This window comes from Marinomonas maritima, assembly GCF_024435075.2.
In the GTDB taxonomy this organism is placed as follows: Bacteria; Pseudomonadota; Gammaproteobacteria; order Pseudomonadales; family Marinomonadaceae; genus Marinomonas; species Marinomonas maritima.
On record NZ_JAMZEG020000002.1, the window covers coordinates 230,385 to 461,070 of the forward strand.

Consider the following 230,686-nt stretch of genomic DNA (forward strand, 5'->3'; position numbering starts at 1 on the left):
ACTACAAATATACGGGCTGTTTGATCTGTGGTTTACGATTTACTTTCTTCAAGCGGGTTTCCGTTTTACTATTGGGTGATTGGACGATAAACGAAATTTAGAGTCCAGATAATACCAGTATTGAGAATTGGTGTTACTTGTGATCATTTAACTATATAGGAAATAATAATGGCGGCTTTTGGTAGCGTGTTTATGCCTAAGATGGCATTGGCAACATTCGAAAATAATAAATGGAGTGACGCAAGTGTTGTCGCATCGGACAGTATTCAATTGCATCCGGGTGCTCATGTCTTACATTATTCAAGCACTTGCTTTGAAGGTTTGAAAGCGTTTCGTCATGCGGATGGCAGTGTGCATGTGTTTCGTATGGACCAAAATATTAAGCGCTTAGCTCAAAGTAGCCGATTATTGTCTCTACCGACAATTGATGAAGCAAAAGTATCAAAAATGATTGTCGATGTTGTTGCTGAATTTGCCAGTGAGGTGCCTGAACCACCAGGATCTTTGTATATTCGTCCGACTCATATCGGTACAGAGGCGGCTGTTGGTAAAGCTGCCGCACCAACTGCTACGTCAATGTTGTATGTGTTGTTGTCTCCAGTAGGAGATTATTTTACTGGCGGTGCAAAAGCTTTGCGTCTTCTATTGGATGAAACCGGTATGCGGTGCGCGCCTCATATGGGCATGGTTAAAAGTGGTGGCAATTACGCCAGTGCGTTGGGGCCAATTACCAAGGCAAGAGCAGAGGTTCAAGCGGATCAAATTTTGTTCTGTCCAAATGGTGATGTCCAAGAAACGGGTGCTGCAAACTTCTTGTTAATTGATGGCAACGAAATTATCACCAAAGGTTTGGATACTTCTTTCCTACACGGTGTGACTCGTTCTTCCATTTTGACTCTTGCAACTGATTTGGGAATGACAGTCACTGAGCGTGACTTAACGGTAGCTGAGTTACTAGAGCGTGCAGCTAAGCCAGCAGTGGAGGCGGTATTATCAGGTACTGCAGCTGTATTAACGTCTGTAGGTACTTTTATCCATAACGATAAAGAATACCAAGTTGGCTCAGGCGAGCCTGGCCCAATTGCTCAAAAACTACGTCAAGCATTGAACGATATTCAGTGGGGAAAAACAGAAGACAAGCACAATTGGCTAACAAAAGTGTGCTAAACATTTCAGGATAGAACATAACGTAAAAAAGAGCTGACGTTGAAAACGTCAGCTCTTTTTTTGTCAACCAACAGTACCCATGTTATCTGCTATTGATTGTTTAAAGTGCCAATCTTAGCGAAGCAAACATAGCGTTTTGATCATTACCGTTAAATTCTGCAATGTCATAGTTTGCGCCGATGGAGAAATTTTTTGTCACGTAGTAGCGTAGTGCTACAGCAAAACTGCTGTCCGTTTCTGTATAAACATCGTCGTATTTAATTTTTCCTTCAAACTCTAAACGATCCGCTAGTGAACTACGTAGGCCAGCCGTAAATCGATAGCCTGTTTCATCGTCATTGTTGTTGCCCCAATCTGCTTGAATGAATTGCAATGCGCCGAACAAGCTGGACGCTCTTCCCACTGGCGTATAAACGCCTGCGCCAACAGCCGTCACATCAAGGTTACCGTATTCCGTCGCTTCAGCCGCAACAAACACGCCGTTTGGTAATTCAAAGGCTCCAGAAAGCGATGAGAAATCGTCAGACGAGGTTGAGTTATCTGGGTCTATTGTCCCAAATCCATAGTCGATATAGGTAAATGTTGCAGCTTGAGCGCTGAACGAGAAAGCGCATGCCGTTGCCGCTAAGCTAGCCAGTAAAATGTTTTTCATCTTCTTCTCCGTTAATTCGATAAATGGAAATGGTCAGCAAATTTCTTGTTGAGTATTTGCTTCTTTCTCTCAAGATAGCGGCTTGGATTGTCTAAAGTTTAATGAAACTTGGTAATTATTTTTATTGGAATCCTTATTTATTTTTAACTTGATGATATAAAAGGTGTTCCAGTGTTTGTATAGATTTCGACATCAGATACGGGGGGATTTAGCTAACAAATGAAGAAGGTATTTATGAAAGAGGTAATGAGAAAACTCTGTTCGCCACTATTGGGAATGTTTGAGTCTGGTGAGGGTGAATACGACTATAGGCCATCTCATAGAACGATATTGATCGTATTAGGGTTGCTATGTTTCGTCATTGCGTCTGTTTCGTTAACGGTGACAATGATGACAGGTGAATTTGCCGGCATCATACCCATTATGTTGTTTTTATTGACTGGTTTAGTGTGCGAAATAGTCGGTTTATTGGGTAATGACAGAGCCGTTGCCAGAATTTGGAAACGGAGCTGATGATTGCAAAACTTGATGACAAAGAAAAAAGGTGGCCAATGGTCACCTTTTGTTAAGCATATTGTTGCCATATACGAACGGCGATTATTTTCGATCTTTTCCTTTATGGCGTGGCATGTCGTCGCTACACTCTTCTAAACGTTCTTTTTGCAATTCGACGAACTGCTTTTTTTGTTCAGGGGTTAGAATACTGAGCATTTTGTGTTGTTTGCTAAGCATTTGTACTTGACGCTCAACTTGCTTATTGGATTTTTCTTGAGCAATTTCAGTGGCTTTAGCTGGATCAAACTTATCAGCAAGCAATAGATTGTTTAGTTTTTCAACGTGTACTTCTCTCATTTCATTATGTCGTTCAGGCTTGCCTTCGAATCGATCTTTCATTTCTTTTTTATTGGCTTGACGAAGCGTTTTAAATTGTTCTTTTTGACTGTCTGTTAGGTTCAGCTCTTTCATCATGCCGCGGTCTAGGCCTGGACGACACTCTTCGTGGCGGTCTTGGTGGTGTTTCCCACCAAAAGCAAAGGCACCTGTTGCGCTCAATGCTAACGGTAAAGCTATGGAGGCTATAATCAGTTTTTTTGACATTTTCATAATACTTTCCTTCTATACTATTTAAGGGGGGATGTTGATAAACACTGCGCTCTCAGCGCATATGAGTAGAATAGAGATAGTTAGGTAAAGCGGCGTATTGCCAAGGTAAAGTATCGTAAAGGGCACATTGTTGTTCTCATTTATACGTAAAATAAGAGCTATTGTTCTGTTTGTCTAAACTGCTTTTTAGGAATTGTTGATGCCACATATTTTAATAATCGATGATGATGTCGAATTGAGCGATCTACTCAAGGAAGTTTTATCGTTTGAAAATTGCGTTGTTTCTTCGGCGTATGATGGCTTGGCGGGTCTAGAAGCAATGGATGACAGTGTGGATCTGGTGTTGCTTGATGTGATGATGCCTAAACTGAATGGCTTTGAGACGTTAAAGCAGTTGCGTGAAAAATGGGACGTGCCTGTTTTAATGCTGACAGCCAAAGGGGAGGAGATAGATCGTGTAGTGGGTCTTGAGCTGGGTGCTGATGACTACTTGCCAAAACCTTTTAGCGAACGTGAGCTGTTGGCCAGAATTCGTGCTATTTTGCGTAGAACACAAGCCCCTAAAACCAACCCTCAAAACGATTTTGTTACTTATCGGGATATCAAACTTTATCCTGGGCGATTAGAAGCCTATTGCAATGGTGATTTATTGGATTTGACCAGTACAGAGTTTGCGCTACTGCATCATTTTTTACTACATCCTGGTTGTGTATTAACAAAGGAGGTATTAAGTCTTGATGTGTTAGGTAAGCGGTTAGCGGCTTTTGATCGAGCTGTTGATATGCACGTGTCTAATCTGCGTAAAAAATTGCCAGATTGGCCCAACGACAAGCCTCGAATTAAAACTTTACGTGGGCGTGGTTATTTGCTGGTGGAAGGCGACTGATGCGCTTACCTAATATCACCAGTTTGTATGGGCGTATCTTTGCTATTTTTTGGTTTACCATGTTTTTAGTGATCATGGCGGTATTGACGTTACCACACCTTGACCCTCGTAAAACCAAAGATATTTCACCCGCTCATTATGAGCGAATGCTTCAAATCAGAGACAACGTAGAACAGGCTTTTTCATCCGTTGATAATATTGGTCCTGTTTTAGAGCGTTTAGATGAAAGGTCGCGTCGAGGCTCAGGTGATAATAAACTGCGAGTCTACATTACCGATCTGGATGGTAATATTCAGACCTCAAATCACCGGCATGATTTCATTTTGAAGTCATTGCGCAATTTTGTAACGAGCATTGATGATTCTTTGTACCCTCAGCAGAGGTTATACGGCAAAGCTATGTTATCTGGTCCAGTGCCCATTCGTCTGGCTAAACAAGATTATTTTCTTTACATCATGACAAAATGGGATCGACCGCCGCCCTTTTTATTGCAATTGTTTGATCATCCATTTCGATTGTTGTTGGCTGTGATGTTCGTGAGTACCCCTTTATTGCTTTGGTTAGCTTGGGCGTTAAGTCAGCCTGCTCGTCGTTTAGAGTTGGCTGCTCAGCGCGTCGCGCAAGGTGTGTTTGAAATAGACCCAGAGCTTGAGAAAGGCACGTCAGAGTTTCGCCAAGCCGGAAAAAGCTTTAATCAAATGGTGGAAGCCGTTAATTTGATGATTTCTCGACAGCAGCGCCTTTTATCGGATATTTCCCATGAACTGCGTTCGCCATTAACTCGCTTAAGAATGGCTCAAGCTTTGGCGAAAAGAAAGCAGGGAGAAAGTGCTGATCTAACGCGAATTGATATTGAGGCCCAGCGGCTTGAGCAGATGATTGGTAAGTTACTTGAACTGTCCAGTATGCAAGTGGACAGTCATTTGAATAGGGAGGTTCAATCTCTTTCAAGCATTTGCGAGGCACTGTTGGCGGACAGTCAATTTGAAGCTGAACAGGTAGGCAAAACATTGCTTGTGTCAGAGGTGCCTGATCGGTTGCTTAACTGTCATCCTCAGCTATTGATGAGTGCTTTAGAAAATATTATTCGTAATGCCATTCATTATGGAAAAGATCAGATACAGGTCGTATTAGAGGCTTATTCAAATACGTTATGTATTCGTGTCGAAGACAACGGCGATGGTGTGCCAGAGGAGGAATTGGACTCTATATTTCGGCCTTTCTACCGCGTTTCTACAGCCCGTGATCGACACAGCGGCGGTACAGGGTTGGGTTTAGCGATAGCTGAGCATGCTGTGCGCCAGCATAATGGAACGCTTCGAGCGGCTCGTAGTGCCTTGGGTGGATTGTTGGTGGAAGTGACAATACCCTTGCTGAGCGAGGAATAACCTGAACAATTCTTAATTTTTAGAAAAACTTTAGTAGACAAAGTGATTAATTCAGCACATATTAGAACTTCACTGTTTTTATTATAAATTCAGTTCATCGCATTATCCCAAAAGTACTGAGTTATGTTGAGGTTTTTTACCTCAGCTCACCGTGTCTTTTCCATACTTTACTTGAATAATATGTTTGCTAATGCGTACTAGGTCTATCTATTTAGACTCGTCTTAGAAACAAGAAAGGGGAGAACTTTGTCGTTTTTCTCAAATAATCATAGGAGATATATGATTAATACTGCTAAAGAGTTCGTACTGCAACGGATTTGCGCTTTTGCAAGTCAGGCGTTTGATCCTAATTCAGACTCACAAGTTGTTGGTGTATTAAAAAGTAAGTTTAATATACGTTTACCACAAAGACGTTCTATCAATGAGTCTCTTTCCTCTACGGTTAGCGACCACGAAATCATTGCTTTGATTTTGAAATATCGCGCTATGGCGTAGTTATGACTCTGACGTATTAAGCCTTTTCTATCGTTTTACACACAGAAAAATTGCGTTACCAGATGCCTTGTCCCAAGCAGTAATTTTGTCGTGCTCATGTTCAAAAATATGGACGTCAAAATACGGTATTAATAGTGCTTTTAGCTCATCAAAGCTTAATGCCACCATGGGGTGCTCGTCTGTCCAGCGCTGAGTTTCTTCTGTCGTTTTTTTCTCAATACTCAGCTTTAGCGTTTGTTTTTCTCCTTCGCCACGGTAATACCAAGATGACCCAAAGGAAAACTCGCTGTTTTCGTGGATGACGCTGTGCTTTGCAAACAAACTATTGTTTATGTGATTTTTATCAACGCAATTGAAGCAAAAAACACCGCCGTTATTGAGTGCGTTATGTACGCTTTGAATGCAATTTTTTAGGTTTTGTATACTGCCACTGTAATGGATTGAGTATAAAAAACAGGTAATCAAATCATAAGGTTTGATTACCTCAAAATCACACATATTGCCTAGTTCGAATTGCGCATCAGGGCAACGCTGTTGGGCAAGGTCTAGCATCGGTTGGTTAATGTCTAGCCCGCTGCATTGATAGCCGTCTTTGATAAGATGGTAAATGTGTGGTCCCGTTCCGCAGGCCAAATCTAAGTGCCGTTTCCCGCTGTTTCCGAAGATCTGTTGAAGTCGATGCGTGCTATTGCTCTGGGCTTGGTAATTGATATCGGCACACATTAAATCGTAATAGCCAGATAAATCCGTATAGAGCGCATTGTTAGACATATTTTGATCACTTGGAGGGTAAAATTCGATGGCGAATCATATAGTAATACGTGGTTTTGGCGAAGCTGAAAAATGCCTGTAATGTTAAATACAGTGTGTTAAAAGCGTGCGTTAGAGAGCGAGTGATGAGATACGCGAAGTGGAAATAAAAAAACAGGCGCAGAGACTATTTTCTGCGCCTGTTTTTTTATGAGTCTGTCATTATTACTTTAGTGATGAAAAATAAAGTAATTATACAAAAATAAAGAATTTAGCGATGAACAACGCCGCTAAAAGGTACACAGCGAGGCTGACTTTTTTACCCTGACCAGACAGCAGTTTGATCACTGCGTAGCTGATAAAAGACAGCGCAATACCGTCGGCGATAGAGTAAGTCAGTGGCATGGTGAAAGCGGCAATTAGAACAGGTGCTGCTTCTGATATATCATCCCAATCGACATGAGCAAGACTGCTCGTCATCAATACAGCCACGTACATTAATGCACCAGCGGTTGCATACGCAGGGATAGAACCTGCTAGTGGTGCAAAGAAGAGACTTAGTAAAAATAATAAGGCAACGACAACAGCGGTTAAACCTGTACGTCCGCCAGCAGAGACGCCAGAAGCACTTTCGATGTAACTGGTTGTAGAAGACGTACCTAAAGCCGCACCCACTACCGTCGCACTAGAATCGGCCAGAAGCGCTTTTTTAAGGCGTGGTAGTTTACCGTCTTTGTCTAATAATCCACCCCGTTGGCCGACGCCAATGAGAGTGCCAGACGTGTCAAATAAATCGACAAAGAAAAACGCAAAGATCACGCTTAACATGCTTATTTGGAAGGCGCCCTCTATGTCCATGGCAAGAAACGTTGGCATAATGGAAGGTGGCATAGAAACCAGTCCACCAAATTCATTTTGACCAAATGCTATCGACAAAATCGTAATGAAAAGTATGCCGATCATGACCGCGCCAGTGATGTTTAAGTACGCCAAGGCGCAGATAACAAAAAAGCCGAGCAAACCATAAATAGCGGATGGAGAAGAAAGATCACCCAATGACACCATCGTCGCTGGGTTTTTCACTATGATGCCTGAGTTTTGCAATGCAATCATTGCTAGGAAAAGACCAATACCCGCGGCAATGCCGAGCTTTAACGAAGAAGGGATAGCGTTAATGACCCATTCTCGAAGTCGGAAGATACTGATAAAAATGAAAAGAATACCTGATAAAAACACAGCGCCTAGCGCTTGTTCCCAAGAGTATCCCATGCCGAGAACAACGCCGTAAGTAAAGAAGGCGTTTAATCCCATCCCCGGCGCTAATGCAATTGGGTAGTTGGCATATAAGCCCATAATCAAACAGCCAATCGCGGCAGCAAGACAGGTTGCTACAAAAACCGCACCTTGATCCATTCCTGCTTGGGCAAGAATAGAGGGGTTAACGAAGATAATGTAGGCCATCGTCAAGAAGGTAGTGACTCCTCCGACGACTTCGTTACGTACCGTAGTATTGTGTGCTTTAAGTTGGAAATAACGCTCGAGCATGAGGCAGCCTTTTGCTAGTAGGACGACGAAATTTATTTAATGGTAAGTTCATGTGCTTGAGGGCTGAACTTGCCATTAAATACGCCGAGATAAGTTTAGTAACTGATCATCTGGTCAGTAAACCTTTTCGGCGGCAAGTATAAAAAATTCGAGGTGGTTTGGGGAGAAGAAAATGCAATAAATAGTCAAATAGGTTTTATATGATGAAAAAACTCACCTTATTGTAAGCTTTTTTATCTATAAAACCGTATTGGTCGTGGCTTATGGCAGTGAGCTGTTTAAAGATTGGTAATTTGATAGCCGTTGGCTTTGAGTTTTTCTAGAATACTGTCCTCTCCCGCAAGGTGCATAGCCCCAACCATAATGAACTCAATGCTAGTATCGTTCAGCATACGTTCAATTTGAGGCATCCATAGATTGTTTCGTTCTACTAAAAGTGACTGATAAATCTCAGGATAATCTTTTTTGAAGTCTTTTAATTCCAAATTCGCCATGCTTTCAATATCTCCTTTGCGCCAACTTTTTCGAAGATCGTTCATGGTTTGAGGCATGTTCTTTATTTCTGATAATGTGTAGTTAATAACGTCATTGCCGTCTTGCTTGTTAAGACTACTGAGCATTTGCACTTGGGTTTCGGGCTCTTCAAGCCATTCTCTTGGTTTGTTGTCTTGTTGTGCTTTTTGTGCATAAAACTGATCAACACCTTGACTGGTAAATCCTAAATGCTTTAGTTCAATCATGCTCAGGGAGATTGCCAAGGCGCTTGGTTTTAAATTCTGTATGGCTGTGATTGGAATTTGTCGTGCGTTCAAATAGATTTTGAGTGACTGGTAGGTTTCAGGGGTAATGACTTGGTCGATGGTTGTGTCATCAGAATAAGACAATTCAGCCTGCATGTGCTTTTGAAATGCAGGATTACTAAGAGTCTCCATGTTGGTTTCAAAGATAACTTTGTCTGCTGTTTGGTAGGCTTTTTCATACGCGGTGGGCAAGGGGTAGTCTTGCGGTGTTAATAAGTGAATAGTACCGCCAATGTAAAGCGTATTCGAGCCTGAAGTGACTTTCCAAACAGACGCGGCTTGAGTTTGAAATGTGGCGGCCGCCAATAAGGTAAGGCCAAGCTTTTTAAAAAGATTCATGAGTGTCCTGAATGATTTTGTTAATCAAATAAAGTGTCATTGATCAAATTTTTTATAATACTGCTTAATTTTTTAAGTCTGCAGTCTATTTTCTGCCATCAGTGTACTCATCTGAAGGCAGAGCGAAAGTATTCGATGGCAGTTGTGTTTCTTTTTTCTTATTTTTAGCGAGTAAGGGACGCTTATATGCGACATTCTGGTGTATCAAGAGTAGCGATACATGCTGGCGAATAATGATATTATTCGAGCTGTTTAAAATGTGTACGTGGTGAGTTTTCGATGAAAAAAATTTTTGTATCTATAGGTTTAATCAACCCTAAAAATACCGTCAATGTCGGCTCGGTTATGAGAGCCGCAGGATGTTACCAAGCGGATCAGGTGTTGTATTCAGGTCAACGTTACGATCGTGCTGTTAAAATGTCTACGGACACAAAAAACGTGAGTACATCAATCCCTCTGATAAATATAGAAACGCTCGGGGTAGACGGTTTGGCGGACGCTGTGGATCTTGAGACTAAGATTGTCTGTGTGGATTTGATTCAAGGAGCAACGCCGCTTCCTGCTTTTAATCACCCCGAAAAAGCATTGTATATTTTTGGTCCTGAGGACGGCACGATAGATCAAAAAATTGTAGACCGAGCGGATTTCGTGGTGTTTGTGCCTACAATAGGTTGTATGAATCTTGCTGCTTCTGTGAATGTATTGCTTTATGACAGGTTGGCTAAGTCCGCTAGAGGGCACGCTGGCGATGAGCTGATTCGTCAGAGTAAGGATGTGAATAACAACGTTAAAGTACGCATCTAATGTAAGAGTTTCCTATTTTCTTATCTACTATTTTTCATATAGTTAACAGTATTTTGACTGTGATATTTCCGCATCAATGAAAGAATGTATCCCAGCCTGAAGGCCATTTAGGAAGGGAGGCAAGTGTTTGGCTTATTCCGATTTTTAAACATCTCCTTGTTCTTCGCTTCTTCCTTTTGGTCACATGGCATTTATTTTACGAAATAAAAGGAATGCATTCCGATGAGACCGTTAAAACGAGCAGTGCTTGCTAGTTTAGTTTTTGCGATACCTTCGCTCTATGCAGCAGAAATTTTACCGCAGAGACAATCTTTAGAGCCTTTAAGTATGGAAGTGCAGTTAGGCGTTATTGCGACGACAGGCAATACTGACAGTTCAGCGTTGAAAGGTAGAGCGACAATAAAGCAAGACTTTAGGACTTGGAAAAATAAGTATGAGCTGGATGCTTTATACAAAAGAGACAAACATGACGGAGAGAATAAAACGACGGCACAAAAAATATTTTTATCAGCGCAAAGTGATTATAAATTGAGTGCTGAAAATACGTCTGTCTTTGTTTTTGGATCGTATACAGATGATCGTTTTAGTGGCTATGATTACCAAAATACGATCGCTGTTGGCTATTCTAGACGATTGTTTTCTGATCAAAACTCTTTTCTAGATTACAACATAGGGCCTGGTTATTCTTTTAATAGTACGGACGCTGGAGGTAAGGAAGACGCCATCATTATGCATATAGAAGCGGAATACGAATATAATTTTAGTACGGAAGTAAAGTTCACTCAGGTGTTGGGCAGTGATGTGGCTGTGGAAGGAAATAAAAATACGTTGTCTAAATCTGAATCTGCGATTACGGCGAGACTAAGGGATAATTTGAGCATGAAAGCGGCTTATAGTATCACTCACAATAGTGAGGTGCTTGATGATAGAGAAAATACAGATTCAACGACTAGCATTACATTGGCGTATTCATTTTAAATCAGGAAAATTTTTTTTCACGCGGCTCGCACGGTAGTATCTCTTTGTTATATTTTCATTTTTGAGGTTTTTTATGCGCTACCAAGGAATAAAAGTCACTTTAGTGACGGGCTTTTTAGGCGCGGGTAAAACCACACTCATTCGACAGTTATTAGCGCAATCGCCGTCTAACGAACGCTGGGCCGTACTGGTTAATGAGTTTGGTGATATTGGGCTGGACAGTGCTTTTTATGCGGATTTAGACGTCGCTATTAGCGAGGTGCCGGGCGGTTGCGTTTGTTGTACAACGTCTGCTGCCTTTCAGCAAGGGTTGAATCAACTTATCCGCCAATACAATCCAGATCGAATTTTTATCGAACCGTCTGGCCTTGGCCATCCTAAGCAAATTATTCAGACGTTACGTGGTGATGCTTATCAAGATGTGTTGCTGCTAACGGGGGCTTTTTGTGTGCTAGATGCTCGTAACTTGAGTGACGAACGCTATACAAAGCATGCTATTTTTAATGATCAAATTGAATCTGCTGATGGTATTGTGTTGAGTCATGTTGATCGTTATCAACAAGGTGATATCGATTTAGTCAAGGTTCGCTTTGGGCCTTTTTCTTTACCAGCACCTAAGCAAACCTTGTTCTTCTCTGACCCTATGACGCTTGATGTCGACTCTTTGGATATCGGTTTAAAAGACAGGCCACTTCTTTCTAATATGCCAGAAGAGGGGGCGCATCAGTCATCTGAGCACCATATTCACGCACATCATCATACGCAACAGAAAGCACCACTGGACGATGAAACTCGATATTATCAGAAGCAGCAAGATGCGATGCAAGTGTTAGGCTGGCGCTGGTCTCGTGATCATTGCTTTGATGAAGAAAAGGTCCGTTCAATCGTTCATTTTATAGCGTTACTTGACGGCGTTTATCGAATTAAGGGAGTGTTTGTTGTTAGTTCAACTAAGGCTGTTTTTGTGAATGTGGCGCGAGGCGAGGTTTCTATGAATACATCGGTATGGCATGAAGCGAGTCGAATGGAGGTCATAGGAGGAATCGAAGGTAATTGGGCTAACACGCTCCGGCAGCGTTGTGATGATATTCTTTCTTAAACACTTCTAAGCAATTCTCAGAGAATGGATGGGGGCAATTGATAGATTTTTATGCCTTGGTGCCTTACTGATTCTCTTTGTGTGACAAGGAAGTGTATTACCTTGGTCTATTTTGTCATTAACTTTGGCACCTTTTGTTATTGAGAGAAAAGCGCTTATAGAGGAACCTTTCCAGTATAAGAGGTTCCTATTGGAACGGATGAAATAAAACAATAAGAGGTCATAGGCCATGCCTGAATATAAAGCGCCCTTGCGCGATATCAAATTTGTTACTGAAGAGGTTCTCGATTTTCCTGGACATTACGCTAAGTTAGCCGGTGCTGAAGAAGCAACGCCTGATATGGTAGCGGCAATTCTAGAAGAGGGCGCTAAGTTTGCGGAGCGTGTCCTTTCTCCTCTTAATCGTATTGGCGACCAGCAGGGTTGTCAGTTTAAAGACGGTGTAGTTACAACACCTGACGGTTTCAAAGAAGCGTATCAGCAATATGTTGAAGGCGGTTGGCCATCTCTTTCTCATCCAGAAAGTGTAGGCGGACAAGGTCTACCTGACTCACTTGGCATGATGGTGACGGAAATGATCGCCACCTCTAACTGGTCGTGGGGCATGTATCCAGGTTTGAGTCACGGTGCGATGAATACGATTGAATCACATGGTACGGATGAGCAAAAACAAACCTACCTAACTAAACTAGTATCTGGGGAATGGACAGGCACTATGTGTTTGACTGAATCTCATTGTGGTACCGATCTTGGTATGATGAAAACCAAAGCAGAACCGCAAGCGGATGGTAGTTATGCCATTACAGGTACTAAAATTTTCATCTCTGCTGGTGAACATGATATGGCTGGCAATATTGTCCATATCGTGTTGGCTCGACTACCAGATGCGCCTGCTGGCACGAAAGGTATTTCGCTTTTCATTGTGCCAAAATTCAGTGTTGATGGATCAGGTGAAAAAGGCGAACGTAATCAAGTATCTTGTGGCTCGATTGAACATAAAATGGGTATTCACGGCAATGCAACGTGTGTGATGAACTTTGATGGCGCGAAAGGCTTTTTGATTGGTGAAGCGAATCGCGGCTTGAACTGCATGTTTACTTTTATGAATACCGCACGTATTGGTACGGCGCTTCAAGGTTTGGCTCATGCTGAATGGGCATTACAGAACTCCGTTGCGTACGCTAAAGACCGTCTACAAATGCGTTCTTTGTCTGGACCAAAAGCACCAGAGAAAGCAGCAGATCCTATTATTGTTCATCCTGATGTTCGTCGCATGCTGCTGACACAGAAAGCGTTTTCAGAAGGCGGTCGAGCATTAATTCATTATTGTTCTATGCTAGTAGATACAATGAAAAGAGGCTCTGCTGATGAAAAAGCGGAAGCCGATGAATTAATGTCTCTGCTTACGCCGATCGCAAAAGCCTTCTTAACCGAAACCGGTTTTGAATCAGCGAACCAAGGACTGCAAGTATTCGGTGGACATGGTTATATTGCCGAATGGGGTATGGAGCAAAACGTACGTGATTGCCGTATTTCTATGCTATATGAAGGAACCACCGGTATTCAGGCGTTGGATTTATTAGGTCGTAAGGTACTGATGACACAAGGCGCTACCTTGCGTCGTTTTACCAAAATCATTCATAAGTTTTGTAAAGAACACAAAGGCGATAAGCGCCTTAAGTCTTACATCTCTGCGCTAGACAAAGTGAATAGCGAATGGGGAGATGCTACGATGAAAATTGGTATGAAAGCCATGCGTAACAAAGACGAAGTCGGTGCCGCATCTGTTGATTATTTGATGTTCTCTGGTTACGTTGTATTGGCTTATTTCTGGGCGCGTATGGCTGTGGTGGCACAAACAAAACTAGACGAAGGTACAGACGAAGTCGGTTTCTATAAGGCGAAATTACAAACTGCGACTTTCTACTATGAGCGTTTACTGCCTCGCACAAAGGCGCATGCCGAAGCTATGCTTTCTGGTGCTGATAATTTATTGGCAATGGACGAAGATAACTTTCTATTTCTTAACGCTTAGTCGCTAATAGAAAAGAGTGATAACGAGATTAAACATGTGAAATGAACATGTTATTTTAAACCGATTAAAGGGTCAGAATTATGAGCGAAGCAAAAGCAGTATTTGAATCTATGTTGGGTCGTTTTGATGCAGATGAAGCGGATGATATGGAGGCGGTGTTTCAATTTGACTTAGACGATGCTGACAACTATCACTTAATCATCGCTGATGGAAAATGTGTAATGGTGGAAGGGGAAAACGATGACCCAACCGTTACGTTAAGTATGGACCTAGATACACTCAAGGAAGTCATGAGCGGTGAATTAGATGGTATGGCGGCTTTCATGCAGGGTAAGATTCGAGCAGAGGGTGACATTATGTTGTCAACCAAGTTAACTCAAATTTTCCCTCTGTAGGTTTTAATTGTTGCAACCTTAATTGCTTAAAAGCTCAACTACTATGTGCGTAGTTGAGCTTTTGTACTTACCTATTCTCCTAAATAAAAAAAACAAAGGAGCTTTATATGACAATGGATACTTCTGCTCATAGCAATCTGTTCATGGGGAAAGCCCCAGGTAGTTATTTACCTGACTCACTTAACCCGCACGGCTATCAGTCATTAACGGATGTCTTGGCCTTAGCAACGAAAAACTTTGCAGATCGAGCGGCTTTTACCAGTGTTGGTCACACCTTAACTTACCGTGAATTAAATGAAAAATCGGATCAATTCGCAGCGTATATTCAACACCAAACCGACTTAGAGGTAGGTGATCGAATTGCGATTCAATTGCCCAATGTTATTCAATACCCTGTTGTATTGTTTGGTGCGCTAAAGGCAGGTTTAATTGTTGTTAATACTAACCCTTTGTATACAGCAACAGAGCTTGAGCATCAGTTTAAAGATGCGAATGTAAAAGCGTTAGTTGTGTTTGCTAATATGGCGCATAACGTTGAAAAAATTCTTGCGAAAACCTCAATTAAGCATCTTATTATCACTGAAATTGCTGACTTTCATCCGCCACTAAAACGTCTTTTGGTGAATTCTGTTGTTAAGTATGTGAAAAAAATGGTGCCTGCTTATCACCTCCCTAGCGCTCTAACGCTGAATGAAGTGTTGGCTAAAGGTAAGGGGAAGGCAGTTACTAAGGTCAACAGTACACAGGATCAAGTTGCGGTATTGCAATACACGGGTGGTACAACGGGTGTGGCAAAAGGCGCCATGCTTACGCACGCTAATTTAATCTCGAATATGTATCAATTGAGCTCTAGATTAATTTCTATTATTGATGAGAAAGAAGAGATTTATATTGCGCCTTTACCTCTTTATCATATCTATGCATTTTTGATACATGGTTTAACATTGCTAGAACGTGGTGCTCATAGTGTTCTTATCCCTAACCCGCGAGACTTGCCTGGCTTTGTTAAAGAGCTTAAAAAATGGCGCTTCACCGGCTTCTGTGGCCTTAATACTTTGTTTGTTGGGCTGTGTAATAATGCAGATTTTCGTACCTTAGATTTTTCACATCTTAAGCTGACATGTTCTGGTGGGATGCCACTGACGCATGCTGCTGCTAATGAATGGAAAAAAGTGACAGGTTGCCAAGTTGTAGAAGGCTATGGCTTGACCGAAACGTCGCCAGTTGTGTCATTTAACCCAATAGGGAAAGAACGCATTGGAACGATTGGCCTTCCGGTTACTGAAACAGACATTAAAATTCAAGGAAGAGATGGCTCCGCGTTGCCGCAAGGCGAGTCTGGTATGTTATGTGTTCGTGGTCCTCAGGTGATGAAAGGTTACTGGAATCGTGAAGAAGCCACTCGCGAAGCCATGACGGATGATGGTTTTTTAATCACCGGTGATATTGCAATGCAACATCCAGATGGTTACTTACAAATTGTAGATCGCGCAAAAGATATGATTATAGTGTCAGGCTTTAATGTGTATCCGACGGAAGTGGAAGATTGTCTTTCGTCGCATCCAGCGATTCTAGAATCTGCCGCCATTGGTGTGCCAGATGACAAAGCAGGTGAGGCAGTAAAAGCATTTGTTGTATTAAAAGCGAATGCTGAAAAGCCAGATGCAAAAGAGTTAAGAGCTTATTGCAAAGAGCATTTAGCGGCCTACAAAGTGCCTAAGTATTTTGAAATCAGAATGGAACTACCAAAAACAAACGTTGGCAAAGTACTACGTCGAGCTTTGCGAGAAGAAGAGCAAGCTTAAATCTCATGTTCATAGCGCCTTTTAGCCAGTAACAGGAGAGCAATAATGACGCAAGTTAAGCGTAAGTTAATGCATCGACGTTGCATCGAATCCTATGGGTTCTTACGCGATGATGGCTTGTGGGACATTGAAGCCAACATGAAAGACATTAAGTCTTATCATGTGAATCGTGAGTTTGATGGTAGTTTGGTGCCTGAAGGCAGTCCGTTTCACGATATATCCGTTAGATTAACGCTGGATGACACCTTCCTAATTAAGGAGGTGTCTGTTTCTATGGATGCTTTCCCTTTTCCTAGTTGTGGTGGCGCCGCGCCGAATTTTTCGATTCTGAAAGGGACGCGCATTGGGCCGGGTTGGGGTCGCTGGTTGAAAAAAACGTTCAGCGGTAAAGTCGGTTGTACTCACGTTTTGGAACTTTTTCCTGTGGTTGCAACGACGGCGTTTCAAACCATGTGGGAACCATTGGGTAAAAAATACCCAGAGCAGATCCCGATAGCCGTCACTAAATTGATTAACAGTTGCCATGGTTGGGCCGACGATGGTCCCATGGTGCGTAAGTTAGTTGATGAACAAATACTTCATATACCTTCTGAGGAGTGTCAGTAATGAGTGATTTTGTTACTGAAAAAATTGAGTCTGGTGTGCAGATTTTGTACCTAGATAGAGTAGAAAAGAAAAACGCCATTACTTTAGACATGTATCAAGCGTTAACCAATGCGCTTCGTCGGGCTGAACTAAATGCCGAGATAAAAGTTACGTTGATCTACGGTTTAGGTGGTGACTTTTCTTCTGGGAATGACATTAATGAGTTTGTTCAAATCGCCCAAAAGCCTGAAAAAATGGAAGCCATCATGGCTTTCTTACAGGTATTAACCAGCTACAAGAAACCGCTTGTCGCTGGTGTTGAAGGCCGAGCTGTGGGGGTTGGCGCGACCATGTTGCTGCACTGTGATTTGGTGTTGGCTTCACGTGAAGCACGGTTACAGTTCCCCTTTGTCCAGCTAGGCCTAGTACCGGAAGCGGCATCAAGCCATTTACTGCCTCAGTTAGTTGGTCACCAAAAAGCGTTTGAAATATTAGTGCTTGGCGAGTTTGTTGATGCCCAGATGGCGTATGAAATAGGATTAATTAACCATTTATGTGAAGAGGGTGAAGCGTTTAAAGTCGCTCTATTCTATGCTGAAAAAGTGGCCGCTTTACCCGTCGAAGCGGTGGCATTGAGTAAAGATCTACTTAAATATCGAGGTCAGGATGACGTGCAAATGGCATTGATGCGAGAGGGGCGTATATTTAAAGATCGCTTAGGTTCAAAAGAGGCGCATCAGGCTTTTTCTAAGTTCTTGTCTCGTAATAAGTAGTATTTTTTACGTCTCTTAAAAGCCTCACCTCAGTGTGAGGCTTTTTTATTTATGATTTCTGCAATTCAACGATATTATTCGTCTTTTTTTATGCACCTTTGCGTTACTTTTTTCAGTGAATACGTACTAGAATCAGGGAGATGTTTGCGCCTGAAGTGCGTGATTTATCACTGCTTAGAGTGTTTTTTAGCGGAAGGGTGAATATTTTTGTCAGTTAACTGGCGCTTTTTTGTTATTGATGAAAATCCTTCTCAAACTACTATAGATAGCAAGAAAATAATATATATGAGGGACTTATGAAAATCCTAGTATCCGTAAAACGAGTGATTGACTACAACGTCAAAGTTCGCGTTAAAGCCGATCATACTGCGGTTGATCTTACTAACGTCAAAATGTCTATGAACCCTTTCTGTGAAATCGCAGTAGAAGAAGCCATTCGATTAAAAGAGAAAGGCGTGGCGACTGAAGTCGTTGTGGTTTCCGTTGGTTCTAAAAGCTGCCATGAAACATTGCGAACGGCGCTGGCTTTAGGTGCTGATCGTGCTATTCAAGTAGACACGGAAGACGGTTTAGATTCTCTTTCGGTGGCTAAATTATTGGCTAAAGTGGCTCAAGAAGAAGCGGCCGATTTAGTGATCATGGGTAAGCAAGCGATTGATTCTGATAATAATCAGACAGGACAAATGGTTGCCGCATTATTGGATTATCCACAAGCAACGTTTGCTTCTGAAGTGGTAATTGAAAATGGCGAAGCACAAGTGACCCGTGAAGTGGATGGTGGTTTGCAAACATTGGCTATCACGCTTCCTGCTGTTATTACGACAGATTTACGTTTAAACGAACCGCGTTTTGCTTCTTTACCTAATATTATGAAGGCTAAGAAAAAACCATTAGATGTGAAAACACCAGCAGATCTTGGTGTAGAAGTTGGGTCCAATGTCAGCATTGTTTCTGTCACACCGCCGCCGCAACGTGCGGGTGGTATTAAAGTGGGCTCTGTTGCTGAGTTGGTAGACAAACTTAAAAATGAAGCGAAGGTGGTGTCATGAGCGTTTTAATTATTGCAGAACACGATAATAAGACTTTAAAACCTGCGACCTTGAATACGGTGACGGCAGCGACTCAAATTGACTCTGACGTGCATTTATTGATTGTCGGTTTTGAATGTCAAACCGTGGTTGAGCAAGCAAGCCAAGTGACGGGAGTGACCAAAGTTATGGTCGCTGACAATACGGTTTACGAACACCAATTGGCAGAAAATGTTTCTAAATTGATTGTTGAAGTCGCCAGTGGCTACGGTCATATATTAGCCCCAGCAACAACAACAGGTAAAAATACGTTGCCGCGCGTCGCCGCTTTATTGAATGTGGCGCAGTTGTCGGATGTCATTAAAGTTGAGTCACCAGATACGTTTGTGCGCCCAATTTACGCAGGCAACGCGATTGCGACAGTAAAAACCACGGATGCTGTTAAAGTTTTGACGATTCGTTCAACAGGTTTTGATCCAGCGGCAAGTGAAGGCGGTAATGCTGAGCGTGAAGTGCTTTCACAAGCGATTGTTTCTGACCGTAGCCGTTTCGTAAAAGAACAATTGGCTGAGTCTGATCGTCCAGAATTAACGGCGGCTAGTATCATTATTTCTGGTGGACGAGGCATGGGTAACGGTGACAACTTCAAATTATTAGAAGGGGTTGCAGACAAGTTAGGTGCAGCGATAGGGGCCTCTCGTGCCGCCGTTGATGCCGGCTTTGTTCCTAACGATTTGCAAGTGGGTCAAACCGGTAAAACGGTTGCGCCAGATCTGTATATAGCCGTTGGTATCTCAGGTGCCATTCAGCATCTTGCAGGTATGAAAGACTCTAAAGTCATTGTTGCTATCAACAAAGATGAAGAAGCGCCTATTTTCCAAGTAGCGGATTATGGTTTGGTTGCGGATCTATTTGATGCCGTACCAGAGTTAGAAAAGAGCCTTTAATCACTTTGTGAAAGAAAGCAAAATATTCAAATACCGGATTACGGTGTATCACAACCACCGTAATCAAAATAAAAATAATTGGAGACCAGCATGATATTCGAAGGACAAGCAGTCAAGGTTGCAGTCGATGATGCAGGCGTGGCAACGGTCACTCTGGATTTGGTCGGTGAGTCGGTTAATAAGTTCAACAGTCTTACGTTGAGTGAGTTAACTAAAGTCGTCGATATACTCAAACATACTGACGATTTAAAAGGCGTTATTTTTGCGAGCGCGAAAGACGTATTTGTCGTCGGTGCAGATATCACAGAATTTACGTCATGGTTCAAACTAGATGACGAAGATTTAGCGGATAAGCTACAAAACGCTCACAATATTTTTAATGATATCTCTAACTTATCTTGTCCAACCGTGGCGGCGATTAATGGTATCGCGCTTGGCGGTGGTATGGAGCTGGTTTTATCGTGTGATTATCGTGTGATGGCCGACACGGCAAAAATAGGTTTGCCTGAAACCCAGTTGGGTATTTACCCAGGTTGGGGTGGCACAGTGCGCTTACCGCGCTTGATCGGTCCAGATAATGCTTGTGAATGGATTTGTGGTGGTGCTCAGAAGCGAAGTGCAGATGCGTTGAAAGACGGCGCAGTGGATGCCGTTGTCCCAGCCGCTAAAGTGAATGACTCTGCTCGTCACTTAATTCAACAGGTTCTTGACGGTAAACTTGACTACCATGCACGCCGCGATGAATTGCGTGCGCCAATGGTATTTTCTCCTATCGAAAAAATGATGATTTTCGAATCGGTTCGTGGTGTGGTTGGTGCAAAAGCAGGCAAACATTACCCTGCACCAATGGCGGCGATTAAGACGATAGAAAAAGGCATCAGTCAGGACATGGAAAAAGCCCTTGATACTGAAATCAAAGGTTTTATTAAACTGGCGAAAGGTCCTGTAGCAAAATCTTTGGTTAACCTGTTTTTAAGCGATCAACAGATTAAGAAAACGGCCAGTAAATACGCGAAAAATGCGACACCGGTGAAGCAAGCCGCTGTATTGGGTGCGGGTATCATGGGTGGCGGTGTTGCTTATCAATCGGCTTCTAAAGGCACGCCAATTATCATGAAAGACATTCGTACTGAAGCGCTAGAGCTTGGGTTGAATGAAGCGAATAAACTCTTTAATGGCCAAGTAGAGCGTGGACGTTTAACCACAGAGAAAGCCTTTAAAGCGATGAGCGGTATTGTTCCTGCATTGACTTATGGTGAATTTGAACATGTTGATTTAGTGGTCGAAGCCGTTGTTGAAAACGTGAAGATCAAGAAATCGGTTTTGGCTGAAGTCGAAACGAAGATTGCCGACGATGCGATTCTAACGTCTAACACATCGACGATTTCTATTACTGAATTAGCAAAAGATCTTAAGCGCCCAGAAAACTTCTGTGGCATGCATTTCTTCAACCCTGTGCATCGTATGCCGTTGGTCGAAGTCATTCGTGGCGAAAAAACCAGTGATGCTGCGATTGCTAAAACCGTAGCGTATGCTCAAGCGATGGGTAAAACCCCAGTGGTAGTGAATGATTGCCCAGGTTTCCTTGTGAACCGAGTGTTATTTCCTTACTTCGCTGGTTTTTCTTTGATGATACAAGAAGGTGCTGATTTCCAAGTGGTGGATAAAACCATGGAGAAATTTGGTTGGCCAATGGGCCCAGCTTACTTGTTGGACGTAGTGGGTGTCGATACGGCGTTTCATGCCGACCAGGTGATGGCGGAAGGCTTCCCAGATCGCATGAAGCATGAAGGCAAAAATGCGGTTGATCGTTTGTTCGAGCTTGAGCGTTTTGGTCAGAAAAATGGCAAAGGTTTTTATAGTTACGAACCTGATCGCCGAGGTAAGCCGAAAAAAGTGTTCAATGAAGAAATCAATGCTTTGTTGGCCCCTGTTGTTACTTCTCAGTCTGAACTGACCGAAGAAGATATTATTGCTCGTATGATGATTCCGCTTTGTGTCGAGACTGTTCGATGCGTAGAAGAAAACATTGTTGCGTCAGCAGCGGAAGCAGACATGGGATTGATCTACGGTATTGGTTTCCCTCCATACCTTGGCGGTGCGTTGCACTACCTAGACCAAATGGGACTGCAGGCATTTTGTGACCTTGCAGACAAATACAGCCACTTAGGTAAATTGTACGAGCCAACCGCGAAAATGCGTGAAATGGCGAAAAACAATGAAACCTATTACAGCGCATAATTTCCCAGAGGTTAGAGGAGAATTTCTATGAAACTGAATCCAAATGATGTCGTGATTATCGACGCAGTTCGCTCACCGATGGGTAAAACGAAAAACGGTGTCTTTCGCAATGTTCGAGCTGAAAATTTATCGGCAGGGCTAGTGAAGGCCTTGTTCAAGCGTAATCCAAATGTCGATCCAAAAGACGTAGAAGATTTGATCTGGGGTTGTGTTAACCAGACTCTAGAGCAAGGCTTTAACATGGCTCGTGCAGTGTCCCTGTTAGCCGGTTTGCCAATCACCACCGCAGCGCAAACAGTAAACCGTTTATGTGGTTCGTCTATGTCGGCGATTCACACAGCAGCGCAAGCGATTATGACCGGTCAAGGCGATGTATTTGTTGTCGGTGGTGTTGAGCACATGGGCCACGTAGGCATGATGCATGGTGTTGACGTAAACCCTGCGTTATCAAAGCACATGGCAAAAGCATCTATGATGATGGGTGTAACGGCGGAAATGTTAGGCAAAATGCACGGTGTGAGTCGTGAAGCGCAAGATGAATTTGCGGTGCGATCTCATCGTCTTGCTTATGAAGCCACCCTTCAAGGACGTTTCAATAACGAACTTGTTTCGATTGAAGGTCATGATGCGGAAGGCAATAAAATTCTAGTGGAAGTGGATGAAGTGATTCGTCCAGAAACAACGATGGAGTCACTTGCTGGTTTGAAACCTGTTTTCATGCCTAAAGTCGGTACAGTGACAGCAGGTACGTCTTCTGCCTTGTCTGACGGTGCGTCTGCGATGCTTATGATGTCTGCGAAGAAAGCGGAAGAACTGGGTCTCACGCCGATTGCCAAAGTACGCAGCATGGCTGTGGCTGGCTGTGATCCAGCGATCATGGGTTATGGTCCGGTTCCAGCGACGAAAAAAGCACTTAAACGTGCGGGTTTAACAATAGATGACATAGACATTGTCGAGTTAAACGAAGCCTTCGCTGCGCAATCTATTCCTGTGTTGAAAGACTTGAAATTGATTGATTTGGTTGATCAGAAAGTGAATTTGAACGGTGGCGCAATTGCCCTTGGACACCCATTAGGTTGTTCTGGTACGCGAATTTCCACGACCTTGCTTAACGTGATGCGTGAAAAAGACGCCACCATTGGTCTTGCTACCATGTGTATTGGTATGGGCCAAGGTATCGCAACCGTGTTTGAACGAGTGTAAAAAGGTTGAACTAAGCGCATGAAGTTATGTGCATCCTTGCTTTAGAACAGCAAATTAAAATCTCTGTCTTTGCCCCGCCTTGTGCGGGGCTTTTTTTGCACTGGTGTTTTTTATGATCTTGTCAGATGATTGGAGTCATTCTACAAGTGATAACAAGATTGGTTAAAGAGGGTTGTTTCGTGAAAATAGCGGTATTAGACGATTATCAAAACAGCGTAAAAGACCTTGAGTGTTTTTCCATTTTAGACGGTCATGAGGTACACATATTTAATGAAACCTTTGCGAATACTGGTGACTTAGTCGCGAATCTAAAGGGTTTTGATGCCCTTGTTTTGATCCGTGAGCGCACCATAATTACTGAGGAATTGCTTGCTAACTTGCCTAATTTAAAACTGATTAGCCAAACAGGTAAAGTCAGTAATCATATTGATGCCAAGCTTTGTCACCAATATGGTGTTGCCGTGTCGGAAGGTATTGGTTCTCCTGTTGCCCCTTCTGAATTGTGCTGGGGGCTGATCATGGCCGCGAGTCGCCATATTCCACAATATGTTTCCAATTTATCACAAGGTCAATGGCAGCAGTCGGGCGCTTTAGGTCTTGGGCGAGTACTGAATGGCGCGGTATTAGGCATTTGGGGATACGGTAAAATTGGTCAGCGTATTGCTCAGTATGCGAAAGTGTTTGGCATGAAAGTTCTTGTTTGGGGAAGTGAATCATCACGGGCACTTGCTCAAGAACACGGTTTTTCAGCGGCGCAATCGAAAGCAGAATTCTTTCAAACCGCCGATATTATTTCTTTGCATTTAAGGCTGCATGAAGCCACTACAGCGTGTGTAACGAAGGGCGATTTAGCACAAATGAAGTCTGATGCGCTGTTCGTGAATATCAGTCGTGCAGAATTGATAGAAAGTGGGGCTTTGTACCATGAAATGTTATCCAGTCCATCCAAACGTGCAGCGGTTGATGTATTTGAAACAGAGCCAGCTAACCTTGATAACGAGCCTTTGTTGTCACTGCCAAATGTGCTTTGTACACCGCATATTGGTTATGTGGAAAAATCCAGTTATGAACTTTATTTTAAGATCGCCTTTGAAAATATTGTCGCGTTTTCGAATGGAAAAGCAGAAAATTTAGTGATTAAGTTATAAAATCAGCATTGAGTTAACGTTATTATTAGAGCACGTTAATTCGTGCTCTTTTTAAGTAAAAGCCTTTTAACTAATCAGTGTGATGCTTAGTCATTACGCTAATGGATATATTTTTAATCACATAGGATGTTTATTATGAAAACTCTTTTATCTGTTCTGCTTTTTACTGTCCCCGTATTATCTTCAACTCAGTTAGTCGCGCAAGAAAGTACGGAAAAAGCGGTGTGTGAGCCCAAAGACATTACTTCTGTGTCCTACATGGAAAATCTACAACCGAATAGTGATGTAGAGGTAGGTGCCATTTATCAAGCCAAAACAGAGCAGTTAATTGCCTTCGCGAAAAAATATAATCTTGAAGACTTTCAAATTATTAATCAAGATGCGTCCGTGAGTGCTAACTGTTGTGGCAATTATGGATCACAAATAAGCATGAACTACACTGTGACGTATAAACCCAGTTACAGCGCGTTCACCGCATTTTATAAAGATGGCGGCACTGGAATGGTATCAACTTATCGTGTTGGCTTAGAAAATTGCCCAACAACGACTCATTAACTTTACATGTTTGCTACTGGAGGCGTCTTCTAAGACGCCTCTGTAATCCAAGGTTGAGTGATAACGTTGGATGGTTGTCGTTGCATGATGATTTCGCCATGACGCACGGATAGCAACACTTCGCCTTGGCGACGAATAACGCTGTAGTCGTCGTTCCCTTCTAGTAAAATGAAATTTGCAGGGTTGCCGATTTCTATACCATAGCCTTTTAGACACATTGTTTTAGCGCTGTTGTCTGTAATCATATCCAGTGCTTTTTCGTAGTCTTGATAGCCCATCATTTGGCAGATATGCAGGGCAAAATCTAGAGTGCGTAATAGTTTTCCATTACCCAACGAATACCAAGGATCAAAGATAGAATCTTGCCCTAAACAGACGTTGATGTTGGCTTCGCGTAATTCTTTGACGCGAGTAACGCCGCGGCGTTTTGGGTAAGTGTCAAATCGGCCTTGTAAGTGAATACTTTCGGTTGGACAGGAAATAAAGTTAATGCCTGAATTTTTTAATAAGCGGAACAGCTTCGAACAATAAGCGTTATCGTAAGAATGCATGGCGGTTGTGTGGCTTGCTGTGACGCGTGATCCCATATCGTGAAACAGCGCTCCACAGGCGAGAAACTCTAAAAACCGAGAATTCGGATCATCAATTTCGTCACAATGTACATCAACCAGTCGGTCATATTTTATCGCCAGCTCCAAGATCAGTTTGACGGACTTCTCACCCAATTCACGTGTGTATTCAAAGTGTGGAATACCACCTACGACATCGGCGCCTATCTTTAGGGCTTCTTCCATCAGTGCTAAACCATTGGGGTAAGACAGCATACCATCTTGTGGAAACGCGACGATTTGTATGTCTATTTTGTCTTTTAATTCGTCTCGTAATGCACATAAAGTACGAACCCCAATTAAGGTTGGATCCGTTGTATCGGCATGGGTTCGAATGGCTTGAACCCCGTTTTGTATCAATAGTTCTATGGTGGATAGGGCGCGCTTGCGAATGTCTGCTTCATTCAGCATCGATTTGCGTTGGCTCCAGCGTTCGATACCTTCGAATAAGGTGCCACTTTGATTCCACTCTGGCTCACCCGCCGTTAACGCAGCATCTAAGTGAATATGAGGCTCAACGAAGGGCGCGCAGACAAGGTTTCCTTCTGCATCAAATTCATCATTAGTGACGACTAACGTATTGTCTTGTTTTTCGATTTTAGTGAAATGGCCGTTTTCAATTTTTAAGGTGAATAACTCAGCTTGTTGACGTAAACGGGCGTTAATAATATGCATAAAAAAAACCTCAATCGTTGGGACTGACAAGTGTGTCGGCTTGTTCTTCAATATCGTGATGATGAAACAGTATTTGTTCAATCAGTAGGGCATTTTGTAAGTTGAGCCGTAAAAAAGAGTCTTGTAAAGAATAGCCTAGACGTTGTTCAATTCTGTTTAGGCGATAACTTAATGTGTTTCTGTGAACACCCATTGCATCTGCAGTTTGTTGTTGGTGTCCAAAATGGTTGAAATAATGGTTTAGAGTGGACTTCATTTCCAGTGTGGAGGCGTCGCGTGCAAAACACAATTCTCCTAAATGTTGTTTGCAAAAGTCCGATAATAAACCGCGATTTGGGATGGCTGCATACAAGCGGGCAATGCCTAACTGTTCATAGAAAAATATACGTTGATGCTGATGTTTGACTGCAAATTGCAATGCTTGACGAGCTTGCTCTGTTGCATCGGCTAGCTTGTCTAAACCTGTTTTTCTCTCGCTTACACCGATACATAACACCAGTAGTGGAAACTGTTTTTGCAGTAAGTTCAGTACTTGTTCTAATTCGTCATAGAGTTCTGTGGTGTCTTCAGTGACGGGCCATATCGCCAAAAGATCTTTTTCGTAAGTCAGAACCGGCCAGTCGATGTCTCTGCGTTTTAGTATGCTACCTAAATGCTGTTCCAGTTCATGGTGCAAGTGTAGCAACTGATGATTTGAGTCGTCTGTACTTTGATCAAGGTGACTGATTCTTACCGCGAAAGTGGCGAAAGGATTCGTATCGCTAATGCCCAGATCCCCAGCACGCAAATGAATCAACTCAGGTGCTTGATCAAAGCCATTAATGAGTTTTGTTAAAAATAGCTTAACCGATTTACCTAGTAAGTTATCTTGTACTATGGCGTTACTGATGACCTCGGTTACCAAGACCATTTTCAAGCTATAGGGCTGTTCTAATACAGGAAGTTGATGTTGATTGGCAAGTTCTAATACGCTGTTGGGAATGTACTGAATAAACTCTGGGCCAGTCAAAATGACCATCCCTGCGACGTTACTGTTTACCGCTTCTTGAACGAGTAGACAGAGGTTTTGTTCGGTACGACAATGATTTATTCCTGTAATAAAAACCAACTCGCCACCGCTGACCCAAGCTTGAATCGAGTCGTTCTCTGCGACATAAGGCCAACGCACTATGCGTTGGCCTCCGGTTAATCCTGCTCGAAAGGTAATGCTTTCTAGCCCTGGTAAGCGGGGGATATCTGCGCAACAAATACTCACTGAGCGTCTAGCGCTTTGGCTGTTTTGCGAAAAACCAGAAAAGATAAAATACCGTATGACACCATAGCCATCAGAACGCCAACGATAGGCGGCATGACGGGAGAAGCATATGCTGCAGCGGAAGCAATAGCGTAAGACCCCAGTCCAATCCAGTTAAAATCTGGTAACTGAGCGTTTTCCAGTAATGGGTATTGCCCTTTATGGCGCAGCCAGAAATCCGCCATGATCACGCCACCGATGGGTGGAATAAAGGTCCCCAGTAACATTAGAAAAGGAATTAAGAAGTTATACATTCCAAAGACAGCCATTATTGTCCCGATGGCGGCTCCAATGACGGTAATGGTTCGACGTTTGTCAGTACGAAGCAGGTTACAACCCGCAACGGCAAAGTTATAAATCGTATTGTCCTGCGTTGTCCAAATATTCAGAAACAACATAAGCACCGCTAACACGACAAAACCTTGCGCCAGCATGACATCAACAATGTCAGCTTGTTGATAGATTAATGTGCCAAGAGCGCCGGTTAATACCATTAATCCATTACCGATGAAGAACGCGGCCATGGTTGCCCATATTGCGATTTTGCCACTTTTAGCAAATCGGCTCCAGTTGGTTGCTTGAGTAGCGCCGCTAACAAACGTCCCAATAACAATGGTAATGGCGGCAGTGAAACTTAAACTTTGAGTCGGTTCAATACCGAATAAAACAGACACACCGCCTACATCGACTAACCCAGTGTAAAGACTGATCAAGATAAAAATAAGCATGGCGGGAACCGCTACCCGCGACAGTATGTCCATGCCGCGAAAGCCAATCATGGCGGTAATACAGAACGCCATGCCGAATAAAATCATTAAGGGCGTTTGCCAAGCGTCTGGAGTACCTGTGACCTTGACCAAAACAATGGCAAGTGTCGCCGTTCCCCACGCATACCAGCCAATTTGAGTGAAACCAAGAATAAAGTCTGACAGTTTGCTACCCACTTCACCGAAGCAAAAACGTCCCATGAGTACGCTGTTTAGACCACTTTTATAAGCGATAAAAGCCAAACAAGAAGCATAAGTGCCGAGTAGCAAGTTGCCAACCAAAATAACTAAGAGCAATTCAAAAAAAGAAAAAGCCGTGCCTAATGTTCCGCCAGCCCACATGGTAGCGGTAAAGAAGGTAAATCCAAGCAGAATAAACGCCATTGGTAATAAACCTCGGCGTTTACTTTTGGGTACTTCAATTAATGGATAATCTGATTGCGTCATAGTCGTCTCCCATGATGAATAAGCCAAAACAGCTTACTAGGTTTATAAGCAACTAATGAACCAATAGTTAGCCAAATATTTTTATCAAGGTTATTTGAGGCGATATGACGAATAATTTCAGTAAATGTTTATGCGCTTTACACAATACTTGACTGGGTTGGCGGAGCTGAATTTATAGGCGATGACGGTTTACTTCTGCCTTGAGTGCATCATTAAGAGGCATTAGAAGTGAATGATATGTTGCCTATGGTCCTCTTAGTTTTTATTTATTGGTTACTTGTTTTTTTTAAGTCTATAACTATAGTCACTCAAGAATAAAGTGTTCTAAGTCACAAGTAGGAGAGAAGATTATGTCGAATGAAGGTAAATGTCCTTTTAACCATGGCGCCGCTGATTCTAGTCAGTCTGCAGGACGTGGTAACACTAACAAAGACTGGTGGCCAAATCAGTTGAATGTAAACGTTCTTCATCAACATTCCGCTAAATCTAATCCAATGGGCGAGGATTTTGATTACGCCGAAGCGTTTAAACGTCTTGATTTAAACGCTATCCAGCAAGATCTTCATACGCTAATGACGGATTCACAAGATTGGTGGCCAGCAGATTATGGTCATTATGGACCGTTTTTTATTCGTATGGCTTGGCATAGCGCCGGTACTTATCGTACCGCCGATGGGCGTGGTGGAGCGACATCAGGAACACAACGTTTTGCACCACTAAATAGCTGGCCAGATAACGTCAATTTGGACAAAGCGCGTCGTCTGCTTTGGCCTATTAAGCAAAAATATGGCCGTAAAATATCTTGGGCCGATTTGATGATTCTTGCTGGTAATTGTGCTCTCGAATCGATGGGATTCAAAACCTTTGGTTTTGCTGGTGGTCGAGTTGATGTGTGGCAACCAGAAGAAGATATTTATTGGGGTACAGAAACGAAATGGTTAGAAGAGAGTGGCGGTAAGAATAGCCGTTACTCTGGGGAACGTGATCTAGAAAATCCACTTGCTGCCGTACAAATGGGCTTGATCTACGTTAACCCTGAAGGCCCAGATGGTAAGCCTGATCCACTCGCTTCCGCTCGTGATATTCGTGATACGTTCGGCAGAATGGCGATGAACGACGAAGAAACAGTTGCTTTGATTGCGGGTGGACACACATTCGGAAAGGCACACGGCGCAGGCGATGCCGGTCAAGTTGGCCATGATCCAGAAGCATCGGGCTTAGCTGAACAAGGTTTTGGTTGGAGTAATACGCAAGGCACGGGCAATGGCACTGATACTATTAGTAGTGGTCTTGAGGGCGCTTGGACGAAAGATCCTATCAAATGGGATAATGGCTTCTTCGAAAACCTATTTGATTATGAATGGGAGTTAGAAAAAAGTCCGGCTGGTGCTTGGCAATGGTCTCCCAAAGGAACCGCTGGGTCTAATAGCGTCCCAGATGCTCACGATGCAACGAAACGACATGCTCCCATGATGTTTACGTCCGATATTGCATTGCGTGAAGACCCTATTTATGCGCCGATATCACGACGTTTTTACGAAAATCCAGATCAGCTTGCTGATGCCTTTGCTCGTGCTTGGTACAAATTGACTCATCGTGACATGGGGCCGGTCTCTCGTTATCTAGGGCCTTTAGTTCCTCAAGAAGAACTTATTTGGCAAGATCCGATTCCCGCAATAACACATGAATTGGTGACGGAACAAGATATTGCGGCTCTTAAAGAGAAGCTTGCGAACTCTGGTTTGTCTGTCTCTCAGTTGGTATCGACGGCTTGGGCATCCGCTTCCACTTACCGTGGTTCAGATATGCGCGGTGGAGCAAATGGCGCACGTCTTCGTCTTGCGCCACAAAAAGATTGGGACGTGAATCAGCCAGAGCTACTAGCGAGTGTTTTGAGTTCACTTGACGCGATTAAGGTTGAGTTCAACCGTGGTTCTACAACGCAAGTGTCTCTTGCCGATTTGATCGTATTAGCAGGTTCTGTAGGTATTGAAAAAGCAGCGAAAGCGGCGGGTACCGTCATCACGGTTCCTTTCACGCCGGGCCGAACCGATGCGACTCAGGAACAAACAGACATAGAGTCGTTTGATGTGCTTGAGCCTATAGCGGATGGTTTCCGTAACTATCAAAAAGGTAAGTACACGATCAGCGCAGAAGAAATATTGTTGGATCGAGCGCAGCTACTTACGTTATCAGCGCCAGAGATGACGGTACTTGTTGGTGGTTTACGTGTATTAGGAGCTAATGTCGAACAGTCTCAAAAAGGTGTTTTGACGAATCAACCAGAAACATTATCGAATGATTTCTTTGTGAATTTGCTCGATATGGATACCAAGTGGAATTCTGTTTCAAGTGATGAAGACGAGTTTGAAGGCAGAGACCGGAGTACGGGAGCCATTAAATGGACAGGTACTCGCGTCGACTTGGTCTTTGGTTCGAATTCGCAGCTTCGTGCTATTGCTGAAGTGTACGCTTGTTCCGATTCAAAAGATCGCTTTGTGAAGGACTTCGTGCAAGCATGGACTAAAGTAATGGAGCTGGACCGCTTTGATCTAGTATAATATCCCAGTGTGACTAGCAGCCAAACCCGTAATTCCAAAGGATTGCGGGTTTTTTTATGTAAATAAGACGGCTACAAAAAACAACGTGTTAAAAGTAGCGCTTTGGTCTGTGGTGTTATAAATTTGCAGAAATTAGTTCAGTTAATATTTTTTAGTGGTAGTAATAAAAAATCAGACTAACATTAATGGATGAAGTTGAGTTTATAAAATTTTTAATAAGGTATTGGAATAATGAAGGTATCTCATAAAGTAGTGTTATGCGCTTCCGTGGTAGTTGCTTTAGCGTTTACTGCATACTCATGGCTGCAGTACAGCAACCTTAGAACAGCACTGTATGAAAAAACGGATATCAGTACACAAGAAACAAGTAAGGCATTGGCTTTACAAGTGGATCATTGGCTTAAAGGTAAAATGGATTTGATTGAGACCGTTTCTCAAACGGTCGATGCTGATTACAGTATGGAAACAATTCAAAAAGCATTTGATTTACCGCTTTATAAAAATGAGTTCTTGTTGCTTTTTGGTGGACTAGACACCAATGGGACTCGCATTACCAATGATCCTGATTGGAACCCAACTGGATGGGATGCTCGTAAGCGACCTTGGTATGCATTAGCTCAACAACATAAACAGACCGTATTAACGGACCCTTACCCTGATTCAACAACCGGAGAAATCCTTATTTCTGTGGTTGCTACCTTTAGAGATAAAGGCACGTTTAAAGGGGCATTTGGTGGTGATTTAAGCCTTCAAACGGTTTCTAACGCTGTTAACACTTTGAATTTTAATGACACTGGGTATGCGTTTTTATTAAATAAATCTGGCAAGATCATTAGCCACCCGAATGCAGATTTAAACGGAAAGTCTGTTTCGAACTTGCTACAAGGCAGCGTGTCTGCTTTGAACACGAATTTAGCCGAAAACCAACTTAAAGATGGCACGCCTGTATTTGTGTCTTTTAGTCCATTGCCAAATTTGTATGGTGCTGACTGGTATGTCGGTGTTGTATTGGACGAAGGGAAGTTGTTTGCAAGTGTTCGAGAATTCGGTTGGATTGCGTTTCTGGGAACATTAATTGCGACACTGTTGGTATCGGTTGTCTTGTATTTCATGGTGACTCGTTTGCTGCAACCACTGCGTGCATTGCATGAATCGTTACAAGAAATTAATGGCGGTGAAGGTGATTTAACAAAACGACTAGACATTACCAGTAACGATGAGTTTGGTGCTGTGTCTGGTGAGTTTAATCAGTTTGTTGGTTACCTACAGCATTTAATCAGCGAAGTGAAAGGGCGCTCATTGAGTGTTCGTGCTAATACAGACAAAACAGCGGCGTCTTCTGCCCGTTCTTCTGCGGAGTTATATACTCAATTGAATGAACTGGATCAATTAGCAACGGCGATGCATCAAATGTCTGCAACGGCTCATGATGTGGCAGACAATGCTCAAACTGCGGCGAGCCGTGCGAATCAGGCGGATACAGCAGCAAAAGAAGGCGAAGCGGTTGTAGAACGTACTACTGCGTCTATTGCTCAATTAACCGATCAAATGGGCAATGTTGTCACCACTATTAATGACTTAGTGGGTTACAGTGACAATATAGAATCAATTCTGACGGTTATTACGGCCATCGCGGATCAAACGAACTTGTTAGCATTGAACGCAGCCATTGAAGCGGCTCGTGCCGGTGAACAAGGTCGAGGCTTTGCGGTTGTTGCTGATGAAGTGAGAACACTTGCTTCGAAGACACAAGAGTCGACAGAGCAAATTAAAAAAATGATTCAGCAATTGCAAACGGGCGTGCGAGGTGCTGAAAAAGTTATCCTTGAAAGTCGGGAGAATGCGAATTCAACGCAGCTTATCGCCAACCAAGCGAAAGATTCATTACATGCTATTCGTGCAAGTATCAATGAAATTAATGATATGACGGTACAAATTGCTGCCGCCGCCGAAGAGCAAAGTGCGACATCTAATGAGATCAATCGTAATACCACGAACATACGTGATATAAGCCAGTCGGTTTCAGATGCTGCTACGGAGCAATCTGCATTGTGTGAAACCATGGTGGAAATCACCACTCAACAAGCGAAATCTTTGGATAAATTTAAGGTGTAGCCTTTGTTCTAGCGTTTAGAAGGCAAGTCAGGCGTTGGTGTCTGACTTGCCTTTTTTGTGCCTGCTTTTCCATATTTCATATCAAAATAAAACTGAACAATCACCTCTTTGTCATCTTGCTTGATTACTCTGGCTGTTTTAAACAGAAGCTAGCGTGTATGAAGTTTGAAGGTCTGAATGTCATCGCTTTATTAGAGGGGATTAAAGGTGTATTGGCGTTGCTGGTGGCCGTTGGCGTTAATGCATTAGCAGGACAAGATCTTTATAAATTAGCCGAACAGATGATACGGCAATGGTCACTTTCACCCAGTGACCATTATCTTGCTTTGTTTCTGAATCTGATTGAGAAATTGAACCATCAAAGTCTAACATGGGTGACCTTGCTCGCGTTTCTATACGCCAGCTTTCGCTTTGTTATGGCCTATGGCTTATGGAATAAATTACGCTGGACGGAATGGTTTGCCTTCATCAGCGGCTCGCTCTATATTCCCTTAGAACTTTACGCCATTTCTCAAACGCCTAATCTCGTCAATGTATCAATACTAGCTTTTAACCTCATGGTCGTTACTTATTTGTATTGGGTGCTCAAACGAGGTGCACGCTCTTAACGATTTAAAGCCTAATGTTTCCATTCTATTTTTTTTGTATCGCCCATTTTACCGTCACTGTTGAGTCTATATGCCAAGGCGACGAGTAAGGTTTGTGCTAATGTCATTGAAGAGGTGAGGGAGCGAAATCCCATGACTTCGGCTTCTTTTATATCAAAACATACATCAGAAAGTGCCGCTAATGGGCTTATTTTACTGTCGGTAATGGCAATGACTTTTGCACCCGCCTTGAATGCGTACTCGCTTACGTTAACCGTTTCTTTGGCGTAAGGGCTAAATGTTGTGGCAATAATGACATCGTTTTCACGTATGTTACTGGCTTGCTCTACCAGCATGCCACCACCACCATCGATGAGGTGAGTTGTTTTGTTTAAGTGTCTTAAACTGTAAGCGAAGTAGCTGGAAATAGGGTAGGCGCGACGCAGACCGATTAGGTAAATATTTTGAGCATTTTCGAGTAAATCTACGGCTTTAGAGAGCATTTCTTGAGAGAAATGGTGGTTCATGTGATTCATTGAAAACGCATTGCTGCTGCTGAATTCTTCTAAAATATGAGACGCATCTATTATCGTGCCAGCGGTACTTTTACTGAGCTTTACTCGTTCACTGTAGCTGGACGTTTGCTCTACAAGAGCTTGTCGGAAGAGATTCTGCATTTCGCTAAAACCGTTGTACTCAAAGGCGGCCGCAAAACGTACAAGTGTTGAAGGAGGTACATCGCACTGTTCGGCAAGACTGGCAACGGTTTCTAGGGCGACAGTATTCGGGTGTTCTAGCAAAAAGCGCGCGACTTGTTGAAGTCGTTTACTTAAGTCGTCGTAGTTCCGACTAATGGCTTGTTGTAGTAGTTCAAGTGACGTTGGTGCAGCCAAGAAAGTGACTCCTAAAGTAGTGACCTAATACCAATTTTAAACAAGCATTATAGCGATAATTGACCCTAAATACTTGCTGGTTTTTTATACGGTCAAGGCGGAAGGCTTAATTAAGCCTTCCGCTGACGTGATAGATCATAGACGAGGTTGTCCTTAACCTCTGTTCTTATTTTTCAAGTTGAATTAACGGAATTCCCCAGCGTACTTTTCAACCAATGCGATGTTGTCTTTGGTGATAAAACCAGGGCCAGAGTTAACATCATTACTCGGAATCAAACCGTAGCGAGAATAAAGTGTTAGGAAGCTGATAGGTAAGTAACCTTGTAGATACGGTTGTTGGTCTATTGCGAAGTCTATGTTGCCATCTTTAATGGCGGCAGAAATCTCACCACTCAAATCAAACGTACCGAAATAAATGTCCTTCAAATTTCGATTTTTAGACAAAGCTCGTAACGTTGGGTGCGCAGAAGTTGGCCCTAACGTTAGGATCGCCTGAGTATCTGGGTGCTTACGCAAGTAAGCCGATACTTTAGTCTCTACGTTGGTCGGATCTGATCCAGAATCGATCATTTGGCTACCAAGTTCTACGCCTAGACCTTTTGCAAAGCCCATGCAGCGCTCAACAGACGCTGGGTTGGTAATATAATGGTTAACACAAAGGAAAGACTTTACGCCTTGTTTCTTCGCACGTTCCCCCGCACCGAAGCCAGCGGCAAACTCAGGCTGGCCAACATGCAATAAAGCACCCAATGCTTTGGATTGTAGCTGAGTTCCAGAGTTCATCGTAATAAAAGGAATGCCTTTAAGAGTGGCCTTATTTAAAGGGCCTTCCAATGTATCGAAGTCGGCAATAGAAAGTACGATACCATCAGGATTCGTTGCGACAGCCTGTTCAACGATACGCGCCATATCGGCTAAATCGCCAGTTGGTGGATTGCGATATTCGACAGTGACATTCATATCTGAAGCGGCATGTTTAACCGCATTCTTAATGACGTTCCACCATGAATCAGAGTCTGGCGCGTGGGATATAAACACGTAGCGTTCGCCTTCGGCATGGACGGTTGATGACATAGACATTACGCCTAAAGTCGCCGCACCTGCTACCAGTATGGCTGTGCTTTTCTTAAGAAGGTTCTTCATTCCAACTATCTCCGTTTTGTTTAATTATTTTTGTTGTTACGTATTTTTGGATTTAGTAAACACCGCTGCTGATTCATTTTTGATCAGAGTCGAAATGATATTAGAATGAATGTTTCATAATTGCAATACTTTGGAATTTTTGGTTTTTATTGTTTTTGGTTTCTATATCTATTTGTTTTAAAACGATTTTATTTTATTTTAGTGTCTTTTTCAGGTTTTTTTTAAGCCTTTTTATGTAAATTTAATAAAAATATTTATTTTACCTATTGAAAAAAATGAAATAAATATTCTATTATGGTTTCATTGTTGAAACAAAAAGACATTAAGTTCTATCACGTTCTTAGGTGCACTACTTAAGTAGCCGATACGATTACCTTTGTTAGGTTTAAGTCGTAAATGGATAGAGCATGATTAGAAGCCACAAAAAATAAATATAAAAATAGGTGAAATGCTATGACTGATCAAACTCAACCTGTTGAGGTATCTAAAATAGAAGAAGATAAATTAACCGGTAGCAACGCAGCAGTAGACGAACGGGTTCGGAATGTTCCTGCTTGGAAGCGACTCTTGCATCGACCTGAATTTGGCGCCATTTCTGGTGCGGCTCTCGTATTTGTCTTTTTCTTCATTACCGCTGGCGATTCTGGCATGTTTGCCTCTGACGGCATCATGAATTGGGCAACCGTTTCGGCGCAACTAGGTTTGATCGCGATCAGTGCGTGTTTGTTGATGATCGCGGGTGAGTTCGATTTATCCATTGGTTCCATGATTGGTTTTGCAGGCATGATGATGACCATCCCAGCAGTGTATTGGGGGTGGCCAATTTGGGGAGCCATTCTTTTTGCTTTTGCTGGCGCCATGCTGATTGGCTTCTTGAATGGCTATATTGTGGTTAAAACGGGTCTGCCTTCTTTTATTGTTAGTCTGGCGTTTCTTTTTATTCTGCGCGGTTTGACTATTGCACTGTCTATTCTATTCACTAATCGCACCATCGTAGGTGGTATTGATAAATACGCCGAAGGAGATTGGCTGGCTGTTATTTTTGGGGGAAGAATAGGTCAAGGTATTTTTATTTGGTTGGCTGATATGGGAATTGGTAGTACCTATGACGATGGTTATCCAGTCGTTGACGGTATCCCTATGGTAATTATCTGGTGTTTAGGGTTGGCGATTATTGCGAGTTGGGTTCTGCTACGCACGCCGTTTGGTAACTGGATCTTTGCCACGGGTGGAGATAACAAAGCAGCCCGTAACGTGGGTGTTCCTGTCGATAAAGTAAAAATCTCTTTGTTCATGTTTACAGCTTTTACCGCCACAGTGTATGCCGCTTGTCAGGTATTTGAGTTTGGCTCTGCGTCGGCAGATCGAGGCGTATTAAAAGAGTTTGAAGCCATTATCGCGGTGGTGATCGGTGGTGCTCTGCTCACCGGTGGTTACGGTTCTGTTATCGGTGCTTGTTTTGGTGCATTGATCTTTGGTGTCGTCCAGATGGGTATTTTCTTCACTGGTATTGACTCAGATTGGTTCCGAGTTTTCTTAGGCGGCATGCTGTTAATCGCTGTTTTGTTCAACAACTATATCCGTAAAAAGGTGACAGAAGCCCGACATTAGATCGGTGTCCGTATTTGAGTTTACTTTTTGGATGAAGCATTTAGGAGAGCAAAAATGAGTGATTTTATAATTGAATTGAAGAATGTGAGCCGCTACTTCGGTTCTGTCATCGCCTTAAAAGACATTAATATGCAAGTGAGATTGGGTGAAGTTCACTGTCTATTAGGAGACAACGGCGCTGGTAAATCAACGCTTATCAAAACATTAGCAGGGGTGCATGCACCAAGCGAAGGTGAATACCATTTAGATGGAAAAGCGGTGGTGTTTAAGTCTCCAGTAGAGGCACTGGATGCGGGGATTGCAACGGTTTATCAAGATCTTGCGCTTGTGCCCTTGATGAGCGTGACGCGTAACTTTTTCATGGGCCGAGAGTTAACCACAGGGCGCGGTATATTTAAGCGCTTTGATATTGAGAAGGCCAATAAGATTGCACAATCTGGTATGGCAGAAATGGGTATCAATGTTCGTGATCCATCGCAAGCCATTGGCACCATGTCTGGTGGCGAAAAACAATGTTTGGCGATCGCTCGTGCCATTCATTTTGGGGCCAAGGTTCTTATATTAGATGAGCCAACAGCGGCACTGGGCGTGAAGCAGTCTGCGAATGTCTTAAAAGTCGTTGCCAAAGCCAAAGCCAGAGGGTTGGCGGTGATCTTGATTACCCACAATGTACATCATGCTTACCCCATTGCCGATCGTTTTACGCTACTAAACCGTGGTCAAAGCCTAGGTTCTTTCTTGAAGTCAGAAGTAAGTCGAGAAGATGTTTTAGAAATGATGGCGGGTGGTCAAGAGTTAGACGAATTGACCGCTGAATTAGAAGAATTCAGCCGATTAGATGCCACAGCCTAAAGGAAAGCCATTATGACAACGAATAAAATGCGTGTGGGTTTAGTGGGTTCAGGTTACATGGGAAAAGCGCATGCCATTGCTTATAGAAATGCAATAGCGGCCTTTGCTATTCCACAAGGGCAATTGCAGTGTGAAATGTTAGCCGATGCAACGCCAGAACTGGCTGAAATGAAAGCGAAAGAGCTGGGTTTTAACCGCTCAACAGGGGATTGGAAACGCTTAATTAATGATCCTGATATTGATGTAGTGGACATTTGTGCCCCCAATTTTTTACACAAAGAAATTGCGTTGGCCGCCATAGCGGCAGGAAAACATGTTTACAGTGAAAAGCCCTTGGCGCTGAACGCTGACGATGCCAAACAAATGACCGAAGCGGCTGAACTGGCTGGCGTGAAAACATTGGTTGGTTTCAATTATATAAAGAATCCTACGGTGCAATTTGCCAAGCAATTGATTGAACGTGGCGACATCGGCGACGTGGTGCATTTTCGTGGTGTGTTTAACGAAGATTATTTGGCCGATGCGAATTTGCCTTTTAGTTGGCGTTTGCAAAAACAGTTTGCTGGTACAGGGGCGTTAAACGATTTGGCCTCGCATCTTGTGCAATTGGCGATTCATTTGGTGGCATCGATTCAATCCTTGTGTGCGGATCTTAAGGTGGTTCATCAACAGCGTCCGTTAGCGCAAGGTGAACAGGGCGTTGGCCATGTTGAAAACGACGATCAAGCTCATATGATGGTGCGTTTTGCTAATGGTGCGCAAGGTACATTAGAAGCGTCACGTATTGCTTGGGGGCGCAAAAATGGTCTGTCGTTTGAAATTACAGGCACTAAAGGAACCTTGATTTTTGACCAAGAAACCTTGTCGGAGTTGTCTTTGTACATCAATGAAGGTAACCCGCAAACGCAAGGTTTTAAACGTATTTTGGTTGGCCCTGAGCACCCCGATTATCAAGCTTTTTGTGTTTCAGCGGGTCACGGTCTGGGTTTCAATGACATGAAAGCGGTTGAAATCCGAGATTTATACCAAGGCATAGTACATAACGCGCCATTGTGGCCTGATTTTCGAGCGGCGACACAGGTAAATATCATTCTCGATAGCGTGGTTGAATCCGTTGATAAAAGAGCGTGGGTCGAGGTTGAGCAGTACGATGGGGAAGAAAAATGAATAATAAAAAATTGGATGTTATTTGCTTAGGGCGTGCCGCTGTTGACCTGTATTCGGAACAAATTGGCGCGCCATTAGAAGACGTTAGCAGCTTTAAGAAATACCTTGGCGGCTCGTCTTGTAATATTGCGTTTGGGACGTCTCGCATGGGATTAAAGTCGGCCATGTTAACGCGGGTCGGTGATGAACACATGGGACGATTTGTTCGTAAGGAATTGGCACGAGCCGGTGTGGATGTTTCCCATGTTGTCACCGATGAAGCGCGTTTAACCGGTTTGGTGTTATTGGGTATCAAGGACAAAGATACCTTTCCATTAATCTTTTACCGTGAAAACTGCGCTGACATGGCGATCAGTGAAGACGATTTTGACGAAGCTTACATCGCTTCAGCGAAAGCTTTATTAATCACCGGAACGCATTTCTCTACTAAAGGTACAGATCAAGCGGCTAGAACGGCGATTCAATACGCGAAAGCCAATAATACTAAAGTCGTGGTCGACATCGATTATCGTCCCGTATTGTGGGGGTTAACTGGTCGTGGTGAAGGTGAAAATCGTTTTGTGTCGAACGACTCTGTGACTCAACATCTTTTATCCATCATGCCATTGTGTGATTTGGTGGTCGGTACAGAAGAAGAGTTTCATATCGCGGGTGGCAGCGAAGACACCATTGAATGTTTAAAACGCATCCGCCATATCTCGTCTGCTGAGCTGGTGGTAAAACGCGGTGCTTTGGGTTGTTCTGTTTTTAAAGGCGCAATACCAGTGACGCTAGACGAAGGCATTACGCGTTATGGTGTAACGGTCGATGTGTTAAATGTGTTGGGTGCAGGTGACGCTTTTTTGAGTGGTTATTTACGCGGCTGGATTCAGGGGGAAAGCACTGAAAATGCGTGTGATTATGCCAATTCTTGCGGTGCCATTGTGGTGTCTCGACATGGCTGTTCGCCTGCCATGCCGAGTCGTGAAGAGCTGGATTATTATTTGATTCATCGAGATGACATTCCACGCCCTGATCTTGATCCAGTACTTAACTATTTACATCGTGTGACAACGCAACGCACTGTGCGTCATGAGCAGGGTAAAGAATGGCAAGACATGTGTATTTTGGCGTTTGATCATCGACGTCAATTCGTGGATATGTGTCGTGAAGCAGGCGTGTCATTGTCGCAAATCCCAAAAGCTAAAAAATTGATACTAGAAGCCGCTTATCAAGGCGCTTCTAGTCTAGAAGGTAAAGTTGGCGGTACGGGTATTTTAGCCGACGGTACCTTTGCGCAAGATGTATTGAATGATATTACGGGCAAAGACCATTGGATTGCTCGTCCAGTAGAGCTGCCAAGCAGTCGTCCACTTCGATTCGAATTAGGCAACAACGTTGGGCAAACTATTGCGACTTGGCCTGTGAATCACATTGTGAAATGTTTGGTTTTTTATCATCCCGATGACGCCATTGCATTGCGTAATGAGCAAGAGCAGAAAGTCATGGACCTTTACCGCGCTTGCTGCACAACGGGTCATGAGTTGCTTGTTGAAATTATTCCACCAGCCGATTCAGATGTACAAGACGATACCTTGTCTCGCTCAATTGAACGTTTTTATAATTTGGGCGTGTTTCCGGATTGGTGGAAACTGCCTTCCCCTAGTAAAGCCGCTTGGAAAAATATTAGTGACCTTATTAAAGCGCGAGCACCTTATTGCCGAGGCGTCGTATTGCTGGGTTTGGACGCGCCTGTTGAAGAATTAAAAGCTGGCTTTAATGCTGCGGCAGGGCAAGACATTTGCAAAGGCTTTGCCATCGGACGCACTATTTTCTCCGAACCAACTAAGGCTTGGCTAAGAAAAGAAATCGATGATAAGGAATTCACCTCAAGGGTTAAAAAGAACTATTTGGAAATGAGTGAGTTATGGCAGCAGCGTAATGGTAAAAACCTTGGCGAACAATCTGCTAAGCGGATGGAGGCATAAAAAATGGAAACATTACGTTTAACCATGGCACAAGCTCTGGTCAAGCATCTACAAGTTCAGTTCACCGTGATTGATGGTGTAGAGGTGCCGCTGTTCGGCGGCGCTTGGGCGATTTTCGGACACGGTAACGTGGCTGGAATAGGCGAGGCATTGGCACAGGTTAAAAATGAGTTCACCACGTTTCGAGCGCATAACGAACAGGGTATGGCATTGGCTGCTTGCGCTTACGCGAAACAGCACCGCCGTCAACGTATTATGGCCTGTACATCGTCCATTGGTCCTGGTGCAACCAACATGATTACGGCAGCGGGTTTGGCCATGGCCAATCGCTTGCCTGTGTTGTTTTTACCAGGTGATGTATTTGCGACTCGAACCCCAGATCCTGTGTTACAGCAAGTTGAGCATTTTAACGATCCGACTATGTCGGTGAATGATTGTTTTCGTCCAGTATCGCGCTATTTTGATCGTATTAATCGCCCAGAGCAGCTGATCACCAGTTTGCCAGCGGCCATTAATACCATGTTGGACCCGATTACTTGTGGCCCTGCGACCTTAGCGTTACCACAAGATGTGCAAACCATGGCGTTTGATTTTCCAACAAATTTCTTTGCCAAGAAAGTTCATAAACTGCGTCGTAATCGAACCGATGTGGATCAACTAGCATCGGCTGTTGAGGCGATAAAAAAAGCGAAAAAGCCATTGATTTTGCTTGGCGGAGGCGTGCATTACAGCTTGGCGGTAGAGGAAGCGAAAGCCTTTATTGAGCACTATCAGATTCCCGCGTGTGAAACACAAGCCGGCAAGGGCGCGTTGGCTTGGGATCATAAGTTCAACCTTGGCTCAGTCGGTGTAACCGGATCGAGTGCGGCCAATGCGGCGGCACAAGAAGCGGATTTGATTATTGCCATTGGCACACGTTTGCAAGATTTCACCTCGGCCTCTCGTACATTATTTGCGAACCCTGATCACACTTTGCTGAGTCTAAACGTGACGCCGTTCGATGCAGAAAAACATCGTTCTTTACCATTGGTCGGTGATGTAAAAGTGACACTGCAAGAGTTAATGGCAGAGCTAGGAGATCAACAAGCGCCGTTGTCCTGGGTGGATCATGTTCACGAGTTGAATCAAACATGGCTGTCGGCAGTGGATCAAGCGACGGCCTTGCCTACGCAAGCGAGCGACAAACACTATTTGCCGACGGATGCGAATGTCATTGGCGTAATCAATCGTTTTTTCTCGGTTGATAGCACGATAGTTCAAGCCGCCGGTGGTTTGCCGGGTGAATTACATAAGCTTTGGCGCACGTCTTCTGATCTTGGCTATCACGTGGAATACGGTTTTTCTTGTATGGGTTACGAACTAGCGGGCGGCCTAGGCGTGAAAATGGCAACGCCAGAACGAGAAGTGATCGTGATGGTGGGAGACGGCAGTTATTTAATGCTGAATTCGGAAATCGCCACGTCTGTCATGTTGGGTTTAAAACTCACTATTGTCGTTTTGGATAACCGAGGTTACGCCTGTATCAATCGATTACAGCAAGCGTGCGGCGGCGAACCGTTCAATAATTTATTGCAAAACTGTCACATGGTTGACGCGGGCGCTCCAAAAACAGACTTTGCTGCACACGCTAGCGCCTTGGGTGCGGCGTCTGAAAAAGTGGCTTGTCTGGCGGAACTAGAAGCCGCATTAGTGCGAGCAAGAGCCAGTGATAAAACCTATGTGATTGCGATAGACACCGACCCAATGCCGAGCACGCAAGCAGGTGGAGCGTGGTGGGATGTGGCCGTACCAGAAGTGTCGACTCGTGACGCCGTGGTGAGCGCCGAACACCAGTACAAAATAGCCAAACAGCAACAGCCTTATTAACTTTTAGATCAGAGCTTGGAGCAATCCTATGAACAGCAACAATAAAAATAACAACGCGAAAACGGAATCCAACATCCGAATCGGCATAAATCCTCTGACTTGGACTAACGACGATTTACCCTCGTTGGGCGCAGATACGCCGCTCGAAGTGTGTTTGAGTGAAGCCAGTCAGGCTGGTTACAGCGGTATAGAATTAGGTAATAAATTTCCTCGTGATGCGTCTATCTTGGGGCCAATATTAAAGCAACATAATTTGTCTCTTGTATCAGGCTGGTACAGCGCACGTTTGCTAGAGCGAAGTGTGGAAGACGAAATTGCAGCGATGCAAGATCACCTCAATTTACTGAAAGCGTTAGGGTCGACTGCCATGGTGTTTGCCGAGGTCAGTGGCTGTATTCATGGTGATCAATCTGTTCCTTTGTCTCATCGCCCCCGTATGACGGCGAACCAATGGGACGAATACGCCAAACGTATGACCGCGGTAGCGGATTATATGGCCGCCGAAGGCGTAAAAATGGCGTATCACCATCATATGGGCACGGTGATCGAAACCGCGGAAGAAGTCGATAAGCTAATGCAAATGACGGGAGATAACGTCGGTTTGTTGCTGGACACCGGTCATATTACGTTTGCGGGTGGTGATGCATTAGCGATGGTCAAAAAGCACGCTAAACGTATCACTCATGTTCATTGTAAAGACATTCGTCCAAGTGTGTTGAAAGATAACCTTAACCGTGACAGTGCGTTTTTAAATGCCGTTCTAGAAGGTGTTTATACGGTACCCGGCGATGGCAGTATTGATTATTTCCCTATTTTTGAAGTGTTGAAATCTGTGGACTATTCCGGTTGGATTGTGGTGGAAGCGGAGCAGGATCCGGCTATTGCGCACCCATTAACGTATGCAACAAAAGGCTACGAGTATTTGTCAGCGAATTTGAAAAAAGCTGGTTTTACTTTTTAATCTCACGCTAGAAATAGCCGAATTCATGTATTTAAAGAGAGAAAAAAATGTCTAATTTGAATAACGTTATGGGTAACTTCATCGACAATGAATGCGTTGAAAGTACCTCGTCTCGTAAAGCAAACGTCTTTAACCCTGCGACAGGGGAGGTGTCTCTATCTGTATCGCTGAGCACGGTCGAGGAAACACAATCCGCCATTACGTCGGCACAAACGGCGTTTGAAACTTGGTCTAATGTCACCCCTTTAAATCGTGCCCGCGTGATGTTTAAGTTTAAAGCTTTAGTGGAAACACACAGCCATGAGTTGGCTGAGTTGATTGCCAGCGAACACGGAAAAGTCTATTCCGATGCCATGGGCGAACTGACGCGCGGCTTGGAAGTTGTGGAGTTTGCTTGTGGTATTCCGCATCTTCAAAAAGGCGAGCACAGCTTAAATGTAGGTCGTGGTGTTGACAGTTACAGCTTGATGCAACCGCTTGGTGTTTGCGCGGGTATCAGCCCGTTTAACTTCCCTGCCATGGTGCCAATGTGGATGTTTCCTGTGTCCATTGCTTGTGGTAATACATTTGTAATGAAACCGTCTGAAAAAGACCCAAGCACCATCATGCGTCTTGCAGAATTACTCAAAGAAGCAGGTTTACCAGATGGTGTCTTTAACGTAGTAAACGGGGATAAAGAGTCGGTTGATGTATTGCTAACTGACGAGCGAGTGCAAGCGGTGAGCTTTGTTGGTTCTACGCCTATTGCGGAATACATTTATGCAACAGCCAGTGCACACGGCAAGCGAGTGCAAGCCCTAGGCGGTGCGAAAAATCACATGTTAGTGATGCCAGATGCTGATCCAAATCAAGTAGTGAACTCATTAATGGGTGCGGCTTACGGGTCGGCGGGTGAGCGTTGCATGGCGATTTCGGTTGCGGTTTGTGTCGGCGACGAAGTGGCTGATAACCTGATTGCTAAACTGCAAAAAGAAATTACAACGATGACCATAGGACCCGGTTTGTACAAACAATATGGCATCGAAAACGAGCCCCACATGGGACCTTTGGTCAGCCAAGAGCACGCACAAAAAGTACGTGACTATATTACGTCTGGTGTGGAACAAGGTGCGACCTTGGTGGTTGATGGTCGTGATTTCGTCTGCAAAAACCACGAGCAAGGCTACTTTGTTGGACCCACGCTTTTTGACCAAGTGAAAGCGGGCATGCGTATTTATGATGAAGAAATTTTCGGTCCAGTGTTGTGTGTGGTGCGAGTGGATTCTTATGAAGAAGGTTTGGCGTTAATTAACCGTCACGAATATGGTAACGGCACCGCGATTTTCACGAGAGATGGTGATACCGCGCGTCAGTTTACCGAAAAAGTTCAAGTGGGCATGGTGGGTGTAAATGTGCCTATTCCAGTACCTATGGCATTCCATAGTTTTGGTGGTTGGAAACGATCTTTGTTTGGCCCTTTACACATGCATGGGCCTGATGGCGTGCGCTTCTATACTCGCATGAAAACCATTACGGCTCGCTGGCCGACAGGTTTGCGGGCGGGTCCAGAGTTCTCTATGCCAACCATGAAGTAATTTGTTTCGAGGTTTTGAATTATGTCGCATTTACTAAGTAAAAATAGCCTAAGTAAAAATAGCCAACAAACAGGGCAGACGCAAACTCAGCTGGTGACGCCTAAAAGTGCCAATTGGCGTTATGTTGGCTTTGAAGCGCACCAGCTTAAAGCGGGTGAATCGATCACTATCGAAACGGCAACGGACGAAGTGTGTGCGGTGATTCTGTCAGGAAAAGCCAATGCTAACACCAAACTTGAAGCGTGGAAGGATATTGGCGATCGCATGAGCGTGTTTGATCAGAAAGCACCGTACTCTGTGTATTCTCCGGCTCAAGATGAGATTCACATTGAAGCGATTACGGATGTGGAAGTGGCTTTTTGTAAAGCGCCGGGTAAGGGCGGTTTTAAAGCGAAATTGATTTCGCCTGAGCAGTGCCAATATGAAACACGTGGTGTAACGAGTAATACTCGCCATGTGTGCAATATTTTGTTTGGCAACGAACCAGCGGACAGCTTACTAGTGTGTGAAGTCATCACGCCAAGTGGCGGCTGGTCTAGCTATCCGCCTCATAAACATGATACCGACGCAGCACCTGCAGAAACTCAATTGGAAGAAACCTACTATCACAAGATAGATCCACCGCAAGGTTTTGCTTTTCAACGAGTCTATACCGATGATCGAAGCATTGATGAGACCATGGCGGTGGAAGACGGCGACCTTGTGATGGTGCCGGAAGGCTATCACCCTGTCGGCGTGCCTCATGGCTATCAGTCTTATTATTTAAATGTCATGGCGGGACCAAGTCGGAATTGGATATTCCATAACGACCCAGATCATGAATGGATTATTGAACGAGATAAACAGCGTTAAAGGTGTAGGCATTTGGGCGACTACTGCGCTCACCAATACTTTGTTGAAAATAGGAATAAGATGTTTTCTGAAAGATCTTTATTCATCGTCGCGACGTTACGAAAACAGTAGTCGCCTTGTATAAAAACAATAAACTCAAGGATAAAACTATGCTTAATTTTGCGTTATTTGGTGCCGGTCGAATCGGGAAAATGCATGCAAAAAACATTCAGGCGTTTTCTCAATCAAATCTTAAATATGTCTTTGATGTGTATGCTCCCGCAGCAGAAGAAGTGGCCAAAGCAACGGGTGCGAAAGTTGTTTCCAGTGTGGATGAAGCCTTAGCCGATCCAGACGTTCATGCGGTATTGATTGCAACCAGCACCGACACGCACGTTGAACTGATTGTAAAAGCCGCGAAAGCGGGCAAAGCCATTTTATGTGAAAAACCGATTGATCTAGACACCGCAACAGTAAACGCTTGTTTAGAGCAAATTAAAGATTGCCCAGTGCCAATCCAAATTGGTTTTAATCGCCGTTACGATCCTAGCCACGCGGCTGTCGCCAAGGCGGCGCAAGACGGCAGTATCGGTAAGCTAGAACAGTTAATTATCACCAGTCGTGATCCGGGGATGGCACCGGTAGAATATCTGAAATCGTCAGGAGGAATTTTTCGTGACATGATCATTCATGATTTCGATATGGCGCGCTTTGTTCTTAACGAAGAAATTGTTGAGTTACAAGCATTCGGCGGTGCAATGGTGGATGAAAAAATCACTGACATTGGCGACGTTGACAGCGTGATGTTGATCATGAAAAGCCAATCTGGTCGTTTAATTCACATTAATGGCTCTCGTCGTGCAATCTATGGTTACGATCAGCGCGTCGAAGCATTTGGTTCAGAAGGTATGGTAATTTCGAATAACCAAACACCTACGTCCGTGACTCGATTCACTAAAGAAACCACGCAAGTAAAAGACCCACTTTATAACTTTTTTATTGATCGTTATGTGGATGCTTATAATCTACAACTAACGTCTTTTATTGAAAATGTCTTAGCGAAACAGCCCGTTTCGCCAAGTTTTGAAGACGGACGCCGAGCGCAAATGCTAGCCGATGCGGCACAGAAATCCCTTGAAACAGGGCAGAAAGTAACGCTGAACTGGTAAGGTTCGATTTAATATGACGTAATAAAAAAGGGCGAAAGCCCTTTTTTTCTTTTAGGTTCCAACATACAGATTATTTATCAACTGGAAGGCCTTCAAATTTATTATCAAAGGCTTCTATAAAGGCATTTTTTAGCGTTTCTATGATGGCGTCAAAGGCACTGATTTCTGGGTTGTCTAATGAACCAGTAATGTTAATCTGAGTGGCGACTTTATCTGAACTATTGTTGGTGAATAATCCCACCAAACCACCGCTTAATCCTTCCCAAGAGAGTTGGAATACCCCATCGTCATCTTTTACGACATCTTGTTCCCAATCTAATATATCGACATCTTTAAATAAGGGTTTGACATAACCATTGAGTCTTCCGCCAGAGGCTTTGAGTTCACTAATGACTTCTCCTGTTCCCGCGCGGAAGTCAAAACTCGCATAAGCCTGCGCGAAGTCGTTAAGCAGGGGTAATGAAACTGACTCTGTTTTGAGTGAAATTAAAAAGTCGTTCGAAACAAAAGGATCAAATTGTGCGTCCATTTCCATAGAAGCGGAGTTTAAGAGTTTGGCATTGAGCTTTAAATCCGCGACGCGTTTTCCGTCTTGCCCTGCAATATTGGTTAGATTCGTCACTTCGGCATGAAGTTCCGTGAGCTGAATATTAACCGGAGGCGTGGAGTCAAAGTTGCGAAACGCAATGCGGCCATCGTTTAGGGTGATGTTACTGATGGTAATGGGAATAAGGCCTTCAACTACGCCTTTCCAATCGCCGCCTTTGCCGGATTGGGTATTTTCAGCTTGATTACTGTCAACGAAGTTTACCTGAGGAGAGTCAAGCCAAAGGTCGGCCAAAATTTCACCCTTAAATAAAGCTCGCCAACTTAGAGCAATATCGATGTTGTCCATTTGCAAGAAGGGGACTTGATGATCGCCTTTTACTTTTGAGATAGACAGTTGTTGAAGCTGATATGCGCCTCGATAAATATCAATATCCACGTTCTCGATATGTCCTGTGTATTCCCCCATGTCAGACAGCTTCTGATTCACTGTGTGCAATGCCCAATAGGGTAAATACAGTCTGAGCATGATAAGAACGCTCAGGATTACTACAATAAAGGTTACCGTGTTCTTTAGTTTTTTCGTCTTCATTCTACACTCTCCTTGCTTACACTAATGTTAAGGTGGAGGGTGATTTTTCGCAATTAGAATATCTGGCTTCCATAATCTGTACACGCTGTTGTCTTGTTATATACAGTGAGCATAATAAAGCGATTAGGAAGCTTTCTTAGTTGTGAATGCTTTTGCTCTACTCTGAAACAACAATGGCTTGTTCTATTTTTTGTCTCAAATCATCAGGTAAAGCAATCGCTGCTTTTAGGGTTTTAGAAAAACAAACGTAGGTGACGTCGGCTTCTGCAACAAGGTCTTGGGTTTGTGTATTGATAATGGTTTGCTTCATCGTGATGCTTTTATTGCCAAGCTTGGTGTATCTAGTTTGTACTTCAAGAACGTCACCGAAATTGGCCTCGGCTCTGAAGTTGATGTTTATATTAACCACAACCCAAGCGATGCCATCTCCCATGAACTCTATGCCACCAAAGTCATCAAAAAAAGCCCAACGACCTTCTTCTAAGAACTCTAAATATCGGGCGTTGTTAACGTGTTGAAAAATATCTAAGTGGTATCCTCTCACTTTAATTTGGATTGTGTTGAGCATGTTATTTTCCTTTCAAAAAAACGCGAAGTAAAAAGGGTACGAGTCTAAAAGGGAGAAAAAAATAACAAAATCGCTCAACTTTCATGACAGTAATTTTGGGTGTCGGAAAATAAGTCTTATTCGGTAGAAATGTGGTTTAGATTGAGAGGTAAAGGTTCTCTTGTTACTTTAGAGTTATTAACTATGGGAGGTCAGATGGAAAATACGTTAATGAATGACGCATCATTTGATGGTTTAACCTTCACCGATTTGTCTTATGTGCAGGAAACTATTAGTCGTAAGACATTTGAGTCTTGTGTTTTTGAGTCTTGTGATTTTACAGAATCTTTTTTTGATGCCTGTTCTTTCAAGGACTGCCAGTTTAATAAATGTAAACTAACGGCGGTTAATGTGAGAAACAGTAAGTTTTCCGATGTGCAATTTCATGACTCCAAAGTATTGGGCGTCGATTGGACAAAAGCCTATTGGCGTGGTTTGGACTTAGGTGCGCCTCTGTATTTTAAGGGGTGTTTAGTCAATGGGTCTTCCTTCTATGCTTTGAAACAACCGGGAATTACCTTCGAAGGTTGCCGTGCTCACGATGTGGATTTTAGAGAAGCGATGCTTTCTAGGGCGACGTTTTCTGGTACAGATTTAACCAACAGTTTGTTTGTGAATACTACCTTGACGGGTGCTAATTTTAACGGCGCGACCCATTACGATATAGATGTGAAGCAAAACCACATTAAAGGGGCTATATTTTGTCGTTATGAAGCAGTGAGTTTATTAACATCACTGGGCATTAAGCTGGTTTAACACTAATCTAAAAAATATAAAAAGAATCGGAGATATTTATGTTAAGAAAAGAAAAAACAGGTTTGGTGGTGATCGATGTTCAGGGAAAGCTGGCGACTATTGTGCATGACAGTGAGCTTTTTATCGCTAATCTCGTCAAGTTGATTAATGCCGCAAAACTATTGGGTTTGCCCATTTTGTGGTTAGAGCAAAACCCAGAAAAATTAGGCGCAACCGTGCCTGAATTACGAGCAGTTTTGGACTTAGTTAAGCCAATGTCCAAGCATTCTTTTAGTGCTTGTGGCGAGCCGGTTTTTGTTGATGCGATCAAAAAATCTAAAGTGAACACTTGGTTACTTTGCGGTATTGAAGCACACATTTGTGTTTACCAGACGGCTCTGGATTTGTTGGATTCAGGTTATATGGTGGAGCTGGTCAGTGATTGTGTTTCGTCTCGTTCTTTGGGTAACAAAACAGTAGCGCTCGAAAAATTAACGCGCAAAGGCGCAGAGGTCACCAGTCTTGAAATGTGTCTGTTTGAATTGATTAAAGATTGTCGAGCGGATGAATTTAAAGCGGCGCTTAGTTTTATTAAGTAACTTCCCCCCTTCCAACCTCCTTCTTAGCAGTGGAGGAGCTTAATGCTTTCGTTCCTTTTTTTCTTCATTGCAGGGGAGGGGTTATTTTTTGTTTAATTTACCTTGAACGGTCTGCTTTGTGTTTTAATCCAATAATATTTTATTATTTTACATAATACGTCCGATATTATTTCCTTTAGGCAGGCAGCATGAACATAGATAAATCCAAAAAACGTATCGCAAAGAAAGTTAAAATGGGCTTTAAAGGATACCCACAAGTATCCTTTTCTTATTTTGGTGAAACAACAGAAATAGCCACAGAAGTGGTTGTCACCTTTATTCTAGAAGAGGGCGCTGAGCCACAAGAACAACGTTTTTCTGCTAAGAATGATGTGCGTGAGGACGAAATTATTCAATCTGCTTTGGTAAAAATCATGGAACGTACCGAAGCAAAAACCATACTGGAAGTAGAAGGCGTCACTCTTAAAGGCGAATAACATTAAATATTATTAATGTGTTTCTTCTGCTTGACCTTGGACTGTACTCCAAGGTCTACACTCTTGTTATGAATTTTCTATCAATGATGAATTCGTTACAAATTTAAGGCAGGAGAGACTCATGCATAACCATACTTCTCACAAGTACACACATCATAAAGACACTTCAGATCAGCATAAGGCTGATTGCCAGTCCCATTCTTCGTGTCATTGTCCCGGCATGGATAAATCTCATGCTAATCATAGTCAATCGGATGCGGGAGCTTCTTGTTGCTCAACGCAAAATGAGACTTCTACTTGTTGTTCTAATGACGACAGTACCCAACAAGAAAAACAATGTTGTTCTTCCGACGATGAGGAAGAAGGCGACTCCAGTGTCGGTTCACCTACTGAGAATTTGTTATTAAACTGGCGAGTAAAAGGCATGGATTGCGCCAGTTGTGCACGATCCATCGAACGGGCCGTTTCCTCAATTGATGGTGTGGTGAGCGCGAATGTGGTTTTTTCTACCGAAAAGCTGATGGTTGAAGCGGGTTCAGATATTTCCGATGACATTCATACCGCGGTGAAAAATATCGGTTTCAGTTTAGTGTCTTCTAATGCTAAGCCGTCATCAAAAAGCACCGCTTTTATTACTGTTCAGCAATTACGTGAATATGGTCCGATTGTCGCATTGGCGGCGTTGATGTTGTTGAGTTGGGGGATTGGGCAAGTAAGTCCCGTGTTTGGGCAAACGGCTTTTATTGTGACCACGTTGGTAGGTTTAGTACCAATCATGCGTAAGTCATGGCGGATGATGCGAGGGGGTTCGCCTTTTGCCATTGAGACATTGATGAGTGTCGCCGCGATAGGTGCATTGTTTATTGGTGCTACCGCCGAAGCGGCCATGGTGCTGTTGCTATTTATGATCGGCGAATGCTTGGAATCGTTTGCGGCCAATCGAGCACGTAAAGGCGTGAGTGCTTTAATGGCCTTATTACCAGAAGACGCGTTAATCATTAAAGGTGGCGTGCGTCATAAAGTCGCTATATATGATTTGCGTCCTGGGGATGAAATCGAAGTGTCACCGGGTGAGCGATTGCCTGCGGACGCAGAACTGTTGTCAGATGTTGCAAGCTTTGATGAAAGCGCTCTGACGGGCGAGTCGGTTCCTGTTGAACGTCTATGTAACGAGAAAGTTCCTGCAGGCAGTTTACTGGTGGATCGCGTGGTACGGCTAAAAGTCGTTTCGCAACCTGGCAAAAATGCCATTGATCGAATTCTGCATTTGATTGAAGAAGCAGAAGAGCGTCGAGCGCCACTTGAGCGCTTCTTAGATAAGTTTAGCCGTATTTATACCCCCGTGATTATGTTGATGTCTGTCTTAGTGATTGTGATTCCGCCATTAGCGTTTGATCAATCTTGGGATACATGGATTTATCGTGGTTTGACTTTGTTGTTGATTGGTTGCCCTTGTGCGCTTGTCATTTCAACGCCGGCGGCGATTACATCGGGTTTGGCGGCAGCCACTCGTCGAGGTGCACTGATAAAGGGAGGATTGGCTTTAGAGCAACTTGGCCGAGTGAAAACGATAGCCTTTGATAAAACGGGTACGCTCACAGAAGGTAAGCCAGCAGTGACGGATGTGTTGAGTTTTCACGGTACAGATAATGATTTATTGGCGGCTGCGGCTTCCATTGAAATGGGGTCACATCATCCGTTAGCCAAAGGTATTGTGTACTACGCCGAGCAGCAAGGTATTGTGTTGGTTCACGCGGATAATCGAAAAACCTTGGCTGGCGTTGGTGTAGAGGGATATTTCGCGGGTAAAAAAATTAAAATAAGTGCGCCAAGTAAATTAGACCTTGTGCTTGAGAGCTCTATTACTCAGCAAATAACGACTCTAGAGCAAGAAGGTAAAACCGTGGTTGTTGTTCTAGAAGAAGGTCAGCTACGTGGTTTGATCGCTCTGCAAGATACGCTACGAGAGGATGCTAAAGCGGCGTTGGCAGATTTACGTTCCTTAGGTATTAATGGAGTGATGTTAACGGGTGACAACACTCGAGCCGCGGCCGCTATTGCGGCTGAGTTAGACATGGACTTTCGTGCTAATTTATTGCCTGAAGATAAAGTCTCGGCAATCATTGAGTTAAATAAACAGCAAGCCACTGCAATGGTCGGTGACGGTATAAACGATGCGCCTGCGATGAAAGCCGCCAGTATTGGTATCGCCATGGGAAGTGGAACGGATGTCGCGTTAGAAACGGCCGACGCCGCCTTAACTCATAATCGACTGCAAGGCTTGGCCGATATGATTCGGCTATCTCGTGCCACCAATGCCAATATTCGTCAAAACATTAGTATTGCACTGGGGTTGAAAGCGGTGTTTTTAGTCACGACGTTATTGGGGCTAACAGGATTATGGTTGGCGGTATTAGCAGATTCTGGCGCTACTGCCTTGGTAACGGCAAACGCTTTACGTTTACTAAGACAGCGCTAAGGTAATCATTGTTGTCGTTTAAAAAGAAGAGACTGGTATGATGGTTTGTTGTAGACAAATTTTTCGGCTCTACAATGTCAATGAAATCGTTGTGTTTAATAATAGGAAGGGTTCATTGCTCAATTAAATTTCCCTTCCAATGTGCTTTTTTTAAAGCGATAAAATGTCTGAAAAAGTCGGAAGTAGCTCTTATACTTGCGGCTTTTTCTGTTTAAGCAATAAGTTAAACCACTAGACTGTAATAGGTAGATTATGATGCAAAGACCACAAATAACCATTTCATCATTAGATGCTGTGAGACTTGAAAAGATATTGGGTTCACTCAGTTACTCTCAGTTTCCCAACAAGGATGCGTTACAAGAAGAAATAGATCGAGCGGATATCGTCGAGCCAAAAGAAATGCCAGACAATATTGTTACGATGAATTCGACGGTGACATTTACCGTGCTTTCTTCAGGAAAGGAATTTTCAAAAACACTCGTGTATCCAAAAGCAGCCGACGGCAGTGAGGATAAAGTTTCAGTGTTAGCACCTGTCGGTAGCGCCTTGCTTGGTTTAAAAGAAGGGGATCGAATTGATTGGCCAAAGCCGGATGGTGACTTTTTTTCTGTGTCCATCACTAAGGTAGATTACCAGCCGGAACGGGCAGGAGAGTTTCAGCGATAATGTATCCCCGCTATTAGGTTAATCAAGAACGAAGAGTCTTAAATAGGACAGCTTTTATGTTTAAGAGATAATGAATCAATCTCTTTTAAGCGGTTCCCTATGAAACTAAAAAAAAGAGCTAATGAGGGTGGAATCTCGTTAGCTCTTTTTTAGTTCACTGTCTAAACAGGATGGCAATGTATCTTATCTAGGCAGAAGGCACTCATCAGGTACGGATATGTTTAATGGAGCTATTTAAGTCGTCTACATTTTGTTGAAGGTCAATGACGACGGGAGTCAGTTGATGAATAGCTGTACTCATGTCACTGGAGAGTGATTTTATGTTAATGAGGTTTCTGGATATTTCATCACTGACTGTCAACTGTTCTTCTGTTGCTGCCGCTATTGTCGTATTTAGCTTGTGAATTTCGGTAGCAGAATCTTGAATAGTATTGAGTGCATTATTAGCCGTCGAGACATTTGATCGAGTGGACTGTACTTTTTCTGCGCTAGATAAAATTGTTTGGGTCGATTTTTCTGCCTTTTCTTGTAGGCTAGAAATCATTTTTTCAATTTCCCCCGTTGACTCCTGAGTACGTTGGGCTAGAGACCTTACTTCATCCGCTACAACAGCGAATCCTCTTCCTTGTTCACCTGCACGAGCGGCCTCAATGGCTGCATTTAAGGCTAACAAGTTCGTTTGTTCAGCGATGGCCTTAATCACATCTAAGACATTGCTTACATTCTTAGACTCAGTGGCTAATTCCCCAATAGTGTCAGACGTTTTAGTGAATTCACTTTCTAGCTCACTAAACTCAAGAGAGGTTTTATCAAATACCTGTTTACTTGTGTTGGCATCCGCTTCCGCTTTGCCGGCATATTGTTCAGCCATTGTCGTGCTTTCAGAGACACTTGATAATGCCAATGTCATTTCTTCCATGGCTGTCGCGGCCATTTCTAGTTCTTGATTTTGTTCATTGGCGGCTTTTACATTTTGCTCTGTAATATTATGTATCGTGTCTGATATGGTGGAAAGGGTGTGATTCACTTGATTTATCTTGCTAATGGTATTGGCGTAACTGTTAATAACTTTGTTAATGGCAAAACCAATGGTGCCTAGTTCATTCTTACTATCTTCTCCTACACGTAAGGTTAAATCAGAGTTTTTATTTATTTCTTGTAGTGTTTTTGACATAAGGCCTATTGGCTTCACCACTTTACTGTTCACAATAAAATAGCCAATTATGGCAATAATACACACAGAAATTAATGACATGATGCCCAGTAAAACAGTATTTTTTACTTTTTCTTCTGCATTGATAATTTTCTGATTGGTTCGGTTTTCCAGCTCGACAAAAAATGCATTTATAGGCGCCATGATTTTGGCTTTTTCTTGGTGATATTGATCACTATGCAATAATGTGATTGCCATATCTCGGTCTGGTTCTTTTGTCACGGTATAGTCACCGTTACTGTCTTGGTAGAGACCTTTCACCGCATTCATTGCTTTGACTTCCATATTAACCAGACCATCAGAGTTCGCTTGTGCTTCTTTTAGTAATTTGAATTCTGATTGGCTAAACCCGAGATCTTCCATTATTTTTTGTAGTGATATCGTTTCTCCATCAGGCTTTGGTTTTTGACCGTACTGAAGAACAAGATCCCAATAAATGGTGTGATAATTTTCTGGACGTGGCTTATTACCATTACGAATATCGAGAATGTCGAGGTACATTTTTTCGTATTTTTCGTCGCCAGTAACAACGTAAGTTCGTCCAAGTCGGGTTAAATCGTCAGAGCTTTGACGTAATACATCAGCCGTTTGGTAGGATTGATAACGAATAGTTTCCATCTGTTTGACTTGTTTCATCAGCCCATTCAACTGCCAAACAGTGATGATGCTGATAATGACGCCTATACCGATTACGGAGAATACAAGTCTCATTGTGTTATTTATATTCATAGGTTTTTTTCCTTGCGTCACGTTATTTTTCATGATGATAGCGGATTATCAATGCTATTTCTGTTTTGTTTTTGTACGTTTTTTTATAAAGATTTTGTATTTAACTGTGATATATAAAATTTATTGAAAAAATAACGATCCTGATCATTCCACAATAGAGGGGGATTACGAATAATTTACAAAGAAACTTCTGGTCATGATTGTTGCAAGTGATTATCATTAGCGATACAAAATAATCGATAATGGTTATCATTACAATGGAGTTGTTATGGATGTTACGTTTCCTGACTATGCAGGTGCTCTGGCATTAGAGCAATCAAAAAATGACTTGTTTCTATTCAATTCAAATTTCAATTTAGTTCGAGCCAGTGGCGTGAGTCAGCGGATTTCGACGCCCATTCTTTCTTCACACTTCAATCAAGAAGTACAAGCATTGTTTGAACGAGAAAAAGCGAAAGGAATCGCTAACCCTATGCTTGTTGGTGCTATTCCATTTGATATGAATCAACCAACTCAGCTTGTTGCGCCAAAGTGGTCGGAGCGAGTAAAGCCTTTCAATACTGGCTTGTCTCCATTTGTGGACAAAGACTTTGTTCATCAGGTGGTGGAGCAGGGTTTTACGCCAAATCAAATGCCTTTTTTAGAGATGATAGAGCAGGCATTGTCAGCGTTTAAAAATGAGAGTCTGAAGAAAGTCGTGTTATCCAAAATATTGGATTTCACGTTAGATAAAACGGTCGATATTCCTCGCTTACTTTCTAACATAATGGGGCAAAATCCAAACGCTTATCATTTTAGTGTGCCTCTCGACAACAGTGTACTAATTGGCGCTAGCCCAGAACTATTGATCAGAAAGCAAGCGAATAAGATATTTTCAAACCCACTGGCGGGGTCGGCGAAACGTTTGCAAAAACCAGAAGAGGATAGACAAGCGGGAGAGGCGCTTGTTAGGTCGGTGAAAGACCAATACGAGCATCGATTGGTGGTTGAGTCTATTCGATCTTCGCTGATGCCTCTTGTGGAAAGTATGCGTTTACAGCCAGAACCAAGTCTTATTTCAACGCCCACTATGTGGCATTTATCCACCGAGATAGAAGCAACGTTGTTGACAGATAATACCACGTCGATTTTTGATCTAATCAAAAATATGCATCCAACGCCTGCTATGTGTGGCACGCCAACGAAACTTGCTCAACGTTATATCGACACCTTAGAGCCTCATCAACGTGGATTTTTTAGTGGTCTAGTTGGATGGTGTGATGCTCAAGGTAATGGGGAGTGGGCCATTGCTATACGCTGCGCCGAAGTCTCAGGAAATAAGGTGAAATTGTTTGCGGGTGCGGGCGTCGTGCCCGATTCTTCACCCGAAAGTGAGTGGTTAGAAACCAGTGCGAAAATGCGCACCATGATCAATGCCTTTGGTATTAAGGAAAGTATCATATGACGATTGCCTATACGCCATGGCCAGAAAATTTTGCGCAAGCCTATCGTAAAAAAGGTTATTGGACGGATCGACCTCTGACGGATCTGATTGATAACGCGCCACAAGACAATATTGCGGTTGTCTGTGGTGAAAGGTCATTAACCTATCGTGAGGTGTGTTCCCAGTCGAAAAAGTTAGCGATGTATTTGCAAACGCTGGGATTACAAGTCGGTGATACGGCATTGGTTCAATTACCCAATATCGCTGAATTTTATGTGGTGTTTTTTGCTCTTATCCGCTTGGGTGTTGCGCCGGTTAATGCTTTATTTAGCCATAACGAAAACGAGCTCAGTGCGTACGCTAAGCAAATTCAGCCTAGGGTTTTAATTGCCAGTAGTAGGCATGCGTTGTTTCACGATGCCCTTTTTTTCGAAAAGTTGAATCAGTCATCGAATGAATTGCAGCACGCGTTAATTGTCGGCAAATCGGACTGGGCTGAGTCGTTAGGCGAGGTACTTGAACGACCTGCTGATATGCCATTACATGCTGAACCAAGTCGAGCCGATGAGGTTGCATTTTTCCAACTCTCCGGTGGTAGTACAGGAACGCCGAAGCTGATTCCTAGAACCCATAATGACTACTTTTTTAGTGTACGTCGCAGTGCTGAAATTTGTCATTTTTCTTCCTCTACCGTCTATTTGTGTGCTTTGCCCTGTGCCCATAATTTCCCCATGAGTTCTCCGGGCGCCTTTGGTGCTTTTCATGTAGGAGGTCGCGTGGTGATGGCGCCCAGTCCTGATGCCAATACTTGTTTTGAATTGATTGGGCGTCATGGCGTCACTGTTGCCGCCTTGGTGCCACCCGCGCTTGCGCTTTGGCTACAAGCCGCGCCTTCTCACCAAAAGGCAATAACCTCATTAATGTTAATGCAAGTTGGTGGTGCGAAACTGAGTGAAAGTCTAGCGAGACAAGTGCCGGAGCGACTCGGTTGTCAGCTGCAGCAGATCTTGGGGATGGCAGAGGGGCTGGTGAATTACACCAGACTGGACGATGACATAGACACTATAGTCACGACGCAAGGTCGCCCCATGTGCTCTCTTGATGAGGTAAAAGTCATTGATGAGGAGGGTAATGAAGTCGCGGCCAATGTAGCAGGGGAGTTGATTACTCGCGGGCCATACACAATTCGAGGTTATTACAAGGCCCCAGAACATAACGCCAAGGTTTTTGACAGGGAAGGCTTTTATCATTCTGGCGATCTCGTTTGTCGAAATGAACAAGGGTATTTCACTGTGGTAGGTCGTGATAAAGACCAAATTAATCGAGGTGGTGAAAAAATTGCTGCTGAAGAAATTGAAAACCTTTTACTGAAGCATGAGTCGATCGTACACAGTGCGCTTGTCTCTATGCCGGATGCCATGATGGGGGAGAAAAGTTGTGCTTTTATTGTCCCTAAAATGGCCTCTCATGGAATGAAGAGCGTCACACTGCGTAAGTATTTACGCAGCTTTGGCGTGGCGGATTACAAGGTGCCGGATCGCTTCGAATTTATCGAATCCTTACCGCTAACGCCAGTCGGAAAACCAAACAAAGTGGCGTTGCGTGAAGTGATTCGCCAGCGCTTACAACAAGATTCAAAACGATAAAGGACGATGATGAGCATTCCCACTATTTCTTCTTATCCCATGCCAACCGCGGATACTTTTCCAAACCAAAAAGTAAACTGGGTATTAGAGCCCAAGCGTGCCGTATTTTTGATTCATGATATGCAGGCTTACTTTTTGCGTTTTTATGACGCTGAATCGGACTTGATTAAAGCGTTGAAGCAAAATCTTGCTTCCATTAAGGCTTACTGCCGAGCGAATGGCATACCGGTTGTTTATACGGCACAACCTAAAGATCAAAAACCAGAAGATAGAGCACTGTTAAATGATATGTGGGGCAGTGGTCTTAACGATTTTCCTGAACTACAAAAAGTCATTGATGAGTTGTCTCCAGATGAAGACGATACTGTTTTGGTTAAATGGCGTTACAGTGCTTTTCACCGCTCTAATTTGCAAGAACTTATGCAGTCGTGGGGTCGAGATCAGCTCATTATCGGCGGTATTTACGCTCATATCGGTTGCATGATCACGGCCACTGATGCATTTATGCGTGATATACAACCCTTTATGGTTGGCGATGCGTTGGCGGACTTTAGTGAAGCTGAGCATCGGCAGGCACTCACTTTTACGGGTGGGCGAACGGGGCGTGTGATATCAACCAGAGACGTACTTATAGCGACGGATGTTTCAGGTGTCAGTCTTCAATACGAACAACTGAAAGCGCAGGTCTTTGCTTTTCTTGATGACGAAGACATTGAAGAGTTTGATGCAAATGAAGAGCTTATCGACTATGGATTAGATTCCATTCAGATTATGTCGCTTGTGAGTCAGTGGAAAAATCAGGGCCTTGATGTGTCTTTTCAAGAGTTGGCCAATGCCAGTACTTTGAATGGATGGTGGGACTTGATCCAAACTAAGCTTACTCAGGGACAATCTTCCGATCTTATAAGAGCCGAAACAGTATGATGAACCCGCTCGATTTTTCAGGTAAAACGGTTTGGGTAACGGGTGCTGGTAGAGGCATAGGCTTAGAAGTTGCCAATCAGTTTACTGAATTGGGAGCGACCGTCATCGGCTTTGATTTAGCGTTTAGTGAATGCACTTACGCGTTTGATTGTGTTGAGTTAGATATCAGTAACGAGACGGCTGTGAGTGAAGCGGTACAGCAAGCGCTTGTCGATTTTCCTGTGTTAGATGTACTGGTAAACGGTGCGGGTATATTGCGTTTAGGCAGTGTTGAGGAAACCAGTTTAGAGGACTTCAAACATTGTTTTAATGTGAACGCGGGTGGTGCTTTTTTGATGATCAAACACACCATGTCCAGATTTAAAAAGCAGCAACATGGGACGATAGTAACCATTAGCTCGAATGCCGCTAAAGTACCGCGTCAGAATATGGCGGCTTATTGTGCGTCTAAAGCCGCTTTATCCGCATTAAGTCATACGGCAGGACTGGAATTAGCCCCATACGGAGTGCGTTGCAATGTGGTGTGTCCTGGTTCGACCGACACACCAATGCAGCGTATGTTATGGGTAGATGATGACGCAGAGAAAAATACGATTAAAGGTTTTCCTGAGCAATATAAGCTGGGTATTCCTCTTGGTAAAATTGCTCAACCCAGTGATATAGCTCAAACCGTTCTGTTTTTTGCGTCTTCTATGTCGAACCATATTACGATGCAAGATGTAGTGGCGGATGGTGGTGCTACGTTGAATGCATAGACATGCATTAGAATGAGAGTAAATAAGCCTAATACGGTCACCGTGTTGGGCTTTTTTGTGGCTCTCCCGTGTGAGGATCTTTATAGGTTATCTTACAGTGGATGGATGTATTGTGAATTATTACCAAACACAAGTTAGAGTTAGCGGGAAAACGTAAAGAGAGCAGCATAGAGCTTACTTCCAGCGCGAGCCAATTGCAGGGTCGAGCGGTCATTTGGTGACTTAGACCTATTACTAAAAAAGGCGAATCATTACTGATTCGCCTTTAGTTTTTAGTGCTTATATCACTACATACGGTAAGTTGCGCTTAAACCGATAGTGCGAGACTGGCCAACAGCGGCACGTGAACCACCGTTGATAACATAGATGATGTCTTCATCTGTTAGATTTTTGATGTAGCCGCTAATTAATAGATTGCCTATTTCATAGTCCACATTAGTATCTAGCAAGGTGTGGTTACCTGCTTTGTAATCCGCTGTATTGTCTAGGTCTGAGTAGTATCCACCTACATACGTGACATCTGCGCCTAGAGTTAGGCTATTACCAATGTATTTAGTGAAGCCAATTGAGGCATTCCACTCTGGTGCGTTAGGTAAATCATTGCCTTGATAATTAGTGTTCTCGTCTATTTCAGATTTCATAAAACCAACAGATTGACGGATTTCTAAATCTTCACTTAGCCACTGGGTTGCTTCCAACTCAATACCAACGGTGTGTGCTTTATCGACGTTACTAATGCGGCTGTCCGCTACGGCTTGGTAATCATTATAGAGATTGTAGAATAAAGCGGCATTTAACGTTGAGCCGCTATCCAGTGAGGTTTTTGAACTAAGCTCGTAAGCGTATACGGTTTCTGCATCAAAATCGTAGGTCTCAGCTGCTTGAACCTGACCTTGACCCCTTCTATATCCATCGTCATAGCCAATACCGCCTGAGTTATAGCCTTTACGAGCGGATAAGCCAATTGTCGTTTTATCAGACACAGCGTAAGTCGTGCCAAGTTTTGGTAAGAAAAACTGATCGGTTATGTCTTTATCGATATTCACACTGCCGTAATTAGAGTAGTAACGACTTTGTTTTTCATGCTGGAAGCGGCCGCCGGCGATTAGGGTTAATTTTTCTGTAAGGGCGTAATCACCTTCCGCAAACACTCCCATACGAGTTTCTTCTGTTTTGCCTTGAGTGTTTATGTTGTCTAGTGTGTTTTCTCTGTCTGCTACCATGATTCCAACAAAGCCGTTGAGTGCAGAATCGTTAGGCGTAAATAATAGGCGACTTTCTAGTGTTTTCGTTTTGTCTTCGAACGTGTAGGTTTCTTCTTTTGGATATTGATCAAATCGGTTTTTTTGGCTATTGCTAGACAGTGTTGTCACACTGGTTAGATCATTACTTAACACATAGTTTATTTCAGTGGATAGGTTGTTTACTTTAGAGTCTTGGATTCGAGTATTGTTATAATTTGCAGCACTTAACGTGAAAGTCTCATCTTCATTGCCAGAACCATTTTTCCAATTTGCCCAATTTAAGTAACTGCCGTCCGCTTTGCGGTGATTTGCTGTTACTTTAACCGTTAAGTCGTCTGTTGCTTTCCATAGCAATTTACCTCGTAAATTCAGATTACTTGACTCTTCTGGGTCTACCGGAACATCACTGGTTTCACCATCGTAACTGAGATAGCCTTTTCCATCTGTGCCATCAGCGGCAATGCGATAAGCCAAATTATCTGTAATTGGACCTGAAGTCATAACGGCCAAATTTTTCATTACGTTGCCATTTTTATAGGTTTCTAAACCAAGGCGTACCGCTGCTTCAGGATCAAAGGTTGGGTCGTTGGTTTTCACCGAAATCGCACCACCAATGGAGTTTTCACCCTGAGTGGTTGATTGTGGGCCACGTAGCACTTCTATTTGTTCGACATCCCAAACGCCTGATCCGCTAAAGTTATAACCTGTAAAGGCATCCGCTACGCCATCCACAGACGTGTTTACGCGCTGTCGGCTTCCGCTCACTGTTGCGTAATAACCAGTGGTTGCACCGCTGCCGTTAATACCGCGAATATTCACCGTTCCAAATGCTGCAGCGACTACGTTGGGTGCTTTTGTTACGACATCGTTAACCGTTTTTGCATCGCCTTTCGCTACGTCTTCACCGTTAATAATGGTGACTGCGGTGGTTGTGTCTTTTATGTCCTTATCCATTTTTTCACCAGTAACAACCAGTGTGGATAAGTTTGTTGTGCTTTCTGCGAATGAACTGGCAGAGATACAAGCAGCATTAATGCTGATGACAGCGATAGCCACAGTGGACAATCGGCTTGGTAAACGAGTGGGTGAGCTTTTAGCGAGAGACATGTTTTTCCTTATTTCTGACAACTTAGTAAAGATCTTGCTAATGTTATTGATAATGAGAACGATTAGCAATACTATATTTTAAGTTTTTCCCTTATTACGATTTTTTAAAAGGAAAGTAGTGTTGATCGATCAATCTGAATTGGATGTCTTGCTAAAAAATTTCGATCTGCCTTACTGTCAAATAGGCAGTGATATGTGGTGGGAGAAGGTTCGTTCCAAAGGTGCGCCACTCATTAAGAAAGAAAGCGATAAAACGAGTTTGGTATTGTTTATATGGCAAGACCCACAGGGAAAAGAAGCAGACTCCGTAATCGCGAGTGTGTTACTGGATGTGAACTCACTTACCGATCACCACAGCTGGACACCCGTTTGCCTAGATAGGGTAAGCGGAACTGATGTTTGGTTTGGCACCTTGTCAATCGACTCTCAGTGGCGAGGCAGTTATTCCTTCATTCCGATTGAAAAGCACCAGTTACCGGATCTCGTTCAGCGAACTGGCGATGGTTCGAGAGAGGCTCAACGTGCTTGGTGGATGGACGTTGCTGGAAATCAAATTCACGATGATTTGAATAAATTACCGATGCTAGTGTCTGGTTGGGGTATGAGTTCGCCTTTACACCTCCCTCATGCCCCATTGGAAATGGGTTGGATAGAGTGGGAGCAAGGAGAGCTAAATATAATCTCGGCGGAGCGCATTCAAACGATTGATTGGCAAGAAACACAGCTTGGTAATCAACGACACTGCTGGCTTTTTTCTACCGCTGTAGGCGATGCGCCATTAGTTATTTTATTGGATGGGCAAAAGTGGAGTGCGGCGAGTGGTACTTTATCGGTGCTTCAGCATTTGACAGATACAAAGCAATTAGCCCCGGCACATTATCTGATGATTCCTTCTATTGATGGTAAAACGCGTTGGAAGGAGTTGAGTTGCTATCGACCTTTCTGGCAAGCCGTGATCGACCGTTTGTTGCCGATGGTGCAAGCTCAACTTGTTCAATCAAACTGTTCTATTGCTAGTTATGTCGTGGCGGGCCAGAGCTTAGGTGGATTGGCTGCCCTGTATGCTGGCGTTACTTTTCCCGAGTACTTTTCAAAAGTCATTAGTCTTTCAGGTTCTTTTTGGTGGCCGGAAGAAAATCGAATGCGCACGCCTAGTACAACTGAGTCTACCAATGATTTACCGCTGAATAATATTCCCCCTAATAGTGTCGCGGATCATATTTTAAATGATCGTGTCAGTGCTGCTCATTTAAACGTATTTATGACCGTTGGTGTGGGCGAAAAAGACATGCACCCCTACAACGATGTTACCTATGACGCTATCAAGCACAAGAGTGGCCTGGTGTGTTACGAGAAAGTGTACGGCGGCCATGATTGGCTGTCATGGCGTTCAAGTTTGGTTAATGGGCTAGTGCATTTAATACCAGCTTAACGCTTAAGGATAATCAGATTAACGAAGGAATAACTAATGAGTAATGAAGTAAGTAATCCATTTGATAATGAACTATTGGAATTTGTTGTCTTAGTGAATGCGCTGCAACAGCATAGTTTGTGGCCGATCTTCAAGACGATTCCACAAGGTTGGCAATCCGTGTTTGGGCCAACTGATCGTGACAATTGTCTCGACTACATTGAAATGAATTGGACAGACATTCGCCCTCAAAGCCCATCTTCACTCTCTAACGGTTCTTAAGAAGTTTCATATGGAAAACAATACCGCAAAGCGTTTTTCGACTCCCAATGTATTGGCTGATAGTGCCACGGTTCCTTTAACCGATGTGCAAATGGGAATCTGGCTGGCCGATCATATTTCGTCGCAACGCAATACCTTTACCATTGCTCATAAAGTGCATATTAGTGGCGATATGGATGCTGCGTACTTGCTTGAGGCTATTCAGATTGGGCTAAAAGAATCGGATACGATTAATGCTGCCTATCGTGAATGCGATGGTGTTCCCCTTCAACATCTTGGGTGTTGTGATGTCGATGTCGCTCCCGTTCCCGTTTCTGAGTCGCTTGATTTATCAAATGATGCGGATGCTCAACAATACATGGACTTGCTCATTCAGCAAGACTTAGAGGCTGAACTGTCGCTGTCTTCTGCTACACCACTGGTTCGTCAAACTGTCTTTAAGGTGTCAGATCAACAGACGGTTTGGTATCAACGTTTTCATCATATTATGCTCGACGGTTTCAGCTTTAATGTGTTTACCGCGAGAGTGTCGGGTATTTACCAGTCGCTAATTCAGCAAAAAACGGTGACTCAAGCACCATACCGTTCCTTTTATGATGTTGTAGACGAAGAAAAAAGTTACAAAGCATCAGATAAGTATGACCGAGACAAGGCGTTCTGGCAGGCGTACTGTTCTGACTTGCCTAGTGTGGTGAGTTTATCTAATGGCGTCTCTCCGATCGCGACAGAAAAAGGTTTTGCCTCGCAACGGCTGATTCGATTAAACAGCTGTATTCGTGGTGACAAATTGCAGGCGTGCTTAAACAGGTCGCCTTCATCAAAGTTAACGGTTGCCGATTTGGCAATGGGGTTAGTATCCGCCTATTTGATTCGAGTCAGTGGGCAATGGCGAGTGCCGGTTGGCTTTCCGTTTATGGGGCGCGTGGGTAGCGTAGCGTTGAACACATTGGGTCCTGTGGTGAATGTGCTTCCGGTTATCGTTGAGGGGGCGTTGGACGATACCATTTTTGACCTAACGCTGCGTATCAAGCGAGACCTGAAAAAAATACGAAAACATCAAAAATACAACGGCGAACAAATTGCTCGTGATTTAAGTCGAGTGGGCGAGGCGTTATATGGGCCGACATTGAATCTGCGCTTATTTGACTATGACCTTTCATTCGGAGATGCCACCGCAACAATAGAGCACCTTGCAGCAGGCCCTGTAGAAGATCTTGATTTTGGAATGCACTTTGATAAAGGTGACTTGCACATTGAATGGGTTGGTAATGATCAAAAATACGATGCTGAATCGCTACAAATTCATATAGACCGCTTTGTTGAGTTCACTGAAAAGCTTCTTGCTGCGCCCGATGCGTTCATTGCGGATATATCGGTTTTGCACTCTGTGGAGCAATCAAGAATTACGGAGTGGCAACAAGGAACCGTGACGGTAGATAGTGGTTATTCTAGTTTGATTGAGCAGTTTCATAATTTAGAGTGCCTCAAAAATCTAGATAAAGAGTTGGCTTCTGTGCCGGCTTTGGTTGTGAAAGGGCAATCCCTTAGTTTTGCTGAAATACAGGGCAATATTGCGAAATGGTCACAGGTTCTGTGCGACCTTGGGGTGGAAAAAGGCGATTGTGTGGGTCTTGCTTTGCCGCGAGACGAACGAATGGTTTACGCTCTGATGGCGACGATGGGGCTTGGCGCTCATTATTTGCCAATTGACCCAACGTATCCGCAAGATCGGATTGATTGGATGCTGGAAGATGCGGCGCCTAAACTGTTATTGACGGACTCAGAAAAGGCTTTTGAAAAGAGTGACAATGTGACGGTGCAAAACATTGAAGCACCATCGTTTTTACAGTCTTTAAATCAAAAAAACGCTTCCAACCTTAGTTTAAACTTACCTTCACCAAATGATATTGCTTATATCATGTATACCTCAGGCTCTACGGGGAGGCCCAAAGGCGTTGTTATTGCTCATAAAGGTTTGGTCAATGTGGCTTTCTCCCATTGGCGACGTGATGGTGAGACGTTAGCGGCTAAGGTTCAAAATGTTAATGCCATGTTGACGGCTTCATTTTCGTTCGATACCAGTTGGGATTTAATGTATTGGCTGTGCTTTGGGCACACTTTACATATTGTCGAAGATGATATTTGCAAAGACCCAGAGCTTATACAGAATTACTACAATGAACATAATATTCATGCCGCCGATTTACCGCCAAGTGTCTTATCTCAGTTATTGGATCTTGGGGCGATAGAGTCTGGTCAGCATTTTCCTGAGTTAATGTATGTGGGCGGGGAGGCGGCGTCTTCTCGTCTTTGGCAACAAGTGCGCTGTTACCCATCGCTCAAAGTCAGAAACTATTATGGACCGACTGAAAACACCATTGATAGTTTAGGTGCGAGCGTTGAAGACACCGAACAGGTTGTCATTGGTCGCCCTATCGATAACACGGAATCCTACATTTTGGATTCTAGTCTTTCTCCCGTTGCCATTGGTGTGCCCGGTGAGTTGTATGTGTCAGGCTCTGGACTGGCATACGGTTACCTTAATCAAACGTCGTTAACGTCAACTCGGTTTATTGCCAATCCCTATAAATTGGGTGAGAGGATGTATCGAACAGGTGATTTGGTAAGGTGGTTAGAAAATGGGCATGTTGAGTATATTGGTCGTACCGATCATCAGGTACAAATTCGCGGACATCGTGTTGAACCGGGAGAGGTTGAAGCCTCATTAAATCGATTAGAAGGCGTAACCGCTAGTGTGGTGCTGACGAATAAACAAGGTAGCACGCATCGTCTGGATGCTTACTGTCTAGTGGATGTTAATGGTCTCAATGTAGAGAACTCTCAAGCGTTGTCCGTGGCATTAATGGACGCTTTATCTCAGCAACTTCCTGCCTATATGGTACCTGCCACCATAACCGTATTGGAGCATTTTCCACTTAACACCAATGGAAAGGTTGATCGTAACGCTTTGCCGACGCCTGTCGTGATTCGTCAACACAGTGTTTTACCTAAAAGCGAACAAGAAATTGTGCTGTGTCAGTTAGTTCAGCAGGTGCTAAATATTGATACCGTCTATGTTGATGATGATTTTTTTGCATTAGGCGGTGACAGTATTGTCGCTATGTCATTAGGAGGGTTGGCACGAAAAAAAGGCTATTCTCTGCGTGCGAAAGACGTATTTGAAAGCCGAATTATCCGTGTTATGGCGGCGCAACTGTCACCACTTGATAGGGCTAAGGTGCTACCAAGCATTTATTCAGGGCGTTTGGCTGAATTGCCTATTTATCGTTGGATGCACGAATCGGGTGGTCTGAATCTGGCGTATTTTCAGGCTATTGCTATCGCATTACCGGATTCAATGACACTGGAAAAGTTTGAGCAAGTCATCGCCAAACTGACGTCAGCGCATGGAATTCTTAACGCTCAAGTTCATGATGCTCGCCTTGAAATCTCTGATATGGCTCCAGTCTTTACCGTTCAGTGCTTTACGCAAGAGGGTGGTGATTTGTCGACATTGGCAGATAGCACTTTTGAGCAGCTTGTTCAGACACCAATCCAATCCAACACAGAACCAGCACAGCCTTTTCCCGCTATGCGAGTAGGGTATTTACACGCGAATAATCAAAACGCGGCCGTGTTTGCCTTGCATCATACAATAGTGGATGGGGTATCGTGGCGGATTCTTCTTGCGGATTTATCGAGCTTATTATCAGATTTTGATAGTCAGTTATCCGTGTCGCCAAACAGTTTATTAGACTGGCAAAAATCCTTGCAAAGCGAAATGCCACGTTGGTTGTCTGAGGAAAAATATTGGTTGGATCAATTGGGTGGAAAACCGTTATTTGAGCGTCAAGCATCGAATGAGCAAATGCATCAACGTACTGTGTTAGATAAAACAACGTCCAGATTGTTGCTGGAAATTTTGCCTAAGCAGTATCGTTGCCAACCACAAGAAGCGCTATTAAGTGTTTTATATCTTGCTCTTGCTCAACAATATAAGTCGACAGATATTGCGATGATGATGGAGTCGCATGGTCGAGCAGACATCGGCGATCTTGATTTGACTCGAACTTTAGGCTGGTTCACCGCAGAATACCCGGTACGAATGATGGGGCAAAAGGCGCTACTGTCTAAATTAGACTCACTCAAAACGGCGGACGAAGTACCTTACGAGATGGTTGTTCAATTAGTTCGTCGAGCTTTGCTTAACGTACCCAATAATGGTGTGGGTTATGGCGTACTTCGGTATATGAATGACAGTACTCGTCAAGCTTTTACTGATTTAGAGGCAACGGCATCACCGCAGATTCTTTTTAACTATCTTGGCCGTTTTCAGCAGGGCGATCTTTCGTTATTACAAGGTAAGCGTTACTTCCGCGACACGTTTGAAGTGCATCAATCTGATCAACTGAGTTCTGCTTACGGGCTAGAATTAAATGTGTTTGTGGATGACCGACATGGCACACCACAGTTGGCCATTCATGTTGGGCACGATGCCAAACAAGTGCCATCGCCGCAAATAGATAGGCTTTTAAACGCACTGTCTACTATTGCGTCTTCTATGAATAAGTTTGCAGAAACCCATCAAGCCATGGCGGCTGACACCTTGGTCGCTGAAGATCTGAAAAACCTTGATTTGAATGAGCAAAATATGGACGCGTTAAGAAGCCAATACGGTGCCTTGCAAGCCGTATTGCCCGCTTTGCCGTTACAAGAAGGTCTGCTTTTTCACGCTCAACTAGAACAAGATACCAATGTCAAAGATGCGGGTTACAGCTCTTTGGCGTGCTTAACTTTTTCTGGAAGCATGAACATAGAACGGTTAAAAGACGCGTTAGGAGCGGTCATAGAAAAGCACCCCCAGCTGGGCGCCTTGTTTGATTTTTCCCAAGGCGACACGGCGCTACAAATTTTGCCATGGAGACGTGTTAGCGAACGCAAAAGCTGGTGGCCTGTGGACGTTATCGATTTAAGACATCAAGATGACACGACGCAACAAGAGGAACTGAAAAAGATAGAGCAGCAAGAGTTAAACCGAGATTTTATGGCCTTTCAATCGGCAGGGATTCCGCTATTGAATGCGGTTTTGGTGAGCGTATCGGATCAGCGACATTGTTTGTTCTTAAACGCGCATCACTTGGTGGTAGATGGCTGGTCAACGCCGATTATGTTACGTGACTTGGTCAACGCTTATGGCAGTGATTTGGTGGCACTGGAAGCTGTTCCTGTGCCATACACTTGGGTTGTTGAGCAATTAATGGCGCGTGATAAACACGCCATGCGAGAGGCATGGAAAAAGGCATTAGATAATGCGATGCCGACTTTATTGTTTGCCGACACACCACCTACAGAGCAAGTGACGACGCATACGTTAACGCTAGATGCAGATCAATTCGCCACGCTAAAAGGCCTTTACCAAAGTAAAGGACTGACCTTAAACAGCTTGCTGCAAACCTTATGGGCCAACGTATTGTCTGCTTTGACTGGACGTTCTGATGTGGTGTTTGGTACGCCAATCTCTGGGCGTTTTGGTAGCGTGGCTGGAATAGAAGAACACATTGGATTATTCAGTAATACCGTGCCTGTGCGTGTCCAGTTACAGCCTGAATTGACGCTATGGCAACAAATGCAACAGGTTCAAAATGAACAAATTGGGTTGTTGGAGCACGACGGATTAGGGTTGGCCGAAATCCAGCGACTTGGTGGACACGGTAATTTATTCGATACCTTGCTGGTGGTAGAAAACTTCCCTGAGCAGGCAGATTTGTTCAGCCAGTGTTATCAAGGCTTAACGCTTGAAGACGTATATAACCGAGGTTTTACGCATTATCCATTGACGGTGTTGGCGTTGCCGAGTGAACAGTTAAATTTACTGTTCGAATACCGAGGTGGCGATGAAATTCAGACTTTGATAGCGCGTTTTGATGCGTTATTGAAAACGCTGCTGCTTGAAGACGTGACCGCTCAACAAGCGCTGGATCTTCGTCTTACGTCAGAAAAAACCTTGATTGGCGGCTTGAATCAAACGTCGCACTTACTGCCTCAAATGACGCTTCGGGATGCTTTGGTTGGGCAGGCGTTGCTGACACCGAATCAGGTTTGCTTGTCGGATGGTGAACATCAGTTAACGTATTTACAGGCTCGCTACGAAGTGATCGCGTTGGCGAAAAACTTGCAGTCGTTAGGGGTTCAGTCGGGCGATATCGTCGCGGTGGCTCTTCCTCGCTCGGTGAAGTTAAGTCTTGCCCTATGGGCGATTATCGAAGTGGGGGCGGCGTATCTCCCTCTTGATACAGGTTATCCAGATGATCGACTCAATTACATGTTGGAAGATGCAAAACCTGCCGCTTTAATCACCTTAACAAAAGAAGCGTCCCGTTTTGAAATGGATGGGAAACGTTATCTTTACGATGCGCCTATTACACCAGTGAGTGACGCACAACGAGAGCAAGTAATAAACGCATGGAAAGCGCCAGTACTCAGCGTTAACGGATCGGCGTATTTGCTCTATACCTCTGGCTCTACGGGTCGTCCTAAAGGCGTGTTGGTATCTCATCAAGCCATCGTAAATCGAATTCTTTGGATGCAGGGTGAATACCCACTGGCGAGCCACGATGTTGTTTTACAAAAAACGCCATGTAGCTTTGATGTCTCTGTTTGGGAGTTTTTCTGGAGTGCTATGGTCGGTGCAAAATTGCACATGGCGCCACCAGATTCTCATCGTGACCCTATTCAGCTACAACAGTTAATTGTTGATCATAACATTACGACATTGCATTTTGTACCTTCTATGTTGGCGGCGTTTGTGACGTCATTAGGCGATGAAAGAATGGGCACTTGCCACACGTTAGAACGCGTTTTTTGCAGTGGTGAAGCCTTGCCAATGGCGCTTTCTAAGCAGTTTGAAAGTGTGGTCGGCTGCGAGCTTCATAACTTGTATGGGCCAACGGAAGCGGCGGTGGACGTGACGTATTACCCTGCGTTTGGTGACGACCTGACTCAAGTGAAAGGCGCTGGTGTGCCGATTGGTTATCCTGTTTGGAATACTCAGCTGCGAATACTGGACAATTTTTTACGCCCCGTTCCGATTGGCGTCGCAGGGGAGTTGTATTTGTGTGGTGTGCAATTGGCGGATGGATATTGGCGTCGTCCCGCATTATGCGCAACACGATTTGTTGCTGATCCTGAAGGTCATGGTGAGCGAATGTATCGTACGGGTGATGTGGTTCGTTGGTTAGACAGTGGTGCGGTTGAATATCTTGGGCGTAGTGATGATCAGCTTAAAATTCGTGGTCAGCGCATTGAGTTAGGTGAAATCGAACAGGTCTTAGCAGCACAAGCAGGCGTAGAGCAATCGGTCGTGGTTGCCAAAACATGGGGGCAGGAAAGTAATGCGTTGGGCGTTGATGCACGCCAGCTTGTTGCTTACGTCACGGGTAAAAAGAGCACGAGTAAAAGCAGCACGAGTGAAAATAGCACGGGCAAAGTCAGTAAACTGGATACCGTGAGTATTCGTAACGCCATGAGCGAACAGCTGCCTGCACACATGGTGCCTGTTGCTGTGCTGCAACTGGAAACTATGCCGTTGAGTGCCAATGGCAAGTTGGACCGCAAAGCGCTGCCGTTACCGTCTGACTTGTTAGAGTCGACACAAGGAAGAGTGGTTAAGTTAGGCATTGAAACAGAGATAGCGAACGCTTTCTCTAAAGTGCTGGGTGTCACTGGGTTGAGTGCGAGCGATGACTTCTTTGCGTTAGGCGGGCATTCCATTCTTGCGGTACGCCTAGTGTCGGAGTTGCGTAAAGCATTAAAGCTGAATGTCACCGTGGGACAGATCATGGTGTCTCCTAGTATCGAAAAACTGGCTCATGTGCTTAGCAATCAAGACCTTGCTAACAGTCGAGAGCTGTCTGGTTTCGGTTCAGTATTGCCGATTAAACAGGGGGTTGGTACGCCTATTTTTTGTATTCATCCTGCTTCTGGCTTTGCGTGGCAATACACCGGGTTCGCCCGATACCTATCTCAGACTTGCCCAATGATTGGTTTGCAGTCGCCACGGCCAGATGGCCCGATTGCATTGCAAAGCAATATGCCTGATGTGGTGGAGCAGCATTTGAAGGTGTTAAAGGAGCGCCAACCGTCTGGGCCTTATCGACTTATTGGTTATTCTCTTGGTGGTGCCATTGCGCATGGTCTTGCTGTTCGATTGCAAGAAATGGGCGAGGAAGTCAGCTTCCTAGGCCTTTTAGATACTTATCCACCTGATGAGCAAGACTGGTCAGGGTCGGTTGATACAGAAGCTCAAGAAGAAGTAGAGCGTGAAAAAGCACAGTTCATGGAAACCTCTGAGGATACTTTAGATGAACAAATGACTGTCGAGCGAGATGCGATGTTTGCCGATATTGTGAAAAACTATGCGGACTCGGTTGCTTTACTGTCGAAGGCGAAATCGCAACGGTATCACGGTAAAGCAGTATTGTTTGTTGCGGATAAAACCGTTCCAGAAGGTATGGATATTCAAGCCACTTGGTCGCCTTACGTGGACGTTCTTGAAGAGCATCATTTTGATTTTGCCCATGAAGATATTTTATCTCCTGAAGCGCTAGTGGTGCTTGGGCCTGTGTTTAATCAGCTTATTTCATCCTTGTAATGTCGTCGTGCGCGGCATGACGCCGCGCCAAACTTAAAGAGTCGTTATGTCAAAATCAAAGATCATGTTGGATTTTAGTCTGCTAAAAACCAACGCCAATTTCCGCGCTATTTTCATTGCCCGTTTGATGTCTGTATTGGGTATAGGCATGTTAAATGTGGCGGTGCCAGTACAAATTTATGAGTTGACAGGGTCCAGCTTACAGGTCGGTTTCGCTGTTGCACTAGATGGCATGGGCATGTTTGTAGGACTGATGTTGGGTGGTGTTCTGGCCGACAGAATGGATCGCAAATGGTTGATTTTAGCCTCGCGCTTTATTTGTGGTGTGGGGTTTGTGCTGCTGGCGTTGAACGCTTACCTTTCTGAACCCAGTATTTGGGCCGTTTATGCCATTTCATTGTGGGATGGTTTCTTCAGTGCTATTGGACTGACCGCGTTAATGGCGTCTATTCCTCATTTGGTTGGGCGAGAAAACATCCCTACCGCAGGCGCATTGAGCATGCTGGTTGTTCGCATTGGTTCGGTCATTTCACCTGCCATAGCGGGTGTGGTAATTGTGTCATTTGGTGTGACTTGGAATTACACCTTGGCTGCCGTTGGTACTCTTTGTACTCTGATTACGTTGGTGACGCTGCCAAATATGAAGCCGCAAGCAGGTGGTCCACAAGAGCATCCCATTAAATCTTTATTGGATGGTTTTACTTTTGTCTTTACACATAAAGTGATTCGCGCGGTGGTGGCGTTAGGCACGCTGGAAGCTGTCACCAAATCCATTCGAATTTTGTTTCCTGCGTTGGCGGCAACGGCATTTGGCGGTGGGGCGTTTGAGGTCGGCCTTATGTATTCCGCTGTGCCAGTGGGGTCAACGTTAGGTGCATTAACCAGTGGTTGGATACGCGGTTTACGGCGTCCAGGTGTGGTGATGCTAATAACGGCTTTCTTGTCTTTTTTATGTGTTGCATCTTTGGGGGTAATGGGGCATTTAGTGTTGATGCTAGGAGCGTTAGCGGTGTTTGGTTACCTTGGTTCTATTGGCGGTTTACTGCAGTATTCAATTGTACAAGGCCATACGCCAGATCATATGTTGGGCCGCATTGGTAGCTTTTGGACGGCGCAAGATGTCGTCGGGGATTCTGCTGGAGCATTAGGAATTGGGGTGATTGTCAAAGTACTGTCGCCGGTGATGGGGTTGGTAAGCCTAGGGCTTGGTTGTGCCGTAGCCACCTTGTTTGTCGGTGCGGGCGTTCGATCACTTCGAGAAGCAAGTTGGATTGATACCAGCCTTTTTCCGCCAGAGTCTGATGCTATGAAAGACACAAAAAATACCGTGGCTGAAGTGGCATAACGAAGAATAAGAAACGGAATAAAGCGACGATGAGCTATTCATCGTCGCTTTATTTTTGCTGTTGTTTTTGCTGTTATTGTCGGCCTTTTGGAATGACCAGTGGTGTGCCTGAAATTGGATCTTCTAAAATAATACAAGGCAGTCCGAATACCGTTTCAATTAATGTCTCCGTGACAATGTCATTAGGTGTGCCTGTGGCGACAACTTGTCCAGACTTCATGGCGATTAGGTTATCAGCGTATCGACAGGCGTGGTTAAGGTCATGTAATACGGCCACTATGGTATGGCCTTGTAGTCGGTTCAAATCTTGAAATAAATCCATTAATTCAATTTGATGAGCGATGTCCAAATACGTGGTTGGCTCGTCCAATAATAACAGCGGTGTTTCCTGTGCTAACGCCATAGCAACCCAAACGCGTTGGCGTTGTCCACCGGACAGCTGATCCACATTAAGCTGGGCAAATTCCGTGATGCTCGTTGCTTTCATCGCTGCATCTACGGCGTCCTGATCTTGTTCACGCCAAGGCTGAAACCATTTTTGGTGAGGAAAGCGTCCACGGGCAACCAAGTCGACTACTTTAATACCGTCTGGAGCAATGGCGCTTTGTGGTAGCAGGCCTAATATTTTGGCGACATCACGAGTCGCCAACGCATGGATGTTTTTACCATTAAGTAAAACTTGGCCAGATGTTGGCTCTAGTAGGCGGCTCATAGCGCGTAGTAATGTGGATTTTCCACAGCCGTTTGGGCCGACGATAACGCTGAATTTACCCTCGGGGATATGAATAGAAAGGTCTTGTGTAATGATGTTTTGATCATAACGTAGGGTGACTGATTCTGTACCAAGTGAAATGGATGATTGCGATGTCATAATTTGCCTTCCCGAGTAATCAAATAGACTAGATAAATGCCACCCAAACTGATGGTAACCAGCCCGACTGGTAGGGTGGAGTTTTCCCAACCGTGTTGTGCAATAAAGTCAGCAAGCAGCAATAATATCGCGCCAACTAACGCTGAAGAACCAAGCGATACATTGGTGTTATTCGCCAAGCGACGGGCAATTTGTGGCGCCGCAAGCGAGATAAAGGCAATAGGGCCTGTAATTGCGGTGGCAACCGCGGTGAGCGAAACGCCGACAAACATTAATGTAAGACGGCTCTTATTGACTGACACGCCCAAGGCCGCAGCGGTGTCGTCGCCCATTTCTAATAGCTTCATGCGCGTATTCAGTAGCAAAGCACAGATCAGAAAGACCGAAATTAAGAGTGCAGCGGGAAGGATACGAGACCATGTCATGCCATTTAGCGACCCGGCACTCCACAAGGCTGCTGTCATAGCGGTTTCCAATGACACAGTGAGTGACAACCATTGGTTAAAAGCAGTGAGCGTTGCGCTAATGGCGATGCCAACAATGATCAAGCGGAAGCCAGAGTGACCGTTTCGATACGCAAACAAATAGACCAGTAGCGCAGAAAATAGCCCACCTAAAATGGCACTAAAAACACTTAGCCAGTATAGATTGCCGAACAGTGCAATGGAGATCAAAACGCCTGTAAAAGCCCCTACGTTAAAGCCCGTTATGTCTGGGCTACCAAGTGGGTTGCGCACTAGCGATTGAAACACTGCGCCACTAACGCCAAGTGCAGCGCCAATGATCAGCGCTGCAAATAAGCGAGAAGCTCGCCATTGCCATACCACGATAGACTGATAACGATCAGCATTCCCTGTCATTAATTGCCAAATATCGTGGAAATTATTGGTAATGTGTTCACCAAAAAATAACGTAGCGAAGATGAGCAGTAAGCTGAAGAGTGTCGTGATGAGTGTAGGTAGTTTGATTACCAACGGGGTAAATGCATTTTTGGACAAAAAACGGTTTTTCATAATCCTGTCGCGCCTTTTCTTCGCACCAAATAAATTAAGATTGGCGCACCGATGAAAGCGGTCACAATCGAGACTCGCAATTCGCCAGTAATTAACACTCGACCAATAATGTCGGCACTTAATAGAAGAATGGGCGTCAAAATAAAGCTGAAAGGAATAATCCAGCGTTGATCTGGACCGACCATCCAGCGGGCTATATGGGGCATCATCAAACTGACAAAGCCAATGGGCCCGGCGGCGGCGGTTGCGGCGCCACAAAGCAGAGTAATCGCTATCAAACCTATCACTTGGATTCGAACGGGTTTACTTCCCAATGCCGCGGCTAAGGAATCTCCTAAGCTAAATGCGTTTAAAGCGGGTGTAATGGCAATGGCCAGAAGGCAGCCAATGATAACCACAGGGGCAATAAATAGCGGCACAGACAGCGTTCGAATATCTAAACTGCCAACGGACCAAAAGCGAACTTGATCAAACGCGACTGGGTTAAATAGCGTGAGAGAGGAGCTTAACCCGCCAAAGACGGCGCCAATCGCCACACCTGCCAAGGTCAGCTTAAGTGGATCGACTCTTCCACCGCCCATGCTGCCAACAAAATAGACTAACAAACTGGCTAAAAAAGCACCGAGCGCCGCGTAATAGAAGAATTCGGTAAGCTGAGTCGCACCCAGAAAAACAATAGCAATCGCGATAGCCAGACTGGCGCCTAAGTTAACGCCGAGTATGCCTGGGTCGGCAAGGGGGTTGCGTGTGATGGCTTGAATCAGCGCGCCAGACGTGCCAAGTGCCATGCCAACAAAAAGTCCGTTTAAAGTTCGAGGGAGTCGACCTTCAAAAATGATGATTTCGGCAATGCCATGTTCTTTGCCGATTAAGACATTCCAAAGCTGATCTATCGATAAGGGCTTTGCGCCAATGCATAAACTGGCCACCATAATGACAAACAATAAAAGGATGGACGCCAGCAGCCAAGCGTAGCGCTTATTGCTGGTTGTCGCTGTCGTTTTATTAAGTGGCGTTTTATTGAGTGACTTTGTATTAGGTGTTTTTTCTCTCGTTAAGGCGTTACTGGACATGGGTTTGGTGTCCAAACTGAGTTTGTAATTGCTTGAGTAAGTTGGTGGCGCTGTAGTAGTCCAAGCGGAAGGTGTCATCGCCGACCGCAAATACTTGGTTGTTTTTTACAGCGCTTGTTTCACGTAAGTAATGGTTTTCTTTGAACGCTGTTTCTCTGTCCTTGGAAGCTGAAAACAACAGGACAGAGTGACCCGTAACGGCATCTGGGAACCGCTCACCGGTGGCAATGACAATGTCATTACGCATGCCCATACTGATATTGCCTTTGACGGATTCTGGAATGTCGGCAATGGTGAATCCTAGTTCTTGTAAAATGCGGCCTTGGGCGGACTCGGTTGTCCAAATGTTCGCGCCTGTACCGTCTTGGTAATACACCATGGCAGTGGTTGGTTGAGGTGGTAGGGTGATCATCGACTTAGTTTCTTTTAAGCCCTTTTCAAAGCGCTGTGTGATGGTTTTAGCTTGTTCTTCAAGGCCAAGAATGTTCCCTAAAACATCGGCCAGTTGAATCCAACTTTTGTCGTCATAACCAATGACCAGAATGGGGGCTATGTTTTTTAGCTGATCATAGAGCTTTAATGCTGAATCGCCACCCGTCGCAGAGATAATGATCAAGTCTGGATTCGCTTTAATAATGGCTTCCGCATTAGGCTCTGTTTGGTAGAGCGGGATAACGCCTCGTTCTTCCGCTACGTTTGCCCATTGACGCATGAAGCCTTGTTCTGCCGCGACGCTGGTGTTCGCCATGGTCGCACCAGAGGCAACAAGTGGCGCATTGATTGCCAGTAGTGTGCCAGACAAGGTGACGCTGGTAGAAACAATCCTACTTGGTTGTTTATCTAGGGTGAGCAAACCTTCACGAGTCATGATGCTTCTTGGCCAGCCGGATTTACTTTTTTCTACTTGGCCGATTTTTAATGAGGATGAATGAGATGACGGTTGATCGCAGCCCACAAGTAAAAAACAAAAAACAAAGAGCGCGAAGAAGCGATTAAAAAGAGAAGTATTGTTAAGCATGCCTAAACCCTATAGACCAAAAAGAACGCGCTATTATAACGATGGGCAGACATTAATCATACTATTGATAATCATTTTCATTATCTTTCTTTTTTGATTTTTTTACTCACACCGTAAAGCACCAAAAATTAATACTGTAAGGGCTGACGAGGTTTAACTTTGATAGCTTAGGGAAATCTTTTAAGGCCACTTTGCCTTTATTAAACTTAGGTTTGATGCCATTGATGCGTATTTTTTTTGAGGTAAGAGAGTCGGCGGTTATTTCGAAACGTTTTTTCTTTGACCCAAATCCTTGGCAATTCATAATTTTGGGTTTAGCCGACATGTTGATAATAAGCAGCGTGCATTTGCCTTCTTTTTTTGCACTGTGGCAGTAAGTTTGCACAAAAGGATCGTTACTTTGTACGGCAAAAACGTCTTCACCCATTAGCTTTCCCCATAGCCAGCTGACCCAATAATCAGGGTTAGGTTTTAACGTACTACGATTGATTAAGGCATAGTCTCCACCAATCAGGCTTTGCCTTATCATGACTTTTTGACCGATTTTCGCCCCTCGCCCTAATTGATCCGCCCACCAAAAACAGGAGACAAAACGGTCAGACAGTTTGGCTTGCCCGCCGCATTGTGCTGAGCCTGTTTCACCAGTCCAAAGTACTGCTTTTGGTTGATATTGGTTACGCCACTTATCGAGTTGCATCGAGTATTTTTCATAGTCCTTCAAAGAGTTTGGCGACAGGATATTATTGATTGTGGCCGCTCTTGTTTTAATCGGCGAACGACTACTTTGGAAGGGATAATAATGCCAGTCCACGATGTCGATTTTTTCCTCTAGGCTTGCCAAAAAAGTGGATGATATATTGCTTAGTGGTTTGACGGCCTCACCGATCCTAGGCCAAAAGGCACTGCCTGGGCCGGCAACTTTACTGTGTGGACAGTGTTGTCGAACGCATCGTGTAAAGGTGTCGTAGTCTTTGGCGAGATTTTTGGCACTGGGTTGCGAGGTGAGTCCGTGGAACGCCCAGTAAGCATTGAGCTCGTTGCCTAGCTCAAGTACCTCGATAGTTTGTCCGTGCTCATGGCTGTATTGCAGTAATGCTTCCACTTCATCTGATTGCCATGCGCCTTGTTGGCGTCGCTCAAATAAGCCGTACTTCATGGTGAACATGAGGCGTAAAGCATGGCGCTGGCAAAAGTCGTGTAGGTTATGCCACATTTCTTTCGTGAGAATGAGCGTATTGGGTGGTTCAGTAGAGGCGTTTTTGAGACTGGTAAAATAATGTATTTTATCGGCTTCTGACCCACCAACGCGAACATAGGCGGGTCCAAGTGCTTCGATAAGTTGATCTAGCTTTGGCTGATTTAGATCTAACGGCTCGACCCGCTGCGTCCCCAATCCTCGCTGGGTGCCTTTACTGCCTTCCCACCAAAATCCGCCAGCCAGAACAGAAATATCGATAGAAAAAGACAAAAATCTCGCGTCAACCTTGGTAATTGGCGTCATACTACTTAGACTCACAGACACGGTTTTATTTTGTTGTCTGGTGCTTCTTTCGTGTTGCCATGAATTTACTAATCTATTACTAAACAAGATGTTTGTTCCCGAATAAACGATCTTCATAGACTGCAATAAGACTGTGACACTTGTATTAAGTGGTGAAACCTAAACGAATTATAAGGATGCCTATATGAAATATGTTGTTTGGATTATGTCGATTCTATTGGCGGGTTGTACTAGTGCGCCTAAAAATATTAATCCTGTTACTCAATTTCAGTTAGAGCGTTATTTAGGAACCTGGTACGAAATTGCTCGACAAGATCATGCGTTTGAAGAGGGGTTGACGAACGTAACCGCCACGTATTCTATGCGAGATGATGGTGGTGTGGCGGTATTAAACAGAGGCTATTCAGCAGACGATAAAGAATGGCGAGAAGCCACAGGGCGAGCGTATTTTGTCAACTCTTCTGATGTTGGACATTTAAAAGTGTCTTTCTTTGGGCCTTTTTATGGTGCTTATGTGATCTTTGAGTTAGATAAAAAAGACTACCAATACGCCATGGTATCAGGCCCTAATCGTGAGTTTTTTTGGTTATTATCAAGAACACCTACGATGCCAAAAGACGTAAAGCAAAGATTGTTCGCAAAAGCAGAGAAGCTAGGCTTTCAGATGGATAAACTGGTCAATGTGGTGCAAACCGGCACTATAATTCAGTAATGACATAATACACCGGATGGCTAGAAAAGAGCGCAAGTGACGGATTGTTTTGCTTCATCGTCTGAACAAACGGCCGCATACGCGTCAGGATTTTGAAGCAGTGCGTAATGATCATCTGAATCTCTGCATTGGGCGAGAAAAGCCTCATGTCGTTGGTTAAAATTCGCTCTTGTTATTTCATAATCAACTTTTGAGTCGTCACCATCAAAGCGTTCTTCGGACGCTTCTACTTCTTTCCTATTAATACGATATGTTAGCTCGTTATAACGACGGCGAATTTGATGGCAATAGGCCGTATTGGGCGTTGTTTCACTGCATTCTGTCATCGATATTTCTAACTCATCTCTCTCTTGTTGATACTGCTTTAAAGAAAGCCATGCCTGATTTGTCTTGGTTTGTGTTTGATCGGAACGACGAGATAGAGCGTCTAATTTTATTTTTGCTTGGCTTAAACGTTCTTCTTTTACCAGACAGGCTTTCCCAAAAGTAATTAAGTCGTTGGCGTTAGCCAAATTAACAGACATAAATCCTAATAGAATAAAGCCGAATTTAATGATAGGAATAGACATAAGGGTATTTAGCCTGTTTTTCGTCTTTGTTAAATTTAAGGGGATAGTATAAATGAACAAAGCAGTTTCTCTGTTGTATTTCTTGTTTTAATGAGACTTAGATTCTCTTTGTTGTTACTTTTGTTATGACTAACATCAAGTGCACACTGTATTATTTTGAGGTGAATATGAAATCAGTATTAATGAAAAGCGGTGGAGTAGGACTTTCCGTCTCTCTTAATCGAGGTCCTTATCAGAACAATGGTGCTTCTCCTTGGTATGCTTTTGTCGGTGTTGGCACACCAGCACAAACATTAAAATTTTCTTTCGATACTGGCAGTAACTTTATCTGGGCGACATCGAGCTTATGTCATCCTGAGACCTGTCATCACTATGGTGATCAACAATTTGTTTATCAAATATCGTCCAGCTTTTCATGGGTGAATCAGCACACAACAGATGTCAACTTTGGGCCATGGGGAAATATGGACGTAAAGACAGGCAATGATGTGTTTACATTAACGCCTGAGTCTTTAGGTCGAATGGAGAATGGCTCGGTTTCCTTGTCGTCCGATTTGTATTTAGCAGAATCTTATCAAGGTACACAATTTAGAGAGCTTGATTGGGATGGTGGAATTGGAATTCCCAGCACAAATGATCGGTCTGATTTTTCTTCTTTGGGCCAGCCTTATCGAGGTATGACACCTCAACGTGGGAGTGAAGCCGCGTCCTTTCATTTCTTTCAAAGTTTGGTTGAGCAAGGCATTGTTAGTGCAAAGCGCCCTTATGTCACATTTCTAACAGATATTGACAGCGAGAGTGGACAAGTTGAATTTGGTCAGCTTAATCAAGATTACCGAGATAGTAGGGAGTATTTGTTTTTGCCTTGGCAATCCTATTCTATTCCTTCTGTTTCGTATATTTGGACAAGTCAACTGACATCTTTGTCGGTAGGCGATAAAGTACTAATCCATGAAGGTAAATCTCTAACACCTTATTTCTTTTCCCTCGATTCTGGTTCTTCTCAGTTTAAAGGTGATCCAAAAATAATGAATGAAGTGTTTAGTTTGACTTCTAAAAATGGCCAAGATGTAATTATTGAACTAGGAAAAACCGATCGAAATGAAAATGGAAGGCTGGTTGTTCCATCATCAATCTATGATGTTCTTATTGAGCATGGTGAAGATCGTGGGAAAACCATTTCTCAATTTTCTCCTTTAGATGGGTTGGACAATCTAGTGTTGGTCGGTTCAGTTTTGATGGATTATTTATATACAGTATATGAATACGAGATTATTTCCTTTGGTTCTGAAAGCCGGATTAAGCCCGTTGGAATGTGGATTTTTAATAAGCTTAATGGGCCAAAGATCATTACTTCCACGCAAGGAAAGCCAGCGAAAATTTTTCACATACTATAAGAGAGGTTTATATTGCATTATTTAAATGGTTCTTGGGTGAATAGCTATGCTTCTAAGATGGATTTATTGGTTGCTGAGGATGGAAGTATCGTAGGTCAGTATTCATCTACAACAGGCTCTACCGGTCTCTATAGCGTGATTGGTAATTGTGCACCAGAAGTATCATCTCAGGAAAGAGAGGGGTTGGCTGTAGTGCTTTCAATCTACTGGCACCCGGTAAATTCGGAAACACGTGATGAAAGCTGGCACTGGGTGTCTACATACTGTGGACAGGTTTTAAATAATGGTGAGCTAAGCGTTATCAATTCATTGGTTGCGACATCCAATTTTAATGGTGTATCTTCTGGTGATTATATTGATAAATTAATTTTTAAAAAAATATCAAACGAATTTAAACCTTTGGCTATATTGTCAAGCGAAAAAATAGAAAAAACGATGTTTAGTAACCCTATTAATGGTGAATGGATAGGGGAAAATCCTAGTGCTAAATTATGTTTAACCGTGACGAATAATCGTTACGGTTTAGTGCAAGGTACTGCTGATTACCAGAATACAAAAATCATGTTTAATGGTTTTACAGACACTAATATTGAAAACTTAAGTCTACAAAGCATCAGCATTTGTGGGTATATGTTTGATAGAGACGTTCCTATTTCTTTGAGCGGATGGTTAGATTTGAATAGCAATTCCTTACAGCTATCAAGGTGGATAGCTAATGCGACAACTCCTGATAATGTTTACTACCAATCCGATGTAGAAAGTTGGCTACTAAGAAAAAAATAATCAAGAAGAAGGGATATCTAATATGAACTCGATTGATGATTTTGACTCAACTAATCATGATCAAATGATTATTGATTGCTTTTTAAAACTTTGGAACCATTCCGCAGATCTTATGTTTATCATGGCGGTAGAACCAAATGGAGAGTTTTCTTTATTTGATAATAATCCTGCTTCAAGAGAGGTAATGGGTCTATCGAAAGACGCACAAGTTCGTCGAATGAATATCAGAGAAACTTGGGGGGATGAAATTGTCGAAGGCCTATATAGCTCTTATAGAGCAGCTATCGCTGCTAGAGAGCCAATATCTATGACTCAATATGCCACATCCGGTGGTAAGGCTGTTTATGTTGATACTTTATTAGTACCAATATTTGATTCATTAGATAATCCTATTTTTATATGTGGTGTGAGCCGTGATATTTCGAGGATTAAAGAAGCGGAACAAGTTGCATTAAAAGCCAATGAGAAACTTCTTGAATACAGCGCCGCGCTTGAAACGATAAATCAAGATCTCGATCGAAAAGTACAAGAACGAACCAAAGAATTAGAAAGTGCTAAGCGTGCCGTAGAGGAATCATTGGAAGCCAAGTCCTCCTTTGTCGCCAGAATGAGCCATGAAATACGCACACCCATTAACGCAGTGATTGGATTAAGTCACTTAAGTCTTAAAACATCTTTAAATGCTGAACAACAAGACTGTATGAATAAAATATTAGCCTCGGGTGAAGTGCTGCTTAGTCTTGTTAACGATGTGCTGGATTTTTCGAAGATCGAAGCGGGAAAAATGAACATAGAAACCGTGCCTTTTTCTCCTAGGTTGATCGTTCAGCATGCGATCAATATGAACACAATTAAGGCTCAAGAAAAAAAACTGGCGTTGACAGTCGATATTTCTGCGTCACTACCGCCCATGCTCTTGGGTGATCCATTGCGGATACAACAAATATTGGTCAATCTGGTAACGAATGCCGTTAAATTTACTGAACACGGTGGTGTTTGCGTGCGTGTATATTCTGATACCAATAATGGTCAAGGTGTTTTGTTAAGATGCGATGTAATTGACACGGGGATAGGAATATCAAAAACGGATATAAAGCAGCTCTTTCAATCGTTTCAGCAGGCAGACGACAGTATTACTCGGGTGTTTGGTGGAACCGGATTGGGTTTAACAATATCTCGTCAGCTCTGTGACATTATGGGGGGCGACATTTGGGTAAACAGTGAAATAGGTCACGGCTCAACCTTCAGTTTCACGTTACCTCTTAATATTCCGTCAAGCTCATCGCTTTCTATTGATCCAACGCTAACTGAAGAAAATAGTACTCCTAATTTATCTCAATATAATTTGTTATTGGCAGAAGATAATCTAATAAATCAAAAAGTTATTCTAGGGTATCTAGATGATACGTCTATTAATGTTGACGTGGTAGGAAACGGCGAAGACGCCATTAATAAATTAGATAGTAAGAATTATGATATCGTTTTTATGGATATTCAAATGCCCATTATGGATGGATTAACAGCGACAAGGCATATTAGATCGTCTTGCGTATACGGAAATATCCCTATTATTGCGATGACGGCCCATGTGTCTGAAGATGCAAAAAAGCAGTCTGCTCAGGCAGGTATGAATGCGCATTTAGATAAGCCAATTAAAAAATTCGACTTGTACAAAACTTTACAAAAACACTTACATGCAGAAATACAAGATAACTTCTTAAAAATGAATGATTTTTTTGTCTCAAATCAGGATTCATCGCATGTTGAGGTATTGTCTAAAATGTCATCAATCGATACATTAGACATCACAGGTGCGGTAAGCAATCTTGGTGGAAAAACAAGTTTATACCTCGATTTAATAACGGCTTTTTATAATAAATATAAAGTATTTACTTTAGACGGATGTTTAGAAAGTAATGTTGTCGATATTATCCATTCATTAAAATCGAACTCAGCTTATATTGGAGCTTTTGACTTATCACGATATTGTTCTGAATTAGAACGAAATATTCAGAACAATATAATTAGTTCAAAATTACTTGAGCGTCTCGTACAGACAGTGAATAAATTAGTTTATGAACTAGGACAAGTTTTAATGCCTTATGCTTCTTTAATTAACAGTGATGAAGAAGAGTGGGTATTTTGTGCCAATGAACTGGCCAGTAAACTAGAAGTGATTGTCCCCTTGTTAAAAAAATCAGACTTTTTTGTAGAAAACCATTTTAGCTTATTGCGTAAGATGGTGAGAGGGACAAAGTATGCTTTAGATGTTGAACACTTAATTTCTGATATAAAAGATGTCGAGTTTGAGGTTGCTGCTATTAAAGCATCTCAGCTTATTTTCGAGCTTCAAGGTAATTAAAGACGATGACAGTAAAGCAAAGTGTTTTAGTCATTGATGACGAAAAAATCAACCTGAAAATAATCGGCGACATACTTAATGATGATGTCTGTATTATGATGGCAAAAAGTGGCGAACAGGGTATTAGAAAAGCCATAGAATATCAGCCAGATTTGATTTTACTGGATGTCTTAATGCCTGAAATGGATGGCTTTGAAACCATGAGTCGTCTTCGCCGTGATGCACGTACAAGCGCTATCCCCGTTATTTTCATTACCGCCTTAAATGATTCAAGTCATGAAGAAAAAGCATTATTGATGGGCGCGAGTGATTACATTCAAAAACCACTGCATACGAACATTGTACAGGCTCGTGTACGTCTTCATTTGCAGCTTATAAAGCAGCGTAAAATGCTGGAAGAGTTAGCTAACATAGACCCACTTACATCGCTTGCAAATCGTCGTAAATATCAAGATGTGATTGAACACGAATGGCAAACCGCCATCTTAAATCAAGATTGTATTTCGTTACTCGTTATTGATATCGATAATTTTAAGCAATACAACGATTGTTACGGCCACGCCACTGGCGATAAAGTGCTCCAACAAGTGGCTGCTGTGTTAGCAGATCAAGTATCAGATAAAGGTTTAGTAGCACGATACGGAGGAGAGGAGTTTGTCATTTTACTGCCGGGGCACTCTCGGGAACGCTCTATTGATGTTGCTCGTCGTTGTATGCAAGACGTAGAAGCTTTGAATTTGGCCTATAGCCATGAGAATTTTAGCGGTAAGGTGACGGTAAGTGTGGGAGGCTCCACAAAATTACCGAGTCTTGGTTGTAAAAGTGATGATTTTTTTAATGCGGCTGATGACATGCTTGGGCTTGCTAAAAAAAGTGGTAAAAATAGAATTTTATGGAAATTAGCGAATGATCGACAGGCTGTCGTTGAGTGATTTTTATTCTTTTCTAAATGTTTTTGTTTAACACTCATTTTTAAATATTGGTTGTAAAGTCAGTGGATAAAGCTAATAACTCGTATGGATTGGAAATGCATCCATTGCGTGATGTACTTTATGCGGAGTTACATTCGCGCCCTTTTCAGGTAATCCCTAGTCCTACCAGAATAAGTTATCTCGCCGTCATGGTTGGCTCAGAGCAAAAAAATGCCGACTATGAACATTTTTGTTCACTTTATAGCTATTTTGATGGCATACCGCCCGAAGGCGATGGTTCGTGTTTTGAGGTGGATTTTGGCAATGTCAAAATACGTCGCGATAAACATCTTGAGTTTACTTCTTATATGATCACTCATACTCCGATGGATGGCTCTATCGGTTTTTTTGATCAAAATGCATTAGATTGTTTACCTATCGATTGGTTGTCGAAAATTCCTGGTGTTGTCATTGCCGCCTTTCATGTGGCGGTTGAGGATGCGCGCACCATACCTGAACTTGATTTAGCGTTGGTCAAAAGGCATTTCGAAGGCATGCGCTTGGTTGGTAGTCGACCACAAAACGGTGACGCTCAAGTCTGGACCAGTTTTCAGTTGCACAGCGATGGTTGTGGTCGTTTTTTGATTTACAATAAAAATATGAGCGACAGTCAGTTGGGCCGTATGGTGCAGCGGGTAGTAGAGATAGAAACGTATCGTCTGATGGCCTTATTGGCGCTGCCTATGGCCCGAAGATACAGTGCTGAACTGGTGAATATGGATGAAAAATTGGCTCAAATAACAGCCAATTTATCGGATTCAGCAGAACCGCTTGATGAGCAAGCTATATTAGGTGAATTGATTGATATGGCGGCTTGGGTAGAAGCCACTAGAGCGAAAACCTCTTTTCGATTTAGCGCGACAAAAGCGTACCATGAATTAGTTTTAAAGCGTTTAAATGAGTTAAAAGAAGACGAAGTGTCCGGGCATTTAACGGTTACTGAATTTATGACGCGTCGTTTAACGCCTGCTGTTCGCACTTGCAATACGGTAGGCAATCATTTGGAAAGCCTCTCTAGGCGTATTGATAGAGTCTCGGATATGATGCGGACTCAGGTAGAAATGTCGATTCAATCACAGAATCAGCAACTTCTCACGTCAATGGATCGTCGTTCAAAAATTCAACTTGCAATGCAGCATACTGTAGAGGGCTTATCTGTCGCCGCTATTAGTTATTATAGTGTTGGATTGTTAAAATTTCTTATCGAAGCTGTCTACGATAAAGGCGTGAATTTTGATAAAAGTTTAGTTATTGGGTTGTCTGTACCTCTTGTCGTCGGAGGCGTTTGGCTCGCGACGAGACGAATTCACAAGCGTTTCTTATTGCTAGCAAAGGCTAAGGAAGAAAAGGGTGAGTAAATGGCGATAAGGAGATTTTTTTAGCATTTAATGAAAATAAAGCTATCTATCTTATTAATACGACTATATCATTACCGCTCAAGCTAGAAAGAAGTCTCTAACTATAAACTCTGTAATACGCTGTCTTATTCATAATTCCTCGTCCTGAAGTTTCTAAGTAACAGTCTAATTTTTTTGCAATTTATGTCTCATTTTGAGGCGTTTAATTTTTATTCAGGTGAATATTTATGTCTAATACAGTTAAAGGAACCGTTAAGTGGTTCAACGAAATTAAAGGTTTTGGTTTTATCGAGCAAGAGTCTGGCCCTGATGTGTTCGCACATTTCAGTGCTATCGCTAGCTCAGGATTCAAAACTTTGGCTGAAGGCCAACAAGTAGAATTCGTTGTTACTGCTGGCCAAAAAGGTCCTCAAGCAGAAAATATTACAGTACTTTAATTAGCTGCTAAGAATATTTAAAAAAGGGTAAGTTCTTCGGAACTTACCCTTTTTTTGTTTTTGAAAAACAAACCATCATCCTGTTACATCACAGGGCGTATTTTTAACTCTGTCCTCTAATGTGCTCCACTGAAACTTTTCCAGCTTTTTCACGTATCTCTTGGTATGCGTTAGGTTTGCCGAAACGGCACTCAGGCGTTCTTTTATTTGGAGGTATTGTTATGAATCGTCGACACTTTCTTGTACAAACCGCTTGCGTTATAGGAGTTGCTAAATTTTCGACTATGCCCGCGACAGCGGCCGTGTTGTCTTCTAGCTCACAATTTGAGGTATTTCGTACCAAGCAGCAATGGCAAGCAAGATTAACTGACTTTGAATATCAGGTGATGCGAGAGGAAAAAACAGAGCGAGCGGGGAGTAGTGCATTGCTTAATGAAAAACGTGCAGGCACTTATCACTGCAAAGGCTGCGACCTACCTCTGTATGCTAGTAGCACCAAATATGAGAGCGGAACAGGCTGGCCAAGTTTTTATCAAAGTCTGCCAGATTCCGTTAGAACAAAAGAAGACAATGGCTTTTTTATAGAGCGCACAGAAGTGCATTGCCGTCGATGTGGAAGTCATCTTGGCCATATCTTTGACGATGGCCCTCAACCTACAGGGTTACGTCACTGTTTAAATGGCATCTCTCTAGTATTTCGCCCCGCTTAATCTGTTTGTTATTTTTTATTTTAAATAAAAGTGAAACTTTTTTTAATTCGCCCCGTATCTCTTTATAACCATGGCGAATTGTTATGGAAAAACAAATAAACAAACTGGAGAAAAACAATGAAATTATTAAGCCTTGTTTCTGCTGCTACTATCGTGACTCTTGCCGGCTGTTCCACTGGTGGCATGAAGAGCGCCGATGAAAATAACAATCCAATGGTGGGCGGCGCTCCTATGTATGCGAGCAAAAATATTATTGAAAATGCCGTAAACTCCAAAGATCATACGACGCTAGTGGCGGCGGTGAAAGCAGCGGGTTTGGTTGATACTTTACAAGGCGAAGGGCCGTTTACCGTTTTTGCACCGACCAATACCGCGTTCGACAAATTACCAGAAGGTGCTGTCGCTAACTTGTTGAAACCAGAAAATAAAGCGGCATTGACGAAAGTGCTGGCCTGTCATGTAGTGAAAGCTGATGCGCTTTCTGGTGCAATAAAAACAATGGTGGATGATGACATGGGCAAACACCCTGTTCCAACGATTGGTGGATGTACGTTAATGGCTACATATAAGGGTGATAAAATCATGCTTGAAGATGAAAACGGTCGAGTAGCGCATGTCACCATTGCAGATGTTAAACAATCTAACGGTGTGATTCATGTGATTGATGCGGTGCTTTTACCTAAACAGTAATACGCCAGCGGGATTGCTCTCCAAGAGCTTTAACGATGTTCTACGAATGCCTCGCCTCTAGTGAATGCTTTAGGGGTGGGGCATTTTTGCTTATGAAGCGAATGTACTCTTTTGTTTAGTCGCCATAAAAGTTGCTAATAAAATACAGCCACCACCAAGCATTTGAATCAGAGTAAGTGACTCGTTTAGCCAAGCGAAGGCGAAAAGTGCGCCGAAGGCAGGTTCTGATCCTGTTAGCAAAGCAACGCGCGATGGTGTTGTGTGTTTAACACCATAGTTTTGTGCGAAGAGTGCGAAGACAGTACAAAAAAGAGCAAGATACAACATCGCCAGCCAGAAAGACCATTCCGTTGGAAACAGTTCTGTTACCTGAATGTCACTCGCGAAGAAAATAACCAATGCCCCCAGCGTGACCACATTGGCTTGGAGACTGGTTGTGCTTAACGGTGACAGTCGCTTGTCATCCAATAACACCTTCGTCGTGACGACCATGCAGGCGCGTAAAAATGCGGCCAACAAAATGAAATAATCGCCAATATTAAAGACCATCCAGCCAATGCTTTTCTGTGTCAGTAACAACACACCTATCACCGACAATAATGCACACCCTAATATGTTTTTACTCGGCCATCGTTTTGCTGTGATCGCTTCTACAAAAGGTGTCATTAATACGCAAAGGCTGATCAGAAACGCCGCTTTAGATGCGGTTGTATGGAAAACGCCATAGGTTTCAGCGAGAAAAATGCAGAGTAAAATAGCGCCGGTTGGCAGTGCGTACTTCCAGTCTTTAGTCTGTCCCTTACGTGTTTCTCGCCAATAAAAAGGCATTAATAAAAGTGATGTTAAGCCGAATCGAATCACAATAAAGGCGATGACGCTGGTATAAACCAATGCTTCTTTTGTGATGCCATAACTGGTTCCCCAAAAGAAGGCGGTTAAAAGCAATGATATTTCGGCGATAGGAAGTCGGTTGAAAAGAGTTGGGTTGTTAAGTGTTTGTGCTTTCATACGTTCTCACAGGTGTCTGGGTGGAATAAAAAGCTAGGTTAACTGATGCGTTGATGTATGATAATTGCTTTATAAATCAAAATACTTATGACTCATGAACACAAATGAATTGATCGCTTTATTGCCCGACATGGCCGCCTTTGTCGCAGTAGTGGAAACAGGAAGCTTTACAAAAGCTGCCAAAAAGCTTGGTGTAACGCCATCCGGTGTCAGTCGACAGGTGTCGAGAATCGAGAGCGCGTTATCGGTGGTGTTAATCGAACGCACGACACGACGCCAAACCACAACCTTGGTCGGTGTCGCGGTTTACGAGCAATGCCGTCGGATGCTCGACAGCGCAAAAGAAGCCGTCGTAGCGTCTGAAAATGAGGCGACAGAAGCAAAAGGGCGCTTGCGAATTGCGGCACCAGACGCTTTTGCTAAACAGGTTTTAGAGCCTTTGTTACTGGAATTTATGGTCTTGTATCCTGCGATTTCGTTGCAAGTTCAAGTGACTGATTTGCGGGTCGATCCGGCTTATCAGAATGTCGATGTGGTGTTTTATGTGGCAGATAAACCGCATGAGCATTTAGTCTGTAAAACGTTGGGAAAGGTTCGCACTATACTTTGCGCCAGCTCCGGGTATTTGATGGAGCACGGCACACCGAGTTCGCCAGAAGATTTGCTGGACCATCTTTGTTTACCGCTCGGTTTTTTTGATGGCGACAACATTTGGACCTTTACTCAAGGTGAACGTAAGTCGGTGATTACGGTTGATGGTCGTTATATTAATAACGATGCGGATATGCGTTTAAAAGGGGTGAGGCAAGGGTTTGGTATCGCCCCTTTTCCTGACTTCGTGGTACGAGAATCGTTGGAAAAAGGGGATGTGGTTCAAGTGTTAAGTGATTGGCAACTTAATAGCGATTTTCAGGGCGGTATTCACATGCAGTTTTTATCGATGCGTTTTATGCCCAATAAAATGCGAGTGTTTATTGATTTTATGGAAAGCCGCTGGGCTGCGACAGTGTAAGCATTAGCTTGTCGCTTCTTCATTTCTGAGTGTTAACACTTCGTAGCCTGTTTTTGTGACCAGAATAGTGTGTTCCCATTGAGCCGAGAGTTTTTTGTCGGCGGTGATAACGGTCCAACCGTCTTTCTTGGTTTTGGTCTTGGCTTTGCCTTGGTTTATCATTGGCTCTATGGTAAACGTCATGCCTTCTTCCAACACAAGGCCCGTTCCTGCTTTGCCGTAATGCAGCACTTGAGGCTCTTCGTGCATTTCTCGGCCTATGCCGTGACCACAATATTCTTTTACTACAGAGTAGCCTTTGCTTTCGGCTAATGACTGAATGGCAGCGCCAATATCGCCTAATGTTGCGCCTGGTTTTACCTTTTTAATACCTGCCCACATGGCTTCATAAGTGGTTTTCACTAAGCGTTTGGCAATAGGGTTAGCATCGCTCATAACATACATTTTGCTGGAGTCGGCGATAAAACCATTTTTCTCAAGCGTAATGTCTAAGTTAATAATGTCTTTTGCTTTGAGGATCTGAGTTGCTGAAGGCACGCCGTGGCAGACTACTTCGTTTATAGATGAGTTTAGGGAAAATCCATAATCGTATTGCCCTAGGCTTGCAGGTCTTGCGTTCAGTTCATGGCGAATGAAGTCTTCTACTTTATTGTTTATTTCTAAGGTTGATATACCTTCTTTTACGACGCCATCCAGCATGTGAAAGACCTCAGCTAGCAGCTTTCCCGATGTGCGCATTAATTCAATTTCATCTGCGGTTTTAATCTGTACTTGCATACTACTTCACCATTTTTAATGGCGTTTCGAGATTGGCGTTTGCCAGTTCATTGGCAATAAGTTCTGAAAAAGTCAGGCTTGGATTGAGTTCGGCTAAGCGTCCCATCTTCATCCAGAATTCGGCTTGAGCGTTGATAGAGCGAGACATGACGTGACAGCTTTTACGAATGTCGTCGTGAAGGTCGTCGGAAATCTTGATGATACCCATGATATATGATCCGTATATGAATTATACACGGATCATATATTCGGTGTTGCAGAGTTTCAAGCAATATTTACTGTGGATTTTGAGAATGAGTTTAGTGAAATAAGTCTTTGATCAGTTTAATGCCTTCTTCTTGCCCGCCTTTGTTGTACGCATCCAATAGCGCAGAACCAAGAATAGCGATGTCGGCTTTGCCAATTAACTGTTCAATTTGCGCTCGTTCTCGCAAGCCGAACCCGACACCCATTGGGGCGCTGGCGTGTTGCTTGATGTGAGCCAAATAATCGTCGAGCGAGGTGTTTTTTACTTTGCCTTCATGGCTTTTGTTTTCATGGACAGAATGGCCCGTTACACCAGAGCGAGCCACACAATATAGGAAGCCGCTGGCTTGACTTGCTAACATTGCCAACCGTTCTGGTGGTGTTACTGGTGTAACGAGCCATACAGGATCGATGCCGTTGGCTTTGCAAGCTGCTTTATACGTGGCGGCTTGCTCAATCGGCAGATCAGGTAAGATTAAACCTAGAATATTTTCTTCGGCCGCACGTTTGGCAAGTTTGTCTAAACCGAAACGATACATAGGATTGAGATAACTCATCAATACGATGCGGCTTTCAGGAAAGCCTTTCGCCAGTTTGCCAAGTTGGGCTAAACAGGTTTCTACGTCTAGGGCTTGCTCTAACGCTTTATGACACGCAGCGACAATACTTGGACCATCGGCCACAGGGTCTGAAAAAGGAAATTGTACTTCGATGAAGTCCACGCCTTCTTGCATCAGGCGTTTCATCCAATCCAGACTTGCTTGAACCGTTGGATACCCATAAACCACGTGGGTCATGGACAAAATCGGCTTTTGTTGACGTTTTTCTTTAATGATCTTTTTTTCTTCAATAAAAGCGGCTAATTGGCTCATGCGTTTTGCTCCTTATGGTCAGCGTGGCTAGTTGGGTAAGCCGCAAGATAATCGGTTAAGAATTGAGGGAAAGTTTCATCTTGTACGGCTTTCGCGACGTTGAAGATGTCTTTGTCGCCACGACCAGAAAGGTTGATTACAATTTTTGACTCTTTTGGTAAATTCGGAGCGTCTTTAAACGCGCCCGCCAACGCATGAGATGATTCTAGCGCGGGAATAATCCCTTCTTTTTTCAACAATAGCGTACACGCAGCAATCACTTCATCGTCCATCGCGTAGGTCATTTTAATACGACCTGTTTCGGCCAAATGCGCAATGATGGGCGAAACGCCAACGTAGTCCAAACCGGCAGCGATAGAATGGGTTTCTTGTAATTGGCCAGCTTGGTCTTGCAAGAACATGGTCGCAAAACCTTGGGCGATACCGGGCTGACCAAGGTTATGAGATAGGCGAATAGAGTGCTCGCCCAATTCCAGTCCTTTACCGCCAGCTTCGACGCCCACCATTTCGACGTCTTTGTCGTCTAAGAAAGGCAGGAATAAACCACAAGCGTTTGATCCACCGCCAACACAGGCGTACAGGCGATCTGGAAGTTGACCAAATTGCGCCACGCTTTGCTCGCGTACTTCGTCACCAATAACGGATTGAAAAAACGCCACCATTTCAGGGAAGGGCGCGCAACCACAAGACGTGCCAATCAAATAATGGCTGTTTTCATGGCTAGAAGACCAGTCGCGCAAGGCTTCGTCTAGCGCATCGCGAAGGGTTTGTGCGCCCGTAGTAACAGGCACTACCGTTGCGCCGAGTTGCTTCATCCAAAATACATTGGGGTATTGGCGTTCTATGTCTTTCGCGCCCATGTAAATCGTACATTCAAGGCCTAAACGCGCTGCGACCAATGCGGTGGCAATACCGTGCTGTCCCGCACCCGTTTCGGCGATAACACGTTTTTTGCCCATGCGTTTGACCAACAAACCTTGGCCAATCACGTTGTTCATCTTGTGCGCGCCACTGTGGTTTAAGTCTTCACGTTTAAGATAAATCTGCGCGCCACCAAAGTGTTCAGTCAGGTTCGCGCAATAGGTTAATGGCGTTGGACGGCCAGAAAACTGCTGCCATTGTTTGTGTAGCTCAGTGAGAAAGGCTGGGTCGTTTTTAGCGTCTTCGAACGCGTGCAAGATTTGCTGCTGGCTCGAATAAAGGATCTCAGGGATGTAGCTACCGCCGTATTGCCCGTAGAAACCGTTCTCACTTTTCATCTTAAACCTCTTTAATTTATTAACTATACCGTTTAGTTAATTTAATGCGATCATAGCGCCTCGTCAAGTATTTTGATTTGTCATTTTGAAATAAAGTGTGGGTAATAAAGATAAAGGCTGAAACTCAAATTAAATTTGAGGCTCTCAACCACTGTCTAGAAGAGTATGGGAAATTCAGCCTAGTAAATTTTTGGGAAGTTTATGCATATTGACTTTTATGCATTTAAGTTGAGTTAATAATAGTTTTGAACTTCAAATATAATGGTATTAATTAGGACTCATATGGTTAAGTATTTCGTATTGAAGCGGTTATCTTTAGTCTGCATTGTCGTTGCGTCATCGGTGGCTTCTGCGCAAGATTGGGTGATGCCAACGCCCTTTGGTGATCGAAACCAGCCAACCCAAATCGCTTATGAGTTTGCAGAAGACGTGCAAGCCTTGACGAATGGCGAGGTTAATATTCTGGTGAAATCAAATGGCCACGCACTGCCTCATTTTGCGATTCCTGGGGCAGTAATGACGGGCAAAGTGGTGATTGGTGAGTTTCTATTGGGGTTGTTGGATAAACGAAATTCCGTGTTTCAGCACGATATGATTCCGTTCCTCGCTGATAACTATGATGATGCTCAGTTGTTGTGGCAGGTATCGAAAGCGGATACTCAGAAGCAGCTGCATAAGCTGGGCCTACACTATTTATACGTGGTGCCGTGGACGCCTTATAGTGTGTTCTCGACGCGTAAGATTGAAAGCATTGGCGATTTTAGCCGTTTGTCCATTCGTGCGTTTAACCAGACGGTGACAACTTTGATCCAGAGTCTTGGTGCGAATCCCGTTCAAGTGCCGCTGAAGGAAGTAAAGTCGGCGTTTGAGCAAGGCAAATTAGACGGTCGTTTTGCGTCTCTTTCTGTTGGAGAGGATTCTCAGGTATGGACATATGCGCCATATTTAAATGATCTGCGAATATGGATACCCAAAGAAATCGTGGTGATGAACAAGAATGCTTTTGACAAGCTGGATGAAAAAACCAAAGCGGCGATTGAAAAGGCGTCGCTTAAGGCTGAGCGTAATGGTTGGTTGCAAACCAAAGAACGTGTTGAAACGGATCTAGCGTCACTAAAAAATGGCGGTATTATTTATAGCAAACCCTCCAATAAACTATTGCGAGAACTTGAGGTGATTAATCAACGAATGACTCAAGAATGGATTAACCATGATCCGAAGCAAAATGGCAGCATTTATCGTGCGTTTCGAGAGGCCCAACGTCAATCCAAAAGCATAAAGTAAATAGCTTGAAATACGTGTTTTGACATCAGTATGTCGAAGCAAGTAAAACAATATCATGTATAGAGGCGTTTATGGCGAGAGGAAGGCCTAGTAAAAAGGCGCATATTGTCGAAGTGGCGTGTGAGCTTTTTACGAAACAAGGTTATCAAAGTACCAGTATTGATCAGGTGGTTTTAGCGGCGGCGGTGTCTAAGCCGACGGTGTATAGTAATTTTCCCACTAAATTGGTGTTGTGGGAGACCGCATTGTTTTCTTTAACCGAAAGGGCACAAGAGGAAATGGACATTGCCTTGTTGAAGCTGAATTCGGCGAAAGAACTCAGTTTTATTACCGGATGGATCGCGCTTTGGTCTGTTTGGGTTGGAAAGGCGGAACGGCTGGCAAGTTATCGTATATTGCTAGGTGAGCAGCATAAAATGGCGCCGTCTACGTTTGCTTTGTTCGTCGAGTTTGAAGCAGTGCTCGAATCAACCTTATTGGCTTGGATGAATAAATTTTCAGTGTCTGATGAGCACTTTTTTACCTTGAAGGCCGTGAGTAAAGAGGCGCTGTTGATGCCCGCTTTGATGAATCAGGCAATGATGGAAGAAGACGAATTAGCGCGCCAGCTTGAAGTCCTTATTCATTAGTAAATAAAAAGCCAAATAGCGCAGGCTATTTGGCTTCTCTTTCATTAGTTAAAATCACGTACGGTTTGTGGTTAAACCGCAGAGCCTTCTGCTGATACGTTCTCTTCAACACGACCTTTTTCTGCCCAATATATAATACACAAAGCCAATGTACCGGTTATGGCGAAGCCACCAGAAATCGGCATTAAGGTATTGTTGTACATTTGGCCTATGAGGGTGCCTATGGACAAAGACATAATGGATGACACTGAGCCAATGACAGCGGAAGCAATACCAGCAACGTGTCCCATCGGTTCCATTGCCAGCGCATTGACGTTACCAAATAACAAGCCAAAGCAGAAGAAAAAGATTGCCGCATAAATCATGAACATCCATAAACTGATTGCCACAAAGGCGTGCAAGAAAAAGAACGCAAGCGATGCAATCACGACGACGAAAATAGCACGGAAGGCGATGAATTTAGCGCCGTGTTTTTCAACAATACGTGAGTTAATTAAAGAGGCTACGCCTAGTACCAAGGCTAATAAGCCAAAGTAAAAAGCAAATAAATTCCCCGTGTTAAATTGCACCTGAAATATTTGTTGTGATGAGTTTAAGTAACCAATAAAACTACCGAAAAATAATCCCATGCAAATGGTGTAGCTCGCCGTAATGCGATTCGTCACGACTTCTTTGAAGCCTTCGTAAAAGCCTTTTTTGGTAAAAGGAATACGATTAGATTTTGGGAGTGTCTCTTTTAAACGAAAAGCAATCCATACAATAAGACAGGCCGCGTAGACAAGGTACAGTTCAAAGATACTGCGCCAGTCAGCAACAAGCATGATGGCTTGACCCAGTGTCGGAGCAATGGCTGGAACAAGAACAAAAATCATCATCACTAATGACATAATGCGTGCCATTTGAGCACCGTGATACAAGTCTCTTACCAGTGATATTGCTGAAATATAAGGCCCTGCAACGCCTAAGCCTTGAATGAAGCGCCCGAACATTAAAACGTCTAAGCTGTCAGCTTGATAACAAATTACGGTGCCCACTAGGTATAAAGCAAAACCGGCAAACAGAATAGGGCGACGACCTAATGCATCAGACAAGGGTCCGCATATTAGTTGACCAAGCGCCAATCCTAAGAACAACATGCTAATGAGTAATTGAGGCTGGTTTGCTGTAACGGCTCCCAGCTCTTTGCCGATAATTCCTAGCGCAGGCAGTAAAGCATCAATGGAAATCGCGGTAATGGACATTAGTAGAGCGACTAGGACCGTGAACTCTTTTGACTCCATGCCGGACGCAGAGGTGTTGTTGTGAGCATTTTCCATAATATTTTCCAAAGAAAACAAGTTGTTTTATAGGATGACGAATCATTCGGATCCCAATAATGACTGAATATTATACTGGGGCTTTATTAAAGTAAGTTTGTGTTTATGTGCACATAATAAGGAAGTGGTTGCTTGATGTTTCGTTAATTTGCATCAATACTCAGCAATACTCATCTGTTTTTTTTCATTGAGATGTTATTAAAATGCGATGAGTTTTTATTATCATAGAGTGATGGATTTATCATTTATAGAGGGATTAACTATGAATAAAGCAAGCAAGTTATTATCACTTTCTTCGATATCTGCAGCGGTACTGGTTGGTACCTTTGCCGCAATGCCACAGACAGCATTGGCGTGTGGTCAAGATGCTTATTTAGGGCAGATTTGTGTTATAGCGGGCTCATATTGCCCACAAAATACTGCAGAGCCTGTAGGGCAGACCGTCGCAATCAATGATAACGCTGCATTATTCTCATTGATTGGTTGTACTTATGGCGGCAATTGTAGAAGTACAATGCAGTACCCAGATCTTCGCGGCCGAGCACCTGTAGGTTGGGGGCAAGCGCCAGGTCTTAGCGGGCATCCAATAGGGGAGCGTTATGGAAATGAGGCGATTGTGCAGAGAGTCGAGCAAATGCCAAGTCATAACCATGCAGCGACATTTACGCCCAGTGGTGGTGCAACTGGCGGAGGCACGGCATCTGGAACAGTCAGCTTGCCGGTGACTGGGTCGGCAAAAATTGCGACATCCTCTTCTGCAGCAGGTTCAATAGCGCCATCTGATCATGCTGTATTGGGTAAGGCTGCACAAGGGCTTTCTGGCGTCACGCTTTACAGTCCAGCTGGCACAACAGCGGATCTTAATATAGGGCCAGCTGGTGCCGTCACTGGTACAGCTTCAGGTACTATTAGCCTTCCTGTTACGGGTGGTGGAAGTAGTGGTGGTACTGTGGATGTAGGTAGCACAGGCGGTGGGAAAGCGATGGCAATTGAGGGGCCTCGTATTGCCATGCGTTATTGTATGGTGACTGATGGATTGTATCCACCACGCCCCTAATTATTTGCTTTTGAAGTGGGGTTGATCTTAGATTTCAGTCATAACCCCACTTTATCTTCTCTTTTGCAAAGGCCATTTCTAATCCGTTGATTGTTTGAGATAAATTTCATTGTATCTGTTGTATTTGTGAGGGAATTATTTTAGATATCGTTTTAACAACATTACACAAAAAAACAGGGTGTTTTGAGGAGGCACGTTATTTCGTCTATTCTTTTTGTATGAAGTTAGTCTAAAATAAGGACGATTGATAAAATGCATAAAAAACATTTCGAAAATATTTGATGTTTTAACATTGATGTTAGGAGTTGTAATATGGATCTGTTGCTTCAAAAACTAGTATACGAAAGCGTTTTTTATAGCTCCTTTGTTAAATTATTCAAAATAAAGCCATTTGAAAAAGATGCTTTACGTTTTTTATCTCCCCAATTTAAGTTTAGCTCGTTAATTTTCTTTATTCCCCTTACAAGGAGTGTGTATGTCTTCTCGCCTATTATTTAGTCGAACTGCGTTGGCTGTGTTTGTTTCCGTTGCTGTGGCGGGTTGTTCGGTCACTCCCAAACAATTAACGAATCAAGATGTAATGGCCAATGCGGCTGAAAATGTAGACGTTTTAATGAAAGATACGGCTCCAATTACAGGGGCAATTGATTTAAACGAAGCTTTTGCTCGTACCATTAAATACAACCGCGATGCACGTCTGAAAGCCTTTGAAGCGGTTGTTTCTCAAGGTCAATTGGCGGTTGATAAATTTGATATGCTACCTAAGTTGGCCGCGCAAGCGGGTTATAACTACCGTAATAATTATGCAGCATCGGCTTCGGTGACTTTTTCGGGTGACGAGCCTGCCAGTATTGGCGATAACCCAAGTTATTCGGTGTCATCTGACAAAACCACGCTTAATGCCAGTATTGGCGCCACTTGGGATATTCTTGATTTTGGCTTGTCCTATTATCGAGCTAAGCAACAGGCCAACCGTTTTTTGATCTCTAAAGAGCGTGAGCGTAAGGTGGTACACACCATCATGGAGCAATCCCGTAGCGCTTATTATCGCGCCGTTTCAGCAGAGCGGTTGCTGTCTAAAATTAATCCTCTTATTGCAAAAGCACGTATCGCCTTAGCGGATTCCTCGCGTATTGAAAAGCTGCGAGCTCAGTCCCCTATGGAAGCGTTAACCTACCAACGGGCTTTGTTAGAATCCTTGCGTACCTTGCAAGATATTCGTAAGAGCTTAATGCCAGCCAAAGCAGAGTTAGCCACACTGATGGGGCTGAACCCTTCTACAGAGTTTGAATTAGCGGATGTGAATAAGCCAGATTTCACTATGCCTCATTTGAATGTTGATATCGCAGCGATGGAACGTACCGCATTAGTGCGTCGTCCCGAATTGCGTGAAGCCCAATACCAAGAGCGTATTACGCAAGAAGAAGTGCATTCTGCTTTTCTTTCTCTTTTCCCAAGCTTGAGCTTGAGTGCTGGGTTGAATTACAACGACTCAGAGTATTTGCGCTATAACGATTGGACCTCTGCTGGTTTAGGGGTGAATTGGAATCTAATGAATGTCTTCCGTTACGGTAAGATTAAGCAATTAAATAATTTAAAAATCGCGGCCAGTAAACAACAAGCCTTGGCCACTTCAATGGCGGTCATTTCTCAGGTCCATATTGCCGATATTCAGTTTAAAGAATCCAACGATTCTTATCAGCTAGCGACACAGTATTTTGATGTGGCGAAACGCATTAAAACTCAGGTGGACTCCAGCCGAGCGGCACAAAGCATTGGCGATCTTACGGTTATTCGGGAAGACCTTAATGCTGTGTTAGCAGAATTACGTCGTGATGTGGCTTATGCTGATTTGCAAAATGACTTTGGCAAGATATTAGTGTCAATGGGTTTAGATCCACTACCAGAAGGTTTTGGTGGCATGAACCTAGAGCAGTTATCTAATGCCTTTAATACCTTGCAGACGAAATGGCAACAAGGTGATGTCGACGTGGTGAGTGAAGAAGCAATGCAAGCGGCCGTTGCGGCTCAGAATACGACTAAGACAGAAGATTAGTGAGTATGAAGCGGTTAAGCGTTTTTGTGCTTATTGCTTTATTTGCTGGCAATGGATTTGCTCAGGAGCGTGCTAGGGGGATTTTAGTCGCGGCAGATAAAGCAACCTTGTCCAGTGAATTGGCGGCTCGTGTCGTCGCATTACCCAAAAAAATGGGCGAGACGTTTAAACAAGGAGATTCTCTTATTCAGTTGGATTGTCGATTGTTTGAAGCTCAATTAGATAAGGTGGATGCGGAAACAAAAGTAGCGCGAATGAAGTTGGATAACACCAAACAACTTAACCAGTTGAATTCCATTGGTACTTTAGAGGTTGTTATTGCGGAAGCCGAATTACAAAAAGTGGAAGCAGAGCGCAGTATGGCGCGGTTCAATGTGGAGCGTTGCGATATTAAAGCGCCGTTTGATGGTGCGGTTGAACAGCTCGATATTCATCGATTTGAAGTGGTGCAGCAACAGCAAGCCCTAATGAAAGTGGTGAGTCGCGGTCGCTTAGAAGCTGACATTATTGTGCCAGCGCAATGGATGGCGTGGCTCACTAAGAATAAAGTGATTCGTTTACAAGTAGAAGAAACTAAGCAAACTTTACAAGCGGTGGTCAGTGTTATTGGCCCTAGTGTTGACCCAACCAGTCAAACATTGCAAATACGAGCTACTATAAAGAATGTACCGGCAAAAGTGTTGCCCGGCATGAGTGTGGTAGCTGAGTTCCAATAAAAACGGATTTAATGAGTTTTTAATAACAAATAACAAAGGTTTATTAAAAACTCCATTTTTACAGGTGGTGATTATGAAAAAGTATCTGTCCAATCATTCTGCACATAAAAAATACGCGCGCAAACCTCTTATTACAGCCCTAGAGCCGCGTTTGTTATTGGATGGTGCAGCCGTCGCCACTGCAGTAGATGTGCTGACGGATTCTCAGCTTCATAACGATGCCTCCCAAATAGACACTAATCAGCATGATACCGATGCCTCTTTGGTGATTGCGCCAACGGAAGTGCGAGCCGTTGATCCAAGTTTAAATAACGGCAAAAAAGAAGTCGTTTTTATCGAGACCAACGTCACGGATTATCAAACCTTGGTTGATGGCATTGGTGCGGGCATTGAAGTGGTATTGCTGGACGCCTCCCAAGATGGTTTAGCGCAGATGTCGTTATGGGCCGAAAGCCATAGTGATTATGATGCCATTCATGTTATTTCTCATGGTTCAGAAGGCCAGATCAACTTAGGTGGCTTTAGCCTAGATATAACAACCGCCAGTACACGTTCTTCAGACCTTACACAACTGGGTAATGCTCTCAATGAAGAGGGGGACTTATTGCTTTATGGTTGCTCTGTTGCCAGTGGCGAAGGGCAAGACTTTGTTGCCGCTCTGGCTCAAGCCACCCAAGCAGATGTAGCGGCGTCAGATGATTTGACTGGCTCGGCTGTGCTTGGTGGTGATTGGGACCTTGAATTCAAATCAGGCACAATTGAGTCTTTTTCTTTGAGTGTTGAAGAATTTAATCAAGTATTGTCAACCATTACATTTGATACAGTCACTCAAAATGGCAATTTCGCAGTAAATGTTAATGAACAAAGCATTGTGATTGCAGTTACAACTGAGGGTGCGACAAATCTATTTGAACAAGCGAACGCTTCTATAGGTGGTGCGAGTGGTAATCTTATAGGTGATACTAACGCATATGGCTTAACTAAGGTTATTTTTACCTTTGATACAACGGTTGATATCACTTCAATTCAATATATTGAAACTAATAACTTTTCTTCTGGTACTTATGTATTTACCAATACGACGTCTGGTAGCAGTGAGAGTGTGGCGATTAACGCGTCAGATTCAACTGATATCAATGGATTTCACGGGCAGCTTGCGACGTTGAATTTGACAAATGTGGATTCAATGGAGGTAACTTACAGTGGTGGCTTGTTTTATCCTGCGTTTGATAATTTAATTTTTACACCTTCAGTTTCCAACGCAGCTCCCGTCATCTCCAATCTAGACAGCGATTCTGTTGCGTGGGCAGGTGTGGGTAACACTGTGGTTTTAGACAGTAGCACCAATGCCACGGTGACAGATACCGAACTAGACGCATTAAACACTGGTTCTGGAGACTATTCCGGTGCCAGTTTGACTGTAGCACGCTCGGCAGGAGCTTGGTCCGCGGATACCTTTGGTTTTGGTGGAACGGGTTACACAGTAAATGGATCGAATCTACAGTCTGGCGGACAAACCTTCGCCACCTTCACCAATACTGGTGGCACATTAAGTATTAACTTTACCAGTTCTGGTACGACGGCAACCACGGCTTTAGTCAATGCGGTGATGAAAGACATTACCTACCGTAATGATACGCCAGCGGGCGATGCGATTATTCGTTATACCTTGTCCGATGGAAACTTATCAACGACGGCGGATGTGACGGTCACTAGCGATACTATTTATGTGACCAATACCACCGACACCGCGACGATTGATATCTCCAATGGCGTCAGCTTCAGCGAAGCGGTCGCGATTGCCGCGGCCGATAACACCGGTTCGCAAACCCTCATTCTTGACAGTGCATTGGCGGGTCAATCGGTCACTTTGGCGGGTAATTTAGCAATGGGCGAAAGCCTGCTCCTTAATAGTGACGCCGCCAGTGGAGTAACCTTCACGGGTTCTACCATAACTATGGCATCAGGGCAGACTCTGACCATTAATAACGGTAGTGGTGACACGGTCACCATGACCAGTCAGCTGGCTGGTGCGGGTGCTATTGAGAAAACAGGTGCCGGAACCTTAACGTTATCAAATAGCAGTAATAGCTACGGCGGCGGAACCACTGTATCGGCGGGTACATTAAGCGGAACTGCTTCGAGTCTAGTGGGAAATATTACCAACAATTCGACCGTTGAATTTAGTCAAAGCTCAGACGGTACTTACGGCGGTATTATCTCTGGCAACGGCTCTTTGACTAAATCGGGTTCAGGCGCGGTCACATTGACTGGCACGAATACTTATACTGGAGGGACCACAGTATCGGCGGGTACATTAAGCGGAACTACTTCGAGTCTAGTGGGAAATATTACCAACAATTCGACTGTTGAATTTGGTCAAAGCTCGGACGGTACTTACGGTGGTATTATCTCTGGCAACGGCTCTTTGACTAAATCGGGTTCAGGCGCGGTAACATTGACTGGCGCGAATACTTATACTGGGGGAACCACTGTATCGGCGGGCACATTAAGCGGAACTACTTCGAGTCTAGTGGGACATATTACCAACAATTCGATCGTTGAATTTGGTCAAAGCTCGGACGGTACTTATAGCGGTATTATCTCTGGCAGCGGCTCTTTAACCAAATCGGGTTCAGGCGCAGTAACCTTGACTGGTGCGAATACTTATACTGGGGCGACCACGGTTTCTGCAGGCGGATTGACACTGAACAATAGTGGTGGCAATGCTTTGGCTGATACCATGGCAGTAACCTTATCGGGAACCGCGGCATTGACTTTAGCGACTAATGAGACCATTGGTTCATTAAGCGGAGCCAGTACAAACACTATTTCATTGGGTTCGAACACCTTGACAACGGGAGGCAGTAACGCCGACACCCATTTTTCTGGGGTTATGTCGGGAACGGGTGGGCTGACCAAAGCTGGATCGGGAGCCTTTACCTTATCCGGTGCTAATACCTATACTGGTGCGACAACAGTATCGAGCGGTACGGTGAATGTGCAAAATGGTTCGGCCATTGCGGACACCAGTGCAGTGACGGTGGCATCGGGGGCAACCTTTCATGTAGAAAATGGGACTTCGGAAACTATTGGCTCATTGGCAGGCGCAGGCACTGTATCACTTAATGGGGGCACGTTAACTCTAGGAGGTGACAATTCCTCTACTACCTTTTCCGGTGTGATACAGGAGCGTTCCTCTTCTGGTGCGTTGACAAAAACGGGCAGCGGTACACTGACTTTATCAGGGACCAATACTTATTCAGGTGCAACCAGTTTGAATGCGGGTACTTTGTTAGTAACGGGGGCTCTATCAGCGACTTCTGGAGTGACGGTGTATTCTGGCACAACGCTAGCTGGTACCGGGGCTGTTTTTGCTGCCAGCTCAACTAACAATCTTACGGTAAATAGCGGTGGCTTTCTTTCGCCAGGTGTGGCGGGAGCCGGTCAATTGACTGTGAATGGTAATCTCGTTTTAAACGGGACTTTAAACGCGGATATCGCTGGCGCCACAGCGGGCACGGACTATGATCAAGTTGTGGTAAATGGTGCCGTGACATTAGGTGCTAATAGTGCCTTTGATGTGACGTACTCAGCCAGTGCCGGCGGCAACACTTTTGTGTTGGTTGATAACGATAGCAGTGATGTAGTGTCTGGTACACTTAGTGGCGTTGCGGAAGGTGGAAGCTTAACGTCTAACTCACGTATTTTCCAGACGAGTTATATCGGTGGCACAGGCAACGATGTGACCCTTAAAGATAGTTCTAGTTCTGCTCCAGTAATTACCTCGGGTGCGAGGGGCAGTGTGAATGAAAATGCTGCGACGAATACCGTGATTTATACTGCAACCGCCACGGATGCGGATAATGACACAATAAGCTTTAGCTTAACGGGTACGGATGCAGCGCTGCTGAATATCAATTCAACAACAGGCGCAGTAACGCTGAAAGCCTCTGCGGATTACGAAACAAAATCCAGCTACAGCTTTAATGTGGTCGCGACGGACAACGGCACAGGTAATCTGACAGACACGAAAGCCATTACGGTGAGCGTCAATAATGTGAACGATGCTCCAGTGATCAGTTCTGGTGCGACGAGCAATGTCGATGAAAATGCCGCGACGAATACCGTGATTTATACTGCAACCTCTACGGATGCGGATAATGACACAATAAGCTTTAGCTTAACGGGTACGGATGCAGCGCTGCTGAATATCAATTCAACAACAGGCGCAGTAACGCTGAAAGCCTCTGCGGATTACGAAACAAAATCCAGCTACAGCTTTAATGTAGTGGTAACAGACAATGGTACGGGTAATTTAAACAGCAATAAAGCTATTACGGTAAGTGTCAATGATGTGAATGACAATACGCCTGTCATCACTTCAACTAGCACGGGCAGTGTCGACGAAAATGCAGACATAGGCACGGTGATCTACACCGTAACGGGGACCGATTCCGATGGTGCCGCGACCAACAATACGTTGCGTTATAGTTTAACTGGAACCGATGCATCATTGTTGGATATCAATTCAACAACAGGTGTAGTAACGCTGAAAGCCTCTGCGGATTACGAAACAAAATCCAGTTATAGCTTTAATGTGGTAGCCACGGATAATGGCGCTAGCAACCTCAATTCCGGTAGCTTGAGTGTCAGCAAAGCCATTACGGTGAGTGTCAATGACGTGAACGACACTCCATCGACTAATGTTCCAACGACACCTATTGTCACTGTATCTACTCCTGTGAATGCACCACTACCAACGAATGCGCCAACGACACCAATTGCACCTATACCCGTTCCGACGGCAACTGGGTTTAGTACTCCTGCTTTATCGTTGAATGTAAATGCTTTGCCGCCAGGTACGATAGATTCTGGATCAGATGCTAGCGGTTTTGTCGAGGGTACAACAGCGCCAACGAATAGCTTTACAACAAGTGGTTCCGAGGATTCGACTGTGTCTTCATCCAGTGTGTCGGTTAATGTCGGTGCGAACGGCCAAGTGGAGGTGACTCAGGCCGAGGGTGCGTCGCAGAATACGACAGGGTTGACTATTGCAAGTATGGTTGTCCAATCTGATCGTGTGCAGATTACGGTTGCAGATACTGGGGTAGAGGGTTCCTATAGTGCGACTTTGGCCGACGGGACTAGCTTACCAAGCTGGGTATTAGTGAACCCTACAACGGGAGAAGTAACCCTTACTCCACCACCAGGACAAGGTGAGATTACCCTCAAGATAAATGCTGTTGATGCGAATGGTAATACGCGGGTATTGGAAGTTAAAGTGGATCTTGCCAACTTGCCTGATGTCACGCAAGGTCAGTCAGCGGAGCCTGATACTCAAGCTAACGGCGTGATTTTTGTTCCATTAGATGAGCAATTGGCTGTTGCTGCGGAGCAGTTTGATGATTATGGAAATGATTTAATGAAGTTGTTGGCGTCGTAGTTTATGTCAGGTGATCATTCTGTTGCGCAGTTATTGCAAATAGAGCAGCAGGTTCGTCGTTGTGAAACGTCGACGGACCTTAACTTTATTATGGTCAATATGACGCGAACTTTAGTGCCTTACCAGCAAGCCATGTTTTTGGCTGGTAATGAGTTGGAAAAATTGAAATTGAAAGCGGTCAGTGATCTTTCACTGGTTGATCGATCTACCCCTTTTAGTGCTTGGCTTGAGCAGGTTTCTGCTGTTGTGAATGCTTCTGATACTGGCTCTAAAGTGCATGTCATAGACACTAAAAGCTGGCCGGTTGAATTGCTTAATGATCTTACTGAATTCTCTCCTCCAAAGATACTTTGGTTGCCTTTGTTGATACCCGCTAAACCTACTCAACGTGTGGGTGTGCTTTTGCTTGCTAAGTCGGATCCATGGACTGAAAAAGAAATTGGACTCTTACAGCATTTAGCGTCGAGTTACGCTCATGCCATGCAATTATTTATTAACCGTTCCGGCTGGCGTACATGGTTAAGCGGGTTGAACTCTAGGAAAGTGAAGCTTGGAACTCTTGTTGCCATTGTTTTATTGGGTTTGGTTCCTGTTCGGTTAACGGTTCTCGCACCGGCCGAAATTATTGCTAAAGAGTCTCTTTTGGTGACGTCTGCGATTGCTGGTGCGGTTAGTGAAGTATTGATAAAACCCGGCGATCAGGTGGTTATTGATCAACCTCTTGTGCAAATGGACAGAACGGAATTTCAAGGTGCTTTTGATGTAGCTCAGCGAGAGTTAGAAAGAACACAAGCGGAACTCAGAACGGTAGAGCAAGCGGGTTACGTTGATCGTAGAAAGAAATCTGAGTTAGCTGAGTTAGCGTTTCAAGTTGAGCTGAAAACCATTGAACGAAATTATTTAAAAACTAAATTGGCTCAAACCCAGATTGTTGCTAGTAAGTCAGGTATTGCAATACTGGATGACCCTGAAAAATGGAAAGGCCGCCCTGTAGTGGTAGGAGAGCGTATTTTATCCATAGCGGATCCAGCGAAAGTACAGTTACAAGTTATGTTGCCAGTCGCGGATGCTATTTCATTAGTGCATGGTAATAATGTTACTTTTTATCTTGATACCGATCCTTTGAATCCTATTCCATTTAACTTGGATTATTCCTCTTTTGAGCCGAGTTTAACCCCTGACCAGATTATTGCTTATCGTATTGTGGCTGATATTCAGCAAGACGCTGTTCCCCCTCGTATTGGGTTGCGTGGTACCGCGAAACTGTATGGCGAAAAGGTGTCTTTGGCTTATTATTTATTGCGTCGGCCAATTACCTTTGTTCGTCAGCATTTAGGTATTTAGATGTCTGCTGATGCTACTGAGCCATTGCCAAAATTACGTCAAAATTTGTCTCTCCTAGTAGCTCCTCCAGATGAAGATGGCGAGCCTCGCTGGCAAATTTTTGATCCCGTTAGCAATAAATTTTTTTATTTGTCTCGAACGGCTTTTTACCTATTTCGCGAATGGCGTCATGCAAGCGACGCTTTGGCGTTGCTGTCTCTCGTTGAACAGCGAGGGATAGAGGTTGAGGAAGTTGAGTTAGACTATTTTTTACGTTTTTTAGAAGGGAATCATCTTTTAGAGGTTCAAGCTGAAAGCGATGTGATCCGTCTCCGTGGGGAAGCGGCTAAACAAAAAAAACACATATTACTTTGGCTCCTACACAATTATTTATTTATTAAAATCCCTCTTATTCGCCCCGATTTACTATTGACGCGTTTTTATCCATTAATAAAGCAATTATTTAGGTTGCGTTTGGATAGAGTGGCGCTGGTGTTAGGTGGTATCGGTTTGGTGATGGTACTAAGGCAATGGGATATTTTTACCCATACCTTTCAAAATTTATTCAGCATGTCAGTGATTTTTTATTACATTGCCGCGTTGGTTTTTGTGAAAACCGCCCATGAACTAGGTCACGCTTTTGTTGCTAAGCGTTATGGTTGTCGGGTGAGTTCAATGGGCATTGCTTTTTTGCTGATGACGCCGATTTTGTATACTGATACAACAGATGCTTGGCGATTAAGGTCGCGATTTCAACGCTTAAGTATTGTTATGGCAGGGGTGAAAGTTGAGATTTATATCGCCTGTGTCGCTACTTTTTTGTGGAGCATTGTCCCAGATGGCGGTTTTAGAAGTGTATTGTTTTTTGTTGCTACCACTAGTTGGATTTCGTCGCTGTTGATTAACACCAGTCCATTTATGCGCTTTGATGGTTATTATGCGTTATCTGATTTTTTAGGCATGGAAAACTTACAGCCTCGGTCTTTTTTAGTTGGCAAGTGGTTTTTACGCGAGCGTTTATTTGGTTTTGGTTTGTTGCCTCCTGAGCCGCTTAATCGGAAGAAATGTTTGCTGATGGTTGTTTATGCTTGGAGCACTTGGGTTTATCGTTTTTTTTTGTTTTTGGGTATCGCTGCGCTAGTTTATTATTTTGCGTTCAAAGTATTGGGTATTGTACTTTTTTTGGTGGAAATCATTTGGTTTGTACTACTTCCTATTTTTAAAGAAATGAAGGTGTGGGTTAGCTTGAGAAAAAAAATGTCGTTAAACCGCACGAGTGTGATCACTTTATTGCTGTTTGTGTTGGCTATAGTGGCATTGCTTGTGCCTTGGAAAAATCAAATAAGTGCGCCGGCCGTTGCTACTTTTGAGCGTCATCAGACTTTTTACCCTAGTGAATCGAGTCGAGTTGTTGCTTGGCAGGTGACTCCAAACGAGAAGGTTCAAAAAGGCCAATTGTTGATTTTATTAGAATCATCGGATGTGGAGCAGCAAATCCAATTAACGCAGATTAAGCTCAATGCGCTGCAAACTCGCTGGCAACGAGCAAGTTCTGGCGCTGTCGAGTTGGATTCCGCCTTTACGTTACAAACGCAATTATCTCGTGAACAGTCTCGCCTTTTATCTTTGCTTGAGCGTCGAGAGAGGTTGGCTATTAAAGCACCTTTCGATGGTTATGTTGGCGAATGGTTATCCCTGTCAAAAGGTGATTATGTTAATGGGCAATCTCCTTTGGTGACGCTATATGATGATGATAGCTTGGTGGTTAAAGCCTATGTGGAGGGGCGTATTGTGCCGCTATTAAAGGAAGGTAATCGTGTGGATTTTATTGGTAACGACGGTGAGCAATTGTCTGCCCAGCTGATTATTGACAAAATATTGCCTACTGCAATTAAACGTCTTGATTATCCTGGGCTTGGGTCTACTTATGGAGGAGCCATTGCGACCCAGAAGTTGGATGATCAATTAATTCCAGAAGAAGCAACGTACGAAGTGCAACTGAAATTGATTGGCGAAGCCCCATTGATGCGCCAGCAATTTGGTCAAGTTAACTTAGCGGTTGAGCCTCACAGTTTATTGGTAGATGGATTGCGACGTATTTACGGTGTATTTATTAGAGAATCCGGTTTTTAATCGCGACATAGATACTATTTCAATGCATGTAGTAATGGTTATTTAATGACACAATCAAATGATTTAAAAACAACATGGTCATCCGAGCAAGTTGATGCTGTGGTAAAGAGTTTGGCGTATTTACGTCTATTGGCCGATTTAGATTTAGTTCCTCGTTATCCTCATTTTGGTGAAAAAACCTACCCTTTAGGACGATGTAAAGAAATTCGAGACGCGGTATTTATTCTTCTTCAAGAAAAACTTCCACAATCAACGGACCCAGGTCTTATATTGATACGCGATATGTTGTCTAAAGGGGCTGTGCTTAAGAAAATATGGGGTTCTTTAAGAGGCGAATATTTTCAGAATGCTATGGTATTGGGCGATTGGTATCTGGATGTTTCTAACGATACTGTTAACCCTAATAAACCAAGAGTGGAAGTATTGCCTATCGCGACATCTGGATTTTCTGATATTTCGAGTTTTGAGCAATTCGTGAAAGTAGCTCGATCGTACTGGAATGTTAAGGTTTACAGGAATGATATTTTCCCCGCGCTAGCCCCTTTTATGCCGATGATTTATGTGAGTGAAAATGGCACTAGCTGGGTGGGGGAGGCGAATGATGACATGTTGTCAATGGTTATGAATAACCAGTTTTTTTCGGCGGAGAGTATTTTATCCGAACTCCCGTCACCGCCTGAAGCGATAGTAAATAATTGGAAAAAAGCAGTGTTACAGCTAAAAAATAATAGCCTTATACACATGCAAGGAGACCCTTTAGCGTTTTGTGAGGAATATAGAACAAAACAATATCACCTTGATTCTGCTTTCCGTGATCGCGTGGTAATGGCTTTTTTAGAGTTACCAAGAAATCTTTAAAAAGACTTCTTTTATTGTTTGGAGAGCTCATTATGCATAACAGTAATAAAGAAAAAATTGAGCTTGAGCATCTCGCTGCCAAATTGTTTATGCGATGCTATGAGCGGAACACGGGTAAGCATATTCGTCATATTTGGCACAATGACCCGATTCGTCCTGATGTGTCTTGCATGTTTGAAGGTGAACGTTTGGATATCGAAATTGCGCATCTTTATGGTTCGGAGGAAGAGGCGATGGCGATTCTTGGTCGAGATTTGACAGAAAAAACACGGGCCACTTTACACACTTTAAAAGATGAACCCGCGGAAGAACGATTACTGCGATCGCTGAACCGAATTTTAGAGAATAAAGCGGGCAAACATTATGAGACAAAACGTGTTTGGCTGGTGATTCGAAATATGCATCCGGCGTGGCGCCAAGAAGATATTAAAGCGCTTGAACATCTGATTACCATGCCTGTTCCACACGCGTTTGAAAAAGTATGGATTCTTGGAGATATAGAGGGAATAAGCGGAATCGTGCGTCTTTATCCTTGAGCAATGGTTCGGTTTTAAATGAGGTTTCGTCTGTCTAGTTTTCGTTTTTAGGTTTGCTTTTCGCGCGTTGCTTGAGTCGATCTTTTTCAGCTCGGTATTTTTTTAGAACAATAAGTCCAACAATGAGCGCGGCGCAAAAGAAAATAATAGCGAAGGCGCCAAGTACAACCGTGGCAAGTGAATGCATAATATTTGTGCTCAATGGAAAATGATGTTGATGATTATATAAAAAAACGGTCACATTTAAAGAGGCGCCTGAATTTAAGCGCTATGTGACCGGTTTTTATTTTTGATAGACGAGCATTAGATTCTAGCGACGGTGGACACATTCTCCTGCAGAGTAGGTGGCTTGAATCACGCGATCATCTCCAATGGTCATTAGTACAAACAAACTCTCTTCAATGTTTTTAGACAAGGCTAAGCGTGACTCAAGCAACGGCGTGCCTTTTTTGTCTAGAATGATAAAGTCCGCTTCACTGCCAACCGCGAGGTTGCCAATTTTGTCTTCTAATCGAAGGGCTTTTGCGCCACCAAGCGTCGATAAATACAAGGATTTAATCGGGCTTAAATTCTCGTTTTGTAACTGGATCACTTTGTACGCTTCGTTCATGGTTTGCAGCATGGAAAAGCTAGTGCCACCGCCCACATCCGTTCCAAGCCCTACATTGACCTTGTGTTCTTCTGCTTTGCTCAATTTGAATAAACCGCTACCGATGAAAAGGTTAGAGGTTGGGCAAAACGAAATGGCAGAGCCTGTTTCGTGCAGTCTGTGGTATTCGTTGTCGCAGAGGTGAATACCATGAGCAAAAACAGAACGCTCGCTCAGGAGCTTGTGTTGGTCGTAAACGTCTAAGTAGTTGGTGCTGTTTGGAAAAAGATCTTGTACCCATGCACACTCGTCTTTGTTTTCGGATAAGTGCGTGTGCAAGTATACGTCGTCGTATTCACTTAGTAATTTACCTGCGAGCTGTAGCTGTTCATCTGAACTGGTTGGCGCGAAACGAGGGGTAATCGCGTAATGCAATCGACCTTTGTTGTGCCATGTTTCAATGAGCTCTTTGCTTTCTTGGTAGCTACTTTCTGGCGTGTCAGTCAGATAATCTGGCGCATTACGATCCATCATCACTTTGCCACAAATCATGCGTAGGTTATGAACTTGGCTGGCTTCAAAAAAAGCATCAACGGATACTTTATGAACCGTGCCAAACACCAAGGCGGTGGTTGTGCCGTTGCGCAGTAGCTCTTTTAAAAATCGATCGGCAACGTCACGGGCATGTGCTTTGTCGCTGAATTTGCTTTCTTCGGGAAAGGTGTATGTGTTCAGCCATGTCAGCAGTTGTTCACCATAAGAGCCGATCATGTCGGTTTGCGGATAATGAATGTGGGTATCGATAAAACCTGGTGTGATGATGGCGTTAGGGTGATGTTCGATGACGAGATCATGCGGTAGGTTGGCAAGCAGTGTTTGAGCGTCGCCAAGCGCGTGGATCTTATCGCCATCAATGACTAATAAACCATCGTCAAAATACTCATAAGCGGCATCAACGCCCACGTCTTTCGGGTCTGCGATACAGTGAACAATGGCAGCACGCCAAGCTTTTAAATGGCTCATTACGTCTCTCTTAGGTGTTTTTCTTAAAGGATAAAATGACTCGATATTTGACCGAATGGTTATACTTTATCAGGTCTTTTTCGTGCTTTCATCAAACCTTGTCTTTTGACTTGAAAAAAATAATCAATTAGTACTCTGCCAAGCATGACTATTATAACGCCGAAGGTGTCCGCATAGAAATCGAGCCATTCGCCATAGCGATTCACGCTGGGTTGAATGAGTTCAATCATGCCACCCCAAAAGATGATGAATAAAGCCATGTAAACAAAGCGTTTCATCGGGCCAAATACACACATAAGAGCCCATCCACCGAAACCAATGACATGATGCAGTTTGTCTGATCCGGGTGTTGGAGGGAGAAAATCGGCAGGCGTGAGTGTGGCTATGCTTATTATGATAGCGCCCAATACAAAACCGACAGCTTGTGCTGTCGGTGTCTTATGCAGAGATAAAAGTGAGTGAAGGGCCATTATCTTAGAATGCGAGCGCGGATGTTTCTGCCTTTGATTTTTTTATTTTCGAATTCTTTGACGACGTTTTTGGCCACTGCATTATCGATTGATACATAGGCGTGGAAATCGAAAATATCAATTTTACCGACTTGAGACTTATCCAAACCTAAACCCGCTGTTAACGCGCCAAGTATGTCTCCTGGGCGAAGTTTGTTTTTACGGCCAGCATCAAAAGAAATGGTGGTTTTTTGAGGTACTAAACGATAAAGGGGATCAATGGCTTCAAGCTCAATAAAATTTGCCGTCATGTTAAAGCGAGTTTCAATATCACGCACTTTGTAATCGTCTTTTGATGTCACAAGATTGACGGCGATGCCTGCGGCACCCGCTCGACCAGTTCGGCCTATACGGTGAGTGTGTACATCGGTATCGCGCGTAGTGTCGTAATTTACGACAAGGTCAATTTCTTTTACATCAATACCACGAGCAGCCACATCGGTCGCAACCAAGACACAGCTGCTTTGGTTACTAAAGCGCACTAATACTTGATCACGTTGTCTTTGCTCAAGGTCGCCATTGATCGCTTGCGCTGCGACTTTGTGCTCGACTAACCAGTCGGCAACGATTTGTGATTCCACTTTAGTGTTACAGAAAACAATGGCTTGGCGAGGCTCAAAATGCTGCAACGCTGCTAACAATGTTTCGCATTTGTCTTTGTTTTCACTGCGAACGAAAAATTGTTCGATATTTGGTTTAAGGTCTTCTTGAGCTTCGACCTTAATGGTAGTCGGAGTATTTTGGAATTCAGTACTGATCGCTTCAATGCCATCACCATAAGTTGCAGAGAAAAGCAGCGTCTGGCGGTTGCTTGGTGTTAATTCAACGACTTCGCGGATGCTATCAACGAAGCCCATGTCCAGCATACGATCTGCTTCATCCAATACTAGCGTATTGAGTGCATTGAGTTTGAGAGTGCCTTTACGCAGGTGCTCCATTAAGCGCCCTGGTGTACCAACAACAATATGGGCGCCATGCTCTAACGAGCCGATTTGCGGGCCAAATGGCATGCCGCCACATAGACTTAATACCTTGATATTATCTTGGTAGCGCGCCACCTTGCGTATTTCTTTCGATACTTGGTCTGCAAGCTCACGTGTCGGACACATAACCAGAGCTTGAACACCAAAGAAGCGTGGGTTGATTTTGAGTAAGAGAGCGATGGCAAATGCTAGTGTTTTACCGCTGCCTGTTTGTGCCTGAGCAAGGATGTCTTTACCTTCAATCATTGGTGGTAAACTTTGCTCTTGAATTGGGGTAAATGTTGTAAACCCCATGTCAGAAAGTAAAGCGGTCAGTTTGGTTGGAAGAAGGTTGGTTAAAGCGTGATTGAATTGGGTCACAAAAGGCCTGTTTTAAATAGAGTAAATAATAGGCGCAGGATAACAGAAAAATACAATAAATACTTTTCTTCACTATTTATTCCGTGTCGGTATCGTGATTTTTAGGTAGAGTATCTAGGAGTACGAATAAAGTGGTGTATGGAGACGCTTTATTATTTGTAAAACATCGATGGGTAGACAATGATTTCTTCAAAAAGCCGTGTGAAAGGTAACAAAGCGCATTACATTGTTTTTATTATTCTTTTTTTGTGCGGTATCGCAGCAAGTTTTGCAATTTATTTAGAAGAATGTAAGCACGCTTATAGCAAGCAAAAAGCGTCAGGCGCCTATTTCACAGAAAAATTGAATGATGGCTTGACGCAATATATCACTCAACTATCTTCTGTTGTGGCGCTCGTTGAATCTAGTGAAGGAGAGGTATCTTCTAGCCATTTTTCACGCTTTGCTCGCAGCCTCTCAACGCCTCCAAGGGTTGGCTTTTATTTTGCGAAGTATGTACCAGTAGATAAAAAGTACGAGTACGAAATACAGCAGAGAGCTCTCTTAGGTAACGTCAATTTTTCGATTTATCCTGAGGGGAATAGAAAAGAGTACATGCCATTGGCGTTGGGTTATCCCGATAAACTCACTTATGGCTATGATCTGTTGTACCCGCAATATCGAGACATTAACGCCGTTATCCAAGCTCGTAATACGTCAATTCTAATGTTGTCGGAGCCGACAATCCCTCCTTTTTCTGATGCTGTATCGAACGTTGTTGCTGATACCTTTGTTTTGAGAGCACCTATTTATCTACCTGTTGACGTACGCTCCTATAAATTAACGGACAGTATTGGCTTCTATGGAATGGTTGGCGTGTATTTTAGTGTAGGCAGTTTGTTAGATCAGGTTACTCCTTTGGCTGGTCATGATTTGTATTATCGACTTGCTGACATTTCATCCAATGAGCCTATCTGGTTTGTGGATTCATCAACGGCTTCATCATGGGAGGAGGGGGAGTTTGATACGCATTATCTGTCTGTTGCTGGGCGGAAGTGGCGAATTGATACACGTTATCTGACAAGTATTAGCAGTCGAATTAATTGGCTTTTGGTTATTATTCCACTGTTTATTTTTAGTTTATTAGCCTTGATTTTGGCTTTATATACTCGGAAATTGTTCTTAACCTATTATTTAGCACTCGATTCTGTCAATAAGCGTATAGAGATAGATGAGTTAACAGGTTTATTAAGTCGCTATCAAATTCAGCGTGAGCTGGACGAATTAATTGTCACTTGTCAGAAAGATAATGCGCAGTTGGCCGCGCTGATTTTAGACTTGGATCATTTTAAAACCATTAATGACGCGTTTGGTCATGAAGTGGGCGATAAGCTGATTTCGAAAGTGTCAAAACGACTAACATCTGTTTTACCTAAAAATGCGATTGTTGGCTACTTGGGGGGAGATGCTTTTCTTGTTTTGCTTGTACATAATGATGATCAAGATATGCCACAGCTGAATACGCTGGCTAAAGAGGTGATACGAAAAATTAGTCAGAGTTATTTTGTGGATGGCTTAACACTTGATATTGGCTGCTCTATTGGTGTCGCTTTGTACCCAGAATTCGGTTTGGATGGCGTCACGCTGATTAAAAACGCTGATATGGCGGTTTATCAAGCCAAAACATCAGGGCGAGCAACGTATCATTTTTATGACGGTGAAATGGGTCGTCGATTTGCCCGTAATGTGAGAATAGAAACACGGTTGCGACAGGCGTTACAGAAAAAAAACCTAGAGCTTCACTTTCAGCCTAAAGTTGATCTTATCACTGAACGTTGTGTTGGTATGGAGGCGTTACTGCGCTGGAATGATGAGGAGCTTGGTGTGGTTTCTCCAGCCGAATTTGTACCTATCGCAGAGCAAGCAGGGATTATTTTACCTTTGGGTGACTGGGTGTTTGAGCAAGCTTTTAGGCATATATTAGAGTGGCAAGAGCAAGGTATAACAGTGCCGCCCATTGCGATTAATTGCTCTGCGGCTCAGCTTAAAAGGATCGATTTTTTACCTAAACTACTGGCATTGTTGAGCAAATACAAGATTGATCCGAGTCTTTTAGAGATAGAGGTAACTGAGTCTATCCTGATCGAAGACGCTGAAAGATGTGCCGAGCTTTTACGCCAGATTAGTCATCTTGGCATGAAGCTGGCGATCGATGATTTTGGTACTGGTTACTCCAGCTTAAGCTATTTGAAAGATTTGCCGTTCCATTATGTTAAAATAGATCAGGTTTTTATTCGTAATATTATCGAAGATAAAAAGCATGCGGCTTTGACTCACGCGATTATCAGCTTAAGTCATGACTTGGGACTTAAGGTGATCGCAGAGGGTATTACTAATATTGATCAATTAAATATGTTGAAAGAGTTTGGTTGCGATATTGGTCAAGGTTATCTATTTAGTAAGGCTCTTGGGGCGAATACCATGGGTAGTGATCCTATGATAGTGGCTCTTAATGAACAGGATAGTCTTGATTAAATCAGGTGTAGAGGGTGTCAAGTTGGAGCGTTACGAGCGACCTTTTCTTTAAGTGCTTCCCAAAATTGATTGAGGTTTGGATTTTGATTGAATTTAGATCGATACAAACGTATTTCTAACGGAATATGCCAGTTGTCTTCTCCTGCCAAAGCCACTTTGCCATAGTTTAATGTGTCTAGCATTAGACGTTTTGGAATCCAGCCAATACCATAGCCTTCCTTTACCATGGCTTTGATGCTGACTGAATGATAATTTTCAGAGATAGTGTGGAGCTGTGGAACGTCCCTTTGTCTTTGTAAGTGATGATGAATGACAGGTTGTAAAAACGAGTTTTCATAATAACCAATATAGGGAAGAGGCTTTCGTTTTACGCCGGGAAGCGTATATTTTGGTTCGCCATCTGCATTCGTTACACTGCAAGGAATGAGTGTTTCTTCGGATATTGTAATATGTTCGTATTGCTCATCATCCAAAGCGCGAATGAAGTTAATGGCTGGATGCCAATAGCAGAGCATGACGTCACATTGCTGATCCATCAAAGAGTTTACAAAGTCGATCCCTAGCCATGAACTGGACTTCATATTGATGTCTAATTCCATATTGATATCTTGGCAAAATGGTTCAATCACTTCTTTATAAAAGCTTAGAAATAAAGTCTGAGAGGTCACAAAGCGTATTTGAGACTCTTCTTGCTTTCGAATTTCTTGGCAGCGTTCTTTGGTGTCTTTGAGTTGTCGTGTAATCAACTCTGCGCTTTGAAGAAAGACTTCACCCGCAGGTGTTAGAGATAACGGAAGCGTATTACGGTCTATTAGTGTAACGCGCATCTCTTCTTCGAGCAGTTTTATCCGTCGACTAAAAGTCGGTTGAGTGACGTTTTGCTCATCTGCAGCACGTGAGAAGTGACGAGTCTTTGCGAGGGCGATGAAGTCCTCAAGCCATCTTATTTCCATGAGACCTCCTGATGAGCAGAAGACGTAAGCAAGAGCATCATAGTCGCCCCTCCTCAATTGCATGACAAGCCACACTACTGCTGTCGCTTTGTGGTGTCATAGCAGGTGACTCAACATAACATCGCGGGTTTGCATAAGGGCACCTTGCCTGAAAAACACAACCAATGGGCTTTTCTGTGGGGGTTGGCACTTCACCAATTAATCGAATCGGTTGGGCGATACTGCTGTCTAATCTAGGAATGGCCGATAATAAGGCTTGAGTGTAAGGGTGTTTTGGCGAGCTAAACAAAGTATTAGTTGGTGCCAATTCACAGATCTTGCCTAAATACATTACAGCGACTCTAGTGGCAAAATGCTCTACAACGGCAAGATCATGAGTAATAAAGAGATAACTAAGATTACGCTCTTCTTGCTTGTCCATCATTAGGTTTAAAACTTGAGCTTGTACAGAAACATCCAGAGCTGAAAGTGGTTCGTCAGCCACAATAAAATCAGGTTCAACTGACAATGCACGCGCTAAGCTAATGCGTTGGCGTTGCCCACCTGAAAATTCATGAGGGTAACGATCTGAGCTCGAAGCAGAGATGCCGACGGACTCTAATAATTCATCAATCTGTTCATCCACTTGCGACTGAGATAACTGTGGATTATGGAATGAAATGGGTTCACTGAGTGTTTGGTAAACGGTCATTCTAGGGTTTAACGATGCATAAGGGTTCTGAAAAACCATTTGCATACGACGACGAAAGAACATTCGTTGGCGATTGTTTAACTGATCTATTCGTTGATCAAGGTAATGGATTTCACCCGCACTAGGTGTTGTTAACCCCATAATGGCACGTGCAAGCGTGGATTTACCACAACCTGTTTCTCCAACCACACACAAGGTTTCGCCTTGATTAATCGTGAGGTTTATACCGTTTAATGCATGCACGCTGTCTTTTTTTCTTTTTAGCTTACCTTGATGGAAGCGCCATTGTCCAAGCCAGCTTTCGTTGGTGGTAAAGGCTTTTTCCAAGCCGCTAATTTGAATGAGAGGCGTCGCCATTAGCTGGCCTCCTTATCTTTATTAGCAAATTCATCGAGCATGTCTTCTACCAAGAAACAAGCAACAGTAGAGACGCCGCTGTAAATGAATTTTGGTTGTTCTTGTCGACACTTTTGCGTGGCGTAAGGACAGCGAGGGTGAAAAGCGCAACCTGATGGTCTTTCTGCTAGAGACGGCATACTGCCTTGGATTTGGTTTAGTCGCTGACCGGGTAGTGTCATCTGAGGTAGCGCGTTTAACAACCCTTGAGTATAGGGGTGTTGAGGGTCGTTAATTATTTCAAGGGTCGGACCTTCCTCTACCACCCGGCCGGCGTACATAACCAGGGTTCGATCGGCGACCTTAGACACGACACCAAGGTCATGGCTGATTAAGACAAGTGCAACGCCATTGTCACGGCAAATAGCCAGCAAAAGCTGTAATATTTCAGCTTGTATGGTGACATCAAGTGCAGTCGTTGGCTCATCAGCAATAATAATGTCAGGGTTGAGTAACAACACGGACGCAATGATGACCCGTTGTCTCATTCCGCCAGACAGTTCATGAGGGTATTGATCAAAGCGTTTCTCTGGTGATGCAATTTGCACGTGATGAAGTTTTTCGATGGCAATATTTCGAGCATCTTTATAGGTGACTTTGGTATGGCTACGGATGGTTTCAACCAGCTGATCACCAATAGTAAGTACGGGGTTAAGAGTCATCATTGGATCTTGAAAAATCATTGCGATGCGTTTACCGCGAACTTCTTGTAGCTGTCGCAGGTTCATTGTAGTGATTTCTTTATTTTCCAATCTGATTGAGCCAGAGGCGATATAACCCGGCTTACCAATGAGGTTTACAATCGAAAAACCTAATACGGACTTTCCGGCACCAGACTCACCAACAATAGCAATTCGTTCACCACGATTTAGCGTGAAGCTGACGTCAATTAGGGCAGCGAGTTCTCGCTGTTTCATATGGAAATTGACGTTTAAATTACTGACGCTTAATAAATTCATATTAGTCTTTATACGTCCTTGGATTTAGATGATCACGTAACCAATCCCCGAGTAAATTCATCGCTAAAATTAAGATAATGAGTGTGACACTGGGGATGACACAGATCCACCATGAACCCGCAAACATGTAGGCAAATCCGGCTGAGATAAGTGAGCCAAGCGATGGCTCTGTAGCAGGCATGCCTAATCCTAAAAAAGACAAGGCCGCTTCAGCAACGATGGCGTTTGCGATTTGAACGGTAAAAATAACCAAGATAGGCGACAGTGTGTTCGGCAAAATATGGCGAAACATGATGCGTTTTGAGCTAATGCCCATGACCCTCGCGGCATCGACGTATTCCTTTTGCTTTTCGGCTAACACGGAGGCTCGAATGGTTCGAGCAAAAAGCGGCCATTCGGTTAAGCCTATAACAAGAATGAGAATAACCATCGCGAGCTGTTGGTATCGAGCCATGCCAAAGAGCGACTGGAAAATAGCAAGGAAGACAATTGCGACCATCATGTTCGAAAAAGACAATTGAATGTCGGCGCAACGCATCAATAGGTTATCGATTCGGCCACCTAAATAGCCAGACACAAGGCCGATACAAATACCCAATGTGGCTTGAATTAGTACCGCACATATCCCTATGGTTAGTGAGAGTCGTGTGCCATATAAAATGACGGATAATAAATCTCGTCCTTGGGCGTCTGTCCCTAATAGAAAACGGCTGTCACCACTGATCCAGCTTGGTGCAATCTCCGCATTCATTAGATCCATAAAGGCCGGATCAGCAATGTCAAAAGGCGCAACCAGCGGAGCGAGTAGCGCGACAAGGACATAAAATATAAAAATAATCAGAGCCAATACGGCAAGTTTGTCGCCTACAAACCCCGACCAAATATGATTCCATCGACTGCCCGATATAGGATGAATGAGATCTTTTTTGGGGTACTTCATAAACCATGGCTCGCTAAGCGTACGGTCGGATTGACTAAACCATATATTAAGTCCACAACAGTGTTGGTGATAACAAACATGCCGCCGACAACAATTAAATAAGCTGAAATAAGGGGTGTATCAACTCGACTCACCGCATCCATAAACAAAAAACCCATGCCAGGCCATTGGAAAATGGTTTCCGTTAAAATAGTGTAAGCCACCAGTGTTCCCGCTTGGATTCCACCCACGGTGATAACGGGTAACATAGTATTTTTGAGAGCATGGATGAAATAGATTCGTCGTGCAGACAAACCTTTTGACCAAGCGAAACGTATGTATTCAGACTGCAACACTTCCATCATTTCTGCTCGAATTAAGCGTACAAAAATTGGCATTAGCGCAATGGCGAGGGTAAGACTTGGTAGCAGCAAATGTTTTAATCCGTCTTTGGTGAAAATTCCACTTTGCCATAAGCCCAAAAATTCCGTTGTTTGGCCTCGGCCAAAGCTGGGCGCCATGTTTAATTCGATGGAAAAAATGTACACCATAAGGATGGCGATAATAAAAATAGGCACGGACAAACCTATAGAGCTTATTATCATCAGCAGTCTGGATAAGAGGTGTTTTGGCTTTATTGCCGCCAAAACACCACAAGGTGTGGCGATTAAAGTGACGACTAAAATTGCACAAAAAGCCAGCTCCAAGGTAGCGGGTAGCTTTTTTAAAATAACGTCTAGCGCGGGTTCTTTGTAGTAGTACGATGTGCCAAGATCGCCGCGAATGGCGCCCTTAGCAAAACGCCAGTACTGTGCTACAAAACCGTCATTTAACCCCAATTCGTTACGTAGCTGATTGCGTTCATCAGACGACACTGACATACCAACCATTTGTTGTACTGGATCGCCTAGCTTATCTTGTATGGCAAAACTGATCACACTGATAATGATCATAACAAAGCAAGCCTGAATTAAGCGGCGGAGTAAAAAAATCAGCATTAGAGGGCGTTATTCCTACTTGTTATGGAGGTCATGATTTTGTGGTTCTCGTTGATAAATAACGTGAAGTATTCATTTACCTTCAATGAACAAGTCCCCCAAATGAGGATAGTTTTGGTCATTGACGACGTCTTGAATTTTAACATTGTCTTTGGCTGCCCAAATAAGAGATTGCCAATACAGTGGGACAATAGCTGAATCCTCATATAAGGTGCGCTCGATTTGCTGCATAAGGCGAAGGCGTCTTTCTGGGTTCATTTCCCTGTTCGCTTGATGAATGTTGTCATTAATGCTGTGTTTGCAATATTCGCTGGCATTATAAGCACCTAGTCCTGTTTTGGCATCTGGACAAGCGATAATAAATTCAAATAGATTGTTTGAATCCATGGTGTCAGATTGCCAGCCCAGCATCATTATATCCGCGCTGCGATCATCAAACTCTTTAAAGTATTGAGCCTTGGGTAGGGTTTTTAACTCTACAATAATGTTAATTCTAGCGAGCATTGCAGCGATGGCTTGGGCGACTTTTTCATCGTTCATGTAACGATTGTTTGGCGCCATCATGCTAATGCGAAAGCCTTTTTCGTAGCCTGCTTGCTTCATTAGTTCTAGCGCCCCGGTTAAATCGTATTCTGGCTCTAAGTTACTAATGTGTCCTAGAAAGCGATCAGCACTCAATTGACCTGCGGGTGAGGCATAACCTTTTAAGATCTTTTCGACAATGAGCGATTGATTGATCGCTAAATTGATGGCTTTTCTTACTCTAACATCTTGAAACTCTTTGCGACGTTTTTGGTTCATGTGCAGTAATAATATGCGTGTGCTTGGTAGCGTAACTAGCTGTATTCCTTGTATTTTTTTAGTTCGCTCTATATCGATAGGAGAAACGGGAAAAATAAAATCTACGTCACCTGAAAGAAGGGCTGCGAGTCGAGTTGAGTCAGCTCGAATCGGGGTCATGATTATTTGGTCTACGTTGCCAATCGAGTCTTTGTCCCAATAATTTGGGTTGCGCTTGAGTTCCATTCGGCTGCCCAACTCTCTACTTATTAGGCTAAAAGGTCCTGTTCCTGATACATTGCGTGAGGCAAATGTTTCACCGTATTTTATGATTTGGTCTTGACCTTGGTAGAAGATTTTATCCATTGGAAACACGTACGTCATGATGTTAAGTAACAATGGATTAGGGGTTGCTGCGTTTACATCAATTGTATAGTCATCGATCATGGAAACAGAGGCTATTGTGTCAAACATGGCGCGAAAGTCAGGGGATTTTTTTAAGCGATTAATTGTATAAACAACGTCTTTCGCTGAAAAAACATTTCCGGAGTGAAAGGTGACATTTTTTCGTAAAAAAAAGCGTATTGTACGTGAGTCAATATGCTGCCAATGAGTCGCTAAACGAGACTCGAATTGACCGTTTTGCTTCCATCGCAACAGGGGGTCAAACACTAAGTGTGAGAATTGCAATGTGCCTTCAGAAAGTTGTTCATGCGGGTCTAATGAGATTGGATCGGCATCAAAAGCCACTCTTAATGTTGTGGCTGCTGCCTTGTTACATAAGATTAGAGCCAAGCAGCAGGCTAAAATAACCTTTATCTTCATTCTTCTAGGTCTCTTTTTGGGATGGCTAGTGATGTGGTCGCTTTATTCTAAAGGTGGTTCTGTGCTCATGAATTGAAGAGTTTTGGCTTACATGAGTGAATGTTGACCATATAGGTGATACCTCATTTTTACAAATAAATGCGTAAAAAGACAGCAAGACTGTGTGATGCTGACGCTTTTAGACAATATATGTGTTTTATTTAAAATAATATAATTAAAAGAATGTTGATGAAAATGAATTATTTCGCGCACCTACACATAGCTTCTATCACTAATACGTCTTGGGTCGGAAATTTGCTTGGCGATTTCCCTGTTGATGTGAGTGAATTGGACTCTGACTTACTGGCGGGTTGGCGTTTGCATCAACAAGTTGATGTGATGGTCGATCAACATGAGGCGAGTGTTCTGTTTCGTTCTATGCCACGAAAAGGGCGTCGCAGATTTGCTGGAATTGTACAGGATATCGTAATGGATTATTGGTTAATACAAAATTGGAAACGCTTTAGTTCAGTGTCTTTGACGATCTTTTGTGATCAAGCGCTTCTGGGTCTAGTGAAAGATAAATATCGAAGTCCTGATCGTCTAAGAAATATGATTAGTTCATTAGAAGATGATAATTGGCTTTCCAGTTTAGGCACGCTAGAGGGCGTGGAAAAAGCGATTTACTCTATTATGCGGCGTTGGCGGTATGGCGAGCACTTGCAGTATTTCTTGGATGATTTACCAGAAGTGATTGCTCAGGCGGAAGCACCTTTTTTAGCGCTATACCCAGACTTACTGGATTACGTGCAAGGCGAAATGAAAAAAGCCGAGGCCACACACAGCCTCGGCTAATGGGCCTTTTAACTGTTAAGTCATAGTTGGCCCGATCGAGAGAACAACCAGATAAACGAGAAGTTTGGTGCAGATTCCTCGCTTTCGCTTAACTGGAATAATGATTATAGATGGTTTGTGTTGTGCCGCCTTGATTTAAGTCAGATTAGGCGAGATCGCTAAAATTAAACTCATTCTATTGGCGTGTAGTATTTTCTCTATCTTTGCGGAACTTGTGGTAGAATCCGCCACCGAAAAAGACTTGGTCATAAAGGGGAGTTAGGGTGAGCGTTCAGTGGTATCCAGGGCACATGAATAAAGCGCGTCGAGAAATCGAAGAAGTCATGACGCAAGTAGATATTGTTATTGAGGTGTTGGATGCCCGTATTCCTGATTCCAGCCAGAACCCTATGCTTAATACATTACGTGGGGAGGTTCCTGTTTTACGCCTTCTTAATAAAAAAGATCTAGCGGATAAAGTTCGTCTAGACTTATGGTTAGAGCATTGGCGTGATAATGAGACCATTTTGGCGCACCCTTTTTCTACATTGGATAAGGCGGATGTAGCAAAGATAAGTCAGTGGGTGAGCCAGATGGTTCCTCATCGAGGTAGTGCAGAAAAGCCAATTCGAGCGATGATTGCTGGTATTCCTAATGTTGGAAAGTCCAGCTTGATGAATGCGTTATTGGGGCGTCGTGTAGCGAAAGTGGGCGATGAACCTGCGGTCACTAAGTCACAACAAAAATTGAAAGTAACCAATGGTTTTCAATTGTTGGATACGCCTGGGATTTTGTGGCCAAAAATCGAAAACCCTGATGCCAGTTATCGTTTGGCGGTGACTGGGGCCGTGCGTGATACCGCCATCGATTATGAAGATGTTGCCTTAGTTGGTTTGAAGTTTTTTATCGCGGACTATTTGGACTCACTTGTTACCCGTTACAAGTTAAAGGAAGTTCCTTCTGACCCTTTTGATGTACTTAAAGTTATCGGATCTAAGCGAGGTGCGTTGAGATCGGGGGGCAAGGTCGATATGCATAAGGCCGCAGAAGTTTTTTTGAATGATGTAAGGACCGGAGCCATTGGGCCTTACGTGATGGAAACACCAGAAATGATTGCGCTTGAAGAGCGCTTGGTTGAAGAGGCGAAGGCAAAAAAAGAAGCCGCTCGGTTGGCGCGATTGGCCGCTGCGGTTCCTCAGCGTCAGCAAGCGAGCAATCTTGCTTATCGTAATAGTCAAGTTCAGTCAGCAGACCAAGCATCAGTCACCAATCAAAATGAGAATTTAGATGAAAAACAGTGAGGTTCACGGTCATGGATTATGAAATTGCCTTTGATCAGGACGAAAATGCTTATCGTATTTACACAGGGTACGAGTTCGCTGCGATTGGTGAATGGGTCTCTGACTATGTACGTGATTTGGACGCTATTCAGCGAGTACTAATGGCGGCCCGTTTAGCTGAAAATGAAAAAGAAACGACTGAATTTAAACACGGTCCTTTTGATGTTATTTTGAGTGAGGAAGGTGTGTCTGTCTCTCGTCAGGTTGATCTAGATTCGGCGGAAGAAGAGATAAAAGCGATGTTTGATTCCCAAGAAAGTTTTTATCAAACGTCGACAGATGGTATTCAAGCAGAATGTGGCTTAGAAGATCTAATTAATATGATTGAAAACTGGCATGAAGTTCTGCAGTAGTTGTTCCTTTTGCTGGCTGGGTTTACACTAGCTGTGTTTATTTTAATATGTTTTTAGGAAGCCAATATGCTCATCGAATTGGAAAAAGCACGTACTCGAAATAATGTTGTTCGCATTTTTCGTGAAGAATTGGACGGTCCGGATAGCTGGACTGACGGTTTTGTTGTGGATGCCAACGAAGAAATGGTTTTGCTCCAAATAGTGGATGACAGTGTCCGACTTAATGGTTATCAAGTTCTATTTCTGGAAGACATTAGCGATTTTGCACATCCGGCTCCTTTTAATGATTTTCAGAAGAAAGTTTTAGCACTTCGTGGTGAAAAGGTGGTTGATCCAGAAGTCGAGCTCCTCGATTTGGCTGTATTGCTCATCGACATCAGTGAAGAATTTGGATTGGTAACACTTCATCGCGAAGAGATTGAACCGGATAGCTGTGAGATTGGTCGTGTAATTCGTGCCGATGCAGTGACTTATGAGCTTGAAGAAATTGGCTCTGATGCTCGTTGGTTTGATGATACTTTTGAATACGATTTATATGATATTACTCGTATCGAATTTGGCGGCGCCTACGAAGAAGCATTATTGTTAGCAAATGATGCTATGGGTGACGATGCTTATGAGTTATCGGACGACTATCCCGATGACGGCATCGTTGATGATGAGTGAATACTGATTTACGAATGCGATTTGATAAAACGCCTAAATAGGCGTTTTTTTATGTGTGTTATTCTCTCAAGTCTGACAGGCCGCTGACTTTCTGTGATTCCATGGATGAAGTGCTTCGCGAATAAGATAAAACGAAAAATAGGAACCTTTTTATGTCTCGGTGGCTGACTCTTCTTTGTTTGCTTGTGCTCATTTCTGGCTGTGCGGCTTATGCGACGCATCAATTTGATACGGTGTTTGGGTCGGAAGATCCTGCGAACCGTATTAGTGAGTTGAGTGAAGAAGATACGGTTTTTTATAATGAACAGGTAAGGCCCATTTTAGACAGTCGTTGTGTCTCTTGTCATGCTTGTTACGATGCACCATGCCAGTTGAAGTTTACAGCTTCTGAGGGGGTTGAGCGAGGTGGTTCAAAAGAGCTTGTTTATGATGGTACTCGTTTGTTGGCATCTTCTCCCACTCGTTTATTCATTGATGCCAAAACGACTAAAGAGTGGCGGGTGAAAGGTTTCCATCCTGTATTAAATGAGCGTGAACAATCGCCATCGGCTAACTTACAGGGCAGCTTGTTGTACAGAACTATCGCTTTACGTAAAAAACAGGGGGCGTTTACTCAGCCAGTTTTGTCTGATGACTATGATTTTTCACTTGCTCGTGACCAGCAATGCGTGAGTGTTGAAGAGTATCAACAATTCGAAAAAGACTATCCTAATTGGGGGATGCCTTATGGCCTTCCTGCTCTTAATGCCAATGAATACAATGTATTAACGCGTTGGTTGGCGAAAGGTGGAAAGATGCCAAAAGCCGAGCTGGCACCTGAAAACGTTCAGCAACAAGTGGCGTTATGGGAATCGCGATTAAATAGCGATAACTTAAAAGGTCAGTTAATTTCTCGTTATATCTATGAACATTTGTATTTATATAGTTTGTATCTTGATGATGGTGAGGACTATCGCTTTCAGTTGGTTCGTTCAAAAACGCCACCGGGCGAACCTATTGATCGTATTGCGACTCGTCGGCCATATGACGCTCCGGGCGTGGATCATGTTTATTATCGGTTCTGGCTTGACCCAGAAGTAAAGGTCCAAAAAAACCATATTCCTATGCAGTTGGATGAGGCGCGTTATTTACGTTGGATGTCATATTTTTATGGTGAAGATTATAAGGTAACAAAAGATCCAGGGTATGACGCTAAAGTGGCGACGAACCCGTTCAAAGCTTTTCGTGAAATACCGGCGTATGCGCGCTATCGATTCTTGTTGGATCACTCTCAAAAAACCATTATGGCGTTTATAAAAGGTCCAGTTTGTCGTGGTCAAGTCGCGGTAAATGTCATTAATGAGCAGTTTTGGGTGTATTTCATTGATCCAGAAGTCGTTCATAACAAAGGCTCTGCCGACTATCTAGAAGATCAAGTTCAGGATTTAGACTTACCGGCGGTGGGATCAAGTACTACTTTGAATCCGGCGTCTTGGATTGGCTTTTCTGAGCAGCAAAAGTCTTATTTATCGGCCAAAGCGGCTCTGTTTGAAAGTGAAGTGGGTAAAAAAGTACCAATAGATTTAAGTTTGATTTGGGATGGTGATGGCAATAATGAAAATGCGGCACTTACTATTTTTCGTCATTTTGACAATGCTTCTGTTGTCAAGGGAATGGTAGGGCAGCATCCTAAAACAGCTTGGGTAATAGATTACCCGTTGTTAGAGCGAATTCATTATTTATTGGTGGCGGGCTTTGATGTGTATGGCAATGTGGGCCACCAATTGGTTACTCGTTTGTACATGGATTTTCTAAGGATGGAGGGTGAGATGAATTTCTTGCTTCTATTGCCAAAAGAGGACCGTGAGTCTATCCGAAAATATTGGTATCGAGACGCCAATGAAACGATTAAAAACTACATTTTTAGTGATTACATTAAAATAGATCGACAGTCTAAAATTTCGTATGAGACCGATGATCATCAGTCTGAATTGTACGAGATGCTACGAAAAAAATTAGCCAAGGTGCTGGACCATGATTACGACCTTGAGCAAAGTAAGCTTTCTCCGAATCAGCGTAAAGCCTTATATCGACTTCAGGCCAAACGTGGTGATGGCCTAGCTTTTTTACCTAATGTAGTGACTGTTTTGGTGACTAAGCAAGGCGTTCCTATGGACGTTATTAGTATGATTCACAATAAGGCGCATGCAAATATTTCGAGTCTACTGGACGAAGAGGCGGCTCGGTTACCTGCTGAAGATGGCGTTACTTTAGTAAAAGGGGTTCTTGGGGATTACCCTAATGCCTTAATGCAGGTAGAAGAAAGTGAGTTAATTGATTGGGCAAATCAAGTTGCGAATCTAAAAACACGAAAAAATTATTCAGACCTTTTGGATGGCTTTGGAATTCGAAGAACGCACCCGAATTTTTGGTTTGTAAGCGATGCTATTGCTAATTTTAATCGGCAGGATCGTCCAAGAGAAAGTGGTATTCTGGATTATAATCGACTAGAAAACAGATGAAAAATAGGCTGCGCTGGCGATTGCTAGCGCTTCTGCATTATCTGCAATATTGAGTACTTGTATCTGTTCTTTGTGAGCCCAAAATACTAGGTATTCTTTATTGTTAGAACACTCTGTTAGTGGAAAATATTATGATTCCTTTTTCTATTCTTGATTTGGCGCCGGTTGCTGACGGTTGCTCTGTTGCGGATTCTTTAGCGATGAGCCGTAAAATGGCAATAGCCGCTGAAGAAAACAATTATTTGCGTTTTTGGTTGGCTGAACATCATGGAATGGCGGCGGTTGCCAGTTCTGCGACATCCGTTGTGCTGTCTTATCTTGGCTCAGCAACGTCAAAAATTCGCATTGGTTCTGGTGGCGTTATGCTACCAAATCATTCCCCTTTGGTGATTGCGGAGCAGTTCGGTACTTTAGCCGAGCTATATCCTAACCGTGTTGATTTAGGTTTAGGTCGTGCTCCGGGTACCGACATGCAAACAGCAAGAGCGCTGCGCCGTAACATGGATGCGTCCGTAGACAGTTATCCTGATGATGTTCTGGAGTTGCAGCGTCTACTGGGTAGTAGCAAGCAGGGGTTAATGGCAGTCCCTGGTTGGAATACTCACGTTCCTATATGGATGCTAGGGTCGAGCTTATACAGCGCCCAAGTCGCCGCAGAGTTCGGTTTACCTTACTCCTTTGCGTCTCATTTTGCTCCAGATCAATTGATTCAAGCGCTTACTGTGTATCGTCGTAATTTTAAAGCGTCAGAGCAAAACCCAAAACCTCATACTATGGCAGGCGTGATGGCGGTTGTAGCGGACACGGATGAAGAGGCGAAATATTTATTTACCTCTGCTCAGCAGCAATTTGTGAATTTGCGTCGCAATCGCAATGTGCCCTTTGCTAAACCCGTTGAGTCAATGGACGAAATATGGTCACCGAGTGAAAAACACATGGTAGAGCATATGTTGCAATTCGCGGTGGTTGGTTCGAAAGAGTCTGTTGCCTTTCAGCTGTCTCGTTTTTTAGAGTCAACAAAGGTTGATGAGCTTATTGTTTCTATGCCCATTCATGATTCCGAGGCAAGATTGAAATCATTACGTTTGATGGCTGAGGTTAGAAATAGTCTGGTGTGATCGATTGCGATGAAATTCAACAAGCCACTGGGTACTCCAGTGGCTTTTTCATTTATTTGTCGTAAGGAGAAGGAGTATCGGGGATGACTTGCGTTTTAAATCGGCGATGAGTCCAAAAGTATTGTTCTTTTTTGGGTTCGATAACGGCTTGCATTAGCTCATTTATCCTAGTGGCATTTTCAATATCATCTTGGCTTGGGTAGTTTTCGACTTCCGTAAGACTGAGGTGATAGCCATTTTTTGTTCTGCCATAGTCGTAAAGCACCACAGGCGCATTTGTCATATTTGCTATGCGTCCGATGTGGGCAATTGTTGCGCATTGGCGGCCATAGAAAGGCGCAAAGACCGAGTTTTTTCGGCCATAGTCCTGGTCAACTGCATACCAAACCGCTTTGTTCTGCTTCAAAGACTTGAGAACTTCTCGCATGTTAGTGCGTTCAATGGTTTTGGAGAAAATAGCTTGGCGCTGTCGTTCCATTACCCAGTTCATTACCGGATTGGTTTGCAGCTTGTATATGGGGTGGACATCCATAAAACGCGGCATCTGGCTTCCGCAAATGTCGAGGGAGGAAAAGTGTCCGCTTATTAGTATGCATCCGCGGCCCTTAGCCAAGACGTTGTCAACGACCTCTTGTCCTTCAAAAGTGGTTTTTGATTGAAACCTCTTTTGGTCTTGAAACCAAGAGGAAAAAGTCTCAATCGTACCTTTACCCATGCTTTCAAAATGTGATTTTGTCAGGGCTTTGCGTGCAATGTCAGTCATTTCTGGGTAGCAAATTTTTAGGTTAACATCACAAATGTGTCGACGTCTTTTGGCAATTGAATAGAGCAGGCGCCCAAGGTATTTCCCCAGTCCTTGCTGCAGAGACCAAGGCAAAAAGCTTAATAAATAGGCGACGCCCATAAGGCTCCACGTTAGCCAGTGTTTGGGGCCTAAAAGGTGGGTGATGCTTTTGTCTAGAGTTGTTGTCTTTTTAGCCACGGTAGCCTTCCAAAAAGTTGCGCCATTGCGCATCAGTAATATCGAATTTTGTGTGCAGTTTGTCTTCTTTGTCCAAGGAACGCTTTAATCTATCAATATTGGCGAGCTTCCAATTTTCATCATGAGATCGTCGCTCGCACTTGTCAAAATCAATGAGCCAGATTTTATCATCTTGATCAATCATGATGTTATGGCAGTTTAAATCTGAGTGATAAATACCTTGGTCATGGAAGCGTTTAATAACGGCTCCTATCTCATGCCAATTTATGTTTTTGCTGTCGCCATCTTTGATGAGATCAAAAAGGTCCTTGGCGTTTGCTATGGTTTCGGTTAGTAGTGCGCTCTGATAAAACCCTTTTTCGACTGTATATAGACCGCCGATAGGACGAGGAACAGGTAAGTCTAGTGAGCGCATGTGTTCTAATAAACTTAATTCTAGCCAAGGGCGTGTGTGTTTTTGCCCTGTAAAAAGAAAACGGCTTTTATTGAATTTCGCAATCAGGCCGCCTCGTCGATAACGACGAATGACAAATTTTCCCAATGGGGCATTAATAAACCAAACTTCGCCGCGTCCGCTACCTGTTCCTGTTAGTGCGTTTTGTGATTGCCAGAACGAAGGGTCAAACCATAAGGGGGTTATGGGAAGGGTTTGATCACTTTTTAACAATATTGTGGTAGGCGATATTTTGATGGTTTGTGGCATGCGGCTCGCTTCATTAAGGTGTTCTTTGTTGTGCCTATAAATTTGGACACATTCAACAGCGACTATTCTATAATACTTGCTGAATTTAAGCAGCCCTAGAGGAATACATGCAACAAGAGAATATTCAGCATTTGGCAGTGATTCGGTTATCGGCTTTGGGGGATGTGTGCCATGCCATGGCTGTGGTTCAATCTATTATGAAGCGCCATCCATTGATGCAGGTGACTTGGGTTACTTCGCCGTTAGAAGCAAATCTTGTGCGTTTGCTAGATGGTGTTCGGGTTGTCGAGTACGATAAAAAAAGTGGTATTTCTGGTTTGCTGGCGTTGCGTTCTCAACTTAAAAATCAAGTTTTCGATGTGTTGTTGCATTTACAGTGGTCTTTTCGGGCCAGTCTAGTATCGCGGATGGTGAAGGCAAAAAGACGAGTCGGTTTTGCGTTGTCACATTCGCGAGAGAAGCAGCATTGGTTTGTGAATGAGCTTGCTCCTGAGCCACAAGGCGAGCATGTATTGGACTCTTTTTTGTCTATTGCCAGCGTACTTGGAGTAACTCAGCCGTCATTGCCTTGTGAGCTATCGTTGCCAGAAGTGAATTTTAATCTGCCAGATCGCTATGTGGTGATTAATCCCTCGGCTTCTAAAGCGGATCGAAATTGGACGATAGAAGGTTATCAAGCGGTTTTAGATCGCTTGTTAGAGAAAGGCATTCTCCCTGTTATTACAGGTGGGCCTTCAGCCGACGAGGCTAGCTTTGCAGAGTTAATTATCGCTGATCGAGGTGAGCAGGTTCGTAATTTGGTTGGTAAAACGCCACTTAATATGATGCTGACTGTATTAAAGGGGGCGTCACTTGTGGTGAGTCCAGACACTGGGCCTGCGCACATGTCTACCTTAGTGGGAACCCCTGTACTTGGGTTGTATGCTCATTCCAATCCTCAGCGAACGGGGCCATATCGGGATTTAGATAAGGTCGTTAGTGTTTATGAAGAATTGGTAGAGAAAGAGTATCAGAAGCCAATTGCAGAGTTGCCTTGGTCAACACGAGTGCATGACCCAAGGGCCATGCAGCGTATTCGTGTAGATCACGTTTTGGCTCAGCTGGATGCGCTTATTTAGCCAGTAATTGTTCTGCTAGTTTAAGGTCCAGAGTTGCCTTTAGTAATTTGAATAACTGGATAGAGGCGTCAATTTCTTCTTTTCTGTTGGTTAGGCTCTCAATATTTAAGCCAAGTGGAACACCAAGCGGCAGTGCGGTTTCTATAATTTGTTCTAGAGCATTACGGCAAATTTTGATGGATTCATCGAGTGGTGCTTGAGCATCTAATATGCGGTGCTTGGTTGCGTCTGGCACAGAGATACCTAACCATTCAATGAATTCGAGTGTTTTTGCGCTACCGCAAGGCGTAAACGTCAAAATAATGCGCTTTGGTGTTTCACCTTTTTCTTTGCAGGTTCTTGCATAACGGCTGATTAAATCGGCTGTCGCTTGGTGGTTGTAAACCGCTTGAGAAATAAAGAATTCACACCCTGATTCAGATTTTTTCAAAAGACGTAAATGCTCGTCGCCTTTCTTGGCGTGGCGTTCTGCAATGGTAACGCCGCCCAAGTTGAAGTTATGAGGTGACTTTTTGAGTGCTTCATAGGCTTGTGGCAAGGGTAATTTAATGTCACCACTTGATGATGGAGAGCCAACAAGAACCAAATCACGAATACCATACTCTTCCCACGCTTCTGTTAACCAGCCTGAAAATGCTTCTGAACTGCGAGATGATACCGATTTATAAGTGATAACAGGTTTGTTTGATTGTTGGTGAAGTCGTTTCGACCATGCTCTTGGGTCATGAGTTTCCATAAATGGAAAAGGGCGAGGCTTATCTATACGACTTGTTTCATCTTGTATGTCATAAACAATTAAGCCATCTACATCGATCCCTTCTAAGCGCTCAAGCAGTTTTTGGCTTATTTGTACAAGCTGTTCTTCGTCGAGAGAGGATCGTGGTGGTGTTGTACCAATAAAGTAAACACCTCGACTAGGGTCTTGAAACTTTGTTGCCAATTGCGATTTCATAATGTCACACTCTAAGTAGATGAGGCAGATAATGTCGTTCTGTACCTCAGTAAGTTCGTTTGATGCTTGTATTCTAACAGTGAAATCAATTCAAGGCTTTGCCTTGAAGTTGAATAATATTGTAGATGAAGTGAGGTTGGCTAATGGGCTTAAGGCCAAGAGAGAGGGTTCTATGTCAAATATTGATTTAAAGGGTTTACCAACCACCGCGGCTTCTAGTCTGCCGCCCGTTCATACTTGGAGCCCGCCTTTTTGTGGTGATATGGATCTTGTCATCAAAGCGAATGGGGAATGGTTTCATGAAGGTGGCAAGATTAAGCGTCCTGCAATGGTGACGATGTTTAGCCGTATACTATGGTTTGACGCTGGCGAGTATTTTTTGGTGACGCCTGTTGAGAAGGTTCGGATTCAAGTCGAAGATGCGCCTTTTCTTGTGACTGCTTGGCAGTGGGTAGAAACCGAGCAGGGTCGTACGATCGAATTTAAAACACAAACAGAGGATGTTTTGTTGCTTGGTATTGATAGCGATCTATGGATGGCGTCATATTTAGGTGAAGAGCGCCCTTATGTTTCTATGCGCTATGGTATGAAGGCGTTGGTAGGTCGAAACGTCTATTATGGAGTGGTAGACAGCCTTGAACCTGTTGATACGCCTGAGGGTGTTGGAATGGGCATAATAAGTGCGGGTAAAACCTATTTTTTATTGCAAGATGAATAACGGATTTTAGTGTGTCTAGGTTATAATGCGCGAATTAAGCGTGACAATCTGTTTACGTGTGTTTATTCGTGTTAAAGGGGTATTTTTTTGTTATTCGAAGAATTTGGTTTTGATAATCGCATTTTAAAAGCCATTGGTCATTTGGGGTTTGATGAAGCGACAGAGATTCAAACTCGCGCTATTCCAGAAGCTATGGCTGGAAGAGACCTATTAGCGTCGTCAAAAACAGGTTCAGGTAAAACACTCGCTTACCTCTTGCCTGCGTTACATCGTGTTTATAAGAAAAAAGCCTTGTCCAAACGTGACCCACGTGTGGTGGTTTTGGTACCTACTCGTGAGCTTGCAAAGCAAGTGTATGGTCAGTTGCGCCTTTTGTTGGCGTCCAGTCGTTTTACTTCGATCCTTATCCAAGGTGGCGAAAATTTTAACGATCAACATAAGCTCTTGCAAAAAGATCCACATTTTATTGTCGCGACACCAGGCCGTTTGGTTGACCATTTAAAACAACGCCATCTTTTTCTCGATGGACTAGAGCTGCTTATTTTAGATGAAGCGGATCGCATGCTGGACTTAGGTTTTGCGGAGGCCATGCGAGCGATTAACGTGGCGGCCAGTCATCGCCAGCGTCAAACTTTATTCTTTTCAGCAACGCTGGATAATACAGAAGTAAGCGGAATTGCGAGCGAGTTATTACGCGAGCCTTCACGTGTTGCGATCGGTCAAGGGTTTGATGAGCACACAGACATCACACAACATGTGTTGCTTTGTGATCATCTAGATCATAAAGAAGCGTTACTAAAGCATATTCTAGTAGGGCAAACCATTAAGCAGGCGATCGTCTTTACAGCGACGAAAAGCGATACAATTCGTTTGTCAGAGATTGTGGCTGGTTGGGGTTTAAGTACCCAAGCACTGAATGGAAACTTGTCTCAAAGTGCACGTAATAAAACAATGGACAGTTTTGCAAGAGGGCAGTTTGATGTGCTTGTGAGTACGGATGTCGCTTCTCGAGGCCTAGACATTGCGAGCGTGTCCCATGTCTTTAACTTTGATTTACCCAAGCAAGCAGAAGAGTTTGTCCACAGAACAGGCAGAACAGGCCGTGCAGGTTTTAAAGGTGATGCTTATTCTTTGGTTGGCCCAAAGGATTGGGTTAACTTTAAGGCGGTAGAAGCCTTCTTGCAGAAAACGTTTTCAACAGAAGTAGTTGAAGGGTTAGAGCCAAAATTTAAAGGTTTAGCGCCACCGAAACCAGCGGTTCAGGCTAACAAAAAAACCAATGCGAAAGGGCAAAGCGGAGCGCCTAAGAAATCGTCTAAAAAGACACAAGGAAAAGCACGCTTTCATGATAGCCAGCAAAAAGATGGTTTTGAGGCGTTTAAGTTGCCTCCAAAACGTTTTGACGTAAAAAATGATATGGGTGATGAAGACTAGTCGTTTAGTCACTTGTTTAAAGCGTTTGTGTTTATTAATTGACAGATGAGCCGCATTCACGCTATTGGTTAATCTTTCTTATCTATTGGAGATGAGCTTATTAATCGTTTACCCCCATTAAATTCACTAAGGTGTTTTGAATCCGCTGCCCGTCATGGCAGCTTCAATAAAGCAGCCAAGGAATTGTCTGTTACACCTTCGGCAATTAGTCATCAAATTAAAGGCTTAGAGAGTTTTCTAGGCCTTGAATTATTTCGACGGACTAAGCGCAAAGTAATATTAACGGAAGCTGGGGAATCTTACTTAAAGCCAATCAAAAGTATTTTTGAGCAGTTGGAAAATGCGACATCAGAATTAAAAAGCCAGCAAAAAACTGGCTCACTTCGATTGGCCGTCGCCCCCGCTTTTCTTACGCGTTGGCTAATGCCAAGAATGCAACGTTTTCAAGATCGTTATCCCGATATTCAGATTGAAATTAGTTCATCCACCGGTTTGATTGATTTTTCTGCCAATGACATTGATATGGCGGTTTATTTTGGTAGTGGTGATTGGGACGATGTCGAGACATATTATTTGCGTCCAGCCCGATTGGCGCCTGTGTGTAATCCTAAATTAATTAAAGCCGATCAACCTATTAACATCCCAGAAGATATGCGTTTTTACCCTCTTTTGCATGTGACGAAGCGAAAAGACGAGTGGCATGATTGGTTGCAGCAGCACGATCTAGATCCTAAGTTATTTCGTCGTGGTTTGATGTTTTCTAGTGGTTCTCTAACGGCAGGTGCAGCGGCGCAAGGTTTGGGTATATCGTTAACTGATCCTGAGTTAATTATGCCGGAGATTGAAGCGGGAACGTTAAAAGTATTGTTTAATCAGCATTTGATCACCAATCGATCGTTTTACTTAGTTTATGAAAAACGTCGCTCTGTGACGTCTGCGATGTCGGCTTTTAAAGAATGGATTATTGAGGAGATGGTAGGTAATAAAAATACTTAGCGGTATCTCTTATCAGAGCATCACAACATATTTTTAAAAATGTAAATGAGAGTTTATATATGAGCACAGCATTAACGGTTAATAGCTATTTTAATGATAAAGTAAAATCCATTGCATTGGATAATAAAGAAGGAACATCAACCGTTGGTGTGATGGCTGTTGGTGAGTATGAATTTGGTACGAGCCAAAGAGAATACATGACAGTCGTATCTGGTGCCTTGATGGTTAAACTGCCATCTTCAGATAGCTGGAAAGTATTTGTGAAAGGCGATACGTTTATTGTCGAAGCAAACCAGAGTTTTCAGGTTAACGTGAAAGAAACGACGGCTTATCTTTGTCGTTATGAATAATTTTTTTTAAAATATAAAAAAGGGCTGATTGAATCAGCCCTTTTTTGTGCGGTGTTTTTATTGATAACCGATGGTTAGCCACCCACGACATTAACCAATAACGTTACCGTATCTCCAGGTTGAACGTATTTTTTGCTGCCCACGTTAGGATTCCAGTCTCGAATATCATTGATAGACACTTTGAATTTATTAGCAACTAAGGCTAAAGAGTCACCAGAGCGAATCGTATAGACTACTTTTTTCATTACACTGCGTGTGCTTTTTTCTGACTGTTTAGGTTCGAGCCAAACAACAAGCTTCTTTCCAGGAATAAGAGGGTCGCCAAGGCCCATGTTGTTCCAGCGAGCGAGTGTTTTGCTGTCTGTGTCGTATTTGTTTGAAATCAGCCATAAGCTATCACCAGGGTTGACAGTATAGTTTATTTTAATCCGATTTCGATTTGGCGCGCGCGACTGTTTGGCTAATAGGCGCTGATGAGAGCTTAATGTGTAGCTTTCTATTTTATTACCAGCAACAGGGATCATCAATTCTTGGCCAACGCGGATCATGGTTGAAGATATTTTGTTGACGTTCTGTAGAACGTTTACGGTAGTGTTGTGCTCTTTTGCAACCAATAATAAATTATCACCTGCCTCTACTGTATAGCGAACCCATGTCACACGTTCTTTATTGGGGATTTCAGCAAGCTTGGTTCGAAATTGCTTAGCTTTACTAATAGGCATAAGAAGTCTGTGAGGACCATCTGGAGAAGTGGCCCATTGATTGAAGCCTGGGTTTAATAGATACACTTCATCGATACTGACTCCTGCCATTTCAGCGGCTTGCGCTAGATCAAGTTGTCCGCCAATGTTGACGACATCGAAATAAGGTTTGTTTGGGATGAAATACGTTGAGTAATTATACTTTTCTGGGTTTTTAATGATTTTTGCTAGAGCGATAAGTTTTGGAACGTAAGCACGAGTTTCTCTAGGAAGGTCTAGAGACCAAAAGTCCGTTGGCTTCCCTGCTTTTTGGTTCTTTCTAATGGCTCTGCGTACGGTGCCTTCTCCAGAGTTGTAAGAGGCAAGTGCATGTAACCAGTCTCCATCAAACATTTTGTGCAAGCGAGTAAGGTAAGCAATGGCGGCTTGGGTTGAGCCTATTATGTCTCTTCGACCGTCATACCACCATGTTTGATCCAAGCCATACATTTGGCCCGTTGACGGAATAAACTGCCAAGGTCCAGAGGCGCGACCATGGCTGTACCCAAAAGGATCAAAACCACTCTCTACAATCGGAAGCAAAGCAATCTCTGTTGGTATGCCCGCTTTCTCTAATTCATCGACGATATAATAAAGATAGCGTTCACCACGTTTTGATACTCTATCTAGATAAGATGGGTGAGAGCTAAACCAACGTAATTGAGATGACAGTCTAGGGCGATCTAAGTCAATATCCATCTGATATCCAGCTCGGATTCTATCCCAAAGATCGTCTGGAATTTTTGGCTTGCTTGCCGCAATAACGGGTTCAATAGGTTCCTCGTCAGGCGTTTCTTCTGTTACGTTGACTGGAGGCACTGTGTCGATGAAACCGAGTTTTTCGGTGTCAGCTTCTACCATATCGACTTCTTCTGCTGGTTCTAAAAGATCCGCAGATGTATTGTTTTTCTCGATTTTAGAGGCGGTTTGGCAGGCACTTAAGGTTAGGCTAACAAGGCAAACCCAGAAAAATTTATATGTCATGAAGGTCACAAAATTGAATAAAGTTTGGACATTTTAAGGGTGTGGCGATAGAGGTCAACTAAAACTATCTTTAGCACGCCTTACTTGACTAAAAGAAGCAATGGAATTGTTGGCTGGAATTTCATTAAGTTGTTGAGCTGCTTGATTTTTAAGAGACTCATTATGGCTTCTCAAAAAAGGGTTAGTTTTTTTCTCTAAGCTCAATGTTGTGGGCAATGTAGGTTGGTTATTCGAACGTTGTGTTTGGCTTGCGTTATTGCTATCAATGAGCGCCTTATTTTTAGGCTCTAAGGATAAGGCAAAACGGTAGTTGGCCAATGTGTATTCGTGTGTACAATAAATTAGGGTATTATCAGGCAGCGATGAGATTCTTGTCATAGCCTCCAGCATTTGTTTGTGGGTTCCTTCCATTATGCGTCCGCAGCCACCTTTGAATAAAGTGTCACCACTAAACAGCACGGGGGGGTTCTGCTCTGAAAAATAGCATAAGTGGTCTAGGGTATGACCTGGCGTCGCTATCACCTGAAATATCTGTGAAAAAATAGAAACAGTATCGCTATCATGGACAGGATGAGTAACCAGCTCCTTTAGATGTTCAGGGCCATAAACCGAGCATTTTGCATGATGCTTGAGTTCTGCTACGCCACCAGTATGATCCTTGTGGTGGTGAGTAATTAAAATACCGGCTATTTTTTTCTCGTGTTCGTTGCAATAGCTCAAAACCACGTCGGCCGAACCAGGGTCGACAACCCAAACGTGTGAACTATCTTTATCTTGGATTATCCATATATAATTGTCTTGGAATGCTGGAAGCGGAAAGATGGTCATAATTTGTCTACTTTAATAGAGATTGTTGTATTTCATATGACGTGTTTATAAGAAGAAGAAATGCACTGTCATGCCGTTTTAAATAGAGAATTCATTGTATGTTGGATGATCAATCAAGACAATTTTTTCAAAATTGGTACCAAAGTAACCTAGGCCATAATCTGTTGCAATTAGAGTTAGATGAGGTTGCCTCTGAGCTCGACTCCGCGGTGGGTTACTATTTAGTCACGCAATCACCTCTTAGGGATTTCTGTTTAAAGAATCACCGCTTACGTGAGAGTATTTTAATTGCGCCTGTTCTAGAATTTGGTGCCCCCGATAATACTATTGTGGCTAGAGCCTGTGAATTGCCTTTTGAGGCAGATGGCGTGGACGTTCATGTCTTTCATCATGCATTAGATACTTCAGCCACGCCTCATGATGATTTACGGGAAGCAGCAAGAACGTTATTGCCGAGCGGTAAATTAATTATTATTGGTTTTAATCCTTGGGGCTTATGGGGATTCTGCCGACTGTTTTCAAAGCGTGTAAAAGCGCCTTGGTGTGGCCGCTTTATTGCCCATCAACGTTTAGAAGACTGGTTAAAAGTAGCCGGTTTGACCTTGGAGACAAAACGTTTTATTCATTACGAACCGCCATTACAAAGTGGTAAGTGGCGGTCGCGCTTTAGCTGGATTGATAAAATATTGAGTCCTCTTAAACTGCCTTTTAGTGGCGTTTATGTTATGACGGCAACAAAGCAGGAAAAGCGCTATATACCCTTAAAACCTCGTTGGTCGGGTGCTCGTGTTCGAGTGCCCCCCTTAACAAAACCAACCGCAAAAGAGATGAAAGAGTGAAAAAGGTAGAGATGTACACAGATGGTGCTTGCAAAGGCAATCCTGGGATTGGTGGTTGGGGAGCTTGGCTTACCTTCGGAGAACATGAAAAACGCCTTTGTGGTGGCGAGCATGATACAACGAATAATCGGATGGAGTTATCAGGCGCAATAGAAGGGCTTCGGGCGTTAAAGGAGAAATGCAGCGTGACACTTTATACTGATTCATCCTATGTTCAAAAAGGCATTACAGAGTGGTTGGCTGGCTGGAAACGAAAAGGCTGGATGACGTCTTCAAAACAGCCAGTCAAAAATAAAGACTTATGGCAGGCGTTGGATGAGCAGTGTCAACGTCATGATGTAACTTGGAAATGGGTAAAAGGGCATGCAGGTATAGAAGGTAACGAGATTGCTGATCAGCTGGCTAATCAAGGGATTGAAGAGTTAAGGGCCGCATCATGAGACAGGTTATTCTCGACACAGAAACAACCGGTATTGATCCTAAACAAGGCCACCGAATCATCGAAATTGGTTGTGTAGAAATGATTGGTCGTAAGCTGACCAAGCGACATTTCCATGTTTACATCAACCCAGATCGAGAAGTGGAAGAAGAAGCGTTTCGTGTTCATGGTATCAGCAATGAATATCTTGCAGACAAGCCGCGCTTTCATGAAATTGCTCAAGAGTTTTTTGAGTTTATAAAAGGCGCTGAGCTTATTATTCACAATGCGCCGTTTGATATTGGCTTTATGGATCATGAATTTGCCCGTGTGGGCGGTTATCCAAAAACGGCTGAAGTGTGTGGCGTTTTTGATAGCTTGGTTTATGCTCGAAAAAAACACCCAGGCCAGAAAAATAACCTTGATATTTTGTGTCGACGTTACGGCATTGATAACTCTCATCGAGAATTACATGGAGCACTCTTAGACGCTGAGATTCTTGCTGACGTGTATTTGTTGATGACAGGTGGGCAAACCAGTTTAGGATTGGCGAATAATTCAGATTCGGATTCTAAGCAAGAAGGTGAATTGGGCGAAATCCGACGTTTTTCTCCAGATCGACCTGCATTGAAAATTATTCGAGCCAATGAAAATGAATTAAAAGTGCATGAAGAGCGACTGGATTTAATTGATAAAAAATCAGGCCAGTCTTTATGGCGAATTAAACATTAATACTATCTTGTATTGAAAGTGTAAAATAAAAAAAGCCCTCAAATGAAGAGGGCTTTTTTTATGTTCTTTTGCGCTAAGCGAACTATCTACAATAAGTAAACGACGCAAAGGCCGCCGACAATACTTAGTACGATAGTGTAAGGCAGAGCCATCCAAACCATTTTACCGTAAGACAAGCGTAACAGTGGCGCAATGGCTGATGTTAATAAGAAGAGGAATGCAGCTTGTCCATTAGGCGTGGCGACACTTGGGAGGTTGGTACCTGTATTGACAGCAACCGCTAATGTATCAAAGTGCTCGCGAGTGATGGTGCCAGCATCCAATGCGGCTTTAATCTCATTAATATAGACGGTGGCGACGAAGACGTTATCGCTGATTGCTGACAGTAAACCATTGGCTATAAACAGCATTATAGGTTGGCGCTCTGTTGGCATATTAAGCACCACATCAATTACAGGCTGGAATAAATGCTGGGAATGAATGACGGAAACAACCGTAAAAAACACCACCAGTAGGGCGGTGAAAGGCAGAGACTCTTCGAAAGCATGACCAATACGATGCTCTTCAATAATGCCATTGAACGACGTTAATAGAACAATGACCATTAAGCCGACTAAGCCGACTTCTGCGACGTGAAAAGCAAGGGACAACACAAGAAGGATAGCAACAACGCCTTGAACAATAAGTTGCGCTTTCGTTTTATTGGTGTGCTTTTGACTTTCTTCTTTCTCGAAATTGTTCAGAATGTCTCGAACGGTGTCAGGCAACTGCGCACCGTAGTCAAACCAGGCTGTTTTTTCTAATACAACAACTGTTAATAAACCACAGACTAAAACAGGCATTGAGACAGGAGCGACATACAGGAAGAACTCGATAAAATCCCAGCCAGCGACTTTAGCGATTAATAGATTTTGTGGTTCGCCTACTAAGGTGGACACCCCGCCTAGGGCTGTACCAACAGCGCCGTGCATTAGTAAGTCTCGCAGAAAGGAGCGGAACTCATTTAGATCTTCTGCATTAACCGGCAGAATAGAGTCATCCTTAGCATGATCATGAGCTTTATTAGAACTTTGACCTGAGGCGGCTTTGTGATAAACCGAGTAAAATCCTACGCCAACGCTGATAAGAACGGCCGTGACAGTTAAGGCGTCTAAAAAGGCGGAAAGTAGGGCGGCAGAAAAACTAAAAATTAACGATATGACGACTTTGGATTTTACTTTTACTAAGAGCTTATTAAAAATAAACAATAACATGTCTTTCATGAAGTAGATGCCAGCGACCATGAACATCAATAACAAGATAACTTCAATGTTATGTGATACTTCAGTATAAACGCCTTCTGCTGTGGTGAGGCCAAGCACAACAGCTTCAATGGCAAGTAAGCCTCCAGGTTGTAATGGGTAGCATTTTAGGGCCATTGCTAATGTGAAAATAAACTCAATTATTAATAGCCAGCCCGCAACAAATGGCCCTAATGTCACGAGGACAATGGGATTGATAATCAAAAACGCTAAGATTATTTGTTTATACCAGAGTGGCGAGGCGCCGAGGAAGTTCCTTCCGAACGCTTGTGATAGAGAGGGTTTCATTGATTGCTCCTTTTAGAAAGGCACTGAAAATGTGCAAAAAAAAATAACAAGATTTCTCTGCTTGTTCGTGAGTAAAAAAATCTTGTTAGTTCTTTTATATTTATTGTTTTTTGGGACACTGTTTCAAAGTGTGCAGATAATAAGACATATAGTAAGCAGTATCTATAGTGAATAATAAATATAGGCATTGCTATTGATGAAAATAGCCCCACTATCTCAAGAGCTTATGACTATTTAGAGGAAGGTAATGTTGGAATTTTTAACTGATTATGCGGGTTTTTTATTAAAGTTAATTAGTGTCGCTTTGGTGATTGGTTTTCTTTTAGCGATGATGGCGAGCGGCAAGCGTAAATCACAGCCTGGTAGCTTATCTGTTACCAAGTTGAATGAAAGCTATGACGCAATGAAAGCTGAATTAGATCATCAGCTGTTAGACAAAAAAGTACTCAAGAACTTAGAGAAAGAAAAGAAAAAAAAGGAGAAGTTAGAGAAAAAGGCGCAGAAAAAAGCCCCTAAAGCCGATGAGGTAGATAAAAAGCGCCTTTATGTATTGGATTTTGATGGGGATATTAAGGCCTCTGCCGTTGAAACAATGCGTGAAGAGATCACGGCAATCCTTAGTGTGGCTAAATCACAAGATGAAGTGGTGGTTCGTTTAGAAAGTGGTGGTGGTGTTGTGCATGGTTATGGTCTAGCGGCTTCTCAGTTGCAGCGTATTCGTGAAGCCAATATTCCGTTAACAATTTGCGTCGATAAAGTCGCGGCAAGTGGTGGTTACATGATGGCGTGTGTTGCTGACAAAATTATTGCAGCGCCATTTGCTATTCTTGGCTCTATTGGCGTGGTTGCGCAAATCCCTAATGTACACAGATTGCTTGATAAAAGTCTGATTGATGTTGAGCTCCACACGGCTGGCCGATATAAGCGAACCTTAACCATGTTAGGGGAAAATACAGAGGAAGGCCGTGAGAAATTTAAGCAAGATTTGGAAGACACGCATGGCTTATTTAAACGTTTTGTCTCCAGTCAACGCCCTCAGCTAGATATTGAAGACATTGCGACGGGAGACACTTGGTACGGTTCAGAAGCTTTGGAAAATAAACTGGTTGATGTGGTGATGACGAGTGATGCGTATTTGGTTTCTCATTATGCCAATGCTGACGTGATACAGGTTGTTTATAAACAACCAAAAGGCATGGCAGAGCGCCTAGGATTGTCATTTTTTTCTGCATTAGAGCAAAAAGCAGTTTCTTGGATTGGGAAGTTAACCCAGTCTCGAGGTTATTAATTGACAGCGTGTTTGCTGTAGAAAAAGGGTGAAATGCAGCGCTGCATTTCACCCTTTTTTATGTGTTTGGCATTGTTATTATTTACTGAAGAGACAGCTCATTAGTGCTTTGCAATTCATCATAGTTTAGGCTTTTCCCCGTTTCGGGCATCATCGATTGCAGTGCAATTTTGTCCATCGCATTTTCCAGTTCAATTGGCTCAAAATACAGCAAAGTACCAATGGTTGGATGGTCTAAGTAATTTACTTTTTTACTGGCTGTTTTATTACGTTGATTCAGTGTTAGCACCAATGCTGGATCAAACTCTTTGAATTCTGTTGGTGTATCGAGTGTGTTTCCTCCTTGAGAAAAAAAGGACCCCTTGCTGCTTTGTCCTTGGGTAGTTGGCTGTGTGAAACTATCAAATAAATAATGCTGGTAGCGAATGTCTGACTCCAAATATCGTCCTAGTTTTACCGAAATACTGCCGGTAAGTTCTGGGTAGCCGTCTTTCTCTTGCTCGCTATGGAAGGTTTTACTGATGGTATCTCCAGGGTGTTTGAATATCAGTGTCCATTGTTGGTTGGCTAAGATTTTAACGTGTCTGCCAAGTCGTCCTTCAATATTACCAAAGGGAGTGGATTCAGATGTGTTGCTGGCTGTACTTGATTGGTCGTCCTCGTCTTTGGTTAGACGTAGGAGGTTTCCGGTTGACAGCACATTTTTGTAGTTAATTTGTTCGCTAGACTGGTCTTCTGGCCACATGAAGGTCACAAGGTGGGCTTCATAGGCTCTGGCTGTATCCGTGTTAATTTCCCCGTCGTCAGCAAAAAGGTGTGTATTTAATAAAGTAAGAGATAAAAGGCTAATAATCAGGGTTTTCAATGTAATAATTCCAAAGTCTTTGTCGTTTGTTGGAAGCGCTCTTCTGCGCTGTTCATGGGAGCTAAAAACTTTAAGGTGTCAGACCCTACCAGCTTATACGTGTCGGGTTTTGTCTGAATGAGTCTAATTAGCTTCATTGGATCAACCGGTGTTTTACTGTTAAAGAATATTTTGCCTTCTTTTGAATTGGCTTCAATTTTATTGATGCCGAGGCTCTCCGCTTTTAGTTTCAACTCTGTTTGTCGGAATAGGTTTTTTGTTGCGTCAGGCAGCAGTCCAAAACGATCAATCATTTCCACCTGTAAATCTTTGAGTTCTTCGCTGACTTTTGCGCTGGCAATACGTTTATACAGAATCAGGCGGGAATGTACATCACCTAAATAATCCTCTGGAATGAGGGCTGGCACTCGCAAGTTTACGTCAGTTTGCGCCGGTGAGGTGATGTCTACATTAGGCGACTCGCCATTTTTTAAGGATTTAACCGCTCTATCGAGCATGTCCATAAATAATGAAAAGCCAACGTGCTCGATATGACCACTTTGTCCATCGCCTAGTAGTTCACCTGTCCCGCGTATTTCTAAGTCATGGGTGGCTAGAGTGAATCCAGCGCCAAGGGTGTCGGCAAGCGTAATGGCTTCCAAGCGCTTTTCGGCGTCGCCTGTGACCTTGCGATCATTTGGTGTGAGTAAGTAGGCATAAGCTTGGTGATGAGATCGACCTACTCGGCCGCGTAATTGATGTAGCTGAGCCAAACCAAACTTGTCAGCACGTTCAATGATGATGGTGTTGGCGTTAGGAATGTCTATGCCGGTTTCTATAATGGTGGAGCAAACGAGCACGTTCGCTCTTTTGTGATAGAAGTCGGACATGACTTGTTCCAGTTCTCTTTCGCGCATTTGGCCATGGCCGACAATGACTCGTGCTTCAGGGATCAGTTCCTCTAATTCTTCGGCGGCTTTTTGAATGGTTTGCACTTCGTTGTGTAAATAATACACCTGCCCACCACGATGCAGCTCTCGTAGAATGGCTTCTTTTATTTGATGCTCATCTTTTTGTTTTACGAAGGTTTTTACTGATAAACGCTTCGCTGGAGGTGTGGCGATGATAGACAAATCTCGGATGCCAGACAAAGACATGTTGAGGGTTCTTGGTATTGGTGTTGCTGTTAACGTTAGTATGTCAACTTCTGCTCTTAACGCCTTGAATTGTTCTTTTTGCTTCACGCCAAAGCGGTGCTCTTCGTCTATGATAACAAGCCCAAGATTAGCGAATTTTATACCGCTTTGTATTAGCTTGTGGGTGCCTATTACAATGTCAGCTTTGCCCGACTCTAATCGATCAATGGATACGTTGGACTGTTTGCCAGAACGAAAGCGGGATAATAGTTCTATTTCAACTGGCCAGTCGGCAAAGCGATCACAGAAATTCTCGTAATGTTGCTGAGCCAGAAGCGTAGTGGGGACGAGAACAGCGATTTGCTTGCCATCTTGGACGGCTAAAAAGGCGGCTCGCATGGCGACTTCTGTTTTACCGAAGCCCACATCGCCACACACTAATCTGTCCATCGGTTTTCTCGATGACATGTCTTGCATTACGGCATCAATGGCCATTTGCTGGTCCGGCGTTTCCTCGAATGGGAAGCCGGATGAAAAAAGTTCATATTGATCATCTGGTTTAGCAAAAGCATAACCAACGCGAGCTTCACGCTGGGCGTAAATTTCTAGTAGCTCTGCGGCCGTATCACGGGCTTTTTCTGCGGCTTTTTGTTTCGCAACACTCCATTTGTCCGTGCCTAGTTTGTGAAGTGGCGCGGTATCTTCGTCTGCGCCTGTATAGCGAGAAATCAGCTGCAATGAAGAAACAGGAACGTAGAGCTTGGCGTCGTTTGCATAGCCCAGTGTGAGCAGTTCAGTTTCTTGCCCATCAATGTGTAAATTGGTAAGGCCAAGGTAACGCCCAACGCCATGGTCTATGTGCACCACGGGGGCGTTCATTCTTAATTCCGTCAGGTTGCGAATAATCGCATCTTCACTGATGTTGCTGTGTTTATTACGTCTACGATGTTGCGAGACGCGCTCACCGAGTATTTCACTTTCTGCAATGAGCGTTAATTCATCGCCGATGACAAAGCCGCGGCTAATATTACCTTCCGTAATGGCTAATGTGTGCGTCGATTTAGTGAAGGCTTTCCAGTCATTAACTTGCTTTGGTTTGATTTTGTGTTTTTTTAGTAACTCTAGTAATGCTTCTCGTCTCCCTGCTGATTCAGCAACGATGAGGGCTCGGGTGCCTGTTTTGCTCAGGAAATCTTGTAGTTTGTGAAGCGGTTCTGCGTTTTTTGATTCGATTTTGACAGAAGTTAATGCTTTATAAAGTGGATGTTCGCCTGAGGATGAAAAGAGCACAGCAGGAAATTGGTTGAGCGCGGCGAACAGTTCGTCTTCTTTTAGGCAAACCTCATCAGGCTTTAAAATAGGATGCTCTATATTGTAATTAAGTGACTCGTGTCGGTTTTTGAAGTCGAGTTGAATGCTGGCAAGCTGTTCATTGAACGTATCAGAACGAATGATGAGTGTGTTTTCAGGAAGATAGTCGAAGACTGTCGCGGTTTGTTCAAAAAATAAAGGCAAATAGTATTCGATCCCCGCGGGTATCAGGCCGCTGGATATATCTTGATAAATGGGGCTTGACAGCGGGGCGTTATTAAAACGCTCACGAAAGGCTTTGCGAAACTGTTGTATGCCTTGTGATGTAGTCGGAAACTCCTTGGCAGGGAGCATTTTTATTTCGCTGACTTTGTCTATGCTGCGCTGAGTTTCAGTGTCAAACCAGCGAATAGAGTCGATTTCATTATCGAACCAATCGATTCTTATTGGATTTTCCGCACCCATCGGATAAACGTCCATCAAGGCACCGCGAATGGCATATTCACCGTGTTCATGGACGTTATTAACATTCAAATAGCCGGCGCTGGTGAGCTTTTTAGACAGTTGTTCTAATGGAAGCTCTTGGCCTTCTTTTAGGTGAAAACGTTGGGCGTCCAGATGTTGTCTTGGACAAAGCCGAGTTAAGCAAGAGGCGACGGTTGTGAGGACGATAGGGTTCTTTGTTTCTGTTAGCTTGGCAAGTGTTTCTAGGCGTTGTGACACAATGTCTTGATGTGGTGAAAATGCATCGTACGGAAGTGTTTCCCAGTCACTGAATCTAAGTAGCTCATTTTTATTCTGGTTTAAAAACTGTAGCTCGTCTTCTAGCTCATTTAATTCGCCCACTGTATTGGCCATAAAGAGAATGGGCAAATTGTGCTCAGATGCAATAGCAAGTAACTGTAATGCTTTGCGGCTGCCGTCTAGGCCACTAATTAAATTCTTGAAGCCGGGCTTTAGCGTTATCGATGTTGTCTGTGGCATGTTGGGCTTATTGTTCTCTATTTGCTGATAATGTAAGGGACACGGAATCCGCGAAACGCAGGGCGTGTGGTTTAGCAACTTCTATCTTTGCGAATGTCACATTTTTGGGTGCCATACAGCGCTCAAGTAAGTCTGCTGTCAGCTTCTCTAGCAAAAGAAAGCGGTTGTTCTCAGTATAAGCTATCATTTCTTTGCAAAGCGTTCTGTAATTTACCGCATTTTCGACATCATCTGTATCGTAGGCTTGGGACGCTGGATAGTGTATCCAAGCATTGATAATAACGTCTTGTTTGTTATTTTTTTCGGAATCGTTGAATCCAATGTAGGTTCGTAAACGTAAGTTTTTAATATGAATTTGAGCTTCTGGTTTAATCATAGTTGTGCTTCCATGTTTTGAGCCTATTCATTTGTTAGGCGATATTGTGTCGTTTTCAACCTAGTATGGCAACTCACTAAAATGTGGTCTGTTTATATACTCTTAAATGCTCAATTTGGATTTCATTTATTTCGATTACCGCAGAGAAGTGAGAGATTCTGAGTGGTGTAGCGAAAAAAATAAAAAAACGCTTTTTAGTACATGAAATCAGCCAATAAAGACAAACTGGTGCTTTTAAGTAAAAGTTGGCGCCTAAAGACATCGTGATGAGCTGGTCAATGTCGTTAATGATCTTTATAATACGTCGGTTTTTTGGTGAAGTGAGTTTGTGTTTTACAATTAATTTAATATTAGTTGTTCGCTTATGCATGTTTTCCCGGAGGGGGGTGTGAGCATTGCACATTACGCTTTTTGTGTTCAATTTATTGTTGGGCAGAACATATGTTTAAAATTTCAAAAGGCCTAGATCTTCCGATCTCAGGTGCTCCCATTCAAGTGATTGAGATGGCAACTGCCGCAAGAACAGTCGCTGTGATCGGTCCTGACTACCATGGAATGAAACCCACCATGTTTGTCAAGGAAGGGGATAAGGTAAAGAAAGGGCAAGTTATCTTTACAGATAAGAAAACGGAAGGTGTTAAATACACGGCTCCTGCTTCTGGTACGGTAACCGCTGTCAATCGTGGAGAAAGACGCGTCTTTCAATCTGTTGTTATTAAGGTTGAAGGTAATGAGTCTGAAACTTTTGCCGCTTATTCTGGCTCTGAATTAAAGTCATTAGAACGTAATAAAGTGGTTGATAATCTAGTTGATTCTGGATTGTGGACCGCGTTCCGTACACGTCCTTTTTCGAAAGTGCCTGAAATCGCTTCGGCGCCAAGCTCTATTTTCGTTACTGCTATGGACACTAATCCGTTGGCCGCTTCTCCAGAAGTTGTGCTTGCAGATCAGGCTGAGGCGTTTGCTGATGGTCTGACGGTATTAGCGCGTTTGACGACGGGTAAGGTGTTTGTTTGTAAGGCGGCCGGAACTAAAATTCCGACTACGTCAGATGTAACGGTTGAAGAGTTTTCTGGTGTGCACCCTGCTGGTCTTGCTGGTACGCATATCCACTTCCTTGATCCAGTCAGTGATAAAAAAACAGTTTGGTCTATCAATTACCAAGATGTTGTCGCTATTGGCAAGCTTTTTGTTACTGGTGAACTTAACGTTGAGCGTGTTATCGCATTGGCGGGACCTCAGGTTAAAAACCCTCGATTGGTTCGCACTCAAATGGGTGCAAGCTTAGGCGATCTAGTAGCGGGCGAATTAGCCGATGGTGAGAACCGGGTTATTTCTGGTTCCGTACTTTCAGGTCGTAATGCTGCTGGTCCTTTTTCTTATTTAGGTCGTTATCACAATCAAGTCTGCGTATTGCTTGAAGGTCGTGAGCGCCAGATGATGCATTATCTTCGTGCAGGTGTAGAAAAACATTCTCTTATGAATGTTTTCTTGTCAAAGCTCACGGGTAAAAAATCATTTGATATGACAACGACGACCAATGGCAGTGACCGAACTATGTTGCCGCTTGGTAATTTTGAGCGTGTTATGCCGCTTGATATTTTGCCAACTCAGTTGCTACGTGCGTTGGTTGTGAATGATACGGAGCAAGCTCAGAAGCTTGGCGTGCTTGAGTTAGATGATGAAGATTTGGCTTTGTGTACTTACAGTTGCTCAGGTAAGTTCGAATATGGCCCGATCCTTCGAGATTGCCTAACTCTAATAGAGAAAGAGGGTTAATTCATGGGGCTTAGAAAAGTACTCGATAAAATAGAACCTGAGTTTCACTCAGGTGGGAAATACGAAAAATGGTATGCGCTTTTTGAAGCGGTAGATACTATTTTTTACCGTCCAAGTTCTGTTACCAAAAATGGCTCCCATGTTCGTGACGCGGTTGATATGAAGCGCATCATGATTTTGGTTTGGATGTGTACATTTCCAGCGATGTTTTTTGGTATGTACAACATTGGTCTGCAGGCGAATACCGCTATAGATGCGATGGGTGTTGCGCCAGCGGACACTTGGCGTCATAACATTATTGGAGCATTGACCAATTATGATGCCTCAAGCATATGGGACAATATGATTTACGGTGCAATGTATTTCTTGCCTGTTTATCTTGTTACCTTTGCTGTCGGCGGTTTTTGGGAGGTTTTGTTTTCTTCCGTGCGCAAGCATGAAATAAACGAAGGCTTTTTTGTAACGTCTATCCTGTTCGCATTGTCTTTACCAGCAACGGTTCCTTTATGGCAAGTTGCCTTAGGGATTAGTTTTGGTGTTGTGCTTGCAAAAGAAGTGTTTGGCGGTACAGGCAAGAACTTCCTTAACCCTGCATTAGCCGGTCGTGCTTTCTTATTCTTTGCTTATCCAGCGTCTATGTCTGGTGATGCGGTTTGGACGGCGATTGATGGCTTTTCTGGTGCAACCGCATTGAGCCAATTGGCTGCCGATGGTGTGGCTGGACTAACCGTTTTTTGGAATGATGCATTCTTTGGCTTTATTCAAGGTTCAATGGGTGAAACATCAACTCTGGCTATCTTGATTGGTGGTGGTGCACTACTGATTATGCGGATTGCCGCGTGGCGTATTGTTGCTGGCGTTATGTTGGGTATGGTTCTGACTTCTGCATTATTTAATGTTATTGGTTCAGAGACTAACCCTATGTTCGCTACACCATGGTATTGGCATCTAGTTTTAGGTGGCTTTGCGTTTGGTATGATGTATATGGCGACGGATCCAGTATCTGCATCGATGACGAATCGTGGTAAATGGTTCTATGGCGCATTAATCGGTTTAATGGTCGTGCTTATTCGAGTTGTTAACCCAGCGTACCCAGAAGGTATGATGTTGGCGATTTTGTTTGCGAATTTGTTTGCACCATTTATTGATCACTTTGTGGTTCAGGCGAACATTAAGCGGAGGATTGCACGCAATGGCTAGCAGTAACGATAGTATTAAAAAGACCATTATAGTTGCCTTATCCTTGTGTTTGGTTTGTTCTATTTTTGTTGCAGCGGCAGCGGTAGGGCTTAAACCCATTCAAAAGGAAAATAAGGATCTAGACCGTAAGCGAAATATTTTGTCTTCAGCCGGTATGCTTGTACCGGGTAAGTCAGTAGATGAGATTTTTGAAACAGTAGAGACTCGTATCGTTAATTTGCAAACAGGCACCTTCGCAACGGAAGCTGAAATTAAAGCTGCGGGTATTAAACCTGCTACTTATGATCAGAAGGCGGCGTCGAAAGATCCACAGTTGTCTGTTGCTTTGAGTGGTGGGAATGATCCTGCGAGCATTAAACGTCGCGCGAATTTTTCAGCTGTTTATCTTGTTAAATCAGGTGATGATATAGATCGAATCATTGTTCCAGTTCATGGTTATGGCCTCTGGTCTACTATGTATGGCTTCATGGCATTGAAAAGTGATTTCAATACTGTGATTGGCTTTGGCTTCTATTCTCAAGGTGAAACTCCTGGGCTGGGCGGTGAAGTTGATAACCCTAACTGGAAAGCGTTGTGGAAAGGTAAAGAGGTCTATGATGACCAAGGCGAAGCAGTGCTTCATCTTGTTAAAGGTGGTGTAGATAGCTCAGACCCAAAAGCAGCTTATAAAGTTGATGGCTTATCTGGTGCAACTCTAACGAGTCGTGGTGTCACTAATCTTGTTCAATACTGGCTAGGTGAGGAGGGCTTTGGCCCTTTCTTGGCAAAGCTTCGTAGCGAAGGAGTTCAATAATGTCTGAATTTAGAAAAGTCCTCTTTGGGCCAATTCTTGCGAATAACCCGATTGCTTTACAGATCTTGGGTATTTGTTCAGCGTTGGCGGTAACGAGCAGTCTGAGTGTTAGTTTGGTTATGGCGATTGCCTTAACGTTAGTAACTGCTTTTTCTAGCTTTTTTATAGCGATCATTCGTAACCATATTCCAAACAGTATTCGTATCATTGTTCAAATGATCATTATTGCCTCTTTGGTTATTGTGGTTGATCAAATTCTTAAAGCGTTTGCTTATGAAATTAGTAAGCAGCTTTCTGTGTTTGTTGGCCTGATCATCACTAACTGTATCGTAATGGGCCGCGCAGAAGCGTTCGCCATGAAAAACGGTCCAGTGATGAGCTTTGTTGATGGTATTGGTAATGGCTTAGGCTACAGTGCTATGTTGATCGTGGTTGCTTTTTTCCGCGAATTACTCGGCGCTGGTAAGCTTTTTGGTGTTGAAATATTTGCCACTGTTCAGAACGGCGGTTGGTATCAGCCTAATGGCTTAATGCTGCTTCCTCCAAGTGCGTTCTTCGTGATTGGTTTGGTTATTTGGGTGTTGCGTTCTTATAAAACAGATCAAATTGAAGAGCCTGACTTTAAGATTGCAGCCCATTCGCGTGTAAGGGAGGCGTTCTAAATGGAACATTTAATCAGTTTGTTCGTTAAGGCCGTTTTTGTTGAGAATATGGCGTTGGCCTTCTTTCTTGGCATGTGTACCTTTTTGGCTTTGTCCAAAAAAGTTGATACAGCGATCGGTTTAGGGATTGCTGTTATTGTTGTTTTGGCAATTACGGTTCCGTTAAACAACCTTTTATATCAAAACCTTTTGGTTGATGGTGCTCTTGAATGGGCAGGTCTACCTGGCGTTGATCTGAGCTTTCTAGGTCTACTGAGCTACATCGGTGTTATTGCCGCTATTGTTCAAATACTAGAAATGGCACTAGATAAATATGTGCCTGCTTTATACAACGCATTGGGTGTATTTTTACCACTTATCACAGTGAACTGCGCCATATTGGGTGCTTCCTTGTTCATGGTTGAGCGTGACTATAACTTTAGTGAAAGTCTTGTTTACGGTGTGGGTGCTGGTGTTGGTTGGGCGTTAGCGATTGCTGCGCTGGCTGGAATTCGGGAGAAGCTTAAGTATTCAGACGTACCTGCAGGGTTACGTGGTCTTGGTATCACGTTTATTACTGTCGGTCTGATGAGTTTGGGCTTTATGTCATTTTCTGGTGTTCAGCTTTAATTTGCTGTTCAGTGGGACAACCAAGAATAAGGTTTAACTAACATGGTCAACTTAGAGATTATTCTGGGTGTGGTGATGTTCACGGCTATCGTATTGGCATTAGTAGCAATTATCCTTGCTGCTCGTGCTCGTTTGGTAAGCACTGGTGACGTTACAATTCGCATCAATGGTGAAAAAGAGATAACAGCCCCTGCGGGTGGTAAGTTATTGCAAACATTGGCTAACAGCGGCGTATTCCTTTCGTCTGCTTGTGGCGGTGGCGGTACTTGTGCACAGTGTAAATGTAAGGTGACGAGTGGTGGCGGTTCAATGCTATCCACGGAGCAATCTCATTTTACTCGTCGTGATGAAAAAGAAGGGTATCGTTTGTCCTGTCAGGTTTCTGTGAAACAAGACATGGATGTAGAGGTGCCTGAAGAAGTATTTGGTGTTAAAGCATGGGAATGTACCGTTGAGTCAAACCCTAATTTAGCAACTTTTATCAAAGAGCTGACGTTAAAGTTACCTGAAGGTGAGAATGTCAACTTCCGAGCTGGTGGTTATGTTCAGCTTGAAGCACCTGCGCACACAGTGAACTACAAAGACTTTGATATCGAAGAAGAATATCGCGGTGATTGGGATAAATTCAATCTTTGGAAGTTCGTTTCTAAGGTTGATGAAACCGTTATACGTGCTTATTCAATGGCAAATTATCCTGAAGAGAGAGGTATTGTTAAGTTTAATATCCGTATCGCTTCACCGCCGCCTGGTAAAGATGATCTGCCTCCTGGTCAAATGTCGTCTTATGTGTTCAGTCTTAAGCCTGGCGATAAGATAAAAGTTTACGGCCCTTTTGGTGAGTTTTTTGCTAAAGATACCGATGCAGAGATGGTGTTTGTCGGTGGTGGTGCTGGTATGGCGCCAATGCGGTCACACATTTTTGATCAGCTTAAACGTTTGAGCTCAAAGCGTAAAATTACCTTTTGGTATGGTGCTCGTAGTATGCGTGAAGCATTCTATACGGAAGAGTACGATAAGCTTCAAGCGGAGAATGAGAACTTTGAGTGGCATTTGGCGCTTTCTGACCCTCAGCCTGAAGATAACTGGGAAGGTAAAACAGGGTTCATTCATAATGTTCTTTATGAAAATTACCTTAAAGATCATCCTGCTCCAGAGGATTGTGAGTTCTACATGTGTGGACCTCCAATGATGAACGTTTCTGTGGTTAAGATGTTAGAAGATCTTGGTGTAGAAAAAGAAAACATTCTATTGGATGATTTCGGCGGCTAGCACCTAAATAAAGACCCACCTTTTGGTGGGTCTTTATTTTATTGGCAACTAGAAAGACTTTTTATGCGTAAAAAAATACTAATTTCTGCTTTCTTATTTATCGTTATTGCGACGGTATATCGTTTTTCCACCTTTTCTCCTGAATTGGTGAGCTTCTCTGGCCCTACAATGGGAACGACATACACAGTAAAATTTTATACGACTGAAAATATAAAAAAACCTTCGGATTTAAAAGGAGGTGTTGATGCTGCCTTGGTAAGAGTTAACAAACTAATGTCAACTTATGACCCAAACTCAGAACTTTCGGTTTTTAATAAATTACCTGCAAATCAATTTTCTAACATTAGCGAAGACATGGCTTATGTTATTGATAAGGCTTTATTGATTAGTGAAATGAGTGGTGGAGAGTACGATATTACCATTGGCCCTCTGGTTAACTTGTGGGGCTTCGGACCTGGGGATCGAGAAGATAAGGTGCCAAGTCAGGTATTAATTGACGAGGCGAAATCACGCGTGGGTTATCATTATCTAAAGCTTGATGGTCGCAAGTTGACGAAAGAAAAAGACATCTATGTAGATTTATCTTCTATTGCAAAAGGCTACGGCGTGGATATGGTTGCGCAAGTGCTGCAAGGTAGGGGGGTAGAGAATTATTTGATTGAGATTGGTGGTGAAATTTTATCTAAAGGTGTGAAGGCTGACGGTACATCTTGGAAAGTGGCAATAGAAAGTCCTGCAGGCGGTCATGGTATTGTTGAGCGAATCATGTCAGTAACTGATATTGCTGTTGCTACCTCTGGTGATTACCGGAACTATTTTGAAAAAAATGGTGTACGCTATTCCCATACAATAAGCCCTAATACGGGTCGACCTATTACACATCGATTAGTTTCTGTTACCGTGGTAGATAAAACAACGACCATGGTCGATGGTCTGGCGACGGCAATTACGGTGCTTGGGCCTGAGAAAGGATTCGAGTTTGCTCAGAAAAATGGTATAGCCGCTTATTTATTGATAAAAACGGATTTTGGTTTTGAAGAACGCCCATCGGATGCGTTCAAGCCGTATTTGCAATAAGTGGTGTTTTTGATTTTTTGATTTGAGGAGAAACCTTATGTTGACGATTGTTTTGGCATTTGCCCTGATGCTTCTATTAGTTGCGGCTATGGCCGTGGGTGTGTTGATGGGAAGAAAGCCTATCTCTGGTTCTTGCGGTGGTATGAGTTCTTTGGGTATGGAAGTCGCTTGCGATATTTGTGGCGGCGATAAAGGTAAGTGCGAGAAAGAAACGAAAGAAAACGCCGTTAAAAAAGTTTCTGATGACACGTTTTATGACGCATCTAAATAATTGAATTGTAAAGAGGGTATTATGACAACAAGACATTATGATGTGGTGGTTTTAGGGACAGGTCCGGCAGGAGAAGGCGCTGCTATGAGCGCTGCAAAAGCAGGAAAAAGAGTGGCTGTTGTTGAAGCTAGCTCGCAAGTAGGCGGAAGTTGTACGCATCTAGGAACGATTCCTTCAAAAGCATTACGTCATGCTGTTAAAGAGATAATTGTCTTTAATACTAACCCTATGTTCCGTGATATTGGTGAGCCTCGTTGGTTTTCATTTCCTAAAGTGCTAGATCGCGCAAACCGAGTGATAGATCAACAAGTTATGGGTCGTACTGAATATTATGCACGTAACCGAATTGATATTTACTTCGGGCGTGGCAAATTTAAAGATGCGAATACCATAGAGGTTAATACCTACGAGAAAGGGCCTGAGTTGCTTGTGGCTGATAAAGTGGTCATTGCAACGGGCTCTCGTCCATACCGTCCTGCGAATATTGATTTTTCTCATCCTCGTATTTACTGTTCTGACACTATTTTAAGTCTGAGCCACACACCTCGTTCTTTAATTATTTATGGGGCCGGTGTTATTGGTTGTGAATATGCCTCAATTTTTTGTGGTCTAGGTGTGCGTGTTGAGTTAATAAACCCAGCTAAAAAGTTACTTAGCTTCTTGGATGACGAGATCACCGACGCCTTGAGTTATCATTTGCGCGATGGTGGAGTACTTATCCGCCATAATGAAACATATGACTCCGTTGAAACGACTGAACGTGGAATTGTCATGCATATGGCATCTGGTAAAAAATTGCGTGCAGATGCCTTGTTATTTTGTAATGGTCGTTCAGGTAATACGGATAACTTAGGATTAGAATCTATTGACTTAGACGTTAATGGTCGTGGGCAGCTTGCTGTTAATGATACCTACCAAACGCAAGTTGAAAATGTTTATGCTGCTGGTGATGTTATCGGTTGGCCTAGTTTGGCAAGTGCCGCTTATGATCAAGGTCGTGCTGTTGCAGCTAATATGTACGGGACAGAAGGCGCTGAGTTTATTAGTGAGGTTCCAACAGGGATTTATACTATTCCTGAAATTAGTTCTATTGGTAAAACTGAGGCTGAACTCACTGCGGAAAAAGTACCGTACGAAGTGGGTCGTGCTTTCTTCAAGAATACGGCTCGAGCGCAAATTACGGGTGAAGCGGTGGGAATGTTAAAAATACTCTTTCATCGGGAAACTCTAGAGCTATTAGGGATTCATTGTTTTGGAGACCAAGCCTCTGAAATTGTCCACATTGGCCAAGCTATTATGAAGCAGCCTGGTGAGCAAAATACGCTGAAATATTTCCTAAATACAACGTTCAACTACCCAACGATGGCGGAAGCCTATCGCGTTGCTGCATTGAATGGCTTTAATCGAGTATTTTAGTTTTTATTGGTTATTAAAAAAGCGCTCATCATAATTATGATGAGCGCTTTTTTTTGATTCGCTTTTGCTTTAATACCCGAATTAACTGCCTTTTATGGCATAAATACCTTTAACGTTTCTGAAAAAACCTTTGTAATCCATACCGTAGCCGAATAAAAATCTATCAGCTACATCGGTTCCGACATAGTTCGGTATCATATTAGTTTTTCGGTCATGCAGTTTGTTGATGACGGTTGCTGTGTGTACGCTACATGTTTCTTGTGATTCTAGCCACTGGGAGATGGCTTGTAGTGTGTGCCCTTGGTCAAAAATGTCGTCCACGACAAGAATGTGTCTATCTTTTAGGCTTGTTTTTGGGTAGCTAAGCCAGTTAAGAGAGGCGCCTTCGGTTTCCATTCCATAGCGTGTTGCGTGAATGTAGTCGAGTTCTAATGGGAAGTTTAGGCGTTCTATTAAGGCGGCCGTCGGTACTAGACCGCCATTCATAACGCACAAGACGAGAGGGAGTTTGTCAGCAAGATCAATAGTGATCTGGGCTGCCATTTTATCAAGAGCTTCATTCAGTTTTGCTTCGTCGACTAAGCAATCTGCCTCATCTAAGATTTTGTTTAGGTCATTGATTGTTTGCGTCATGGTGGGCCCTATTATAGAAATTTGCGGGATTTTACATTAATCCTGACCAGATGCTAAGTTTTTATATTATGCAGTGTTGCGCAAAGGCAGATCGAGGCGAGAACTATTAACCACGAACTTTGGAGCCATACCAGAAATATAGGGATAGCTGCGAATGCGCCATATACAACTTGATAGCTAGTAAAAAACTGGGCGAAGGAGCTGAATATGGTGTTTAGAATATATAGACCAACGCTACCTATCAAAGCCGATATTGAAGCCCATTTGATTGATACATCAGCGTTAGGAGTCAAAAAATTCAATGTTAAAAGCATTAAAAAATAGAGTGTAATACTGCCTAGCTCTAATAAGCCATTAAGCCAGAGGTTTGTCTCTACATTGCGTATTTGAATGGATATGAGGGCGCCATATAAGCTTAACGATGTTGCAAAAATAATTGGTCCTAAGGTAAGTATTGCCCAGTAGGTTAATAACCGTTCTCTTAGTTTGCGTGTTTTTCTAATTTCCCAGATTGACTGTACGCTGCTTTCAAAGCTATTTAGTAGAAGAAGTGCTGTGATGAAAAGTGCGACTAATCCAGCAATGGGTAGGTTTTTAGTTTGTGCTGAAAACTTAATTAGATAAGGGAGCATTACATCACTAGAGCCTGGGGCTAAATGTTGTTCAATAAGTCGAAATAGCTGGGATTGCATCGCTTCCAGTGCTGGGGTAAAGCTTAGTATGCCAAGAATGATAGTGATGATGGGGACGGCAGCGAGTAAACTTGAGAGTGTAAGTTGCGCTGCTTTTTGTGAAAGGTTGCTGTTTTGGAATCGTGTTATTGTTAGATGTCCATAGCGTTTTAGAGTTAGAAAAAAATAGATTAGATGTTCAGGCATAGTAACTGTGCTCGGTTAGATGAGCTATATACAATATCACAGCTTAAAAAAGATTATAAAAAACTTCCTTCTAGTGCACATTGCACAAAAAGAGTGCAAGGTGATGCCTTTTGGCGCATCTTGCTTGTTTTTACAATGACCTGCTTGTATTATTTGACGTGTTCCTTTTGTGATATTTTTTCTGTTGAACAGCGAATATTAGCTATTCTCGGCTCCTCAGTTACAAATAGTCATTTTAGCCCAGTTTACTGGGCTTTTTTATGTCTATCGGTTGACGATTGCTATTCCATCCCTATAATAGCCCACCACAAGAAATGTAATGAATTTAGTTCCGTTAGCTCAGTTGGATAGAGCAACCGCCTTCTAAGCGGTAGGTCACTGGTTCGAATCCAGTACGGAGCACCATTTCAGTCCACTAGTTTAATTAATTTTCATTTAGGTTTTGTTGGTGGTAATTGAATAGATGTCTTGTTAATGACGAGATTGCCAACAAATTAAAGCAAGTTCCCGAGAGGAAGTTTTATGCAAGTTTCTGTAGAGACAACGTCTCCAATCGAGCGCGTTCTGACTATTAGTGTTCCAGCTGCTCGTGTTGACGAAAAAGTAAGTTCTGAAGTGGCTAAAACAGCGAAAACTATTCGTATAGATGGTTTTCGCAAAGGCAAAGTACCTGTTAGTGTTGTTAAAAAACGCTATGGCCAAGGTATTCGTATGGATGCTGTAGAGCAAATAATGCGTGACGCTTATGTTGAAGCGATTCAAAAAGAATCTATCCAACCAGCTGGAATGCCTTCAATTGAGCCTAAGAACTTTGCTGAAGGTGCAGATCTTGAGTTTGTCGTAAAGGTAGAGGTGTACCCAGAAGTTACTTTGGCTGACAATACCAGCATTAAAGTTGACCGCGTTGTATCTGATGTAACAGATGCTGATGTTGATGTTATGTTAGAAACTTTGCGTAAACAAAATGCTGAATGGACTGCCGTTGAGCGTGCATCAGCAGATGGCGATCAAGTTACAATCGACTTCGTTGGTTATTTAGGTGACGAGGCTTTTGAAGGTGGTGCTGCTCAAGCGCACAAATTGGTTCTTGGTTCTAACACTATGATTCCTGGCTTTGAGTCTGGCGTTCTTGGTGCTAAAGCAGGTGAAGAGCGTACAATTTCTGTGACTTTCCCAGATGATTACCAAGCAGAAAACCTTAAGGGTAAAGAAGCAAGCTTTAAGATCACAGTATCTGAAGTTGCTGAGCAAGTTTTGCCTGAATTAGATGATGCTTTTGTTGAAAAGTTCGGTCTTGCAGAGGCCACTATAGATGCTTTACGTGCCGAAGTTCGCAAAAATATGGAGCGTGAGCTTAATCAAGCAATAAAAGCAAAACTTAAAAATGCTTTGTTTGATGGTTTATTATCTATCAATGAAGTTGAAGTACCTTCCGCTTTGATTGATCAAGAAGTTGATGCACTTCGCAAGCAAGCTGCAAGTCAGTTTGGTGGTGAAGGTTTTGATGCTTCTCAGTTGCCAGCAGAGTTATTTCAAGATGAAGCGAAAAAACGCGCTAAACTTGGTTTGCTAATCTCTGAAGTTATTAAGAAAGACGAATTGAAAGTTGATGATGATCGTGTTCGTGCTTTCTTAGAAGATATGGCTCAGGCTTATCAAGAGCCACAGCAAGTTATTGATTTTTACTTAAAGAACAAAGAACAAATGTCGCAAGTGCAATCTGCTGTACTTGAAGAGCAAGTTGTTGATAAACTGTTAGAATCTGCCCAAGTTACTGAAGTAACGTTGGGATATGAAGACGCTATCAAGCCAAATGCCCAAGCTGAAGAGGCTGGGGAAGAAGCATAAGACTCGTCTTATCTTTTTTAATAAGGTCGACATAGCGTTTGTTATGTCGACCTTTTTGTTTTAAGGAATGCGATATGAAGTTGACGAATCCAACTACCGGTCCAGTTGCGATCACAAGTAATGGCCTTGTTCCAATGGTTATTGAGCAGACTGCTCGTGGAGAAAGATCATTTGATATTTACTCGCGCTTGCTTAAAGAGCGAGTGATTTTTTTGGTTGGTCAAGTTGAAGATCACATGGCTAACTTGGTTGTGGCTCAGTTGTTATTTTTAGAGTCAGAAAACCCAGATAAAGATATTCATTTGTATATTAATTCCCCTGGCGGCTCAGTAACCGCGGGAATGTCTATTTATGATACGATGCAATTTATTAAGCCAGATGTAAGTACCATGTGTATTGGTCAAGCGGCAAGTATGGGCGCTTTATTATTGACTGCTGGTGCTACTGGTAAGCGTTATTGCTTGCCAAATTCACGAGTAATGATTCACCAGCCTCTAGGTGGTTATCAAGGCCAAGCTTCAGATATTGAAATACATACACGTGAAATTTTAAGCATTAAGCATAAGCTGAATGAAATTATTTCTTTTCATACAGGCAAGCCAATTGAACAAGTTGCTATCGATACGGATCGTGATAACTTCATGAATCCAGAAATGGCAAAAGAATATGGTTTGATTGATGAAATTTTGCAAAAACGAAAAGTTTAAGAAAAGGGTGGAATAAATGTCGGATGATAATTTTAGCCGTGGCGACCACTCCGATCGGTTATTGTTTTGCTCTTTTTGTGGAAAGAGCCAAGACGAAGTAAAAAAACTTATCGCAGGGCCTTCAGTCTATATTTGTAATGAGTGTGTAGATTTATGCAATAACATCATTACACAAGAGCTTGCTCAGATTAATGAAGATGGTGAGTCTGCTGATGAGTTGCCAACGCCGTCAAAATTGAGTGCGGCACTGGATGATTATGTTATCGGGCAAGATAAGGCGAAACGAGTCTTAGCTGTGGCGGTTTATAATCATTACAAGCGATTGCGTCATCAGGGTAAAACCGATACGAGTATTGAGCTTGGTAAGAGTAATATTTTGCTAATTGGCCCAACGGGTAGTGGTAAAACGCTCTTGGCTCAAACGCTTGCTCGTGTTTTGGATGTGCCTTTTACTATTGCTGATGCTACGACACTCACAGAAGCGGGTTATGTTGGTGAAGACGTAGAAAACATCATTCAAAAACTATTGCAGAATTGTGATTATGATGTTGAAAAGGCTCAGCGAGGCATTGTTTATATAGATGAAATAGACAAAATTTCTAGAAAGTCTGACAACCCATCGATTACTCGTGATGTTTCCGGTGAAGGTGTTCAGCAGGCTTTGCTTAAGCTGATTGAAGGTACGGTTGCTTCTGTTCCTCCGCAAGGTGGGCGTAAGCATCCTCAGCAAGAGTTTCTGCAAGTTGATACGTCAAATATACTGTTTATTTGTGGTGGTGCGTTTGCTGGTTTAGAGCGTGTTATCAGTGATAGAACGGAAAAAAGTAGCATTGGGTTTTCTGCGACAGTGAAAAGTAAAGATGAGGGGAGATCCTTTTCTGAAGCGGTTCACCGTGTAGAAACTGAAGATTTGGTTAAGTTCGGTCTAATTCCAGAATTTGTTGGTCGTTTGCCGGTAGTGGCGACGCTTTCAGAGTTGGATGAAGAAGCGCTGATGACTATTTTGAGCAAACCTAAAAATGCGCTTGTAAAACAGTACCAACATCTGTTTGAGTTAGAAGGTGTTGAGTTAGAATTTACGCCAGAGTCTTTGCGTGAAGCGGCTGTTTTGGCCTTAGAGCGTAAAACCGGTGCTCGAGGGTTGCGTAGTATTTTAGAGTCTGCCTTGTTGGATTGTATGTATGAACTTCCTACTCGTAACGACGTCGTGAAGGTTGTTATGGATGGTCCTTCTATTCGTGGTGACTCTGCGCCTTTGATGGTGTTAGAAAAAGAAGAGTTGGCTAAAAACGCCTAAATCTTATTTTTCAAAGTTATTGTGTAAGGCCGAACTTAAGTTTTATAACTTGATTTCGGCCTTTTTTATTGTGTTTCGTATTTATAATCTTGTGTAAACTAAATTGAAATGCGTCTTACGCTTGTAATTTAGGGCTTTGCCCCTATCTCTTTCCTAATCAACGTTGAAATATAAAGTGCGCTTTTCCTGATGCGCCCGGATTGGAAAAAAATATGTCAGATTCTTTGCTCCTGCCAATGCTGCCACTTCGTGATGTGGTTGTGTATCCCCATATGGTACTGCCGTTATTTGTTGGTCGTGCTAAATCCATCGCAGCGTTAGAGTCTGCAATGGAAAATGATAAATATGTTTTTCTTGTTGCCCAACAAGATGCTTCTAAAGACGATCCGACATTAGAGGATCTTTATTCTATTGGTACGACGGCGAAAGTCATGCAATTGCTACGTTTACCTGATGGCACGGTTAAGGTTTTAGTGGAAGGCGCTAAACGTGCCCGTCTTGAAAAGATGGAAGACGCTGATGGGTTTGTTTTGGGTAGTGTTGTTGAGCTTGACCTTCAAGAAGAAGATCAAACAGAGCATGGTGTGATTCGTAACGCCCTGCTTAAACAGCTGGATGAGTATGTGGCGGGTAGTAAGCGTATTCCTGCAGAAGTTGTGGCGTCATTAAAGTCCATCGATGACCTTTCGAAGCTGATTGACAATATTACTGGTCATATGAGTTTGAAGCTTGAAGATAAGCAAAAGGTGTTAGAGGTTGATTCGCTGACTGGGCGCGGAGAGTACCTTATTGGTTTAATGGATGGCGAATTGGATATTGCTCATCTTGAGAAAAGCATCCGTAGCCGTGTAAAGAAACAAATGGAAAAAAGCCAGCGTGAGTACTATTTAAATGAGCAAATGAAAGCCATTCAAAAAGAGTTGGGAGATATGGAAGATGGTGGTAATGAGTTAGATCTGCTTCAAGAAAAAATTGCAGAAGTAGGTATGTCAGAAGAGGCAAGAGAGAAGGCTGAAGCGGAACTGAAAAAACTGCGAATGATGTCGCCAATGTCTGCAGAGGCAACGGTTGTTCGGGGCTATATCGATTGGTTAACGTCCTTGCCTTGGACGAAGCGCAGTAAAGTGCGTAATGATTTAGCTCACGCTGAGAAAATATTGAACCAAGACCATTATGGCCTGCAAGATGTTAAAGAGCGCATCTTAGAGTTTCTTGCGGTGCAGCAGCGTGTAAAGAAAGTTAAAGGGCCAGTATTATGTTTGGTCGGGCCGCCGGGAGTAGGTAAAACGTCTTTGGGGCAGTCTATCGCGAAAGCGGTTAACCGAAAATATATTCGGATGGCGCTTGGCGGTGTGCGAGATGAGGCGGAAATACGTGGTCATCGCCGTACTTATATTGGCTCTATGCCCGGTAAGTTGCTTCAGAAATTGGCTAAAGTGAAGGTGAAAAATCCACTCTTCTTACTTGATGAAATAGATAAAATGGGCATGGATCAGCGCGGAGATCCCGCTTCTGCCTTGTTGGAGGTGCTTGATCCAGAGCAAAATCATACTTTTAATGATCATTACCTTGAAGTGGACTTTGATCTTTCAGATGTGATGTTTATTTGTACGTCCAACAGTATGAATATTCCTGGGCCATTACTTGATCGTATGGAAGTAATCCGCATCCCTGGTTACACAGAAGATGAAAAACTCAACATTGCTAAACGTTACTTATTGCCGAAGCAAATTAAGTTAGCGGGCCTAAAAGAGAGTGAAATTCAGGTTTCTGATAGCGCTTTAATGGATGTTATTCGCTACTACACTAAGGAAGCAGGTGTCCGTGGATTGGAACGTGAGCTAAGTAAAATTTGTCGTCGAGTCGTTAAAAAACAAGCATTAGGTTCTAAAAAAGAACTTAAAGCGGTCGAAGTGACGAGTGAAAATTTGGAAGATTTTTCTGGTGTTCATAAATTTAGTTATGGAAAAGCAGAAGAAAAAAATCAAATTGGTCAGGTTACTGGATTGGCTTGGACTTCTGTTGGTGGTGAATTATTGACGATTGAGGCCGCTGGTGTTGTTGGTAAAGGTCGCCATGTGAAGACTGGATCACTGGGTGATGTGATGCAAGAATCCATTCAAGCTGCCTTAACGGTGGTTAGAAGTCGAGCAATTGGTCTTGGTATTGATGAAGATTTTCATGAAAAAACGGATCTTCATTTACATGTTCCAGAAGGGGCAACACCAAAAGATGGTCCAAGTGCTGGTGTTGCTATGTGTGTTGCTATTGTTTCAGTGCTTACTAAGATCCCTGTTAAGGCCTCTGTGGCTATGACTGGCGAGATTACGCTTCGCGGAGAGGTGTTACCCATAGGTGGGCTAAAAGAGAAACTCTTGGCGGCTCACAGGGGAGGCATAAAAACGGTGATTATTCCGCAAGAAAACGCTCGTGATTTGAAAGAGATTCCTGATAATATCAAAGCAGACATTGAGGTCATTCCTGTTAAATGGATAGATGAAGTGCTGGATATTGCTTTAGAGTACATTCCTTCACCAAAAAAGGTAGAAACCTTACCTTCGAGTGAAAAAACTGTTGATGAACAAGAAACTGTGAGTCATCATTAAGAGCATATCCTGTGTTGACAGGGAGTAGGTCGGGCTTGTATAACTTCTCGCTCGGTCTTGTCGGTAGCACTTATACTGCGCCGAAAAAAACTAAGGATCCAAGAAAAATACTGAAGGGGTACAACGTGAACAAATCTGAATTGATTGATGCTATTGCGGCGTCTGCTGATTTATCTAAAGCTTCTGCAAATAATGCTCTTGACGCTACTTTAAAAGCAATTGAAGCGGCTTTGGCAAAAGGTGACCAGGTTACACTAGTTGGTTTTGGTACTTTTGCAGTAAAAGAACGTGCGGCACGTACAGGCCGTAATCCTCAAACTGGTGAGGAAATCCAAATTAAAGCAGCGAAAGTTCCTGGTTTTAAAGCCGGTAAAGGTCTAAAAGACGCTGTAAACTAATGTTTTTGGAGCAGTAGTTCAGTTGGTTAGAATACCTGCCTGTCACGCAGGGGGTCGCGGGTTCGAGTCCCGTCTGTTCCGCCATTAGACACAAAAGGTGTATTCCAAGTGGAATGCACCTTTTTTATTTGTCATTCATTAACTCATTTGGAGGCAGTAATGCTCCAGGATATCAGAGATAAGTCACAAGGCATTGTGGTAAAGATCATCGTTGGTTTTATCGTTGTGACGTTTGCTTTATTTGGAGTGGACGCCTTAGTTAACAGCTTTATTTCTTCGGAGAGTGTTGCAAAAGTTGACGGGGTTGAGATTACCCGAACACAGATGTTGCAAGGAGCAGAAACTCAACGTCGACAATTAATTTCAATGATGGGTGGGCAAGTTAACCCTGCATTACTTGAAGATAATTTACTTCAACGTCGCGCTCTAGAGGAGCTGATTCAGCGTGTTGTGTTAGCCAATCAGGCTAAAGGGTTGGGTTTAGGAGTATCAGATGCTCAAGTAGATGCTTATTTATTACAAGCCGAACAGTTTCAAATTGATGGTCAGTTTGACCAAAATACATATCTTAACTTCATCCGATCTCTTGGTTTTACGCCGTTGGCCTTTAAAGAGCGTATTAAGCAAGATGTTTTGATTCAGCAGCCTCGAAATGCAATATCAGGCTCTGAATTTGTTTTACCTTATCAAGTAGACAGTGTCTCTGAATTGCAATCGCAAGAAAGAACGTATGATTATGTTTCGTTCTCTTTGGCAGATGAGTCGGAAAACACCAGTGTGTCAGAGGATGAGTTAAAAGCGTATTACGATGCTAATAAAGAAAATTTTAAAACGCCTGAGCAAGTTAAAGTTAATTACGTTGTAATTTCCAGTTCGGATTTTTACAGCAAGGTCAATGTGACGGATGCAGAGTTGCAAGAAGCTTACCAAGCATCTATTTCAAGTTTAGCGCAAGAAGAAAGATCAGCGTCACATATTTTGATTGATACAACAGATCTAAGTGATGACGAGGCTGAAAGCCGTCTTGAAGAGATTCAGGCTAAGTTAAAATCTGGTGAAGATTTTGCGGTTTTAGCGGCTGAATATTCTGATGACATTGGTTCGAAAAATGATGGCGGTAATCTAGGTTATGTTGAAAAAGGCACGATAGATCAAGCTTTTGACGATGCATTATTTTCAATGAAAAAGGGCGAGCTAAAATCCGTTAAAAGTGGGTTTGGTTATCACCTTATTAAATTGAACGATATTACTAAGCCAGATGTACCAACGTTTGCATCTAAAAAAGCAGAGTTGAAGCAAGATCTATTGGAAGCTAAGGCAATTGATGCGCTGTTGACGGCGCATGAAGATATTACCGATTTAGCTTACGCTAGTGACAACTTAGATATCATCGCAAAAGAATACGGCGTAGACGTTCTTCAAAGTGCGTATTTTGGGCGTGATGGCGGTTCTGATGAAGTGACTAGTAACGCATCAGTTATTGCGGCAGCATTCGGGAATGCGGTGTTGGAAGATGGCCAAAATAGTAACTTGATTGAATTAAATGATGACCAGGTTGCGGTGTTGCATTTGAATGATCATAAGCAGGAAGCTTTCCAGTCTTATGAGGATACGAAGGAGCAGGTTGCTTCGATAGTGGTTCAAAATAAAGCCGTCGCTTCTCTTCGGGTTAAAGCAGATGAAGCGAAAAGTGCAAGTACTACTGAGTGGTCTTCTGTTGAAGGTGCTAAGCGTGGTCAAGATGAAATGACGTCATTGGCCTTCTCTTTGCCTCATCCAAATGGCGATCCTGTGATTGAAGTTAAGGGCTTATCAAATGGTGATTTGGCTTTGATTAGATTGAATAAGATTGATGTTGGTAGTGAGTTGGTATCTGATGATCAAAAACTGGTCTACGAGCGTTACTTGAATCAAACTCAGGCTAGTCTTAGTACCCAAGGTCAGCAGGATTTTTTAAAAAATAAGGCTGAAATAGAGCGATAAGTTTCTATTTATCCTAAAAAAGCCACTCATCTAGAGTGGCTTTTTTATTGCTCTATTATGTTAGTTTGAAAGAGATGTTAACCAATTGTTTGCAGGGATGAAGAAGGCTTGTGCCGTTGTTGCTCTAGTGTATTTCATTAGGTGATCGGTATTGCCATCTTGATCACCTTTTATCATGCTTTTCAGCATCATATTGAAAGTTTCTGGCGTCTTACTATAACTTGCAAACATAAGACCTTTTTCTGTCAAAGATGCAAAAGGAATACTTTGGCGCAATATTTCCATTGCACACCCATTTTCATCTTTTAGTGAGGTGCGTTTAGTGTGCGCATGAACAGATTTCTCAGAGGAAGGGTATTCTTGGTTGGTGTGTTTAGTGCGGCCATAAACGTCTTCTTGCGTTTTGAGATCTTCTTTTTCCCATCTTTCTAAATTGTGTACGAAGCGAATTAGGTTTAAGTATGATCCATTTTTAAAGTCGGGGTCTTCTTTGCCTACCAGTGCGACTGTTTTGCGTTGCTCGCCTTCTGGATTTTCGGTTCCGTCTACAAATCCAGTTAAGTCTCGGTTATCCATATATTTAAAGCAGCTGACTTCTTCCGCTAATGTGACGCTTGTGCCAAAAGCTGAATAAAGCGTGCAGCCTAATTGGTAGGTAGCGTCATGACGTGAAGATCGAATGTGAAGGACAAGATCAACATCAGTGGGCTTTATTTCTATTTCTTTGCCTGCTATATGAGGAAAAGGCGCAAGGTATTTTGGGCGCCTTGTTGTATCTAACTCGTCCCATACTTGATCGCTTAGGCCTATGGTTGCGTGTAAGTGTGCATCTGGGAACTGATGTTGAAGTTTAGTAATAAGGGCAGGAGCGACGGCTAAAGCGGCTTTAAATGCACAGATTTCTGCTCTATTAATATTGAGAGTAATGAAAAGGGCGTCACTTGACGCCTCGGCGATAATACCTGATTGAAATGGTGTCGTCATAGTGGTCCTTTTAGAAAAATCGGCGTGATTAAAAATTTGGATAAAGTGTTTTTAGCTGACTTGCCTGAGAAGGTTTGGCTTGGCCGCTGGTGTACTCTTCTAGTGCGACAGCAAGAGGTTCGCCTTGCCACTCATGGCTGGGATTATTGGAGTACATCATCAATTCAGACTCCATTAGGAGTTGCGTGACCTGAACGGACGTTAATCGTTTTATATCATCGACGCTACGGATTTCATCGTCTCCCCATCGATGACGAGCCCATTCCAGCAGGCTTGATCTGAGTTGAGGTAGATTATTTTGCTGGCAGCACGTTATTAGCGTTTTATAGGCGCTCTGCTCATCGATTGTGTTAAGAGGTGCGAACTCTTGTAATGTTGGGACGTGGTTGAGGGTGTTAGGCTGTGCTTTTCTGCGTTTAAACCTGATGCTTAACCAAGCACTAATTAGAAAAACAGCTAATAGTAATAAACCAATGACAAGGTAGTGACGAAAAGAAATGCCTTGATCTACTTGTGTCAGCTCAATGTCTAATGCACTCGGCTCTATGGTTTTAGCGTTCGGTTTTTTCGCCAAGGAAATAGGGGCAACAGAGCGAGTTTGTGCTGGCAAAGGTTCACTGATGGTCGCTTTATCGGCTTCTTTTTTGACGGTTCCATTTGAGCTGTTTGGCAGTGGAGCAATGCTGATTTTTTGAGTGGATGCTGTCGCCGTCCTAATGATTCTTTGTTCTGTATCCCAATAAACAATGTTGATATCGGGTAGTACTAAGCTGCCTTCTTCGGTTGGCACGACTTCAACGATGATGGTTTGATTGCCTGTGACGCCGTTGGCTGTTTTTTGATTGTCAAATTTAGGAGGTTTTGGGTAAAGCTTATAGTTAGGTGTGCTATTAAAATCCAGTGTTGGAATTTGTTCAGGCAGTGCGCCTTTGGCATTAATATTAATGGTCCAAATGAGGGTGTCACCCACTCTAGGGGTGTCGCTTGTTTTGCTTAAAGAAGTGGATACTGTTACTTCTTGGCTAGGCAGCCAGGTGTCACTTGAATAGCTTGCGGGAATAGGCAGGACTTGTAGATTAAGAGGCTCGCTTTGAACCTTGATCATCCTTCTACCCGTCGAGGTGTTGATCATCGCTTGTATGCTTTGGGGTGGTAAAGTTAATACGCCACTGCGCTGGGGAAACGCCAAATAGTCGCGAGTTAATACCTGATATTGCGTGCCGTTAATGGTTTCATAGTTCATTTGATCGTCAATCAGTCTTTCGACGACAAGGTCAGGGTGAGAGGGGACAGAGCGATTGGCATTTTGCATGGCGACTGAGGTGTACAGTTTGACGCTTAAAATGACTTCTTGTTGTAAATACGGTTCTATTTCAGACACTTCCGTTCTCATGATAACGGGAGGGTTACCGTTGCTGTCCATGAGTTGAGGAGAGCTTTTAATGACTAATCTGATTGGCTCAGATTCATGGGCGCCAATTTTAATAGGAGGAATTTCGACCGTACCAACGGATTTTGGCATCAATGAAACGACCCAAAAGTTTAACGCCGTGCTGGTGCCTAAGTTAAAGCTAAATTGACTGTTTTGGCTTTTACCTAAAATATCAAAGTCGCGTTGTAGTGGCGTGAGATCCGGGCCATTCCCCGTATCGGAAAAGTCTGCTCTTAATGTGAGCTGCACGACTTCATTTTCAATGGTGACTTCTTTGTTGAGAGACGCAGTAACGCTTGCTGCAAAAAGAGAGTTTGATGAGGTGATAAAAAATAGGACAGCCATTAATGAGTAAAACAAACGGCTGAGCTTGTTTGGCGAAGTTAATGAGAAGAAGTATTGCTTTACTACCATGGGTTTTGCCCATCCTCTTGCGTAAATCGATTTTCATTGCGTTTTTCTTGGTGCAAATACCAAAGTTTGCGCTGTAAAAGCTTCCCAGGATCATCTTGGATTTGCTTTAGCCATTGTTTTAATGCCTGTTCTTTTTCTTTGTCTAATGTTGTCTTAGCTTGCTCATTTTTGTTTTGACTGTCTGAGCGTTTATTTTGTTTATTATCCTCAGGTGTTTTGTTGTTGTCTTGTGTTTCGTCTTTTTTATTGTCTTTTTTTGAATCAGATGGATCTTTTGAGTCATTTTTATCATTAGCGTCTGATTGGTTTTGTTTGTTCTGATCCTTCTTCTCATTCTGTTTGTCTGAGGAACTGTTTTCTTTCTCTTGTTGTTTTTTCTTTTTTTGTTCCTGTTCTTGCTGTTTTAAGTATTCGAGGTTCTCTTTGGCGGCTTTTAAGGATGGGTCTTGCTCTAGCGCTGTTTCATACGCTTGCATCGCTTTCTTTGTGTCGCCAGACAATGCCAACGCGTTACCTAGGTTGTAATTTTCTGCCGCATTCTTGTCCAGCTTATCCAGTGCTTGTATTGCTGCAGGGTAATTTTTTAACGCATAAGAGGATGCGGCCTTCCAGTTTGGTTGTTGAAAATGACGATCAGCCTCTTGCCAGTTCCCTTGGTCAACCGCGCGTTGTCCTTTTTGGTCTTGAGTCAAAAACCAATCCAGAGGCGATGCTTGTAGCTTTTCAGAGGACAAAGAAAAGAGACCTAGGAAAAGCATCAATACCATACCTTTTCTAAATTGAAATGCGAGCCAAAGCAGAAAGGGCAGAGCAAACCAATGTCCTTGTTCGGTCCAGTGAATGCTTTTATTTTGGGCTTTTTGAGTTTGCTCGTTATTCAGTGATGTGCTGGTTATTTGCGCAAGCTCACGAGAAGTTAATCGCCCTTGGTGAAATCTGCCTCCAAGATTTGTGGTTAGTGCTTTTAAATCGGATATAGGCACTGCTGGAATAACATTCATGCCATTTCTTTTCAGAATTTGGCCGTCAGGAAGTTTAATTAGAGCGCCTTGTTGAGTCCCTATCGCAACTATATCCAGCTGTATGTTGAGGTCTTTTAATAGCGTTGGAATTTTTTCTTTATCATGTTGGCTAAGGTCATCGGTGAAAATGATGAGATGTAAAGGTGCCGAATCGTCTTTATTGAGTGATAAGGCGGTTGCGACTCCACTGCTTAAATTGCCGCCATATACAGGCATGATGATTGGGTCGAGTGCCAACAGAAAATGAGTGATAGTTTCTCTGTCTTGGCTAAAGGGGCTAATAATAAAGCCTTCGCCTGCGAAGGCTACCAAAGCTATTTCGCCTTCTTTACTTTGCTCTAATATGTCTCTGATCGTTTGTTTTAATTGGGTCTGTCTATTAGGTTTGATGTCTATGGCGTACATGGATAAAGACTGATCAACAACTAAAACGGTTTTCTGGGTGTTTTCGAACATGGTTGTTGGGTTTTTTGTCCAGCTTACGCCAGCTAAGCCAATCCAACACAATGTAAGCGCCATCAGTCCTAGCCACATATTCATGTTAGTGGATGCGTTTTTATAGACAAGGTGATTGAGCAGGTTTTGATCAACCACTTTATGTAAGGTATTTTTCTTCGAATTGTTTAGACGAAAGAAAAAAGCCACTAGCAAAGTGAGTGGGATAAAAAGAAGCCAGTAGGGACGCTCAAAATGAATAACATCAAAAAGTATCATGAGCGGCCTCCTTTACGCCAATTCCTTGTTCTCAAAGAAACTTGTTGACTGGCAAGCAACGATAAAGCTAGAAAAGCAACAGATCCAAAGCCTAACCATTGAAACAGACTGGTTAGCGGCCGCTGCCAAATATCTTCAGCTGGAGTGGGCTCTAACGCATCAAGGGTCTGGTAGATAGTTCGTAAGTCTTCGGTGCTTTTGGCGCGGAAATACTCTCCGCCAGTTTGAGCGGCAATATTTTTTAACAAGGTTTCGTCTAAATCGCTGGATGGGTTAATGGCTTTTGGGCCAAAGAAGCTTTGCACGATCATGCTGTCAGCCCCTATGCCGATGGTGTGTATGCGAACATTTTGTGAAGCGGCAAAGGTGGCGGCCTGTTGTGGTTGAACTCGGCCTGCGGTGTTGGCGCCGTCTGTCATGAGAATAAGTACTTTTTTGTCGGATGGTTTGTCTTCCAGTCTTTTGATGCCCAACCCGATTGCATCGCCGATGGCCGTCTGTTCTCCAGCAAAGCCTATTTGTGTTTCTTGAACCAGCTGATTAATGGTCTTGGTATCAAAACTCAACGGCGCTTGAAGGTAAGCTTTCGTGCCAAAGACGATAATACCAATGCGGTCACCTCGTCGTTCTTTTATAAAGTCGGACAAGACCGATTTAGCGGCTTTGAGGCGGTTTGCTGGTTGGTCATTGAGTGTCATATCGGTGACTTGCATGCTGCCCGATAAATCCAACGCGATAAGTAAGTCGCGCCCAGATGGCGTGACTTTGGTTGGTTCACCTAACCAGACAGGCTGAGCTATGGCCAATATCAACAAAAACCAGCTAAGTACTAAACAGGTATATCTAAGTGTTGGGTTTCTAGGAAGAACGTTACTGCCCTGATGATGGATTAGTTGTGATGTATTGCCCCACCAGATGCCATCGCCTTTCACTTTGGTTTTGGGGAGAAAATACAGGACGAATGGCAAGGGTAAAATAAGCAGAAACCAAGGCCAAGAAAGCTCAAGCATGGTGTTTCCTTATCCAGTAGCAAGTGACGTTTATCATTTCTTTCCGCTGTTCGGGGGTTAACTCAATATGATCGCGGTATAGTCCATCTACGAAGTCAGAACCCAGTGCCGAGAAACGATGTTTTTCTGGCATGGTGTTGTCAATTTTTTGCAACAGTGTGGCGCTAGGTAAAGCCGCTATTTCGTTTTGTCCTTCACTTATCAAGCAACGGCGAATCATTTCATGGCACAGTAAAATGCATGCTTTGTCTGTCAATTCGCTTGATGTTGTTCTGATGTTAGAAAGCGCTTCTCGACGATAGGCGTGCTTTTGATGGCGTCGGTAAAAGAAAATAATGACGGCCATTATTAATAAAATAATGGCCGCCAAGACCAACCAAGTCCACCAAACAGGCGGCCACATAGGGACTGATTGAGGCAGTAAATACGCGTTGTTGGGCAAATCTATGATTGTCTGTACGGGAGCGGTAGGCATCAGTGTAGCGCTCCTTGAGACAGCAAATAACGCGCTATTTTTTCTGGAGATTCAGTAATGTCAAACAATTGGTGACGAATGCCAAAAGCGGCCAGTTTTTTACGCATCAGCGCATTTTGTTCAAAAAAATCTATTTTTGCCTGCTGCATACTGTGTTTACTAATGTTCACTTGTTTGACACCGTGACGGTCGGCCATCTGATATTGGCCTGCGGGCAAGTTATAAACATTGCTGTCGATGATTTGTATCCAATGAACGGAATTGTGTTTGGCTAGCCGCATTAGCGCGCTTTCTTCGCTGTCGCTCCACGTTTGTTTGTCCGTCAGAATAATCACGTCTTTATTATGTATCTTGTTTGTTAGCAAGGTGTTTGACCAAATACTATCAGGGCGACTCTCATTGGTTCGGTGTTCTAAATGAGACGCCTCTTTTAGTTGGCTTAATAGAAACGAAAGGGTTCTAGATTTATTACTGGCGTGTTCTTCTGCACCGTAGGTTAAGCGATAGGAAAGCGTGTCACCTTGCTGTTTTGAGCGCCATGCAATAATGCCCGCCAACTGGATTAACCGTGTGGAAATAAAAGTGTGACGCGTTCCAAAGTAGGCGCTACTAGAAAGGTCTAACAATAAAAGTCGCTGGTGGTCGTTTTCCTGCGCGTAAAGTCGAGTATGTGCTTGACCTGTACGAGCCGTAACTCGCCAGTCAATGTGCCTTAAGTCGTCGCTGGCTTGATAGGCGCGTAGTTCAAGCATTTCCATGCCGTGACCTTTTTGCCGAGAGCGGCGTTCACCGGCACTTGTTGCAAAGCGAATGGCTTTTGGCGCTCGTCCTAAATGCTTGGCGTAATGTGCCAATAGGGCAAAATGGGCGTCATCCAGCTCTGGGGATTCGGGTGATAATAATGGGCTCATCGTACTAAAATACCTTGTGTTGCTGTTCTTTGAGTTAGCGAGCCTTGAGTTACAACGCTGGAACGTGACTAATCAATCGTTTTAATAGGTCGTCAACGGATAATCCGGCGGCTTGGGCTTCAAAGGTAGTAATGATACGGTGGCGCAAGACTGGTAACGCAATTTGACGTACATCATCGGGTGTTACAAAGTCCCGTCCATCCAGCAAGGCATTTGCCCGTGCGCAACGATCGAGAGCCAATGTGCCGCGCGGGCTAGCACCAAACTCAATTAAGTTCGTTCCTTTGCCTGCCTCGCCTAAATAAAGCTCAGGTTGTCTCGTGGCCATGACCAATTGCACTATGTATTGCTCGACACTTTCTGACATATATAAAGACAAGGCCTTTTGTTGCAGTGCCAAAATATCGCTTGGTTTACACAAAGGCTGAGAGGTACTTATGGACGTTTTATGAAGATCCTGTTGTCGCACTAATCTTAGAACTTCTAGTTCGCTAGCGGCACTTGGATAACCAAGATTGATCTTCATCATAAAACGATCAAGTTGAGCTTCTGGTAACGGATAAGTTCCTTCTTGCTCAATCGGGTTTTGTGTCGCAATAACAAAGAACAAATCCGATAAAGTGTAGCTATGGTTACCCACAGTGACTTGTCTTTCGCCCATGGCTTCTAATAAAGCAGATTGAACTTTGGCAGGCGCACGGTTGATCTCGTCGGCCAGCACGATATCATTCATGATAGGGCCAGGGATGAAACTGAATTGTCCGGTTTCTTGTTGGTAAATATCAGAACCCGTAACGTCTCCAGGTAATAAATCAGGGGTAAATTGAATACGTTGGAAGCGGCTGTCGATGGCACTGGCCAACGCTTTGGCGGCGGTGGTTTTTGCGATACCTGGTGGCCCTTCTAGCAGCACATGACCATTCGCAATTAATGCGACGAGTAATTCATGAGTTAAGTCTGGTTGGCCGACGACGGCGCGATTTAGGTGGTCTTTTAATTGTTCAATTACAGCTACCATCGAACCTAGATTCCTTATACTTCTGTCAAAAAAAGTGTCAACGCAATATAATAGTCTTCATCTTATCGGATTCAAATCTTTACGCACAGAGTGATATCTGTAAGGGTAATGTAAGCACAGGAAGAAAAAATGGCAAAAGTGGTTTTAAATGTGGCTTTGTCCGCTTTTAAATATGAGGCTATGTATGCTGGTTCAGCGAAAAATCTGGTCGCGAGTAGCCTAGATGGACGTAAAGTACAGTTGCCTTTGTCCGCCTTTCAGCGTTTTGTAACGCATCAAGGGATCTACGGTGTGTTTGAAGTAGAGTTTGATGACATGAATAAATTGATTGGCGTCACTCAAATTCGATAGCACAGCTAAGATAAAGCATTCACCTAATCTCAATTGTCTAGGAGCCCTAACTATGTACCAACTTGCTCGCTCGTTACTTTTTAAATTAGACCCAGAAGTGTCTCATGAATTGTCATTGGATCTTCTTGCAGCAAGCAGTCGATTGGGTTTAAACAAGCTTTTAGGTGGATTACCATCTACGAAGCCCGTTGATGTGATGGGCTTGCGTTTTCCCAATGCAGTGGGTTTAGCGGCTGGATTGGATAAGAATGCAGACGCATTTGAAGCATTAGGGGCTTTAGGCTTCGGTTTTGTAGAAGTCGGAACCGTGACGCCTAAAGGGCAGGCTGGTAATCCTAAGCCACGTCTTTTTCGCTTACCTGAGTATGATGCGATCATCAATCGCATGGGCTTTAACAACAAAGGCGTGGATCATTTAGTGTCACGGATAAAGTCTCATCGTTATCCGGGTATATTGGGCGTGAATATTGGTAAAAACCTAACCACGTCTGTGGAAGATGCCGCGGCGGATTATTTAGCGTGCTTAGAAACGGTTATTCCTTACGCCGATTATATTACGGCAAACATTAGCTCGCCTAATACACCGGGGTTACGCAGTCTTCAATTTGGAGAAAGCTTGGCTCAGTTAATCGCGCCATTGGCGGCAGCTCGAGATCGCTATGAAGCCGAGCATGGTAAGCGTGTTCCGTTGGCCGTGAAAATTGCGCCAGATATGAGTGATGATGAAATTAAAATGGTCGCCGATACATTAGTCGAGCAGGGTGTTGATGGTATTATTGCAACCAATACAACGCTGTCTCGTGATGCTGTTTTAGGCCACCAGTTTGAAAAAGAAGCCGGCGGGTTGAGCGGTGCACCAGTTCGTGATGCATCGACACATGTGGTTAAAGTATTGTCAGAACACTTGAAAGACACACTGCCGATTATTGGAGTGGGTGGTATTTCAAGTGGCGCGGATGCGGTTGAAAAACTTCAGGCAGGTGCGAGATTGGTACAAATTTATTCTGGCTTGATTTATCAGGGTCCAGAATTGATTAAAGAAGCGATAGCAAGCACAGACGCTTATTATCGAGAGCGTGATTTAGGCATTTAAACAGATCGAATTGAAAAACAAGGTGTCCAGTGGGCGCCTTGTGTGGCAGGCGGAAAATGATTCCGCCTTCTTTTTATATCGAATATTCATTCAAATTTAAAAAAGTAATTTTAAAATGAGCACTATATTACAGACAACGGATTCAGCAAGTCAGGTTTACGCATTAGAGATAACCTGTCCTCTTGGATTGGAAAATGTCTTAGAAAAAGAACTGCATGATGAAGGCCTAACACAAACCCGTTTTGGCGAAGGGCAGGTTAAATTAACCACAGATTTAGAAGGCATGTATAAAGCGTGTCTTTGGTCTCGTGTTGCGACCCGAGTGATGTTGCCTATTGCCAATTTCAAAATCGATTCCGCCGACGATTTATACGACGCGGTAAAAGCAATTAATTGGTCTGAGCACATGTCAGCAACCGATACGATAGCGATCGATTGTCACGGCACAAACCATCATATTCGTAATACTCAATTTGGTGCGGTGCGCGCTAAAGATGCGATTGCGGATTATTTTGTAGAGCTATCTGGCGAGCGTCCTAGTGTTCAAAAAGAGCAGCCAGATGTGCGTATCGCTTTGCGTATTAAACGTGAAGTTGTCACGGTAAGCATCGATTTGTCGGGCGAAAGCATGCATCGCCGCGGTTATCGCCAACAAGGCAGTATGGCGCCACTGAAAGAAAACCTCGCGGCAGGCTTATTGATGCGTGCTGGCTGGGGAAGAGATTGCGGTTTAACGCAATTGATTGATCCTATGTGTGGTTCTGCGACTTTCTTGGTGGAAGCTGCAATGATGTCTTTGGACATTGCGCCGGGTTTAGGGCGCCAATACTGGGGCTTTAAGGGCTGGAAACAGCATGACCATCGTATGTGGCAGCAACTGATGGATTTTGCTAAAAATCGCAAAAAAGACCCAGCTGAACTAGGGCTACGTTTTCAAGGTACGGATCGTGATCAGAGAGCAATAGCGGCGGCGCGCGAAAGCATCAAACGTGCAGGCATGGTTGGTGTGATCGATGTTGCAATGACGCCTTTCCAAGAGCATGAGTTTGATATTAATCCAGAATTACCAGGTTTAGTAATTACCAACCCACCTTACGGTGAGCGGATGGGCGATGAAATGGCGCTGATTGCGTTATATCGCCAATTGGGTGAGTGGGTTGTCAGTCATGTGCGTGGATGGCAGTTTATGATGCTGACCAGTAATGACCATTTGGCTCGTCAAATTCCAGCACGACCCGAAAAAAGCACTCGTGTTATTAACGGGGGGATTGAGTGTCGTGCTTATATTTTCTCACTGTTAGAAGGCCGTATTAAAGAAGACGTTGTGGCGCAATCGGTGATGACGCCGGGTGCTCAGATGTTTGCCAATCGTCTGCAAAAAAATGTTAAAAAAATGAAAAAATGGGTCGATAGCAATAAAATCCAATGTTACCGAGTTTACGATGCAGACATGCCTGAATACGCCGTGGCGATTGATATCTATCAAGATTGGGCCCATGTACAGGAATATCAAGCACCGAAAAGTGTTGATCCAGAAAAAGCCAAGCAACGTTTATTTGAAGTGATGTCTGCGATTCCAACAGCGTTAAATATCGCAGAATCCAATGTGATTTTGAAGCAGCGCCAACGTCAGTCAGGCAAAGAGCAATATGAGAAATTAGATCAGTCTAAGCACGAAATGATCGTTGAAGAATACGGCTGTGATTTCATTGTGAATCTAAAAGATTACCTAGACACCGGTTTGTTTTTGGATCACCGACCAGTACGAAAACTGATTCAAGATCGTGCCAACGGTAAACGTTTCTTAAATCTCTTTTGTTACACCGCGACAGCGTCCGTTCATGCTGGACAAGGTGGTGCTCGCAGCTCATTAAGTGTCGACATGTCGAATACCTATACAGAATGGGCGCGCCGTAATATTGAATTAAATGAATTCTCTGAGCGTAATCATCAAGTCGAGCGTGCTGACTGTATCGAGTGGTTAAAGCAAAGTCGTGATGTGTTTGATTTGATATTCATGGATCCTCCGACTTTTTCTAACTCGAAAAAAATGGCCGATGTGCTAGATATTCAACGTGATCATGGTGATTTATTACGTTTAGCGATGGCTAGATTAGCAAAAGGCGGAGAGTTAATATTTTCGAATAACTATCGTCGCTTTATTTTGGATGCAGATCTAGAGCAAGAGTTCGAAGTGAAAAATATCACTCATGAGACCTTTGATCCGGACTTTGATCGTAATAGCAAAATTCATCAATGTTATGTTATTAAGCACAAGTCTTAGATTTAAATTGTGGATTTGATCTAATTTAAAAAAACAGTATGAATGCAGGTTGAAAGAACGATTTAACTTGCTGAAATTTGAAGGTTTAGAAGTTTTTACTATGAGAAAAAAAACATTTCGTCTGGTTATTAGTTGTCCTGACAGAGTGGGGATTGTGGCGGCGGTGAGTCAGTTCTTGAATGAGCGCCAAGGCTCTATCATTGAGGCCAGCCATCACACAGACATCGAGCAGAAGTGGTTCTTTATGCGCCATGATATTGATGCAGAAAGCCTGAATATTACGGTTGAAACCTTTCGGGAAGAGTTTGCGTCTATCGCGGAAGAATTTAATATGCGCTGGTATGTTAAAGACAGCGAAGATCGTCCTAAAGTGATACTAATGGCGACTAAAGAATCTCATTGTCTTAATGACATCATGCATCGTTGGCACACGGGTGAATTGAACTGTGAAATTGTTGGCGTGATTGCTAACCACGAAGCGCTTCGCTCTATGGTTGAGTGGTATAAAATTCCATATCACTGCATACCTGTGCCAAAAGAAAATAAGATGCCCGCGTTTCAGAAAATTGAAGCGTGTATCGATGACGCACAAGCGGACGCTATTGTGTTAGCTCGTTACATGCAAATTTTCCCAGAATATTTGTGTGAAAAATATCGTCATCGAGTCATTAATATTCACCACAGTTTCTTACCGTCTTTTATTGGTGCAAAGCCTTATCATCAGGCGGCGGTTCGTGGCGTTAAGCTGATCGGTGCAACCTGTCATTACGTGACAGCGGATTTAGACGCTGGACCGATTATTGAACAGGACGTGATTCGTGTACGTCATAGTCACGCTGCAGAAGACATGGTGCGTTTAGGAAAAGACATTGAGAAACTCGTACTGTCCCGTGGTTTACGCTATCACTTAGAAGATCGAGTGCTTGTGCACGGTAATAAAACCGTGGTATTTGCAGAATAATACTCGCTTTTCGCAAGCGTTATTGAAAGGGAAGGCTTGTGCCTTCCCTTTTTTGTGTCTGTTAGGTTTTTTATTGTTTCTTATCTTTTTGTAATCTTAGCGGCGTAAAATTTTTGTTATTGAAAAAAGTGTCTATAGTTAATGACAGTGATCAAAAAAGAGACGGCTTGGTGAGGTGGATTATGAAACTCAAGTTAACGCCAACTCAAAATCTATGTGTTGGCTATTTAGAATCTGGTTTTAAATTGATTCAATTAGGTGAACAATTTTATTTTATAAAAGGAGAGCGTCGTCAGAAAGTGTTGCCCAAAACGCTAGACGCACTGGTCAACAGAGGAGCACTTGCTCACACTGAACATGGACATTATATGTTGAGTGACGAATTTATCGAACATCGTAAACGAATGCGCGAAATGGACGAGCCGAAACCAGTCCATCATTAATGGTAGTGTTCTTGGTCTTATTTGGGCCCCATATCTTCTTTGCGGAAAATAATGGGGCTCTTTTTTATGCGCTGAGGTAATTATTCCCTCCCCTTATGTCTTCCAAGGGGAGGGCTAGGGTGGGGTTATTACTTTGTAACTTCACTGCCCATATTTTTTATCACCTTGCTCCAAGTTATATGGCGTTTCTATTCGAAACTAAACGCCTACCTCATCGAAACGCCACATAACTTTCCACGACCTTCAATTGCAGGCCTGCGTGAGGGAAGCGCGAATCAGATGTCTTTTATCTGATTCGCGCTGGCAGCTAACTAGAAAGTCTTTTAGTATCCATAGATAATCAGATTACATAGGTACGTTTGGAGGAATAAAATGTCGACGATTGTCAGTAAGGAAGAAGCACATAAGTTGATTGATCAACTCCCCGCCAATGCAACATGGGATGACCTGATGCAGGAAATATATGTTCGGGAAGCGATTGAAAAAGGGCTTGAAGATAGCAAAGCGTGTAACACAACAGGTGTTGCAGAAATCAGAAAAAAATATGGATTACCTGAATGAAAGTTCAATGGACCGCAACAGCAGCGGCTCATTTAGATTCCATTTTTACCTACATAGCCCAAGACTCAGAAACTTATGCATTACAAACTGTAGATCGAATCACGAGACGATCTCAGCAAATTGGTGAATTTCCATTATCTGGTCGAAAAGTTCTAGAGTATGAGCTTGATCAAATAAGGGAAGTATTTGTCGGTTCATATAGGATTATATATCGCATTATGGCAGAGCAAATTGATGTGATTGCCGTTATTCATGGAGCGACGAACGTACTGCAAGGTGATTCAGAATAGGAGGTCTGTACTGTAGATCGTAAACCAACATTCCCTGTAGGCCTGCATGAGGGAGGAACGACCGTAATCAGGCGTTAAAGACTCGCAGCCCAGCTGTCCTAATCGAAGCACTAAAACGATCTTCCGACCCTAAAATGTAGGTCGAGCCTTTAGGCCGACAATGTAATTATGCCCTCCCCTTATGTCTTCCAAGGGGAGGGCTAGGGTGGGGTTATTACTTTATGACTTCTCGGCCTATATTCGTGAACACCCAAACTCAACTAAGCTGCATTTGCTCTCATTCATTTCTATAAAGATATTTGCTTGCTAAAAATCACACAATATTTATATGGTTTTAGTTTTTAGTTTTTAGTTTTTAGTTTTTAGTTACTTGTATTGTGTAAGGAAATGGTCAGGGAAGATGAGTAGATTACGAGCATCAAATCCTAGATTGCAGCAATAAGTGACACACGCTTATTTAATAATACTTCAATTGGAGTGAGATAGTTTAGCGATTTTCTAGGTCTAAAATTGATTAACATTTGCGTGTCCGCAATGTCCTGTTCGGTGAGTTGACCTATGGCGAACCCTTTAGGATAAAAACGTCTCAATAGTCCATTGGTATTTTCATTGAGACCACGCTGCCATGAGTGATAGGGCTTAGCAAAATAGGTTTTACATTTCAGCGCTTTAGCAATGCTTTGATGACCTGCAAACTCGCCTCCATTGTCAAACGTAATGCTATGGCAAACATGTTTAAAAGGCTTTAACAATTTTTTAATGGCTTTAGAGACCAACTTTTTCGTCTTGTTCTTAACGCGACAGGTCAATAAAAGCTTGGTGACTCGCTCCGTCAACGTGACGAGATAGCCATCTTGGCCATAAACCGTATCTCCTTCCCAATGGCCTATTTCTTGTTTGTCATCAACCTCTTTAGGGCGCTGGTCGATATCGACTCGGTTAGGAATCAAGTGAGCGCCAGCCATTGTGTCTTTACGTGGTTTATAGCGCTTTCCTTGTCTTGCCAATTGATGCCTCCACCCTTGCGCAAACACAATGCTGTAGACGGTATTACAACAGACTTTTAGTGTTGGTATCTCTCTGGCTAACCGTCCTGCTATTTGCTCTGGGGTGAAGCTCAATTTGAGTGAGCCTTCCACTTTATCGATCAGTTCCTGACTTCGTTTTGTAAACTTGCGAGCCTGCATTCTGATCGTGGAGGCATGAGCGTGAGCCGCTTTAGCACAATATTTACTAGTGAGGCATCGCCTCAGTTCACGAGCAATCGTTTTATTGCTTCGCTCCATCTTTGTTGCGATGGTTCTTGCCGAAAACCCTAGTTCATTTAGACCTTCAATCTGGTATCGTTCTTTTAGCGTCAGTTGCTTATATTGGTTGTTCATTTTTGGACGACCTTGGTGGATTGTGTGAGAACTCGAAGCCTATAGGCAACTGACTCTCTTATCTATACCAAGTGTGTCGGTTATTGTTGAGATCTAAGCTAACAAGAATATGAAAGAGGACTCGCTAACCGCGCACGTTTTATGTGCGTATCAGTAATTTAAGAGCTCCTACTTCAATCAAAAATTTTGGAGTCTGTAGCACTTTTCCAACTCAGGTGCCCAAGACTCCAATCTATCTCATTTCAATTCCTTTCCCTCTCACTGCACGGATGGCGGTGTCTCTGTGAATAAATAACTCACCGCTTGTGCCAGTTTCGGGCTGACGTGTCCGCTGCGCAGTAATGCCCATAGTGGTTGTTTTGCTTCTGGGTGCTGGCTGAGTTCTGCGGCAATTTGTTTAAAGGCGATGTAGCCGTCTTCGCGGTGGGCTAGTTTTTCCATGATGATACGCAGCAGTTGCGGGTTTTGACCTAGCCAATGAGGGCATTTTGCGGCTAAGGCGGTGATAGGATGAAGATCGTCATCGTGACATTCTGCTAGGCTGCCAAGTAAACCAAATAGTGGCAGTAATAGCGTGTCGTCTAAATCGGTTCTTGATAAGGCGCGTAAGTAACTTGCCTGCATCAATGCGTCTTCTTCTGTTTGCAGTTGTTTTATCAGCGTATCTTGTAACGGGCTGGAAAGTGTTTCGTGTTCTAGGGCATGGCATAAGGCACTAACAACCGGTTTGGCGGCGTGTTGAATCGCTTTTTGTATGAGTGCTTGGTATTTGTCTTCGTCTACTCTAGCGGCGAGTTCCGCAATGCCTTGAAGTCCTAGTGTCTGCCAGCTGTCGTCTTGTTTTGTTAAGTCTGACGATAGGTGTTTAACAACGTTATCAAAGTAGTTTGAAGGTGCTTTGTGTAAGTCTTTACCGAGTTTTGCATGAAGGCTTGCCATGCGCTCTTGGTCTGGTTTGAATACATAAGGGCTGTCTTCAAGCGCTTCAGATAATCCTGCTTCTTCGCCTTTGTGTAGTATTTTATCGACGATGCTTTTAATGAAGTGATCGCGTGTTCCTAGGTTTAGGCAGCCAGCCTCGTCTAGAGGCAATTTGAGAAACCAAATCACGCCTTGTTCTACGGTGTCTTCTTTTGTCGCATTTTTGCTTTTTAACAAGCAAGCTAACCAAGCATGTTGGCGAAATGGAAAAGGGTAGGCTTGCTGTTTACGGTCAAATTGCACGGCTTGTTGTGGTGTTATTTTGCTAATGCTGCGGCCTAGGTCGTAGTAGGTTACATCGCAACCGACCATGTCGAATAAGTCTGAAAGAGATTCAATGTTGCTCATGATAAAGTATTGGCTCATGTTGCCGATAAGCGCTTTAGTGTGCCGTTATCGGTTTGCTTTTATGTGTGAGTTAAAGATACGTTATCTTACCGTTTTTTAAAGGGGAAATCAGGTTGAAAGAAGCCTTTTCTGCTCATCATGTTTTGGCCGATTTGTTGATAGATTTGCAAGTGGCGATGCAAGATTGTGGCGTTTGGGAATGTGAAGCGCCCACTCAAGCCCAGATGCAAAGTAGTGAACCTTTTTGCATTGATACGATGGCTTTCGAGCAATGGTTGAAATTTGTAATGATCGAACGTTTTAAAACAATGCTGGAAATGGGCACTGATTTGCCTGCGAGTTGTTATATATCACCGATGGCTGAAGATGCTTTTAAGGATCGAGACGCAGGAAAAGTGATTCATATCGTGAACTGTTTGAATCGAATTGATCGGCATTTAAGTGGCAGTTTGTGATCTCGGATCAGGTTAAAAACCCGTATGTAAAAGACCTTTGCTGGTTAGTGGAGGGGCATTATATTGAGCAAGATTTTAACCTTGTGCCGCATTGGGTAGCAGACGTTAATATAAGGCTGCTTGAATTAGATCGTGATCCTCGTGCGCTTGTTGCTGCTATTTCAGCCTGCAAGTCTCATTTTCTTGGCAGTTATTTTGAAAGTTTGTTTTCCTTCGCTATAGCGAATTTATCCGATTTAGTGGTTTGTTTGGAGCATTTTCAAATAGAGAAAGATGGGCAAACGCTTGGCGAAGTAGACATGTTAGTTGAAACGCCAAATGGAGAACTCCATCAATTTGAAATTGCGATTAAGTTTTATTTAGAACGGTCTGATCTTTATCCTCATGATTGGATTGGGCCTAACAAAAATGACAGTTTGCTGAAAAAGGTATCGAGAGCAAGAGAGCATCAATTATTAATTTTGCAGACAGAAAAAGGGCGTGAGGCGATTAGTCATGTTGCTAAGAATCGAATACCACATACAAATTTGTTGATGTTTGGGCGTTTATATTCTGCTTTGACGAGTCGTGAAAATATTGACCAGTGGCTCTCGCAAAATGAACGTGGTGGCTGGATACGAGTGTCTGACCTTTTTTTACTGATGCCCTATTTTTCCTACTTTTTCATCTTAGAAAAACCTCATTGGTTGGCGGCTCCAAACATTAATGATGATTTTTCTTTCTTTTCTCTGCAATCAACCTACAATCTTGTAGGCTATTTCCTACGTGATAATCGTCCTAAACACGCTTTTTTATGTCAGTCGCTTAATGAAACCAGTACGAAAAAACGTAGTGTGTTTATTGTCCCTGACTCATGGTAAGAGGTTAGACAGAATCTAATATCAAAATGCATCGAATATGTTTTAGTAGTATCAAATATAAATGACCGATTTATCAAAATTACTTCAGTGTAAAATGCCATTAGCTGCTTGGATAATAGATGTAGAGCAATCAAGTGTTCCGTGGTGCAATGGTGCTGCAGAAGCTTTATTGGCAGACTCTCTAGGTGAAATTAAATCAGGTCAGCGAATGATAGGGGAGGCGCTAAAAGCGCGTATTTCTCTTTATCTAGACGGAATAGAGGAGGGCAAGTCATTAACGTTTGATTGGCCCTTTATTTCCAAAGAAGGCATTCATTACAGTTGTACTGGGTCTGTTATTTCTCTAGGTCATAAGCGTAAAGGCTTATTGGTTGAAGCTCATCCCGTTATGACACCTCGTCTTTCTAGAGATGATCAAGACGTTGGGCTTTTGGCTCAATTTGAAACTCTGTCTTTTGCCATTTTTGACGAAAATGGTGTGTATTCCGATTCCAGTGAGTGTTTCAAAACGTATTTTGGCAACATAAATAATGTTCGAGACCTGTTTGCTGTGACGGACGCGGCGGATAGCTTTATGAGTCGTTTTACTCAGCAAGAAAGCTTGTCACAAGAAATTATACTTTCCACCCTTAGGGGTGTGCGTTGGCATAGAATAGAGGTCTCCCAGAATAAATCCACTCAGAAAATCTACTTACTTACTCATGATATCCAAGAAGATAGAGATCATGAAGTCGCTCTTTATCGTCTAAATAACTACGATAGCTTAACAACCTTACCTAATAGAAATTTATTATATCATCAGTTAGAAAATGCTTTAGTCAATGCGAGTAAGCGTCAGAGTGCGTTTGGTATTTTGTACTTAGATCTTGATGGCTTTAAGATTATTAACGATAATTTTGGTCACCGAGTCGGAGATGAGCTTATTCAGCGGGTTGCTGAGCGAATCAAAGGTAGTATTCCATCTGGTGCATGTTTGTATCGCTTGGGTGGCGATGAGTTTGTGGTGGTGCTGGAAAATATTGATTCTATTGAAGACCTAGAACGCATCGCAAAAAGTATTATGCAGAATGCGAGTAATACTTACCCTGTTGCGAAAATGGAAATGATGATTACGGCAAGTATTGGTGTTGCTAGTTACCCTCAGCATGCAAATGACGTCGATAATTTACTAAAGAATGCGGATGCTGCCATGTACCGTGCAAAATCCATTGCTCACAATATGTATTTTGTGTATGAAAATAAGATGGCGGATAACATCAATGCCCACCTTACGCTAGGTGGAGGACTACGCAAGGCAATAGAGGAAGAGCAGTTTGTTCTTCATTATCAACCTAAAATACGCCTTCCTGATGAATCGGTTGTTGGCGCCGAAGCGCTAATACGATGGTCTCACCCCGAGCTTGGTATGATCAGCCCAGATCAGTTTATCCCTTTGGCAGAAGAGAGTGGTTTGATTCTTCCTCTAGGTGAATGGGTTATTCGCAGAGCGTGTCGTCAGTTGCAAGAATGGCGAGAAGCGGGTTATCGTCCGATTAAGCTGTCTGTTAATTTATCCAGCAGACAATTTATGCAAGCAGATTTAGTTGATATGGTTCAGTGTATATTAGAAGAAACTGGTGTGGATCCTAAGTATTTTGAGCTTGAATTAACAGAAAGCATGTTGATGACGGATGCGCAGCAATCGATTGAAAAACTGCATGCTTTTCGTAAATTAGGTCTGACTTTATCCATTGATGACTTTGGTACGGGCTACTCATCGCTTGCGTATTTGAAAAAATTTCCGATACAAACATTAAAAATCGATCGGTCTTTTATTCATGATTTAGGATTGGATTGCGACAACGATGCTATTGTTAAAGCAACGGTTGCGATGGCAAATAGTTTGAATTTGAAGGTGATCGCTGAAGGAGTAGAAAATCGGACGCAAGTTGATATATTGAACAACTATCGGTGCCAAGAAGTGCAAGGTTACTTGTTTTCCAAGCCTTTAAGCAGTGTAGATTTTGCCTCATATATGGAAAATCATGGCTTTAATCAGTTAAGTGTCGCCACATAATCGGACTCTATAACCTCAGCGTTATAATACACATGCTTTTGTGTTTGGACATTTTTATATTTTGCTTGTCATTAGTAGGTTATTCTACCCCTTCAAGTGCTAATTAATAAATTATAGGAACATTGTGTCGACGCTCGAAAACCTTTCTTGTCCGATAGACGCTGCACCGCTAAGCCGTGATGAACGAAGCTTAAAGTGCGAACATGGACATACCTATGACCTGGCTAAAACAGGTTACGTAAACCTTCTTCCAGTGCAAAATAAACGCTCTAAAGACCCTGGCGATAGCAAAGAAATGGTCGTCGCACGGCAGACTTTCTTAAATAAGCAGCACTATTTTCCTATTGTTAAAACCATTTTATCTTCTTGGCCAAAAGAGGATTTGGTTAATGGCGTTCGTATCCTCGATGCAGGATGCGGAGAGGGCTATTATCTTAATGAAATTGGCAAAGCCTTGCTGGATCAAGAGATTAGTATAGAGCGCACTGGTTTAGATATTTCTAAGTGGGCTATTACCGCGGCGAGTAAGCGTGACAAAGGCGTGAGTTGGCTAGTGGGAAGTAACGCCAGCCTGCCAGTGCCAAGTGAGCGTTTTGATGCCATCTTGTGCTTATTCGGCTTTCCTGTTTTTAGTGAGTTTTCGCGGGTACTGAGCGAAACAGGTTTGCTTCTATTAGTAGAATCTGGACCTGATCATCTTATCGAGTTACGAGAAATACTTTACCCCTCTATTCATGATTACAAACAAACTTTTTCTGACGGCGTCGAGGGTTTCGAATTGGTGTTGGAGAAAGCTGAAACTTATGTTTTTACATTGAATTCTCAAACAGAAATCGAACAATTATTAAGTATGACGCCTCATATCCATAAGGCGTCATACGACGGTCGAGAAGCCGTTAAACAACTTAACTCTATTAACCTTACCGCAGACATTAAACTCCGCTGGTATCGAAAAAAATTGGGATAGTAAATTATGTCTAATAACTTAGATGAGCTTTTTAGTAAAAATAGAGAGTGGGCGGCTAAGGTTACCAAAGAAGACCCTGATTTTTTTTCTACGTTATCTAGGCAGCAAATGCCAGAATACCTTTGGATTGGCTGTGCTGACAGCCGTGTTCCGGCGAACCAAATAGTAGACCTTTTACCGGGTGAAGTCTTTGTCCACCGTAATATCGCGAATGTTGTCGTACATACCGATTTAAACTGCTTGTCTGTGATTCAATTTGCTGTCGATGTACTGAAAGTTAAGCATATTATGGTGGTGGGTCATTATGGCTGTGGTGGAATCAAGGCGGCGATGGGCAAAGAAGAGCACGGCATGATCGACAATTGGCTGCGCCATATCAAAGACGTTTACCGCCTCCATAGAAAAGAAATTGATGGGATAGAGGATGAGCAAGTTCGATTTGATCGTATGTGTGAATTGAATGTGGTGGAGCAAGTGGCTAACGTATGTCAAAGCAGCATTGTTCAAAATGCATGGCGTATCGGCCAAGAACTGCATGTTCACGGTTGGTGTTACAGCTTAGGCAATGGTCACATTAAAGACTTGGAAGTGACAGTTTCTAGTGCAGAAGAGTCTGCTGAAAGCCTGAATAACATGTAGAGAACGTTTGTTAGATACTTGTTATTAAACACAAAAAAACGAACTAAGAGTTCGTTTTTTTAGTTCTAGATTGTGTAAGTTGGACTACAAATTATTGTTTTCAGCAATCGTTTTTGCACACCCTGCAATGGTAGAGCGTATCCAAATATGCCCGGGATCATGTTGTAACAAAGGGCTCCATAGCATTTTTAATTCCACTGGTGGAATGTCGAATGGTGGTGGTAAGACGACTACTCTGTTGTTGTCTTTCATCAATCGCGTCGCCAATGATGGCAGTGTGGCGATTAGGCCAAGTTGCTCCGTCGCTCGCATGGCAACATTATAGTTTCTGGTGAATAAACGAATATTACGTTTGAAACCTAAATCCGCCAGAGAGCCATCTACCCAACCTAATTTTTGCACTTCTTCAGGCTGAATGCCAACACCAACACCAAAACCGGTTTTGCTTACCCAGACGTGACGAGAAGCCAAGTAAGTTTCTAAAGAAAAGTTTTTGGCAATGTCTGAATCGGCTGGCACCAAGCAGGAAAAATGGTCAACCCAAACAGATTTTTGATGGAAGGACTGTGGCAGTGTCTCGAATCGGTTGATGACCAAATCGACTTTGCCTTTTTCTACATCATGGAAGCTCACATCACTTGGATTCATGACATCCAGTATGACGTTTGGTGCTTCATCTTGAAGTTTCTTCATAAGTGGTGGGATTAGAGTCGCTTCGGCGTAGTCACTGGCCATGATGCGAAATACTCGAGAGCTTGATTCTGCTTCGAAGCTTTGTCCAAGGTGAAGCACTTCATCCACCGATTGTAAGATGCTTTGTACGCGCGGTTGTAGTTGAATGGCTAAAGCGGTAGGCATCATGCCATCGCTGGTTCTTACTAATAATGGATCATGAAATAGGTCTCTTAAACGACGTAATCCGTTACTCATGGCTGGCTGAGTGATACCAAGTTGGTTGGCGGCGTGGGTAACGTTTTGCTCCCGTAATAAGGAGTCCAAATAACGAAGTAAATTAAGATCTATTTTGTCTAACTGCATAAAGGAAGAGGCCCGTGTCCACTAACGTAGGGCCTGCATCATACTTCATTTTGTATATGAATAGAATGATCCCGTTTTATTGAGTAAGGAGATTAAGCTGATTTAGAAAGTTGCTCTATGACTTCATAGCAAGCGCCCATGGTGTGATAGTCGGTTTTTCCAGCAGGGCTTTTGCAATCGTCAAAGGCTTGGTTGTCTTGAGTTAAAATACGAAACCAAGCACCGTATTGATGATCAACCATGTGTGACCAGCTGTATTGCCAAAGTTGTTGATACTTGTCCCAATAATGCTGTTCCTTGGTCGTTATTGCTAACATAGCTGCTGCAGCGAAGGATTCTGCTTGTACCCAAAAATATTTATCACCGTCACAAATGTGGCCTTTGGGGTCGTAACCGTAACAAAGTCCACCATTAGTTTCGTCCCAAGATTTATCCCACGCGGTGTCGAATAGTTTTTTTGCTGTGGGGATTAGCCAATCGAGCGGTGAGCGCTGTTGAATTAAAAGTAATAGCTTTGCCCATTCCGTCTGATGACCTGGTTGGAACCCCCAAGGGCGAAATAAATGCTTTGGGTCTGCTTTGTTGTAATCCCAGTCGACCTGCCAATCCGTGGTGTAGTGTTCCCAAATTTCACCTTCTGCTAGTGCGGCTTGGCGTAAGCAAATATTGCTAGCGAGTAAAGTGGCGCGTTTAAGATAATGGGGCTCTTGTGTTGCATCATAGGCCGCAAGAAGTGCTTCGCAGCTGTGCATATTGGCATTTTGCCCGCGGTAGTCTGAAACGGTTTGCCAATCGCTGGAAATTTCATCTTTGTATAAGTCAAATTTAGCATCCCAGAAATGCAATTCCATTAGATCGAAGGTTTCTTTAATCCAAGGTTTGGCTTCTTCTACGCCTGCTTTGTATGCCGTGGCGTAAGCGAGCAGGACAAAGGCAAGTCCATAGCAGTGATTGGTCTCATCAAGATTTTGATCTTTGTTTAGTAACCAAACATAGCCACCATTGTTACGAAGATGGCGCTCTCTCAAATAGCGTAATCCATGACGAGTTGCTTCTAGATAAGCTTGCTTGTTTTCTGTGTGTTGCTCTTGAGCTTGACAGGCTTTTGCATAATTGAAAATGAAGCGAGTGCTGCTAACAAGATGGCGAGTATCGGTGTCGTAAATGTCACCGTTGTCTTTGAAGAACTGAAAGAATCCACCATTAAGATCAATGCAGTTTGGATGATAAAACGCCAGAGTAGATTGAATATGGCTATTTAAAAAATTGGCAGATTGAAACGCTGGAAAAGTGGGCATAATGTCGTCCTTTGTGGGCGGCTTTGCTGTTTAAGGCAAAGAGCCTGTTTATTTTTACTAGCGAGATCGGTATTTTGTGAACGCTAACTCATCTTAATGAGTTATATTGTTAAATCAATTAGATTTATTAAATATCAGTAGTTAGTTTACGGGCTTAAATATGAGGGTGAGTTGTATGAAATCGTCAGGTAGTACCTCTGAACAAAGCCGTGTTTATAATGAACGGATCATTCTCCACTTGGTTCGACAACACCCAGAAATTTCTCGGGTGAGTATTGCTGAGCGCACAGGGTTGAGTACACAGACTATTTCGGTGATTACGTCTTCTTTACTTGAACGACAGTTACTCACTATTGTGGGTAAGGTAACCGGTCGTCGAGGACAGCCTTCCATTAAACTGAGTATTAATGAAAAAGGCGCTTATGGACTGGGGATTAATGTTGACCGAGATCATATCAGCGCGGCGTTGCTGGATTTTAGTGGCGCCTGTGTTTTGTTATTAGAACGAGAAGTGTCTTTTCCTACTGAGGATCTTGCTAAAAAAATTGCTCAAGACCTTATTGAAGAGGTAAAGGTAACACTGGGAGCAGGTTGGAGTAAGGTTCAAGGGATTGGCCTCGCTAGGCCCGACTATATGGACTCTTGGTTGGATACGTTGGTCACCGATTCAGGTCAAAGAGCCAATCTTGATGGGCTAAAAGCCGCATTAGAATATTGGCAGTCAGATGCTTTTGAATCATGGTTAGCGGAATTAACCGGTGTAAGCTGCTTTTGTGAAAACGACGCGGTGGCGGCGGCAACCAGTGAATTGTTGCTTGCTTCAGGTTCGTCTAAAAGACACTTCTTTTACCTTTTTGTCAGTACGGCTTGTGGTGGCAGTTTGGTGGCTAATGGTGAATGCTATTTTGGCGCGCATGGTAAAGCGGGCAGTTTTGGTTTAATTCCAACGGCCACTGGCAAACATGGTAAATGGATTCTTGAAGCGTTGTCCCTGTCCTCATTACGTCGATTTTTGATGGCAAATCAAGTCGTGTGGCCAGTCAATGAAAAAGGCTGGCATGATGCTCAGTACGCACCGCTTATAAACCAGTGGGCGGCCGAAGTGGCATTAGAAGTCACGCCGGCGCTGGCTTCCGTCATTGCATTATACGATCCTGAAGCGGTTCTCATTGGTGGGCGTTTGCCCGCGCCTGTTTTAGCGGCTTTAATTGACCGTCTTGAAAGTACCTTGGCGACCCATAGTATGCTGCCTCTTCCTGAGATCCGTGTTGCTCAAACTGGCTATACCGCAGGGGTGTTAGGAGCGGCTGTATTACCGCTATATGAGACGTTTGCACCACAGCAAAATGTATTATTATTGAGTTCAAAAGAGAAATAATGCGTTCCGAATTATTCGGTCGCTGCGTGAGAGAGGAAGCATGAGGTTAGAAATACAGTGCGAAGATAGAATCGGCATGGTGCGTGAAATCCTCGACTTATTCATACCGCATCAAATCGATATGCGTTTAGTGGAAATGGATACAAAGCGGCGTTGTATCTATTGTGGCTTTTTAGATATTCCTTTTCTTCAATTACAGCGCTTGCTTGCAGAAATTCGTCGTTTGGAGAGTGTTGAAGATGTAAAAACGGTCATTTTTACTCCTTTTGAAAGGGAGCATAATGCGCTTTATACCTTATTAGAAGCCTTGCCGGATGGTGTCATTTCGGTGGATCTAAAAGGCGAAATCACTATGGTTACTGAGCTAGCGGCTGAGGACCTGAATGTTTCGATTGCAGACCTATTGCATAAGCCATTACAGCAATTCATAAAAGGAATCAGTTTCTCTAAAGAGACGTGGGCGAATCCAAAAGTGGGGATGAGTAAACGGATTCGAATTCGAAATAAAACGTTACTGCTTGAGACGAAACCCTTCTTTGTGTCCGATGATGATGGTATTGAAAACCCAGCGGGAACGGTCATTTATTTAAAATCTGAATTACGCTTAGATCGTCAAGCAGCGAGTTTGAAACAGGCGCCTAATGCTGAATGCCATTTAGAAATATATTTCCAATCCGCCGTCATAAAAAGTGAGTCGATGAGACGTGCGTTAGCCGAGGCGAAAGCCTTTGCGGGAATGGCGATGCCGTTGCTCGTACACGGAGAAGTGGGAACAGGGAAGCGAGATTTCATCGAAGCCCTATTTCAGTATTGGCATAAACAGCAAGTGGACCCAGAAGCTCAGCTCATTATTCGTCATGCAAGAGACATGACATGCGATGCTATTGTTGAGCTAGATTCCTTGTCTGGCTGGTTTGTAATAACCGATATTGAGTATTTAGATGAACAGGTACAGGTGGATTTGGCCAATTGGCTTACTCGACAACCGAGTGTTGTCAGCAGCTTTGATGCCAGTGTGCGTTTGATTAGTCTGTCTTCCTTAAGTCGGCAACAACTGTCGGACGGTACGACATTAAATAAGAGCCTTTATTTTGCTTTAGCCACTTTGCATCTTGCTATGCCATCCCTTAGGGAGCGTAGAGAAGATATCGATGGATTGGTTCAACAAGTTATTTTGGAACAAACGGAACGTTATCGATTACCGATACCAATCGTATCGAAAAGCGCATTGACTAAATTGGCCTTGTATTCTTGGCCTGGAAACTTAAAGGAACTACAAAACATCTGTCTACAGGCGTTGTTGACATTGAAGGGCAAGGCATGGACAGCTGATGATTTGATGTTGCCAGAGTCTTCCACTATGGCGAGTTTGGAATTAATCAATGATTCATTGGAGATAACACTAAAACAATGGGAGGCGAACCTGTTAAGAACCTTGTACCCAAATTTCCCGAGTACGAGGCGTTTGGCAAAAGCGGTTGGTATGAGCCACAGTGCGATAGCAAATAAGCTGAAGGAATATGGTATTAATACAAGATTGCCAGATTGAGTGGTGAGTCAGTCTGGCAAAAGTGGGTCAATTAGACGAGTTTAGTAATGGCGCTTTTGACGGGGCGCAGGGCGGCGCATTTTTTCTTCACGCTCAATTTTGATCGGTTTAAGCGTTTCTTTTGATTGCGCTGCGTGTTTCTGGATATTGGCTACCAAGAAAGCAATTGCTGCACAGGCGGCAATGAAGAGTAAAAATTCAAACATGGCATTTCTCCAAACTAATTATTCTTATAACAATCATGGAACATTATGATCATTGCGTAAAGGTGATTATGTTGTCTTTTAGTTAATGGAGGAGGATAAATAGAAATCAACCCCTTCTCTTTAATGTCACAAGTTATACCTTTTTCTTAAGTACCTTGCCACACCATCTTCATCATGATGACCGATGACATTCGTTGCGGCCTCTTTCACGTGAATCAAAGCATTGTCTGTTGCAAACGCTTCATCTGATGCTGAAAACATAGACAAATCATTGTCGCCATCACCAAACACGATTAACCTTTCGGCACCAATTTCTGCCTTTAGTTCCATCAGAGCCGAACCTTTACACACATTACTGTGATGAATATCCAACCAGTAGGCGTCTGGATGGTAAATACCACCGCCCGAATATGCGGTTAAATGGCTGTGTTCTTGGCTGTCTTTGATGATCTTATCGATGAATTCTGGCTGTCCCATCGCGCTTATATTGGTGATTCTTGCGTTATGAGTGAGCTCGGACAAAGGGTGAAGGCTCATGTTTTTATGGTTACCTAGTTCGTTGGCGATGTGATCGCTTAGGTGACCTTGTAGTGGCGAATGGTAGACTCGATGTGATCCATCCTCTTCTAAGCAAAAAATGAATGGCGTGATGTCATTTTCTTCAAACGAAGAGAGCAAGTCAAAAATGTGGCTCTGAGACAGTAGGTTTCTATGACGGTACTGATTTTGTTGAGGATCCCACCATTCGACGCCATTTTTGAAAATTTGCCAATTTGGAAATTGATGCTCTTTAATACAAGCCATCGCGGCAAAATGAGTGCGGCCTGTGGCGACAGTATAGAAAACCCCTGCAGATTTTAAGCGATCAAGGGTTTCTAGAGTGTAATCGGAAAGCCGTTGATGCCGATTAAGTAGGGTTCCGTCTAGATCAAATGCCACTAATTCCATAACTACCTCATGCTTATTGTATTTGGCACTATCGCATTTTCTAAGCGGGAAGTTCAACAATTAAGACGTGTTTATTAAAAGGACTTTTCGTAATGGGCTTGGGTCACAAGCTTATTGTTATAAGCCTTCGTGACCCTTTCAATTAGTTTTTATTGACTAAAGCCGTTGCAGTGAAGGCAATACCATTCCAGCCATTTTCAATGAACTGTCGAATGTTTTGATGATCGCTCGCGGATGGATTTTCTAATACATCAACACGATAAAAGTCACCAAATAAATGCAACGTTTGTGTTTCGGTTAATTCATGTATGGATGCAAAAGAGAAAAGCTTACAAGAACCATTATTTTCATTAATGGCATTGTGTTGTTTACCATTAGTAAAAGCCGCCGCGGTGAAATTGTATTCACGCTCGATAACATCAATGACTTCTTTAAATTGGACTTGTTCTGGTGTGTGTTTGATCTTCTCAATCAGCGTTTGCGTGCTTAGCATTGGAACTCCGTACTGTAGATTGTGGGTAAAATTAGTCTTCTAATGGTGGTTTAGCGTAACGTACTGTGACCTTGAAAATAATAAAGGAAAGGATACCGCAGGTCGCAATAGTGCCTAGCATCGGGACGAATGTACCGTTGTGGAGGATACTGACGACAGCGCCTCCTACCGCGCCCATGGCAAATCGAGATGTTCCCGCTAGTGCTGTAACACTGCCATTGTGGTTGCCTGCGCTATTCAGTGCGCCAGCCATGAACCCACTGGCAAGTATTCCCATTGGGCCAATAAATAACATGCTCGTAATAACGATAAGCGACAACGGTGGATGGTCGAAAAAGGTCAGTAGAATCATCAACGCCGAGGCGATCAAGGGCGCGTAAATGGCATACTTTGATAGTACTTCAGTTCCTAGTTTTTCTACATACCGTCCATTTATAGTAGCGGCCAGCATCATCATGATGACATTTAGGCCGACTAAAAAGCCAAAATTAGCAGGGTCAACCCCGTAAATTTCGATATAAACAAAAGAGGAACCGGTAATGAAACTCATCATTCCTGCGAAATAAAACGCAGAAGCAACGACATAACCCATGACGGAGGGGGTTTTCAACAGTTTGCCGTAATTTCGTGAAGCATTTAAAAAAGAAAAAGGAGTGCGCTTCTCTGGAGGTAATGTTTCAGGAATAGTCCGCAAGAATAGCACCATGGCGATCATCGCTAATATTCCCAAGAAAACGAAAATATAATGCCAGCTCCAAATAGTTAAGATGGCTCCGCCTAGAATAGGCGCGGCCAATGGTGCCAGCGCCATGACGAGCATGATCATCGACATTGTTTTGGCAAACTGATTAATCGACATACCGTCTTTGACTAGGGCGGGGACACTCACCGCCACGGCAGCACCGCCGAAAGCTTGAATAGCTCGGCCAACCATTAGCATTTCATAGCTCTGTGCAATAGCACAAAGGAAGCTACCAATAGCAAAAACGCCAAGTCCTCCGACAACGACTTTACGGCGTCCGATAGCATCAGATATTGGCCCAAATAGAATCTGTAAAAAAGCAAACACCAGTAAATACATACTCAGTGTCATTTGTATCAGGCTAATATCCGTATCTAGGCTTTTTGCTATGGTTGGAATACTTGGCAGATACGCATCAATTGCCAGCGGCGTCAGACCAGACAAAAGACCGAGAACTAAAACAATGGAAAAAGTCAGTTTCATACAATGGCTTAATTGAAAGATTAATCGGATTGTTTGCAATAAATTAAGAAGCATATTGATATGCCGGGTAATTATAATCGGTTTGCTTATTATTCGCGGCTTTAATTGTGCAAACACTAAGTAAAGCTTATGGCTATGTATTTTGAAGGGTGGATCTTTTCTGGTGTTCAATTAGGTAACGTGGTTCAATTTTGCTTCTTTTGGTTAATCATAATGGATCTTTTTTTTCAGATCACTCACTCTATTTTTTCGTTGTGTTTTATTTTCTGAGCAGTGTCAATTTTAGGGTTTAATAAGGAATACTATGTTACGTTTTTTTGAAAAATGGGTATCGGCTTATCCGGATATTAAAGCGATACAATCTCCAAAAACACTGCTCTCATTTTGCCGCTATTATTCAAAAGGCGTAGAGCTGCCACTTTTACTGATGTCGATTCTTACGGCGACTATCGCTATTCTTGAAGTAACCTTGTTTAGTTTTATGGGACAGCTGGTGGATTGGCTGATTAACAAAGACCCAAAAACCTTTTTTGCTGAGGAAGGCGCGCATTTATTGTGGATGTCTTTGATGATTCTGGTGGCTATGCCATTAGTGACGTTTGTGCATTCCGCCATTATTCATCAGACTTTATTAGGCAATTACCCGATGCGAATTAGATGGTTATCGCATCATTATATTTTGCGTCAGAGCATGTCTTTTTTTCAGGATGAATTTGCCGGACGTATTTCCACCAAAGTGATGCAAACCTCCTTGGCGGTACGTGAAACCGTGATGAAGCTGCTCGATGTTTTGGTCTATATCGGCGTGTACTTTATTTCCATGATTGTGTTGATTGCTAATGCGGACTATCGACTGATGATTCCAATGTTAGTTTGGCTGGTGTGTTACATATTACTGCAACTCTATTTTGTCCCAAAATTGAAAAAAATATCGGCAGAGCAAGCCGATGCACGTTCTACTATGACAGGCCGTGTTGTTGACAGTTACAGTAACATTTCGACGGTAAAGCTTTTCTCTCACCACGAGCGTGAAGCGGAATACGCGAAAGATGGCATGGACGGTTTTTTACAAACGGTTTATAGGCAAATGCGCTTAGTTACTATGCTGAGTGTGGGGGTGCAAACCTGTAACTACGTGTTGACGTTTACAATTGCGGCGTTGTCTATTTGGTTGTGGACGGACAGTATTATCAGCGTGGGTGCGATTACGATTGCCGTCAGTTTAGCGCTTCGCTTAAACGGTATGGCGCAATGGATCATGTGGGAAGTGAGTGCCTTGTTTGAAAACATTGGCATGGTGAACGATGGTATGAAAACGCTCTCTCGGCCTATTGAGATAGAAGACAGGATAGGCGCGCCTGCATTATCCGTAACGCACGGTATGATTGAATATGACGCAGTGAATTTTCACTACGGCAAACAAGACAGTAAAGTGATTGAAAACCTTGTTTTATCGATTAAAGCAGGTGAGAAGGTTGGATTAGTCGGGCGTTCTGGTGCCGGTAAATCGACTATAGTGAATTTACTGATGCGTTTTCATGATATTGAATCCGGTCAAATTCGAATTGACGGGCAAGACATCACAGGCGTTAAGCAAGATTCCCTACGTGCTCAAATCGGCATGGTGACTCAAGATACATCCTTGCTACATAGAACAGTTAGAGAAAACTTACTTTACGGTCGACCAGATGCCACTGAAGAAGAAATGATCACCGCCGCCAAAAATGCCGAAGCGCACGAGTTTATTCAAACCCTCACCGATCCATTTGGCAATGCTGGTTACGATGCCATGGTGGGAGAGCGCGGTATTAAGCTTTCGGGTGGACAGCGTCAGCGTATTGCGATCGCCCGTGTCTTATTAAAAGATGCGCCTTTATTAATTTTGGACGAAGCGACCTCGGCACTTGACTCAGAAGTCGAAGCTGCGATACAGGATAGCCTACACACGTTAATGCAAGGCAAAACCGTTATCGCTATCGCCCATCGATTGTCGACCATTGCCGCGATGGATCGTTTGATCGTCTTAGACAAAGGCAACATCGTTGAGCAGGGTAGCCATGAAGAACTCATTAAACACGCAGGTATTTATGCGTCACTTTGGGCGCATCAGACCGGTGGTTTTTTGGCTGAAGATATTGACTTTGAAAGTATTGAGACAGAAGAAAACTTGGCAAATAAATAGTGTATTTTACTGGCCCATTTAGAGAAATTTTATGACGTATTTTTTGTTGTTCTTAGCCATACTTGCCGAAGTGATCGCGACGACGGCATTAAAAGCGTCGGACTCTTTCACTAAACTGGGACCCAGCGTCGTGCTTGTTGTTGGTTATGGGGTGTCTTTTTATCTATTAACCATCGTGATGCGCTCGATGCCAACCGGTGTGACTTACGCTATTTGGTCTGGGTTGGGTGTGGTTTTAATTTCGTTGTTTGGCTATTTATTTGCCAATGAAAAACTCGATATGGCCGCTTGTTTCGGTATGTCATTGATTGTTACCGGTGTAGTAGTGATTAATGTTTTTTCTAAAACGGTGAGCCACTAGATTATTGGTGTTGTTTGTCATTTGGTAATAAAAAAATGCGCCCTTACATAGAGCGCATTTTTTATGTTTGTTTGCTAAGTATTGCTTTTAATTTTGCCTTTTTTATTTGCCAACCAGACAAACTGGTAGGGCATCAAGGTGACTTTTCCTAAACGGTCTTCGTATGCTTGTTCCGAGACCAAATCTGTCCAATCATCGGTGGCAATAAGGTTAAGCTCTGACAAGTTAAAATGTTGTGGCAGATCCGTCATGTTATACACTGCAAACAGGCTTTGTCTTCTGTCCAAACTTTGTCGCCAGAAAGCAAATAAGTTTTCTCCCATGTGCAAAATATACTGAGTCGCATTCGGGTGGAAAGCGGGTTGAGCGCGGCGTATTTGAGTTAACTTGGTGACACTCTGAAAGACTTTTTGATGATGTGTTGGTGAATTTAAGGCGTGTTCTAACTCTTCCATATCCCAAATATGGCGGTTGATTGAGCGATAATGACCCGTGTTATTCACTCGATCCAAATCATTTTCTGTACCAAATAGACTGTGAATATAAAAGGCAGGCACGCCTTCTAGCGCCATCATGACACCCGCTGCGCAAAGGAAACGAGCGAACTGCCATTGATCTGGGCCTTGTTGCGCGGAACCAGACAAGGCATTCCACAGGCTTATGTTGATCTCATAAGGTTTGGCTTCGCCTTGCGGTGTCGTACGCGAACTTATTTTTCCGCCAAAGCGTTTCATGGTGTTGATTAGCGTTTCTAGTTCCCATTCAGAAAGCAGACCCTCTGTAGGGCGTAAACCTATACCGTCGTGTGACGCCACAAAGTTCAGGTAAGTGGTGCCTTGTTGAGCGGGTGCCATGCTCATGAGCCATTGCTTTAAATGGCTACAATTCCCCGTGACAAGGCTGTTAATAAGCAAAGGTGGCAATGAAAAATTGTAGATCAAATGCGCTTCGTTGGCGTTACCAAAATAGGTTAAATTTTCCTGATTGGGTATGTTAGTTTCGGTGATAATGACGGATTCTGGTGCGTAATGTTCGATCATTAGTCTTAATAAACGAATGATTTCATGAGTTTGGGGTAGATTAATACAGCTTGTACCAGGAACCTTCCATAGAAAGGCCACCGCGTCTAAGCGAAACCAGCGAATGCCTTTTTCAAGGTACAAATGAATGATGCGTAGAAACTCCAGCAGAACGTCTGGGTTTTCAAAATTTAAGTCAACTTGGTCGTGGCTAAACGTACACCAAACGTGTTTTTCACCATTTTTGGTTTGCACTTCTCTGAGTAGTGACGAGGTTCTAGGGCGAACAACGGCGCTCAAGTCAGCACTTGGGTCTGCTTCATAAAAGAAACTGGCCCCAGGGTTCACGCCTGCTTTGTAGTTCTCAAACCATAAGCTTCGGCTTGAGCAGTGATTAATGACTAAATCGCCCATGACTTTGAAATCTTTTGAAAGATTCGACACATGGTCCCACTGCCCACACGAAGGGTTGACCGTCGTGTAATCCATCACACTAAAGCCATCGTCCGAGCTGTAAGGGAAAAATGGCAGCAAGTGAACCGCAGAAATAGAGTCGGACAATTTGTTTTTTACAAACTTATGCAGTGTTTCTAAAGGCGCTTCTTCTTTTCTGCGCAAGGTGTCTGCATAGGTAATTAACATAATGTCAGATTGATCCCATAAGTTTCTATGGGGTCTCGGTGATTCTGTTGTCGGATCTAGGTGAAAAGTCGTTAAGCACCTTTCAGCCAGCTCTTTGGTGTCTAAATTCGGATAAATAGTCTGCAGATGAGCAATAAGCCGCTGTTCTAGAGGCGACAATGGTGCATTTTCCATGTTTACCTGCCTGTCTTTTTTGTCAATGGATGAAAAAAAATACGATGTTATTTAGCCTAATTGCCACCAATTATTTAGGACCGAACTCGGCCATGTCTAACTCAACCGCTTGTGCCAGTTGCGTCATAACCCTAGGAAAAGCACTTATCACACGGTTCCAACTAGGGATAAAAGGCGTTTCCATAGGGTTCTCTAAATACTGATTACCCGCTTTCATAATGTTGCCGGCAAAAAGCTCAACCGCTTGCTCTTCGGCATGAACATCTAGCTTCAGTCCGTTGATTTCTGCGTCATTGCGATAGGTTTCAATAAAATCCAATGCCACACGGTAGTAGGTTGCTTTGATCGTTCGGAATGTTTCTTGGTTAAAAATCGTACCATTTGTTGCCAGCTTTCTAAAAATAGCTTTGGTGATGTCGATCGACATTTTAGATAAGCCTCCATCATCATTACCGGCTGATAAGTCTTGGTGTTTATGATCGTAAATGTCGGCGATATCGACCTGACATAAACGGTTGGTCGAATAGTTGCGATACATTTCACTTAATACGCCAATTTCTAACCCCCAATCGCTTGGTATGCGTAAATCGGTCATCACATCACGGCGAAAGGAAAATTCGCCTGCTAGTGGGTAGCGGTAGCTGTCTAGATAATCCAAATAATCCAAATGCCCAAAGACTTTTTTGAGTGAACACAGTAAAGGTGTCACCAATAAACGAGTGACTCGACCATTCATTTTTCCATTGGCGGCGCGGGCATAAAAGCCTTTACAGAACTCATAGTTAAAGTTCGGATTGGCAACAGGGTAAATAAGACGAGCGAGCAGTTCTCTGTCGTACGTCACAATATCGCAATCGTGCATAGCGATGGATTCCGCTTTGCCGGCGGCTAAGTTGTAGCCCATACAGAACCAAACGTTGCGGCCTTTACCTGGGTCAGAAGGGGAAAGGTGTTCACCTTTTAGGACGCTGTCTATTTCTCTTAAGCGAGGACCATCGTTCCACAGCACTTTGTAGTTTTGCGGCAAAACACTGAAAAACTCAAGCGCGTGTTTGTATTGTTCTTCTGTTGCTCTGTCTAATCCGATGATGATTTCAGACAAGTAAGGCACTTGTTGCAAATGTTTTAAAATATTAGGCATGGCGTCTGTTTCTAGTTCCGAGTACAGACAAGGCAGAATCAGAGACATAGGTCGCGTTTTTGCAAACTCGCACAGCTCTGCTTCCATTTCTTCTAGCGGGCGGTGCGCCAAATTATGAAGCGTCGTGATAATGCCGTTTTGATGAAAATCGCCCATGATAATTCTCCTAAATATTGTTATAAAAATAATGGCTGTTTGCGTTATATTCTTTTTTTGCGTGTTACAAAATACCTTGCTTGGTTAGCATTAAATTGATCGCTTGAGCCCAGCCTTCAGGCCCGTACGCGTCACTAAGCCAAGCATCGCTGCGATTTGGTATTTCTGGTGGCGCATGAACAGGTGACCGAATCACCACCGGAATATCGGCTCTACTCAGCATGCCAACGTCATTTTCGCCATCGCCTAAGGCCATGGTAGTAATGGCTTCGTCACTTTGTGTCTCATACACCTCTTTTAACCACAGCATGGCGTTTGCCTTGTCGCAGTGTTTACCCATTAAATGGGAAAAACGGCCGCCTTTTTGGATTTGTATATCAAACTGCGCAAGGTGCTCTCTAAAATGATTGAGCGCGAGGTGAGAGTCTGTCCATAGCATGGGTTCAGTGAACTCTCGCTGCATGGCTTGTTTGGCGTTTGCTTCGCTTAAGCCTGTGATTGACATCAGTTCTTGCCACGTCATGTCGCTGAAGCGTTTAAATGTGTAGTCGTCTTGTTTGTCGTTGGTGAGTTCGATCAACCTGTCACGTTTTGGCCCAAAGGCTTTTAACCAATATTCACCGCAATCTTCTAATGGCTCGTCTATCGTCAGTGCCAAATTTTTAGGAATATAGATGGCGGAACCATTTTCAACGATAAAAGGGTCTTGATGATTAAGATCTTTTCTAAGGGAGAGAAGCTCGCTGAATGTCTTGCTTGTATTGATGATGCAAGGAATGGAAAAGGTTTTTAGCGACAGTAACGCGGATTGTGCTGCTTTAAAGCTATAAGTGTGATGGTCGAGTAATGTGCCATCTAAATCTGTGAATATTAAAAGTCTAGTCATGTAGATTCCATTTTTAGGTCCATCATAAGGTGGCTGGTGGACGTTAGTATTAGGCTTGCAAATCTGGTGCCAGTGCGTAAAAGTAAGCCTTTCCTGATGAGGTGCTTGCCTAAGGTTAACTGGGCTGTTGAACAAATTGATGACAAATTTGCTACGTTTATATTTCATTATTATTCTTTCTTTGTTCGCCTTCGCGGCGAACTCGGTTTTATGTCGATTGGCCCTTGCTGATGGCTTAATTGATCCTGCTAGTTTTACGATGTGGCGACTGCTTAGTGGTGCAGCCACGTTGGCGTTACTGTGTGTTTTTCAGTTTTTTAAAACAAAAAACACCCCGATCAAAATGATTTGGCTAGAAGGAAGTTGGCTGTCGGCGCTTTCACTGTTTATTTATGCGATGGGCTTTTCTTATGCCTATGTCACATTGGAAACAGGCATTGGCGCCTTGATTCTTTTTGGTGCTGTTCAGCTTACGCTGATCTTATTCGCTGTTTGGGCGGGTCAGAAACTGGTCGTTTTGGAATGGTTTGGACTGCTGGTGGCGTTTGCTGGTTTTGCGTATTTGGTGTTTCCTACTTTGTCATCGCCTTCTCTTGTTGGCTTTATTTTGATGACGTTAGCGGGTATCGCTTGGGGCTTATATACATGGCGTGGAAAAATCTCGTCTAAACCGCTGTTTGCAACTACCTCGAACTTTGTTCGAACCATCCCGATGCTATTGATTGCATTAGCCTTTATAGATACAGAAGGGCTTAAAAGTGCGAGTACAGAAGGGATTGTGTTGGCAGTGATCTCTGGTGCATTTATGTCTGGATTGGGTTACGCACTTTGGTACGCGGTGCTGCCTCACCTTAGCGCTTCATTGGCGGCTGTGTTACAGCTTTTGGTGCCTGTGATTGCGACTATTGGCGGCGTTATTTTTACGAATGAATCCGTCACTTTACACCTTATCATAGCGACGCTAAGCGTCCTAGGTGGCGTGTTACTCGTTATTCTTGCCAAAAAACGAACGCCTAAAAACGCCTAGTTTTGGTGCGTTTTTATCTCAATGCGCCATCATCGGCAGGCTTGTTGATTGAAATTTGGTCATGTCTTTAATGCTTTAATAGAATGAAAAAATAATGTGGGCTTGAATAATTAATGGAGATAAAACATTGATAACAATCAGACGTTACAAGGAAGATGACACAGAGGCGCTTTGGAATATTTTTTTTCACACAGTTCGTAATATCAATACTCGAGACTATTCCAAAGAACAAGTTGAAGCCTGGGCTCCAGATGTCTTTGATATGCCAATTTGGAAAAAACGTATGCAAGGGCTAGATCCTTTCGTCGCTGTCATGAGTGGTGTCATTGTTGGCTATGCAGATTTACAACCGAATGGATTAGTAGATCACTTCTTTTGTCACCATGAGTATCAGGGCCAAGGCGTCGGTAAGGCACTAATGAATCATGTGTTACGTGTTGGAGAGCAACGAAAAGTGAAACGATTTTATTCTGAGGTCAGTATTACAGCGCGCCCATTTTACGAGCGCTTTGGTTTTAGGGTAGTTCAAGAGCAGGAAATGGAAGTTCGGGGACAAATGCTGAGAAACTTTGTTATGGAAAAGTTTAGCGAACAAAGCGTTTAACTGAAAACTTAAAGGTTTTTGATTCTTTTAAAGCTATAGAATATAAAAAACGGACACCATTGAATGGTGTCCGTTTTTTTATTGCGAAATCTAACTACTTACGCTTCAGGAATGTATTCTGAAAGCGCAGCATAAGCCACGGTGAAGGCGCCTTCTTGGAATGCGCGTAAGCCTGTTGCTTTGAATGGAATTGGCATTGGGTTGTGTTGCAAGATGTCTTTGGTTTTTGCGCCGCTGAACAAATCTACCTGAACGGTATTAATCAATTGGATCGCCGCTTCAATTTTAAAGCCAACAGAACCGCCAGCAAATTTGCCTTTCGTTGGGCGTTCACGGATAGCCACTTTTTTGACTTTATAGTCTTCGAACAGTTTTTTAAGCAAAAATTGGAATTTGCGCACGTTTTCTGTGTCGTTGGAATTGCTCAGTGTGTGGCGTATTTGGCGACAGTCAGTGATTTGGAACAGTCCGTCTTCTTTCGATAGAAGGCACAGAATAACTTCACTGCCTTTGATTTCGATACCGCAAGTAATCATAAAAAGATCCTGAATAGGGTGGTTTCGCGCATTATCGCACAGTTAATGGCGATCTTGCAGAGTAAAAAATACTGCTTGTGTAAGTTGAAACGAGTCAGATCTAAGGCGAAAGTAATTGCTTGTGGTTTATTACACTCTTTTGATTTTGCTGACTCTTATTTTTAAGAGGGATATTGTACTATTTCAAAATATTATTTCGTTAAAACTAAAATCACAACATTTTCTACTGTTAAAATGTGAATATAACCTTTTTACGGTGAGAGTGTTTTTTTTCAACACTACTTATTAGGCTGCATAAAATGACTGCTTCATCGCCAATGGGCATTCCTCGTCCTCAGGTGAAATCACTAGACGAAATCCTCCCTCATGAACCTTTACTGATGATGGGGGCTGGTCCAGTGCCAATTCCAGAACGTGTTGCCAAAGCCAATTCGATTGTCATTAATCATTTGGGTAGTGTAATGGCGCAAGTGATCGATCAAGTTAAATCGATGGCGCGCTATGTTTTTCAAACAGAATCAAAATGGGTGTTGGGTGTAGCGGGACCGGCCTCGGCCGCGATGGAAATGGCGGTTGCTAACTTGTTGCAACCGGGTGAGCGCATTCTATGTATCAATAATGGCTTTTTTAGCCATCGCATGGCGGAAATGGCGATTCGTGTTGGCGCTGATGTGCATGAACTGCATGTGGACGTTCATGAAGCCGCTGACCCAGAGCGAGTTCGTAAAGCGATCGAAGAAACACGCCCTAAAGTGCTAACACTGGTTCAAGGTGAAACATCGAATACGGTGTTTAACCACACATTAGAAGACATTACTAAGATTGCTAAGTCTTATGGTTGCCTAGTGGTGGTAGATGCGGTGTGCACACTCAGTACCATGCCCTTGAAAATGGACGAATGGCAGGTAGATGTTGTGATTACTGGCGGGCAAAAAGGTTTGTCGTCCATTCCTGGAGTATCGCTTTTGGTGTTTTCAAATGAAGCATGGGCTGCAGTGAAAAATCGTACTCAGCCAACCGCACAATGGTGTTTCGATGCGCAATTGGCAGAAAATTTTTGGCACAAAGATGGCTACCATTATACCGCGCCAGTGTCTGGCATCATGGCATTGCATGAAGCACTCAAGCTGGTATGTGATGAGACGCTAGAAAACCGGTTTTCTCGTCATTTTCGTTGTTCAAAAGCGCTTCAATCCGGCATTGAAGGGATGGGGTTGGAATTGTTTATCCCCCCGGCTTCTCGTTTGAATTCCGTTGTGGGTATTAATATTCCAAATGGGCTAACGGCAGGGCAAATTTGTCGACATATTTCGGATGTGTATCGAGTCGAGATCGCAGGATCATTTGGTCAGCCGATTGTTCGTATTGGGCAAATGGGGGAGCAATGCCGCGAACACAACTTGTTCCGTACCTTGCATGCATTTGGTAGCACCATGCGCGATCTGGGTGTGAAAGTGGATCAACCAAATGGCATGGCGGAAATGGAATCTTACCTGCAGCGTGTTCCTCGTACGCTTTATCAAGTGGCCTAACGAAATGTTAGTGAGTTAGATTCTTCTAATGTTTAAAAAATGATTATACGCCCTTGGTTTTCTTTGAATCCAAGGGCGTTTTTTTATTTTTTAAATTTAGGCGCGGCATTAAACTCGCAAACAGCGCACCCGCGGTAATGAGTAGGCAAGCGATGATCTGACCAGTGGTGAGTTGCGTGTTAGTAAAGAGGCCAAGCCAAGCGGTAGAAAGCGCTGGCGCGGTATAAGACAATACGCCCAGCAGTGATAAGTTGCCTTTCTTGACGCCCATGTCCCAGCAGAAAAATGCCACGCCCACAGGGCCAAGACCCAGGCCTAAAATCGCCACCCATGTTGTCATTGGAAAAGACCAGTTAGGCTCTTCAAGCGATAAATGAGATACGCCTGCTAATAATGTGGTTATTAGGCAATACCAAAGTACGGCGCTAGAAGGAACGGTTTGAAAGCGTCGGTTTGCGACGGAATAACTTGACCAAATCAGTGCGCAGGAAAAGGCTGCAGCGTAGCCAGTCCAATGATAAGCGGCGTTGTCTATACTGATTGTCTGTGCTTTGGATTGCAGCATGATGCCAGTGCCTGCAAACGCGATAATCGCACCGATCAAATGTGTCCATGACAGTGTGTTACCTTTTGTCATCCCCACCATTAATACGATAAATAAGGGCCAAAGATAGGCGATTAAACCTGCTTCAACTGGTGGCGCATGCTGGAACGCATAAAAATAGAAAAAGTGATAAAAATAAAACCCTAGCCCACCCATGATCATGGCGCTCTTTGGTGTTTGCTGCCAAGACGTTTTCAATTCATTTTTTACAAAATACACCAGTAAAAACAGTAGGCTTGCCATCCCAAAGGTCAGGGTGAGTAACAGCAGTGGTGGGACTAGCTTGGCTTGCGTGGTGAAAAGAGCAAGGGCGCTCCAGAGTAAAATGGCGATGCTCCCAATAAAAGTGGCTTGCAGATTGTTTGTTGTCATCTTGTTGTTTCCTAAATCCTGTCCTAGTCTGATTAGGCAACAGGTTACCTTGTCAGTGTGTGAGAAACATTGTCAAAAATGCGTGACTTTGTTTGTCAGAAAGCAGTGGCTTTGTTTATCAGGATTCAGCGGGTTGATTGGTTAAGAATAAATTTTTTATCACAATTAAGTAAGAAAAGTTGATGGGTGACAGGGTAGTGACAGTTTTGAGGGGTAAGGTTTGGTTATTCAAGTTGACTGAAAACATTATTTTTAGAGCTTGATTGGCTAACAACAAAAAAAATAACAAGCAGGAGATAACTATGCTTAATACCATTTCTTTAAAGTCTGTTCTTATTTGTGGTGCCGCGGCACTTACTATCGCTGGACAGGCTTACGCCTATGAACCAGCTCGAAGTGCAGAATGTATTGCACCAGCTAACCCAGGTGGTGGATGGGACTTTACTTGCCGTAGCGTTGGTAAAGTATTAGTCGACGAAGGTTACTTTAAGGGTAATGTTCAGACGGTTAACATGTCTGGCGCTGGTGGTGGTGTTGCTTTTGCCCACACAATCAGTAAACGCGACACGGACGATAATTTAATCGTTGCCGCTAGTACAGCGACAACCACTCGCCTTGCTCAAGGCCAATTTCCAGGTATGAATTCAGACCAAGTTAAGTGGGTTGGTACATTGGGCGCTGACTACGGCATCATTGCGGTAGGCAAAAATTCAAAATATACCTCTCTTAATCAAATTCTTGATGCCCTTAAGAAAGACCCAGGTGCGGTTAAATTCGCCGGTGGTAGTGCTTCTGGTGGTTGGGATCACTTGAAAGTATTGATGACAGCGCAAAAAGCAAACGTTGAAGAACTGCCAAAAGTTCGTTACTTGGCGTTTAGCGGTGGCTCAGAAGCCTTGGTTCAAGTTGTTGGTGGTCACGTAGATGCGTTCACTGGCGATATTTCTGAAGTTAAAGGTTTCATGGAGTCTGGTGACTTACGTGTTTTAGCCGTTCTTTCTGAAGAGCGTTTACCAGCACCGTTTGATTCTATTCCAACAGCAATGGAGCAGGGTATTGATTCTGTTGCTCCAAACTGGCGTGGATTTTACGTACCTGGTAACGCGAGCGCAGAGTCTTACGATTGGTGGGTAGATACCATGAATGAGCTATACACAACGCAAGAATGGAAGGACATCATGACTAAAAACGGTTTGATGCCATTCCACAAATCTGGTGCTGATTTTACGCAATTTGTAAAAAATCAAACACTCGACATTAAAATATTATCTCAGGACATCGGTCTAATTAAATAACCTCAGACCGCTTTTGGGAGGGGTCATTTGTTCTGATACAGTGGCCCCTCCTGTTTTTACCTAACTTCATCCTTATGATTCACTGACACGGAGCAGAGACATGCGTATTAACGATCGTGTGTTTGGCATGCTGATGCTTATTCTTGCCGTAGTATACGGCTGGGAAGCAACAAAATTCCCCATTCCTTTTGGCGGGCACGAAAGTGTCGGACCTGAAACTTTTCCTATTATTTTAGCCATCATTTTAGGTATTAGTTCTATCTATTTGATTGTTCGCCCCGATCCAGATGAGAAATGGTCGCCGACTGCCATGTTGATTGAACTTGGTGTTGTGGTTCTTTCTATGCTTGCTTTTGCATGGGCCATTGAACCGATTGGTTTTATGCCTGCTGCAGCGCTTGTTGTGAGCTTTTTAAGTTGGCGTATGGGGGCAAGTATATCGAAGAGTCTTATCACTGGTGTGACGAGCTCGGTTATTATCTTTTTCCTATTCAATAATGTGCTTGAACTAGCACTGCCTCTAGGTCTATTGGAGTTTTAATATGGATACTATGAGCTTATTAATGCAGGGCTTTGCGGTCGCATTAACGCCAGAAAGTATTATGTTTGCGGTTATTGGTGCCATATTAGGTACCTTAATTGGTGCTTTGCCCGGTCTTGGTCCCGCGAATGGTGTGGCTATTTTGATTCCCTTGGCGTTTAGCTTAGGTTTATCGCCAACATCGTCTCTTATTCTATTAACGTCTGTTTATGCGGGTGCCATGTATGGTGGTCGTATATCCTCTATCTTGCTAAACATTCCAGGTGATGAACCTGCCATGATGACCTGTTTAGACGGTTATCCTATGGCACTTAAAGGGAAAGCGGCTGAAGCCTTAGCGATCTCTGCGATTGCGTCCTTTATTGGTAGCCTTATTGCGACGATTGGTCTGGTTATTCTGGCTCCGATTCTGGCAAAATTTGCGCTGAAATTTGGTCCATCTGAATACTTTGCTTTGTTCGCACTTGCCTTTGCGACCTTAGGTGGTATTACGGGCAAAAATCAGTTCAAAACCTTGATGGCCGCTGCCATTGGCCTGATGATTGCGACAATTGGTATCGACATTTCTACTGGCGTACAGCGCTTCACTTATAACACGCTTGAATTGTTCGAAGGTGTTGATTTCATTATTGCCATTGTCGGCTTGTTTGCGATCAGTGAATTGTTGTTCTTCCTAGAGCGTCACGCAGGAGACGGGCTAAAACAAGTCGCAATCAACAAACTAAAACTGACACCAAGAGACATCATTCGAGTATTGCCAGCGTCTATCCGTGGCGCCGTACTGGGGTTCGTTGCCGGTGTATTACCGGGGGCTGGTGCGTCTTTAGGTAGTTTCATTAGTTACACGTTAGAAAAAAAGGTATCAGATAAAAACGGCACATTTGGTAAGGGCGACCCTCGTGGTGTTGCTGCACCAGAAGCGGGAAATAACGGTGCGGCATCAGGTGCGCTGGTTCCAATGTTAACGCTGGGTGTACCGGGCAGTGGTACAACCGCCGTGCTATTGGCGATGTTGATCTCGTTGAATATTTCTCCGGGTCCAATGTTGTTCCAACAAAATGCAGATCTTGTTTGGGGTGTGATTGCAGCGATGTTCATTGGTAACCTTGTGTTGCTGCTATTGAACATTCCTATGGTTGGCATCTTTGTTAAATTGCTAAGTATTCCGCCAAAATACTTGATGCCAGTGGTGACCTTAATTGCGTCTGTGGGTATTTATTCTGTCAGCCACAGCGCATTAGATTTGTATTTCATGGTGGGTTTTGGTGTGCTGGGTTATATCTTCCGTAAAGTCGATATTCCATTGGTTCCTATTATTTTGGGCATGTTACTTGGGCCTGAAATGGAGAAGAGTCTTCGTCATGCATTAGTGCTTTCTGATGGTGATTGGAGTGTGCTGCTTAACAGTGGATTGAGCATGGGCCTTTGGACCGTTGCGTTTCTTGGTTTGATACTCCCTGTCATTGTTGGACCGATTGTTCGCGCTAAAATGAAGAGATCAAAAGAAGCTGTTAAAGACGTGTAAGCCCTGCAATACTAAAGGCATAGTGATAACAAAATTCGAGCAACGAGAGTCGCTCGAATTTTGTTGTTTTTATGCTGAAAAATAAAAAAACATAATGGCTAAATATGTATGCGAATTCTGGTGGTAGAAGATACTCAGGTCTTAGGGCAAGCGATCTGTGAGCGATTAACAAGCCTAGGACATGGCGTAGATTTGATCGGAGATGGTAAGCGTGCAGATGAGCTTCTTAAGTATCAAGCTGTGGATTTGATACTTCTAGACCTTAATCTGCCCGGCTTATCAGGATTGCAATTGTTGCAAAAACTGCGACAGCGTGATGATGATACTCCCGTTCTGATTTTAACCGCGCGCGATCAAATAGAAGATCGAATTCGGTTGTTAGATGAAGGCGCTGATGATTATCTAACTAAGCCATTTGATTTTGGTGAGTTGGAAGCACGCTGTAGAGCCTTATTGCGTCGCAAACAAGGCTATGCCACGAATATTACTGAACACGGAAATATCACGGTGAATCGTGACAGCCGACAGGTATTTATTGATGGCGAACTGACGGCTATTACCAATCGAGAATTTCGTTTGCTGGAAATATTTCTCGGCCATCTAGGTCGAGTGTTGAGCAAAGATGAAATCACTGATCACTTATTTAATTTTAATGAAACACCGGGCCCTAATGCGATTGAACTGTATGTTGGCCGTTTACGAAAAAAAATGGTTAAGGGTGATTTAGCGATTAACACCCTAAGAGGAATTGGTTATGTGGCAGAAATCACTAAATCATCGAAACCTCAGTGAAGAGGAAGAAAGAAACGCCTTAAGAAAAGCGCCGTCACTGCGCTTTCGTTTTATTGTCGGTGGGGTGTTGGTTATTGGCATTATTGCCAGTTTGGCCATCAATTTGATTTTTGATTACAGCCAAAAGCTGGCCGATTTATCCTATGATCGCTTATTGCGCAGTGCTTTGCTGCAAATGGACGAAAATGTCGGCTTAATACGTAACGAAGTGAGTATCGATATCCCGTGGTCGGCGTTTGCTACCTTGGCGCAAGCAGAAGAAGACCGAGTTTTTTATAAGGTCGAAAGTTTAGAGCAGGGGTTTATTACTGGCTATCAAGACCTTAATAGCATGCCGCCTAAACCACCGGTGTTAGATCAAATACAATTCTATAATCAAGAGTATTCTGGTGAATTGGTACGTTTTGCTTGGGTTGAACGCTATCTTACGGATCCAGAAACAGCACAAACCGTGCGTATTGTGTTGGGTCAAACGCGTTTATCAAGAGAAGAAATGGCGTCCGCTGTAACGCAAAAAGCCGTTGAAGTGGTTGTGTTTATTGCCTTGGTTGCGATCACCTTGATCATCATTGGTAGCCATCTTGTACTACGACCTTTGCATCGAATCGAGCGGGCGTTAGAAGAACGAGTCATGGGGGATTTAACGCCGATAGACATTAATACGCCGAAAGAAACGCATCACCTTAAAGTTGCCATTAACCACTTCATGGCACGACTTCAAACTAACTTAGAGCAACTCGAAAACTATACGGCGGACGCGGCTCATCAATTACGTACGCCATTAGCAAGCTTGAAAGCACTGGCAGAAAATGCACGAGACAACACATCAGTCCATAATACTTCCCCTGAACAGCAATATCAGACGCTAGAAAACATCGTTAAACAATGTGATACCTTGAGTCAAACGGTGACCTTGTTGCTTAATCAAGCGGTGGTCTCTCATCGCTTGCAAACACACCGATTGGAGCCTATTGATCTATTGGAGCCGATTAAAGCGTCGTGTCGAGAGCAGGCGGTGACGGCCTTGCATCAAGGTGTGCATCTTTCTTTAGATTGTGAATTGCAAAAAACCTTGATATTGGGCGACAGCTTTTCGATTCAGCAAATGATGCAAAATTTAATCGAAAATGCCGTGCGCTATAGTGGGCTAGGTGTTGAACACGCCACCGAAGTGATAGTCCAAGTGAATGAGTTCGAACGCTTTTATCGTATAAAAGTGATCGACTACGGCGGCGGTATTCCAGACATAGAAAAAGAGCGGGTATTTGAGCGTTTTTATCGAGGGCGCTATGACATTGCTGGCAGCGGTGTTGGCTTGGCAATGGTAAAAGACATTGTTGATCATCACTCTGCCAGAATCCAAATACTGGATACAGAGCCAAAAGGCACCACGTTTCAGGTGGACTTTGCTAAATTTACGTTAAATAAGGGCACAACATGAAGCGGTTTTTTTTCTGCATGAGCCTAATGCTAAGTGTCAGTGGCGCTAAATTATGGGCCGAGGAACCGGTATGGTTTGGTAAAGAGGATGCGTTGCGTGTTTTATATATTAATTCCGCGATGGATTTGGCATCCTTTGAGCCGATTTTAACCGACTTTGTTGCTCTCCATCCTGATATTCGAGTGGCCTATCGAGACGTAAATACATTGGAATTGTATTACCAAACGATCAAGGAGCAAAAAAAACCACAAGCCAGTTTAGTTGTTAGCAGTGCCATGGATTTGCATCTTAAATTAGTCAACGATGGTTATGCACAAACCTACCAATCTAGTTTTACCGATCGCTTGCCTGAAAATTTTAAATGGCGAAACCAGTTGTTTGCATTTTCGCTGGAACCCATTGTCATGTTGGTCAATAAAAAAGCCTTTCCGGGCAATTTGCCAGAAGATCGGCAGTCATTATTGCAAACGATTCGACAGAATGAAAAAGCCGTAACTAAGCGCATTGGTACCTACGATATCCGAAAAAGTGGCGTGGGCTACTTACTCGCAAGCCAAGATGCGCGCCAAGCTGATGTGACATGGGGGCGGTTATTGGAGGCTTTTGGCAGTCACGATATACAAACCTATTGCTGCACTCATGAGATTATCGACGATGTTGCGTCAGGTAAATTGGTATTGGGTTATAACCTGCTCGGTTCTTACGCATCACAAAGGGCGCGAGATGACGATAGACTAAAAATGATTCTGCCAAAGGATTATACCCTGATGCTGATGCGTGTGGCTTTGATTCCTAAAAGTGCGCCAAATTCAGAAGATGCCGGTATTTTTTTAGATTATTTATTATCCGACAAAGCGCAAGGAATGATGCAAACGCAAGGCTTGTTGTTTCCAATTCGTCCCGATTTAAATAACCCTAATGATCCTTATGTCGTTAATGCACCAGGACCAACAGGTGTGATTGAATTGGATCAGCAGCTATTGGTTGGGCGCGATTATGCCAAGCAAAAACGCTTCATTCGTAACTGGGAAATGGCGCTAGAAATCAGCGAGGATGATTAGCTCTGTAGCGTCCAGGCGAGATTTGATACTGTTTAGTGAATAAGCGTACGAGGGTGCTGGCGTTGCTTATTCCTACTTTGTGAGCAATATCGTCCAAGCTTTTGTTTGTCGACGATAACCATATTTTTACCTCGCTTAGGCGACGTTGTAATACGTATTGCTTTGGGGTCATACCTAAATGACGCTTAAACAAAACGGCCAATTGGCTTGGGCTTAAATGAACCTCCGACGCCAACTTTGCTAAGTGCCATGATTCTTCAAAGTGGTGGTCGAGCAACTGTTTTGCTTTTGCTAAACGAACGTCGGCTTTGATGATTCTCTCTTGAGGAATTGGCAATAAATGTTCGAGTAAGTTAAGCGCTTGATGTGTTTTTAAACGGTTACTTGTGTCGCTTACCAAGCTTGATAAAAAAGGCAAATAGGCCTGAGCTTGCGGTGTTAAGTCGATAAAACTGAATTCGCTTTCAATCTTGCTGTCCCAAATAGGCAGGGCGTTAAGCACCAAGCAGCGATTATCTTCTTGCGCTAAATGGGTATGTGTTTGGCTGGTGGAAATAAAACAGGCTTGGCCAAATTGTACGGTTTGTTGTTTATTCTCAACGTCTAAAATCAGACGCCCAGAAAGTGGCAATACAATTTGAGTATGATTATGCAAATGCGCGTTAGCGGTGTTTTGATAGGAAATCACTTCGATTGAGTCGCGCACGGCCATTGTTCCTTGTCATATATTTATCGATTAATAGATAATCGTGTTACAGAAAGTATCATGATTTTATAACTACTTTGCTGTCATTATGACTTAAAAGAAATTGAATGAAATCAAAAGGAAATATGATGCGTTATTTGATCGCTCTAATGTGTTTTTTTACCTTTCAAAATGTCTATGCTGACATGACATTAACCATCATGGATCAAGATAATAAACCGGTCTCTGATGCGGTCATACTGTTATCTAAAGAATCCGTGAGCACTCCTGATGCCGTCGCGATAATGGATCAAATTGATGAATCCTTTGTACCGCGTGTTTTGGTTATTCAAAAAGGCCAATATGTTAACTTCCCTAACAGTGATGACATTCGACATCACGTCTACAGTTTTTCTAAACCGAAAGCCTTCGAGATTAAACTCTACAAGGGGTCAGAGATTCCGCCGATAGCATTCGATAAACCGGGGCTGGTAGTGTTGGGCTGTAACATACACGACGATATGATTGGTTATATTATCGTCGCTGACAATAGTTATGTGATAAAAACCGATAAAGACGGCAAAGCCAGCTTACCTGTTAAACAAGGTGACACAGTCACGCTATGGAGTGAAAGGTTTATCGAGGGTGTTAATACCACAAAACAAATCAACATCACGAATGACACAGAGCAAAGTCTCTCTCTAGAGTTTTTGCCGCCCATTGAAATAATGGGTCACTCAATGGGGTACGGTTTTGGAAAAAAACAATGGTAAATCCGGTGGGCGTCATTGTATAAAAGAGTCATTAAAAAGAACGCTAAAACGTAATATGAAAGAAACGCTATAAAAGTAGGAACGTGATGAATAAAGTAATAATCAAAGTACTAGGCGTCAGCGGTGGACTGATGTGCGCACTTCCTGTTCTGGCCTCTGATGGCAAGCTTCTTGCCACAGCGGGGCTTTCACAACTAGAAGGCAGCGGTGGTGGTGGACTTGTTCCTTGGGCCACATTGGCGGGGTACGATAGCCAAGACGACATTGCAGCGTCGGCTTTTATGACCGATGTAAACGTCACCGATTATCGACTCACGTCAATCGGCGCGGCCGCCAGTTTTTACGATCGAGTCGAGCTTAGTTACGCTCAGCAAACGTTTAACTTACCCGCATCTTTGATTACTGGATTAAGTCTTAAGTCAGGTGAAATCAAACAAGATATTCTCGGTGTAAAAGTGCGGTTATACGGTGATGCCGTATATTCCACTTACCCTCAAGTCAGCGTTGGTTTACAACACAAACAGTTAGACAGCGACTTTATTGCTTCTTACCTTGGTGCAAAAGACGACAGTGGTACGGATTTCTATGTTGCTGCGACCAAAGTGCATTTAGCCGCTGTGGCTGGTTATAACCTCGTGTGGAACCTTACCGCTCGCGCTACCAAGGCCAATGAAATGGGCTTGTTGGGTTATGGTGGTCCAGATAACAATGACTATCAAGTCATGTTAGAAGGCAGCGTAGGGATGTTGCTATCGCCTAAATGGGTGGTTGGCATGGAGTATCGTCAAAAACCGAACAATCTATCAAGTGTGGAAGAAGACGATTGGACCGATGTTTTTGTCAGCTACCTTCCCAATAAGAACTTCAATATCACCGCGGCTTATGCTGACTTGGGCACAGTTGCTACGAAGAAAGACCAAAAAGGCATCTATTTATCAATGACGGGGTACTTATGGTAACGCTCATAAAAACATCACTTTTGGCTTTATGTTTATTCTTAGTGGCTTGTGCAACGCCATCTAAAGCGCCAGAAAGCCTGTACGAAGAAATCGGCGGACAAGCAACGGTAGAAGCCATTACCAATAACTTCATCAATGAAGTTAGCTTCAACGAAACCATTTATCGTTACTTTGAAAAAACCAATATCAAGCGCTTTCGCGAAAAATTCATCGAGCACTTTTGCGTCAGCACCGGCGGCCCTTGCACTTACACCGGCGATACCATGCTGAAAGTTCATCAAGGCCAAAAGATCAACGAAACCGACTTTAACACCACCGTCGATTTATTGGTCAGCGCCATGGCAAAAGCCGGCTTAACCTACCCGCAACAAAATCGAGTACTGAAAGTACTCGCCCCAATGCGCAGCGATATGATCTACAAATAATGCTTTATTGAGCGCGATATTTACTCATATAAAAACGACCTACGGGTCGTTTTTATATGAGTAAAACATTACTTCCTACGTTAAAACCGGACTTTTGCGCAAGAGTGGCTCGATATCACTTTCCTCAAAGAATCCTCTTGTGGTCTACTTGAGATTAACTTCTTAATAAAAGACACATTCTTGAAATTTACACTGGCGTTGAATGTTCGTTACCTTGCTTGGTTATTCGTGGCCATTATTTTGGGAATGACGATTGCTTACTTGTATACTGGCTGGCCTGTTATAGCTTTGTATTTTGGTGTGCCATCCGGCATTTTGAGTGCTTTAGGATTCTTTTTAGTTGATAAGTTTTTTCTGAAATACACGCAAAACTCTTTTCAACGGTTTTTGTTAAGAGTGCTTTGTATGCTTATTATCTCGGTAGCTGTCTTTGTGACGTTCGTGCTTTTCAAGTGATAGGTGTTAAAAATCGTGACTGTAAACAGACGTACTTGTTAGAACCAAAAGAACAATCCCATTCTCCGCCTTCCCCTTGAAGTAAGGGGAAGGGACTTGATACTCAGGGTCAAAGCCCTTTTTACTACTTGCAGGACTAGAGCAAAAAAGGCGACCGATCGGTCGCCTTTCAAATCTTTATATTTCCAGTTTAATAAGCGGGCTTATCGCTGCGTTTCATCTGCATACGACGTAAAAACTCCGACATGATGTGCATGTAAAGCTCGTCGCCGAGATATTTATCTTCTACGCCACGGTCGATACTTGGGTTGTCGTTTACTTCGATAACGTAGCCACGTCCGTTAATTTCTTTCACGTCGACACCGTATAAGCCGTCGCCAATCGGTTTGGTTGCGGCAATGGCTGCTTGCAATACGCGACGTGGCACTTCAAATGTAGGTAGTGTGTCAAAGCCGCCACTTTCGCTTGAGCTTTCGCTGTGTTGGTAGATCTGCCAGTGGTCTTTCACCATGTAATAACGACACGCAAAGATAGGTTTGTTGTTTAACACACCAATACGCCAGTCGAATTCTGTATACAGGTATTCTTGCACCAATAACAAAGACGATTTTTTGAACAAGGTGTTCAGGCTTGCTGTTAAGGCTTCGCGGTTTTCTGCCTTGATCACGCCTTTAGAAAACGCGCCATCAGGGATTTTAACCACCATTGGGTAGTTAATAACGGCTTCTAAAGCGCCTTCTACGTCTTTTTCACCTTTATGTACGATGCGTGTTTTTGGGCAGGGTACTTTGTGAGTGTTGAACAAGTCGGCCAAATACACTTTGTTGGTACAGCGCATGATGGATTGCGGGTCGTCCATGACTACCAAGCCTGCGGCTTCGGCTTTTTTGGCGAAACGATAGGTGTGGTGGTCTATGTTGGTCGTTTCACGAATGAATAGACCGTCGTATTCCGGCAATCGCATGATGTCTTTTGGACCGATCATGTCGACTTGAATGCCAAGTTGTTTACCGGCCTGTACGAATTTCTTCAGGGCTTGTATGTCACTTGGTGGCATCGCTTCTTCTGGGTTGACCAACATGGCAAGGTCGAACTTTGCCGTACGCAAGGCGCGGCTTTTGTTCCAAACCTTGGTGCTAAAAGCTTCTAAGGACTCAGCGAATAATGTTTCCTCTTCGTCGTTCAAGTTTTTGTGCGATGTGATTTGTAAATCGCTCACTTGCCAAGTTTTACGGAATTTTAATTTCACTTCCAACACAGGGCAAGCAAAGGCTTCGAACATTTTGCGTGCGAATTCCTTCATTTCTGGTTGTGTGGTTTTGCCAAATACGCAATGGAAATTAAGCTCGGTTGGCGCATCTGGTGTACCGAGTTTTTGTGCTAACGCTGGTAATAGTTGTGCGACTTGCATCTCGTACAAGGTTTTTTTACTGATGTCGTTCAATACTCGCACGGAAGGCATAACGTGATGACCACGGCTTTCTGCCAGCAGAGAGCAATAATACCCATCGGATAGATATTTGCTGCTTTTACAAAGGTTGATAATGCGCGTACGCCCTTGGCTTTTGGTTGCCAAGTTCAGGTATTGAGTAAACGTGATCACTCGATCACTGGGTAAAAATGCGGACCAATCTTTGGCCTGATCAACAACAATGTACGTCTGTGACATTGGCTTTGCTTTTCCTTCTAAATAGAATCAATAAAATCTGTTTATGTTGCCTTGTTGAAGGGCGTTTCAGCGTTTTTTATGTGCTGTGGATTTTCGCGAATAGTGCGCTTGTTTTTGTGTTTTAACAATAGACTAAAACATAAAAAAAATAATTTCTTTTGGTTAGAAAATAATCTGTTATTTTAGAAAAGTTACGCTATCTTTTTAAATATATTCGCCCTAGAATGCGCGAAAATTATCATCGTTATTTTTTCAGCTTTTATAGCCAAATAAATGGACGACCCTAGCGATCTTTTGCCCTTCTCTGAGGCGATTTAATGACCAAAACCAGCACTGCAGCGATCCCCCTTAACCCGACGACAAATACGGAAGCCGCAACGACGCAAAAAAAGTCTTCTCACGTCGACATTCGTTCGGCCAGTGTGGATGATTTAAAAGCCTTGTTGGCGCTTGAAGACAGCGCTTTTACGGGCGACCGTTTGAGTCGTCGTAGTTTCCGTCGAGCGATTACCAGCACAGGGTCGGCGTTGTTGGTGGCGGTGGGGGAAGACCAAAATCTGCTGGGTTATGCGTTGTTGCATCTACGACAAGGTACGCGATTGGCGCGTTTGTATTCTTTGGCAGTGTCGCCACAAGCGCGAGGCTTGGGTATTGGCAAGGCCTTGATCCAAGCGTGCGAACAAAAAGCCATTAAAAAGGGCAAGATCTTGCTTCGTTTAGAAGTGAGTGATGTAAACCAGAATGCCATCGCGTTATATCAGACCATGGGTTACCGAGAATTCGGCCATTACGATGCCTATTATGAAGACCAGACTGACGCCATTCGTATGCAAAAACGCCTTCGTCATGGGGCGAGCGAGCAAACCACGCGACCTTTGCCTTGGTTGGCTCAAGGTACGCCATTTACTTGTGGTCCGGCGTCGTTGCAAATGGTGTTGTCTGCGCTGCACCCTGAGTATCAAGCCACACCGGACGATGAGTTAGAAATCTGGCGAGAAGCGACGACGATTTTCATGACGTCGGGTCACGGTGGTTGTCATCCTATGGGCTTGGCGTTGGCGGCCAAAAAACGTGGTTTATCGGCGGATGTTTGGCTGAGCGAAGAAGGGCCGTTGTTTGTCGACAGTGTGCGTAACGAGCTTAAGAAAGACGTAATTACACGCGTACATCAAAGTTTTGTTAAACAATGTGATGAAGCCGATGTGGCCGTTCATTATTCTGTGATGCCGTTAGAGCAGTTAATTGAAGCGTTCGACTCAGGCGCGCTGGCGATTATTTTGATTAGTACTTTTCGTATGGATGGTAAAAAAGCCCCGCATTGGGTGGTGATGTCGGGTTACGACGAACATTGTATTTTGGTGCATGATCCCGATTTGGACGATGACACTAAATTGGCTGATGATCCGCCAAGTCCACTTGATTGCCAATTCGTTCCCATCGCGCGCAATGAATTTGAAAAAATGTCCCGTTTTGGACAAAGTCGTCTACAGGCGACGGTTGTTTTGAAAAAGCAATAATTCACTTTCCTCTTTATCTGTAATAGAAAGGGGCTAATGCTATTAGCCCCTCTTACACCGTTTTACACAAGACTCTAAACACTTGGTTTTAAATGCTGGCATGGTATTGTTCGTTGATATGAAACGGATTAATCAAGGAGTGGTGTTATGAAGGTTGCGTTTACCAGTGACAATATTGCCGGTGCGTCTGATTCTGTATGGCAAGCCATGATGGAAGCTTCCCAAGGCGATGCGATGCCATATGGTAACGATGATACGACGGCGGAAGTGACGACTATGTTGTCGGCGTTGTTTGAATGTGAGGTCGATGTGTTTCTGGTGTCAACAGGGACGGCAGCGAATGTATTGAGCATCAGTGCGATGACGCCGCCTTGGGGTAGTGTGTTGTGCCATTCAGAAAGTCATTTATTGAATGATGAAAGTACCGCGCCGGAGTTTTATACGGGTGGCGCTCGTTTTGTTGGTATTGGTGGGGTGGACGCCAAGATAGACCCCGTCATGCTTAAAAAAATGGTAAATCAAAAAGTTGGTGATGTGCATTCTTGTCAGCCGTCTGCGGTGAGTATTTCGCAAGTCACGGAAGTGGGCAGTGTTTATTCATTAGAGGAACTTCGAGCGATTACTCATGTCTCAAAAGAAGCGGGCTTGCTGGTTCACATGGACGGTGCTCGTTTTGCGAATGCTTTACTGTCGTTGGATTGTACTCCTGCTCAAATGACGTGGAAGGCTGGCGTGGATATTGTGTCATTTGGGGCCACGAAAAACGGCACAATGGCGGCGGAAGCGATTGTGGTGTTCAACAAAACATTATCAAAAGAGTTAGGGTTTCGTCGTAAGCGTGGTGGGCATTTGCACTCAAAAATGCGTCTATTATCGTCGCAAATGAAAGCCTATTTGACGGATGATCTTTGGCGAAAAAATGCTGAACATGCTAACGCTATGATGGCTTTGTTGCAGGCCGGTTTGGCTACGATTCCAAGTGTGAGGATCAACACGCCTGCCCAAGCAAATATGTTATTTTGTACCCTACCAGAAGGCATGGCAGATCATTTGTTGGCTGAAGGTTTTGCTTTCTACGGTGGTCGTTGGGACGAGGGCGTCATACGTCTTGTTACGTCTTTTAGAACGCCGCCAGAAGGTGTCGAAGCGTTTGTTGAGTGTGCTCGACATTTCGCAGCAATGCGCTTTGAGAGATAGGGTGTTTTTGTTAATGACTTTTCATCATGAAGAGTGCCTACTAGGCGGGCGATAGGTTTGTCTAATCAGACAGTCGCCGTATCGTCTTGCTTGTTTTTTTGAAAGCAAAACAGAAATAAATTTTCATTTCGAATGATAAAGGATTTTGGACTATGGAAGAGTTACTTCAATATGTATTAAACGTGCAGGTTCTGGTACTCGTACTAGTGGTTGTATTACTAAAGAATTCAATTAAGTTTGTGCCACAAAATCAGGCGTATGTTGTTGAGCGATTTGGTAAGTATCAATCAACGAAAGAGGCAGGGCTGAATTTCATCCTACCGTTTATTGACCGTATTTCAGCGGATCGCTCTTTAAAAGAGCAGGCTGTCGATGTGCCTGAGCAAAGTGCGATCACTAAAGACAATATTTCACTTAGTGTGGATGGGGTATTGTACTTCCGTGTGCTAGATCCATACAAAGCAACTTATGGCGTGGACAATTATGTTTTCGCGGTGACTCAGTTGGCGCAAACAACGATGCGTTCTGAGTTAGGTAAAATGGAATTGGATAAAACGTTCGAAGAGCGCGATGTTCTTAACACCAATATTGTGACGTCTATCAACGAGGCTGCGGGCCCTTGGGGTATTCAGGTGTTGCGCTACGAGATTAAAGACATTGTGCCACCACAATCTGTGATGGAAGCAATGGAAGCCCAAATGAAAGCGGAACGTGTAAAGCGTGCGCAGATTTTGGAATCGGAAGGGGATCGTCAAGCGGCGATTAACCGTGCCGAAGGTAAAAAAGCCTCTGTGGTTTTGGCGGCAGAAGCGGATAAAGAAGAGCAAGTGTTACGTGCTGAAGGTGAGGCGAAAGCCATTGTCGCTGTGGCATCGGCTCAGGCAGAAGCTTTGCGTCAAGTCGGTGAAGCTGCAGTCACGGAAGAAGGCCAAAAAGCCATTCAGTTGGATTTGGCGACAAAAGCGATTGAAGCGAAGCACGCTATTGCCAAAGAGTCCTCTGTTGTCTTGTTACCCGATAGCGCAACGGATGCTTCTGCTGTAGTGGCTCAAGCCATGACGATTATTCAGAAATTGTCGAAAGGGAGCTAAGTATGGATTTCTTTACCAATAATCTGGCGCAAAGCCTTTTTGTTGTTGGTTTGATCCTTTTGGTTGTTGAAGTCACTGTGTTGGGTTTCTCGACCTTTGTATTGTTTTTTGTTGGCTTGGCCTCAATGGTAACTGGTGCTTTGCTGTATCTGGGCATATTGCCGGACAGTATATTGAGTGCCATGTTTAGTACCGGTATTCTTACGTTGATCGCCGCGTTGTTACTATGGAAGCCTCTGAAACGCATGCAATCGAATGTGAGCTCTAAAAAAATCAAGAGCGATTTTACAGACCATCGTTTTATCTTAAAAGAAGCGGTGTCATCGACGCAGTCTCCTAAGCACCATTATTCAGGTGTGGAGTGGGCTTTGATCAGTGACGAGCCGATTGCAGCAGGAACGAAAGTGGAAGTGACAGAAGCCGAGGTTGGTAAGCTGCACATCAAAGCGGTCGAACCTGAGTAGAGAAATTTATTGAATAAAAGGCGCTAGAAAAACGCCAAGTGGGAGTGATCCTGTGAAGTGACCCCCAATAGTTGGACAACCAATATTGGGGGTTCTTTTTTATGTCAAAATACAGTCGTACTTTTAAAGTCGCATTAGCTCAACAATGTCTTAATGGTGTTTCATCACCAAAGGCGCTTGGAAAACAGCTGTCTATTCCACACAGTCAGATTCGCTATTGGAGCAAGGTCTATAGCTTCAATGGTAAAAAATCCTTTCTACCACCAAAATCTCCTCGTACCGCTAAAGATAAAGCCGATATTCTTAAAAGAATGTGGTCAGAAAATTGGTCATTACATTACACAAGTGCCTTTTACAATCTTTCCTCTCCCGGTACGCTTTGGGTATGGCTACGTGAGTTTGATCAATCAGGATTCCAAGGCCTCCAACCTAAACAGCGAGGGTGCACTTCTATGAAAAAACAGAGCCAAGAATCAAATGATAAATCTATTGATGAAATGACCGTAGAAGAGCTTCGTGAGGAGCTGGAATATCGTCGAACGGAGGTAGCTGTTTTAAAAAAGTTAGAAGCCTTGGACGAGATGAAACGCCAACAAGCCAAGAAAAAGCGTCAATCGTCCAAGGGTTAAGAGATCGGTTTAAGTTACCGAATTTACTTCGATCGTTGTCATTGCCGAGAAGTGTGTTTTATTACCACTGTCAACGATTAGCACAGCCTGATTCGTATGCTGAAGCGAAGAAAAAGATACAAGAGATCTTCCATGAACATAAAGGCCGTTATGGTTATCGACGTATCACCACAGAGCTTCGTAAAGCAAAAATAGAACTGAATCATAAAAAAGTGCAAAAGCTGATGAAATTATTGGGGCTTAAATCTAAAGTACGTCCTAAACGCTATCGCTCTTATCGAGGCGAAATAGGACGTATCGCTGACAATCTCTTATGCCGAAACTTCAAAGCGGACAGGCCGAGCGAGAAGTGGGTCACCGACGTGACAGAGTTTAATATTAAAGGGCAAAAAGTATACTTATCTCCCGTGATTGATCTGTTTAATCAAGAGGTGATTGCCTACCAGATTAAAAAAACAGCGCATTTACCGCTCGTGACTGACATGCTAAAAGAAGCTATGAGTGGCCTAAAAGAAGGAGAAACACCGATATTACACAGTGATCAGGGTTGGCAGTACCAGCAAAAGCAAACACGGCATCTTTTGGAGAAACATGGACTACAACAAAGTATGTCACGAAAAGGAAATTGCTTGGACAATGCTATGGCTGAGAACTTTTTTGCATTACTAAAAACGGAAATGTTCCATGGTGAAACCTTCGAGGATGCAGATGATCTGATCCAAAAACTTGAAGAGTATATTGATTACTACAATACAAAACGAATAATAATGGGGTTAAATGGCCTGACTCCGGTAGAGTACCGAAATCAGGCATTGTTAGCAGGTTAATAAAGTGTCCAACTTTATGGGGTCACTTCATCTGCTTGGCGTTTTTTATTTTAATGCTCTATGACTGGCTTGTGTCTTTTGGCAACCAAAGTGAAATCACACTGGCGAGCAGTAAAAAGCCGAATGATACCCATAAACAGTTGATTAAGCCAAACTCCTGATAGACCCAGCCGGACAATAAAGTGCCGACTAATCGACCCATGGCGTTGGCCATGTAGTAGAAACCGACGTCCATAGAGACACCTTCTTTACTGGCGAATTGGATGATCAGGTAGCTGTGTAAAGACGAGTTAATGGCAAAGATTGCACCAAATAGAATGAGACCACCTAGCAAAACAATCAGAGGATAAAATGCCAGTTGCAGACCAATTGCGATGACGGCGGGCAGGACTGCTAATGCCAATGCCCAAAGTGTAACAGTTTTGGCGCTGGGAATTTGATTGTTGCGCTTGCCAGTAATGTGCGGCGCTAGACTTTGTACTATGCCGTAACCAATCACCCAAAGTGCGAGAAAACCACCAACACTCCAATGATCCCAGCCAAATTGGCTGCTTAGAGACACGGGTAGCGCGACCACAAACCACACATCCCGAGCACCAAATAAAAAGAGTCGCGCAGCAGAGAGAATATTTACCTCTGGGCTTTTCGAAAAAATCTGCGAAAACTTGGGTTTGTTGCTCGCTTTACCAATGTCGTCTCCCAATTTCCATAGACTAAGCAGCCATACAACGCCAAGGGCTATGGTCATGATTAGAATGGCTTGGTGAAACCCTACCGTTGTGAGTAATAGGCCGCCAAGAAAAAAGCCAATGCCTTTTAAAGTGTTCTTTGATCCAGTTAACAACGCGACCCACTGGTACAGTTGGCTATTTTCTCCTTTTGGTACTAAGACTTTAATAGCGCTTTTAGCGCTCATTTTATTGAGATCTTTGGCGATGCCAGACAACGCTTGTGCGATCATGACCCAAACGACCGTGAGCCAAGGCGTCGGCACGAGCAACATGCTGAGAGCTACAATCTGCAGACCAAGCCCTATGTTCATGGTTC

Annotated in this window: 200 protein-coding genes and 2 tRNA genes (1 of these 202 running past the window's edge); 132 read left to right on the top strand and 70 right to left on the bottom strand. The window is 43.3% G+C overall.

Features of this window, described 5'->3' with window-relative positions; genetic code table 11:
• Window positions 1-168: 168 nt before the first annotated feature.
• Complete coding sequence (locus M3I01_RS07200) at window positions 169-1,167, top strand: branched-chain amino acid aminotransferase (RefSeq protein ID WP_255895117.1); 999 nt, start codon at window positions 169-171, stop codon at window positions 1,165-1,167.
• A gap of 100 nt (window positions 1,168-1,267) precedes the next feature.
• Here M3I01_RS07200 and M3I01_RS07205 read toward each other — a convergent pair whose 3' ends face one another.
• Complete coding sequence (locus M3I01_RS07205) at window positions 1,268-1,819, bottom strand: hypothetical protein (protein WP_255895119.1); 552 nt, start codon at window positions 1,817-1,819, stop codon at window positions 1,268-1,270.
• 234 nt (window positions 1,820-2,053) lie between these two features.
• On the opposite strand from M3I01_RS07205, the gene M3I01_RS07210 reads away from it, so the two are divergent.
• Window positions 2,054-2,332, top strand: coding sequence for a hypothetical protein (locus M3I01_RS07210; RefSeq protein WP_255895120.1), 279 nt, complete (start codon window positions 2,054-2,056; stop codon window positions 2,330-2,332).
• Window positions 2,333-2,416: 84 nt separating this feature from the next.
• On the opposite strand, the gene M3I01_RS07215 is transcribed toward M3I01_RS07210, so the two are convergent.
• Complete coding sequence (locus M3I01_RS07215; RefSeq protein ID WP_255895124.1) at window positions 2,417-2,923, bottom strand: CpxP family protein; 507 nt, start codon at window positions 2,921-2,923, stop codon at window positions 2,417-2,419.
• A 199-nt stretch (window positions 2,924-3,122) separates the two neighbouring features.
• Here M3I01_RS07215 and M3I01_RS07220 point away from each other — a divergent pair, with 199 nt between their 5' ends.
• From M3I01_RS07220 to M3I01_RS07230, 3 genes are all read left to right on the top strand, one after another.
• Window positions 3,123-3,809, top strand: coding sequence for a response regulator (locus tag M3I01_RS07220; RefSeq protein ID WP_255895125.1), 687 nt, complete (start codon window positions 3,123-3,125; stop codon window positions 3,807-3,809).
• Window positions 3,809-5,197 (top strand): envelope stress sensor histidine kinase CpxA, encoded by a 1,389-nt coding sequence (gene cpxA / locus M3I01_RS07225; protein ID WP_255895128.1) that lies wholly within the window; start codon window positions 3,809-3,811, stop codon window positions 5,195-5,197. The genes M3I01_RS07220 and cpxA overlap by 1 nt, the downstream gene beginning before the upstream one ends.
• A 279-nt stretch (window positions 5,198-5,476) precedes the next feature.
• The gene (locus M3I01_RS07230) at window positions 5,477-5,692 is read left to right on the top strand and encodes a hypothetical protein (protein ID WP_112137806.1); all 216 of its coding nucleotides are present in this window, start codon (window positions 5,477-5,479) and stop codon (window positions 5,690-5,692) included.
• Between the two features lie 27 nt (window positions 5,693-5,719).
• Here the strand turns inward: M3I01_RS07230 and M3I01_RS07235 are convergent, their stop codons facing one another.
• The 3 genes from M3I01_RS07235 to M3I01_RS07245 all read right to left on the bottom strand — a co-directional run bounded on the left by M3I01_RS07235 (window position 5,720) and on the right by M3I01_RS07245 (window position 9,126).
• Window positions 5,720-6,463 (bottom strand): class I SAM-dependent DNA methyltransferase, encoded by a 744-nt coding sequence (locus M3I01_RS07235; RefSeq protein ID WP_255895129.1) that lies wholly within the window; start codon window positions 6,461-6,463, stop codon window positions 5,720-5,722.
• 231 nt (window positions 6,464-6,694) lie between these two features.
• Window positions 6,695-7,987 carry an NCS2 family permease gene (locus tag M3I01_RS07240; RefSeq protein WP_255895130.1) on the bottom strand — a complete coding sequence of 431 codons (1,293 nt, stop codon included), beginning with the start codon at window positions 7,985-7,987 and terminating at the stop codon, window positions 6,695-6,697.
• 278 nt (window positions 7,988-8,265) lie between these two features.
• Complete coding sequence (locus M3I01_RS07245; RefSeq protein ID WP_255895131.1) at window positions 8,266-9,126, bottom strand: TraB/GumN family protein; 861 nt, start codon at window positions 9,124-9,126, stop codon at window positions 8,266-8,268.
• Between the two features lie 279 nt (window positions 9,127-9,405).
• On the opposite strand from M3I01_RS07245, the gene M3I01_RS07250 reads away from it, so the two are divergent.
• The 14 genes from M3I01_RS07250 (at window position 9,406) to M3I01_RS07315 (ending at window position 24,722) form a co-directional block, all read left to right on the top strand.
• Complete coding sequence (locus M3I01_RS07250) at window positions 9,406-9,930, top strand: RNA methyltransferase (RefSeq protein ID WP_255895132.1); 525 nt, start codon at window positions 9,406-9,408, stop codon at window positions 9,928-9,930.
• Window positions 9,931-10,152: 222 nt separating this feature from the next.
• Complete coding sequence (locus M3I01_RS07255; RefSeq protein WP_255895133.1) at window positions 10,153-10,908, top strand: DUF481 domain-containing protein; 756 nt, start codon at window positions 10,153-10,155, stop codon at window positions 10,906-10,908.
• Window positions 10,909-10,981: 73 nt separating this feature from the next.
• Window positions 10,982-12,007, top strand: a complete 1,026-nt coding sequence (locus M3I01_RS07260; RefSeq protein WP_255895134.1) for a CobW family GTP-binding protein — start codon at window positions 10,982-10,984, stop codon at window positions 12,005-12,007.
• A gap of 229 nt (window positions 12,008-12,236) precedes the next feature.
• A complete protein-coding gene (locus tag M3I01_RS07265; RefSeq protein WP_255895135.1) occupies window positions 12,237-14,042 on the top strand; it encodes an acyl-CoA dehydrogenase C-terminal domain-containing protein in 1,806 nt (601 codons plus the stop codon).
• An 80-nt stretch (window positions 14,043-14,122) separates the two neighbouring features.
• Window positions 14,123-14,437: an SCP2 sterol-binding domain-containing protein gene (locus tag M3I01_RS07270; protein ID WP_112137819.1), complete on the top strand. Its 315-nt coding sequence runs from the start codon at window positions 14,123-14,125 to the stop codon at window positions 14,435-14,437.
• A 107-nt stretch (window positions 14,438-14,544) separates the two neighbouring features.
• Complete coding sequence (locus M3I01_RS07275) at window positions 14,545-16,242, top strand: AMP-binding protein (protein WP_317133911.1); 1,698 nt, start codon at window positions 14,545-14,547, stop codon at window positions 16,240-16,242.
• 45 nt (window positions 16,243-16,287) lie between these two features.
• Window positions 16,288-16,848 (top strand): DUF2889 domain-containing protein, encoded by a 561-nt coding sequence (locus M3I01_RS07280; RefSeq protein WP_255895137.1) that lies wholly within the window; start codon window positions 16,288-16,290, stop codon window positions 16,846-16,848.
• Window positions 16,848-17,600 (top strand): enoyl-CoA hydratase-related protein, encoded by a 753-nt coding sequence (locus M3I01_RS07285; RefSeq protein ID WP_255895138.1) that lies wholly within the window; start codon window positions 16,848-16,850, stop codon window positions 17,598-17,600. The genes M3I01_RS07280 and M3I01_RS07285 overlap by 1 nt, the downstream gene beginning before the upstream one ends.
• Before the next feature lie 296 nt (window positions 17,601-17,896).
• The gene (locus M3I01_RS07290) at window positions 17,897-18,649 is read left to right on the top strand and encodes an electron transfer flavoprotein subunit beta/FixA family protein (RefSeq protein WP_112137825.1); all 753 of its coding nucleotides are present in this window, start codon (window positions 17,897-17,899) and stop codon (window positions 18,647-18,649) included.
• Window positions 18,646-19,575 carry an electron transfer flavoprotein subunit alpha/FixB family protein gene (locus tag M3I01_RS07295; RefSeq protein WP_255895139.1) on the top strand — a complete coding sequence of 310 codons (930 nt, stop codon included), beginning with the start codon at window positions 18,646-18,648 and terminating at the stop codon, window positions 19,573-19,575. The genes M3I01_RS07290 and M3I01_RS07295 overlap by 4 nt, the downstream gene beginning before the upstream one ends.
• Before the next feature lie 90 nt (window positions 19,576-19,665).
• Window positions 19,666-21,816: a fatty acid oxidation complex subunit alpha FadB gene (gene fadB, locus M3I01_RS07300; RefSeq protein ID WP_255895142.1), complete on the top strand. Its 2,151-nt coding sequence runs from the start codon at window positions 19,666-19,668 to the stop codon at window positions 21,814-21,816.
• A gap of 27 nt (window positions 21,817-21,843) precedes the next feature.
• Window positions 21,844-23,019, top strand: coding sequence for an acetyl-CoA C-acyltransferase FadA (gene fadA, locus M3I01_RS07305; RefSeq protein WP_275564995.1), 1,176 nt, complete (start codon window positions 21,844-21,846; stop codon window positions 23,017-23,019).
• 179 nt (window positions 23,020-23,198) lie between these two features.
• The gene (locus tag M3I01_RS07310; protein WP_255895144.1) at window positions 23,199-24,167 is read left to right on the top strand and encodes a D-2-hydroxyacid dehydrogenase family protein; all 969 of its coding nucleotides are present in this window, start codon (window positions 23,199-23,201) and stop codon (window positions 24,165-24,167) included.
• Between the two features lie 135 nt (window positions 24,168-24,302).
• Window positions 24,303-24,722 carry a hypothetical protein gene (locus tag M3I01_RS07315; RefSeq protein ID WP_255895145.1) on the top strand — a complete coding sequence of 140 codons (420 nt, stop codon included), beginning with the start codon at window positions 24,303-24,305 and terminating at the stop codon, window positions 24,720-24,722.
• A gap of 29 nt (window positions 24,723-24,751) precedes the next feature.
• On the opposite strand, the gene codA is transcribed toward M3I01_RS07315, so the two are convergent.
• From codA to codB, 3 genes are read right to left on the bottom strand one after another with little or no spacing between them, the layout of a single operon-like run.
• Window positions 24,752-26,005 carry a cytosine deaminase gene (codA, locus tag M3I01_RS07320; protein ID WP_255895146.1) on the bottom strand — a complete coding sequence of 418 codons (1,254 nt, stop codon included), beginning with the start codon at window positions 26,003-26,005 and terminating at the stop codon, window positions 24,752-24,754.
• A gap of 10 nt (window positions 26,006-26,015) precedes the next feature.
• On the bottom strand, window positions 26,016-27,260 hold the full coding sequence (locus M3I01_RS07325) for a PucR family transcriptional regulator (protein WP_255895147.1): 1,245 nt from the start codon (window positions 27,258-27,260) through the stop codon (window positions 26,016-26,018).
• Complete coding sequence (gene codB, locus M3I01_RS07330; protein WP_255895148.1) at window positions 27,257-28,513, bottom strand: cytosine permease; 1,257 nt, start codon at window positions 28,511-28,513, stop codon at window positions 27,257-27,259. Before codB ends, M3I01_RS07325 begins: the two co-directional genes overlap by 4 nt.
• A 350-nt stretch (window positions 28,514-28,863) precedes the next feature.
• On the opposite strand from codB, the gene katG reads away from it, so the two are divergent.
• The 3 genes from katG to M3I01_RS07345 all read left to right on the top strand — a co-directional run bounded on the left by katG (window position 28,864) and on the right by M3I01_RS07345 (window position 33,797).
• Window positions 28,864-31,074 (top strand): catalase/peroxidase HPI, encoded by a 2,211-nt coding sequence (katG, locus tag M3I01_RS07335; RefSeq protein ID WP_275564996.1) that lies wholly within the window; start codon window positions 28,864-28,866, stop codon window positions 31,072-31,074.
• Window positions 31,075-31,305: 231 nt separating this feature from the next.
• Entirely contained in the window at window positions 31,306-33,189 is a 1,884-nt protein-coding gene (locus M3I01_RS07340; protein ID WP_255895149.1) for a methyl-accepting chemotaxis protein, read from the top strand.
• 158 nt (window positions 33,190-33,347) lie between these two features.
• Entirely contained in the window at window positions 33,348-33,797 is a 450-nt protein-coding gene (locus M3I01_RS07345; protein WP_255895150.1) for a DUF2127 domain-containing protein, read from the top strand.
• Window positions 33,798-33,808: 11 nt separating this feature from the next.
• Here the strand turns inward: M3I01_RS07345 and M3I01_RS07350 are convergent, their stop codons facing one another.
• Complete coding sequence (locus M3I01_RS07350) at window positions 33,809-34,669, bottom strand: MurR/RpiR family transcriptional regulator (protein ID WP_112137842.1); 861 nt, start codon at window positions 34,667-34,669, stop codon at window positions 33,809-33,811.
• Window positions 34,670-34,852: 183 nt separating this feature from the next.
• Window positions 34,853-35,812, bottom strand: a complete 960-nt coding sequence (locus tag M3I01_RS07355) for a sugar ABC transporter substrate-binding protein (protein ID WP_255895154.1) — start codon at window positions 35,810-35,812, stop codon at window positions 34,853-34,855.
• Between the two features lie 453 nt (window positions 35,813-36,265).
• Here M3I01_RS07355 and M3I01_RS07360 point away from each other — a divergent pair, with 453 nt between their 5' ends.
• The 9 genes from M3I01_RS07360 (at window position 36,266) to iolG (ending at window position 47,810) form a co-directional block, all read left to right on the top strand.
• The gene (locus M3I01_RS07360; protein ID WP_255895156.1) at window positions 36,266-37,423 is read left to right on the top strand and encodes an ABC transporter permease; all 1,158 of its coding nucleotides are present in this window, start codon (window positions 36,266-36,268) and stop codon (window positions 37,421-37,423) included.
• Window positions 37,424-37,477: 54 nt separating this feature from the next.
• On the top strand, window positions 37,478-38,275 hold the full coding sequence (locus M3I01_RS07365) for an ATP-binding cassette domain-containing protein (RefSeq protein WP_255895161.1): 798 nt from the start codon (window positions 37,478-37,480) through the stop codon (window positions 38,273-38,275).
• Between the two features lie 12 nt (window positions 38,276-38,287).
• Complete coding sequence (locus M3I01_RS07370) at window positions 38,288-39,442, top strand: Gfo/Idh/MocA family protein (protein WP_255895162.1); 1,155 nt, start codon at window positions 38,288-38,290, stop codon at window positions 39,440-39,442.
• Complete coding sequence (locus M3I01_RS07375; RefSeq protein WP_275564997.1) at window positions 39,439-41,409, top strand: bifunctional 5-dehydro-2-deoxygluconokinase/5-dehydro-2-deoxyphosphogluconate aldolase; 1,971 nt, start codon at window positions 39,439-39,441, stop codon at window positions 41,407-41,409. Before M3I01_RS07370 ends, M3I01_RS07375 begins: the two co-directional genes overlap by 4 nt.
• A gap of 3 nt (window positions 41,410-41,412) precedes the next feature.
• Entirely contained in the window at window positions 41,413-43,275 is a 1,863-nt protein-coding gene (gene iolD / locus M3I01_RS07380) for a 3D-(3,5/4)-trihydroxycyclohexane-1,2-dione acylhydrolase (decyclizing) (protein ID WP_275564998.1), read from the top strand.
• A gap of 28 nt (window positions 43,276-43,303) precedes the next feature.
• Complete coding sequence (gene iolE / locus M3I01_RS07385; RefSeq protein ID WP_275564999.1) at window positions 43,304-44,236, top strand: myo-inosose-2 dehydratase; 933 nt, start codon at window positions 43,304-43,306, stop codon at window positions 44,234-44,236.
• Window positions 44,237-44,283: 47 nt separating this feature from the next.
• The gene (locus M3I01_RS07390) at window positions 44,284-45,810 is read left to right on the top strand and encodes a CoA-acylating methylmalonate-semialdehyde dehydrogenase (protein ID WP_275565000.1); all 1,527 of its coding nucleotides are present in this window, start codon (window positions 44,284-44,286) and stop codon (window positions 45,808-45,810) included.
• Window positions 45,811-45,831: 21 nt separating this feature from the next.
• A complete protein-coding gene (gene iolB, locus M3I01_RS07395) occupies window positions 45,832-46,662 on the top strand; it encodes a 5-deoxy-glucuronate isomerase (RefSeq protein WP_255895165.1) in 831 nt (276 codons plus the stop codon).
• A gap of 149 nt (window positions 46,663-46,811) precedes the next feature.
• Window positions 46,812-47,810 (top strand): inositol 2-dehydrogenase, encoded by a 999-nt coding sequence (gene iolG, locus M3I01_RS07400; RefSeq protein WP_275565001.1) that lies wholly within the window; start codon window positions 46,812-46,814, stop codon window positions 47,808-47,810.
• Between the two features lie 70 nt (window positions 47,811-47,880).
• On the opposite strand, the gene M3I01_RS07405 is transcribed toward iolG, so the two are convergent.
• A complete protein-coding gene (locus M3I01_RS07405) occupies window positions 47,881-48,948 on the bottom strand; it encodes a DUF748 domain-containing protein (protein ID WP_255895167.1) in 1,068 nt (355 codons plus the stop codon).
• Between the two features lie 157 nt (window positions 48,949-49,105).
• On the bottom strand, window positions 49,106-49,516 hold the full coding sequence (locus M3I01_RS07410) for an acyl-CoA thioesterase (RefSeq protein ID WP_255895168.1): 411 nt from the start codon (window positions 49,514-49,516) through the stop codon (window positions 49,106-49,108).
• 195 nt (window positions 49,517-49,711) lie between these two features.
• Between M3I01_RS07410 and M3I01_RS07415 the strand changes: the two genes are divergently transcribed.
• From M3I01_RS07415 to rnk, 5 genes are all read left to right on the top strand, one after another.
• Window positions 49,712-50,311, top strand: a complete 600-nt coding sequence (locus M3I01_RS07415; protein ID WP_255895169.1) for a pentapeptide repeat-containing protein — start codon at window positions 49,712-49,714, stop codon at window positions 50,309-50,311.
• A gap of 38 nt (window positions 50,312-50,349) precedes the next feature.
• Complete coding sequence (locus M3I01_RS07420) at window positions 50,350-50,889, top strand: hydrolase (protein WP_255895170.1); 540 nt, start codon at window positions 50,350-50,352, stop codon at window positions 50,887-50,889.
• Between the two features lie 188 nt (window positions 50,890-51,077).
• Window positions 51,078-51,365: a hypothetical protein gene (locus M3I01_RS07425; protein WP_255895171.1), complete on the top strand. Its 288-nt coding sequence runs from the start codon at window positions 51,078-51,080 to the stop codon at window positions 51,363-51,365.
• A gap of 121 nt (window positions 51,366-51,486) precedes the next feature.
• Window positions 51,487-53,844: a zinc/cadmium/mercury/lead-transporting ATPase gene (locus M3I01_RS07430; protein WP_255895172.1), complete on the top strand. Its 2,358-nt coding sequence runs from the start codon at window positions 51,487-51,489 to the stop codon at window positions 53,842-53,844.
• A 252-nt stretch (window positions 53,845-54,096) separates the two neighbouring features.
• Window positions 54,097-54,510, top strand: coding sequence for a nucleoside diphosphate kinase regulator (gene rnk, locus M3I01_RS07435; RefSeq protein ID WP_255895173.1), 414 nt, complete (start codon window positions 54,097-54,099; stop codon window positions 54,508-54,510).
• A 205-nt stretch (window positions 54,511-54,715) separates the two neighbouring features.
• On the opposite strand, the gene M3I01_RS07440 is transcribed toward rnk, so the two are convergent.
• Window positions 54,716-56,452: a methyl-accepting chemotaxis protein gene (locus tag M3I01_RS07440; RefSeq protein ID WP_255895174.1), complete on the bottom strand. Its 1,737-nt coding sequence runs from the start codon at window positions 56,450-56,452 to the stop codon at window positions 54,716-54,718.
• Between the two features lie 268 nt (window positions 56,453-56,720).
• Between M3I01_RS07440 and M3I01_RS07445 the strand changes: the two genes are divergently transcribed.
• Genes M3I01_RS07445 through dhbA form a run of 4 tightly spaced genes read left to right on the top strand, consistent with a single transcriptional unit; the run spans window position 56,721 to window position 61,200 of the window.
• On the top strand, window positions 56,721-57,896 hold the full coding sequence (locus M3I01_RS07445; protein WP_255895175.1) for an isochorismate synthase: 1,176 nt from the start codon (window positions 56,721-56,723) through the stop codon (window positions 57,894-57,896).
• Complete coding sequence (locus M3I01_RS07450; RefSeq protein WP_255895176.1) at window positions 57,893-59,521, top strand: (2,3-dihydroxybenzoyl)adenylate synthase; 1,629 nt, start codon at window positions 57,893-57,895, stop codon at window positions 59,519-59,521. The genes M3I01_RS07445 and M3I01_RS07450 overlap by 4 nt, the downstream gene beginning before the upstream one ends.
• Window positions 59,522-59,527: 6 nt before the next feature.
• Entirely contained in the window at window positions 59,528-60,445 is a 918-nt protein-coding gene (locus tag M3I01_RS07455; protein ID WP_275565002.1) for an isochorismatase, read from the top strand.
• Window positions 60,442-61,200: a 2,3-dihydro-2,3-dihydroxybenzoate dehydrogenase gene (gene dhbA / locus M3I01_RS07460; RefSeq protein ID WP_275565003.1), complete on the top strand. Its 759-nt coding sequence runs from the start codon at window positions 60,442-60,444 to the stop codon at window positions 61,198-61,200. Before M3I01_RS07455 ends, dhbA begins: the two co-directional genes overlap by 4 nt.
• 287 nt (window positions 61,201-61,487) lie before the next feature.
• On the opposite strand, the gene M3I01_RS07465 is transcribed toward dhbA, so the two are convergent.
• Window positions 61,488-63,551: a TonB-dependent receptor gene (locus M3I01_RS07465; protein ID WP_255895177.1), complete on the bottom strand. Its 2,064-nt coding sequence runs from the start codon at window positions 63,549-63,551 to the stop codon at window positions 61,488-61,490.
• Window positions 63,552-63,669: 118 nt separating this feature from the next.
• Between M3I01_RS07465 and fes the strand changes: the two genes are divergently transcribed.
• The 4 genes from fes to entS are packed head-to-tail and all read left to right on the top strand — an operon-like array spanning window position 63,670 to window position 75,239.
• Window positions 63,670-64,983, top strand: a complete 1,314-nt coding sequence (gene fes / locus M3I01_RS07470; RefSeq protein WP_275565004.1) for an enterochelin esterase — start codon at window positions 63,670-63,672, stop codon at window positions 64,981-64,983.
• A gap of 36 nt (window positions 64,984-65,019) precedes the next feature.
• Window positions 65,020-65,244, top strand: coding sequence for an MbtH family protein (locus M3I01_RS07475; protein WP_255895179.1), 225 nt, complete (start codon window positions 65,020-65,022; stop codon window positions 65,242-65,244).
• Between the two features lie 10 nt (window positions 65,245-65,254).
• The gene (locus M3I01_RS07480; protein ID WP_255895180.1) at window positions 65,255-73,894 is read left to right on the top strand and encodes an amino acid adenylation domain-containing protein; all 8,640 of its coding nucleotides are present in this window, start codon (window positions 65,255-65,257) and stop codon (window positions 73,892-73,894) included.
• Between the two features lie 46 nt (window positions 73,895-73,940).
• Complete coding sequence (gene entS, locus M3I01_RS07485) at window positions 73,941-75,239, top strand: enterobactin transporter EntS (protein ID WP_255895181.1); 1,299 nt, start codon at window positions 73,941-73,943, stop codon at window positions 75,237-75,239.
• A gap of 73 nt (window positions 75,240-75,312) precedes the next feature.
• Here the strand turns inward: entS and M3I01_RS07490 are convergent, their stop codons facing one another.
• The 5 genes from M3I01_RS07490 to M3I01_RS07510 all read right to left on the bottom strand — a co-directional run bounded on the left by M3I01_RS07490 (window position 75,313) and on the right by M3I01_RS07510 (window position 80,832).
• Complete coding sequence (locus M3I01_RS07490; RefSeq protein ID WP_255895182.1) at window positions 75,313-76,110, bottom strand: ABC transporter ATP-binding protein; 798 nt, start codon at window positions 76,108-76,110, stop codon at window positions 75,313-75,315.
• Complete coding sequence (locus M3I01_RS07495; protein ID WP_255895183.1) at window positions 76,107-77,123, bottom strand: FecCD family ABC transporter permease; 1,017 nt, start codon at window positions 77,121-77,123, stop codon at window positions 76,107-76,109. The genes M3I01_RS07490 and M3I01_RS07495 overlap by 4 nt, the downstream gene beginning before the upstream one ends.
• On the bottom strand, window positions 77,120-78,196 hold the full coding sequence (gene fepD, locus M3I01_RS07500) for a Fe(3+)-siderophore ABC transporter permease (RefSeq protein ID WP_255895184.1): 1,077 nt from the start codon (window positions 78,194-78,196) through the stop codon (window positions 77,120-77,122). Before fepD ends, M3I01_RS07495 begins: the two co-directional genes overlap by 4 nt.
• The gene (gene fepB / locus M3I01_RS07505) at window positions 78,186-79,214 is read right to left on the bottom strand and encodes a Fe2+-enterobactin ABC transporter substrate-binding protein (RefSeq protein ID WP_255895185.1); all 1,029 of its coding nucleotides are present in this window, start codon (window positions 79,212-79,214) and stop codon (window positions 78,186-78,188) included. The genes fepD and fepB overlap by 11 nt, the downstream gene beginning before the upstream one ends.
• Before the next feature lie 106 nt (window positions 79,215-79,320).
• Window positions 79,321-80,832: a glycosyl hydrolase family 79 N-terminal domain-containing protein gene (locus M3I01_RS07510; RefSeq protein WP_255895186.1), complete on the bottom strand. Its 1,512-nt coding sequence runs from the start codon at window positions 80,830-80,832 to the stop codon at window positions 79,321-79,323.
• Between the two features lie 67 nt (window positions 80,833-80,899).
• Between M3I01_RS07510 and M3I01_RS07515 the strand changes: the two genes are divergently transcribed.
• The gene (locus tag M3I01_RS07515) at window positions 80,900-81,427 is read left to right on the top strand and encodes a lipocalin family protein (protein ID WP_275565005.1); all 528 of its coding nucleotides are present in this window, start codon (window positions 80,900-80,902) and stop codon (window positions 81,425-81,427) included.
• Window positions 81,428-81,447: 20 nt separating this feature from the next.
• Here M3I01_RS07515 and M3I01_RS07520 read toward each other — a convergent pair whose 3' ends face one another.
• The gene (locus M3I01_RS07520; RefSeq protein WP_255895187.1) at window positions 81,448-81,996 is read right to left on the bottom strand and encodes a hypothetical protein; all 549 of its coding nucleotides are present in this window, start codon (window positions 81,994-81,996) and stop codon (window positions 81,448-81,450) included.
• Window positions 81,997-82,163: 167 nt separating this feature from the next.
• Here M3I01_RS07520 and M3I01_RS07525 point away from each other — a divergent pair, with 167 nt between their 5' ends.
• The 8 genes from M3I01_RS07525 to M3I01_RS07560 all read left to right on the top strand — a co-directional run bounded on the left by M3I01_RS07525 (window position 82,164) and on the right by M3I01_RS07560 (window position 90,704).
• Entirely contained in the window at window positions 82,164-83,393 is a 1,230-nt protein-coding gene (locus tag M3I01_RS07525) for a pepsin-like aspartic protease (protein ID WP_255895188.1), read from the top strand.
• A 12-nt stretch (window positions 83,394-83,405) separates the two neighbouring features.
• Window positions 83,406-84,176 (top strand): avidin/streptavidin family protein, encoded by a 771-nt coding sequence (locus M3I01_RS07530; RefSeq protein ID WP_275565006.1) that lies wholly within the window; start codon window positions 83,406-83,408, stop codon window positions 84,174-84,176.
• A gap of 22 nt (window positions 84,177-84,198) precedes the next feature.
• A complete protein-coding gene (locus M3I01_RS07535; RefSeq protein ID WP_275565007.1) occupies window positions 84,199-86,538 on the top strand; it encodes an ATP-binding protein in 2,340 nt (779 codons plus the stop codon).
• A gap of 5 nt (window positions 86,539-86,543) precedes the next feature.
• Complete coding sequence (locus tag M3I01_RS07540) at window positions 86,544-87,470, top strand: GGDEF domain-containing response regulator (protein ID WP_255895191.1); 927 nt, start codon at window positions 86,544-86,546, stop codon at window positions 87,468-87,470.
• A gap of 95 nt (window positions 87,471-87,565) precedes the next feature.
• On the top strand, window positions 87,566-88,867 hold the full coding sequence (locus M3I01_RS07545) for a DUF3422 family protein (RefSeq protein WP_255895192.1): 1,302 nt from the start codon (window positions 87,566-87,568) through the stop codon (window positions 88,865-88,867).
• Between the two features lie 227 nt (window positions 88,868-89,094).
• Window positions 89,095-89,304, top strand: coding sequence for a cold-shock protein (locus M3I01_RS07550; RefSeq protein WP_012069364.1), 210 nt, complete (start codon window positions 89,095-89,097; stop codon window positions 89,302-89,304).
• Window positions 89,305-89,525: 221 nt separating this feature from the next.
• The gene (gene msrB, locus M3I01_RS07555; protein WP_255895193.1) at window positions 89,526-90,014 is read left to right on the top strand and encodes a peptide-methionine (R)-S-oxide reductase MsrB; all 489 of its coding nucleotides are present in this window, start codon (window positions 89,526-89,528) and stop codon (window positions 90,012-90,014) included.
• Window positions 90,015-90,131: 117 nt separating this feature from the next.
• Complete coding sequence (locus tag M3I01_RS07560; protein WP_255895194.1) at window positions 90,132-90,704, top strand: fasciclin domain-containing protein; 573 nt, start codon at window positions 90,132-90,134, stop codon at window positions 90,702-90,704.
• Window positions 90,705-90,794: 90 nt separating this feature from the next.
• On the opposite strand, the gene M3I01_RS07565 is transcribed toward M3I01_RS07560, so the two are convergent.
• Entirely contained in the window at window positions 90,795-91,712 is a 918-nt protein-coding gene (locus M3I01_RS07565) for a DMT family transporter (RefSeq protein WP_255895195.1), read from the bottom strand.
• A gap of 94 nt (window positions 91,713-91,806) precedes the next feature.
• On the opposite strand from M3I01_RS07565, the gene M3I01_RS07570 reads away from it, so the two are divergent.
• Window positions 91,807-92,724 carry a LysR family transcriptional regulator gene (locus tag M3I01_RS07570; protein ID WP_255895196.1) on the top strand — a complete coding sequence of 306 codons (918 nt, stop codon included), beginning with the start codon at window positions 91,807-91,809 and terminating at the stop codon, window positions 92,722-92,724.
• 3 nt (window positions 92,725-92,727) lie between these two features.
• Here the strand turns inward: M3I01_RS07570 and map are convergent, their stop codons facing one another.
• From map to trpB, 4 genes are all read right to left on the bottom strand, one after another.
• Window positions 92,728-93,501: a type I methionyl aminopeptidase gene (gene map, locus M3I01_RS07575; RefSeq protein ID WP_255895197.1), complete on the bottom strand. Its 774-nt coding sequence runs from the start codon at window positions 93,499-93,501 to the stop codon at window positions 92,728-92,730.
• 1 nt (window position 93,502) lies between these two features.
• Complete coding sequence (locus tag M3I01_RS07580) at window positions 93,503-93,709, bottom strand: ParD-like family protein (protein WP_176335699.1); 207 nt, start codon at window positions 93,707-93,709, stop codon at window positions 93,503-93,505.
• Window positions 93,710-93,800: 91 nt separating this feature from the next.
• Complete coding sequence (gene trpA, locus M3I01_RS07585; RefSeq protein ID WP_275565008.1) at window positions 93,801-94,619, bottom strand: tryptophan synthase subunit alpha; 819 nt, start codon at window positions 94,617-94,619, stop codon at window positions 93,801-93,803.
• Window positions 94,616-95,878 (bottom strand): tryptophan synthase subunit beta, encoded by a 1,263-nt coding sequence (gene trpB, locus M3I01_RS07590; protein WP_255895200.1) that lies wholly within the window; start codon window positions 95,876-95,878, stop codon window positions 94,616-94,618. The genes trpA and trpB overlap by 4 nt, the downstream gene beginning before the upstream one ends.
• Window positions 95,879-96,160: 282 nt before the next feature.
• Between trpB and dctP the strand changes: the two genes are divergently transcribed.
• Window positions 96,161-97,162 carry a TRAP transporter substrate-binding protein DctP gene (gene dctP / locus M3I01_RS07595; protein WP_255895201.1) on the top strand — a complete coding sequence of 334 codons (1,002 nt, stop codon included), beginning with the start codon at window positions 96,161-96,163 and terminating at the stop codon, window positions 97,160-97,162.
• Between the two features lie 71 nt (window positions 97,163-97,233).
• A complete protein-coding gene (locus M3I01_RS07600) occupies window positions 97,234-97,791 on the top strand; it encodes a TetR/AcrR family transcriptional regulator (RefSeq protein WP_255895202.1) in 558 nt (185 codons plus the stop codon).
• A 71-nt stretch (window positions 97,792-97,862) separates the two neighbouring features.
• Here M3I01_RS07600 and M3I01_RS07605 read toward each other — a convergent pair whose 3' ends face one another.
• A complete protein-coding gene (locus M3I01_RS07605; RefSeq protein WP_255895203.1) occupies window positions 97,863-99,107 on the bottom strand; it encodes a multidrug effflux MFS transporter in 1,245 nt (414 codons plus the stop codon).
• A 262-nt stretch (window positions 99,108-99,369) separates the two neighbouring features.
• On the opposite strand from M3I01_RS07605, the gene M3I01_RS07610 reads away from it, so the two are divergent.
• The 8 genes from M3I01_RS07610 to M3I01_RS07645 all read left to right on the top strand — a co-directional run bounded on the left by M3I01_RS07610 (window position 99,370) and on the right by M3I01_RS07645 (window position 113,232).
• A complete protein-coding gene (locus M3I01_RS07610) occupies window positions 99,370-100,164 on the top strand; it encodes a phage tail protein (protein WP_255895204.1) in 795 nt (264 codons plus the stop codon).
• Between the two features lie 475 nt (window positions 100,165-100,639).
• The gene (locus tag M3I01_RS07615; RefSeq protein WP_255895205.1) at window positions 100,640-102,220 is read left to right on the top strand and encodes a TolC family protein; all 1,581 of its coding nucleotides are present in this window, start codon (window positions 100,640-100,642) and stop codon (window positions 102,218-102,220) included.
• Window positions 102,221-102,225: 5 nt separating this feature from the next.
• Window positions 102,226-102,936 (top strand): efflux RND transporter periplasmic adaptor subunit, encoded by a 711-nt coding sequence (locus M3I01_RS07620; protein WP_255895206.1) that lies wholly within the window; start codon window positions 102,226-102,228, stop codon window positions 102,934-102,936.
• A gap of 73 nt (window positions 102,937-103,009) precedes the next feature.
• Window positions 103,010-108,382 carry a DUF4347 domain-containing protein gene (locus tag M3I01_RS07625; RefSeq protein WP_255895207.1) on the top strand — a complete coding sequence of 1,791 codons (5,373 nt, stop codon included), beginning with the start codon at window positions 103,010-103,012 and terminating at the stop codon, window positions 108,380-108,382.
• A gap of 3 nt (window positions 108,383-108,385) precedes the next feature.
• Window positions 108,386-109,726: an HlyD family efflux transporter periplasmic adaptor subunit gene (locus M3I01_RS07630; protein WP_255895208.1), complete on the top strand. Its 1,341-nt coding sequence runs from the start codon at window positions 108,386-108,388 to the stop codon at window positions 109,724-109,726.
• Entirely contained in the window at window positions 109,727-111,838 is a 2,112-nt protein-coding gene (locus M3I01_RS07635; RefSeq protein ID WP_275565009.1) for an HlyD family efflux transporter periplasmic adaptor subunit, read from the top strand. It begins immediately after the preceding gene.
• 45 nt (window positions 111,839-111,883) lie between these two features.
• Window positions 111,884-112,696, top strand: coding sequence for a hypothetical protein (locus M3I01_RS07640; protein ID WP_255895211.1), 813 nt, complete (start codon window positions 111,884-111,886; stop codon window positions 112,694-112,696).
• Window positions 112,697-112,728: 32 nt separating this feature from the next.
• Window positions 112,729-113,232: a hypothetical protein gene (locus tag M3I01_RS07645; protein ID WP_255895212.1), complete on the top strand. Its 504-nt coding sequence runs from the start codon at window positions 112,729-112,731 to the stop codon at window positions 113,230-113,232.
• 34 nt (window positions 113,233-113,266) lie between these two features.
• Here the strand turns inward: M3I01_RS07645 and M3I01_RS07650 are convergent, their stop codons facing one another.
• The 4 genes from M3I01_RS07650 to dbpA all read right to left on the bottom strand — a co-directional run bounded on the left by M3I01_RS07650 (window position 113,267) and on the right by dbpA (window position 116,696).
• Window positions 113,267-113,419 carry a hypothetical protein gene (locus tag M3I01_RS07650; RefSeq protein WP_255895213.1) on the bottom strand — a complete coding sequence of 51 codons (153 nt, stop codon included), beginning with the start codon at window positions 113,417-113,419 and terminating at the stop codon, window positions 113,267-113,269.
• Window positions 113,420-113,542: 123 nt separating this feature from the next.
• Window positions 113,543-114,844 carry a guanine deaminase gene (gene guaD / locus M3I01_RS07655; protein ID WP_255895214.1) on the bottom strand — a complete coding sequence of 434 codons (1,302 nt, stop codon included), beginning with the start codon at window positions 114,842-114,844 and terminating at the stop codon, window positions 113,543-113,545.
• Between the two features lie 59 nt (window positions 114,845-114,903).
• Window positions 114,904-115,314, bottom strand: a complete 411-nt coding sequence (locus M3I01_RS07660; RefSeq protein ID WP_255895215.1) for a VanZ family protein — start codon at window positions 115,312-115,314, stop codon at window positions 114,904-114,906.
• Window positions 115,314-116,696 (bottom strand): ATP-dependent RNA helicase DbpA, encoded by a 1,383-nt coding sequence (gene dbpA / locus M3I01_RS07665; protein ID WP_255895216.1) that lies wholly within the window; start codon window positions 116,694-116,696, stop codon window positions 115,314-115,316. Before dbpA ends, M3I01_RS07660 begins: the two co-directional genes overlap by 1 nt.
• A 180-nt stretch (window positions 116,697-116,876) precedes the next feature.
• Between dbpA and M3I01_RS07670 the strand changes: the two genes are divergently transcribed.
• The gene (locus tag M3I01_RS07670; protein WP_275565010.1) at window positions 116,877-119,210 is read left to right on the top strand and encodes a bifunctional diguanylate cyclase/phosphodiesterase; all 2,334 of its coding nucleotides are present in this window, start codon (window positions 116,877-116,879) and stop codon (window positions 119,208-119,210) included.
• Window positions 119,211-119,227: 17 nt separating this feature from the next.
• On the opposite strand, the gene M3I01_RS07675 is transcribed toward M3I01_RS07670, so the two are convergent.
• The 6 genes from M3I01_RS07675 to M3I01_RS07700 all read right to left on the bottom strand — a co-directional run bounded on the left by M3I01_RS07675 (window position 119,228) and on the right by M3I01_RS07700 (window position 125,731).
• Window positions 119,228-120,163 (bottom strand): LysR family transcriptional regulator, encoded by a 936-nt coding sequence (locus M3I01_RS07675; protein ID WP_255895218.1) that lies wholly within the window; start codon window positions 120,161-120,163, stop codon window positions 119,228-119,230.
• 37 nt (window positions 120,164-120,200) lie between these two features.
• Window positions 120,201-121,211 (bottom strand): ABC transporter ATP-binding protein, encoded by a 1,011-nt coding sequence (locus M3I01_RS07680; RefSeq protein ID WP_275565011.1) that lies wholly within the window; start codon window positions 121,209-121,211, stop codon window positions 120,201-120,203.
• A complete protein-coding gene (locus M3I01_RS07685; protein WP_275565012.1) occupies window positions 121,211-122,209 on the bottom strand; it encodes an ABC transporter ATP-binding protein in 999 nt (332 codons plus the stop codon). Before M3I01_RS07685 ends, M3I01_RS07680 begins: the two co-directional genes overlap by 1 nt.
• 1 nt (window position 122,210) lies before the next feature.
• A complete protein-coding gene (locus M3I01_RS07690) occupies window positions 122,211-123,149 on the bottom strand; it encodes an ABC transporter permease (protein WP_176335682.1) in 939 nt (312 codons plus the stop codon).
• The gene (locus M3I01_RS07695; protein ID WP_255895220.1) at window positions 123,146-124,126 is read right to left on the bottom strand and encodes an ABC transporter permease; all 981 of its coding nucleotides are present in this window, start codon (window positions 124,124-124,126) and stop codon (window positions 123,146-123,148) included. The genes M3I01_RS07690 and M3I01_RS07695 overlap by 4 nt, the downstream gene beginning before the upstream one ends.
• Window positions 124,127-124,198: 72 nt before the next feature.
• On the bottom strand, window positions 124,199-125,731 hold the full coding sequence (locus tag M3I01_RS07700; protein ID WP_255895221.1) for an ABC transporter substrate-binding protein: 1,533 nt from the start codon (window positions 125,729-125,731) through the stop codon (window positions 124,199-124,201).
• A gap of 228 nt (window positions 125,732-125,959) precedes the next feature.
• Here M3I01_RS07700 and M3I01_RS07705 point away from each other — a divergent pair, with 228 nt between their 5' ends.
• The 6 genes from M3I01_RS07705 (at window position 125,960) to M3I01_RS07730 (ending at window position 132,522) form a co-directional block, all read left to right on the top strand.
• Complete coding sequence (locus tag M3I01_RS07705) at window positions 125,960-126,565, top strand: acyl carrier protein phosphodiesterase (protein WP_255895222.1); 606 nt, start codon at window positions 125,960-125,962, stop codon at window positions 126,563-126,565.
• 263 nt (window positions 126,566-126,828) lie between these two features.
• Window positions 126,829-127,845 carry a ribosome biogenesis GTPase YlqF gene (gene ylqF, locus M3I01_RS07710; protein WP_275565013.1) on the top strand — a complete coding sequence of 339 codons (1,017 nt, stop codon included), beginning with the start codon at window positions 126,829-126,831 and terminating at the stop codon, window positions 127,843-127,845.
• Window positions 127,846-127,856: 11 nt separating this feature from the next.
• The gene (locus M3I01_RS07715) at window positions 127,857-128,237 is read left to right on the top strand and encodes a YacL family protein (RefSeq protein WP_255895225.1); all 381 of its coding nucleotides are present in this window, start codon (window positions 127,857-127,859) and stop codon (window positions 128,235-128,237) included.
• Between the two features lie 66 nt (window positions 128,238-128,303).
• Complete coding sequence (locus M3I01_RS07720; protein ID WP_255895226.1) at window positions 128,304-128,903, top strand: hypothetical protein; 600 nt, start codon at window positions 128,304-128,306, stop codon at window positions 128,901-128,903.
• Between the two features lie 152 nt (window positions 128,904-129,055).
• Window positions 129,056-131,404: a fatty acid cis/trans isomerase gene (locus M3I01_RS07725; protein ID WP_255895227.1), complete on the top strand. Its 2,349-nt coding sequence runs from the start codon at window positions 129,056-129,058 to the stop codon at window positions 131,402-131,404.
• Window positions 131,405-131,535: 131 nt separating this feature from the next.
• Window positions 131,536-132,522, top strand: coding sequence for an LLM class flavin-dependent oxidoreductase (locus tag M3I01_RS07730; protein ID WP_255895228.1), 987 nt, complete (start codon window positions 131,536-131,538; stop codon window positions 132,520-132,522).
• Between the two features lie 52 nt (window positions 132,523-132,574).
• Here M3I01_RS07730 and M3I01_RS07735 read toward each other — a convergent pair whose 3' ends face one another.
• Both M3I01_RS07735 and M3I01_RS07740 read right to left on the bottom strand, forming a co-directional pair.
• Window positions 132,575-133,537, bottom strand: a complete 963-nt coding sequence (locus tag M3I01_RS07735; protein WP_255895229.1) for a lysophospholipid acyltransferase family protein — start codon at window positions 133,535-133,537, stop codon at window positions 132,575-132,577.
• Window positions 133,497-134,207 carry a 3-deoxy-D-manno-octulosonic acid kinase gene (locus tag M3I01_RS07740; RefSeq protein WP_255895230.1) on the bottom strand — a complete coding sequence of 237 codons (711 nt, stop codon included), beginning with the start codon at window positions 134,205-134,207 and terminating at the stop codon, window positions 133,497-133,499. Before M3I01_RS07740 ends, M3I01_RS07735 begins: the two co-directional genes overlap by 41 nt.
• A 107-nt stretch (window positions 134,208-134,314) precedes the next feature.
• Here M3I01_RS07740 and M3I01_RS07745 point away from each other — a divergent pair, with 107 nt between their 5' ends.
• Window positions 134,315-135,325 carry a glycosyltransferase family 9 protein gene (locus tag M3I01_RS07745; protein ID WP_255895231.1) on the top strand — a complete coding sequence of 337 codons (1,011 nt, stop codon included), beginning with the start codon at window positions 134,315-134,317 and terminating at the stop codon, window positions 135,323-135,325.
• On the opposite strand, the gene M3I01_RS07750 is transcribed toward M3I01_RS07745, so the two are convergent.
• A complete protein-coding gene (locus M3I01_RS07750) occupies window positions 135,318-136,277 on the bottom strand; it encodes a hypothetical protein (RefSeq protein ID WP_255895232.1) in 960 nt (319 codons plus the stop codon). The two genes, M3I01_RS07745 and M3I01_RS07750, sit on opposite strands and share 8 nt — an antisense overlap.
• 31 nt (window positions 136,278-136,308) lie before the next feature.
• Here M3I01_RS07750 and M3I01_RS07755 point away from each other — a divergent pair, with 31 nt between their 5' ends.
• From M3I01_RS07755 to ppnP, 4 genes are all read left to right on the top strand, one after another.
• Window positions 136,309-136,995 carry a DUF1285 domain-containing protein gene (locus M3I01_RS07755; RefSeq protein WP_255895233.1) on the top strand — a complete coding sequence of 229 codons (687 nt, stop codon included), beginning with the start codon at window positions 136,309-136,311 and terminating at the stop codon, window positions 136,993-136,995.
• A gap of 87 nt (window positions 136,996-137,082) precedes the next feature.
• Window positions 137,083-138,429, top strand: a complete 1,347-nt coding sequence (locus M3I01_RS07760) for a DEAD/DEAH box helicase (protein ID WP_255895234.1) — start codon at window positions 137,083-137,085, stop codon at window positions 138,427-138,429.
• Window positions 138,430-138,528: 99 nt separating this feature from the next.
• Complete coding sequence (gene gcvA, locus M3I01_RS07765) at window positions 138,529-139,425, top strand: transcriptional regulator GcvA (RefSeq protein WP_255896117.1); 897 nt, start codon at window positions 138,529-138,531, stop codon at window positions 139,423-139,425.
• Between the two features lie 59 nt (window positions 139,426-139,484).
• Window positions 139,485-139,775, top strand: a complete 291-nt coding sequence (gene ppnP, locus M3I01_RS07770; RefSeq protein ID WP_255895235.1) for a pyrimidine/purine nucleoside phosphorylase — start codon at window positions 139,485-139,487, stop codon at window positions 139,773-139,775.
• Window positions 139,776-139,849: 74 nt separating this feature from the next.
• Here the strand turns inward: ppnP and M3I01_RS07775 are convergent, their stop codons facing one another.
• Together M3I01_RS07775 and gloB are read right to left on the bottom strand one after the other, a co-directional pair.
• Complete coding sequence (locus tag M3I01_RS07775) at window positions 139,850-141,499, bottom strand: LysM peptidoglycan-binding domain-containing protein (protein WP_255895236.1); 1,650 nt, start codon at window positions 141,497-141,499, stop codon at window positions 139,850-139,852.
• A gap of 54 nt (window positions 141,500-141,553) precedes the next feature.
• The gene (gene gloB, locus M3I01_RS07780) at window positions 141,554-142,327 is read right to left on the bottom strand and encodes a hydroxyacylglutathione hydrolase (protein ID WP_255895237.1); all 774 of its coding nucleotides are present in this window, start codon (window positions 142,325-142,327) and stop codon (window positions 141,554-141,556) included.
• Between the two features lie 98 nt (window positions 142,328-142,425).
• On the opposite strand from gloB, the gene M3I01_RS07785 reads away from it, so the two are divergent.
• The 3 genes from M3I01_RS07785 to dnaQ are packed head-to-tail and all read left to right on the top strand — an operon-like array spanning window position 142,426 to window position 144,316.
• Window positions 142,426-143,166, top strand: coding sequence for a class I SAM-dependent methyltransferase (locus M3I01_RS07785; protein WP_255895238.1), 741 nt, complete (start codon window positions 142,426-142,428; stop codon window positions 143,164-143,166).
• Entirely contained in the window at window positions 143,163-143,606 is a 444-nt protein-coding gene (gene rnhA, locus M3I01_RS07790; RefSeq protein WP_255895239.1) for a ribonuclease HI, read from the top strand. Before M3I01_RS07785 ends, rnhA begins: the two co-directional genes overlap by 4 nt.
• Window positions 143,603-144,316: a DNA polymerase III subunit epsilon gene (gene dnaQ / locus M3I01_RS07795; protein ID WP_255895240.1), complete on the top strand. Its 714-nt coding sequence runs from the start codon at window positions 143,603-143,605 to the stop codon at window positions 144,314-144,316. Before rnhA ends, dnaQ begins: the two co-directional genes overlap by 4 nt.
• Before the next feature lie 86 nt (window positions 144,317-144,402).
• Here dnaQ and nhaB read toward each other — a convergent pair whose 3' ends face one another.
• Window positions 144,403-145,905, bottom strand: coding sequence for a sodium/proton antiporter NhaB (gene nhaB / locus M3I01_RS07800; RefSeq protein ID WP_255895241.1), 1,503 nt, complete (start codon window positions 145,903-145,905; stop codon window positions 144,403-144,405).
• Window positions 145,906-146,152: 247 nt separating this feature from the next.
• On the opposite strand from nhaB, the gene sohB reads away from it, so the two are divergent.
• On the top strand, window positions 146,153-147,193 hold the full coding sequence (sohB, locus tag M3I01_RS07805) for a protease SohB (RefSeq protein WP_394358972.1): 1,041 nt from the start codon (window positions 146,153-146,155) through the stop codon (window positions 147,191-147,193).
• 82 nt (window positions 147,194-147,275) lie between these two features.
• Here the strand turns inward: sohB and M3I01_RS07810 are convergent, their stop codons facing one another.
• From M3I01_RS07810 to folX, 3 genes are read right to left on the bottom strand one after another with little or no spacing between them, the layout of a single operon-like run.
• Window positions 147,276-148,058, bottom strand: coding sequence for a hypothetical protein (locus M3I01_RS07810; RefSeq protein ID WP_255895243.1), 783 nt, complete (start codon window positions 148,056-148,058; stop codon window positions 147,276-147,278).
• Window positions 148,055-151,468 (bottom strand): transcription-repair coupling factor, encoded by a 3,414-nt coding sequence (gene mfd, locus M3I01_RS07815; RefSeq protein ID WP_255895244.1) that lies wholly within the window; start codon window positions 151,466-151,468, stop codon window positions 148,055-148,057. The genes M3I01_RS07810 and mfd overlap by 4 nt, the downstream gene beginning before the upstream one ends.
• A 7-nt stretch (window positions 151,469-151,475) precedes the next feature.
• Window positions 151,476-151,844 carry a dihydroneopterin triphosphate 2'-epimerase gene (gene folX, locus M3I01_RS07820; RefSeq protein ID WP_255895245.1) on the bottom strand — a complete coding sequence of 123 codons (369 nt, stop codon included), beginning with the start codon at window positions 151,842-151,844 and terminating at the stop codon, window positions 151,476-151,478.
• Window positions 151,845-152,285: 441 nt separating this feature from the next.
• Between folX and M3I01_RS07825 the strand changes: the two genes are divergently transcribed.
• The 9 genes from M3I01_RS07825 to sthA all read left to right on the top strand — a co-directional run bounded on the left by M3I01_RS07825 (window position 152,286) and on the right by sthA (window position 160,920).
• Entirely contained in the window at window positions 152,286-153,623 is a 1,338-nt protein-coding gene (locus M3I01_RS07825) for a Na(+)-translocating NADH-quinone reductase subunit A (protein ID WP_255895246.1), read from the top strand.
• Between the two features lie 3 nt (window positions 153,624-153,626).
• Window positions 153,627-154,823, top strand: a complete 1,197-nt coding sequence (locus tag M3I01_RS07830) for an NADH:ubiquinone reductase (Na(+)-transporting) subunit B (RefSeq protein ID WP_255895247.1) — start codon at window positions 153,627-153,629, stop codon at window positions 154,821-154,823.
• Window positions 154,816-155,616 carry a Na(+)-translocating NADH-quinone reductase subunit C gene (locus M3I01_RS07835; protein WP_255895248.1) on the top strand — a complete coding sequence of 267 codons (801 nt, stop codon included), beginning with the start codon at window positions 154,816-154,818 and terminating at the stop codon, window positions 155,614-155,616. The genes M3I01_RS07830 and M3I01_RS07835 overlap by 8 nt, the downstream gene beginning before the upstream one ends.
• Window positions 155,616-156,278, top strand: coding sequence for an NADH:ubiquinone reductase (Na(+)-transporting) subunit D (locus M3I01_RS07840; RefSeq protein WP_112138011.1), 663 nt, complete (start codon window positions 155,616-155,618; stop codon window positions 156,276-156,278). The genes M3I01_RS07835 and M3I01_RS07840 overlap by 1 nt, the downstream gene beginning before the upstream one ends.
• Window positions 156,279-156,887: an NADH:ubiquinone reductase (Na(+)-transporting) subunit E gene (gene nqrE / locus M3I01_RS07845; RefSeq protein WP_112138012.1), complete on the top strand. Its 609-nt coding sequence runs from the start codon at window positions 156,279-156,281 to the stop codon at window positions 156,885-156,887.
• 42 nt (window positions 156,888-156,929) lie between these two features.
• Window positions 156,930-158,156 (top strand): NADH:ubiquinone reductase (Na(+)-transporting) subunit F, encoded by a 1,227-nt coding sequence (nqrF, locus tag M3I01_RS07850; RefSeq protein WP_255895249.1) that lies wholly within the window; start codon window positions 156,930-156,932, stop codon window positions 158,154-158,156.
• 63 nt (window positions 158,157-158,219) lie between these two features.
• Window positions 158,220-159,233 carry an FAD:protein FMN transferase gene (locus M3I01_RS07855; RefSeq protein ID WP_255895250.1) on the top strand — a complete coding sequence of 338 codons (1,014 nt, stop codon included), beginning with the start codon at window positions 158,220-158,222 and terminating at the stop codon, window positions 159,231-159,233.
• Window positions 159,234-159,270: 37 nt separating this feature from the next.
• Window positions 159,271-159,504, top strand: coding sequence for a (Na+)-NQR maturation NqrM (gene nqrM / locus M3I01_RS07860; RefSeq protein WP_255895251.1), 234 nt, complete (start codon window positions 159,271-159,273; stop codon window positions 159,502-159,504).
• Between the two features lie 21 nt (window positions 159,505-159,525).
• Window positions 159,526-160,920, top strand: a complete 1,395-nt coding sequence (sthA, locus tag M3I01_RS07865; RefSeq protein ID WP_255895252.1) for a Si-specific NAD(P)(+) transhydrogenase — start codon at window positions 159,526-159,528, stop codon at window positions 160,918-160,920.
• An 81-nt stretch (window positions 160,921-161,001) separates the two neighbouring features.
• Here the strand turns inward: sthA and M3I01_RS07870 are convergent, their stop codons facing one another.
• Window positions 161,002-161,553 carry a hypoxanthine-guanine phosphoribosyltransferase gene (locus M3I01_RS07870; RefSeq protein WP_255895253.1) on the bottom strand — a complete coding sequence of 184 codons (552 nt, stop codon included), beginning with the start codon at window positions 161,551-161,553 and terminating at the stop codon, window positions 161,002-161,004.
• Between the two features lie 53 nt (window positions 161,554-161,606).
• Window positions 161,607-162,431: a YihY family inner membrane protein gene (locus M3I01_RS07875; protein WP_255895254.1), complete on the bottom strand. Its 825-nt coding sequence runs from the start codon at window positions 162,429-162,431 to the stop codon at window positions 161,607-161,609.
• Between the two features lie 328 nt (window positions 162,432-162,759).
• On the opposite strand from M3I01_RS07875, the gene M3I01_RS07880 reads away from it, so the two are divergent.
• The 8 genes from M3I01_RS07880 (at window position 162,760) to M3I01_RS07915 (ending at window position 171,270) form a co-directional block, all read left to right on the top strand.
• A tRNA-Arg gene (locus M3I01_RS07880) sits at window positions 162,760-162,836 on the top strand.
• Between the two features lie 117 nt (window positions 162,837-162,953).
• Window positions 162,954-164,279 (top strand): trigger factor, encoded by a 1,326-nt coding sequence (gene tig, locus M3I01_RS07885; RefSeq protein ID WP_255895255.1) that lies wholly within the window; start codon window positions 162,954-162,956, stop codon window positions 164,277-164,279.
• A gap of 74 nt (window positions 164,280-164,353) precedes the next feature.
• Complete coding sequence (gene clpP / locus M3I01_RS07890; RefSeq protein ID WP_255895256.1) at window positions 164,354-164,986, top strand: ATP-dependent Clp endopeptidase proteolytic subunit ClpP; 633 nt, start codon at window positions 164,354-164,356, stop codon at window positions 164,984-164,986.
• Window positions 164,987-165,002: 16 nt separating this feature from the next.
• On the top strand, window positions 165,003-166,283 hold the full coding sequence (gene clpX, locus M3I01_RS07895) for an ATP-dependent protease ATP-binding subunit ClpX (protein WP_255895257.1): 1,281 nt from the start codon (window positions 165,003-165,005) through the stop codon (window positions 166,281-166,283).
• A gap of 212 nt (window positions 166,284-166,495) precedes the next feature.
• Entirely contained in the window at window positions 166,496-168,889 is a 2,394-nt protein-coding gene (lon, locus tag M3I01_RS07900; protein WP_255895258.1) for an endopeptidase La, read from the top strand.
• Between the two features lie 110 nt (window positions 168,890-168,999).
• Window positions 169,000-169,287: an HU family DNA-binding protein gene (locus tag M3I01_RS07905; protein ID WP_255896119.1), complete on the top strand. Its 288-nt coding sequence runs from the start codon at window positions 169,000-169,002 to the stop codon at window positions 169,285-169,287.
• A gap of 7 nt (window positions 169,288-169,294) precedes the next feature.
• Window positions 169,295-169,371, top strand: a tRNA-Asp gene (locus M3I01_RS07910).
• 75 nt (window positions 169,372-169,446) lie between these two features.
• Complete coding sequence (locus tag M3I01_RS07915) at window positions 169,447-171,270, top strand: SurA N-terminal domain-containing protein (protein WP_255895259.1); 1,824 nt, start codon at window positions 169,447-169,449, stop codon at window positions 171,268-171,270.
• Between the two features lie 60 nt (window positions 171,271-171,330).
• Here M3I01_RS07915 and M3I01_RS07920 read toward each other — a convergent pair whose 3' ends face one another.
• The 7 genes from M3I01_RS07920 to M3I01_RS07950 are packed head-to-tail and all read right to left on the bottom strand — an operon-like array spanning window position 171,331 to window position 179,250.
• Window positions 171,331-172,254, bottom strand: a complete 924-nt coding sequence (locus tag M3I01_RS07920; RefSeq protein ID WP_255895260.1) for a Dyp-type peroxidase — start codon at window positions 172,252-172,254, stop codon at window positions 171,331-171,333.
• Between the two features lie 28 nt (window positions 172,255-172,282).
• The gene (locus tag M3I01_RS07925) at window positions 172,283-174,100 is read right to left on the bottom strand and encodes a BatD family protein (protein WP_255895261.1); all 1,818 of its coding nucleotides are present in this window, start codon (window positions 174,098-174,100) and stop codon (window positions 172,283-172,285) included.
• Complete coding sequence (locus M3I01_RS07930) at window positions 174,094-175,836, bottom strand: vWA domain-containing protein (protein ID WP_255895262.1); 1,743 nt, start codon at window positions 175,834-175,836, stop codon at window positions 174,094-174,096. The genes M3I01_RS07925 and M3I01_RS07930 overlap by 7 nt, the downstream gene beginning before the upstream one ends.
• Entirely contained in the window at window positions 175,833-176,846 is a 1,014-nt protein-coding gene (locus M3I01_RS07935; RefSeq protein ID WP_255895263.1) for a vWA domain-containing protein, read from the bottom strand. The genes M3I01_RS07930 and M3I01_RS07935 overlap by 4 nt, the downstream gene beginning before the upstream one ends.
• Window positions 176,839-177,321 carry a DUF4381 domain-containing protein gene (locus tag M3I01_RS07940; protein ID WP_255895264.1) on the bottom strand — a complete coding sequence of 161 codons (483 nt, stop codon included), beginning with the start codon at window positions 177,319-177,321 and terminating at the stop codon, window positions 176,839-176,841. Before M3I01_RS07940 ends, M3I01_RS07935 begins: the two co-directional genes overlap by 8 nt.
• On the bottom strand, window positions 177,321-178,232 hold the full coding sequence (locus M3I01_RS07945) for a DUF58 domain-containing protein (RefSeq protein ID WP_255895265.1): 912 nt from the start codon (window positions 178,230-178,232) through the stop codon (window positions 177,321-177,323). Before M3I01_RS07945 ends, M3I01_RS07940 begins: the two co-directional genes overlap by 1 nt.
• 49 nt (window positions 178,233-178,281) lie before the next feature.
• Window positions 178,282-179,250 (bottom strand): AAA family ATPase, encoded by a 969-nt coding sequence (locus M3I01_RS07950; protein ID WP_255895266.1) that lies wholly within the window; start codon window positions 179,248-179,250, stop codon window positions 178,282-178,284.
• A 129-nt stretch (window positions 179,251-179,379) separates the two neighbouring features.
• On the opposite strand from M3I01_RS07950, the gene M3I01_RS07955 reads away from it, so the two are divergent.
• The 7 genes from M3I01_RS07955 to M3I01_RS07985 all read left to right on the top strand — a co-directional run bounded on the left by M3I01_RS07955 (window position 179,380) and on the right by M3I01_RS07985 (window position 185,233).
• Window positions 179,380-179,601, top strand: coding sequence for a DUF2835 domain-containing protein (locus M3I01_RS07955; RefSeq protein WP_255895267.1), 222 nt, complete (start codon window positions 179,380-179,382; stop codon window positions 179,599-179,601).
• 52 nt (window positions 179,602-179,653) lie between these two features.
• A complete protein-coding gene (locus tag M3I01_RS07960; RefSeq protein ID WP_255895268.1) occupies window positions 179,654-180,694 on the top strand; it encodes a quinone-dependent dihydroorotate dehydrogenase in 1,041 nt (346 codons plus the stop codon).
• A gap of 115 nt (window positions 180,695-180,809) precedes the next feature.
• Window positions 180,810-182,978 carry a bifunctional 23S rRNA (guanine(2069)-N(7))-methyltransferase RlmK/23S rRNA (guanine(2445)-N(2))-methyltransferase RlmL gene (gene rlmKL, locus M3I01_RS07965; RefSeq protein ID WP_255895269.1) on the top strand — a complete coding sequence of 723 codons (2,169 nt, stop codon included), beginning with the start codon at window positions 180,810-180,812 and terminating at the stop codon, window positions 182,976-182,978.
• A 100-nt stretch (window positions 182,979-183,078) separates the two neighbouring features.
• The gene (gene purU / locus M3I01_RS07970) at window positions 183,079-183,939 is read left to right on the top strand and encodes a formyltetrahydrofolate deformylase (RefSeq protein ID WP_275565014.1); all 861 of its coding nucleotides are present in this window, start codon (window positions 183,079-183,081) and stop codon (window positions 183,937-183,939) included.
• A gap of 182 nt (window positions 183,940-184,121) precedes the next feature.
• On the top strand, window positions 184,122-184,382 hold the full coding sequence (locus M3I01_RS07975) for a formyltetrahydrofolate deformylase (RefSeq protein WP_255895270.1): 261 nt from the start codon (window positions 184,122-184,124) through the stop codon (window positions 184,380-184,382).
• A gap of 372 nt (window positions 184,383-184,754) precedes the next feature.
• The gene (locus M3I01_RS07980; RefSeq protein WP_255895271.1) at window positions 184,755-184,943 is read left to right on the top strand and encodes a hypothetical protein; all 189 of its coding nucleotides are present in this window, start codon (window positions 184,755-184,757) and stop codon (window positions 184,941-184,943) included.
• Window positions 184,940-185,233, top strand: coding sequence for a type II toxin-antitoxin system RelE/ParE family toxin (locus tag M3I01_RS07985; RefSeq protein WP_255895272.1), 294 nt, complete (start codon window positions 184,940-184,942; stop codon window positions 185,231-185,233). The genes M3I01_RS07980 and M3I01_RS07985 overlap by 4 nt, the downstream gene beginning before the upstream one ends.
• A 425-nt stretch (window positions 185,234-185,658) precedes the next feature.
• On the opposite strand, the gene M3I01_RS07990 is transcribed toward M3I01_RS07985, so the two are convergent.
• A complete protein-coding gene (locus M3I01_RS07990) occupies window positions 185,659-186,615 on the bottom strand; it encodes an IS30 family transposase (protein WP_176335122.1) in 957 nt (318 codons plus the stop codon).
• A gap of 258 nt (window positions 186,616-186,873) precedes the next feature.
• Window positions 186,874-187,962 carry a DUF3549 family protein gene (locus tag M3I01_RS07995; protein WP_255895273.1) on the bottom strand — a complete coding sequence of 363 codons (1,089 nt, stop codon included), beginning with the start codon at window positions 187,960-187,962 and terminating at the stop codon, window positions 186,874-186,876.
• A gap of 95 nt (window positions 187,963-188,057) precedes the next feature.
• Here M3I01_RS07995 and M3I01_RS08000 point away from each other — a divergent pair, with 95 nt between their 5' ends.
• From M3I01_RS08000 to can, 5 genes are all read left to right on the top strand, one after another.
• Window positions 188,058-188,399: a YqcC family protein gene (locus M3I01_RS08000; RefSeq protein ID WP_255895274.1), complete on the top strand. Its 342-nt coding sequence runs from the start codon at window positions 188,058-188,060 to the stop codon at window positions 188,397-188,399.
• Window positions 188,396-189,259, top strand: coding sequence for a DUF1853 family protein (locus M3I01_RS08005; RefSeq protein WP_255895275.1), 864 nt, complete (start codon window positions 188,396-188,398; stop codon window positions 189,257-189,259). Before M3I01_RS08000 ends, M3I01_RS08005 begins: the two co-directional genes overlap by 4 nt.
• 61 nt (window positions 189,260-189,320) lie before the next feature.
• A complete protein-coding gene (locus M3I01_RS08010; protein WP_255895276.1) occupies window positions 189,321-191,315 on the top strand; it encodes a putative bifunctional diguanylate cyclase/phosphodiesterase in 1,995 nt (664 codons plus the stop codon).
• A 124-nt stretch (window positions 191,316-191,439) separates the two neighbouring features.
• Window positions 191,440-192,282, top strand: coding sequence for a putative RNA methyltransferase (locus M3I01_RS08015; protein WP_255895277.1), 843 nt, complete (start codon window positions 191,440-191,442; stop codon window positions 192,280-192,282).
• Window positions 192,283-192,288: 6 nt separating this feature from the next.
• Complete coding sequence (gene can, locus M3I01_RS08020; RefSeq protein WP_275565015.1) at window positions 192,289-192,921, top strand: carbonate dehydratase; 633 nt, start codon at window positions 192,289-192,291, stop codon at window positions 192,919-192,921.
• An 84-nt stretch (window positions 192,922-193,005) separates the two neighbouring features.
• Here can and M3I01_RS08025 read toward each other — a convergent pair whose 3' ends face one another.
• Both M3I01_RS08025 and M3I01_RS08030 read right to left on the bottom strand, forming a co-directional pair.
• A complete protein-coding gene (locus M3I01_RS08025) occupies window positions 193,006-193,959 on the bottom strand; it encodes a LysR family transcriptional regulator (protein ID WP_176335642.1) in 954 nt (317 codons plus the stop codon).
• 92 nt (window positions 193,960-194,051) lie between these two features.
• Entirely contained in the window at window positions 194,052-195,257 is a 1,206-nt protein-coding gene (locus M3I01_RS08030) for an AGE family epimerase/isomerase (RefSeq protein WP_255895278.1), read from the bottom strand.
• A 175-nt stretch (window positions 195,258-195,432) separates the two neighbouring features.
• Here M3I01_RS08030 and M3I01_RS08035 point away from each other — a divergent pair, with 175 nt between their 5' ends.
• Both M3I01_RS08035 and M3I01_RS08040 read left to right on the top strand, forming a co-directional pair.
• A complete protein-coding gene (locus M3I01_RS08035) occupies window positions 195,433-196,635 on the top strand; it encodes an ROK family transcriptional regulator (protein WP_255895279.1) in 1,203 nt (400 codons plus the stop codon).
• Between the two features lie 40 nt (window positions 196,636-196,675).
• Complete coding sequence (locus M3I01_RS08040) at window positions 196,676-198,184, top strand: TyrR/PhhR family helix-turn-helix DNA-binding protein (RefSeq protein WP_255895280.1); 1,509 nt, start codon at window positions 196,676-196,678, stop codon at window positions 198,182-198,184.
• A gap of 41 nt (window positions 198,185-198,225) precedes the next feature.
• On the opposite strand, the gene M3I01_RS08045 is transcribed toward M3I01_RS08040, so the two are convergent.
• From M3I01_RS08045 to M3I01_RS08060, 4 genes are all read right to left on the bottom strand, one after another.
• A complete protein-coding gene (locus tag M3I01_RS08045; protein WP_255895281.1) occupies window positions 198,226-198,390 on the bottom strand; it encodes a hypothetical protein in 165 nt (54 codons plus the stop codon).
• A 126-nt stretch (window positions 198,391-198,516) separates the two neighbouring features.
• Entirely contained in the window at window positions 198,517-199,338 is an 822-nt protein-coding gene (locus M3I01_RS08050; RefSeq protein WP_255895282.1) for an HAD family hydrolase, read from the bottom strand.
• A 142-nt stretch (window positions 199,339-199,480) separates the two neighbouring features.
• Window positions 199,481-199,831, bottom strand: coding sequence for a HopJ type III effector protein (locus M3I01_RS08055; protein ID WP_255895283.1), 351 nt, complete (start codon window positions 199,829-199,831; stop codon window positions 199,481-199,483).
• A 31-nt stretch (window positions 199,832-199,862) separates the two neighbouring features.
• Window positions 199,863-201,056 (bottom strand): Bcr/CflA family multidrug efflux MFS transporter, encoded by a 1,194-nt coding sequence (locus M3I01_RS08060; protein ID WP_255895284.1) that lies wholly within the window; start codon window positions 201,054-201,056, stop codon window positions 199,863-199,865.
• 304 nt (window positions 201,057-201,360) lie between these two features.
• Between M3I01_RS08060 and M3I01_RS08065 the strand changes: the two genes are divergently transcribed.
• The gene (locus tag M3I01_RS08065) at window positions 201,361-203,238 is read left to right on the top strand and encodes an ABC transporter ATP-binding protein (RefSeq protein WP_255895285.1); all 1,878 of its coding nucleotides are present in this window, start codon (window positions 201,361-201,363) and stop codon (window positions 203,236-203,238) included.
• 31 nt (window positions 203,239-203,269) lie between these two features.
• Window positions 203,270-203,599, top strand: a complete 330-nt coding sequence (locus M3I01_RS08070; RefSeq protein ID WP_112138080.1) for a DMT family transporter — start codon at window positions 203,270-203,272, stop codon at window positions 203,597-203,599.
• A gap of 74 nt (window positions 203,600-203,673) precedes the next feature.
• Here M3I01_RS08070 and M3I01_RS08075 read toward each other — a convergent pair whose 3' ends face one another.
• The 3 genes from M3I01_RS08075 to M3I01_RS08085 all read right to left on the bottom strand — a co-directional run bounded on the left by M3I01_RS08075 (window position 203,674) and on the right by M3I01_RS08085 (window position 207,617).
• Window positions 203,674-205,434: an alpha-amylase family glycosyl hydrolase gene (locus M3I01_RS08075; RefSeq protein ID WP_255895286.1), complete on the bottom strand. Its 1,761-nt coding sequence runs from the start codon at window positions 205,432-205,434 to the stop codon at window positions 203,674-203,676.
• A 70-nt stretch (window positions 205,435-205,504) separates the two neighbouring features.
• Entirely contained in the window at window positions 205,505-206,731 is a 1,227-nt protein-coding gene (locus tag M3I01_RS08080) for a glycosyltransferase family protein (protein ID WP_255895287.1), read from the bottom strand.
• Window positions 206,732-206,795: 64 nt separating this feature from the next.
• The gene (locus tag M3I01_RS08085; RefSeq protein WP_255895288.1) at window positions 206,796-207,617 is read right to left on the bottom strand and encodes an HAD-IIB family hydrolase; all 822 of its coding nucleotides are present in this window, start codon (window positions 207,615-207,617) and stop codon (window positions 206,796-206,798) included.
• 139 nt (window positions 207,618-207,756) lie between these two features.
• Here M3I01_RS08085 and M3I01_RS08090 point away from each other — a divergent pair, with 139 nt between their 5' ends.
• Window positions 207,757-208,644: a DMT family transporter gene (locus tag M3I01_RS08090; RefSeq protein ID WP_255895289.1), complete on the top strand. Its 888-nt coding sequence runs from the start codon at window positions 207,757-207,759 to the stop codon at window positions 208,642-208,644.
• A 127-nt stretch (window positions 208,645-208,771) separates the two neighbouring features.
• Window positions 208,772-209,248 carry a GNAT family N-acetyltransferase gene (locus M3I01_RS08095; RefSeq protein ID WP_255895290.1) on the top strand — a complete coding sequence of 159 codons (477 nt, stop codon included), beginning with the start codon at window positions 208,772-208,774 and terminating at the stop codon, window positions 209,246-209,248.
• A gap of 98 nt (window positions 209,249-209,346) precedes the next feature.
• Here the strand turns inward: M3I01_RS08095 and M3I01_RS08100 are convergent, their stop codons facing one another.
• Window positions 209,347-209,784, bottom strand: coding sequence for a DUF3010 family protein (locus M3I01_RS08100; RefSeq protein ID WP_255895291.1), 438 nt, complete (start codon window positions 209,782-209,784; stop codon window positions 209,347-209,349).
• 299 nt (window positions 209,785-210,083) lie between these two features.
• Here M3I01_RS08100 and M3I01_RS08105 point away from each other — a divergent pair, with 299 nt between their 5' ends.
• On the top strand, window positions 210,084-211,316 hold the full coding sequence (locus M3I01_RS08105; RefSeq protein ID WP_275565016.1) for a pyridoxal-phosphate-dependent aminotransferase family protein: 1,233 nt from the start codon (window positions 210,084-210,086) through the stop codon (window positions 211,314-211,316).
• A 43-nt stretch (window positions 211,317-211,359) separates the two neighbouring features.
• Here the strand turns inward: M3I01_RS08105 and yddG are convergent, their stop codons facing one another.
• On the bottom strand, window positions 211,360-212,292 hold the full coding sequence (yddG, locus tag M3I01_RS08110; protein WP_255895293.1) for an aromatic amino acid exporter YddG: 933 nt from the start codon (window positions 212,290-212,292) through the stop codon (window positions 211,360-211,362).
• 302 nt (window positions 212,293-212,594) lie between these two features.
• Between yddG and M3I01_RS08115 the strand changes: the two genes are divergently transcribed.
• The 6 genes from M3I01_RS08115 to M3I01_RS08140 all read left to right on the top strand — a co-directional run bounded on the left by M3I01_RS08115 (window position 212,595) and on the right by M3I01_RS08140 (window position 218,947).
• Window positions 212,595-213,587: a Bug family tripartite tricarboxylate transporter substrate binding protein gene (locus M3I01_RS08115; protein WP_275565017.1), complete on the top strand. Its 993-nt coding sequence runs from the start codon at window positions 212,595-212,597 to the stop codon at window positions 213,585-213,587.
• A gap of 100 nt (window positions 213,588-213,687) precedes the next feature.
• On the top strand, window positions 213,688-214,128 hold the full coding sequence (locus M3I01_RS08120; RefSeq protein WP_112138113.1) for a tripartite tricarboxylate transporter TctB family protein: 441 nt from the start codon (window positions 213,688-213,690) through the stop codon (window positions 214,126-214,128).
• 1 nt (window position 214,129) lies between these two features.
• Window positions 214,130-215,653: a tripartite tricarboxylate transporter permease gene (locus M3I01_RS08125; RefSeq protein WP_255895294.1), complete on the top strand. Its 1,524-nt coding sequence runs from the start codon at window positions 214,130-214,132 to the stop codon at window positions 215,651-215,653.
• Between the two features lie 108 nt (window positions 215,654-215,761).
• Window positions 215,762-216,445: a response regulator transcription factor gene (locus tag M3I01_RS08130; RefSeq protein WP_255895295.1), complete on the top strand. Its 684-nt coding sequence runs from the start codon at window positions 215,762-215,764 to the stop codon at window positions 216,443-216,445.
• Window positions 216,408-217,886 carry a sensor histidine kinase gene (locus M3I01_RS08135; protein ID WP_255895296.1) on the top strand — a complete coding sequence of 493 codons (1,479 nt, stop codon included), beginning with the start codon at window positions 216,408-216,410 and terminating at the stop codon, window positions 217,884-217,886. The genes M3I01_RS08130 and M3I01_RS08135 overlap by 38 nt, the downstream gene beginning before the upstream one ends.
• Window positions 217,883-218,947, top strand: coding sequence for an ABC transporter substrate-binding protein (locus M3I01_RS08140; RefSeq protein ID WP_255895297.1), 1,065 nt, complete (start codon window positions 217,883-217,885; stop codon window positions 218,945-218,947). Before M3I01_RS08135 ends, M3I01_RS08140 begins: the two co-directional genes overlap by 4 nt.
• On the opposite strand, the gene M3I01_RS08145 is transcribed toward M3I01_RS08140, so the two are convergent.
• Window positions 218,931-219,653, bottom strand: a complete 723-nt coding sequence (locus M3I01_RS08145) for a helix-turn-helix transcriptional regulator (RefSeq protein ID WP_255895298.1) — start codon at window positions 219,651-219,653, stop codon at window positions 218,931-218,933. The two genes, M3I01_RS08140 and M3I01_RS08145, sit on opposite strands and share 17 nt — an antisense overlap.
• A 107-nt stretch (window positions 219,654-219,760) precedes the next feature.
• Here M3I01_RS08145 and M3I01_RS08150 point away from each other — a divergent pair, with 107 nt between their 5' ends.
• The 4 genes from M3I01_RS08150 to M3I01_RS08165 all read left to right on the top strand — a co-directional run bounded on the left by M3I01_RS08150 (window position 219,761) and on the right by M3I01_RS08165 (window position 222,245).
• The gene (locus tag M3I01_RS08150; protein WP_255895299.1) at window positions 219,761-220,405 is read left to right on the top strand and encodes a methylamine utilization protein; all 645 of its coding nucleotides are present in this window, start codon (window positions 219,761-219,763) and stop codon (window positions 220,403-220,405) included.
• An 86-nt stretch (window positions 220,406-220,491) separates the two neighbouring features.
• The gene (locus tag M3I01_RS08155) at window positions 220,492-221,364 is read left to right on the top strand and encodes a DUF3034 family protein (RefSeq protein WP_255895300.1); all 873 of its coding nucleotides are present in this window, start codon (window positions 220,492-220,494) and stop codon (window positions 221,362-221,364) included.
• Window positions 221,358-221,789 carry a group I truncated hemoglobin gene (locus M3I01_RS08160; RefSeq protein WP_255895301.1) on the top strand — a complete coding sequence of 144 codons (432 nt, stop codon included), beginning with the start codon at window positions 221,358-221,360 and terminating at the stop codon, window positions 221,787-221,789. The genes M3I01_RS08155 and M3I01_RS08160 overlap by 7 nt, the downstream gene beginning before the upstream one ends.
• 180 nt (window positions 221,790-221,969) lie before the next feature.
• Window positions 221,970-222,245, top strand: coding sequence for a hypothetical protein (locus M3I01_RS08165; protein ID WP_255895302.1), 276 nt, complete (start codon window positions 221,970-221,972; stop codon window positions 222,243-222,245).
• Between the two features lie 190 nt (window positions 222,246-222,435).
• Here M3I01_RS08165 and M3I01_RS08170 read toward each other — a convergent pair whose 3' ends face one another.
• On the bottom strand, window positions 222,436-223,914 hold the full coding sequence (locus tag M3I01_RS08170) for a RimK family protein (protein WP_255895303.1): 1,479 nt from the start codon (window positions 223,912-223,914) through the stop codon (window positions 222,436-222,438).
• Between the two features lie 317 nt (window positions 223,915-224,231).
• Here M3I01_RS08170 and M3I01_RS08175 point away from each other — a divergent pair, with 317 nt between their 5' ends.
• The 6 genes from M3I01_RS08175 (at window position 224,232) to M3I01_RS08200 (ending at window position 229,639) form a co-directional block, all read left to right on the top strand.
• The gene (locus tag M3I01_RS08175; RefSeq protein ID WP_255895304.1) at window positions 224,232-225,431 is read left to right on the top strand and encodes a GNAT family N-acetyltransferase/peptidase C39 family protein; all 1,200 of its coding nucleotides are present in this window, start codon (window positions 224,232-224,234) and stop codon (window positions 225,429-225,431) included.
• A gap of 147 nt (window positions 225,432-225,578) precedes the next feature.
• Window positions 225,579-226,628 carry a threonine aldolase family protein gene (locus M3I01_RS08180; protein WP_275565018.1) on the top strand — a complete coding sequence of 350 codons (1,050 nt, stop codon included), beginning with the start codon at window positions 225,579-225,581 and terminating at the stop codon, window positions 226,626-226,628.
• A gap of 152 nt (window positions 226,629-226,780) precedes the next feature.
• The gene (locus M3I01_RS08185) at window positions 226,781-227,719 is read left to right on the top strand and encodes an SPFH domain-containing protein (RefSeq protein ID WP_255895307.1); all 939 of its coding nucleotides are present in this window, start codon (window positions 226,781-226,783) and stop codon (window positions 227,717-227,719) included.
• Between the two features lie 2 nt (window positions 227,720-227,721).
• Window positions 227,722-228,183, top strand: coding sequence for an NfeD family protein (locus tag M3I01_RS08190; protein WP_255895308.1), 462 nt, complete (start codon window positions 227,722-227,724; stop codon window positions 228,181-228,183).
• A gap of 101 nt (window positions 228,184-228,284) precedes the next feature.
• Window positions 228,285-228,812, top strand: a complete 528-nt coding sequence (locus M3I01_RS08195) for a transposase (RefSeq protein WP_255896507.1) — start codon at window positions 228,285-228,287, stop codon at window positions 228,810-228,812.
• Window positions 228,797-229,639: an IS3 family transposase gene (locus M3I01_RS08200; RefSeq protein WP_255896121.1), complete on the top strand. Its 843-nt coding sequence runs from the start codon at window positions 228,797-228,799 to the stop codon at window positions 229,637-229,639. Before M3I01_RS08195 ends, M3I01_RS08200 begins: the two co-directional genes overlap by 16 nt.
• A gap of 58 nt (window positions 229,640-229,697) precedes the next feature.
• Here the strand turns inward: M3I01_RS08200 and arsJ are convergent, their stop codons facing one another.
• Window positions 229,698-230,686, bottom strand: the 3' portion of a protein-coding gene (arsJ, locus tag M3I01_RS08205; protein ID WP_255895311.1) for an organoarsenical effux MFS transporter ArsJ. The gene runs 226 nt beyond the window's last position; the window shows 989 of its 1,215 coding nt (coding positions 227-1,215); its start codon lies off the right edge, out of view — the gene reads right to left on this strand; its stop codon occupies window positions 229,698-229,700.

What these genes read in the sequence shown, in the direction of transcription:
- M3I01_RS07200 (WP_255895117.1), top strand. Translation starts at nt 169, where the DNA reads ATGGCGGCTTTTGGTAGCGTGTTTATGCCTAAGATGGCATTGGCAACA.
- M3I01_RS07205 (WP_255895119.1), bottom strand. Translation starts at nt 1,819, where the DNA reads ATGAAAAACATTTTACTGGCTAGCTTAGCGGCAACGGCATGCGCTTTC.
- M3I01_RS07210 (WP_255895120.1), top strand. Translation starts at nt 2,054, where the DNA reads ATGAAAGAGGTAATGAGAAAACTCTGTTCGCCACTATTGGGAATGTTT.
- M3I01_RS07215 (WP_255895124.1), bottom strand. Translation starts at nt 2,923, where the DNA reads ATGAAAATGTCAAAAAAACTGATTATAGCCTCCATAGCTTTACCGTTA.
- M3I01_RS07220 (WP_255895125.1), top strand. Translation starts at nt 3,123, where the DNA reads ATGCCACATATTTTAATAATCGATGATGATGTCGAATTGAGCGATCTA.
- cpxA (WP_255895128.1), top strand. Translation starts at nt 3,809, where the DNA reads ATGCGCTTACCTAATATCACCAGTTTGTATGGGCGTATCTTTGCTATT.
- M3I01_RS07230 (WP_112137806.1), top strand. Translation starts at nt 5,477, where the DNA reads ATGATTAATACTGCTAAAGAGTTCGTACTGCAACGGATTTGCGCTTTT.
- M3I01_RS07235 (WP_255895129.1), bottom strand. Translation starts at nt 6,463, where the DNA reads ATGTCTAACAATGCGCTCTATACGGATTTATCTGGCTATTACGATTTA.
- M3I01_RS07240 (WP_255895130.1), bottom strand. Translation starts at nt 7,987, where the DNA reads ATGCTCGAGCGTTATTTCCAACTTAAAGCACACAATACTACGGTACGT.
- M3I01_RS07245 (WP_255895131.1), bottom strand. Translation starts at nt 9,126, where the DNA reads ATGAATCTTTTTAAAAAGCTTGGCCTTACCTTATTGGCGGCCGCCACA.
- M3I01_RS07250 (WP_255895132.1), top strand. Translation starts at nt 9,406, where the DNA reads ATGAAAAAAATTTTTGTATCTATAGGTTTAATCAACCCTAAAAATACC.
- M3I01_RS07255 (WP_255895133.1), top strand. Translation starts at nt 10,153, where the DNA reads ATGAGACCGTTAAAACGAGCAGTGCTTGCTAGTTTAGTTTTTGCGATA.
- M3I01_RS07260 (WP_255895134.1), top strand. Translation starts at nt 10,982, where the DNA reads ATGCGCTACCAAGGAATAAAAGTCACTTTAGTGACGGGCTTTTTAGGC.
- M3I01_RS07265 (WP_255895135.1), top strand. Translation starts at nt 12,237, where the DNA reads ATGCCTGAATATAAAGCGCCCTTGCGCGATATCAAATTTGTTACTGAA.
- M3I01_RS07270 (WP_112137819.1), top strand. Translation starts at nt 14,123, where the DNA reads ATGAGCGAAGCAAAAGCAGTATTTGAATCTATGTTGGGTCGTTTTGAT.
- M3I01_RS07275 (WP_317133911.1), top strand. Translation starts at nt 14,545, where the DNA reads ATGACAATGGATACTTCTGCTCATAGCAATCTGTTCATGGGGAAAGCC.
- M3I01_RS07280 (WP_255895137.1), top strand. Translation starts at nt 16,288, where the DNA reads ATGACGCAAGTTAAGCGTAAGTTAATGCATCGACGTTGCATCGAATCC.
- M3I01_RS07285 (WP_255895138.1), top strand. Translation starts at nt 16,848, where the DNA reads ATGAGTGATTTTGTTACTGAAAAAATTGAGTCTGGTGTGCAGATTTTG.
- M3I01_RS07290 (WP_112137825.1), top strand. Translation starts at nt 17,897, where the DNA reads ATGAAAATCCTAGTATCCGTAAAACGAGTGATTGACTACAACGTCAAA.
- M3I01_RS07295 (WP_255895139.1), top strand. Translation starts at nt 18,646, where the DNA reads ATGAGCGTTTTAATTATTGCAGAACACGATAATAAGACTTTAAAACCT.
- fadB (WP_255895142.1), top strand. Translation starts at nt 19,666, where the DNA reads ATGATATTCGAAGGACAAGCAGTCAAGGTTGCAGTCGATGATGCAGGC.
- fadA (WP_275564995.1), top strand. Translation starts at nt 21,844, where the DNA reads ATGAAACTGAATCCAAATGATGTCGTGATTATCGACGCAGTTCGCTCA.
- M3I01_RS07315 (WP_255895145.1), top strand. Translation starts at nt 24,303, where the DNA reads ATGAAAACTCTTTTATCTGTTCTGCTTTTTACTGTCCCCGTATTATCT.
- codA (WP_255895146.1), bottom strand. Translation starts at nt 26,005, where the DNA reads ATGCATATTATTAACGCCCGTTTACGTCAACAAGCTGAGTTATTCACC.
- codB (WP_255895148.1), bottom strand. Translation starts at nt 28,513, where the DNA reads ATGACGCAATCAGATTATCCATTAATTGAAGTACCCAAAAGTAAACGC.
- katG (WP_275564996.1), top strand. Translation starts at nt 28,864, where the DNA reads ATGTCGAATGAAGGTAAATGTCCTTTTAACCATGGCGCCGCTGATTCT.
- M3I01_RS07340 (WP_255895149.1), top strand. Translation starts at nt 31,306, where the DNA reads ATGAAGGTATCTCATAAAGTAGTGTTATGCGCTTCCGTGGTAGTTGCT.
- M3I01_RS07345 (WP_255895150.1), top strand. Translation starts at nt 33,348, where the DNA reads ATGAAGTTTGAAGGTCTGAATGTCATCGCTTTATTAGAGGGGATTAAA.
- M3I01_RS07355 (WP_255895154.1), bottom strand. Translation starts at nt 35,812, where the DNA reads ATGAAGAACCTTCTTAAGAAAAGCACAGCCATACTGGTAGCAGGTGCG.
- M3I01_RS07360 (WP_255895156.1), top strand. Translation starts at nt 36,266, where the DNA reads ATGACTGATCAAACTCAACCTGTTGAGGTATCTAAAATAGAAGAAGAT.
- M3I01_RS07365 (WP_255895161.1), top strand. Translation starts at nt 37,478, where the DNA reads ATGAGTGATTTTATAATTGAATTGAAGAATGTGAGCCGCTACTTCGGT.
- M3I01_RS07370 (WP_255895162.1), top strand. Translation starts at nt 38,288, where the DNA reads ATGACAACGAATAAAATGCGTGTGGGTTTAGTGGGTTCAGGTTACATG.
- M3I01_RS07375 (WP_275564997.1), top strand. Translation starts at nt 39,439, where the DNA reads ATGAATAATAAAAAATTGGATGTTATTTGCTTAGGGCGTGCCGCTGTT.
- iolD (WP_275564998.1), top strand. Translation starts at nt 41,413, where the DNA reads ATGGAAACATTACGTTTAACCATGGCACAAGCTCTGGTCAAGCATCTA.
- iolE (WP_275564999.1), top strand. Translation starts at nt 43,304, where the DNA reads ATGAACAGCAACAATAAAAATAACAACGCGAAAACGGAATCCAACATC.
- M3I01_RS07390 (WP_275565000.1), top strand. Translation starts at nt 44,284, where the DNA reads ATGTCTAATTTGAATAACGTTATGGGTAACTTCATCGACAATGAATGC.
- iolB (WP_255895165.1), top strand. Translation starts at nt 45,832, where the DNA reads ATGTCGCATTTACTAAGTAAAAATAGCCTAAGTAAAAATAGCCAACAA.
- iolG (WP_275565001.1), top strand. Translation starts at nt 46,812, where the DNA reads ATGCTTAATTTTGCGTTATTTGGTGCCGGTCGAATCGGGAAAATGCAT.
- M3I01_RS07405 (WP_255895167.1), bottom strand. Translation starts at nt 48,948, where the DNA reads ATGAAGACGAAAAAACTAAAGAACACGGTAACCTTTATTGTAGTAATC.
- M3I01_RS07410 (WP_255895168.1), bottom strand. Translation starts at nt 49,516, where the DNA reads ATGCTCAACACAATCCAAATTAAAGTGAGAGGATACCACTTAGATATT.
- M3I01_RS07415 (WP_255895169.1), top strand. Translation starts at nt 49,712, where the DNA reads ATGGAAAATACGTTAATGAATGACGCATCATTTGATGGTTTAACCTTC.
- M3I01_RS07420 (WP_255895170.1), top strand. Translation starts at nt 50,350, where the DNA reads ATGTTAAGAAAAGAAAAAACAGGTTTGGTGGTGATCGATGTTCAGGGA.
- M3I01_RS07425 (WP_255895171.1), top strand. Translation starts at nt 51,078, where the DNA reads ATGAACATAGATAAATCCAAAAAACGTATCGCAAAGAAAGTTAAAATG.
- M3I01_RS07430 (WP_255895172.1), top strand. Translation starts at nt 51,487, where the DNA reads ATGCATAACCATACTTCTCACAAGTACACACATCATAAAGACACTTCA.
- rnk (WP_255895173.1), top strand. Translation starts at nt 54,097, where the DNA reads ATGATGCAAAGACCACAAATAACCATTTCATCATTAGATGCTGTGAGA.
- M3I01_RS07440 (WP_255895174.1), bottom strand. Translation starts at nt 56,452, where the DNA reads ATGAATATAAATAACACAATGAGACTTGTATTCTCCGTAATCGGTATA.
- M3I01_RS07445 (WP_255895175.1), top strand. Translation starts at nt 56,721, where the DNA reads ATGGATGTTACGTTTCCTGACTATGCAGGTGCTCTGGCATTAGAGCAA.
- M3I01_RS07450 (WP_255895176.1), top strand. Translation starts at nt 57,893, where the DNA reads ATGACGATTGCCTATACGCCATGGCCAGAAAATTTTGCGCAAGCCTAT.
- M3I01_RS07455 (WP_275565002.1), top strand. Translation starts at nt 59,528, where the DNA reads ATGATGAGCATTCCCACTATTTCTTCTTATCCCATGCCAACCGCGGAT.
- dhbA (WP_275565003.1), top strand. Translation starts at nt 60,442, where the DNA reads ATGATGAACCCGCTCGATTTTTCAGGTAAAACGGTTTGGGTAACGGGT.
- M3I01_RS07465 (WP_255895177.1), bottom strand. Translation starts at nt 63,551, where the DNA reads ATGTCTCTCGCTAAAAGCTCACCCACTCGTTTACCAAGCCGATTGTCC.
- M3I01_RS07475 (WP_255895179.1), top strand. Translation starts at nt 65,020, where the DNA reads ATGAGTAATGAAGTAAGTAATCCATTTGATAATGAACTATTGGAATTT.
- M3I01_RS07480 (WP_255895180.1), top strand. Translation starts at nt 65,255, where the DNA reads ATGGAAAACAATACCGCAAAGCGTTTTTCGACTCCCAATGTATTGGCT.
- entS (WP_255895181.1), top strand. Translation starts at nt 73,941, where the DNA reads ATGTCAAAATCAAAGATCATGTTGGATTTTAGTCTGCTAAAAACCAAC.
- M3I01_RS07490 (WP_255895182.1), bottom strand. Translation starts at nt 76,110, where the DNA reads ATGACATCGCAATCATCCATTTCACTTGGTACAGAATCAGTCACCCTA.
- M3I01_RS07495 (WP_255895183.1), bottom strand. Translation starts at nt 77,123, where the DNA reads ATGAAAAACCGTTTTTTGTCCAAAAATGCATTTACCCCGTTGGTAATC.
- fepD (WP_255895184.1), bottom strand. Translation starts at nt 78,196, where the DNA reads ATGTCCAGTAACGCCTTAACGAGAGAAAAAACACCTAATACAAAGTCA.
- fepB (WP_255895185.1), bottom strand. Translation starts at nt 79,214, where the DNA reads ATGCTTAACAATACTTCTCTTTTTAATCGCTTCTTCGCGCTCTTTGTT.
- M3I01_RS07510 (WP_255895186.1), bottom strand. Translation starts at nt 80,832, where the DNA reads ATGAAGATCGTTTATTCGGGAACAAACATCTTGTTTAGTAATAGATTA.
- M3I01_RS07515 (WP_275565005.1), top strand. Translation starts at nt 80,900, where the DNA reads ATGAAATATGTTGTTTGGATTATGTCGATTCTATTGGCGGGTTGTACT.
- M3I01_RS07520 (WP_255895187.1), bottom strand. Translation starts at nt 81,996, where the DNA reads ATGTCTATTCCTATCATTAAATTCGGCTTTATTCTATTAGGATTTATG.
- M3I01_RS07525 (WP_255895188.1), top strand. Translation starts at nt 82,164, where the DNA reads ATGAAATCAGTATTAATGAAAAGCGGTGGAGTAGGACTTTCCGTCTCT.
- M3I01_RS07535 (WP_275565007.1), top strand. Translation starts at nt 84,199, where the DNA reads ATGAACTCGATTGATGATTTTGACTCAACTAATCATGATCAAATGATT.
- M3I01_RS07540 (WP_255895191.1), top strand. Translation starts at nt 86,544, where the DNA reads ATGACAGTAAAGCAAAGTGTTTTAGTCATTGATGACGAAAAAATCAAC.
- M3I01_RS07545 (WP_255895192.1), top strand. Translation starts at nt 87,566, where the DNA reads ATGCATCCATTGCGTGATGTACTTTATGCGGAGTTACATTCGCGCCCT.
- M3I01_RS07550 (WP_012069364.1), top strand. Translation starts at nt 89,095, where the DNA reads ATGTCTAATACAGTTAAAGGAACCGTTAAGTGGTTCAACGAAATTAAA.
- msrB (WP_255895193.1), top strand. Translation starts at nt 89,526, where the DNA reads ATGAATCGTCGACACTTTCTTGTACAAACCGCTTGCGTTATAGGAGTT.
- M3I01_RS07560 (WP_255895194.1), top strand. Translation starts at nt 90,132, where the DNA reads ATGAAATTATTAAGCCTTGTTTCTGCTGCTACTATCGTGACTCTTGCC.
- M3I01_RS07565 (WP_255895195.1), bottom strand. Translation starts at nt 91,712, where the DNA reads ATGAAAGCACAAACACTTAACAACCCAACTCTTTTCAACCGACTTCCT.
- M3I01_RS07570 (WP_255895196.1), top strand. Translation starts at nt 91,807, where the DNA reads ATGAACACAAATGAATTGATCGCTTTATTGCCCGACATGGCCGCCTTT.
- map (WP_255895197.1), bottom strand. Translation starts at nt 93,501, where the DNA reads ATGCAAGTACAGATTAAAACCGCAGATGAAATTGAATTAATGCGCACA.
- M3I01_RS07580 (WP_176335699.1), bottom strand. Translation starts at nt 93,709, where the DNA reads ATGGGTATCATCAAGATTTCCGACGACCTTCACGACGACATTCGTAAA.
- trpA (WP_275565008.1), bottom strand. Translation starts at nt 94,619, where the DNA reads ATGAGCCAATTAGCCGCTTTTATTGAAGAAAAAAAGATCATTAAAGAA.
- trpB (WP_255895200.1), bottom strand. Translation starts at nt 95,878, where the DNA reads ATGAAAAGTGAGAACGGTTTCTACGGGCAATACGGCGGTAGCTACATC.
- dctP (WP_255895201.1), top strand. Translation starts at nt 96,161, where the DNA reads ATGGTTAAGTATTTCGTATTGAAGCGGTTATCTTTAGTCTGCATTGTC.
- M3I01_RS07600 (WP_255895202.1), top strand. Translation starts at nt 97,234, where the DNA reads ATGGCGAGAGGAAGGCCTAGTAAAAAGGCGCATATTGTCGAAGTGGCG.
- M3I01_RS07605 (WP_255895203.1), bottom strand. Translation starts at nt 99,107, where the DNA reads ATGGAAAATGCTCACAACAACACCTCTGCGTCCGGCATGGAGTCAAAA.
- M3I01_RS07610 (WP_255895204.1), top strand. Translation starts at nt 99,370, where the DNA reads ATGAATAAAGCAAGCAAGTTATTATCACTTTCTTCGATATCTGCAGCG.
- M3I01_RS07615 (WP_255895205.1), top strand. Translation starts at nt 100,640, where the DNA reads ATGTCTTCTCGCCTATTATTTAGTCGAACTGCGTTGGCTGTGTTTGTT.
- M3I01_RS07620 (WP_255895206.1), top strand. Translation starts at nt 102,226, where the DNA reads ATGAAGCGGTTAAGCGTTTTTGTGCTTATTGCTTTATTTGCTGGCAAT.
- M3I01_RS07625 (WP_255895207.1), top strand. Translation starts at nt 103,010, where the DNA reads ATGAAAAAGTATCTGTCCAATCATTCTGCACATAAAAAATACGCGCGC.
- M3I01_RS07630 (WP_255895208.1), top strand. Translation starts at nt 108,386, where the DNA reads ATGTCAGGTGATCATTCTGTTGCGCAGTTATTGCAAATAGAGCAGCAG.
- M3I01_RS07635 (WP_275565009.1), top strand. Translation starts at nt 109,727, where the DNA reads ATGTCTGCTGATGCTACTGAGCCATTGCCAAAATTACGTCAAAATTTG.
- M3I01_RS07640 (WP_255895211.1), top strand. Translation starts at nt 111,884, where the DNA reads ATGACACAATCAAATGATTTAAAAACAACATGGTCATCCGAGCAAGTT.
- M3I01_RS07645 (WP_255895212.1), top strand. Translation starts at nt 112,729, where the DNA reads ATGCATAACAGTAATAAAGAAAAAATTGAGCTTGAGCATCTCGCTGCC.
- M3I01_RS07650 (WP_255895213.1), bottom strand. Translation starts at nt 113,419, where the DNA reads ATGCATTCACTTGCCACGGTTGTACTTGGCGCCTTCGCTATTATTTTC.
- guaD (WP_255895214.1), bottom strand. Translation starts at nt 114,844, where the DNA reads ATGAGCCATTTAAAAGCTTGGCGTGCTGCCATTGTTCACTGTATCGCA.
- M3I01_RS07660 (WP_255895215.1), bottom strand. Translation starts at nt 115,314, where the DNA reads ATGGCCCTTCACTCACTTTTATCTCTGCATAAGACACCGACAGCACAA.
- M3I01_RS07670 (WP_275565010.1), top strand. Translation starts at nt 116,877, where the DNA reads ATGATTTCTTCAAAAAGCCGTGTGAAAGGTAACAAAGCGCATTACATT.
- M3I01_RS07675 (WP_255895218.1), bottom strand. Translation starts at nt 120,163, where the DNA reads ATGGAAATAAGATGGCTTGAGGACTTCATCGCCCTCGCAAAGACTCGT.
- M3I01_RS07680 (WP_275565011.1), bottom strand. Translation starts at nt 121,211, where the DNA reads ATGGCGACGCCTCTCATTCAAATTAGCGGCTTGGAAAAAGCCTTTACC.
- M3I01_RS07685 (WP_275565012.1), bottom strand. Translation starts at nt 122,209, where the DNA reads ATGAATTTATTAAGCGTCAGTAATTTAAACGTCAATTTCCATATGAAA.
- M3I01_RS07690 (WP_176335682.1), bottom strand. Translation starts at nt 123,149, where the DNA reads ATGAAGTACCCCAAAAAAGATCTCATTCATCCTATATCGGGCAGTCGA.
- M3I01_RS07695 (WP_255895220.1), bottom strand. Translation starts at nt 124,126, where the DNA reads ATGCTGATTTTTTTACTCCGCCGCTTAATTCAGGCTTGCTTTGTTATG.
- M3I01_RS07700 (WP_255895221.1), bottom strand. Translation starts at nt 125,731, where the DNA reads ATGAAGATAAAGGTTATTTTAGCCTGCTGCTTGGCTCTAATCTTATGT.
- M3I01_RS07705 (WP_255895222.1), top strand. Translation starts at nt 125,960, where the DNA reads ATGAAAATGAATTATTTCGCGCACCTACACATAGCTTCTATCACTAAT.
- M3I01_RS07715 (WP_255895225.1), top strand. Translation starts at nt 127,857, where the DNA reads ATGGATTATGAAATTGCCTTTGATCAGGACGAAAATGCTTATCGTATT.
- M3I01_RS07720 (WP_255895226.1), top strand. Translation starts at nt 128,304, where the DNA reads ATGCTCATCGAATTGGAAAAAGCACGTACTCGAAATAATGTTGTTCGC.
- M3I01_RS07725 (WP_255895227.1), top strand. Translation starts at nt 129,056, where the DNA reads ATGTCTCGGTGGCTGACTCTTCTTTGTTTGCTTGTGCTCATTTCTGGC.
- M3I01_RS07730 (WP_255895228.1), top strand. Translation starts at nt 131,536, where the DNA reads ATGATTCCTTTTTCTATTCTTGATTTGGCGCCGGTTGCTGACGGTTGC.
- M3I01_RS07735 (WP_255895229.1), bottom strand. Translation starts at nt 133,537, where the DNA reads ATGCGCAATGGCGCAACTTTTTGGAAGGCTACCGTGGCTAAAAAGACA.
- M3I01_RS07740 (WP_255895230.1), bottom strand. Translation starts at nt 134,207, where the DNA reads ATGCCACAAACCATCAAAATATCGCCTACCACAATATTGTTAAAAAGT.
- M3I01_RS07745 (WP_255895231.1), top strand. Translation starts at nt 134,315, where the DNA reads ATGCAACAAGAGAATATTCAGCATTTGGCAGTGATTCGGTTATCGGCT.
- M3I01_RS07750 (WP_255895232.1), bottom strand. Translation starts at nt 136,277, where the DNA reads ATGAAATCGCAATTGGCAACAAAGTTTCAAGACCCTAGTCGAGGTGTT.
- M3I01_RS07755 (WP_255895233.1), top strand. Translation starts at nt 136,309, where the DNA reads ATGTCGTTCTGTACCTCAGTAAGTTCGTTTGATGCTTGTATTCTAACA.
- ppnP (WP_255895235.1), top strand. Translation starts at nt 139,485, where the DNA reads ATGAGCACAGCATTAACGGTTAATAGCTATTTTAATGATAAAGTAAAA.
- M3I01_RS07775 (WP_255895236.1), bottom strand. Translation starts at nt 141,499, where the DNA reads ATGACATATAAATTTTTCTGGGTTTGCCTTGTTAGCCTAACCTTAAGT.
- gloB (WP_255895237.1), bottom strand. Translation starts at nt 142,327, where the DNA reads ATGACCATCTTTCCGCTTCCAGCATTCCAAGACAATTATATATGGATA.
- M3I01_RS07785 (WP_255895238.1), top strand. Translation starts at nt 142,426, where the DNA reads ATGTTGGATGATCAATCAAGACAATTTTTTCAAAATTGGTACCAAAGT.
- dnaQ (WP_255895240.1), top strand. Translation starts at nt 143,603, where the DNA reads ATGAGACAGGTTATTCTCGACACAGAAACAACCGGTATTGATCCTAAA.
- nhaB (WP_255895241.1), bottom strand. Translation starts at nt 145,905, where the DNA reads ATGAAACCCTCTCTATCACAAGCGTTCGGAAGGAACTTCCTCGGCGCC.
- sohB (WP_394358972.1), top strand. Translation starts at nt 146,153, where the DNA reads ATGTTGGAATTTTTAACTGATTATGCGGGTTTTTTATTAAAGTTAATT.
- mfd (WP_255895244.1), bottom strand. Translation starts at nt 151,468, where the DNA reads ATGCCACAGACAACATCGATAACGCTAAAGCCCGGCTTCAAGAATTTA.
- folX (WP_255895245.1), bottom strand. Translation starts at nt 151,844, where the DNA reads ATGATTAAACCAGAAGCTCAAATTCATATTAAAAACTTACGTTTACGA.
- M3I01_RS07825 (WP_255895246.1), top strand. Translation starts at nt 152,286, where the DNA reads ATGTTTAAAATTTCAAAAGGCCTAGATCTTCCGATCTCAGGTGCTCCC.
- M3I01_RS07830 (WP_255895247.1), top strand. Translation starts at nt 153,627, where the DNA reads ATGGGGCTTAGAAAAGTACTCGATAAAATAGAACCTGAGTTTCACTCA.
- M3I01_RS07835 (WP_255895248.1), top strand. Translation starts at nt 154,816, where the DNA reads ATGGCTAGCAGTAACGATAGTATTAAAAAGACCATTATAGTTGCCTTA.
- M3I01_RS07840 (WP_112138011.1), top strand. Translation starts at nt 155,616, where the DNA reads ATGTCTGAATTTAGAAAAGTCCTCTTTGGGCCAATTCTTGCGAATAAC.
- nqrE (WP_112138012.1), top strand. Translation starts at nt 156,279, where the DNA reads ATGGAACATTTAATCAGTTTGTTCGTTAAGGCCGTTTTTGTTGAGAAT.
- nqrF (WP_255895249.1), top strand. Translation starts at nt 156,930, where the DNA reads ATGGTCAACTTAGAGATTATTCTGGGTGTGGTGATGTTCACGGCTATC.
- M3I01_RS07855 (WP_255895250.1), top strand. Translation starts at nt 158,220, where the DNA reads ATGCGTAAAAAAATACTAATTTCTGCTTTCTTATTTATCGTTATTGCG.
- nqrM (WP_255895251.1), top strand. Translation starts at nt 159,271, where the DNA reads ATGTTGACGATTGTTTTGGCATTTGCCCTGATGCTTCTATTAGTTGCG.
- sthA (WP_255895252.1), top strand. Translation starts at nt 159,526, where the DNA reads ATGACAACAAGACATTATGATGTGGTGGTTTTAGGGACAGGTCCGGCA.
- M3I01_RS07870 (WP_255895253.1), bottom strand. Translation starts at nt 161,553, where the DNA reads ATGACGCAAACAATCAATGACCTAAACAAAATCTTAGATGAGGCAGAT.
- M3I01_RS07875 (WP_255895254.1), bottom strand. Translation starts at nt 162,431, where the DNA reads ATGCCTGAACATCTAATCTATTTTTTTCTAACTCTAAAACGCTATGGA.
- tig (WP_255895255.1), top strand. Translation starts at nt 162,954, where the DNA reads ATGCAAGTTTCTGTAGAGACAACGTCTCCAATCGAGCGCGTTCTGACT.
- clpP (WP_255895256.1), top strand. Translation starts at nt 164,354, where the DNA reads ATGAAGTTGACGAATCCAACTACCGGTCCAGTTGCGATCACAAGTAAT.
- clpX (WP_255895257.1), top strand. Translation starts at nt 165,003, where the DNA reads ATGTCGGATGATAATTTTAGCCGTGGCGACCACTCCGATCGGTTATTG.
- lon (WP_255895258.1), top strand. Translation starts at nt 166,496, where the DNA reads ATGTCAGATTCTTTGCTCCTGCCAATGCTGCCACTTCGTGATGTGGTT.
- M3I01_RS07915 (WP_255895259.1), top strand. Translation starts at nt 169,447, where the DNA reads ATGCTCCAGGATATCAGAGATAAGTCACAAGGCATTGTGGTAAAGATC.
- M3I01_RS07920 (WP_255895260.1), bottom strand. Translation starts at nt 172,254, where the DNA reads ATGACGACACCATTTCAATCAGGTATTATCGCCGAGGCGTCAAGTGAC.
- M3I01_RS07925 (WP_255895261.1), bottom strand. Translation starts at nt 174,100, where the DNA reads ATGGTAGTAAAGCAATACTTCTTCTCATTAACTTCGCCAAACAAGCTC.
- M3I01_RS07930 (WP_255895262.1), bottom strand. Translation starts at nt 175,836, where the DNA reads ATGATACTTTTTGATGTTATTCATTTTGAGCGTCCCTACTGGCTTCTT.
- M3I01_RS07935 (WP_255895263.1), bottom strand. Translation starts at nt 176,846, where the DNA reads ATGCTTGAGCTTTCTTGGCCTTGGTTTCTGCTTATTTTACCCTTGCCA.
- M3I01_RS07940 (WP_255895264.1), bottom strand. Translation starts at nt 177,321, where the DNA reads ATGCCTACCGCTCCCGTACAGACAATCATAGATTTGCCCAACAACGCG.
- M3I01_RS07945 (WP_255895265.1), bottom strand. Translation starts at nt 178,232, where the DNA reads ATGAGCCCATTATTATCACCCGAATCCCCAGAGCTGGATGACGCCCAT.
- M3I01_RS07950 (WP_255895266.1), bottom strand. Translation starts at nt 179,250, where the DNA reads ATGGTAGCTGTAATTGAACAATTAAAAGACCACCTAAATCGCGCCGTC.
- M3I01_RS07955 (WP_255895267.1), top strand. Translation starts at nt 179,380, where the DNA reads ATGGCAAAAGTGGTTTTAAATGTGGCTTTGTCCGCTTTTAAATATGAG.
- M3I01_RS07960 (WP_255895268.1), top strand. Translation starts at nt 179,654, where the DNA reads ATGTACCAACTTGCTCGCTCGTTACTTTTTAAATTAGACCCAGAAGTG.
- rlmKL (WP_255895269.1), top strand. Translation starts at nt 180,810, where the DNA reads ATGAGCACTATATTACAGACAACGGATTCAGCAAGTCAGGTTTACGCA.
- purU (WP_275565014.1), top strand. Translation starts at nt 183,079, where the DNA reads ATGAGAAAAAAAACATTTCGTCTGGTTATTAGTTGTCCTGACAGAGTG.
- M3I01_RS07975 (WP_255895270.1), top strand. Translation starts at nt 184,122, where the DNA reads ATGAAACTCAAGTTAACGCCAACTCAAAATCTATGTGTTGGCTATTTA.
- M3I01_RS07980 (WP_255895271.1), top strand. Translation starts at nt 184,755, where the DNA reads ATGTCGACGATTGTCAGTAAGGAAGAAGCACATAAGTTGATTGATCAA.
- M3I01_RS07985 (WP_255895272.1), top strand. Translation starts at nt 184,940, where the DNA reads ATGAAAGTTCAATGGACCGCAACAGCAGCGGCTCATTTAGATTCCATT.
- M3I01_RS07990 (WP_176335122.1), bottom strand. Translation starts at nt 186,615, where the DNA reads ATGAACAACCAATATAAGCAACTGACGCTAAAAGAACGATACCAGATT.
- M3I01_RS07995 (WP_255895273.1), bottom strand. Translation starts at nt 187,962, where the DNA reads ATGAGCCAATACTTTATCATGAGCAACATTGAATCTCTTTCAGACTTA.
- M3I01_RS08010 (WP_255895276.1), top strand. Translation starts at nt 189,321, where the DNA reads ATGACCGATTTATCAAAATTACTTCAGTGTAAAATGCCATTAGCTGCT.
- can (WP_275565015.1), top strand. Translation starts at nt 192,289, where the DNA reads ATGTCTAATAACTTAGATGAGCTTTTTAGTAAAAATAGAGAGTGGGCG.
- M3I01_RS08025 (WP_176335642.1), bottom strand. Translation starts at nt 193,959, where the DNA reads ATGCAGTTAGACAAAATAGATCTTAATTTACTTCGTTATTTGGACTCC.
- M3I01_RS08030 (WP_255895278.1), bottom strand. Translation starts at nt 195,257, where the DNA reads ATGCCCACTTTTCCAGCGTTTCAATCTGCCAATTTTTTAAATAGCCAT.
- M3I01_RS08035 (WP_255895279.1), top strand. Translation starts at nt 195,433, where the DNA reads ATGAAATCGTCAGGTAGTACCTCTGAACAAAGCCGTGTTTATAATGAA.
- M3I01_RS08040 (WP_255895280.1), top strand. Translation starts at nt 196,676, where the DNA reads ATGAGGTTAGAAATACAGTGCGAAGATAGAATCGGCATGGTGCGTGAA.
- M3I01_RS08045 (WP_255895281.1), bottom strand. Translation starts at nt 198,390, where the DNA reads ATGTTTGAATTTTTACTCTTCATTGCCGCCTGTGCAGCAATTGCTTTC.
- M3I01_RS08050 (WP_255895282.1), bottom strand. Translation starts at nt 199,338, where the DNA reads ATGGAATTAGTGGCATTTGATCTAGACGGAACCCTACTTAATCGGCAT.
- M3I01_RS08055 (WP_255895283.1), bottom strand. Translation starts at nt 199,831, where the DNA reads ATGCTAAGCACGCAAACGCTGATTGAGAAGATCAAACACACACCAGAA.
- M3I01_RS08060 (WP_255895284.1), bottom strand. Translation starts at nt 201,056, where the DNA reads ATGAAACTGACTTTTTCCATTGTTTTAGTTCTCGGTCTTTTGTCTGGT.
- M3I01_RS08065 (WP_255895285.1), top strand. Translation starts at nt 201,361, where the DNA reads ATGTTACGTTTTTTTGAAAAATGGGTATCGGCTTATCCGGATATTAAA.
- M3I01_RS08070 (WP_112138080.1), top strand. Translation starts at nt 203,270, where the DNA reads ATGACGTATTTTTTGTTGTTCTTAGCCATACTTGCCGAAGTGATCGCG.
- M3I01_RS08075 (WP_255895286.1), bottom strand. Translation starts at nt 205,434, where the DNA reads ATGGAAAATGCACCATTGTCGCCTCTAGAACAGCGGCTTATTGCTCAT.
- M3I01_RS08080 (WP_255895287.1), bottom strand. Translation starts at nt 206,731, where the DNA reads ATGGGCGATTTTCATCAAAACGGCATTATCACGACGCTTCATAATTTG.
- M3I01_RS08085 (WP_255895288.1), bottom strand. Translation starts at nt 207,617, where the DNA reads ATGACTAGACTTTTAATATTCACAGATTTAGATGGCACATTACTCGAC.
- M3I01_RS08090 (WP_255895289.1), top strand. Translation starts at nt 207,757, where the DNA reads ATGACAAATTTGCTACGTTTATATTTCATTATTATTCTTTCTTTGTTC.
- M3I01_RS08100 (WP_255895291.1), bottom strand. Translation starts at nt 209,784, where the DNA reads ATGATTACTTGCGGTATCGAAATCAAAGGCAGTGAAGTTATTCTGTGC.
- M3I01_RS08105 (WP_275565016.1), top strand. Translation starts at nt 210,084, where the DNA reads ATGACTGCTTCATCGCCAATGGGCATTCCTCGTCCTCAGGTGAAATCA.
- yddG (WP_255895293.1), bottom strand. Translation starts at nt 212,292, where the DNA reads ATGACAACAAACAATCTGCAAGCCACTTTTATTGGGAGCATCGCCATT.
- M3I01_RS08115 (WP_275565017.1), top strand. Translation starts at nt 212,595, where the DNA reads ATGCTTAATACCATTTCTTTAAAGTCTGTTCTTATTTGTGGTGCCGCG.
- M3I01_RS08120 (WP_112138113.1), top strand. Translation starts at nt 213,688, where the DNA reads ATGCGTATTAACGATCGTGTGTTTGGCATGCTGATGCTTATTCTTGCC.
- M3I01_RS08125 (WP_255895294.1), top strand. Translation starts at nt 214,130, where the DNA reads ATGGATACTATGAGCTTATTAATGCAGGGCTTTGCGGTCGCATTAACG.
- M3I01_RS08130 (WP_255895295.1), top strand. Translation starts at nt 215,762, where the DNA reads ATGCGAATTCTGGTGGTAGAAGATACTCAGGTCTTAGGGCAAGCGATC.
- M3I01_RS08135 (WP_255895296.1), top strand. Translation starts at nt 216,408, where the DNA reads ATGTGGCAGAAATCACTAAATCATCGAAACCTCAGTGAAGAGGAAGAA.
- M3I01_RS08140 (WP_255895297.1), top strand. Translation starts at nt 217,883, where the DNA reads ATGAAGCGGTTTTTTTTCTGCATGAGCCTAATGCTAAGTGTCAGTGGC.
- M3I01_RS08150 (WP_255895299.1), top strand. Translation starts at nt 219,761, where the DNA reads ATGAAATCAAAAGGAAATATGATGCGTTATTTGATCGCTCTAATGTGT.
- M3I01_RS08155 (WP_255895300.1), top strand. Translation starts at nt 220,492, where the DNA reads ATGAATAAAGTAATAATCAAAGTACTAGGCGTCAGCGGTGGACTGATG.
- M3I01_RS08160 (WP_255895301.1), top strand. Translation starts at nt 221,358, where the DNA reads ATGGTAACGCTCATAAAAACATCACTTTTGGCTTTATGTTTATTCTTA.
- M3I01_RS08170 (WP_255895303.1), bottom strand. Translation starts at nt 223,914, where the DNA reads ATGTCACAGACGTACATTGTTGTTGATCAGGCCAAAGATTGGTCCGCA.
- M3I01_RS08175 (WP_255895304.1), top strand. Translation starts at nt 224,232, where the DNA reads ATGACCAAAACCAGCACTGCAGCGATCCCCCTTAACCCGACGACAAAT.
- M3I01_RS08180 (WP_275565018.1), top strand. Translation starts at nt 225,579, where the DNA reads ATGAAGGTTGCGTTTACCAGTGACAATATTGCCGGTGCGTCTGATTCT.
- M3I01_RS08185 (WP_255895307.1), top strand. Translation starts at nt 226,781, where the DNA reads ATGGAAGAGTTACTTCAATATGTATTAAACGTGCAGGTTCTGGTACTC.
- M3I01_RS08190 (WP_255895308.1), top strand. Translation starts at nt 227,722, where the DNA reads ATGGATTTCTTTACCAATAATCTGGCGCAAAGCCTTTTTGTTGTTGGT.
- M3I01_RS08195 (WP_255896507.1), top strand. Translation starts at nt 228,285, where the DNA reads ATGTCAAAATACAGTCGTACTTTTAAAGTCGCATTAGCTCAACAATGT.